This window comes from Halalkalibacter alkaliphilus (assembly GCF_023555415.1).
In the GTDB taxonomy this organism is placed as follows: Bacteria; Bacillota; Bacilli; order Bacillales; family Bacillaceae_D; genus Halalkalibacter; species Halalkalibacter alkaliphilus.
Window position 1 is genome coordinate 1 of sequence record NZ_JAKRYL010000004.1, and the last position, 230,686, is coordinate 230,686.

Annotated in this window: 232 protein-coding genes and 1 riboswitch (1 of these 233 cut by a window edge); of the genes, 213 read left to right on the top strand and 19 right to left on the bottom strand. The window is 38.1% G+C overall.

Going from position 1 to position 230,686, the window contains the following annotated elements; all coding sequences use genetic code 11:
- Positions 1 to 530: 530 nt before the first annotated feature.
- Complete coding sequence (locus MF646_RS04645; protein ID WP_250095336.1) at positions 531 to 1,187, top strand: class I SAM-dependent methyltransferase; 657 nt, start codon at positions 531 to 533, stop codon at positions 1,185 to 1,187.
- A 56-nt stretch (positions 1,188 to 1,243) separates the two neighbouring features.
- On the opposite strand, the gene MF646_RS04650 is transcribed toward MF646_RS04645, so the two are convergent.
- The gene (locus MF646_RS04650) at positions 1,244 to 2,956 is read right to left on the bottom strand and encodes an Rqc2 family fibronectin-binding protein (RefSeq protein ID WP_250095337.1); all 1,713 of its coding nucleotides are present in this window, start codon (positions 2,954 to 2,956) and stop codon (positions 1,244 to 1,246) included.
- A gap of 199 nt (positions 2,957 to 3,155) precedes the next feature.
- On the opposite strand from MF646_RS04650, the gene MF646_RS04655 reads away from it, so the two are divergent.
- The 15 genes from MF646_RS04655 to spoVM all read left to right on the top strand — a co-directional run bounded on the left by MF646_RS04655 (position 3,156) and on the right by spoVM (position 20,631).
- Positions 3,156 to 5,861, top strand: coding sequence for a calcium-translocating P-type ATPase, SERCA-type (locus tag MF646_RS04655; protein ID WP_250095338.1), 2,706 nt, complete (start codon positions 3,156 to 3,158; stop codon positions 5,859 to 5,861).
- 125 nt (positions 5,862 to 5,986) lie between these two features.
- Positions 5,987 to 6,868: a YicC/YloC family endoribonuclease gene (locus tag MF646_RS04660; RefSeq protein ID WP_250095339.1), complete on the top strand. Its 882-nt coding sequence runs from the start codon at positions 5,987 to 5,989 to the stop codon at positions 6,866 to 6,868.
- Positions 6,869 to 6,964: 96 nt separating this feature from the next.
- Entirely contained in the window at positions 6,965 to 7,225 is a 261-nt protein-coding gene (remA, locus tag MF646_RS04665; RefSeq protein ID WP_034629754.1) for an extracellular matrix/biofilm regulator RemA, read from the top strand.
- Positions 7,226 to 7,281: 56 nt separating this feature from the next.
- Positions 7,282 to 7,896, top strand: coding sequence for a guanylate kinase (gene gmk, locus MF646_RS04670; protein ID WP_250095340.1), 615 nt, complete (start codon positions 7,282 to 7,284; stop codon positions 7,894 to 7,896).
- Positions 7,896 to 8,117 carry a DNA-directed RNA polymerase subunit omega gene (gene rpoZ / locus MF646_RS04675; protein WP_250095341.1) on the top strand — a complete coding sequence of 74 codons (222 nt, stop codon included), beginning with the start codon at positions 7,896 to 7,898 and terminating at the stop codon, positions 8,115 to 8,117. Before gmk ends, rpoZ begins: the two co-directional genes overlap by 1 nt.
- Positions 8,118 to 8,254: 137 nt before the next feature.
- The gene (gene coaBC, locus MF646_RS04680) at positions 8,255 to 9,466 is read left to right on the top strand and encodes a bifunctional phosphopantothenoylcysteine decarboxylase/phosphopantothenate--cysteine ligase CoaBC (protein WP_250095342.1); all 1,212 of its coding nucleotides are present in this window, start codon (positions 8,255 to 8,257) and stop codon (positions 9,464 to 9,466) included.
- Positions 9,463 to 11,859 carry a primosomal protein N' gene (gene priA / locus MF646_RS04685; RefSeq protein ID WP_250095343.1) on the top strand — a complete coding sequence of 799 codons (2,397 nt, stop codon included), beginning with the start codon at positions 9,463 to 9,465 and terminating at the stop codon, positions 11,857 to 11,859. Before coaBC ends, priA begins: the two co-directional genes overlap by 4 nt.
- A 401-nt stretch (positions 11,860 to 12,260) precedes the next feature.
- Positions 12,261 to 13,211, top strand: a complete 951-nt coding sequence (fmt, locus tag MF646_RS04690) for a methionyl-tRNA formyltransferase (RefSeq protein WP_250095344.1) — start codon at positions 12,261 to 12,263, stop codon at positions 13,209 to 13,211.
- The gene (gene rsmB / locus MF646_RS04695; RefSeq protein ID WP_250095345.1) at positions 13,204 to 14,541 is read left to right on the top strand and encodes a 16S rRNA (cytosine(967)-C(5))-methyltransferase RsmB; all 1,338 of its coding nucleotides are present in this window, start codon (positions 13,204 to 13,206) and stop codon (positions 14,539 to 14,541) included. The genes fmt and rsmB overlap by 8 nt, the downstream gene beginning before the upstream one ends.
- Before the next feature lie 24 nt (positions 14,542 to 14,565).
- A complete protein-coding gene (gene rlmN / locus MF646_RS04700; RefSeq protein ID WP_250095346.1) occupies positions 14,566 to 15,654 on the top strand; it encodes a dual-specificity RNA methyltransferase RlmN in 1,089 nt (362 codons plus the stop codon).
- A 7-nt stretch (positions 15,655 to 15,661) separates the two neighbouring features.
- A complete protein-coding gene (locus tag MF646_RS04705; RefSeq protein ID WP_250095347.1) occupies positions 15,662 to 16,420 on the top strand; it encodes a Stp1/IreP family PP2C-type Ser/Thr phosphatase in 759 nt (252 codons plus the stop codon).
- Positions 16,417 to 18,420 carry a Stk1 family PASTA domain-containing Ser/Thr kinase gene (pknB, locus tag MF646_RS04710; RefSeq protein WP_250095348.1) on the top strand — a complete coding sequence of 668 codons (2,004 nt, stop codon included), beginning with the start codon at positions 16,417 to 16,419 and terminating at the stop codon, positions 18,418 to 18,420. Before MF646_RS04705 ends, pknB begins: the two co-directional genes overlap by 4 nt.
- 69 nt (positions 18,421 to 18,489) lie before the next feature.
- Positions 18,490 to 19,374 (top strand): ribosome small subunit-dependent GTPase A, encoded by an 885-nt coding sequence (rsgA, locus tag MF646_RS04715; protein WP_250095349.1) that lies wholly within the window; start codon positions 18,490 to 18,492, stop codon positions 19,372 to 19,374.
- Complete coding sequence (gene rpe, locus MF646_RS04720; protein WP_250095350.1) at positions 19,374 to 20,018, top strand: ribulose-phosphate 3-epimerase; 645 nt, start codon at positions 19,374 to 19,376, stop codon at positions 20,016 to 20,018. Before rsgA ends, rpe begins: the two co-directional genes overlap by 1 nt.
- A 532-nt stretch (positions 20,019 to 20,550) precedes the next feature.
- The gene (gene spoVM, locus MF646_RS04725; RefSeq protein WP_034629734.1) at positions 20,551 to 20,631 is read left to right on the top strand and encodes a stage V sporulation protein SpoVM; all 81 of its coding nucleotides are present in this window, start codon (positions 20,551 to 20,553) and stop codon (positions 20,629 to 20,631) included.
- A 59-nt stretch (positions 20,632 to 20,690) separates the two neighbouring features.
- On the opposite strand, the gene rpmB is transcribed toward spoVM, so the two are convergent.
- Positions 20,691 to 20,879, bottom strand: coding sequence for a 50S ribosomal protein L28 (gene rpmB / locus MF646_RS04730; protein WP_250095351.1), 189 nt, complete (start codon positions 20,877 to 20,879; stop codon positions 20,691 to 20,693).
- 220 nt (positions 20,880 to 21,099) lie between these two features.
- On the opposite strand from rpmB, the gene MF646_RS04735 reads away from it, so the two are divergent.
- The 12 genes from MF646_RS04735 to rnc all read left to right on the top strand — a co-directional run bounded on the left by MF646_RS04735 (position 21,100) and on the right by rnc (position 32,700).
- Entirely contained in the window at positions 21,100 to 21,462 is a 363-nt protein-coding gene (locus MF646_RS04735) for an Asp23/Gls24 family envelope stress response protein (protein ID WP_034629730.1), read from the top strand.
- Positions 21,463 to 21,523: 61 nt separating this feature from the next.
- Entirely contained in the window at positions 21,524 to 23,179 is a 1,656-nt protein-coding gene (locus tag MF646_RS04740) for a DAK2 domain-containing protein (protein WP_250095583.1), read from the top strand.
- 24 nt (positions 23,180 to 23,203) lie between these two features.
- The gene (locus MF646_RS04745) at positions 23,204 to 24,058 is read left to right on the top strand and encodes a DegV family protein (RefSeq protein WP_250095352.1); all 855 of its coding nucleotides are present in this window, start codon (positions 23,204 to 23,206) and stop codon (positions 24,056 to 24,058) included.
- Positions 24,059 to 24,235: 177 nt separating this feature from the next.
- Positions 24,236 to 24,898, top strand: a complete 663-nt coding sequence (gene sdaAB / locus MF646_RS04750; RefSeq protein WP_250095353.1) for an L-serine ammonia-lyase, iron-sulfur-dependent subunit beta — start codon at positions 24,236 to 24,238, stop codon at positions 24,896 to 24,898.
- A 32-nt stretch (positions 24,899 to 24,930) separates the two neighbouring features.
- Positions 24,931 to 25,818: an L-serine ammonia-lyase, iron-sulfur-dependent, subunit alpha gene (sdaAA, locus tag MF646_RS04755; RefSeq protein WP_250095354.1), complete on the top strand. Its 888-nt coding sequence runs from the start codon at positions 24,931 to 24,933 to the stop codon at positions 25,816 to 25,818.
- A complete protein-coding gene (gene recG, locus MF646_RS04760; protein ID WP_250095355.1) occupies positions 25,815 to 27,863 on the top strand; it encodes an ATP-dependent DNA helicase RecG in 2,049 nt (682 codons plus the stop codon). Before sdaAA ends, recG begins: the two co-directional genes overlap by 4 nt.
- 84 nt (positions 27,864 to 27,947) lie before the next feature.
- Positions 27,948 to 28,526, top strand: a complete 579-nt coding sequence (gene fapR / locus MF646_RS04765; RefSeq protein WP_250095356.1) for a transcription factor FapR — start codon at positions 27,948 to 27,950, stop codon at positions 28,524 to 28,526.
- Positions 28,526 to 29,521, top strand: coding sequence for a phosphate acyltransferase PlsX (plsX, locus tag MF646_RS04770; RefSeq protein ID WP_250095357.1), 996 nt, complete (start codon positions 28,526 to 28,528; stop codon positions 29,519 to 29,521). The genes fapR and plsX overlap by 1 nt, the downstream gene beginning before the upstream one ends.
- Before the next feature lie 14 nt (positions 29,522 to 29,535).
- On the top strand, positions 29,536 to 30,486 hold the full coding sequence (fabD, locus tag MF646_RS04775; RefSeq protein ID WP_250095358.1) for an ACP S-malonyltransferase: 951 nt from the start codon (positions 29,536 to 29,538) through the stop codon (positions 30,484 to 30,486).
- A complete protein-coding gene (fabG, locus tag MF646_RS04780; protein ID WP_250095359.1) occupies positions 30,486 to 31,226 on the top strand; it encodes a 3-oxoacyl-[acyl-carrier-protein] reductase in 741 nt (246 codons plus the stop codon). Before fabD ends, fabG begins: the two co-directional genes overlap by 1 nt.
- 325 nt (positions 31,227 to 31,551) lie before the next feature.
- Positions 31,552 to 31,785: an acyl carrier protein gene (gene acpP / locus MF646_RS04785; RefSeq protein ID WP_034740877.1), complete on the top strand. Its 234-nt coding sequence runs from the start codon at positions 31,552 to 31,554 to the stop codon at positions 31,783 to 31,785.
- A 192-nt stretch (positions 31,786 to 31,977) separates the two neighbouring features.
- A complete protein-coding gene (rnc, locus tag MF646_RS04790; RefSeq protein ID WP_250095584.1) occupies positions 31,978 to 32,700 on the top strand; it encodes a ribonuclease III in 723 nt (240 codons plus the stop codon).
- 80 nt (positions 32,701 to 32,780) lie between these two features.
- On the opposite strand, the gene MF646_RS04795 is transcribed toward rnc, so the two are convergent.
- The gene (locus MF646_RS04795; RefSeq protein WP_250095360.1) at positions 32,781 to 33,002 is read right to left on the bottom strand and encodes a DUF1128 domain-containing protein; all 222 of its coding nucleotides are present in this window, start codon (positions 33,000 to 33,002) and stop codon (positions 32,781 to 32,783) included.
- A gap of 135 nt (positions 33,003 to 33,137) precedes the next feature.
- Between MF646_RS04795 and smc the strand changes: the two genes are divergently transcribed.
- The 120 genes from smc (at position 33,138) to hfq (ending at position 153,662) form a co-directional block, all read left to right on the top strand.
- The gene (gene smc, locus MF646_RS04800; RefSeq protein ID WP_250095361.1) at positions 33,138 to 36,707 is read left to right on the top strand and encodes a chromosome segregation protein SMC; all 3,570 of its coding nucleotides are present in this window, start codon (positions 33,138 to 33,140) and stop codon (positions 36,705 to 36,707) included.
- Between the two features lie 51 nt (positions 36,708 to 36,758).
- Positions 36,759 to 37,751, top strand: coding sequence for a signal recognition particle-docking protein FtsY (gene ftsY / locus MF646_RS04805; protein WP_250095362.1), 993 nt, complete (start codon positions 36,759 to 36,761; stop codon positions 37,749 to 37,751).
- Positions 37,752 to 37,982: 231 nt separating this feature from the next.
- On the top strand, positions 37,983 to 38,291 hold the full coding sequence (locus MF646_RS04810; protein WP_420842480.1) for a putative DNA-binding protein: 309 nt from the start codon (positions 37,983 to 37,985) through the stop codon (positions 38,289 to 38,291).
- Positions 38,292 to 38,302: 11 nt separating this feature from the next.
- Positions 38,303 to 39,658, top strand: a complete 1,356-nt coding sequence (ffh, locus tag MF646_RS04815) for a signal recognition particle protein (protein ID WP_250095364.1) — start codon at positions 38,303 to 38,305, stop codon at positions 39,656 to 39,658.
- A gap of 87 nt (positions 39,659 to 39,745) precedes the next feature.
- Positions 39,746 to 40,018, top strand: coding sequence for a 30S ribosomal protein S16 (gene rpsP / locus MF646_RS04820; protein ID WP_034629696.1), 273 nt, complete (start codon positions 39,746 to 39,748; stop codon positions 40,016 to 40,018).
- Between the two features lie 146 nt (positions 40,019 to 40,164).
- Positions 40,165 to 40,389: a KH domain-containing protein gene (locus MF646_RS04825; RefSeq protein ID WP_250095365.1), complete on the top strand. Its 225-nt coding sequence runs from the start codon at positions 40,165 to 40,167 to the stop codon at positions 40,387 to 40,389.
- 157 nt (positions 40,390 to 40,546) lie between these two features.
- Complete coding sequence (locus MF646_RS04830) at positions 40,547 to 40,960, top strand: YlqD family protein (protein ID WP_250095366.1); 414 nt, start codon at positions 40,547 to 40,549, stop codon at positions 40,958 to 40,960.
- Positions 40,953 to 41,471 carry a ribosome maturation factor RimM gene (gene rimM / locus MF646_RS04835; RefSeq protein ID WP_250095367.1) on the top strand — a complete coding sequence of 173 codons (519 nt, stop codon included), beginning with the start codon at positions 40,953 to 40,955 and terminating at the stop codon, positions 41,469 to 41,471. Before MF646_RS04830 ends, rimM begins: the two co-directional genes overlap by 8 nt.
- On the top strand, positions 41,468 to 42,202 hold the full coding sequence (gene trmD / locus MF646_RS04840) for a tRNA (guanosine(37)-N1)-methyltransferase TrmD (protein WP_250095368.1): 735 nt from the start codon (positions 41,468 to 41,470) through the stop codon (positions 42,200 to 42,202). The genes rimM and trmD overlap by 4 nt, the downstream gene beginning before the upstream one ends.
- Positions 42,203 to 42,325: 123 nt before the next feature.
- The gene (gene rplS / locus MF646_RS04845) at positions 42,326 to 42,670 is read left to right on the top strand and encodes a 50S ribosomal protein L19 (RefSeq protein ID WP_034629686.1); all 345 of its coding nucleotides are present in this window, start codon (positions 42,326 to 42,328) and stop codon (positions 42,668 to 42,670) included.
- Positions 42,671 to 42,837: 167 nt separating this feature from the next.
- Complete coding sequence (lepB, locus tag MF646_RS04850; RefSeq protein ID WP_250095369.1) at positions 42,838 to 43,371, top strand: signal peptidase I; 534 nt, start codon at positions 42,838 to 42,840, stop codon at positions 43,369 to 43,371.
- Between the two features lie 13 nt (positions 43,372 to 43,384).
- A complete protein-coding gene (ylqF, locus tag MF646_RS04855) occupies positions 43,385 to 44,245 on the top strand; it encodes a ribosome biogenesis GTPase YlqF (RefSeq protein ID WP_250095370.1) in 861 nt (286 codons plus the stop codon).
- A 126-nt stretch (positions 44,246 to 44,371) separates the two neighbouring features.
- Complete coding sequence (locus tag MF646_RS04860; RefSeq protein ID WP_250095371.1) at positions 44,372 to 45,136, top strand: ribonuclease HII; 765 nt, start codon at positions 44,372 to 44,374, stop codon at positions 45,134 to 45,136.
- Between the two features lie 20 nt (positions 45,137 to 45,156).
- A complete protein-coding gene (locus MF646_RS04865) occupies positions 45,157 to 46,839 on the top strand; it encodes a hypothetical protein (RefSeq protein WP_250095372.1) in 1,683 nt (560 codons plus the stop codon).
- Complete coding sequence (locus MF646_RS04870; RefSeq protein WP_250095373.1) at positions 46,836 to 47,108, top strand: EscU/YscU/HrcU family type III secretion system export apparatus switch protein; 273 nt, start codon at positions 46,836 to 46,838, stop codon at positions 47,106 to 47,108. Before MF646_RS04865 ends, MF646_RS04870 begins: the two co-directional genes overlap by 4 nt.
- A gap of 84 nt (positions 47,109 to 47,192) precedes the next feature.
- Complete coding sequence (locus tag MF646_RS04875) at positions 47,193 to 47,414, top strand: hypothetical protein (RefSeq protein WP_250095374.1); 222 nt, start codon at positions 47,193 to 47,195, stop codon at positions 47,412 to 47,414.
- Positions 47,415 to 47,621: 207 nt separating this feature from the next.
- Positions 47,622 to 48,782 (top strand): ADP-forming succinate--CoA ligase subunit beta, encoded by a 1,161-nt coding sequence (gene sucC, locus MF646_RS04880; RefSeq protein WP_250095375.1) that lies wholly within the window; start codon positions 47,622 to 47,624, stop codon positions 48,780 to 48,782.
- A gap of 16 nt (positions 48,783 to 48,798) precedes the next feature.
- Positions 48,799 to 49,713: a succinate--CoA ligase subunit alpha gene (gene sucD, locus MF646_RS04885; RefSeq protein WP_250095376.1), complete on the top strand. Its 915-nt coding sequence runs from the start codon at positions 48,799 to 48,801 to the stop codon at positions 49,711 to 49,713.
- A 68-nt stretch (positions 49,714 to 49,781) separates the two neighbouring features.
- Positions 49,782 to 50,654 carry a DNA-processing protein DprA gene (gene dprA / locus MF646_RS04890; protein WP_250095377.1) on the top strand — a complete coding sequence of 291 codons (873 nt, stop codon included), beginning with the start codon at positions 49,782 to 49,784 and terminating at the stop codon, positions 50,652 to 50,654.
- Positions 50,655 to 50,798: 144 nt separating this feature from the next.
- Positions 50,799 to 52,874, top strand: coding sequence for a type I DNA topoisomerase (topA, locus tag MF646_RS04895; RefSeq protein ID WP_250095378.1), 2,076 nt, complete (start codon positions 50,799 to 50,801; stop codon positions 52,872 to 52,874).
- A 178-nt stretch (positions 52,875 to 53,052) separates the two neighbouring features.
- A complete protein-coding gene (gene trmFO / locus MF646_RS04900) occupies positions 53,053 to 54,360 on the top strand; it encodes an FADH(2)-oxidizing methylenetetrahydrofolate--tRNA-(uracil(54)-C(5))-methyltransferase TrmFO (protein ID WP_250095379.1) in 1,308 nt (435 codons plus the stop codon).
- A 71-nt stretch (positions 54,361 to 54,431) separates the two neighbouring features.
- Positions 54,432 to 55,328, top strand: coding sequence for a tyrosine-type recombinase/integrase (locus tag MF646_RS04905; RefSeq protein WP_250095380.1), 897 nt, complete (start codon positions 54,432 to 54,434; stop codon positions 55,326 to 55,328).
- Positions 55,329 to 55,352: 24 nt separating this feature from the next.
- A complete protein-coding gene (gene hslV, locus MF646_RS04910; protein ID WP_250095381.1) occupies positions 55,353 to 55,898 on the top strand; it encodes an ATP-dependent protease subunit HslV in 546 nt (181 codons plus the stop codon).
- A gap of 27 nt (positions 55,899 to 55,925) precedes the next feature.
- Entirely contained in the window at positions 55,926 to 57,323 is a 1,398-nt protein-coding gene (hslU, locus tag MF646_RS04915) for an ATP-dependent protease ATPase subunit HslU (protein ID WP_250095585.1), read from the top strand.
- 18 nt (positions 57,324 to 57,341) lie between these two features.
- Positions 57,342 to 58,121: a GTP-sensing pleiotropic transcriptional regulator CodY gene (codY, locus tag MF646_RS04920; protein WP_250095382.1), complete on the top strand. Its 780-nt coding sequence runs from the start codon at positions 57,342 to 57,344 to the stop codon at positions 58,119 to 58,121.
- 342 nt (positions 58,122 to 58,463) lie between these two features.
- A complete protein-coding gene (gene flgB, locus MF646_RS04925) occupies positions 58,464 to 58,862 on the top strand; it encodes a flagellar basal body rod protein FlgB (protein WP_250095383.1) in 399 nt (132 codons plus the stop codon).
- Positions 58,863 to 58,864: 2 nt separating this feature from the next.
- Positions 58,865 to 59,323 (top strand): flagellar basal body rod protein FlgC, encoded by a 459-nt coding sequence (flgC, locus tag MF646_RS04930; protein ID WP_250095384.1) that lies wholly within the window; start codon positions 58,865 to 58,867, stop codon positions 59,321 to 59,323.
- A gap of 11 nt (positions 59,324 to 59,334) precedes the next feature.
- The gene (gene fliE / locus MF646_RS04935) at positions 59,335 to 59,634 is read left to right on the top strand and encodes a flagellar hook-basal body complex protein FliE (RefSeq protein ID WP_250095385.1); all 300 of its coding nucleotides are present in this window, start codon (positions 59,335 to 59,337) and stop codon (positions 59,632 to 59,634) included.
- Between the two features lie 33 nt (positions 59,635 to 59,667).
- Complete coding sequence (fliF, locus tag MF646_RS04940) at positions 59,668 to 61,245, top strand: flagellar basal-body MS-ring/collar protein FliF (RefSeq protein WP_250095386.1); 1,578 nt, start codon at positions 59,668 to 59,670, stop codon at positions 61,243 to 61,245.
- Positions 61,246 to 61,257: 12 nt separating this feature from the next.
- Positions 61,258 to 62,274, top strand: a complete 1,017-nt coding sequence (gene fliG, locus MF646_RS04945) for a flagellar motor switch protein FliG (RefSeq protein ID WP_250095387.1) — start codon at positions 61,258 to 61,260, stop codon at positions 62,272 to 62,274.
- On the top strand, positions 62,267 to 63,088 hold the full coding sequence (gene fliH, locus MF646_RS04950; RefSeq protein WP_250095388.1) for a flagellar assembly protein FliH: 822 nt from the start codon (positions 62,267 to 62,269) through the stop codon (positions 63,086 to 63,088). The genes fliG and fliH overlap by 8 nt, the downstream gene beginning before the upstream one ends.
- On the top strand, positions 63,066 to 64,385 hold the full coding sequence (fliI, locus tag MF646_RS04955; protein WP_250095389.1) for a flagellar protein export ATPase FliI: 1,320 nt from the start codon (positions 63,066 to 63,068) through the stop codon (positions 64,383 to 64,385). The genes fliH and fliI overlap by 23 nt, the downstream gene beginning before the upstream one ends.
- On the top strand, positions 64,385 to 64,822 hold the full coding sequence (fliJ, locus tag MF646_RS04960) for a flagellar export protein FliJ (RefSeq protein ID WP_250095390.1): 438 nt from the start codon (positions 64,385 to 64,387) through the stop codon (positions 64,820 to 64,822). Before fliI ends, fliJ begins: the two co-directional genes overlap by 1 nt.
- Before the next feature lie 10 nt (positions 64,823 to 64,832).
- The gene (locus MF646_RS04965) at positions 64,833 to 65,393 is read left to right on the top strand and encodes a MotE family protein (protein WP_250095391.1); all 561 of its coding nucleotides are present in this window, start codon (positions 64,833 to 64,835) and stop codon (positions 65,391 to 65,393) included.
- A gap of 35 nt (positions 65,394 to 65,428) precedes the next feature.
- Positions 65,429 to 66,613 (top strand): flagellar hook-length control protein FliK, encoded by a 1,185-nt coding sequence (locus MF646_RS04970; RefSeq protein ID WP_250095392.1) that lies wholly within the window; start codon positions 65,429 to 65,431, stop codon positions 66,611 to 66,613.
- Positions 66,614 to 66,621: 8 nt separating this feature from the next.
- The gene (gene flgD, locus MF646_RS04975; protein WP_250095393.1) at positions 66,622 to 67,098 is read left to right on the top strand and encodes a flagellar hook assembly protein FlgD; all 477 of its coding nucleotides are present in this window, start codon (positions 66,622 to 66,624) and stop codon (positions 67,096 to 67,098) included.
- A gap of 28 nt (positions 67,099 to 67,126) precedes the next feature.
- Positions 67,127 to 67,504 (top strand): TIGR02530 family flagellar biosynthesis protein, encoded by a 378-nt coding sequence (locus MF646_RS04980; RefSeq protein ID WP_250095394.1) that lies wholly within the window; start codon positions 67,127 to 67,129, stop codon positions 67,502 to 67,504.
- A gap of 87 nt (positions 67,505 to 67,591) precedes the next feature.
- A complete protein-coding gene (gene flgG / locus MF646_RS04985; protein WP_250095395.1) occupies positions 67,592 to 68,383 on the top strand; it encodes a flagellar basal body rod protein FlgG in 792 nt (263 codons plus the stop codon).
- Between the two features lie 65 nt (positions 68,384 to 68,448).
- On the top strand, positions 68,449 to 68,661 hold the full coding sequence (locus tag MF646_RS04990) for a flagellar FlbD family protein (protein WP_250095396.1): 213 nt from the start codon (positions 68,449 to 68,451) through the stop codon (positions 68,659 to 68,661).
- Positions 68,662 to 69,093 carry a flagellar basal body-associated protein FliL gene (fliL, locus tag MF646_RS04995; protein WP_250095397.1) on the top strand — a complete coding sequence of 144 codons (432 nt, stop codon included), beginning with the start codon at positions 68,662 to 68,664 and terminating at the stop codon, positions 69,091 to 69,093.
- A 26-nt stretch (positions 69,094 to 69,119) separates the two neighbouring features.
- The gene (fliM, locus tag MF646_RS05000) at positions 69,120 to 70,112 is read left to right on the top strand and encodes a flagellar motor switch protein FliM (RefSeq protein WP_250095398.1); all 993 of its coding nucleotides are present in this window, start codon (positions 69,120 to 69,122) and stop codon (positions 70,110 to 70,112) included.
- Positions 70,105 to 71,328, top strand: a complete 1,224-nt coding sequence (gene fliY, locus MF646_RS05005) for a flagellar motor switch phosphatase FliY (protein WP_250095399.1) — start codon at positions 70,105 to 70,107, stop codon at positions 71,326 to 71,328. The genes fliM and fliY overlap by 8 nt, the downstream gene beginning before the upstream one ends.
- A gap of 17 nt (positions 71,329 to 71,345) precedes the next feature.
- Positions 71,346 to 71,708: a response regulator gene (locus tag MF646_RS05010; RefSeq protein ID WP_250095400.1), complete on the top strand. Its 363-nt coding sequence runs from the start codon at positions 71,346 to 71,348 to the stop codon at positions 71,706 to 71,708.
- A gap of 35 nt (positions 71,709 to 71,743) precedes the next feature.
- On the top strand, positions 71,744 to 72,454 hold the full coding sequence (gene fliO, locus MF646_RS05015) for a flagellar biosynthetic protein FliO (RefSeq protein WP_250095401.1): 711 nt from the start codon (positions 71,744 to 71,746) through the stop codon (positions 72,452 to 72,454).
- A complete protein-coding gene (fliP, locus tag MF646_RS05020; RefSeq protein ID WP_250095402.1) occupies positions 72,454 to 73,158 on the top strand; it encodes a flagellar type III secretion system pore protein FliP in 705 nt (234 codons plus the stop codon). Before fliO ends, fliP begins: the two co-directional genes overlap by 1 nt.
- A gap of 11 nt (positions 73,159 to 73,169) precedes the next feature.
- Positions 73,170 to 73,439, top strand: coding sequence for a flagellar biosynthesis protein FliQ (fliQ, locus tag MF646_RS05025; protein ID WP_250095403.1), 270 nt, complete (start codon positions 73,170 to 73,172; stop codon positions 73,437 to 73,439).
- A complete protein-coding gene (gene fliR / locus MF646_RS05030) occupies positions 73,439 to 74,215 on the top strand; it encodes a flagellar biosynthetic protein FliR (protein WP_250095404.1) in 777 nt (258 codons plus the stop codon). Before fliQ ends, fliR begins: the two co-directional genes overlap by 1 nt.
- Position 74,216: 1 nt before the next feature.
- Positions 74,217 to 75,311: a flagellar biosynthesis protein FlhB gene (gene flhB, locus MF646_RS05035; RefSeq protein WP_250095405.1), complete on the top strand. Its 1,095-nt coding sequence runs from the start codon at positions 74,217 to 74,219 to the stop codon at positions 75,309 to 75,311.
- Positions 75,312 to 75,337: 26 nt separating this feature from the next.
- Positions 75,338 to 77,374, top strand: a complete 2,037-nt coding sequence (flhA, locus tag MF646_RS05040) for a flagellar biosynthesis protein FlhA (protein ID WP_250095406.1) — start codon at positions 75,338 to 75,340, stop codon at positions 77,372 to 77,374.
- Entirely contained in the window at positions 77,371 to 78,525 is a 1,155-nt protein-coding gene (flhF, locus tag MF646_RS05045; protein ID WP_250095407.1) for a flagellar biosynthesis GTPase FlhF, read from the top strand. The genes flhA and flhF overlap by 4 nt, the downstream gene beginning before the upstream one ends.
- Positions 78,518 to 79,372 carry a MinD/ParA family protein gene (locus MF646_RS05050; protein ID WP_250095408.1) on the top strand — a complete coding sequence of 285 codons (855 nt, stop codon included), beginning with the start codon at positions 78,518 to 78,520 and terminating at the stop codon, positions 79,370 to 79,372. Before flhF ends, MF646_RS05050 begins: the two co-directional genes overlap by 8 nt.
- Before the next feature lie 36 nt (positions 79,373 to 79,408).
- A complete protein-coding gene (locus MF646_RS05055; protein WP_275980210.1) occupies positions 79,409 to 80,464 on the top strand; it encodes a protein-glutamate methylesterase/protein-glutamine glutaminase in 1,056 nt (351 codons plus the stop codon).
- Positions 80,465 to 80,478: 14 nt separating this feature from the next.
- Complete coding sequence (locus MF646_RS05060; RefSeq protein WP_250095409.1) at positions 80,479 to 81,120, top strand: chemotaxis protein CheC; 642 nt, start codon at positions 80,479 to 80,481, stop codon at positions 81,118 to 81,120.
- Entirely contained in the window at positions 81,113 to 81,604 is a 492-nt protein-coding gene (locus tag MF646_RS05065) for a chemotaxis protein CheD (RefSeq protein ID WP_250095410.1), read from the top strand. The genes MF646_RS05060 and MF646_RS05065 overlap by 8 nt, the downstream gene beginning before the upstream one ends.
- Positions 81,605 to 81,660: 56 nt before the next feature.
- Positions 81,661 to 82,425, top strand: coding sequence for a FliA/WhiG family RNA polymerase sigma factor (locus tag MF646_RS05070; protein ID WP_250095411.1), 765 nt, complete (start codon positions 81,661 to 81,663; stop codon positions 82,423 to 82,425).
- 72 nt (positions 82,426 to 82,497) lie between these two features.
- Positions 82,498 to 82,620: a hypothetical protein gene (locus MF646_RS23170; RefSeq protein ID WP_275980211.1), complete on the top strand. Its 123-nt coding sequence runs from the start codon at positions 82,498 to 82,500 to the stop codon at positions 82,618 to 82,620.
- A gap of 69 nt (positions 82,621 to 82,689) precedes the next feature.
- Positions 82,690 to 82,992 (top strand): hypothetical protein, encoded by a 303-nt coding sequence (locus tag MF646_RS05075; protein ID WP_250095412.1) that lies wholly within the window; start codon positions 82,690 to 82,692, stop codon positions 82,990 to 82,992.
- Positions 82,993 to 83,006: 14 nt separating this feature from the next.
- Positions 83,007 to 83,486 carry a DUF6115 domain-containing protein gene (locus MF646_RS05080; RefSeq protein ID WP_250095413.1) on the top strand — a complete coding sequence of 160 codons (480 nt, stop codon included), beginning with the start codon at positions 83,007 to 83,009 and terminating at the stop codon, positions 83,484 to 83,486.
- Positions 83,487 to 83,648: 162 nt separating this feature from the next.
- Entirely contained in the window at positions 83,649 to 84,371 is a 723-nt protein-coding gene (gene rpsB / locus MF646_RS05085; RefSeq protein WP_250095414.1) for a 30S ribosomal protein S2, read from the top strand.
- A 141-nt stretch (positions 84,372 to 84,512) separates the two neighbouring features.
- Complete coding sequence (gene tsf, locus MF646_RS05090) at positions 84,513 to 85,394, top strand: translation elongation factor Ts (RefSeq protein ID WP_250095415.1); 882 nt, start codon at positions 84,513 to 84,515, stop codon at positions 85,392 to 85,394.
- A gap of 78 nt (positions 85,395 to 85,472) precedes the next feature.
- On the top strand, positions 85,473 to 86,192 hold the full coding sequence (gene pyrH, locus MF646_RS05095) for a UMP kinase (RefSeq protein WP_034629591.1): 720 nt from the start codon (positions 85,473 to 85,475) through the stop codon (positions 86,190 to 86,192).
- On the top strand, positions 86,192 to 86,749 hold the full coding sequence (frr, locus tag MF646_RS05100) for a ribosome recycling factor (protein WP_250095416.1): 558 nt from the start codon (positions 86,192 to 86,194) through the stop codon (positions 86,747 to 86,749). Before pyrH ends, frr begins: the two co-directional genes overlap by 1 nt.
- A gap of 147 nt (positions 86,750 to 86,896) precedes the next feature.
- A complete protein-coding gene (locus MF646_RS05105) occupies positions 86,897 to 87,664 on the top strand; it encodes an isoprenyl transferase (protein WP_250095417.1) in 768 nt (255 codons plus the stop codon).
- 14 nt (positions 87,665 to 87,678) lie between these two features.
- Complete coding sequence (locus MF646_RS05110; RefSeq protein ID WP_250095418.1) at positions 87,679 to 88,476, top strand: phosphatidate cytidylyltransferase; 798 nt, start codon at positions 87,679 to 87,681, stop codon at positions 88,474 to 88,476.
- Between the two features lie 42 nt (positions 88,477 to 88,518).
- On the top strand, positions 88,519 to 89,667 hold the full coding sequence (locus MF646_RS05115) for a 1-deoxy-D-xylulose-5-phosphate reductoisomerase (RefSeq protein ID WP_250095419.1): 1,149 nt from the start codon (positions 88,519 to 88,521) through the stop codon (positions 89,665 to 89,667).
- A gap of 20 nt (positions 89,668 to 89,687) precedes the next feature.
- On the top strand, positions 89,688 to 90,944 hold the full coding sequence (gene rseP, locus MF646_RS05120; RefSeq protein WP_250095420.1) for an RIP metalloprotease RseP: 1,257 nt from the start codon (positions 89,688 to 89,690) through the stop codon (positions 90,942 to 90,944).
- A 31-nt stretch (positions 90,945 to 90,975) separates the two neighbouring features.
- The gene (locus MF646_RS05125; RefSeq protein WP_250095421.1) at positions 90,976 to 92,679 is read left to right on the top strand and encodes a proline--tRNA ligase; all 1,704 of its coding nucleotides are present in this window, start codon (positions 90,976 to 90,978) and stop codon (positions 92,677 to 92,679) included.
- A gap of 120 nt (positions 92,680 to 92,799) precedes the next feature.
- Complete coding sequence (locus MF646_RS05130; RefSeq protein ID WP_250095422.1) at positions 92,800 to 97,101, top strand: PolC-type DNA polymerase III; 4,302 nt, start codon at positions 92,800 to 92,802, stop codon at positions 97,099 to 97,101.
- Positions 97,102 to 97,318: 217 nt separating this feature from the next.
- Positions 97,319 to 97,789 carry a ribosome maturation factor RimP gene (rimP, locus tag MF646_RS05135; protein WP_250095423.1) on the top strand — a complete coding sequence of 157 codons (471 nt, stop codon included), beginning with the start codon at positions 97,319 to 97,321 and terminating at the stop codon, positions 97,787 to 97,789.
- Between the two features lie 39 nt (positions 97,790 to 97,828).
- Positions 97,829 to 98,950: a transcription termination factor NusA gene (nusA, locus tag MF646_RS05140; protein WP_250095424.1), complete on the top strand. Its 1,122-nt coding sequence runs from the start codon at positions 97,829 to 97,831 to the stop codon at positions 98,948 to 98,950.
- Positions 98,951 to 98,967: 17 nt separating this feature from the next.
- Positions 98,968 to 99,240, top strand: coding sequence for an RNase P modulator RnpM (gene rnpM, locus MF646_RS05145; RefSeq protein ID WP_338035471.1), 273 nt, complete (start codon positions 98,968 to 98,970; stop codon positions 99,238 to 99,240).
- Positions 99,237 to 99,539, top strand: a complete 303-nt coding sequence (locus tag MF646_RS05150; protein ID WP_250095426.1) for a YlxQ family RNA-binding protein — start codon at positions 99,237 to 99,239, stop codon at positions 99,537 to 99,539. Before rnpM ends, MF646_RS05150 begins: the two co-directional genes overlap by 4 nt.
- Positions 99,540 to 99,556: 17 nt before the next feature.
- Positions 99,557 to 101,647, top strand: coding sequence for a translation initiation factor IF-2 (infB, locus tag MF646_RS05155; RefSeq protein WP_250095427.1), 2,091 nt, complete (start codon positions 99,557 to 99,559; stop codon positions 101,645 to 101,647).
- On the top strand, positions 101,644 to 101,925 hold the full coding sequence (locus tag MF646_RS05160) for a DUF503 domain-containing protein (RefSeq protein WP_250095428.1): 282 nt from the start codon (positions 101,644 to 101,646) through the stop codon (positions 101,923 to 101,925). The genes infB and MF646_RS05160 overlap by 4 nt, the downstream gene beginning before the upstream one ends.
- 23 nt (positions 101,926 to 101,948) lie before the next feature.
- Entirely contained in the window at positions 101,949 to 102,299 is a 351-nt protein-coding gene (rbfA, locus tag MF646_RS05165; protein ID WP_034629559.1) for a 30S ribosome-binding factor RbfA, read from the top strand.
- Positions 102,300 to 102,412: 113 nt separating this feature from the next.
- Positions 102,413 to 103,333 (top strand): tRNA pseudouridine(55) synthase TruB, encoded by a 921-nt coding sequence (gene truB, locus MF646_RS05170; RefSeq protein ID WP_250095429.1) that lies wholly within the window; start codon positions 102,413 to 102,415, stop codon positions 103,331 to 103,333.
- A 28-nt stretch (positions 103,334 to 103,361) separates the two neighbouring features.
- Positions 103,362 to 104,309 (top strand): bifunctional riboflavin kinase/FAD synthetase, encoded by a 948-nt coding sequence (ribF, locus tag MF646_RS05175; RefSeq protein WP_250095430.1) that lies wholly within the window; start codon positions 103,362 to 103,364, stop codon positions 104,307 to 104,309.
- A 133-nt stretch (positions 104,310 to 104,442) separates the two neighbouring features.
- Positions 104,443 to 104,712, top strand: coding sequence for a 30S ribosomal protein S15 (gene rpsO, locus MF646_RS05180; protein ID WP_012959342.1), 270 nt, complete (start codon positions 104,443 to 104,445; stop codon positions 104,710 to 104,712).
- A 161-nt stretch (positions 104,713 to 104,873) separates the two neighbouring features.
- Positions 104,874 to 106,988, top strand: coding sequence for a polyribonucleotide nucleotidyltransferase (gene pnp, locus MF646_RS05185; protein WP_250095431.1), 2,115 nt, complete (start codon positions 104,874 to 104,876; stop codon positions 106,986 to 106,988).
- Between the two features lie 103 nt (positions 106,989 to 107,091).
- Entirely contained in the window at positions 107,092 to 108,081 is a 990-nt protein-coding gene (locus MF646_RS05190; protein ID WP_250095432.1) for a polysaccharide deacetylase family protein, read from the top strand.
- 2 nt (positions 108,082 to 108,083) lie between these two features.
- Positions 108,084 to 109,322: a M16 family metallopeptidase gene (locus MF646_RS05195; protein ID WP_250095433.1), complete on the top strand. Its 1,239-nt coding sequence runs from the start codon at positions 108,084 to 108,086 to the stop codon at positions 109,320 to 109,322.
- Between the two features lie 92 nt (positions 109,323 to 109,414).
- Positions 109,415 to 109,657 carry a YlmC/YmxH family sporulation protein gene (locus MF646_RS05200; protein WP_250095434.1) on the top strand — a complete coding sequence of 81 codons (243 nt, stop codon included), beginning with the start codon at positions 109,415 to 109,417 and terminating at the stop codon, positions 109,655 to 109,657.
- 359 nt (positions 109,658 to 110,016) lie between these two features.
- A complete protein-coding gene (gene dpaA, locus MF646_RS05205; RefSeq protein ID WP_250095587.1) occupies positions 110,017 to 110,901 on the top strand; it encodes a dipicolinic acid synthetase subunit A in 885 nt (294 codons plus the stop codon).
- A gap of 14 nt (positions 110,902 to 110,915) precedes the next feature.
- Positions 110,916 to 111,509 carry a dipicolinate synthase subunit B gene (locus MF646_RS05210; protein ID WP_250095435.1) on the top strand — a complete coding sequence of 198 codons (594 nt, stop codon included), beginning with the start codon at positions 110,916 to 110,918 and terminating at the stop codon, positions 111,507 to 111,509.
- Between the two features lie 154 nt (positions 111,510 to 111,663).
- Positions 111,664 to 112,704, top strand: a complete 1,041-nt coding sequence (gene asd, locus MF646_RS05215; RefSeq protein WP_250095436.1) for an aspartate-semialdehyde dehydrogenase — start codon at positions 111,664 to 111,666, stop codon at positions 112,702 to 112,704.
- A gap of 16 nt (positions 112,705 to 112,720) precedes the next feature.
- Positions 112,721 to 113,950 carry an aspartate kinase gene (gene dapG / locus MF646_RS05220; RefSeq protein ID WP_250095437.1) on the top strand — a complete coding sequence of 410 codons (1,230 nt, stop codon included), beginning with the start codon at positions 112,721 to 112,723 and terminating at the stop codon, positions 113,948 to 113,950.
- Between the two features lie 26 nt (positions 113,951 to 113,976).
- Entirely contained in the window at positions 113,977 to 114,849 is an 873-nt protein-coding gene (gene dapA / locus MF646_RS05225) for a 4-hydroxy-tetrahydrodipicolinate synthase (protein WP_250095438.1), read from the top strand.
- A gap of 298 nt (positions 114,850 to 115,147) precedes the next feature.
- Positions 115,148 to 116,815 carry a ribonuclease J gene (locus MF646_RS05230; RefSeq protein ID WP_250095439.1) on the top strand — a complete coding sequence of 556 codons (1,668 nt, stop codon included), beginning with the start codon at positions 115,148 to 115,150 and terminating at the stop codon, positions 116,813 to 116,815.
- A 163-nt stretch (positions 116,816 to 116,978) separates the two neighbouring features.
- Positions 116,979 to 117,722 carry a ClpP family protease gene (locus tag MF646_RS05235; protein WP_250095588.1) on the top strand — a complete coding sequence of 248 codons (744 nt, stop codon included), beginning with the start codon at positions 116,979 to 116,981 and terminating at the stop codon, positions 117,720 to 117,722.
- Positions 117,719 to 117,940, top strand: a complete 222-nt coding sequence (locus MF646_RS05240) for a YlzJ-like family protein (protein WP_250095440.1) — start codon at positions 117,719 to 117,721, stop codon at positions 117,938 to 117,940. The genes MF646_RS05235 and MF646_RS05240 overlap by 4 nt, the downstream gene beginning before the upstream one ends.
- 118 nt (positions 117,941 to 118,058) lie before the next feature.
- Positions 118,059 to 120,407: an FtsK/SpoIIIE family DNA translocase gene (locus tag MF646_RS05245; RefSeq protein WP_250095441.1), complete on the top strand. Its 2,349-nt coding sequence runs from the start codon at positions 118,059 to 118,061 to the stop codon at positions 120,405 to 120,407.
- Between the two features lie 34 nt (positions 120,408 to 120,441).
- Positions 120,442 to 121,161: a GntR family transcriptional regulator gene (locus tag MF646_RS05250; protein ID WP_250095442.1), complete on the top strand. Its 720-nt coding sequence runs from the start codon at positions 120,442 to 120,444 to the stop codon at positions 121,159 to 121,161.
- A 201-nt stretch (positions 121,162 to 121,362) separates the two neighbouring features.
- Entirely contained in the window at positions 121,363 to 122,370 is a 1,008-nt protein-coding gene (locus tag MF646_RS05255; RefSeq protein ID WP_250095443.1) for an LLM class flavin-dependent oxidoreductase, read from the top strand.
- A gap of 123 nt (positions 122,371 to 122,493) precedes the next feature.
- The gene (gene yfmF / locus MF646_RS05260; RefSeq protein WP_420842481.1) at positions 122,494 to 123,786 is read left to right on the top strand and encodes an EF-P 5-aminopentanol modification-associated protein YfmF; all 1,293 of its coding nucleotides are present in this window, start codon (positions 122,494 to 122,496) and stop codon (positions 123,784 to 123,786) included.
- Positions 123,783 to 125,078 (top strand): EF-P 5-aminopentanol modification-associated protein YfmH, encoded by a 1,296-nt coding sequence (gene yfmH, locus MF646_RS05265; protein WP_250095444.1) that lies wholly within the window; start codon positions 123,783 to 123,785, stop codon positions 125,076 to 125,078. Before yfmF ends, yfmH begins: the two co-directional genes overlap by 4 nt.
- A 1-nt stretch (position 125,079) precedes the next feature.
- Positions 125,080 to 125,808, top strand: a complete 729-nt coding sequence (ymfI, locus tag MF646_RS05270; protein WP_250095445.1) for an elongation factor P 5-aminopentanone reductase — start codon at positions 125,080 to 125,082, stop codon at positions 125,806 to 125,808.
- A 105-nt stretch (positions 125,809 to 125,913) separates the two neighbouring features.
- On the top strand, positions 125,914 to 126,165 hold the full coding sequence (locus MF646_RS05275) for a DUF3243 domain-containing protein (RefSeq protein ID WP_250095446.1): 252 nt from the start codon (positions 125,914 to 125,916) through the stop codon (positions 126,163 to 126,165).
- Between the two features lie 258 nt (positions 126,166 to 126,423).
- Entirely contained in the window at positions 126,424 to 127,197 is a 774-nt protein-coding gene (locus MF646_RS05280; RefSeq protein WP_250095447.1) for a DUF3388 domain-containing protein, read from the top strand.
- A 10-nt stretch (positions 127,198 to 127,207) separates the two neighbouring features.
- The gene (locus MF646_RS05285) at positions 127,208 to 128,104 is read left to right on the top strand and encodes a helix-turn-helix domain-containing protein (RefSeq protein ID WP_250095448.1); all 897 of its coding nucleotides are present in this window, start codon (positions 127,208 to 127,210) and stop codon (positions 128,102 to 128,104) included.
- 215 nt (positions 128,105 to 128,319) lie between these two features.
- Positions 128,320 to 128,898 carry a CDP-diacylglycerol--glycerol-3-phosphate 3-phosphatidyltransferase gene (pgsA, locus tag MF646_RS05290; protein ID WP_250095449.1) on the top strand — a complete coding sequence of 193 codons (579 nt, stop codon included), beginning with the start codon at positions 128,320 to 128,322 and terminating at the stop codon, positions 128,896 to 128,898.
- 16 nt (positions 128,899 to 128,914) lie between these two features.
- Entirely contained in the window at positions 128,915 to 130,168 is a 1,254-nt protein-coding gene (locus MF646_RS05295) for a competence/damage-inducible protein A (protein ID WP_250095450.1), read from the top strand.
- Positions 130,165 to 131,775 (top strand): DEAD/DEAH box helicase, encoded by a 1,611-nt coding sequence (locus tag MF646_RS05300; RefSeq protein ID WP_250095451.1) that lies wholly within the window; start codon positions 130,165 to 130,167, stop codon positions 131,773 to 131,775. The genes MF646_RS05295 and MF646_RS05300 overlap by 4 nt, the downstream gene beginning before the upstream one ends.
- 268 nt (positions 131,776 to 132,043) lie before the next feature.
- Positions 132,044 to 133,093 carry a recombinase RecA gene (gene recA, locus MF646_RS05305; protein ID WP_250095452.1) on the top strand — a complete coding sequence of 350 codons (1,050 nt, stop codon included), beginning with the start codon at positions 132,044 to 132,046 and terminating at the stop codon, positions 133,091 to 133,093.
- Between the two features lie 86 nt (positions 133,094 to 133,179).
- The gene (locus tag MF646_RS05310; RefSeq protein ID WP_250095453.1) at positions 133,180 to 134,169 is read left to right on the top strand and encodes a metallophosphoesterase; all 990 of its coding nucleotides are present in this window, start codon (positions 133,180 to 133,182) and stop codon (positions 134,167 to 134,169) included.
- Complete coding sequence (locus MF646_RS05315; protein WP_250095454.1) at positions 134,162 to 135,583, top strand: AAA family ATPase; 1,422 nt, start codon at positions 134,162 to 134,164, stop codon at positions 135,581 to 135,583. The genes MF646_RS05310 and MF646_RS05315 overlap by 8 nt, the downstream gene beginning before the upstream one ends.
- Positions 135,584 to 135,606: 23 nt before the next feature.
- Positions 135,607 to 135,855 (top strand): hypothetical protein, encoded by a 249-nt coding sequence (locus tag MF646_RS05320; RefSeq protein WP_250095455.1) that lies wholly within the window; start codon positions 135,607 to 135,609, stop codon positions 135,853 to 135,855.
- Positions 135,848 to 136,513: an OLD family protein gene (locus MF646_RS05325; RefSeq protein WP_250095456.1), complete on the top strand. Its 666-nt coding sequence runs from the start codon at positions 135,848 to 135,850 to the stop codon at positions 136,511 to 136,513. The genes MF646_RS05320 and MF646_RS05325 overlap by 8 nt, the downstream gene beginning before the upstream one ends.
- 163 nt (positions 136,514 to 136,676) lie before the next feature.
- A complete protein-coding gene (gene rny, locus MF646_RS05330; protein ID WP_250095457.1) occupies positions 136,677 to 138,239 on the top strand; it encodes a ribonuclease Y in 1,563 nt (520 codons plus the stop codon).
- Between the two features lie 86 nt (positions 138,240 to 138,325).
- Complete coding sequence (locus tag MF646_RS05335) at positions 138,326 to 139,120, top strand: TIGR00282 family metallophosphoesterase (RefSeq protein ID WP_250095458.1); 795 nt, start codon at positions 138,326 to 138,328, stop codon at positions 139,118 to 139,120.
- 171 nt (positions 139,121 to 139,291) lie between these two features.
- Entirely contained in the window at positions 139,292 to 139,552 is a 261-nt protein-coding gene (locus MF646_RS05340) for a stage V sporulation protein S (RefSeq protein WP_034632153.1), read from the top strand.
- Positions 139,553 to 139,895: 343 nt separating this feature from the next.
- Positions 139,896 to 141,659: a 2-oxoacid:acceptor oxidoreductase subunit alpha gene (locus MF646_RS05345; RefSeq protein ID WP_250095459.1), complete on the top strand. Its 1,764-nt coding sequence runs from the start codon at positions 139,896 to 139,898 to the stop codon at positions 141,657 to 141,659.
- Positions 141,660 to 142,526, top strand: a complete 867-nt coding sequence (locus MF646_RS05350) for a 2-oxoacid:ferredoxin oxidoreductase subunit beta (RefSeq protein WP_250095460.1) — start codon at positions 141,660 to 141,662, stop codon at positions 142,524 to 142,526.
- Positions 142,527 to 143,584: 1,058 nt separating this feature from the next.
- Positions 143,585 to 145,195 carry a tRNA (N6-isopentenyl adenosine(37)-C2)-methylthiotransferase MiaB gene (miaB, locus tag MF646_RS05355; RefSeq protein ID WP_250095461.1) on the top strand — a complete coding sequence of 537 codons (1,611 nt, stop codon included), beginning with the start codon at positions 143,585 to 143,587 and terminating at the stop codon, positions 145,193 to 145,195.
- On the top strand, positions 145,195 to 145,623 hold the full coding sequence (locus MF646_RS05360) for a YlbF/YmcA family competence regulator (RefSeq protein WP_250095462.1): 429 nt from the start codon (positions 145,195 to 145,197) through the stop codon (positions 145,621 to 145,623). Before miaB ends, MF646_RS05360 begins: the two co-directional genes overlap by 1 nt.
- A 397-nt stretch (positions 145,624 to 146,020) precedes the next feature.
- Positions 146,021 to 146,584, top strand: coding sequence for an outer spore coat protein CotE (locus MF646_RS05365; protein ID WP_250095463.1), 564 nt, complete (start codon positions 146,021 to 146,023; stop codon positions 146,582 to 146,584).
- 136 nt (positions 146,585 to 146,720) lie between these two features.
- Positions 146,721 to 149,324: a DNA mismatch repair protein MutS gene (mutS, locus tag MF646_RS05370; protein WP_250095464.1), complete on the top strand. Its 2,604-nt coding sequence runs from the start codon at positions 146,721 to 146,723 to the stop codon at positions 149,322 to 149,324.
- A gap of 16 nt (positions 149,325 to 149,340) precedes the next feature.
- Complete coding sequence (gene mutL, locus MF646_RS05375; RefSeq protein WP_250095465.1) at positions 149,341 to 151,239, top strand: DNA mismatch repair endonuclease MutL; 1,899 nt, start codon at positions 149,341 to 149,343, stop codon at positions 151,237 to 151,239.
- A 391-nt stretch (positions 151,240 to 151,630) separates the two neighbouring features.
- Positions 151,631 to 152,410 carry a class I SAM-dependent methyltransferase gene (locus MF646_RS05380; protein WP_250095466.1) on the top strand — a complete coding sequence of 260 codons (780 nt, stop codon included), beginning with the start codon at positions 151,631 to 151,633 and terminating at the stop codon, positions 152,408 to 152,410.
- A gap of 43 nt (positions 152,411 to 152,453) precedes the next feature.
- Positions 152,454 to 153,398 (top strand): tRNA (adenosine(37)-N6)-dimethylallyltransferase MiaA, encoded by a 945-nt coding sequence (miaA, locus tag MF646_RS05385; RefSeq protein ID WP_275980212.1) that lies wholly within the window; start codon positions 152,454 to 152,456, stop codon positions 153,396 to 153,398.
- A gap of 30 nt (positions 153,399 to 153,428) precedes the next feature.
- Positions 153,429 to 153,662, top strand: coding sequence for an RNA chaperone Hfq (gene hfq / locus MF646_RS05390; protein ID WP_034632138.1), 234 nt, complete (start codon positions 153,429 to 153,431; stop codon positions 153,660 to 153,662).
- A 145-nt stretch (positions 153,663 to 153,807) separates the two neighbouring features.
- Here hfq and MF646_RS05395 read toward each other — a convergent pair whose 3' ends face one another.
- Entirely contained in the window at positions 153,808 to 154,800 is a 993-nt protein-coding gene (locus tag MF646_RS05395) for a tyrosine-type recombinase/integrase (RefSeq protein WP_250095468.1), read from the bottom strand.
- 81 nt (positions 154,801 to 154,881) lie between these two features.
- Positions 154,882 to 155,064 carry a hypothetical protein gene (locus MF646_RS05400; RefSeq protein ID WP_250095469.1) on the bottom strand — a complete coding sequence of 61 codons (183 nt, stop codon included), beginning with the start codon at positions 155,062 to 155,064 and terminating at the stop codon, positions 154,882 to 154,884.
- Positions 155,065 to 155,310: 246 nt separating this feature from the next.
- Here MF646_RS05400 and MF646_RS05405 point away from each other — a divergent pair, with 246 nt between their 5' ends.
- The 7 genes from MF646_RS05405 to MF646_RS05435 all read left to right on the top strand — a co-directional run bounded on the left by MF646_RS05405 (position 155,311) and on the right by MF646_RS05435 (position 161,149).
- Positions 155,311 to 156,024: an MgtC/SapB family protein gene (locus MF646_RS05405; RefSeq protein WP_250095470.1), complete on the top strand. Its 714-nt coding sequence runs from the start codon at positions 155,311 to 155,313 to the stop codon at positions 156,022 to 156,024.
- A gap of 223 nt (positions 156,025 to 156,247) precedes the next feature.
- The gene (locus MF646_RS05410) at positions 156,248 to 157,210 is read left to right on the top strand and encodes a metal ABC transporter substrate-binding protein (RefSeq protein ID WP_250095471.1); all 963 of its coding nucleotides are present in this window, start codon (positions 156,248 to 156,250) and stop codon (positions 157,208 to 157,210) included.
- A 149-nt stretch (positions 157,211 to 157,359) separates the two neighbouring features.
- Entirely contained in the window at positions 157,360 to 158,529 is a 1,170-nt protein-coding gene (locus MF646_RS05415) for an FAD/NAD(P)-binding protein (RefSeq protein WP_250095472.1), read from the top strand.
- Positions 158,530 to 158,672: 143 nt separating this feature from the next.
- A complete protein-coding gene (sufU, locus tag MF646_RS05420) occupies positions 158,673 to 159,119 on the top strand; it encodes a Fe-S cluster assembly sulfur transfer protein SufU (protein WP_250095473.1) in 447 nt (148 codons plus the stop codon).
- A gap of 23 nt (positions 159,120 to 159,142) precedes the next feature.
- Entirely contained in the window at positions 159,143 to 159,658 is a 516-nt protein-coding gene (locus MF646_RS05425; protein ID WP_250095474.1) for a MogA/MoaB family molybdenum cofactor biosynthesis protein, read from the top strand.
- A gap of 7 nt (positions 159,659 to 159,665) precedes the next feature.
- Positions 159,666 to 160,643, top strand: coding sequence for a CobW family GTP-binding protein (locus MF646_RS05430; RefSeq protein WP_250095475.1), 978 nt, complete (start codon positions 159,666 to 159,668; stop codon positions 160,641 to 160,643).
- 113 nt (positions 160,644 to 160,756) lie between these two features.
- Entirely contained in the window at positions 160,757 to 161,149 is a 393-nt protein-coding gene (locus MF646_RS05435; protein WP_250095476.1) for a (2Fe-2S) ferredoxin domain-containing protein, read from the top strand.
- A gap of 135 nt (positions 161,150 to 161,284) precedes the next feature.
- Here MF646_RS05435 and MF646_RS05440 read toward each other — a convergent pair whose 3' ends face one another.
- Positions 161,285 to 162,466: a GTP-binding protein gene (locus MF646_RS05440; protein WP_250095477.1), complete on the bottom strand. Its 1,182-nt coding sequence runs from the start codon at positions 162,464 to 162,466 to the stop codon at positions 161,285 to 161,287.
- 532 nt (positions 162,467 to 162,998) lie between these two features.
- Between MF646_RS05440 and bluB the strand changes: the two genes are divergently transcribed.
- From bluB to MF646_RS05510, 14 genes are all read left to right on the top strand, one after another.
- Complete coding sequence (gene bluB / locus MF646_RS05445) at positions 162,999 to 163,655, top strand: 5,6-dimethylbenzimidazole synthase (protein WP_250095478.1); 657 nt, start codon at positions 162,999 to 163,001, stop codon at positions 163,653 to 163,655.
- Between the two features lie 78 nt (positions 163,656 to 163,733).
- Positions 163,734 to 163,932, top strand: a riboswitch (cobalamin riboswitch).
- A gap of 156 nt (positions 163,933 to 164,088) precedes the next feature.
- Positions 164,089 to 165,087, top strand: coding sequence for an ABC transporter substrate-binding protein (locus tag MF646_RS05450; protein ID WP_250095479.1), 999 nt, complete (start codon positions 164,089 to 164,091; stop codon positions 165,085 to 165,087).
- Entirely contained in the window at positions 165,050 to 166,123 is a 1,074-nt protein-coding gene (locus tag MF646_RS05455; RefSeq protein ID WP_250095480.1) for a FecCD family ABC transporter permease, read from the top strand. Before MF646_RS05450 ends, MF646_RS05455 begins: the two co-directional genes overlap by 38 nt.
- Positions 166,116 to 167,585, top strand: coding sequence for an adenosylcobinamide amidohydrolase (locus MF646_RS05460; protein WP_250095481.1), 1,470 nt, complete (start codon positions 166,116 to 166,118; stop codon positions 167,583 to 167,585). The genes MF646_RS05455 and MF646_RS05460 overlap by 8 nt, the downstream gene beginning before the upstream one ends.
- A 44-nt stretch (positions 167,586 to 167,629) precedes the next feature.
- Positions 167,630 to 169,006, top strand: a complete 1,377-nt coding sequence (locus tag MF646_RS05465) for a cobyrinic acid a,c-diamide synthase CobB (protein ID WP_250095482.1) — start codon at positions 167,630 to 167,632, stop codon at positions 169,004 to 169,006.
- A 12-nt stretch (positions 169,007 to 169,018) separates the two neighbouring features.
- Complete coding sequence (gene cobT, locus MF646_RS05470) at positions 169,019 to 170,056, top strand: nicotinate-nucleotide--dimethylbenzimidazole phosphoribosyltransferase (RefSeq protein WP_250095483.1); 1,038 nt, start codon at positions 169,019 to 169,021, stop codon at positions 170,054 to 170,056.
- A 33-nt stretch (positions 170,057 to 170,089) separates the two neighbouring features.
- Entirely contained in the window at positions 170,090 to 170,641 is a 552-nt protein-coding gene (gene cobO / locus MF646_RS05475; RefSeq protein WP_250095484.1) for a cob(I)yrinic acid a,c-diamide adenosyltransferase, read from the top strand.
- 469 nt (positions 170,642 to 171,110) lie between these two features.
- Complete coding sequence (locus MF646_RS05480) at positions 171,111 to 172,619, top strand: cobyric acid synthase (protein ID WP_250095485.1); 1,509 nt, start codon at positions 171,111 to 171,113, stop codon at positions 172,617 to 172,619.
- A gap of 13 nt (positions 172,620 to 172,632) precedes the next feature.
- The gene (cbiB, locus tag MF646_RS05485; RefSeq protein WP_250095486.1) at positions 172,633 to 173,613 is read left to right on the top strand and encodes an adenosylcobinamide-phosphate synthase CbiB; all 981 of its coding nucleotides are present in this window, start codon (positions 172,633 to 172,635) and stop codon (positions 173,611 to 173,613) included.
- 18 nt (positions 173,614 to 173,631) lie between these two features.
- Positions 173,632 to 174,711: a threonine-phosphate decarboxylase CobD gene (gene cobD / locus MF646_RS05490; RefSeq protein ID WP_250095487.1), complete on the top strand. Its 1,080-nt coding sequence runs from the start codon at positions 173,632 to 173,634 to the stop codon at positions 174,709 to 174,711.
- Complete coding sequence (locus MF646_RS05495; protein WP_250095488.1) at positions 174,708 to 175,259, top strand: bifunctional adenosylcobinamide kinase/adenosylcobinamide-phosphate guanylyltransferase; 552 nt, start codon at positions 174,708 to 174,710, stop codon at positions 175,257 to 175,259. Before cobD ends, MF646_RS05495 begins: the two co-directional genes overlap by 4 nt.
- On the top strand, positions 175,256 to 176,014 hold the full coding sequence (locus MF646_RS05500) for an adenosylcobinamide-GDP ribazoletransferase (protein ID WP_250095489.1): 759 nt from the start codon (positions 175,256 to 175,258) through the stop codon (positions 176,012 to 176,014). Before MF646_RS05495 ends, MF646_RS05500 begins: the two co-directional genes overlap by 4 nt.
- Positions 175,966 to 176,604, top strand: a complete 639-nt coding sequence (locus MF646_RS05505; RefSeq protein WP_250095490.1) for a histidine phosphatase family protein — start codon at positions 175,966 to 175,968, stop codon at positions 176,602 to 176,604. Before MF646_RS05500 ends, MF646_RS05505 begins: the two co-directional genes overlap by 49 nt.
- The gene (locus tag MF646_RS05510; RefSeq protein ID WP_250095491.1) at positions 176,556 to 176,984 is read left to right on the top strand and encodes a bifunctional adenosylcobinamide kinase/adenosylcobinamide-phosphate guanylyltransferase; all 429 of its coding nucleotides are present in this window, start codon (positions 176,556 to 176,558) and stop codon (positions 176,982 to 176,984) included. The genes MF646_RS05505 and MF646_RS05510 overlap by 49 nt, the downstream gene beginning before the upstream one ends.
- Positions 176,985 to 177,080: 96 nt before the next feature.
- Here the strand turns inward: MF646_RS05510 and MF646_RS05515 are convergent, their stop codons facing one another.
- Positions 177,081 to 177,422, bottom strand: a complete 342-nt coding sequence (locus tag MF646_RS05515) for a hypothetical protein (RefSeq protein WP_250095492.1) — start codon at positions 177,420 to 177,422, stop codon at positions 177,081 to 177,083.
- Between the two features lie 156 nt (positions 177,423 to 177,578).
- Here MF646_RS05515 and MF646_RS05520 point away from each other — a divergent pair, with 156 nt between their 5' ends.
- The 5 genes from MF646_RS05520 (at position 177,579) to MF646_RS05540 (ending at position 182,418) form a co-directional block, all read left to right on the top strand.
- Positions 177,579 to 178,778 (top strand): GTP-binding protein, encoded by a 1,200-nt coding sequence (locus tag MF646_RS05520; protein WP_250095493.1) that lies wholly within the window; start codon positions 177,579 to 177,581, stop codon positions 178,776 to 178,778.
- A 17-nt stretch (positions 178,779 to 178,795) separates the two neighbouring features.
- Positions 178,796 to 179,329, top strand: a complete 534-nt coding sequence (dcd, locus tag MF646_RS05525) for a dCTP deaminase (protein ID WP_250095590.1) — start codon at positions 178,796 to 178,798, stop codon at positions 179,327 to 179,329.
- A gap of 117 nt (positions 179,330 to 179,446) precedes the next feature.
- Positions 179,447 to 180,424 carry a CobW family GTP-binding protein gene (locus tag MF646_RS05530; protein ID WP_250095494.1) on the top strand — a complete coding sequence of 326 codons (978 nt, stop codon included), beginning with the start codon at positions 179,447 to 179,449 and terminating at the stop codon, positions 180,422 to 180,424.
- 161 nt (positions 180,425 to 180,585) lie between these two features.
- Complete coding sequence (locus MF646_RS05535; protein WP_250095495.1) at positions 180,586 to 181,584, top strand: permease; 999 nt, start codon at positions 180,586 to 180,588, stop codon at positions 181,582 to 181,584.
- Positions 181,585 to 181,638: 54 nt separating this feature from the next.
- Positions 181,639 to 182,418 carry a TIGR03943 family putative permease subunit gene (locus MF646_RS05540; protein ID WP_250095496.1) on the top strand — a complete coding sequence of 260 codons (780 nt, stop codon included), beginning with the start codon at positions 181,639 to 181,641 and terminating at the stop codon, positions 182,416 to 182,418.
- Here MF646_RS05540 and MF646_RS23370 read toward each other — a convergent pair.
- Together MF646_RS23370 and rpsN are read right to left on the bottom strand one after the other, a co-directional pair.
- Positions 182,415 to 183,449 carry a GTP-binding protein gene (locus MF646_RS23370; RefSeq protein WP_250095497.1) on the bottom strand — a complete coding sequence of 345 codons (1,035 nt, stop codon included), beginning with the start codon at positions 183,447 to 183,449 and terminating at the stop codon, positions 182,415 to 182,417. The genes MF646_RS05540 and MF646_RS23370 overlap by 4 nt on opposite strands.
- 31 nt (positions 183,450 to 183,480) lie before the next feature.
- Positions 183,481 to 183,750 carry a 30S ribosomal protein S14 gene (gene rpsN / locus MF646_RS05550; RefSeq protein WP_250095498.1) on the bottom strand — a complete coding sequence of 90 codons (270 nt, stop codon included), beginning with the start codon at positions 183,748 to 183,750 and terminating at the stop codon, positions 183,481 to 183,483.
- 414 nt (positions 183,751 to 184,164) lie between these two features.
- Between rpsN and spoVK the strand changes: the two genes are divergently transcribed.
- The 5 genes from spoVK (at position 184,165) to MF646_RS05575 (ending at position 189,829) form a co-directional block, all read left to right on the top strand.
- Positions 184,165 to 185,118 carry a stage V sporulation protein K gene (spoVK, locus tag MF646_RS05555; RefSeq protein WP_250095499.1) on the top strand — a complete coding sequence of 318 codons (954 nt, stop codon included), beginning with the start codon at positions 184,165 to 184,167 and terminating at the stop codon, positions 185,116 to 185,118.
- A 158-nt stretch (positions 185,119 to 185,276) separates the two neighbouring features.
- On the top strand, positions 185,277 to 186,569 hold the full coding sequence (hflX, locus tag MF646_RS05560) for a GTPase HflX (protein WP_250095500.1): 1,293 nt from the start codon (positions 185,277 to 185,279) through the stop codon (positions 186,567 to 186,569).
- A gap of 2 nt (positions 186,570 to 186,571) precedes the next feature.
- Positions 186,572 to 187,828 carry a methionine gamma-lyase family protein gene (locus tag MF646_RS05565; protein ID WP_250095501.1) on the top strand — a complete coding sequence of 419 codons (1,257 nt, stop codon included), beginning with the start codon at positions 186,572 to 186,574 and terminating at the stop codon, positions 187,826 to 187,828.
- Positions 187,829 to 188,023: 195 nt separating this feature from the next.
- Entirely contained in the window at positions 188,024 to 189,373 is a 1,350-nt protein-coding gene (gene glnA / locus MF646_RS05570; protein ID WP_250095502.1) for a type I glutamate--ammonia ligase, read from the top strand.
- Positions 189,374 to 189,523: 150 nt separating this feature from the next.
- The gene (locus MF646_RS05575) at positions 189,524 to 189,829 is read left to right on the top strand and encodes a YckD family protein (RefSeq protein WP_250095503.1); all 306 of its coding nucleotides are present in this window, start codon (positions 189,524 to 189,526) and stop codon (positions 189,827 to 189,829) included.
- A 74-nt stretch (positions 189,830 to 189,903) separates the two neighbouring features.
- On the opposite strand, the gene MF646_RS05580 is transcribed toward MF646_RS05575, so the two are convergent.
- Positions 189,904 to 190,059: a YjcZ family sporulation protein gene (locus MF646_RS05580; RefSeq protein WP_250095504.1), complete on the bottom strand. Its 156-nt coding sequence runs from the start codon at positions 190,057 to 190,059 to the stop codon at positions 189,904 to 189,906.
- A 231-nt stretch (positions 190,060 to 190,290) separates the two neighbouring features.
- Here MF646_RS05580 and MF646_RS05585 point away from each other — a divergent pair, with 231 nt between their 5' ends.
- Both MF646_RS05585 and MF646_RS05590 read left to right on the top strand, forming a co-directional pair.
- A complete protein-coding gene (locus MF646_RS05585; protein ID WP_250095505.1) occupies positions 190,291 to 190,512 on the top strand; it encodes a phage holin in 222 nt (73 codons plus the stop codon).
- 215 nt (positions 190,513 to 190,727) lie between these two features.
- Positions 190,728 to 190,937, top strand: a complete 210-nt coding sequence (locus MF646_RS05590; protein ID WP_250095506.1) for a hypothetical protein — start codon at positions 190,728 to 190,730, stop codon at positions 190,935 to 190,937.
- 63 nt (positions 190,938 to 191,000) lie between these two features.
- Here the strand turns inward: MF646_RS05590 and lexA are convergent, their stop codons facing one another.
- The gene (lexA, locus tag MF646_RS05595) at positions 191,001 to 191,624 is read right to left on the bottom strand and encodes a transcriptional repressor LexA (RefSeq protein WP_250095507.1); all 624 of its coding nucleotides are present in this window, start codon (positions 191,622 to 191,624) and stop codon (positions 191,001 to 191,003) included.
- Positions 191,625 to 191,771: 147 nt separating this feature from the next.
- Here lexA and MF646_RS05600 point away from each other — a divergent pair, with 147 nt between their 5' ends.
- From MF646_RS05600 to MF646_RS05635, 8 genes are all read left to right on the top strand, one after another.
- Positions 191,772 to 191,987 (top strand): hypothetical protein, encoded by a 216-nt coding sequence (locus tag MF646_RS05600; protein WP_250095508.1) that lies wholly within the window; start codon positions 191,772 to 191,774, stop codon positions 191,985 to 191,987.
- Entirely contained in the window at positions 191,980 to 192,639 is a 660-nt protein-coding gene (locus MF646_RS05605) for a YneB family resolvase-like protein (protein WP_250095509.1), read from the top strand. The genes MF646_RS05600 and MF646_RS05605 overlap by 8 nt, the downstream gene beginning before the upstream one ends.
- A gap of 77 nt (positions 192,640 to 192,716) precedes the next feature.
- On the top strand, positions 192,717 to 192,956 hold the full coding sequence (locus MF646_RS05610; RefSeq protein ID WP_250095510.1) for a DUF896 domain-containing protein: 240 nt from the start codon (positions 192,717 to 192,719) through the stop codon (positions 192,954 to 192,956).
- A 143-nt stretch (positions 192,957 to 193,099) separates the two neighbouring features.
- Positions 193,100 to 195,097, top strand: coding sequence for a transketolase (gene tkt, locus MF646_RS05615; RefSeq protein ID WP_250095511.1), 1,998 nt, complete (start codon positions 193,100 to 193,102; stop codon positions 195,095 to 195,097).
- A 174-nt stretch (positions 195,098 to 195,271) separates the two neighbouring features.
- Entirely contained in the window at positions 195,272 to 195,730 is a 459-nt protein-coding gene (gene sirA, locus MF646_RS05620; RefSeq protein WP_250095512.1) for a sporulation inhibitor of replication protein SirA, read from the top strand.
- Between the two features lie 123 nt (positions 195,731 to 195,853).
- A complete protein-coding gene (locus MF646_RS05625) occupies positions 195,854 to 196,069 on the top strand; it encodes a YneF family protein (protein WP_250095513.1) in 216 nt (71 codons plus the stop codon).
- A gap of 200 nt (positions 196,070 to 196,269) precedes the next feature.
- The gene (locus MF646_RS05630) at positions 196,270 to 198,033 is read left to right on the top strand and encodes an ABC transporter transmembrane domain-containing protein (protein ID WP_250095514.1); all 1,764 of its coding nucleotides are present in this window, start codon (positions 196,270 to 196,272) and stop codon (positions 198,031 to 198,033) included.
- A complete protein-coding gene (locus MF646_RS05635; protein ID WP_250095515.1) occupies positions 198,023 to 199,834 on the top strand; it encodes an ABC transporter ATP-binding protein in 1,812 nt (603 codons plus the stop codon). The genes MF646_RS05630 and MF646_RS05635 overlap by 11 nt, the downstream gene beginning before the upstream one ends.
- A gap of 28 nt (positions 199,835 to 199,862) precedes the next feature.
- Here the strand turns inward: MF646_RS05635 and MF646_RS05640 are convergent, their stop codons facing one another.
- Entirely contained in the window at positions 199,863 to 200,033 is a 171-nt protein-coding gene (locus tag MF646_RS05640; protein WP_250095516.1) for an aspartyl-phosphate phosphatase Spo0E family protein, read from the bottom strand.
- Positions 200,034 to 200,247: 214 nt separating this feature from the next.
- Here MF646_RS05640 and MF646_RS05645 point away from each other — a divergent pair, with 214 nt between their 5' ends.
- On the top strand, positions 200,248 to 200,757 hold the full coding sequence (locus tag MF646_RS05645) for a CcdC family protein (protein WP_250095517.1): 510 nt from the start codon (positions 200,248 to 200,250) through the stop codon (positions 200,755 to 200,757).
- A gap of 192 nt (positions 200,758 to 200,949) precedes the next feature.
- Here MF646_RS05645 and MF646_RS05650 read toward each other — a convergent pair whose 3' ends face one another.
- Positions 200,950 to 201,066, bottom strand: a complete 117-nt coding sequence (locus MF646_RS05650) for a DUF6254 family protein (protein ID WP_250095518.1) — start codon at positions 201,064 to 201,066, stop codon at positions 200,950 to 200,952.
- A 323-nt stretch (positions 201,067 to 201,389) separates the two neighbouring features.
- Positions 201,390 to 201,821: a DUF2621 domain-containing protein gene (locus tag MF646_RS05655; protein WP_250095519.1), complete on the bottom strand. Its 432-nt coding sequence runs from the start codon at positions 201,819 to 201,821 to the stop codon at positions 201,390 to 201,392.
- A 128-nt stretch (positions 201,822 to 201,949) separates the two neighbouring features.
- On the opposite strand from MF646_RS05655, the gene MF646_RS05660 reads away from it, so the two are divergent.
- The 8 genes from MF646_RS05660 (at position 201,950) to MF646_RS05695 (ending at position 208,886) form a co-directional block, all read left to right on the top strand.
- A complete protein-coding gene (locus MF646_RS05660; protein WP_250095520.1) occupies positions 201,950 to 202,369 on the top strand; it encodes a hypothetical protein in 420 nt (139 codons plus the stop codon).
- 135 nt (positions 202,370 to 202,504) lie between these two features.
- Positions 202,505 to 203,632, top strand: coding sequence for an alanine dehydrogenase (ald, locus tag MF646_RS05665; RefSeq protein WP_250095521.1), 1,128 nt, complete (start codon positions 202,505 to 202,507; stop codon positions 203,630 to 203,632).
- Positions 203,633 to 203,843: 211 nt separating this feature from the next.
- Positions 203,844 to 205,235, top strand: a complete 1,392-nt coding sequence (locus MF646_RS05670) for a PAS domain S-box protein (protein ID WP_250095522.1) — start codon at positions 203,844 to 203,846, stop codon at positions 205,233 to 205,235.
- A gap of 67 nt (positions 205,236 to 205,302) precedes the next feature.
- On the top strand, positions 205,303 to 205,497 hold the full coding sequence (locus MF646_RS05675) for a hypothetical protein (RefSeq protein WP_250095523.1): 195 nt from the start codon (positions 205,303 to 205,305) through the stop codon (positions 205,495 to 205,497).
- Between the two features lie 274 nt (positions 205,498 to 205,771).
- On the top strand, positions 205,772 to 206,677 hold the full coding sequence (locus MF646_RS05680) for a phosphatase PAP2 family protein (protein ID WP_250095524.1): 906 nt from the start codon (positions 205,772 to 205,774) through the stop codon (positions 206,675 to 206,677).
- 208 nt (positions 206,678 to 206,885) lie between these two features.
- Positions 206,886 to 207,098 (top strand): hypothetical protein, encoded by a 213-nt coding sequence (locus MF646_RS05685; RefSeq protein WP_250095525.1) that lies wholly within the window; start codon positions 206,886 to 206,888, stop codon positions 207,096 to 207,098.
- A gap of 165 nt (positions 207,099 to 207,263) precedes the next feature.
- Positions 207,264 to 208,007 (top strand): FixH family protein, encoded by a 744-nt coding sequence (locus MF646_RS05690; protein WP_250095526.1) that lies wholly within the window; start codon positions 207,264 to 207,266, stop codon positions 208,005 to 208,007.
- 690 nt (positions 208,008 to 208,697) lie between these two features.
- Entirely contained in the window at positions 208,698 to 208,886 is a 189-nt protein-coding gene (locus tag MF646_RS05695; RefSeq protein ID WP_250095527.1) for a hypothetical protein, read from the top strand.
- Positions 208,887 to 209,332: 446 nt separating this feature from the next.
- On the opposite strand, the gene MF646_RS05700 is transcribed toward MF646_RS05695, so the two are convergent.
- Positions 209,333 to 209,497 (bottom strand): hypothetical protein, encoded by a 165-nt coding sequence (locus MF646_RS05700; protein ID WP_250095528.1) that lies wholly within the window; start codon positions 209,495 to 209,497, stop codon positions 209,333 to 209,335.
- Positions 209,498 to 209,616: 119 nt separating this feature from the next.
- A complete protein-coding gene (locus MF646_RS05705) occupies positions 209,617 to 209,982 on the bottom strand; it encodes a hypothetical protein (RefSeq protein WP_250095529.1) in 366 nt (121 codons plus the stop codon).
- Between the two features lie 239 nt (positions 209,983 to 210,221).
- Here MF646_RS05705 and megL point away from each other — a divergent pair, with 239 nt between their 5' ends.
- On the top strand, positions 210,222 to 211,409 hold the full coding sequence (gene megL / locus MF646_RS05710; RefSeq protein WP_250095530.1) for a methionine gamma-lyase: 1,188 nt from the start codon (positions 210,222 to 210,224) through the stop codon (positions 211,407 to 211,409).
- A gap of 57 nt (positions 211,410 to 211,466) precedes the next feature.
- On the opposite strand, the gene MF646_RS05715 is transcribed toward megL, so the two are convergent.
- Positions 211,467 to 211,907: a hypothetical protein gene (locus tag MF646_RS05715; protein WP_250095531.1), complete on the bottom strand. Its 441-nt coding sequence runs from the start codon at positions 211,905 to 211,907 to the stop codon at positions 211,467 to 211,469.
- A 287-nt stretch (positions 211,908 to 212,194) separates the two neighbouring features.
- On the opposite strand from MF646_RS05715, the gene MF646_RS05720 reads away from it, so the two are divergent.
- Positions 212,195 to 213,583: an efflux RND transporter periplasmic adaptor subunit gene (locus tag MF646_RS05720; RefSeq protein WP_250095532.1), complete on the top strand. Its 1,389-nt coding sequence runs from the start codon at positions 212,195 to 212,197 to the stop codon at positions 213,581 to 213,583.
- A gap of 16 nt (positions 213,584 to 213,599) precedes the next feature.
- Entirely contained in the window at positions 213,600 to 216,707 is a 3,108-nt protein-coding gene (locus MF646_RS05725) for an efflux RND transporter permease subunit (protein ID WP_250095533.1), read from the top strand.
- 81 nt (positions 216,708 to 216,788) lie between these two features.
- Here MF646_RS05725 and MF646_RS05730 read toward each other — a convergent pair whose 3' ends face one another.
- Entirely contained in the window at positions 216,789 to 217,187 is a 399-nt protein-coding gene (locus tag MF646_RS05730) for an SET domain-containing protein (protein WP_250095534.1), read from the bottom strand.
- A 469-nt stretch (positions 217,188 to 217,656) separates the two neighbouring features.
- Here MF646_RS05730 and MF646_RS05735 point away from each other — a divergent pair, with 469 nt between their 5' ends.
- The 5 genes from MF646_RS05735 to MF646_RS05755 all read left to right on the top strand — a co-directional run bounded on the left by MF646_RS05735 (position 217,657) and on the right by MF646_RS05755 (position 222,530).
- Positions 217,657 to 218,832 (top strand): TraB/GumN family protein, encoded by a 1,176-nt coding sequence (locus MF646_RS05735; protein WP_250095535.1) that lies wholly within the window; start codon positions 217,657 to 217,659, stop codon positions 218,830 to 218,832.
- A 228-nt stretch (positions 218,833 to 219,060) separates the two neighbouring features.
- Entirely contained in the window at positions 219,061 to 219,447 is a 387-nt protein-coding gene (locus MF646_RS05740; RefSeq protein WP_250095536.1) for a hypothetical protein, read from the top strand.
- The gene (locus MF646_RS05745) at positions 219,437 to 219,937 is read left to right on the top strand and encodes an endolytic transglycosylase MltG (RefSeq protein ID WP_250095537.1); all 501 of its coding nucleotides are present in this window, start codon (positions 219,437 to 219,439) and stop codon (positions 219,935 to 219,937) included. The genes MF646_RS05740 and MF646_RS05745 overlap by 11 nt, the downstream gene beginning before the upstream one ends.
- Positions 219,938 to 220,083: 146 nt before the next feature.
- The gene (locus tag MF646_RS05750; RefSeq protein WP_250095538.1) at positions 220,084 to 222,132 is read left to right on the top strand and encodes a peptidoglycan D,D-transpeptidase FtsI family protein; all 2,049 of its coding nucleotides are present in this window, start codon (positions 220,084 to 220,086) and stop codon (positions 222,130 to 222,132) included.
- 218 nt (positions 222,133 to 222,350) lie between these two features.
- The gene (locus MF646_RS05755) at positions 222,351 to 222,530 is read left to right on the top strand and encodes a hypothetical protein (RefSeq protein WP_250095539.1); all 180 of its coding nucleotides are present in this window, start codon (positions 222,351 to 222,353) and stop codon (positions 222,528 to 222,530) included.
- 66 nt (positions 222,531 to 222,596) lie between these two features.
- On the opposite strand, the gene MF646_RS05760 is transcribed toward MF646_RS05755, so the two are convergent.
- The gene (locus tag MF646_RS05760; RefSeq protein ID WP_250095540.1) at positions 222,597 to 223,256 is read right to left on the bottom strand and encodes a phosphatase PAP2 family protein; all 660 of its coding nucleotides are present in this window, start codon (positions 223,254 to 223,256) and stop codon (positions 222,597 to 222,599) included.
- A gap of 430 nt (positions 223,257 to 223,686) precedes the next feature.
- On the opposite strand from MF646_RS05760, the gene nikA reads away from it, so the two are divergent.
- The 7 genes from nikA to MF646_RS05795 all read left to right on the top strand — a co-directional run.
- Positions 223,687 to 225,237: a nickel ABC transporter substrate-binding protein gene (gene nikA / locus MF646_RS05765; RefSeq protein WP_250095541.1), complete on the top strand. Its 1,551-nt coding sequence runs from the start codon at positions 223,687 to 223,689 to the stop codon at positions 225,235 to 225,237.
- Between the two features lie 72 nt (positions 225,238 to 225,309).
- The gene (gene nikB / locus MF646_RS05770; RefSeq protein ID WP_250095542.1) at positions 225,310 to 226,257 is read left to right on the top strand and encodes a nickel ABC transporter permease; all 948 of its coding nucleotides are present in this window, start codon (positions 225,310 to 225,312) and stop codon (positions 226,255 to 226,257) included.
- A complete protein-coding gene (gene nikC, locus MF646_RS05775) occupies positions 226,257 to 227,105 on the top strand; it encodes a nickel transporter permease (RefSeq protein ID WP_250095543.1) in 849 nt (282 codons plus the stop codon). The genes nikB and nikC overlap by 1 nt, the downstream gene beginning before the upstream one ends.
- On the top strand, positions 227,102 to 227,923 hold the full coding sequence (locus MF646_RS05780) for an ABC transporter ATP-binding protein (protein WP_250095544.1): 822 nt from the start codon (positions 227,102 to 227,104) through the stop codon (positions 227,921 to 227,923). The genes nikC and MF646_RS05780 overlap by 4 nt, the downstream gene beginning before the upstream one ends.
- A complete protein-coding gene (locus tag MF646_RS05785) occupies positions 227,920 to 228,690 on the top strand; it encodes an ABC transporter ATP-binding protein (RefSeq protein WP_250095545.1) in 771 nt (256 codons plus the stop codon). Before MF646_RS05780 ends, MF646_RS05785 begins: the two co-directional genes overlap by 4 nt.
- A 36-nt stretch (positions 228,691 to 228,726) precedes the next feature.
- Positions 228,727 to 230,076, top strand: coding sequence for an MATE family efflux transporter (locus MF646_RS05790; protein WP_250095546.1), 1,350 nt, complete (start codon positions 228,727 to 228,729; stop codon positions 230,074 to 230,076).
- Between the two features lie 527 nt (positions 230,077 to 230,603).
- Positions 230,604 to 230,686, top strand: partial view of a DeoR/GlpR family DNA-binding transcription regulator gene (locus MF646_RS05795; protein ID WP_250095547.1) — the 5' end (the start) only. Its footprint extends 85 nt past the window's final position; 83 of the gene's 168 nt are visible here — the first part of the coding sequence; the start codon lies at positions 230,604 to 230,606; its stop codon lies beyond the right edge, outside the window.

Consider the following 230,686-nt stretch of genomic DNA (forward strand, 5'->3'; position numbering starts at 1 on the left):
TATCCCTTTTTCAGTTCCTTCTTTGCGATGAGCGAAGCCGCCGTTATGTTTTAAGCTTTTTGAACGAACTTCTCTAAAAGCGCACGGCGAGAGGAGCCATCCAAGCATGTTCGCACAAATGAAGAAAAGTCCCTCATAGGAGAGATGAAGTCACAAATGGAGCAAGCGAAGCGGAGAAAAGTCCCTTATAGGAGAGATGAAGTCACAAATGGAGAAAGCGGAGCGGAGAAAAGTCCCTCATAGGAGAGATGAAGTCACAAATGGAGAAAACGGAGCGGAGAAAAGTCCCTCATAGGAGAGATGAAATCACAAATGGAGAAAGCGGAGCGAAGAAAAGTCCCTCATAGGAGAGAGGGAAGCCCCAAACACAAAAGCCGAGCATCAAACATTAATTTTGCTTCATACTAGGAACTCAAGGAAATAAACGGTGCTGCCAGCTCATAAGGCTTTAGAATGGGTTTCTCAAAAAGCGCACTTGCCTTATATAACACTTTTTTGTGCTAAGATAAGGGAAAGAAAGGGTGACGAGAATGAAGAAAATGAGCGGAACAGACTTTGATGATCTTGTTGATTTCTTTGATAAGATGGCGCAAACGAACTGGCTTAGTACGATTCATGATCAATTAAAAGATCTTTCGGGAAGGTGGAGTAATAAAACGATACTCGATATTGGCTGTGGAACAGGAAGATTGCTAGAACGTGGGAAAGAAGAGGCTCGGGAATTAATAGGCATTGATCTATCACATGAGATGGTTGAGAAAAGCCGTTCGGTACTAGAAGGTGGCAGAGCCAAAACAAGAGTACTTGTTGGTGATGCATATTCGCTGCCACTTAGAGAAAAGCAAATAGATGTTGCTGTCTCAACATGTGTAATGTTCCTTCTTCCCGAGCCGCAAAAAGGTCTAAACGAAATGGTACGTGTCGTAAAACCATCCGGGGTTGTTGCGATGTTAAATCCATCACCGAAGATGTCACCAGATGAAGCTGCTAGTTATGCTAATCTGGTAAAGATGAGCGGATTTGAACGAGAATCTCTTTTTGCTTGGTCCAACGTTTCGACGAAAAGACATCGTTACTCTGATGAAGAGCTTAATGGATTATTGATGGAGTTTGGTTTGAAAAACATTCGTCATACTCATGTGTTAGATGGTTTAGCAACAATTACAGTGGCTGAAAATAGACGTTAAGGTTAAAAGAGCATTGTGAAAAGCGAGGATGACCAAGCAACCTCGCTTACTTTTTTTTATTTTCTTAATGAACGAACGACATCCTCATTAGGAGTAACGAAAATGGTTGTCTGATTGTCGTATATGACGTATCCAGGCTTAGCTCCATTTGGTTTTTTTACATGGCGGATTTTCGTGTAATCTACGGGGACAGAACTTGATTGTTTCGCCTTGCTATAAAAAGCGGCCACTGTAGCAGCTTCAAGTAATGTGTTATCATCAGGATCGGTACTTCTAATAACAACATGGGACCCAGGAATATCCTTAGTATGCAGCCAAATTTCATCTTGCCTTGCAAATTTATTTGTTACATAATCGTTTTGCTTATTATTCTTACCAACAAAAAATTCAACGCCACTTGTTGAGATATATTGCTCAAGCTGTGGCTTTGTGTCTTTTTTCTTTTTATGCTGCTTCACGCGTCTACGGATATAGCCTTCCTCCATTAATTCCTCACGAATTTCTTCGATATCTTTAGGAGCTGCACTTTCCATTTGTTGAATCAGTTGGTCAAAGTATTGAACTTCTTCTTTCGCTTTTAGTATTTGCTCTTCTACAACAGCTACTGAATTCTTTGCTTTGTTGTACTTTTTAAAATAGGCTTGTGCATTATCAGATGGACTTTTTTGTGGATCAAGCTTAATAAGGGCTGTACCACCTTCTTCATCATAATAATCAATTACTTCCACTTGGGTATCTCCTCGTTTTACCATATGTAAGTTAGCCGTTAAGAGCTCGCCGAGTTTTTGGTATTCCTTAGCTCGTTCAGCTTGATGTAACGTCTGCTCTAATTTCTTGATTTTCTTTTTGTTTTTTTGCCATTCGTTTCTTAAAAAACGCTCTAAATCATGTGCTTGTTGTTTGACGCGATCTCGTTCTGCTTTTCCGTAGTAGAACCGATCAAGCAATTCGCTAACAGATTGAAAAGGTTTTCGTTCACCTTTTAGATGTTCTAATGGGATGATGGAAAACAATTCTTTTCCACTTGATGTAATAAGCATTTCAGGCTGATAATTATGTTCGCTTAGCCGATTGATAAAGGCTGAATAAGCAGGTGGTAGTGTATTCCGGTTAACAAAAGAGCCTGATTGGAACGTAATCTCACTAGCTAGTTGTGGTGAGAGTCCAGCAATTTGCCCTACTAATTGCCTATCAATCTTTCCGGCATTAAAATCAATCAATTTTAACAATCCATCATCATCTAATTCAAACGGATTCGCTTTATGTTGCTCAGGAGGCAATTTGTAAACTTGTCCTGGCATCACAGTGCGATAGCTGCTTTGAGCAGGACTAATATGTTTAATGCTATCGAGGATTACTCCTGTTTTTTTGTCAACCAAGCTAATATTACTGTGACGTCCCATAATTTCAACATATAGCTTCTTAAAAGTTTCATCACCGAGTTCATCTTTATTTTTAATATGAAAAATAATAACACGTTCCATATCAAGTTGTTCAATCTTTTCAATAATACTTCCTTCTAAATGCTTTCTGAGCAACATACAAAACATTGGTGGTGTAGAAGGGTTATCGTACTTTTCTTTTGTGATGTGAATTCTCGCAAAGTTAGCATTTGCTGATAGGAGCAAATGGTGGTTCTTGCCTTTTGCTCGAATCGTAAATACTAATTCTGTCTTATATGGTTGATAAATTTTTGATATTCTTCCTGACGTTAACAACGTTTCAAGCTCGTGTGTCATCGCCCTTGTCATAAATCCATCAAATGACATGGCTCGATCATCCTTTCCTTCTTACCGTACTTGCTAGAGCTGTTATTCAAACTGCAGCAACAATTGTTGTTTTTTTAGAATGCTCTTATGAGTATAGCATGTTTTCCTTGTTCACTGAATATGATGGCTTGTATAAACAATTGGATAAGCCTTTAAGCAAATATATGTGAAAAGAGAATATCATGTGGGGTGTGTCGAGATGAAATGGTACAAGTTAGAGGATCATGAAGTAGCCTCATCTGTCGGAACGGATTTTGAAAAGGGATTAACGGAAAAAGAAGTAGAAAAGCGTTTGAAGAAATATGGACCCAATAAACTTGATGAAGGAAAGAGGCCATCTGCTTTATTTGTTTTTCTAGGACAATTTAAAGATTTCATGGTTCTCGTTCTTTTAGCTGCTACCTTTATCTCTGGAATGCTTGGAGAATACATTGATGCCATTACAATTATGATCATTGTATTATTAAATGGAATATTAGGGTTTGTTCAAGAGAGGAAAGCAGAGAAATCACTTGATGCATTAAAGGAATTATCAGCACCGCAAATGCATGTGCTAAGAAAAGGGGAGTGGAAAAAAGTCTTATCTGCACAAGTCGTCCCTGGTGATATCGTCAAGGTTTCTAGTGGTGACCGAATTGGAGCAGACTTACGTCTAGTACAAACGAATGGATTACGAATTGAAGAGTCTTCTTTAACAGGAGAATCAGTTCCTGTTCAGAAGCAGCATCATTCATTGGAAGGATCAGATATTGAAATTGGTGATCAATCAAATATGGCATTTATGGGTACGCTTGTCACACAAGGAAGTGGCATCGGAGTCGTTGTTGGGACAGGAATGAAGACCGAAATGGGGAAAATAGCCCACTTACTTCAATCGACAACAACACTGATTACACCACTTCAACGTCGATTAGAGCAATTAGGGAAAATATTAATTGCTGTTGCACTTGTGTTAACTGCACTTGTTGTGATTATTGGGGTTTTGCAAGGACATGACGTCTATACGATGATCTTATCAGGGGTTTCATTAGCAGTTGCTGCGATCCCAGAAGGACTTCCTGCGATTGTTACCGTTGCATTAGCACTTGGAGTTCAACGAATGATAAAAAGAAAAGCAATTGTTCGAAAGCTGCCTGCAGTTGAAACGTTGGGGTGTGCTTCGGTTATTTGTTCAGATAAAACAGGGACACTTACGCAAAATAAAATGACGGTCACGCATGCATGGAGTGAAGGAAAACTTTGGAACATTTCTGGTGGCGGGTATGAGCCGCATGGAACGTTTAGTCAAAATGGGAAGAAGATTGAGCCTAGTAAAGAAAGGAAACTTCAACAACTATTAAGCTATGGGTGGTTATGCAATAATGCTAATTTGTTAGAGAAGACAGTTAAGCAAGGAATGCTTAGAAAGCAAGTTACAGAGTATGTGATGGATGGAGATCCAACAGAAGGGGCTCTTGTCGTTGCTGCTATGAAGGCTGGCTATTCAAAACAAGGATTAGAAAAACACTTTTCAAGAGTTTTAGAATTTCCTTTTGACTCAGCAAGAAAAATGATGTCTGTCGTTGTCAAAGATACAAAAGGAAGATCTTTTGTTATTACAAAGGGTGCGCCAGATGTTGTTTTAGGTCAATGTACAAAGATAGCTTATGGGGCCAATGAAGAAGCTCTTACTTCTAAGCGAAAATTAGAGGTTGAAGGAGCTGTTGAACAATTAGCAGGGAATGCCCTTCGAACGATTGCGATTGCTTATCGTCCATTAGGAGCATCAGAAACGTGCAAGCAACCATTTGAGGCAGAACGTGGATTAACATTTATTGGTTTACAAGGAATGATTGACCCTCCAAGACCAGAAGTGAAGGACTCCATTGCTGAATGCCGCCAAGCTGGGATTAAAACTGTTATGATCACTGGAGATCATAAAGTAACGGCCTCAGCAATAGCAACACAATTAGGGATTTTATCTAAAAAGGGAAAAGTACTAGACGGTCAAATGCTTTCAAAGCTTAGTGTAGCCCAATTAGAAGAGATCGTAGATGATGTTGATGTCTATGCACGAGTTTCGCCTGAACATAAATTGAAAATTGTTAAAGCTCTACAAGCAAAAGGTCATATTGTTGCAATGACGGGGGATGGTGTGAATGATGCACCTGCTATTAAGGCTGCAAACATTGGGATTGCAATGGGAATCACTGGAACCGATGTGGCCAAAGAGGCATCCTCCTTAATATTAAGTGACGACAATTTTGCTACAATTAAAGCTGCGATTAAAGAAGGACGAAACATTTATGAGAATATTCGAAAATTCATTCGTTATATGATGGCCTCAAATGTCGGGGAAATTTTGGTCATGTTGTTTGCCATGATGTTAGGTATGCCGCTTCCACTTGTGGCCATTCAAATTCTTTGGATTAACCTTGTCACAGATGGACTTCCAGCTATGGCCTTAGGAATGGACCAAGCGGAAGGAGATGTCATGAAACGGGCACCTAGAAATCCAAATGAGGGGGTATTCGCTCGTGGATTGACTTGGAAGATTTTAAGTCGAGGCTTTATGATTGGGGTCGTAACTCTTGTTGCGTTTTGGCTTACGTTACAAGCAGATCCAAGTGATTTAACGAAGGCGCAAACTGTTGCGTTTGTTACTCTCGTTATGGCACAATTGATTCATGTATTCGATTGTCGCAGTGAGTATTCAGTATATCACCGAAATCCATTTGAAAATCGCTATTTAGTTGGTGCTGTAATTATCTCAACTTTATTAATGTTAGCAGTTATTTATTATCCACCGTTACAAACTGTCTTCCATACTGTAGCATTAACTGGTCATGAGTGGTTATTAGTTCTAGGTATGGCATCGATTCCGACTGTTGTACTTGGAGGCTTTCAACTAATAAAACGAAAATAATCTTACGAGGTTAACGAATGAAGAGCTGTTGGACTACGTCCAATTACTTCAGCGTTAACCTCTCTTTTGGTTTTACTTGTTGAGTATAATGTTTTTCTGTAAAATAAAAGTTGGATGTGATAAATATGAAAAGTATGACAGGATATGGTTCAGCGATTGTGAAGTGCGGCAATGGTGAAGTAACGATTGAAGTGAAAGCTGTAAACCATCGATTTTTAGAATTACAAGTCAAGGTACCCCACGCGCTTTTATTTATGGAAGATAAGATACGAAAGCAAGTAAAAGACATTGCACAACGCGGGAAAATTGATATTGTTATTCATGTGGAAGAAGCAGCGAGTACTAAGCGCGTGCTAACGTTGGACGAACAATTGCTAGACCAATATAAAGAAGCTGCAGATGTGATTAAAGACAAGATAGGCTCAGATTCCCCTCTTGATCTAAGTAGCATTTTGCTAGATCGTCACATTGTTCAAGTGGAAGAAGTTAGCAGTGGCAATTGGAATGAAGAAGAAGAATCCATTCAACAAGGTGTAATAGAAGCTCTTTTATCCTTTAATTCGATGAGAGTGGCAGAGGGGCAGTATTTACATCAGGATATGAAGAATTGGCTGCAAAAATTATTGGAGTGCTGTAAGGACATAGAACTATTAGCCCCTAAGTTAGTTGATCGTTACCGTGAAAAAGTGGAAGGCAGAATTAAGGATTATATAGATGGGGATTCAGAAATTGATGATGTGAGAATTCTAACTGAAGTAGCTATTCTTACTGAAAAAATGGACATAAGTGAAGAGTTAGTTCGCATGAGGGCGCATGTAGATCAGTATAAACATTACATGAATCAGGATGACGCTATTGGAAGAAGGCTTGACTTCTTATTACAAGAAATGAATAGAGAAGTAAATACAATTGGATCGAAGGCGGCTGATTCTAGCATTAGACAACATGTTGTTGAGATGAAAGGATTCCTTGAAAAATTAAAAGAACAAGTACAAAATGTTGAATAGGAGCTAGAATTCGCCAAGAGTTTCGTATATAGTTAGATTAGTTTGGATAACAATGTTGAGAGTGGATGCGGCTCTCCTAAAGTGGGGGTAAAAGAAATGAACATTAAATTAATTAACATCGGTTTTGGAAATATTGTTTCAGCTAATCGAATTATTTCCATCGTAAGTCCAGAGTCAGCACCAATTAAACGAATTATTCAAGATGCAAGAGATCGTAATATGTTAATTGATGCAACATATGGTCGCAGGACGCGAGCAGTTATTATTGCTGATAGTGATCACGTGATCTTAAGTGCGGTTCAACCTGAAACAGTAGCACAAAGGTTGACTAGCAAAGACGATACAGGTGAAGACTAATCAAGAATATGTTAGGATACATAAGCATGAATGCATGAAGCGTGTAGGAGGTTTCCATGAAGAAAGATAAAGGTCTATTACTTGTATTATCGGGGCCGGCAGGTGTTGGTAAAGGGACAGTATGTTCGGCATTACGTCAAGAAAATACATCTGTTCAGTATTCTGTTTCTGCTACGACTCGTTCTCCAAGAGAGGGAGAGCAAGATGGGGTCAATTATTTTTTTAAAACGAGAGAGCAATTTGAAAAAATGATTGAACATGATCAGTTGTTAGAGTGGGCAGAGTATGTAGGCAACTATTACGGTACACCAATTGAATATGTTAGAGAAACAATTAATAGTGGGCAAGATATTATTCTTGAGATTGAAGTACAAGGTGCTCTTAAAGTGCGCGAACGTTTTCCAGAAGGTGTATTCATTTTCTTAATGCCACCAAGTTTAGCTGAGCTAAGAAGTCGGATTGTTGGACGTGGTACGGAAACAGAAGATATTATAAACAAACGGATGACGGTAGCAAAAGACGAGATTGAAATGATGAAAAAGTATGATTATGTTGTAGAAAATGATCAAGTTCACCTTGCTGTTGAGCGGATAAAATCGATTGTAACAGCAGAGCACTGTAAACGTGAACGATTAATAGAAAAATATAAAGAACTGGTGGAGGTAGACTAATGCTATATCCTTCGATTGATTCGCTTTTAACAAAACTAGATTCAAAGTATACACTTGTTACGGTATCGGCGAAACGAGCACGTGAAATCCGTGAAGATTTATCCCGTGGTCCTATGGTTAATCGACCTGTTTCTCATAAGCCGGTTGGGGTTGCACTCGAAGAAATTATTGATGACCACTTACATTTTAAACGAATTAACCCGTTAGACGATGAGGAATAAGAAAGCTAGAGGCTGACTCAATTCATTAGCTTCAAACCCCAACGAAGCATGGTAGTAATTATTGTTTTAGGGGTTTGACCTTTTTGAGTCAGCCTTTTTTCTATGAGTAGAAAAACACTAGGGAGTGGGTGAAAACAATGCTAAAAGGAAAAAATATTATCCTTGGAGTATGCGGAGGGATTGCAGCTTTTAAAGCTGCAGCTCTAACAAGTAAGCTAGTACAAGCCGGAGCAAACGTGAAAGTGATTATGACTGAATCAGCAAAGGAGTTTGTGACCCCCTTAACTTTTCAGGCCCTATCACGTCAGCCGGTTTATGATAATACATTTATTGAACCTGATCCAACAAAAATTGCTCATATTGATGTGGCTGATTGGGCAGACGTTGTTTTGGTCGCCCCTACTACAGCGAATGTACTAGCAAAGCTTGCAAATGGACTAGCTGATGATATGTTAACAACAACTTTGCTTGCGACAACGGCTCCCATTTTTCTTGCACCTGCAATGAATGTCAATATGTATAACAAAGCAGCTGTTCAACGTAATGTATCCACATTATCAAATGATGGATACCGTTTCATAGATGGAGCGGAAGGCTATCTAGCTTGTGGGTGGACTGGAAAGGGGCGAATGGCTGAACCTGAAGATCTATTTGCTATTCTTGAACGTCACTTTGTAACTTGTGCTGGTCAACTTAAGGGGAAGACGGTAGTCATAACAGCAGGACCAACTCAAGAGAGGATTGATCCTGTCCGCTATTTCACAAATCACTCATCAGGAAAAATGGGCTATGCTATTGCAGAGGCAGCTCGCTTGCAAGGAGCCAAAGTTGTGTTAATCTCTGGACCTACACAAATCGAACCGCCAGAAGGGGTGGAAGTCATTCATGTTGTCTCGGCGAAAGAGATGTTTGAGGCTTGCATGAGATACTATGAAAAAGCTGATATCGTGATCAAGTCTGCTGCAGTTGCAGATTACAGACCAAAAGATACGTTCGAGCAAAAACGAAAAAAGCAGCCAGGAACGTGGTTCATTGAGATGGAGAGAACGACGGATATTTTACAAACCTTAGGTAACCAAAAAGTAGACCAAATACTTGTTGGATTTGCTGCTGAATCGGAACATGTTGAAGAATATGCAATGAAAAAATTGCATTCCAAGAACCTAGATTTAATCATAGCAAATAATATCCTGCAAGAAGGGGCCGGCTTTAAAGGAGATACGAATATTGTTACAACCTTTACGAAGGATGGGGACAAAAAGGAGTATCCTGTCTTAGCGAAAAGAGAAGTGGCCCAATTCATTATTTCTGACATCATTACCTATATGGAAAGGCATCATCGTTTATGATTGCGAAAGTGATAGTCGATGTTCCAACTTCCCAAACGGATCGTTTGTTTGATTATCAGATTCCGAAAGAGTGGGAAAATGTCATACAACCAGGGATTAGAGTTGTTGTCCCTTTTGGACCAAGAAAAATTCAAGGTTTTGTCATTGACCTAGAGCAAGAATCGCCTTTAGAAAAAATAAAGCCAATTGAAGATGTATTAGACGTTGTTCCTGTTTTAACGAAAGAATTGCTTCAACTTGGAGAGTGGTTATCGGAGCAAACGCTGAGCTTTAAGTTATCTGCCTATCAACTAATGATTCCAGCTGCTATGCGGACAAAGGTGAAAAAAGAAATAGTGTTACGATCGGATAGCAATCAATTACCTGCTTCATTGCAAAAGTTCTTTCAATCTGGAGACAAGGCGTTATGGTCAGATGTTTTAACTGAAAAACAAAATTTAAAAATTGTCCAGGAACTAGTTAAAGATGGAGTTTTTGAAGTTCGTTATCAAGTAGAAGAAAAAGGGAAAAAGAAGACAGAACGATATATCAAGCTAGTTGATTCTAGTGTTCACCTAGAAAAACTTCCAGCTCGAGCGCAAAAACAAAAAGAAATCATTACCTTTTTAAAAGAGATAGCTGAGCCGATTTCTGTACAGGCTCTATTAAAAAGGTTGGAAACGACTAGGCAAGTCGTAACGACGTTAGTAAAAAAAGGATATATTCAAGAGTTTGCCCAGGAAGTTTATCGTGATCCGTTAGCTGGGGTTCACTATGAGCGCACACTGCCTCTTTCTCTTACTGCACAGCAACAAGAAGTAATCACACCAATTTTAAATTCTCTTGAGAGTAAAGAGCATGACACGTTTTTGCTGCACGGTGTAACAGGAAGCGGAAAAACGGAGGTTTACTTACAATCAATTGATAAGGCTCTTCAAATGGGAAGAGAAGCTATTGTTCTTGTACCAGAAATTTCATTAACACCGCAAATGGTTCAAAGATTTAAAGGCAGGTTCGGTTCGAAAGTAGCAGTACTTCATTCAGGACTATCGATGGGAGAGAAGTACGATGAATGGAGAAAGATATTAAGAAAAGAAGTCGAGGTTGTTGTTGGTGCCCGGTCTGCAATTTTTGCCCCGTTTACAAATGTTGGAATTATTATTATTGATGAAGAGCACGAAACGAGTTATAAGCAAGAAGAAAATCCAAAGTATCATGCTAGAGATGTAGCGATTTTTCGAGGTGATTATCACCAGTGTCCAGTGATCTTAGGAAGCGCCACACCTTCACTTGAATCATACGCCCGGGCGAAGAAGCAAGTTTATCAATTGCTACCATTAACGACGAGAGTGAATCAACGGTCAATGCCGGCAGTAGAAGTGGTTGATATGCGTGAAGAGTTACGAAATGGGAACCGCTCCATGTTTTCTTTTTCATTATTGGAAATGTTAAAAGATAGGATAGATAAAGGGGAACAATCTGTCCTCTTTTTAAACCGAAGAGGGTATTCAACATTTGTAATGTGTCGAGACTGCGGATATGTAGCAACATGTGAACATTGTGACATTTCTCTAACCTATCATCGTACACAGCATTCATTAAAATGTCATTATTGTGGTCATGAAGAAAAGATGCCAAACACATGTGAGTCTTGTGGAAGTGATCATATTCGCTTTTTCGGGTCGGGAACGCAAAAGGTTGAAGAAGAACTGACTCGTGTGTTACCAACTGCAAAAGTCATACGTATGGATATTGATACAACAAGGCGAAAAGGGTCTCATGAAAGGCTTCTTTCTGCGTTTGGACGAGGAGAAGCAGATATTTTGCTTGGAACTCAAATGATTGCTAAAGGGCTAGATTTTCCTAAAATTACGCTCGTTGGTGTACTAGCAGCAGACTCGATGCTCCATATTCCTGATTTTAGATCAGCTGAGCGTACGTTTCAGTTAATGGAACAAGTAAGTGGACGAGCAGGTAGACATGAACTTGAAGGAAAAGTGATTATCCAATCATACACACCGGACCACTATAGTATTGAGCTTGTAAAAAGTCATGATTATGAACATTTCTTTCAAATGGAAATGTCGCAAAGGAAGACAGGTTTATATCCGCCTTATGTCTTTATGGTTTTAATTAATATTTCTCATCCTGAATTAACAAAAGTTATAAATGTTTCTGAAAAAATTGCCACTTTTCTCAAGAGAGAGCTTCAAGAATCAACGACAGTTCTAGGACCGGTCGCATCTCCACTTGCACGTATAAAAGATAGATATCGATATCAATGCATGATAAAATACAGAAACGAGCCGAGGTTACTTGAAACATTGCGTGAAATACAGCAACATTTCATCCGAGAAATTAACCAAGGCCAACTACAAGTCTCGATAGATATGCATCCTTATATGTTTACATAAGAGTTTAAACCAAAAGGGTGCCTTTCCCTTTTGGTTTAAACTCGAAGCGATGAGCGAAGCCGCCGTAATGTTTTAAGCCTTTTAGGAGCGCTCTTCTCCTAAAAGGCGCATGGCGAGAGAAGCCATCGCAAACATGTTCGCACTGTTTAGGGTAAAGAGGCAGCAATTCCTTTGAGTTAAGGTTCGAAGAGAGAGCGAAGCCGCCGTAATGTTTTAAGCCTTTTAGGAGCGCTCTTCTCCTAAAAGGCGCACGGCGAGAGAAGCCATCGCAAACATGTTCGCACAGGTTGAAGGAAAATTAATTTATATACGAAAATGAGGGCTTTGCCCAATTTATACATAATTACGTAGCAGGTACTATCACTGAAAAAATAGTGACTGCATGAAAGGCGGTCGTTTAAATGAAAATTGTTTTTATGGGAACACCTGATTTCTCCGTCCCCGTGTTAAGAAACTTAATAAATGAAGGATACGATATTGCTGCTGTCGTGACGCAACCAGATCGTCCCGTAGGTAGAAAACGTATCTTGACTCCACCCCCTGTAAAAATAGAAGCTGAGAAGCATCATATTGATGTACTGCAACCAGAAAAAATTCGTGAAAAAAATGAGTTAGACAAAGTATTTTCATATGAACCAGATTTGATTGTCACAGCAGCATTTGGGCAGATTCTACCGAAAGAACTTCTAGATTATCCAAAACATGGCTGCATTAATGTTCATGCCTCTCTTCTTCCAAAATACCGTGGCGGTGCTCCTATTCATCAAGCGATTATAGATGGTCAGAAAGAATCTGGTGTAACAATTATGTATATGGTTGAGAAATTAGACGCAGGTGATATGATTTCACAAGTACGTGTCCCAATTGAAGAAAAAGATCATGTAGGGACAATGCATGATAAGTTAAGTATAGCTGGTGCCAATCTCTTAATTGAAACGATCCCCGAACTCATTAAAGGCAATCTGTCAGCTAAAACACAAGATGAAGCTGATGTTACTTTTGCACGAAACATTTCACGTGAGATGGAATTGCTTAACTGGAGTCGTTCAGGGGAAGACTTATATAATCAAATAAGAGGGCTGCATCCATGGCCCGTTGCATATACAATTTTAGATGGAAAGCCGTTAAAAGTATGGTGGGGTGAGAAGGTACAGTCAAACCAATCAGTTCCAGCTGGAACAATTGAACGGATTGAACAAGATGGAATTATTGTGGCAACAGGATCAAACATGGCAATAAAAATTACAGAACTTCAACCTTCAGGTAAAAAGAAAATGGATGCGACCTCTTTTATTCGGGGTGCAGGTGCCTATTTAAAAAATGGAATGAAGCTAGGAGAATCAAATGAGTAAACCAGTTCGTGAGGTAGCCTTAGAAATTTTGCTTCAAATTGAGAAAAATCAAGCCTATAGCAACCTCCTTTTAAACCAAACTGTAAATCGAACAAAGTTAGATCCAAGAGATGTCGGTTTATTGACAGAAATTGTGTATGGGACGATCCAGCGCAGAGATACGCTCGATTATTATTTACAGTCATTTGTAAAAAAAGGAGTCCCTTCCCTGCAGGATTGGGTAAAGGTATTATTACGCTTATCCGTGTATCAAATAGCTTATTTAGATCGTGTTCCAGAACGGGCTGTAATTCATGAAGCTGTGGCTATCGCCAAAAAACGTGGACATAAAGGCATAAGTGGGATGGTAAATGGCGTGCTCCGGTCTATTCAAAGAGAAGGACTCCCCTCCCTAGCACACATAAAAGATGAGACAGAAAGAGTTGCCCTTGAATATAGCTACCCAGTTTGGTTAGTAAAGCGTTGGGTTGCTCAATATGGATTAGACGAAACAAGGGAAATGTGTCAATCAAGCTTAGAACCGCCAAATGTAACAGTTCGTGTGAATCAAGTGAAAGCGTCGGTAGAAGAAGCACTTTTGCTTTTAGAGAAAGAAGGATTACAAGTGAAGCATGGAGATTTATCACCTGATGCAATCATTGTAGAAAAAGGAAATGTTTTTCAAACGAATACGTACAAAAAAGGCTATGTAACAGCGCAAGATGAAAGTTCGATGCTAGTTGGACGAGCTGTCGGGGCAAAACCTGGAATGACAGTGGCTGATACGTGTGCTGCACCAGGAGGGAAATCAACTCACATTGCTGAACAAATGGACGATACGGGAACCGTTTTGTCATTTGATTTACATGACCACAAAGTGAAGTTGATCCATGATCAAACAAAGAGACTTGGTTTATCATGTATTCAGGCTGAAGCAATGGATGCGAGAAAAATTCACGAAAATGTGAAGGGACAATTTGATCGTGTGTTAGTCGATGCACCTTGTAGTGGGTTTGGGGTTATTAGAAGAAAGCCTGATATTAAATGGTCGAAAAGAGAAACAGATATTAAGGCGATAAAGAATATTCAGCAAGACATTTTACAAGCAGTAGCCCCGTTCGTAAAACAAGGTGGAACACTTATTTATAGTACTTGTACAGTAGACAAAGATGAGAATGAAAAAAGTGTCGCGAATTTCTTAGCTGAGCATCCAGATTTCCAACTAGATAAAACGTTAAAAGATAGACTTCCTGAGAAAGCGCTAGGCCGATATGTAGAAGGAATGGTTACCATTCTTCCTCAAGATTTCCAAACAGACGGCTTTTTTATAGCAAGTCTTATCAAACAATAATTAACAGGCGAAAGGTGTGCGACGATGGAAGAATTAAAAAAGACAGTTAAAGTACCAGAAAGTGGACAACTTCGGTCCGTTTATTCACTTAAATTTGAAGATTTACAAGACTGGCTTAAGGAACAAGATGAGCCAAAATTCCGTGCTACACAAATTTTTGAATGGTTATATCAAAAGCGTGTGACGAGTTTTGGGGAAATGTTAAACCTGTCAAAGGATTTGCGTGAAAAGCTAGCAAATTCCTTTACTATCACTACATTGAAAATTGTGACAAGACAAGTATCATCCGATGGAACAGTGAAATTTTTATTTGAATTACATGATGGCTATTCCATTGAAACAGTTGTTATGCGACATGACTATGGAAATAGTGTTTGTGTAACTACTCAAGTGGGGTGTAGACTAGGTTGTACATTCTGTGCTTCGACTCTTGGTGGGTTAAAGAGAAATTTGGAAGCAGGAGAAATCGTTGCACAAGTACTGGAATCTCAAAGAGCAATGGACGAAGTGGAAGAGCGAGTAAGTTCAGTTGTTGTTATGGGAATTGGTGAGCCATTTGATAACTACGATGAGCTTGTTCCCTTCTTAAAAACAATAAATCATGAAAAAGGGCTAAACATCGGTGCACGTCATATTACGGTTTCAACAAGTGGTGTCGTTCCGAAAATTTATAAATTTGCTGATGAGAAAATGCAAATAAATTTTGCTATTTCCCTACATGCGCCAACAACAGAAATTCGTAGTAAGCTAATGCCAGTCAATAGAGCATGGCCGCTTGAAAAACTAATGGATTCGATTCGTTACTATATTGAAACGACAGGCAGACGTGTTACGTTTGAGTATGGATTGTTTGGAGGTGTTAATGATCAAGAAGAACATGCAGAGCTTTTGGCCGATTTAATTAAGGGGATTAAATGCCATGTAAATCTAATTCCTGTAAACTACGTATTAGAACGGGACTATGTTCGCACACCAAGAGAGCAGATTTTTGCGTTTGAAAAAGTATTGAAAAAACGCGGTGTCAATGTAACGATTAGGAGAGAGCAAGGTCATGATATTGATGCCGCTTGTGGTCAGCTTCGAGCAAAGGAGCGAAAAGAGGAGACGAGGTGACTAGGAGATGGAGTTTACTTTTCGAACAGACGTAGGGAAAGTTCGCGCACATAATGAGGACAGTGGTGGAGTATTTAATAACGAAATAGGTGTCCTTGCTGTAGTAGCTGATGGAATGGGGGGACATCGTGCTGGGGATGTAGCTAGTGCGATGACTACCAGTTATTTACGTGATGTGTGGAAAGAAGTCAAAGAAATTGCTACTGTTGTAGATGCAGAGAAATGGTTAATAGAGCAGTTTCAACGTATTAATGAACAACTATACTCGCACGCTGAGGAACACCCAGAATGCCGTGGAATGGGTACGACTCTTGTTGTTGCGTTATGTATGGACGAATTTATTTCAATTGCTCACATTGGTGATAGTCGTGCCTATGTTTATAATGAATTTGGATTTCAATTAAAAACGTCAGACCATTCTCTTGTTCAAGAACTTGTTAGGAATGGGCAAATTTCAGAAGAAGAAGCAGAACATCATCCAAGAAGAAATGTTCTCTTGCGTGCTTTGGGAACAGAAAGCGAAATAAAAATTGATGTGACAACGTTGCAAGTTGAGGAAGATCAACAGATCTTGTTGTGTTCAGACGGATTAACGAATAAAGTTAGTAATGATGAATTGAGAGCGCACCTTGAAGGATTTGATGAATTGCCATCAAAAGCAGATAAATTAATAAACCTTGCAAATGAGCGCGGTGGGGAAGATAACATAACAGTGGCAATTATCGATTTTAAAGACAAATCGGACGAGCGGAGCAAACAGCAATGATTGGGCAGCGCATAAGTGGTCGCTATCAAATTCTCGAGACAATTGGTGGCGGAGGAATGGCCAATGTTTATAAAGCGCTCGACGTCATTCTTGACCGCCATGTTGCTGTGAAGGTATTACAACCTCAATTTTCTGATGATGAGCAATTTATCCAGCGCTTTAGACGTGAGGCACAATCGGCTACAAGTTTAGCACATCCTAACATTGTAAACATTTATGATGTTGGGGAGGAAGGCAATACGTATTACATAGTAATGGAATATGTTGAAGGTCCAACGTTAAAGGAATTAATTCAATCACGAGGACCGATCCCTGTCGAAGAAGCAGTCGATTATATGGAACAGATGCTTTCGGCACTTGAGCATTCTCATGCAAACCATCTTATTCATCGCGACATTAAGCCGCATAATATTCTAATAAGTAATGAGGGTGTTGTGAAGGTAACAGACTTTGGAATTGCTCGTGCTATTTCAGCTGCTACGATTACCCATACGAATTCAGTTATGGGGTCTGTGCATTATCTTTCTCCCGAACAAGCTCGTGGTGGTCATGTCACGTATAAATCAGATATTTATTCATTAGGTATTGTTTTATATGAGATGGTAACTGGAGAATTACCTTTTCAAGGGGACACAGCTGTCTCAATTGCGATTAAACATTTACAAAACGAAGTTCCATCGGCAAAGGAGAAAGTTCCATCGCTCCCACAAAGTATTGAAAATGTCATACGCAAAGCAACAGTCAAGGATCCTCTTAAGCGATACGCTACGGTTCAAGAAATGGAAGAAGATGTCCTTACTGTATTAGCTCCTGAAAGAGAGAATGAAGCTGTTTTTGTAGTGGAGGCCGAGGATGAAGAAGCAACAAAAGCGATCCCGATTATTCGTGAACATGAAACGACGGATCTTGATAAGACGGTTGAAGTTCCTCTAACAAAAACACATAGTAAGCCAGTAGAACCTATTAAAAAGGAACCAGAAACAAAGCCAAAACCAAAACCGAAGAAGAAAGGGAAAAGGTGGCTTACTATCTTAGTTGTTATCGCCTTACTGATGATTGGTGGAGCGATTGCAGCCTTTGCATTATTGCCGACTATTTTTCAAGTCGGAGAAGTTGAAGTTCCAAGTGTGGTAGAACTTCCTTTCGAAGAAGCAGAAGAGGAGTTAACGTCCCTGAAGCTTCAAGTTGTAAGGGAGGAAATAGAAGATGATGAAATCGCAGAGGGGCATGTTGTTAGACAAAATCCAGTTTCAGGATCAATGGTAAAAGAAGGTTCTACTGTACGGCTTTTTGTGAGTCAAGGTAGGGAAGAAGTGGAACTAGATGATGTTGTTGGCATGCACATTGATAGGGCTGCAAGTCAATTAAGAGGACAAGGATTTACGGTTGAAACAACCGAGCAAGAAACAGATCAGCACTCTCCTGGATATGTGACCGTACAGGATCCTGAACCAGGAACCCTGGTTATTGTTGATGAAACAACGATTCATCTAACGTATAGTGTTGCACAAGTTATTCGCTTGCGAGACCTTCAGAATGTAAGAGAGTCTGAAGGGGTTACCTATTTAACTGAAGCTGGTCTTAATCATAATATAAGTTATGAACATTCAAATACGATTGAATCTGGCAGGGTTCTAAGACAATCACCTGCTCCTAATACGGAGTTAACAAAAGGTCAAACAGTAAACCTTACGATATCAAGGGGACCAGAACCAGAGCCAGAGCCAGAAGAAGAACCAGTTTATAATTACGAAGTTCGTCAAGAAATTCAAATGTCTGCTGAGGAACGTGAGGCGGGAGAATCATTTGACATTCGAATTATTTATCGTGATCATACTACTGGAGGGCAAGAAAGAGTGTTTGAAGATGAAACAATTACTGACACTAAACTATATTCAATCCCTTTGGTGACATCCCCATCACAAAATGGATATATTGAAATTTATATTGATGGGAAGCTTGAAAAAGATTTAGGTCCTTATGAGTTTCGTAGGCGTTAAATTAAGAAATGACAAGGGGGATGAAAATACTTGCCTTTTGTCATTGGTTATTAAATTAGGAGGTTCTGCATGGCAACTGGAATGATTGTTAAAGCATTAAGTGGTTTTTATTATGTTCAATCGGAAGACGGTGTTTTTCAATGTCGTGGAAGGGGAAATTTTCGTAAACGTCAAATTAAACCTTTAGTCGGAGATCAAGTTGAGTTTGAAGCAGAGAATGTTACAGACGGTTATATTCTTGATGTGTTTGAGCGCAAAAATGAACTCATTCGTCCCCCTATTGCCAATGTTGATCAAGCATTACTTGTTTTTTCTGCGTTAGAGCCTGACTTTAGTCCATTGCTTCTAGACCGTTTTCTTGTACATATTGAAGCGAACAATTTAATTCCAGTTATCATTATTAGTAAAGTAGATCTCCTTGATGATTCATCACTAACAGGAATCGAAGCATTCAAAAAAGAGTATGAAGGAATTGGCTATACCGTCTTATTGACGTCTACTTTGCATAACAACGGAATCGATAAAATTCTGCCGTATCTTAATGGGCGGGTAAGTGTGGTAGCGGGGCAATCAGGTGTAGGAAAGTCCTCTCTGTTAAATAGTTTAAAACCAGAATTAAATATCGAAACAAATGAAATATCCTCCCATCTTGGAAGGGGAAAGCATACGACAAGACACGTTGAATTGCTTTCTATAGGTGGTGGATTGGTTGCTGATACACCAGGGTTTAGTTCGCTTGATTTTATTGATTTGGAAGCTGACGATTTATCAAATTGCTTCCCTGAGATGGAGGAAAGAGCTGCAAATTGTAAATTTAGAGGCTGTACCCATACATCTGAACCGAAGTGTGCAGTTAAAGCAGCTTACGACCAAGGGGAAATCAGTTCGACAAGAATGAAACATTATTTACAGTTTTTAGATGAGATTAAAAGCCAAAAAAGGAGATATGACTGATGATTAAGATTGCACCTTCAATCTTATCAGCTAATTTTGCTAACTTAGCTGAAGATATAAAAGATGTCGAGCAAGCTGGAGCAGATTATATTCATGTTGATGTTATGGATGGACATTTTGTTCCGAACATTACAATTGGTCCGCTTGTTGTTGAGGCGATTCGTCCTATTACTGATTTACCGTTAGATGTTCATTTAATGATTGAAAATCCTGATGCCTATATTCCGCAGTTCGCAAAAGCGGGTGCTGATATCATTTCCGTTCATGTTGAAGCAACCCCACATTTACATAGAACGATTCATCTAATAAAGGAACAAGGTGTGAAAGCTGGGATCGTATTAAATCCTGCAACTCCAGTAGAGCTAATTGAACCAATATTAGATGAAGTTGATTTAGTTCTATTGATGACGGTTAACCCAGGGTTTGGAGGACAAAGATTTATAGATTCTGTTTTAACGAAGATTGAAAAGGTTTCTCAAATGGTTCAAAGCCGAGGCTTACAGGTTGAAATTGAAGTTGATGGAGGAGTAAATCCGAAAACCGCAAGGAAATGTGTTGAAGCAGGAGCAAATGTATTAGTTGCAGGATCAGCCATTTACAATCAAGAAAACCGTGCTATAGCAATATCTGAAATTAGAGGATAACAAAAACAACATGCTCAAAAAGTAGAGCATGTTGTTTTTTTGGGCTTTTTTTTAAGCAGACGAGCAAAGTGAATAAAGAAAATTTCAAAAAAGGAAAAGCTCTAACTTATTTAAGTACATCGACTAAATCTTACGTCTAAGCCCATTGCCAAAGCTTCTTGAAAAGAAGTAGACATCGTTTTGTTTTAGTCGCTCCATTATGGACACGTTTGATTATTTTTAATGAAGATGAACATTCTTTTTCAACAGACATATATTGAGGTATAGGGCATATGCATAATGATAAAGAGACAAGGATAATTTGCTCAAGCAAGGGTGTAACGTAGGTATGACATCATAAAAAAATAGGAATAGTTTGTCGTATCTAGATATATAAGTTTAAAAGGAGCAATTATTTTTATCCTTATCATTGATTCTTGTCTAAACAAAATGGCTTGATGGATAGGGGCACTTTGCTTCACGTCCTAGGTCGTGAGTCAAGTTTCTTTAACATTATCCCCGTGGTGGCTATTCACGTTGAGGAGGAGGAGCTATGAAATTCTACACGATCAAGCTACCTAAGTTTTTAGGTGGGTTTGTCAAGGCAGTATTGAACTCATTAAAAAAAGGGTAAAACAAAAAAGCACCGTATATCGGTGCTTTTTTGTTAGAGTTGTGAATGAAATTCACAACTTATACGCGTTCTACTTTACCAGACTTAAGTGCGCGAGTAGAAACGTACACACGTTTTGGTTTACCGTCTACTAAAATACGTACCTTTTGAACGTTTGCACCCCAACGGCGCTTCGTTTTATTAAGTGCGTGAGAGCGTTTGTTTCCCGTGCGAGCTTGTCTACCTGTAATATAACATTTACGTGCCATGATATGCACCTCCTTATTCCCAATACAGACACTTGAAATCATACTTGAATATAGTAGCACAGCCCTTGGTATAATGCAATAGCTTCCTAGAAACTTTATCAAGTAATCTTGCTTGACACTTGTGAAAAGTGCTTAGATTCGAATACGCTTTTAAATTGAGGTATATTATAGTAAAATGACTTTAGTGAATCAAGTTTGTCTTCGAGAGGGAGGAATGGGAATGTCAATTGAAATGAAAACTCAACTAGGTGTTGTAGATGTTTCAAAGGATGTTGTTGCAACAATTGCTGGTGGAGCAGCTATTGATTGTTATGGAATCGTCGGAATGGCTTCTCAAAAGCAACTGAAAGATGGCCTTACCGATCTACTAGGGAAAGAAAATTTTCGTCGGGGAGTCGTCATTCGTGAAGACGAAGAACAAATTCATATTGATATGTACATCATTGTCAGCTATGGAACAAAAATTTCTGAGGTGGCTTATAACGTACAAACAAAAGTTAAATATCAACTAGAACAAATGTTAGGGCTTGATGTTGATTCCGTGAACATCTTTGTTCAAGGTGTCCGCGTCACGAACCCGTAAGCGCTTAGTTAGGAGGAAAAAGTTCGTGGCAAAACAAATTGAAGGTACGAAGCTTGCCTACATGTATATTGAAGGTGCAGCAAATTTATCGAGACATGTGAAAGTGGTGGACGCATTAAATGTATTTCCTGTTCCAGATGGCGATACAGGTACAAATATGAATCTATCCATCACTTCAGGAGTAAAAGAAGTAAAGCAAAATATTCAAAATGACTCGAGTAAAGTAGCAGCTGCATTTGCAAAAGGATTACTAATGGGGGCAAGAGGAAATTCGGGGGTCATTCTTTCACAATTGTTTAGAGGGTTTTCTAAACAGGTTGAAGGCAAAGCGGAAATCACGGCAAATGATTTAGCTGAAGCGTTTGAGCGTGGAGTTGAAACCGCATATAAAGCTGTTATGAAACCTGTTGAAGGAACGATCTTAACTGTTGCAAAGGATGCTGCGAAACATGCAGTTAAAACTGCTAAAAAACATGATGATGTCGTTTATGTCATGGAAGAAACACTGAATGAAGCAAAAGCCTCTTTGAAACGCACACCGGACTTACTACCTGTTTTAAAAGAAGTTGGGGTTGTTGATTCAGGTGGCCAAGGGTTGGTTTACATTTACGAAGGTTTCTTAGCGGTTTTAAAAGGAGAAGAGCTTTCTGAGGTATCAACTGCAGAAGAAATCTCAATGGATAATCTTGTGAAGATTGAACATCACAATGCTCAAAGTCATATGGCAACTGAGGATATTGAGTTTGGGTTTTGTACGGAAGTGATGGTTCGAATTCAGGCCGAAAAAACACGGAAAAATCCATTTGTTGAAACAGAATTTAGAGAAGAATTAAGCGAGCTAGGTGATTCGCTTCTTGTTGTTTCAGATGATGATCTAATTAAAGTACATATCCACGCTGAACAGCCAGGTGAAGTATTAACAAAAGCCCAAAGGTATGGAGAATTAATTAATATAAAAATTGAAAACATGCGTGAACAACATACTCACCTTTTAGATGAAACGAAAGAAGCGTATGGTCAAGGATCAAGTGCTGATCTACCTAATAAGGAAAAGGAAAAGAGTGAATTTGGTATTGTCACGGTCGCAATGGGAGATGGGATTGCCAATCTCTTTAAAGGCTTAGGTGCAGGAGTTGTCATCGAGGGTGGACAAACAATGAACCCTAGTACGGAGGATATTGTTAATGCTATCGAAGAAGTTCATGCAGAAAAAGTGATTATCTTACCAAATAACGGAAATATTATCATGGCCGCGGAACAAGCAGCTAAAGTCGTTGGAGAGAAAGCGGTAGTTGTACCATCGAAAACGGTTCCTCAAGGACTTGCAGCTCTTTTATCTTTTAACCCTACTCAAGGCTTAGAAGTCAATGCAGGTATGATGAAAGATGCGTTGTCAACCGTTAAATCAGGTCAAGTGACATTTGCCGTACGAGATACGAATATTGACGGTGTGGATATTAAAAAAGATGATTTTATGGGCATTGCTGAGAAGAAAATCGTAAGTTCGGGTCCGGATATCCTAGAGGTTACTAACCAATTATTTAAACAAATGATTGATGATGAAAGTGAAATTGTTACAATTTTGCAAGGTGAAGATGCATCTGATGAGCAAACATCTACACTTGTCCAATTCATAGAAGAAGAGTTTCCGGATGTAGAAGTGGATGTGCACTTAGGTAATCAGCCCCTTTACTCATATATTATCTCGGTTGAGTAAAGGTAGAGTGAAGGAGGGTTTCGTGTGCCAAATGTTAAAATTGTAACAGATAGTACAGCAGATATACCGGCTGATTTAGCCGAACAGTTAGGAATTACAGTTGTCCCATTGAATGTAATCTTCTCTGAAACGGAATCGTATGAAGATGGAGTCACACTTACAGCTGACGAATTTTATAAAAAGGTAAAAGCGTCTAACACGATTCCATCTACGTCTCAACCTACGCCTTATCAGTTTGAAGAAGTGTACCGTTCACTATTAAATGATGGCGAAAGCAAGATTATTTCCATTCACATATCATCCAAAATGAGTGGGACGTATCAAGCGGCAACGATTGCGAAACAGTCGATGGAAGAAGATGAATCGATTCATGTTATTGATTCGAAGCGTGCATCCTACGGTATTGGAATTATTGTCACAGAGATTGCTAAATTGGCAAAAGAGGGATATTCGTTAGAGCAATGTCAAGCAAGGTTAGATGAATTATTACATGATACAAATTTGTTTTTTATGGTAGATACACTTGAATATCTACAGAAAAATGGACGAATTGGAAAAGCGTCTGCTGTGCTTGGTTCTATGCTGAAAATTAAACCGATCTTATCTCTAACCGATGAAGGGGAAGTGTACTCGTTCGAAAAAGCACGTGGACAAAAGAAGGCGATGACCCGAATTATTGAGGTTTTAAAAGAGAAGTATGGATCTGGCCCTGTTCATGTTGGGATCTCTCATGCAATGAACGAAACACTAGCTGAGGAAATGGTTGAGAGAATTAAAGCGGAGTTTGTTGTAGAAAGTGATGTAGTTACATCGATAGGAGCTGTTATAGGGGCACATGTAGGGCCGGGGACGGTTTCGATTGTTATGACAAAAGCTTGATTAATTGATAATATGAGGGTGACTCATGTAAAGATGTCTGACCTCTAGTGTGCAATAGATGACGAAATGCGATGTATTTTTGTTGTTTTTATTGTTTTCGCTAGTCGTTGACTCTACCTGGGTCACCTTTTATTTTTTATTTTAAATAGCGGAAATAGGATAACAGGAGGTTATCGTATGAAGTATCGTACGGTCTTTGATATTATCGGGCCTGTGATGATAGGTCCATCTAGCTCGCATACAGCGGGGGCAGCTAGGATTGGCAGAGTAGCACGCACATTATTTGGACAAAAACCTGAACAGGCAGATATTTATTTTTATGGTTCGTTTGCTAAGACTTTTAAAGGACACGGTACAGATGTTGCTATCGTAGGTGGAATTTTAGATTTTGATACGTTTGATTCTCGTATTACACAAGCTTTGACTATTGCAAAAGAAGAAATGATTCAAGTGAAATTCTATGAAGAAGAAGCCATTACTGATCACCCTAATACAGCAAGAGTTGTTCTAACTAAAGGGGAAGACAAGATAGAGCTTGTTGGAATTTCAATTGGCGGTGGGAAAATAGAAATTATTGAATTAAACGGTTTTGTCCTTCGATTATCAGGGAATCATCCAGCGATATTAGTTGTACACAATGATCGGTACGGTGTTATTGCTAGTGTCTCAAATGTTCTAGCTAAATATGAAATAAATATTGGTCATATGGAAGTATCACGAAAAGAACGAGGGAAAGAAGCATTAATGGTGATTGAAGTAGATCAAAATGTTGAAGATTCGCTACTAGTAGAGTTAGAAAGATTACCGAACATCATGAAGGTAACGAAAATTCATGATTAATATAAAAACTATGAATTTGGAGGTGGCTTTTCATGTTTAAAAATGTAGCTGAATTAGTTGAGATAGCAGAATCAACGAGCAAATCCATTTCAGAAGTAATGATTGAACAAGAGATGGAAGTAACAGGTCGAACACGTAAAGAAATAAGAGACCAAATGCTAAAAAATCTGAATGTCATGAAAGCAGCTGTCGAGCGCGGCATTACTGAGAAGGTTCGTTCCGTATCAGGATTAACGGGCGGAGATGCTGTACTTCTTCAAGAATACATTAAAAAAGGGCAATATTTATCAAGTGAGACAGTATTAGATGCGGTTAGTAAAGCTGTAGCAACAAACGAAGTAAATGCTGCGATGGGGACGATTTGTGCAACTCCTACTGCAGGATCAGCGGGAGTAGTTCCGGGTGTTTTATTTGGGGTGACAAAGAAATTAAAACCGACCGATGAACAAATGGTCAACTACTTATTTGTAGCTGGGGCATTTGGCTTTGTCGTTGCAAATAATGCATCGATCTCCGGTGCAGCTGGAGGGTGTCAAGCTGAAGTCGGTTCAGCTACTGGGATGGCAGCTGCTGCATTAGTAGAGTTAGCAGGGGGAACACCGAGTCAGTCTGCAGAAGCAATGGCTATAGCTTTGAAAAATATGTTGGGGCTAGTCTGTGATCCTGTCGCAGGGCTTGTGGAAGTTCCTTGTGTGAAGCGAAATGCTATTGGTGCGTCCATTGCAATTGTTGCTGCTGATATGGCTCTTGCTGGAATTACAAGCCGAATTCCTTGTGATGAGGTAATTGACGCTATGTATAAGATCGGCCAGACGATGCCTGAAGCTTTACGAGAAACGGCACAAGGAGGGTTAGCAGCGACACCGACAGGGCGTGAACTTGAGGCAAAGATCTACGGGGTGTCGCTAGATAAAAAATGAATGAAGCAATGAATAGACCAGTTTTAGATGTGAATGGAATTGGCGAGGAGACAGCTAAGCAACTACAAGGATTGCGTATTTTTACAGTTGGTGATTTATTAGAACACTTCCCGTTTCGTTATGAAGACTATCAATTAAAAGATCTTCATGATGTGAAGCATGAGGAGCGAGTGACTGTAAGTGGAATTGTACAAAGTGAACCATCAGTTAGGTATTTTGGAAAGAAGAAAAACCGATTATCTTTTCGGTTTCTAGTTAATCGGATCCTCATTACGGTAACGTTTTTTAACCGTGCCTTTTTAAAAAGTCAGATTGCAGTAGGTTCAGAACTAACCATTACGGGGAAGTGGGATCAGCACAGGATGACAATTACTGGTAGTGAAATGTATAAAGGACGTGAAGAAAGAGAACAGACAATTTCTCCTATCTATTCAGTTTCAGGAAAATTAACGATAAAAGCAATGCGAAAGTTTATCTACCAAGCAATGAATCAATTTGGTGGAGAAATTTATGACATTCTGCCATCGGACCTGTTACAACAATATAGGCTACCAACTAAAAAAGAAGCTCTTTCTATGCTGCATTTTCCCCCAAATGCTGAATCAATGAAACATGCAAGGAGAAGAATGGTCTATGAGGAATTTCTATTATTCCAGTTAAAAATGCAAGCTTTTCGTAAGGAGAACAGAGATCGAACAAATGGACGTGCCCTTCTTGTTCCAAAGGGAGAAATAGAGGAGTTTATTAAGCAGTTGCCATTTCCGCTGACAGGTGCACAAAAACGTGTTGTTAATGAAATAATAGGAGATATTCAATCAAACTATCGGATGAATCGCTTATTGCAAGGGGATGTTGGTTCTGGGAAAACGGTCGTTGCGGCAGTATGTATGTATGCAGTTATTCGAGCAGGCTATCAAGCGGCATTAATGGTGCCAACAGAAATACTAGCTGAGCAGCATGTTCAATCACTAAAAGCTTTGTTAGAACCATTTGAAATTCAGGTGGAGCTCTTGTCAGGTTCAGTAAAAGGAAAGAAGAGAGCTGAGCGACTGGCGATGCTAGAAAGCGGAGAGCTGTCACTAGTTGTCGGGACACATGCGTTAATTCAAGACGATGTTAAATTTAATAATTTAGGATTGGTCATTACAGATGAACAACATCGATTTGGAGTGGAACAAAGGCGAGTTTTGCGTGATAAGGGAGAAAATCCGGATGTACTTTTTATGACGGCAACCCCAATTCCTCGTACATTAGCAATTTCAGTGTTTGGAGATATGGATGTGTCTATCATTGATGAAATGCCAGCTGGCAGGAAGCAAATTGAAACGTATTGGGCTAAACCCGATATGCTTGAGAGAGTGCTTGACTTCATTGAAAAAGAACTTAAGGCGGGTAGGCAAGCTTATGTTATCTGCCCTTTAATTGAAGAGTCTGAAAAGCTTGATGTACAAAATGCGATTGATGTCCATATGATTCTTGAGCAGCATTTCAAAGGAAAGTGGAAAGTTGGTTTAATGCATGGACGTTTGCATCCTACAGAAAAAGACGCTGTCATGGAATCGTTTAGTAAAAATGAAACGCAAATATTAGTATCAACGACTGTTGTAGAGGTTGGGGTTAATGTACCTAATGCTACGGTTATGGTTATTTATGATGCCGAGAGATTCGGGTTAGCTCAGCTACATCAACTGAGAGGGAGGGTTGGACGTGGTGAGGCTCAATCGTATTGTATCTTATTAGCGGATCCTAAATCAGAAGTAGGTAAAGAAAGAATGAAGATTATGACCGAAACGAACGATGGGTTTGTCCTTTCTGAACGTGATTTGGAGCTTAGAGGACCTGGAGATTTTTTTGGTTCAAAACAAAGTGGGTTACCTGATTTTAAGGTGGCAGATGTCGTACATGATTATAGGGCGTTAGAGGTGGCAAGACAAGATGCAGTAAAATTAATTCATTCTAATGAGTTTTGGGTAAACAAATGCTATGAAGGCTTGCGACATTATATTGAGGAACAAGGTGTGTTAAATGGTCAAAAAATTGATTGACTATTGAAATCAGTGAAAAGCAATTATATACTACTCTTAGGACCTAGTCATATATTCAATGAGCAAAAGTGGGCGGTGTAAGCCATGAAACGAAAAAAAAAGGAAAGACAGGAACTCTTGAAAGAGACATTAGAAGAAAATCCTTTTATGACCGATGAAGATCTTGCTGATCGATTTTCTGTGAGTATTCAAACTATCCGCCTTGATCGATTAGAATTAGCAATTCCTGAATTGCGTGAAAGAATTAAAGGTGTCGCAAAAAAACAACTGGATGATGTAAAAGCTCTTTCTCCTGAGGAAGTAATTGGAGAAATTGTGGATCTTCAGCTTGATGAACGTGCGATATCGATATTAGACGTCCGAAAAGAACATGTTTTTTCGAGGTCAGGTATTGCGCGAGGACATCACTTATTTGCCCAGGCCAATTCGCTCGCTGTAGCTATTATAAATGATGAAATGGCCCTTACTAGAAAGGCTACGATTCGATTTACTAGACAAGTACAAGCGGGAGAAAGAGTAATCGCTAAAGCGAAGGTAACTGGTACTGAAAAAGAGAGGACGACTGTTGACGTACGAAGTTATGTTGAACAGGAGCTCGTTTTTTCAGGGGAATTCGTCATGTTCCGGACAAATGAAAGAGAGTCGAGAAGGAGAGAGTCCTAATGAATATATCCATCGATGCTATGGGAGGAGATCACTCGCCCAAAGCTCAAGTTGAAGCTGCTCAAAATGCGATTAAGTCGTTTCCTGAACTAAACATTACGTTAGTAGGGAATGAAGAAGAAATAAAAAAACATATAACAAATGACAAGCGAATCACCATTTTACATACAACGGAAAAAATTGAAGATACAGATCAGCCCACGACGGCCGTTCGCAGAAAGAAAGATTCTTCGATGGTTTTATCCGTGAGGGAAGTAAAAGAAGGTCGTGCCGATGCTTGTATTTCTGCAGGAAATACAGGAGCGTTAATGACAGCAGGCTTGCTGCATGTTGGTCGTATTAAAGGAATTGATCGACCTGCATTGTCTCCTATGCTGCCAACATTAGATGGAAAAGGTTTCTTATTGTTAGACGTAGGTGCAAACATGGATGCAAAGCCGGAACATCTTCAACAATATGCAATTATTGGCAAGACCTACATGGAAATGGTACGTAATGTGAACAATCCTCGTGTAGGTTTATTAAATGTCGGTACCGAAGACGGGAAGGGAAACGAACTTACAAAAGCAGCTTTTCCTCTTCTAAAATCAAGTGACATAAATTTTATTGGGAACGTTGAGGCACGCGATTTATTGTCGGGTGTAGCGGATGTTGTCGTTTGCGACGGTTTCTCGGGGAACCTTGTTCTAAAATCGGTTGAAGGAACTGCAGGAACTTTGTTTTCTTTGTTGAAGAAAGAGTTAACGAGTTCATTTGTTAACAAGCTTGCAGCAGGTGTTTTAAAGTCTAGCCTTAGAGGGATAAAGAGTCAATTAAGTTATTCAGAATATGGTGGAGCTGGATTGTACGGTCTTAGGGCACCTGTCATTAAAGCTCACGGTTCATCTGACGCTACAGCTGTCTTTCATGCTATTAGGCAAGCTAAAGAGATGGTGGAGCATCAAGTCGTTACAATTATTAAAAATGAAGTAGCCAAAGTCGAAGAGAAAGTATAGAGGAGGGATGACCTGTGCCAAAAATAGCTTTTTTATTTCCAGGACAAGGGTCTCAAGCTGTTGGAATGGGGCAAGAATTAATTAATGAGGAACAAGTAAGTCAAGCGATATTTGAACGTGCGGATCAAAAATTAGGATACTCACTATCTGAGATTATGCTTAATGGGCCTGAAGAAACGCTAAAACGTACGGAGAACACGCAGCCAGCATTAGTAACAATGAGTACAGCGGTACTAGAACTCTTACATAAAGAAAACATTAAGCCTGATTTTGTAGCTGGGCATAGTTTAGGTGAATATAGTGCATTGGTTGCAGCTGGTGCGATGTCATTTGAAGATGCTGTATTTGCTGTAAGGAATCGTGGTTTATTTATGGAGGAAGCTGTTCCTTTCGGAGAAGGAGCTATGGCTGCCGTTCTTGGATTAGAAAGTAGCGTTCTTGGTGAAGTCTGCTCTAGTGTAAACGTTGAAACATCAGAAACTGCTGAACTTGCAAACTTAAACTGTCCAGGTCAAATTGTCATTTCCGGATCAGCAAAAGGAGTAGAGCTTGCTTCAGAAAAAGCAAAAGAAGCTGGAGCAAAAAGAGTGATTCCACTTCAAGTTAGTGGACCGTTTCATTCGAGTTTAATGAAGCCGGCAGCAGAGAAATTACAAACGATTCTTGGACAACTGGTAGTTACAGACGCTTCCGTTCCTGTTATTGCTAATGTATCAGCAAAAGGAGTGCAAGATGCGTCGCAAATAAGAGAAAATTTAATTGAACAAGTGTATTCACCAGTCCTTTGGGAAGATACAATTCGGACGCTTCTTGCAGAAGGAGTAGATTTGTTTGTAGAAGTGGGATCAGGTAACGTCTTATCAGGTCTTGTCCGCAAAGTGGAAAGAAGAGCCAAGGTGGTTGCTGTGAGTAACCGAGAAGGCGTGTTAAAAGTGAAAGAAATGTTAGAAGGGGTGACAGAATGATGTTACAAGGGAAAACGGCTATCGTTACGGGAGCTTCTCGTGGAATCGGACGAGCGACTGCTATTGAATTAGGTCGCAATGGGGCCAATGTAGTTGTCAATTATGCAGGTAGTCAGGAACGTGCTGAGCAAGTCGTTGCTGAAATAAAAGCATTTGGAGTAGACGCTCTAGCTGTTCAAGCTGATGTTGCCAATGCTGAACAAGTGCAAGCAATGGTGAAAGAAACGATTGATGCATTTGGACGTGTTGATATTCTCGTTAACAATGCAGGGATTACAAAAGATAATTTAATCATGAGAATGAAAGAAGACGAATGGGATGCGGTTATTAATACGAACTTAAAAGGCGTCTTTAATTGCGGAAAGGCTGTTACAAGACAAATGATGAAACAGCGCTATGGTCGTATAATTAATGTAGCATCAGTTGTCGGAGTTCTTGGAAATGCCGGACAAGCCAATTATGTGGCAGCCAAAGCGGGTGTCATTGGTCTGACAAAAACAATGGCAAGAGAACTTGCAAACCGCAACATTCATGTGAACGCGGTTGCTCCTGGTTTTATTGAAACGGATATGACAGATGAGCTTGGTGAAGACATGAAAGGGCAACTCCTTTCACAAATCCCACTCGCAACTTTAGGGAAACCAGAAAACATTGCCAATGTCATTCGTTTCCTAGCAAGCACAGATGCCGACTACATGACAGGCCAAACCCTCCATGTAGATGGAGGAATGGTTATGTAAGAGTTAATATAAAAAGGGCGAACTTCCCTTTTTATATTAACTCGAAGCGATGAGCGGAGCCGCCGTAATGTTTTAAGCCTTTTAGGAGCGGGTTTCTCCTAAAAGGCGCACGGCGAGAGAAGCCATCGCAAACATGTTCACACGGTTATGGGTAAGGATCGTTTTCCCCTTGAAAAAACTCAAGGCAAGAGTACCCTTCCTATTTTATAACAACTTATAAATTTCAGGTTGACAGAAAGGGAGTTCATCGGTAAACTTTTCCTAGCCTTCAACACTAGCTTAAACATTTAAGTTAGGTTAATTTTTGAGAGGAGGTGAACGAAACATGGCAGATACATTATCACGTGTTACGAAAATCGTTGTTGATCGTCTAGGTGTGGAAGAAGCAGAAGTGAAACCAGAAGCTTCTTTTAAGGATGATTTAGGGGCTGATTCATTGGATGTTGTTGAACTAGTTATGGAACTTGAAGATGAGTTTGATCTAGAAATCTCTGATGAGGAAGCGGAGAAAATTTCAACTGTAGCTGATGTAGTTGATTACATAAACAGCCGTCAGTAAGAAGGGAGTCCCATATGCTTTTGCCATGTGGGACTTGCTTTTCAATTTATTACATGGCCAATGAATTGTCTCATACAGTCAAGCGTTGGTTGCTAATTAATGATGTTGGAGGTAGCTATGCCACAATCTTCGAAATATCACCGAAAGTCGAAGTCCCATTATTCAAATGATCGAAGACGGGGAAATCGAAAGATGATTCTTACTGAAGAACAGAAAAAAAAGTTTGATGATTTAATGCAACGAACTGAGTTGACTTTTGAAAACAAAAAGCTACTTATTCAAGCTTTCACCCATTCATCCTATGTGAATGAGCACCGAATCTATTCTTTTCAAGATAACGAGCGATTGGAATTTCTTGGAGACGCCGTCCTTGAACTTTCTGTCTCGCAGTTTTTATTTAAGAAATTCAAGACGATGAGTGAAGGGGATATGACAAAGTTACGTGCATCGATTGTGTGCGAACCTTCCCTTGCACAATTTGCTCAAGAATTACACTTTGGCGAGATCGTCTTGCTTGGCAAGGGAGAAGAAATGACAGGTGGACGCGCTAGACCTGCTTTATTAGCAGATGTCTTTGAAGCGTTTATAGGTGCTCTTTATCTTGATCAAGGATTGGATTCAGTTTTCAAATTTTTGAATGATACGATGTATCCAAAAATTAATGATGGTGCTTTTTCTCATATGATGGATTTCAAAAGTCAGCTTCAAGAGTTCATTCAACGAGATAACCTGGGACAAATACAATACATCATCGTACAGGAACGAGGGCCTGCACATAATCGAGAGTTTGTCTCAGAAGTGCAATTGAATGAATCAGCTCTTGGGATTGGAACAGGACGTTCAAAGAAAGAAGCGGAGCAACATGCTGCTCAACAAGCTTTAATGAAGTTAAGCGAGCAAGAGAAGCTAAAATAAAAAAATGTCCTCTCATGAACATAATCGAGAGGACATTTTTTTGTAGATAGAAACCTCTACTATAAAATGAATAGCGCAATTTATTTACGGAGCTTTCCTAATTCAGTGACAATTGCATCGAGCTCACTAACAGAGAAGGAAGATTTTTTTTGAATCATTTCATAAATATCGCGAAGCTCTTCGTACTGTTCGGTATCAAAGCTTTTGGAATTTAAGGCAGCTGCATTTACGATTTGTAACTTGTTTTTAATTTCCTCAATCATAAATTCAATATTATCGCGTGTGTTTGCATCTAAATTCATTTACTTATTTCACCCCTATGATGGTTTATGTATGTATCGTATCATAGACTTACCTGTTTGTCCTGTCCATCTGTAATAAAGGATCAGGCTGTGGTAAAATAGGTTAGTTGTTAATTAAAGTAAGGGGGAAGGAATATGTTCCTCAAGCGACTTGAAGTCGTTGGGTTCAAATCTTTTGCTGAACAAATCAATATTGATTTTGTACCAGGGGTTACAGCAGTGGTTGGACCAAATGGAAGTGGGAAAAGTAACATATCAGATAGCATCAGATGGGTGCTAGGTGAACAATCTGCGAAATCATTACGAGGGTCAAAAATGGAAGATATTATTTTTGCCGGTAGTGATAGTAGGAAGCCATTAAACTACGCAGAAGTTAGTCTTATTTTGGATAATGAAGATCAGCATCTTTCAATAGATTATAGCGAAGTTAGTGTGACAAGGAGAGTTTTTCGTTCAGGTGAAAGTGAATACTTGATTAATAAGCAAACTTGCCGCCTCAAAGATATCGTTGATTTATTTCTTGATTCAGGTTTAGGGAGAGAGGCTTACTCGATTATTGGTCAAGGAAAAGTTGAAGAGATTTTAAGCAATAAAGCTGAAGATCGTCGTGTGATTTTCGAAGAAGCAGCAGGTGTATTAAAATACAAAACAAGAAAAGTGAAAGCTGAAAAGCGATTGCACGAAACACAGGAAAATCTATACCGTGTAGAAGATATTTTGCATGAATTAGAAGGTCAAGTAGAGCCATTAGAAATTCAAGCTTCGATTGCTAAGGATTATTTACATAAACGCGATGAGTTAAAAGAAGTGGATATTGCTTTATTAGTACATGAAATAGATGAATTGCATGAAACTTGGACGTCTGAGAAAGAAAAGCTCCAGAATCTGTTACTAACATATGAGGAGCGTCAAAAAAATCTTGAAGAGATGGAGCAATTACGAATTTCATTGCGTGAGAAAACGAGTCGGTTATCATCTCAATTTACAAAGTTGCAAGAGGAATTACTCTATGCAAGTGAAGAGCTTGAGAAGAGTGAAGGGAAACGAGAAGTGTTAAAAGAACGGAAAAAGAATGCTTCTCAAAACAAAGAGCAGCTCAAACGTTCGATCAATGATAAAACATCACAGTTAGAAAAGATTCTTGTTGAGTGGCAAAGTGAACAGGTTGCTCTTAAGGATGCACGACAGAAGTTATCTGCATTAAAAGAGGCGGTTGAAAAAAAACAACAAGTTGTCGAACGCTCGGTTACGGATGTAGAAGAAGAAATTGATCAACTAAAGGCAGATTATATTGAGGTTTTGAATGAACAGGCGAGCATTCGTAATGAAAGACGTTATTTAGAAGAACAATTACAAAAGCAAGAGGCAAGGCAGGATCGGCTATTAGTAGAAAATGAAGATTTACTCTCAACGCGAGAGGAACTTCTGACAAAGCTTGAATCGGCTAAGCAAGAAGCTGCTTTGGGAGAACGTGCCCTTGAAAAAATAGGTGAGGAATATCGAAATTTGCTAAGGACCTATGAACAAGAGAAAGGGCGATATCAGAAGAAAGAAACACAATTATATGAAACGTATCAAATGGCACAGAAAATTCAATCTCGAGCCGATGTGTTGGAAGAAATGCAAGCTGATTTTTCTGGTTTCTTTCATGGTGTCAAAGAAGTATTGAAAGCAAGAGACGGTAAGTTAAAAGGTGTGGTAGGTGCTGTAGCAGAACTGATCCAAGTTCCAAAGGAGTATGAAACAGCGATTGAAATTGCGTTAGGAGGTGCTTCTCAGCATATCGTAATGGAATCAGAGGCAGATGCAAGGCTAGCAATCCAATTTTTAAAACAAAATCGAATTGGCCGAGCGACCTTTTTGCCATTACCCGTAATTAAGCCAAAAGCAATCGCTGAATTTCAACTAAATCAACTTGAAAAACATTCTGCATTTGTCGGCGTTGCAGCCTCTCTGCTTTCCTATGAAAAGACGTATGAATCAGTTATTTCTAATCTACTTGGAAACGTGATTATCGCGAGTACTCTTCAAGGAGCAAATGAATTGGCCAAGCTCTCTGGACACAGGTTACGAATTGTCACCCTTGAAGGTGATGTCGTTAATCCTGGTGGATCAATGACAGGTGGTTCAGTAAAGCAAAAACAGACGCCGCTACTAGGTCGCAAAAGAGAGCTTGAAGATTTAAAAGAAAAGCTACAAAAACTTAACAGTGTGACGGTGAAGCTTGAGGATGAAGTAAGAGAATTAAAACAAATGCGTGCTCAAAAAGAGCGAGCTTTAGAAGAGCTTCGAACGAAGGGTGAAAATGCTAGACATGCTGTTCAAGAAGCTAAGTCAACAGTTCGTGAACTCGAACGAGAGGTGGAACGATCCCAAGATCAATTCTCTCGTTTTGATCGAGATAAAGCAGGTTATTCAGAGGAGATTATACGTCTGAAAAACCGGTTGTCAGAACTTGAGGAGTCTTCTGAGATGGCTTCGAAACAAGGTGCTGAATTAGAAAATCAAGTAAAATACCTTGAACAGCAGCAATTAGAACAGCGAAAATCAAGAGAAAATCTCCAAGAAGAATTAATTCAAGAGAAGATTGATTTAGCTACGGCTAAAGAAAGGTTTCATTCAGTCGAAGTGCGCTCAAAACAACTGACGTTAACAAAATCCAAGTTAGAAGAAGAACTTAATGAACTTAAGGATCATTTTGAATTACTTGTTGGTGAAATGTCCGACCGTTCAAATGGAGAAACTAGCCTTGATGCCAGAATTGAAGAAGGTCGTAAACAAAAAGAAAGCTTAACAAATGCTATCTCCAAAATGAAGAGTGAGCGTGAGGAAGTAGAATTGGCTTACGCTGACCTTGAGCATACGTTGAAAGTTCAGCAAACAGAACATGTAACTCTCTCTGACGAATGTCGTAAAATTGAGGTGAAAGTGAACCGAATGGATGTTGAGCTAGATAATCGGTTAACACATCTTCGTGAAGAGTATGAGCTTTCTTTTCAAGCAGCAAAAGAAAAATATGAGCTTACGATGCCCCCTGAAGAAGCGCGAACAAAAGTGAAGCTAATTAAATTAGCAATCGAAGAACTAGGGACGGTCAATTTAGGTGCTATCGAAGAGTTTGAGCGAGTTCGAGAGAGATTTGAATTTTTAACAGAGCAACAGAAGGACTTACTCACTGCTAAAACTACTTTACATGATGTGATTGCAGAAATGGATGCAGAAATGACCAAAAGGTTCCGTGATTCTTATGTTCAAATTCGCGCTCATTTCCAAACTGTTTTTAGGGAATTGTTCGGTGGAGGACAAGCTGATTTAGTATTAACCGATCCTGATAACCTGTTGGAAACAGGAGTCGAAATTCTTGCAAAACCACCGGGTAAAAAAATGCAAAACTTAGCCCTCTTATCTGGTGGAGAACGTTCACTTACGGCGATTGGCTTACTTTTTGCTATATTAAAAGTCCGTCCTGTTCCGTTTTGTGTGTTGGATGAGGTGGAGGCAGCTCTTGATGAGGCAAATGTTAGTCGATTTGCGAATTTCTTAAAAGACTTTAGTGAAGCTACTCAGTTTATTGTGATTACTCATCGGAAAGGAACGATGGAAGAAGCAGACGTACTGTATGGCGTTACGATGCAAGAGTCAGGTGTATCACGACTAGTTTCAGTCAGGTTAGAAGAAACCAAAGAATTGTTAACACAAGAATGAGAACTTAGCTTTATTTATAAATACAATAAATATATAAGGTAAGGTGAAAATATGAGTTTCTTTAAAAAATTAAAAGAGAAAATCACTAGTCAAACGACTGAAGTTACGGACAAGTTTAAAGAAGGACTCGAGAAAACTCGTGATTCATTTGTTGGACGCATGAATGAACTTGTTTATAAATATCGTAAAGTCGATGAAGACTTTTTTGAGGAATTAGAAGAATTATTAATTAGTTCCGACGTTGGTGTGACGACTGTTATGGAATTAATTGATCAATTAAAAGATGAAGTTCGCTTACGAAATATTAAAGATACAAAAGAAATTCAGCCGGTCATTTCAGAGAAACTTGCTGAGCTATTAGAAAAAGAGGGCGATGATACAAGTTTAAACATTCAAGAAAATGGAATGACGGTTATTTTGGTTGTAGGCGTAAATGGAGTAGGGAAAACAACATCAATAGGTAAATTAGCTCATCACCTTAAGCAGGAAGGTAAATCTGTCATGATGGCAGCAGGTGATACGTTCCGTGCAGGAGCTATTGAACAGCTTGAAGTATGGGGAGAGCGTGTAGGGGTTGATGTTATTAAGCAGCAAGAGGGATCGGATCCAGCTGCTGTTATGTATGATGCCTTACAAGCCGCGAAATCACGTAACATCGATGTTCTATTATGTGATACAGCTGGGCGCCTTCAGAATAAAGTGAATTTAATGAATGAATTAGAAAAGGTAAAGCGTGTCATTGAACGCGAGGTCCCAGGAGCACCTCATGAAGTGTTGCTCGTTCTAGATGCAACAACAGGACAAAATGCAATGTCACAAGCAAAGACATTCGGTAAAGCTACTAACGTCTCAGGGATTGTTTTGACAAAGCTTGACGGAACAGCTAAGGGGGGAATTGTCCTGGCGATTCGTCATGAACTAGATATCCCTGTAAAGTTTGTTGGTTTAGGTGAACAGATGGATGATCTTCAAGCGTTTGATGCGGAACAATTTGTTTATGGATTATTCCGTGAATTAGTCGAAGCAGAAGAAGTAGAAGAATAACCAGTTAGTTATCCAAGAGACCGTACAACTATAAGTGCGGTTCTCGTTTTATAACATAAATGTCTATGATTTTTTAAGGGATCTGGGGCTACAGCTGATAGAAGCTTTTGTTATTGAAATGTAATGTTAAGAAAAAAACTTGACACTTAAACCTAGATGTTGTAACATGATATCTCGTAAAGGGAAATCACTTAACAAGGGGTTGGTTGTGTGTTAGATAAGACGTTTAGAATGAATTATCTTTTTGACTTCTACCAGTCGTTGCTAACACAGAAACAACGAAAATATATGTCATTGTATTATCTTGATGATTTCTCGTTAGGTGAGATTGCTGAGGAGTTTGAAGTTAGTCGCCAAGCCGTATATGATAACATTAAGCGTACAGAAGCAATGTTAGAAGATTACGAAAAGAAGTTGATGCTTTTATCGAAATTCGAGAAGCGTACAGAGCTTTTAACTCAAATGAAATCGGCAGTTGAAGAAAACGCGACTCCTGAAGAGATCATGTCACTGCTTGACTCTCTTGAGAAATTAGACTAGGAGGCGACAACATGGCATTTGAAGGTTTAGCGGAACGACTGCAAGGGACGTTAACCAAAATTCGTGGAAAAGGGAAAGTTAGCGAGACTGACGTGAAAGAAATGATGCGTGAAGTTCGACTCGCTTTACTAGAAGCGGATGTTAACTTTAAAGTTGTTAAACAATTCATTGCAAGTGTGAAAGAAAAAGCACTTGGGCAAGAAGTGATGAAAAGTTTAACGCCTGGACAACAAGTCATTAAAGTTGTTAACGAAGAGTTAACAGCATTAATGGGAGGAGAACAAAGCAAAATTGCTGTTGCACCGAAGTCGCCAACGGTCGTTATGATGGTCGGGCTTCAAGGTGCTGGTAAGACAACAACTACAGCAAAACTTGCTAATCACTTACGTAAGAAACATAACAGACAGCCGATGCTCGTTGCTGCTGATATATATCGACCGGCTGCAATTAAGCAGTTAGAGACGTTAGGGAAGCAACTAAATATGCCTGTCTTTTCACTTGGTGATCAAGTAAGCCCGGTAGAGATTGCAAAGCAAGCAATTGAAAAGGCAAAAGAAGATCATCATGATTATGTTTTAATTGATACAGCGGGTCGTTTGCATATCGACGAAACTCTTATGGATGAGTTAAAGCAAGTAAAAGAAATTGCTAAACCTGATGAAATTTTACTTGTTGTCGATGCAATGACAGGACAAGATGCTGTAAATGTTGCAGAAAGTTTTAACGAACAACTTGATGTAACAGGGGTAGTTCTAACAAAGCTTGATGGTGACACTCGTGGTGGTGCTGCCATCTCAGTTAAAGCTGTTACGAATACACCAATTAAATTTGCGGGTATGGGAGAGAAAATCGACCAACTCGAACCATTCCATCCAGATCGCATGGCGTCGAGGATTCTAGGAATGGGTGATGTTCTCTCGCTTATTGAAAAAGCACAAACGAATGTCGATGAAGAAAAAGCTCGTGAGCTTGAGAAGAAAATGCGTACAATGGATTTTACATTTGACGATTTCTTAGAGCAACTAGATCAAGTTCGCAATATGGGTCCGCTAGATGAGTTACTTAATATGATGCCAGGTATGAACAAAAAAGGCATGAAAGATTTAAAAGTTGACGACAAGCAAATTGGTAAAGTCGAAGCGATTGTTCGTTCAATGACTAAGAAAGAAAAACAAGACCCAAGTATTATGAACGCGAGCAGACGTCGTCGAATTGCGAAAGGGAGCGGGACAACAATACAAGATGTGAACCGTCTTTTGAAGCAATTTGAGGATATGAAGAAAATGATGAAGCAAATGACCGGTATGACCTCTGGTAAAGGAAAGAAAAGAGGGAAAGGTCTTGGAGGTTTTAAACTTCCATTTTAACTTGAAATCCATTTTTTTAGTTGAAAGCTAGAAAAATTGATGATATTATAAACTATTGTGTTGAATATTTTTGGAGGTGTCCCACGAATGGCAGTAAAAATTCGTTTAAAGCGTATGGGTTCTAAGAAGGCCCCATTTTATCGTGTAGTAGTAGCAGATTCTCGCGCACCGCGTGATGGTCGTTTCATCGAGGAGATTGGAACGTACAACCCATTAACTCAACCGGCTAAGGTTGACATTGCTGAAGAGAAAGCACTTGACTGGATGTTAAAAGGTGCAAAGCCTTCTGATACAGTTCGTAACCTTTTCTCTAAAGAAGGTTTAATGGAAAAGTTACACAACGCAAAGAACCAGAAGTAATAAAATAAGAACCCAAAAGTTTTTGCTTTTGGGTTCTTATTGTAAGCAATGAGGAAGCTGATGCAAAGTACTTCGTTTTGAATAAGCTTGCAGTTAGTAGAGCCATTGCCTCTCCCTTTTTGATGACGTATTAAAAGGAGAATCAGATGAAAGCGTTAGTTGAGCACATTGTAAAAGCACTTGTCGATCAGCCTAATTTTGTTCAAGTTGAAGAAGTAGAAGAGGGACAAACCCTTAACTTACGATTAACCGTTCATCCTGACGATATGGGGAAGGTCATAGGGAAGCAAGGTCGAACCGTCAAAGCGATTCGTTCGGTGTTATACGCCGCAGCACCATCGCAACGGGTACGATTAGACATCGTGGATTAGTAACGCAGTGAAAGGGTGAGGGATTAACCTCTCCCTTTTTCTATTATAAAAATATTGTAGTTAGTATTTTTTGTTGTCTAGAGTAGTTCTTGAAAAGAAGTCTTTCCAACATAGTAAGTCACCTGCAATATATCACACGTTATTTCAGGGGTGCAAGATGAAACTATTACGTAAAATTGTTATTAAACAAGTGTTAACAGAAACAAAAAAGGCAGTGATGGTTACTAAATTTGAAGAGGAATTAACGCAATGCAAACGTGAAGTCGAACAGATGAAATTTCTTTTACATAAAGCAATAAGAGAATCAACTAGTAAGAATGAACAACAAGAAATACGTGCACGATATATGAAAGAAATAGAGAAACGAGAAGAAACTGCTCGTAGTATTTCTTTTAAAATCGAGCAGTTGGATAAACTAGAAATTGGAACAGAAATTCCTGATCGAACAGCCGAAGGTATCATTGAAGTTAGAGAAGGAGACTCTTGGCCAAACTTAGAGCAAGCTCCTGAGATTATTGTAAAAGATGGTGTTGTTCAAGAAATTCGAGAAAGTAGGAATAATGATGACTGATTGGTTCAAAGTTGGGAAAATTGTCAATACGCACGGTGTAAGAGGAGAAGTTCGTGTCATTTCTTCAACGGACTTTGCCGAGGAGCGATATACGGCTGGAACGGAGTTAATGATTAAAGACGAAAATGGGAATCAGGAAGTGGTTGTTGTTCGTCATCATCGCCCTCATAAAAATTTTGATTTGCTTCAATTTGAAGGATTCCATTCCATTAATGATGTAGAACGTTTCAAGGGTTCCACACTATACGTTTCTGAAGAATATTTAGAGGAACTAGACGAAAACGAATTTTACTATCATGAAATTATTGGTTGTACCGTCATAACTGAATCAGAGGAAGAGCTTGGTAAGGTGAAAGAAATTTTTGCAACTGGTGCAAATGATGTTTGGGTAATACAACGCTTAGGTGGAGGAAAAGATATATTGCTCCCGTACATTGAAGACGTTGTAAAAGACATAGATGTAGATAAAAAAGTTATCCGTGTTCATGTGCTAGAAGGGTTACTAGAATGAGAATAGATGTTTTAACACTGTTTCCAGAAATGTTTACGGGTGTTTTTGGTTCCTCCATATTAAAGCATGCACAGGAGTCAGGTATTGTTCAATATCGGGCTGTCGATTTTAGGGCCTATGCTGATAACAAACACCGTAAAGTGGATGATTATCCGTATGGCGGCGGAGCGGGAATGGTCTTACGTGCGCAACCATTATTTGATGCTGTTGACGACTTAATCAAAGACGAGCAAAAGAGACCAAGGGTCGTTTTGCTCTGCCCGCAGGGGGAAAGATATTCTCAAAAGAAGGCCGAACAATTTAGTAAAGAGGATCATCTCATTCTTCTTTGTGGCCATTATGAAGGGTATGACGAGCGGGTGAGGGAGTATCTTGTTACTGATGAAGTATCTATTGGTGATTATGTATTAACCGGTGGCGAGCTTGGGGCAATGGTAATAGCAGATAGTGTTACAAGGTTATTACCAGGTGTGCTTGGAAATGCGGAATCAGCTATTACTGATTCATTTTCAACTGGTTTACTTGAGCATCCGCATTATACTAGACCGGCAGACTTTCGTGGAATGAAAGTTCCTGAGATCCTTTTGTCAGGGCATCATAAGAATATCGAGAATTGGCGTTCTCGTGAATCTCTTAAAAGAACTTGGGAAAGACGACCTGATCTACTAGAAGGAAAAGCTTTGAGTGAGAAGGAACAAAAGTGGTTAGATGAATTTACTAGAAAAGAGTAAATAAAACTTGTGAACAGTGATCAGATATGATAATATAGATCTTGTGGCTTAAGGCCTGTTATTACGATGTTCCGCTGTAGTATAAAGCTGACAAGAGCATCTGTATGGAAGGAGTGGAATTATATGAACAACATTATCCGTGAAATTACTAGTGAGCAACTACGTAGTGATCTTCCAGCGTTTCGCCCTGGTGACACTTTAGTTATCCACGTTAAAGTTGTTGAGGGAACTCGTGAGCGTATTCAGTTATTCGAAGGCGTTGTTATTAAGCGTCGCGGTACTGGAATCAGCGAAACTTTCACAGCGCGTAAGATTTCGTACGGTGTAGGAGTTGAGCGTACATTCCCATTACATTCACCAAAGATCGCTAAGATCGAAGTGAAGCGTCGCGGTAAAGTACGTCGTGCTAAACTTTACTACCTACGCAGTCTACGTGGTAAAAAAGCTCGTATTAAAGAAATTCGATAAAGAGCGAGGAAAAGAGCTTAGGAAACTAAGCTCTTTTTTAAATGAAACAAGCTTTTTCCAATTAGACACGTATTCACTCCGAATATGATAGATAAAAACGACATCTAAACGTAGATGTGGTAAACTAATGCTTATGATTGTGATTTGTTACATATGGGGGCGTTAGCATGAGTAAGGAGAAGAAAGAATCATGGGAGTGGCTGAAAGCGGTCGTTATAGCACTTGTCCTTGCATTTGTTATTCGCCATTTCTTATTTGCTCCAGTTATTGTTGATGGAGAATCCATGATGCCAACTCTTGAACATACTGATAGAATGATTGTTAATAAAATAAGTTACACTTTTGGTTCTCCGGAACGGTTTGATATTATTGTATTCCATGCACCCGCTGGAAAAGATTATATAAAACGCGTCATAGGCTTGCCTGGAGATGTAATTGAATATAGGAATGATACACTCTATGTAAATGGAGAAGCAATAGAGGAGCCTCATTTAGATGAATTAAAGCTAGCATCAGCTGGGGAACGAGTTACAAGAGATTTTCAAGCAATTACGGTTCCTGAAAATGAGCTATTTGTTCTTGGGGATAACCGTGGTCGAAGTAAAGATAGCCGCGATATTGGAACGATTCATATTGATGAAGTAATTGGGAAAGCTAATGTAGTATTCTGGCCTGTTTCTAATATTCGCATTGCCAAATAGGAAGGTGAAAGTTGTGACGATTCAATGGTTTCCTGGCCATATGGCCAAAGCAAGAAGAGAAGTCACCGAAAAGTTAAAATTTATTGATGTAGTAATTGAACTTCTTGATGCAAGAGTCCCATTAGCTTCACGTAATCCAATGATTGATGAGATTGTTTCACATAAGCCAAGGTTAATTTTACTTAACAAAGCGGACTTAGCGGACCAATCGGTGACGGAAAAGTGGAAAGTGTACTTTGAGGAAAAAGGTGCTATGGTTCTTGCTGTTAATGCGCAAACGGGGAAAGGAACGGAAAAAATACCTAATGCGTGTAAGCAGTTAGCAAAGCCAATCATTGATAAAATGATTTCAAAAGGAATGAAACCTAGAGCGGTTCGAGCAATGATTTTAGGGATCCCGAATGTTGGGAAATCGACACTTATTAATCGATTAGCTTCCAAACGAACCGCACAAGTCGGGGATCGTCCTGGTGTGACAAAGAAACAACAATGGATAAAAGTAGGGAAAGAATTAGAACTACTTGATACGCCAGGAATTTTGTGGCCTAAATTTGAAGATCAAATTATTGGCTATCGCTTAGCAGCAACTGGGGCGATTAAAGATGAATTATTAGATTTTCAGGATATTGCTTTATTTATATTAAATTATTTAAAGGATCATTATCCAACATCCGTTCAAGAACGTTATAAATTAGATCATGTACCAGATGATGGTTTGGCCCTTTTTGACGAAATTGGAAAGAAGCGAGGGTGCTTGTTAGGTGGCGGTTATGTAGATTATGATAAGGCTGCTGAAATCATATTAAGAGAGATGCGCTCCGGTACGTTAGGGAGAATCTCGTTAGAAAAACCAGAAATAATGGTGAGCCGATAATCGAGCCAATTGGGCTTTATGGTCGGCTTTTTTATTTGTCTATACGGATGAAAAAAGAAAAGAAAAAAATAATTATTTGTATAGGTTTTAGGAATTGAACCGATATAATTAATAGAGGTGAATGCAATGAACGTTTCCATAAAAGAATTAGAAGAGAAAATATTACATAGAAGAGAAATAGATGATGCAATGATTGAAATGTTAAAAAAGGATGAGCGTAAAGGAGTTCAAAGGCTGCTAAAACGCTATGAAACAATGAAACAGAAAGAATTAGCGTTAGAACAAATGCACCTACAAATGACCGAATATGAATCCAATTTACGAAAAGAAGGATTTGTACATATTGCAGGACTAGACGAGGTAGGTCGCGGTCCATTAGCTGGTCCAGTCGTAGCTGCTGCTGTGATTTTACCTTCTGACTTTAAATTACTTGGCTTAACTGACTCGAAGAAATTATCAAAGGAAAAGCGTGACATGTTCTTTGATGTAATCACAACTGAAGCAGTTGCTTACTCAATACAAATGGTACATGCAGCTGAAATAGACAAAATCAATATTTATGAATCTACTAAACTAGCCATGTCAAGGGCAGTTAAAGAAATGAATTGCCAACCGGATCATTTATTACTTGATGCGATGAAACTAGATCTTCCTATCGGGCAAACGTCGATCATTAAAGGTGATCAAAAAAGTTTGACAATTGCTGCTAGCTCTGTTTTGGCCAAAGTAACAAGAGATCGTTACATGGACGAAGTAGCTCGTGAATTTCCTGGTTATGGATTTAGTAATCATGTAGGATACGGGACCAAAGAGCACTTAGATGCCATATCTAAATTAGGGGTTACAAGGGAACACCGTAAATCTTTTAAGCCAATAGCAAAGGTCGTATAATTGCCAAAGGAGGGTTATTGATGTTTCAACCTTCAATTCAACATCAGCCATTAAGTAAAATGCAGCAGCAACCTAAAGTGTTAATTTTAAAAACAGGGCAACTGTTTCAAGGGAGAATTACAAAGGTCTTCCCGAATCATTTAGCTACCCTGACAATAGGGAAGATGCAATTAACGGCTCGTCTTGAAGCTCCATTAACTGTTGGACAACGTTATTGGTTTGAAGTGAAGGATGGAACAGGCCTTCCACAATTAAGGGTCCTTGCTGACACTCAGACAAGCTCTAATGATCAAGTGTTACAGCGACTTGGCTTGCCGCAAAAGAAAGAGATGGAGTCTCTGCTGCAGTACATGACAAAAAAACAAATACTATTCACCAGAGAGATGATTTCAGAAGGTGTGACTATACTTAGTCAAGTTAATCAGCTAAATAAGCAAGGTATAGAGACAATAACAACGATGCTAGAAAGAGGTATTCCGTTATCACGCGAGACATTCTTAGCAATAGATTCAAAAAAACAGCTTCAACCTCTTAGTGAATTAATCTTTCAACTATCTGGAAAATTAAAGGAAGTAGAAAACGAGACTGCAAGGAAGATAACAGAGCTTTGTACTAAACTGCTCCGCTCTAGCCCCATCCAAACGACAACGTCGCCAATTACTCAGCTTCTAACGATGTATGCAAAGGAAGATAATCCGCATATTGAAAATCTTTTAATTCGGCTTGGACTTATTAAAGAAGGTCTTTCTAGAGACGAAGTAATGAGAAAATTCCAACAAGCAGTTGTGAATCCAACCAATCAGCATGTCGTTGATAGTCTTTGGCCAAAAATGGATAGAAGTCAAAATACTAATATAGCTGAGAGGTTACTTTTCAATAGATATATAGGAAACCTAATCATACCTGCGGGGAAAGAAGGAATGCCTAAACTTAAACAATTATTGACTTTGTTACAAACACCTATTCAAGTACAAGATTTATATTTACGATGGAGTTTACTGCCGAATCAATCCCTATCTAAATCTGAAGAAAGAATTATCTCTACACTTATGGAGAACAGTGTCTCTATTTCCCAAAATCCAGGAGCGATTTTAAAGGCATTATTATCAATGATTGGATATGAATATGAACATGATGTCATGCGTTACTTTCAAGGTGAATCTACGAAGGAATATCTAAATACGTCAAGGTTAAAGGCATTGTTACTTCAGCTGCAAGAACAAACTATTCCCCAATCTATAAAAAATCAAGGAATGGAATTGTTAGCAAGGATAACATCAAATCAACTTTTTGCTCATGAACAAGCGGGTCCTCTTCATCAAATTTTGCTGTATATTCCTTTATCGTTAGGTGATCGTAAAACGGATCTGACTATAAAGTGGGAAGGGAAAAAGGTGGAAAATGGCCAATTAGATCCTTCGTTTTGTCGGGTTTTGTTTTACTTAACTCTTGAGAGACTGGAAGAAACGATGGTTGATGTACAGGTTCAAAATCGTATCGTGACTATTGCAATATATAACGAACAAGACAAACCCGTGTCATTATTAAAATTACTTGAACCGTCATTAAAGCGTCGACTTTCGGACCTCCATTATCAACTCTCCACAGTTGTTTGGAAAAAGATAGAAGATATTGATGTTGGACCTAGTAGTCCCACATACTCTCAAGTTCCTACGTACAAAGGAGTTGATGTACGAATATGAATGATAAACGAGTTTGGCCAAAGAAAGCTGCTGCTCTCCGCTATCAACCTGAAATGGACCTTTCACCAAAGGTAGTTGGCACAGGAAAAGGCTTAATTGCTGAAGAAATTATATTAAAAGCGAAGGAGCATAACATTCCTATACAAGAGGATACTTCATTAGTGGAATTGTTAGCTGAACTTGAAGTAAATCAATCAATCCCTATTGAACTATATGAAATAGTTGCAGAGATCTTTGCTTTTATATATAAAATTGATCGGAATAAATAATAAGCTAGCATTGGTAGTATGAATAATCTTGGACATACTACCAATGCTAGCTTTTTTACATTGCAATAAACAAGGAGGATGGCAATGAAGGATAAAAATATATCTACTGGAAAGTCAGAATCTTTATTGAAGCCAAAGGAAGAGTATGCACATGAATTCGGTATTCATCATTCTGTTCAAGAGTCAGATGCGATGAGTAATATGACAAAAAAACTTTTAAATCGAAAGAAAAACAAGAAACAAGAGAACACGGTAGAAAAAATAAAACGAACTAATTCTAAAGATCATTCCAATCCAAGTGATTAGAAGTATAATAATATAATTTGTTACTGCCTTTTTCTTAGCGAAAGTTTTCAAATGTCGCATTTTTTCAACTAATTTGAATTAGGGAGGGATTTACCCCTCCCCATTTTAAGAAAACAATGGTAGAATAAAGAAGGATTCAGCCATTCAACCTCGAAAGTATTAGAATGGCATGAAAATACATGCAATTGATAGGAGGATGGAGAGAGAATGAATATCCACGAGTATCAAGGAAAAGAGTTGCTTCGCCAGTACGGTGTTGCTGTTCCGAATGGCAAGGTAGCGTTCTCGGTTGAAGAAGCAGTAGAAGCAGCAAAGGAATTAGGTTCAAAGATTAATGTTGTTAAAGCACAAATCCATGCAGGTGGACGTGGGAAAGCCGGCGGAGTAAAAGTTGCTAAAGATTTAGATGAAGTTCGTACATATGCAGATGAGATTTTAGGTAAGACACTAGTAACTCATCAGACTGGACCAGAAGGCAAAGAAGTAAAGCGCTTACTTATTGAAGAAGGATGCGATATTCAAAAAGAATATTATATCGGTTTAGTATTAGATCGTGCCACTTCTAAAGTTGTTATGATGGCTTCTGAAGAAGGTGGAACAGAAATTGAAGAAGTAGCGGAAGCGACTCCTGAGAAAATTTTTAAGGAGATAATAGACCCAGCGGTCGGTTTGCAAGGATTCCAAGCTCGCCGTCTTGCTTTTAACATCAACATGCCTAAGGAATTAGTAGGGCAGGCAGTGAAATTCATGTTAGGTCTTTATAAAGTGTTTGTTGAAAAGGATTGTTCGATTGCTGAAATTAACCCGCTTGTTACAACGGGCGATGGGAAAGTTATGGCGTTGGATGCGAAGCTAAATTTTGATTCTAATGCTTTGTACCGTCAAAAAGATATTTTAGCATACCGTGACCTTGAAGAAGAAGATGCAAAAGAAATTGAAGCATCAAAATACGACCTAAGTTACATCTCTTTAGATGGGAATATTGGTTGTATGGTTAATGGTGCAGGTCTTGCTATGGCAACAATGGATATCATTAAACATTACAATGGTGACCCGGCTAACTTCCTTGATGTAGGTGGCGGTGCAACTGCAGAAAAGGTAACAGAAGCGTTCAAGATCATCCTTTCAGATGAAAGTGTTAAAGGGATTTTTGTCAACATCTTTGGTGGTATTATGAAGTGTGACATTATTGCTGAAGGGGTAGTTGAAGCTACGAAGCAAGTTGGACTTGAAATACCTCTAGTTGTTCGTTTAGAAGGTACGAACGTTGACCTAGGTAAGAAAATTCTTAAAGAATCAGGTTTAAATATTACAGCTGCAGATTCAATGGCTGATGGCGCACAAAAAATCGTTTCATTAGTGAAATAGAAAGGCGGGACGAAAGATGAGTATCCTTATTAACAAAGATACAAAAGTTATTGTACAAGGGATTACAGGTGCTACAGGGTTATTCCATACACAACAAGCTGTCGAGTACGGCACGAATATTGTTGGTGGTGTTACTCCTGGTAAAGGTGGAACAGAGGTAGAAGGTATTCCAGTATTTAATACAGTTAGTGAAGCAGTAAAAGCAACTGGTGCTAATGCATCTGTTATTTACGTACCACCTGCTTTTGCAGCTGATGCAATTATGGAAGCAACAGATGCTGAACTAGACTTAGCAATTTGTATTACCGAAGGAATTCCAGTAATGGATATGGTTAGTGTGAAGCGCTATATGGAAGGAAAGAAAACACGTCTAGTTGGACCAAACTGCCCAGGTGTGATTACACCGGAAGAATGTAAAATTGGTATTATGCCAGGATACATTCATAAAAAAGGTCATGTTGGCGTTGTCTCTCGCTCTGGTACTCTTACGTATGAGGCTGTACATCAATTATCTACAAATGGTATCGGCCAATCATCAGCTGTTGGGATCGGAGGAGATCCGGTTAATGGAACAGACTTCATCGATGTATTAAATTTATTCAATGAAGACCCAGATACGTATGCTGTCATTATGATTGGTGAAATTGGTGGAACGGCAGAAGAGGAAGCAGCTGAATGGGTAAAAGCAAATATGACAAAACCTGTTGTTGGCTTCATCGGTGGTCAAACAGCCCCTCCTGGAAAGCGTATGGGCCATGCTGGTGCGATCATCTCAGGCGGGAAAGGTACAGCTGCTGAGAAGATTAAAACGATGGAAAGCTGCGGTATTAAAGTAGCTGAGACCCCTTCTGTTATGGGAGAAACGTTAATCTCTGTTCTTAAGGAAAAGGGATTACTAGAAAAATGTACAACACATAAAGTAACGAACTAATTTAATAGAAGAAAGTCCTCTAACTTATGAGGGCTTTCTTCCTATTGAAAAAAGGAGCTGGTCTCTTAATGTCTGAGTTTCGAAAACGGCTCATTCATATTCACAGTTGTTCGAGTGTTTCTAGAAATATGATACGTGCTATCCTAAATATAGATCCTCAATTACTGAAAATCTATGATTCCTCCGTTGCCCTTTTGCAGACGCATTTCAGGCTATCTACCAAAAAGGCACAAACGATCCACACTTATTTAAAGGGTTCTTCTCCTGATCAATACTTAAATTACCTTCAAGCTAAGAATATATTTGTTTACACCATTTTAGACTCAGAATACCCGGCTATATTAAAACAGATTTATGATCCACCTCTTGTTTTGTATGGAATGGGGGCAAAAGACATTATTTTTTCAGAAAAGCGCCTCGCGGTCATTGGAACTAGAACCCCGACATCGATAGGTAGCAAAACCGTTTCCGCTATTATTCCCCCCCTTTCAGAACAAGGCTGGACCATTGTTAGTGGTTTTGCTAGAGGAATCGATTCTTTAGCTCATTGGCAAGCACTGCATTCAACAGGTAAAACGATCGCAGTTTTAGGTTCAGGACATTCATATATCTATCCAAAAGAAAATTTTCAATTATTTTCACAAATGTCGAAAAAACAATTAATTGTTTCTGAGTATCCTCCTAATACCCCACCACAAAAATGGCATTTCCCAGCTCGTAACCGAATAATCAGTGGCATATCAAAAGCTGTGCTAGTTATTGAAGCGAAAGAAAAAAGTGGCTCGTTAATTACGGCAGATCAAGCGTTAGAGCAAGGTCGAGATGTGTTTGCTATTCCCGGTTCCATTTTTTCGCCACAATCGCAAGGTACAAACTTTCTTATTCAACAAGGGGCAAAACTTGTTATGAATGCAAATGACATTTTACAGGAATTACAATGAAGAAACACGTCATTTCTACAAAAAATGACAAAAACCACCCTCAACTTGTTTCAATAATTTCCATCTCCTGTTTGACAAATAGCAAAAGTCTGTTTAATAATAGGGAAGATTTTAATTATATCTTCGAGAGAGGGAGTTACTTACATGGCCGATTATTTAGTAATCGTTGAATCTCCCGCCAAAGCAAAGACCATTGGAAAATATTTAGGGAAAAAATTTATTGTAAAAGCTTCAATGGGACATGTTAGAGACTTACCAAAAAGTCAAATGGGAGTAGATGTTGAAAAAAGTTATGAGCCCAAGTACATTACAATACGTGGAAAAGGTCCCGTTCTAAAAGAATTAAAAACAGCTGCTAAAAAAGTTAAACGAATCTATCTCGCGGCTGACCCCGATAGAGAAGGTGAAGCGATTGCTTGGCATCTTGCTCACAGTCTCGACATTGATGAGAATTCAGATTGTAGAGTCGTGTTTAATGAAATTACGAAACAAGCAATTAAGGACGCTTTCAAAACGCCACGTCCAATTAATATGGATTTGGTGGACGCTCAGCAAGCAAGAAGAATTCTCGATCGTTTAGTTGGTTATAACATTAGCCCATTATTATGGAAGAAAGTAAAAAAGGGGCTAAGTGCTGGTCGAGTACAATCAGTAGCAGTAAAGATGATTATTGAAAGAGAAAAAGAAATTCAGAGTTTTGTTCCAGAGGAATATTGGAGTATACCTGCACAGTTTTCACTAGAAGGTGAAACATTTGATGCAAAATTCTACGGGATTGAAGGAAAGAAACAAGAGTTAAAATCTGAAGAGGAAGTAAAAGCTGTTCTTTCAAAGCTTAGTAACAATCAATTCGATGTTACTTCTGTTAAAAAGAGAGAAAGAAAGCGAAATCCAGTTTCCCCTTTCACTACGTCATCATTGCAACAAGAAGCGGCACGAAAATTGAATTTCCGAGCTAAGAAGACAATGATGATTGCCCAACAGTTATATGAAGGGATTGAGCTTGATAAAAAAGAAGGTGCAGTTGGTTTAATTACTTATATGCGTACCGATTCTACTCGAATTTCGGAAACGGCTCAAGCCGAGGCGAAACAGTATATTGTAGAAAACTATGGAGAAGAGTTCACGCGGAAAGAACAACGTGCAGCTAAAAAAGATAAAAAAGCTCAAGATGCCCATGAAGCGATTCGGCCAACGTCTGTTTTCAAAGATCCAAAAACGGTGAAAAGTTATTTGTCTAGAGATCAATTAAGACTTTACAAATTAATTTGGGAACGAATGGTTGCTAGTGAAATGGCTCCTGCGGTTATGGATACGATGACGGTTGATATTGAGCAAAACGGCGTACAATTTAGAGCAACAGGATCAAAAGTCAAATTTGCAGGTTTTATGAAAGTGTATATCGAAGGTAACGATGATGGAAAAAAAGAAGAAGATCGTCTCCTGCCAAATTTAGAGGAAGGTCAAAAGGTAGAAAAGGTAGACATCGAACCCAATCAACATTTCACACAGCCTCCTCCGAGATATACAGAAGCTAGGCTCGTTAAGACAATGGAAGAGCTCGGGATAGGTCGCCCGTCAACATATGCACCAACTCTAGACACGATTCAAAGACGTGGGTATGTTGCCCTTGAGGACAAACGATTTGTTCCAACAGAATTAGGACAAATTGTATTAGAGCTTATTGTTGAATTCTTCCCAGAAATTCTTGATGTTGAATTTACAGCAAAAATGGAAAATGACCTTGATTCTATTGAAGATGGGCAGCAAGAATGGATTCGAATTATCGATGAATTTTATCATGGGTTTGAAAAGCGTTTAACAGTCGCTGAAGAAGAAATGAAAGAAGTCGAAATCAAAGATGAACCAGCTGGTGAAGACTGTGAAAAATGTGGTCACGAGATGGTGTATAAAATGGGCAGATACGGCAAGTTTATGGCGTGCTCAAACTTTCCAGATTGTCGTAATACAAAAGCAATTGTGAAAGACATAGGAGTAAAGTGTCCATCGTGTAAAGAAGGAAACATTGTTGAGAGAAAAAGTAAGAAACGTCGGATTTTCTACGGTTGTGATCGATATCCAGAATGTGAATTTCTTTCTTGGGATAAGCCGATTTCACGACCTTGTCCAAAGTGTGGAAAAATGTTGGTTGAGAAGAAAACGAAAAAAGGTGTAAATGTAGAATGCTCTGCATGTGATTACAAGGAAGATTCCAATTAACTCGTAGGAAAGTTGAAAATCTTGAAGTTGTTTCATGTATTATGATAATATAGTTTAATAATAAAGAGAGAGGGTGGCTCTGGTCAAACGTCTTACCTCTAGTACACAAATTGTGCTTACTAGACGGATGGATCTTTGTGAGCCACCCTCATTTCTACTGTAAGATGGAGGGATTATTTTGTCAGAACAACATGTTAACGTAATCGGTGCAGGACTTGCTGGCAGTGAAGCTGCATGGCAACTTGCAAAGAGAGGCGTTACTGTCCATTTATATGAAATGCGTCCGGTTAAACAAACACCGGCTCACCATACTGATAAATTCGCTGAATTAGTTTGCAGCAACTCGCTTAGGGGTAATAGTTTAACAAACGCTGTTGGTGTTTTAAAAGAAGAAATGAGAAATTTAGACTCAGTTATTATTCGTTCAGCAGATGACGCTTCTGTACCTGCAGGGGGAGCATTAGCTGTAGATCGCCACGAATTTGCAGGTGCTGTTACAGAACGTGTCAAAAACCATCCAAATGTGACCGTCTACAATGAGGAAATTACTTCAATACCTGAAGGTCCAACAATTATAGCGACGGGACCTTTAACATCTGAGCATCTTTCAAAACAATTGAGAGAGTTAACGGGTGAAGAATATTTATATTTTTATGATGCAGCTGCACCAATTATCGAAACAGAATCGATAGATATGAATAAAGTTTATAAAAAATCAAGATATGATAAGGGAGAAGCTGCATATTTAAATTGCCCGATGACGGAAGAAGAATTCGATCGTTTTTATGAGGCCCTAATAGAAGCTGAAACCGTGCCTTTAAAAGAGTTTGAAAAAGAAATTTTCTTTGAAGGCTGTATGCCAATTGAAGTAATGGCTAAACGGGGTCGAAAAACGATGCTTTTTGGACCAATGAAGCCGGTTGGTCTTGAACATCCTGAAACGGGTAAAAGACCATTTGCTGTTGTTCAATTAAGGCAAGATAATACATCGGGTACTCTATATAATATTGTTGGATTCCAAACACATCTAAAATGGGGTCCGCAAAAAGAAGTCCTGCAGTTAATACCTGGATTAGAAAATGCTGAAATTGTACGCTATGGAGTCATGCATCGAAATACTTTTATTAATTCGCCAAACCTTCTTAAACCAACATATCAATATAAAGATCGAGATGATTTGTTTTTTGCCGGTCAAATTACAGGCGTAGAAGGTTATGTTGAATCGGCTGCAGCTGGACTGGTAGCTGGTATTAATGCTGCAAATTATGTAAAAGGGAAAGAAATGATTATTTTTCCGGAAACAACTGTAATTGGCAGTATGGCTAACTACATTACGACAGCAAATAAAAAGAACTTCCAGCCTATGAATGCTAACTTCGGACTTCTTCCGCCATTAGAGGAACGTATTCGCGATAAAAAAGAAAGGTATGAACAATTAGCAAACAGAGCACTTGGCGCAATTCAGAATTTTGTGAAAAAAGTGTAAATATCGTTGTCAGAGCTACTAAATCATGATAGAATTTAGTAGCTCTGTGAGTATTAGGTGGTGTCCCGTATTTGTCAGAACAGTCCTGGCTAGATTTATTTATTACATACATGCAACTAGAAAAGAATAGTTCTGTTCATACGTTGAGAAATTATACGAATGATATAGAGGACTTTCAAAGGTTTATGAAGAGCTCCCAGATTTCTTCCTTTTCTGATGTAACCGTTAACGATATTCACAAATATATGTCGGTATTGTTTGATAAGTATTCGGAGAAGACCATTGCTAGAAAGATATCAGCATTGAGAAGCTTTTATAAGTTTCATATGAATGAGGGACGGGTAAGAGAGAATGGATTCGCTGTAGTGGATTTACCGAAAGGATCTGAGCGAATATCGACATTTCTAAATGAAGATGAAATGAGTAAACTTTTTCATGAAATGCCGGGAAATAAGCCGCTTGATCAGCGAGACCGTGCGATTTTGGAATTGCTTTACGCTACTGGAATGAAGGTAAGTGAATGTAGCAAGATCCAAATTGAAGATATTGACTTCTCTATAGGTACTGTTTTGATCCAAGGAAAAAGGCGAAAAGAACGTTATTCACCGATTACTACATTTGCAATATTAGCATTGCAAAAGTATATTAAGGATGGACGTAAAGTACTTATACAAAAAGCGAAACAACATCAATCATCTTTGTTTCTTAATTTCCGTGGTGGGGTGCTTTCAGATAGAAGCATTCGAACCATTGTTCATAAACGGATGATGCATTTAGCAAGTAGTAAAGCGCTTCGTCCGCAAGATATAAGGTATTCTTTTGCTGCTCATTTATTAAATAATGGAGCTGATTTACGGGTTGTTCAAGAATTATTAGGACACGAACATTTTTCAACGACTCAACTATATGCGCATGTTACAAAGAACCGATTGAAAGATGTATACAAACATTCTCATCCTAGAGCATAATTGGGGTGTAAGGAGGATATAGAGATGGATCAATCTTTTCACGCGACGACCATATTTGCTGTTCAACATAATGGAGAATGTGCAATGGCAGGTGATGGCCAAGTAACATTCGGAAATGCTGTCGTGATGAAGCATACCGCAAAAAAAGTCCGAAAAATTTACCAAGGTAAAGTAATCGCTGGCTTTGCCGGATCAGTTGCAGACGCCTTTACGTTATTCGAGAAATTTGAAGGGCGTTTAGAAGAGTACAATGGTAACCTTCAACGGGCAGCAGTAGAGCTTGCAAAAGAGTGGAGAAGTGATAAGGTGCTCAGAAGACTTGAAGCTATGCTGATTGTCATGAATAAAGAGCATCTATTACTTGTGTCTGGAACTGGTGAAGTAATAGAACCAGATGACGGAATATTAGCTATTGGCTCTGGTGGAAACTACGCGTTGTCTGCTGGGAGGGCATTAAAAAAGCATGCTCCAGATTTATCTGCAAGAGACATCGCACGTGCTTCATTAGAAACAGCTGGTGAAATTTGCGTTTACACGAACTTGAATATTATCGTTGAAGAACTTAAATAGTGAACCGATACGGAATTGGAGAGTGGTATTGTGAAATCGAACTTAACCCCTAGAGAGATTGTTAACCGTTTGAATCAGTTTATTGTAGGTCAGGAAGAAGCAAAAAAGTCAGTGGCTATTGCATTACGTAATCGCTACCGTCGAAGTTTACTTGATAAAAAGATGAAAGACGAGATCACTCCAAAGAACATCTTAATGATTGGACCTACGGGTGTAGGTAAGACAGAAATAGCTAGAAGGTTAGCAAAGCTAGTTGGCGCCCCTTTTGTAAAAGTAGAGGCAACAAAGTTTACAGAAGTTGGTTATGTTGGCCGTGATGTCGAATCAATGATTAGGGACCTAGTAGAAACAAGCGTTAGAATCGTTAAAGAAGAAAAAACGCATCAAGTACGAGGTCAGGCAGAAACAAATGCGAACGAACGCATTATTGAGTTACTTGTTCCTAAAGCGAAAAAACAATCGTCATACAAAAATCCATTTGAAATGATTTTTGGCGGGCAACAAGGGACACAAGAAGTTGAACCAGACCAAATGGAAGAAACAAATATAGCAGAGCGTCGTAAGCAAATGGCGCATAAGCTAGCCTTAGGCGAGTTAGAAGACCACATGGTGACAGTGGAAGTCGATGAACAGTCACAAGGCTTTATGGATATGTTCCAAGGTCAAGGCATGGAGCAAATGGGAATGAACATGCAAGAGATGCTAGGTGGCATGCTTCCAAAGAAGAAGAAAAAGAGGCGTTTACCAGTATCTGATGCAAGAAAAGTTCTTATAGAAGAAGAGGCTCAGAAATTAATTGATATGGATGAAGTCACTCAAGAAGCCGTTTCAAGAGCGGAACAACTTGGAATCATCTTTATTGATGAGATCGATAAAGTTGCGAGCAAAGGGCAGCAGTCGGCTGATGTCTCCCGTGAAGGGGTTCAACGTGATATTTTGCCAATTGTGGAAGGATCTACAGTTGTTACGAAACATGGTTCAGTGAAAACCGATCATATTTTATTTATCGGTGCAGGGGCGTTTCACATGGCAAAACCGTCAGATCTTATACCAGAATTGCAGGGGCGTTTTCCAATTCGAGTTGAACTTAAAAATTTAACAGTAGAAGACTTTGTTCGGATATTAGTCGAACCAAACAATGCTCTAATTAAGCAATATATAGCACTTCTTGAAACGGAAGGTATAAAAGTGACGTTTTCGGACGAAGCTGTTCATAAGATTGCGACAATTGCAACAGAAGTCAATCAAGAAACCGAAAACATTGGTGCAAGACGATTACATACGATTCTTGAGCGTTTATTAGAGGACCTTTCGTTTGAAGCACCAGATATAAATTTAGAGGAAATAGTTATCACACCAGAGTATGTAGAAGAAAAATTAGCTTCTATTGCAAAAAATCGAGATCTTAGCCAATTTATTTTGTAAGTTGCAGGAGGAGAAGTTATGGATTTATTAACTAGAACGAGAAAAATCAATGAAATGTTACAAAAAACAGGGGTGCAGCATGTCAATTTTAAAGATATGGCTGAAACACTTCGCGATACGATCAGTGCGAATATCTTTGTAGTAAGTCGCCGTGGGAAATTATTAGGATATGCTATTAAGCAAGAGATTGAAAACGAACGAATGAAGAAAATGTTAGAGGATCGTCGCTTTCCAGAAGAGTATACTGATGGACTATTTAAGATCGAAGAAACTTCAGCTAACTTAGATATTGAAAGTGAGTACACGGCCTTCCCAGTAGAGAATAAAGATTTATTTAGCAGCGGCCTTACAACTATTGTACCGATACAAGGTGGAGGTCAACGTCTTGGTACATTAATTCTAGCTCGCTTAAATGATTCATTTAATGACGATGACTTAATTCTAGCTGAGTACGGGGCTACTGTAGTTGGAATGGAAATTCTTCATGAAAAAACACAGGAAATTGAAGAGGAAGCTAGAAGCAAAGCAGTCGTTCAAATGGCTATAAGTTCACTTTCTTATAGTGAGTTAGAAGCTGTTGAGCATATTTTCCACGAGTTAGATGGAAAAGAAGGGCTTCTTGTGGCAAGTAAAATCGCTGATCGAGTTGGAATTACTCGTTCTGTAATTGTTAATGCACTTCGTAAACTTGAAAGTGCGGGTGTCATTGAATCTCGTTCATTAGGAATGAAGGGGACATATATTAAAGTACTCAATGATAAGTTCCTCGTTGAACTAGATAAGTTAAAAGCTAAATAGGTTTAATAAGGGAAAAGAGCGTATGTTATGTGCGTTCTTTTCTTATTTTTTTATGGAAAGTTTTACAGTTTTTCTAGGAAGTATGATACAATTTTAGATGATTTCTGTCGAATATTGTATTAATTTGATGATGTTAACAGTGTTGCTATAGGTTTATGCGACAAAAGTCTCCATTTTTCTTTGGTTCTTTTATCTTGATTTAGCAACTGGATAAAAACGGGGTTAGACTTTTATTGCAGGATTTAATACAATTTTCATAGAGATTGTGTAAGAAAATGTGAAATTGAGGGAAGAAACCGCAAAAGTCGAATTGTTATTTTTTATGTCGGAAGGTGAAATGTTTTGGATCTTTTTGGGAGTTCAACTTTTAAAACGTTAGAAAGAGGGTTAGCAGGCGCGCAAGTAAGACAGAATGCTATTTCTCAAAATATTGCTAATGTAGATACACCTAACTATAAGGCTAAACAAGTTAGTTTTAAACATACATTAAACGATGCTATGAATCATTCTGCTTTGAAGGCAAACCGGACAAATGACCACCATTATGAATTTAGCAGAGCTAAAAACTCAGTTGCCATTGAGACAAATCGTTCAACGATGTATAACCATAACGGCAATAATGTAGACATTGATTTAGAAATGGCAGAGCTGGCAAAAAACCAAATATACTATAATGCCCTAATAGATCGCCTAAATGGACGATTTACTAGTTTACAAACCGTTATACGTGGAGGGAATTAATCATGACTATTTTTCATGGATTTAACACAAGTGCTTCCGCATTAACAACACAACGGTTACGTATGGATGTCGTTTCTTCTAATATGGCTAATGCTGAGACAACTAGAGCGAGAATGGTTGATGGTGAGTGGCAGCCCTACAGGCGTAAGATGGTAGTCACTCAACCGAACGAAAAGTCGTCGTTTGGACATTTTTTAAATCAAGCTAAAACAAGTAATAACTCAGGCATCGGTAATGGGGTGAAAGTCTCAGGTATCGTTGAAGACCGTACTCCATTTAAACAAGTTTATAACCCTGATCACCCTGATGCAAATGAACAGGGCTATGTTCATTTGCCGAATGTTGATCCATTACGAGAGATGGTAGATTTAATGAGTGCCACTCGTTCCTATGAGGCGAATGTGACAACATTAAATGCATCAAAAAACATGTTGTTAAAAGCATTAGAGATCGGAAGGTAGGGGAATCCTAGATGGATATGCGCATACAATCGCCTTTTCTACAAATGAATTCGGCGTTAACAAAAACAAAACATACACCGGCAGAAGCTCAAGCGTCATTTAAGAATGCTTTAAGCCAAGCGGTAAAAGATGTGAACGAACTGCAAAATGAATCAGCAAAGAAAACAGAACTATTAGCCAAAGGCGAGATAGATAACCTTCATGATGTAATGATTACGGGGCAAAAAGCAAGTATTTCACTCCAGGCAACGGTGGAAGTACGTAATAAAGTGGTTGAAGCCTATCAAGAGATTATGAGAATGCAAGTGTGAATTATTGTAAGTCTGTTTTGAAGGAGAGGCTACATGAACGAGAAATTACTTATGTATAAAGGGCGGATAACAGAATATTGGAGCGCTAAGACAAAAAAGCAAAAGACGATTCTCCTTGGTTCTGTAATTGCAATTGTTACATTGCTCGCTCTTTTATTCTTTTTTTCAACAAAATCAAATTATGTTGCTCTTTATAGCAATTTGACATTACAAGAAACGGGACAAATTAAAGAGACCCTCGACGCTCGCGGGATCTCATCAACCATTTCTGATAACGGAACATCGATTATGGTTCCTGAGCCATTAGTTGACTCATTGAAAGTTGAATTAGCAGCAGAGGGACTTCCGAGAAGTGGAAGTATTGACTATAGCTTCTTTCAAGATCAAATGGGATTTGGAATGACAGATAATGAATTTTCTGTCATGGAACGTGCTGCCATGCAAACGGAACTTGGCAGCCTGATCAGAAATATAAACGGCGTCAATCATGCGAATGTCATGATAACACTGCCAGAAGAAAGCGTATGGTTAAACTCATCTAATGAGACATCTACAGCAGCTGTTGTCTTAGATTTGGCACCTGGCTATCAGCTTGAACCTTCTCAAGTACAAGCTCTTTATCATCTTATATCCAAGAGTGTACCTAACCTCCCTATTGAAAATATCGTCATTTCTGACCAAATGTTTAATGATTATTTATATGATAATGGAAATCAGGTAAATTCAACGTTAACAGCTTACGAGCAGCAACGGTCAATTCAACGTGAAATTGAACGGGATTTAACTCGTAATCTTCAACAAATGCTAGGGACGGTTGTTGGGAGAGATAAAGTTCTCGTTTCTGTTACAACTGATATTGATTTTACTCAAGAAAATCGTACGGAAGCATTGGTTGAACCTGTTGATCCAGAAAATATGGAAGGAATTGCAGTTAGTATTGAACGAATTGCTGAAACGTACAGCGGTGAAGGGACAGTTGAAGGCGGAATTGCGGGTGTCGGGGATGAAATTCCTAATTTTCCAGGCGCTGTTGGTCAAGGCCCATCAGAATGGGAACGTACAGAAGACCGTATTAATAATGAAGTAAATCGTATTAATCGAGATATAGTGGAAAGCCCTTATAAAATTCGAGATTTAGGTATTCAAGTTATGGTTGAACCTCCTGATGGCTTAGATATGCTTCCTCAAGAACGGATGGATGATATTCAACAAATTTTAGGCACGATCGTACGAACAAGCATTTCTGGAGTATATGCTGAGGAACTAACACAAGATGCAATTAATGAAAAGATTTTTGTCTCTTCTCAACCATTTGATGGAAAAGTCGAGTTTGAACAACAAGCAATTCAGGCAATTCCAATGTGGATGTATGTTGTCGGCGGCATTCTAGTAACGTTGATTTTATTCCTACTATTCTTGCTTATTAGAAAGAGAAAAGCAGAAAGTGAAGAAGAGTTTGAAGAGGAAAAAGAGGTTCGTTACGAAGTTCCTGATCTCCCTAACGAAGATCAGAGCTTAAGTGCAACTAAACGTAAGCAGTTAGAAAAAATGGCTAAAGAAAATCCAGATGAATTTTCAAAATTACTACGTACATGGTTATCGGAAGATTAGGAGGGATAATTGGTGGTCAGTTCAACAAATAAAGGGTTAACAGGTAAACAAAAGGCAGCGATCCTCCTTATATCTCTAGGACCCGATGTATCTGCACAAGTGTATAAGCATTTATCAGAAGAAGAAATAGAACAACTAACACTTGAAATTGCCAATGTTCGAAAAGTAGACAGTGGAATGAAAGAAGAAATTCTTGAGCAATTTCATTCATTAGTTTTGGCACAGGATTATATTGCTCAAGGTGGAATCGGGTATGCTAAAAGCATTTTAGAAAAAGCGTTAGGAGAAGAGAGTGCAATGGATGTTATCAATCGGTTAACATCAACGTTGCAAGTACGTCCATTTGATTTCGCCCGCAAAGCAGACCCGTCACAGATATTAAACTTTATCCAAAATGAACATCCTCAGACAATTGCATTAATTTTGTCTTATTTAGAATCTGTACAAGCTGGACAGATCCTGTCTGAATTGCCGCAAGAAGTTCAAGCGGATGTCGCCAAACGAATTGCTCTCATGGACAGCACTTCACCTGAAATTGTTAGCGAAGTGGAGTCAATTCTAGAACAGAAATTATCTTCTACTGTGACACAAGATTATACGGACGCGGGTGGTATCGAGGCTGTTGTTGAAGTGTTAAATAGTGTTGATCGTAGTACGGAGCGTACAATTCTTGATGCCCTAGAAATCCAAGATCCAGAACTTGCGGAAGAAATTAAGAAGCGTATGTTCGTCTTTGAAGACATCGTTACACTTGATAACCGGTCAATTCAACGTGTCATTCGAGATGTTGAAAATGAAGATTTACAACTGTCATTGAAGGTGGCTAGTGAGGAAGTGAAAGATATTGTCTTCAGTAATATGTCTCAACGGATGGCTGATACATTCAAAGATGAAATGGAATTTATGGGTCCTGTGCGATTGCGTGATGTGGAAGAAGCGCAGTCGCGAATTGTGGCCATCATCCGTCGTCTAGAAGAAGCTGGTGAGATCGTAATTGCTCGTGGTGGAGGAGACGATATTATTGTCTAAAATTATTAAGTCACACCTTAACTCTACCGAAAGAAAGTCGAAAAAGATTACAATACGTAACCTTTTTGAGGAAGGTTTGTTTCAAAATCATAATGATATGTTGAACAGCCAGCAAGATACGTGCAAGGTAGAAGAAGATCGAGAAACTCTTAATCGATTACGGTTAGAGATTCAAGAGGCTGAAGAAAAAGCAGGTCGGATTATACTTGAAGCAGAAGATCAAGCCAAGGTGATACGTGAGACCATTAGGATGGAACAAGAGCAGGCAACTCTAGAAATTGAGCAGTTAAAACAAACTGCAGAGGAACAAGGATATAAAGATGGTTATGAAAAGGGACAAGCAGAAGGGTTTTCTTCATACTCTAATTTAATTGATCAAGCACAGCATATAATCAATCAGTCCGAACAGGAGTATGAAAAAACAATTGAATCAGCTCAACCTGTAATTGTAGAACTTGCTGCAGCCTTAGCTCAGCGAATGGTTAATCAAAAGTTAACTGAGGATCCGGACATGTGGGCCGATTTACTTACTCAAGTAATGACAGAGGTAAGAGAACACGAAAACGTTAGGATATATGTTCATCCGGATTGGTTTGAGAGAACGAACCAACAAAAAGAAGAACTTGAACAATTACTTAGTCATACTGAGAGATTGTTCATTTATCCTGATGCAGGCTTAATGAAAAATGGCTGTGTTATTGAATCGAAATATGGCCGTATTGATGCAACGGTGGACAAGCAGCTTAGCGAACTAAAACTCCAGTTATTAGAAAAACTTAAGGAGGGCGACGATGAACGCCGAGCAACTAATTAACATTGTCGGTTCCCTCACTCCTTATAAATGGTACGGGAAAGTTACAAGAGTTGTTGGATTAACGATTGAATCGAAAGGTCCGCAAGCTTCTATTGGAGATCTTTGTTACATTATCGTAGGTAAATCACAGACAAAAGTGAAGGCGGAGGTCGTAGGCTTTCGAGATGAAAACGTTTTGCTTATGCCGTTAAACGGCACGATGGACATTTCACCAGGCTGCTTGGTGGAGGCTACAGGAAAGCCATTAGAAATTAAAGTTGGAGCAGGGTTAATTGGAAGTGTCATCGATGGGTGCGGAGAGTTAATGTCAAAAGCTAGTCTCCCAAAAGGACTTACTTCGTTCCCTACTGATAATGCACCTCCTAATCCCTTATCTAGACCAAGGATTCATGAAAAGATGTCGCTTGGTGTTCGTGCAATCGATGCTTTATTTACAGTCGGAAAAGGGCAAAGAATTGGTATATTTGCAGGAAGTGGTGTTGGGAAAAGTACTTTGTTATCAATGCTTGCCAAAAATTCGGCAGCAGATGTCAATGTTATTGCATTAATTGGGGAACGTGGAAGGGAAGTAAAAGATTTTATTGAGCGAGACCTTGGAGAAGAAGGCTTGCGCAAATCTGTATTAGTCGTTGCTACATCTGATCAGCCTGCATTAATGCGAATAAAAGGAGCAATGACAGCTACAGCTGTGGCTGAGTATTTTAGAAATCAAGGTCTTCACGTTAACCTTATGATGGATTCTGTTACCAGATTTGCGATGGCCCAACGTGAAATCGGCTTAGCTATCGGTGAGCCCCCTACTTCCAAAGGATATACCCCATCTGTTTTTGCGATGCTGCCCAAATTATTAGAGCGCTCGGGAACGGACGTAAGGGGAAGTATTACAGCGTTTTATACTGTTTTAGTTGATGGCGATGATATGAATGAACCAATAGCTGATGCCGTCAGAGGAATATTAGATGGACATCTAGTTCTTGATCGGAAATTAGCAAATAAAGGACAGTTTCCTGCGATTAACGTCTTAAAAAGTGTAAGTCGTGTAATGTCTGATATTGTAGATGACATTCATAAAGCAACTGCAAGTCAAGTCCGTTCCTATTTATCTACTTATGATGATAATGAAGACTTAATCAATATAGGAGCTTATAAACGGGGGGCATCAAAAGAAATTGATGAAGCCATTATGATGTATCCAAAAATTATAAATTTCTTAAAGCAGTCTACAACGGAAGTAACAGGTATTGACCAATCAATCGAACGGTTAATTGAAGATTTTGCGAAAGGAGGGCATTACTAATGTCATTCCAATTCACCCTTCAAAAAGTAATGCAAGTTAGGGAAAGAGAGAAAAACAAAGTACAAGCTGAATATCAAGAAGCGATTGGTCATTTTGAGAAGGTTGCAACACAATTGTATGAGTTACTTAAAAGCAAGGAAGGTTTGGAAGAGCGGGTGAGTAATCAGATCTCAACTGGGACGTCTATTTATGAATTGCAGCAAAACCAAAATGAAATCATGCGTTTACAGCAAGAAATTATGGATAAGCAGCATGACACCCAATTAGCTAGGGAAAAAATGGTTGTCAAAGAGAAGGATCTAGTTACGAAAACAATTGAAATGAAAAAATATGAAAAAATGAAACAATTAAAACAAGAGCAGTATAAACAAGAAGAGAAACGAAAAGATATAATGCAAATGGACGAACTATCAGTTCAATTATTTGCAAAACGTTAAAGGTGAAACTATGAGGGAAAAAGATAGATCATATAGCAAATTTCAGTGGTTTTTTCTTGTGATTTGTATACCGGTTCTTTTTGCAGTTATTTTATTTATCGTCATTCTCTCTTTCCTAGGGGTAGATGTCGTAGATAAAACGAAGCAAGCGGCTGCTGACGTTCCATTTCTATCTTCAATGGTTCAAGAGGAAGAAGAAATAGTAGAAGTCGATGTAAGCATGTTAGATCAACGTATTAACGAGCAAGAGGCTGAAATTGTCCGATTGCAGCAAATCATTGATCAACGTGAAGAAGCAATTGAACAGTTAGAAAATGAGCTGAGACAATTAGAAGAGAAAAACGAAATTGACGTTGAATTACAGAATGAAGCAAAGCAAGATTTAAAGGATATAGCCAGGATCTATGAGTCCATGTCTACTAAGAATGCGGCTGCCATTGTTTCGGAGCTATCAGTTGAGGAAGCACTTTTGCATTTATCTCTAGTTTCGGTTGATGCAAGAGCTGGGATTCTTTCTAAAGTGGAAAGTGAACTAGCAGCGGAACTAATGAGCAGGTTTGTAAATGAATAATGGGCAGAACGATTGAAAGGAGGTGAAAAAAATAAATGAACTCTATGGCAGTAAATGTGTTCATAATGTCTGCGTCATCCGTTGCTAGTAATGTATCTGCTAAGGCATTGTCAGATGAAGACTCAAAGCTTAAATTTTCCCAATTGCTGGGCTCACTTTCTCAATTCGATGATCCGCCTGCTGAGGAAAAGGAGGAACCTAATCCTGTTGATTTATTTGGAGCGGTAGAGGCTGTTCTAAGAGCAGAGTTAATAATTGAGGCTGAATTAGAAGATCTCCCAAAAGAGTGGCAAGAGGATTTTGCGTTCGCTTGGGCTTCAACGATAGATGATGCAACGCTGCGTGCTAGTGACTGGTCTGAAGAAAAAAAGCTTGCTTTTTTAGTGATTTCGTATTCTGAAGGTGATTCAGCAACTAAGGATTTAATAAAGCAAAAGGTTCCTGAGGAATTATTTGAGAAGTTGGAGCGAGGAATAGAACATATTGTACCTCTATTATTCATGAACGATCAAAAGGATTCAACGAATCAAAAGTTATTAAACCAACTGAACCTGACCGAATTCATTTTTAGCAATAAAGAAAATGAGTCAAAAAGCAGCTTTCTTCTTGGACATAACGGCAAATTTGAGAACTATAAGAACCATACTCGAATGAATGTAGTTCAAAATATAGAACAGAAGCAAGCAGTGGTTTTAAAAGAAGGAATGACACTAGTTTCAGAAGCTTTTAACAGTCAGTCATTGGAAGAGCGGCTATCAAAGCCAGAGCCGTTACAGTTATATATTGGAGAGCGTCTTCCAAAGGAGATGCAGCAACAGCAATTCCTAAGGCAGCTTCATTCAATATTAAAACGTGGGACCTTTACACAGACACCTCAAGGATTTCAAACGTTATCGATTAAAATATACCCTGAACATCTAGGACGGTTAAATATTCAGCTTACTCAGCAAGAAGGAATGATTACAGCACGTATTATTGCTGGAACTTCAGCAACGAGGGAGTTAGTTGAAACGCAATTACAGCAGTTGAGGCAAGCATTTGTGCAACAGCAGATACAAGTTGACCGTATAGAAGTCACCCATGAGCAATACCCTGAGCAGCAAAAAGAGGATGAATCAAAAAAAGATGCTAGAGAAGAGCACGCTGATAAAAATGACAGCGAAGATTCTGTGTTGTTCCAAGAAGTTTTAGATGAAGTATTTATTAATGAACAGATATAGGTGATAACATGACAAGTATTCATGAAGGGTTAATGTTAAACAGTCTTCCCAAGCAAGTTCAACAATCGACTCAAGGTATTCTAGGAAAAGATGACTTCTTAAAAATACTTATTACACAACTGCAAAATCAAGACCCGGCTAACCCTATGGATGACAGAGAGTTTATAGCGCAAATGGCACAATTTTCTTCATTAGAACAAATGACGAATATGAACCAAGCGATGCAAAAATTTATAACGATGCAGACTAGTCAGAATTTAGTACAGCATAGTGAGCTCATTGGCAAAAATGTTCAATGGAAACGTGAAGTTCCAATAGATGAATATCGATCAAGGACTGAACACGTTGAAAATATAGTAACATCTGTCAAATTGGAAACAGATGGACAGCTTCGGATCCAACTAGATGATGGTAGATGGATTAGTAATGAACAAATTATACAAGTAAGTAAAGCAGAGGATAAGAAGCAGCAAACAGAGGATTAAACTAAAGGCTGATAAGGATGTGGCGGTAATGGATCCAAGGGTTTACACTCAGACGTTGCATACACTTCCGAAACCTGCTCATAAAAGGGTCAATCAATCACAAACGAACCAATTTCATAAACTGTTACAAAGTGAGCTTTTACGCACAAACGAGTTAAAGGTAAGCAAGCATGCGCAGCAACGAATGGATGTGCGAGGAATTGAATTTACAGAAGATAAATGGTTGACGATCAAGGAAAAGGTCAAGGAAGCGAAACAAAAAGGAGTAACCGATTCCCTTGTCATCACTGATCACGCTGCACTTGTTGTAAGTGCTAAAAATGACACAGTAATTACAGTGATGAATCGGGATGAAGCGCAGTCTCAAATATTTACGAATATTGATGGGACAATCATTATTGACTAAGAAAACGTTCAAATAAGACTGGACCCGGACAGGGAGGTCTTTTGGCTGCTGATTGATAGAAGCAGTCAATAAGAGGAGGAAAATAAAATGTTACGTTCAATGTACTCAGGCATTTCTGGAATGAACAATATGCAAACAAAATTAGATACAATTGGGAATAATATTGCCAATGTTAATACTTTTGGTTTTAAAAAAGGGCGGACGACTTTTAAGGATATGGTGAGCCAACAAATCGCTGGTGCCTCTGGACCAGGGGTGAATCTAGGTGGTACGAATCCAAGACAAGTAGGATTAGGGGCACAGCTTGCAACTATTGATACGATTCATACACAGGGAAGTCTTCAGAATACAAACCGTGAATTGGATTTAGGTATTTCTGGCGATGGCTATTTTAGATTAGGTGAGGGCGATAATACGTTTTATAGTAGGGCGGGTAACTTTTATTTAGACCAAGAAGGTTTCATTGTAAATTCTGACGGTCTTTATTTACTGGATGTGGCCGGTAATGAAATAAATATACCTGCTAATTCGCAAAGCTTTAGTATTAGTCAAACCGGAAATGTAAATGTAATTAATGCACAGGGAGAATTAAATACAGTTGCTACTATTTCATTAGCCTTCTTTGCCAACCCAGAAGGGCTGCAAAAAGAAGGGAGCAATCTTTATCAAGTAACAGCTAACTCTGGAAATCCTGAAGTGACGGCTCCAGGGTTAAATGGAACAGGTGTATTAGTTGCAGGGACTCTTGAAATGTCAAATGTGGACCTTTCACAAGAGTTTACTGAAATGATTGTTGCTCAACGTGCTTTCCAAGCGAATACACGTATTATTACAACATCAGATGAAATTCTACAAGAACTAGTAAATCTAAAACGATAATCTATTGAACTATAACTTTACTTAGGAGGATGGGGCTAGGCCAATTCTAGCCCATTCATTTAACTATGATTGAACTTATTCGTTTAAATGGTCAACCGTTTTTACTTAATGCCTTGTTAATTGAACAAATTGAAGCTTTTCCAGATACAACAATTACTTTGCTAAGCGGGAAGAAAATTGTGATACGCAATAGCATGGAAGAGGTTCAAAAGTTAATAAATGCAAGGTTTACTCAAATAGGACTAATAGGAATTAATAAAGATGCGGAGGGGTCTTGATTGTTTAAAAATAAGCTTGTAAACATCATGCTTATCATTTTAACAGCTCTTACGTTAGTAGGCGTGGTGGCATTTGTGCTTGTTAATCATTATTTACATGAACCAGACCCAAACGCTGAACCAACGATTGATGAAATCATTGCTCAGTCATTTGAAACGAAGGATATTACAACTAACCTCCTATCCAATGATTATGTTCGGGCATCTTTTCGAATACACGTTGATAGCAGATCTGCATTAACAGAAGTACAAAAACGGGATTTTCAAGTGAATAATATTATTTTACGTGCCCTTTCTGGAAAAAGAGCATCTGATTTAGCAGGACCTGAAGGCATCGAAGCGTTTGAAGAAGATGTTCGGTTACAGATTAATGAGTTAATGAAAGAAGGGGAGGTTATCCAAGTTTACACAACAACTTGGGTAATCCAGTAGAGGTATTAGATAAAGAGGTGAGGGTCTTGGCTGACGTTTTATCACAGGGAGAGATAGATGCCCTGTTATCAGCACTTTCTACTGGGGAAATGAATGCTGAGGAACTGAAAAAAGAAGAAAACGAATCAAAAGTTAAAGTATATGATTTTAAACGAGCTTTGCGATTTTCGAAGGATCAAATTCGAAGCTTATCACGAATACATGAAAATTTTGCCCGGCTGCTAACAACTTACTTTTCCGCTCAGTTACGCACGTATGTTCAGATTTCAGTTGCATCTGTAGATCAACTTCCATATGAAGAGTTCATTCGATCGATTCCGAAGATGACAATATTAAATGTATTTGAACCTTATCCGCTGGATGGAAGACTCCTCATGGAAATCAATCCTAATATAGCGTATGCCATGCTGGATCGACTACTAGGCGGAAAAGGGGTTAGTGTAAATAAGATAAATAATTTAACAGAGATTGAGACAAAAATTATGTCTCAACTTTTTCAGCGGACGTTAGAAAGTTTTCAAGAAGCGTGGAGTTCTGTTATAGATCTTGATCCTGTTATGGAAGACATCGAAGTCAATCCACAGTTTCTCCAAATGGTTTCACCGAATGAGACGGTTGTCGTCATTTCGCTTTCAACAACGATTGCTGAAACATCAGGAATGATTAATATTTGTTTGCCACATGTAGTGTTAGAGGAAATTTTACCGAAGCTTTCTGTCCATTATTGGATGCAGGAAAAGAAAAAGCAGAGACAACGAGGAGAGGCAGAACGTATTGAGAGACATATTCAGAAGGCTCCATTGCTCATTCAAACTGAGTTAGGCCGCTCTGAAATCTCAATACATGAATTTTTACATCTTGGTGTTGGAGATGTCATTGAATTGGATCAATTAATCAATCAACCACTTACTGTAACAGTAGGCGGGGAAAGAAAATATCTTGCGCAACCAGGGAAAACAAAGAACCAAATTGCTGTCCAGGTGACAGAATTAATTGAGGAGGCAGAAGTAGATGAATGATGATATGCTTTCCCAAGACGAGATTAATGAGCTCTTAAAAGGAGTAACTGGAGATAATGAGGAACCGCCTGTAAAAAATGATCAATTTAATTTATCTGACTACTTGTCAGATATTGAAAAAGACGCTTTAGGAGAGATAGGAAATATATCTTTTGGGAGCGCAGCAACAGCTTTATCAACATTATTAAATCAAAAGGTTGAAATTACAACACCGTTGCTCTCAATTATTTCAAGAGATAAGCTTGAGATGGAATTCCCTCAGCCGCATGTAGCTGTCCATGTTGAGTATACAGAAGGGTTTCAAGGAATAAATTTATTAGTCATTCAAACTCGGGATGCAGCAATAATAGCTGATTTAATGCTTGGTGGAGATGGGATGGAACCATCTTTAGAATTAACGGACATGCATGTAAGTGCTGTTCAAGAAGCGATGAACCAAATGATGGGATCTGCTTCTACATCCATGTCGACTATCTTTAACAAAAAGGTCGACATTTCACCCCCGGGGATAGATTTAATGGATGTTAAAAAGGAGGAAGGGACATCAAAAATTCCTGAAGATGAGATTCTTGTAAAAACATCTTTTCGATTAAAAGTAGGGGATTTGATCGATTCAAATATTATGCAATTGGTTACTGTACCATTTGCTAAAGCCTTAGTAGAAGAGTTAATGAATCCAAGTTCGTCTGTAACGGAAGAAACAGAGTCACCAGTTGAAGAGCTTGCCTATAATGCGAGTCAAGCTGAAAAAGAAGTTGCTTCGATTAAAAGGAATCAAGAGATTGTGCAAAGACAAGGGGCATCAAGAGAGCAAGTATCTCAAAATCCCCAATCTGTTCACGCACCTTATGAACAAAGAGGTCAGCAGCACTTAGGTGGTTATCATGAGCGTGATGTCGATGTTCAACCAGCAGCATTTTCAACATTTGAAACGCCGCAATTGTCACCGAGTGAATCGAATAATCTAAATATGTTGTTAGATATTCCTCTTCAGGTAACAGTTGAGCTAGGTAGAACGAAACGCTCAATCAAGGAAATTCTTGAGTTTACACAAGGATCCATTATCGAACTTGATAAATTAGCAGGGGAACCAGTAGATATTCTTGTTAATCAAAAATTAATTGCTAAAGGTGAAGTCGTTGTAATTGATGAAAATTTCGGAGTAAGAGTTACTGATATTGTAAGTCAAGAAGATCGAATTCGAAATTTAAAATAGGGGAAGGGGAATGATCTATGTCAGCAAAAGTGTTAATTGTCGATGATGCGGCATTTATGCGAATGATGATTAAAGATATATTGAAAAAAAATGGGTTTGAAGTAGTCGGTGAAGCAAACGATGGACTTCAAGCGATTGAAAAGTTTAAGGAATTATCGCCAGATCTTGTCACAATGGATATCACAATGCCTGAAATGGACGGAATAACGGCATTAAAGGAAATAAGAGCCATTGACGCTAGTGCTAAGATTATAATGTGTTCAGCGATGGGGCAGCAAGCAATGGTAATTGATGCGATCCAAGCTGGAGCTAAAGACTTTATCGTGAAGCCGTTTCAAGCTGATCGAGTAATAGAGGCAATTAATAAAACACTAGGTTAGTAATGAGTGGAAGAAATGGGGGAGCTGCAATATATATGAGCAATAAGTTAGTAGTTATAGCTCTAATTTTGATTCTTTCTGTTTTGGGCCCGCACTATCAAGTGGAAGCAAATACGACGACTGATGAGAATCGTAGAGTTTCAGAAACGTTAAATAGAAATGGATCAACAGAGGAACCAGTCGTGGAAGAAAATGCTCCTCCTCAAACACCAGTTAGTGAACCTGTGGAAGAGCCGGTTGGGGATATTATACATGAACAAAATACTTTTTTAATTTTTGCGCAAATGATTAGCGCGTTGGCACTTGTTGTTGTTCTCATTTATGTACTTTTAAGGTTTCTTAACAAACGGTCCCAGTCGTTTCGTTCGTCGAGATTGCTTGAAAATATTGGTGGTGTTCCACTTGGTGCTAACAAATCTGTTCAATTAGTTAAAATTGGAGATCGACTTTTAGTAGTTGGTGTAGGTGACTCTATTCAACTTTTGAAAGAAATTGAGGACGTTGGCGAAGTAGAATCGATTATAAACCATCAACAAGAACAATTAGAGCAGTTTGATCAGCCAATACAAAGACTTTTTAACTGGGTTAATACTAAGATTAGTCCTAAGAAAAATACACATAACCAATCGACCAAGGCATCTAAATCGAATCACGATGCTTTTAAAAGTTTATTGGAGAACCAGCTAAAAGACGTATCTAACTCACAAAAGAAAATACATGATACAGTAAGGGAGCGTGACAAATAATGCTAGAGCCCTTAATCATTTCCACTGTCACGACAGTCCCAGGACTAGATTTAGATTTTATTACGGATGAACCCGCTAATGTTGCCACAACTATTCAGCTTTTACTATTGTTAACGGTTCTGTCATTAGCGCCTTCTATTCTTATTTTAATGACAAGCTTTACAAGAATTGTGATTGTATTATCGTTTGTCAGGCAAGGATTAGCGACACAATCAATGCCGCCGAACCAAGTTTTAATAGGAATTGCCCTTTTTCTTACTTTTTTCATTATGGCTCCTGTTTTTGCAGAAGTAAACGAAACAGCACTAACTCCTTTTTTTGAAGGAGAAATTGATCAAGAGGAAGCTTTTTATTTAGCCTCACTTCCTATGAAAGAATTCATGGCTAATCATACGAGGGAAAAAGATTTAGCCCTATTCATGGGCTATGCAGGTCTTGATAGGCCTGAAACACTTGATGATATCCCTCTCACTGCATTGGTACCGGCTTTTGCAATTAGTGAGCTGAAAACTGCGTTTCAAATTGGCTTTCTAATTTTCATCCCGTTTCTAGTAATTGATATGATTGTTGCGAGTGTATTGATGTCTATGGGGATGATGATGCTGCCGCCAGTTATGATTGCTTTGCCATTTAAAATATTATTGTTTGTATTAGTTGATGGTTGGTATTTAATAGTCCAATCATTGCTTCTTAGCTTTAATTAAGGTGGTGGATTATGAGTTCGGAATTCGTTATAAGCATGGCTGAAAATGGAGTGTGGACAGTTCTTCTTGTTGCTGGACCGCTCTTACTTGTTGCACTTGGACTAGGACTATTAGTAAGTATTTTTCAGGCTACGACACAAATCCAAGAGCAAACACTTGCCTTTATCCCAAAAATAGTTGGTGTTTTCGCTGCATTAATCTTATTTGGTCCTTGGATGTTATCTAATGTTACTAATTTCACATACCAAATTTTCAACAATCTCCATAGGTTCATTGGGTAATGATTGAATTTATTAATGTACTACCCGCCTTCTTGCTTGTTTTTATGAGAGTTCTTGCTTTTTTTGCTGTGTTGCCAATCTATTCTCATAGATCGATTCCAAATACGATGAAGATAGGGTTGTCACTATTTTTGGCTTGGATAATGGTCTTTACACTTGAATCACCGATTGTTGTGATTGATGCAATGTATTATTTAATTTTAATAAAAGAAGTATTAGTAGGACTATTTGTTGGGTTAATAGCGGCAATTCTTTTATATGCCATTCAAGTGGCAGGAGGGTTTATCGATTATAGTATGGGATTTATGATTGCTAACGTAGTAGACCCGCAGACAGGGGCACAAACACCACTTACTGGGAGCTATTTATATACCTTTGCCCTGCTTTTTTTACTGCTAGTTAATGGTCATCACTTGTTGTTAGATGGTATTTATTATAGTTACCAATTTGTACCGATGGATCAGGTGACATTGCCTTTCGGGCAAGAAAACATCATTCAGTATATTGCAACAACCTTTAACGCCATGTTTATTATTGCCTTTCAAATGGCTTTTCCAATTGTAGGGTCGCTCTTTTTAGTTGATGTTGGACTTGGAATGGTCTCGCGAGCAGTACCACAGATGAATGTTTTTGTTGTCGGTATGCCGTTGAAAATTATTGTTGGTCTATTATTGTTAACTGTTTTTATGGGTGTGTTTTTTATGGTGTTACAGCGTCTGTTTGATCAAACACTCATTGCGATGCGTACACTGCTACAATTACTCGGGGGGGCATGAAATGGACAAGTTTAAAATACGTCTAAACCTTCAGTATTTTGCTGAGGAGAAGACGGAAAAAGCAACCCCGAAAAAAAGACAAGATACTCGTAAAAAAGGACAGGTGGCAAAAAGTACCGACGTAAATACAGCGATTATATTGTTATTGGTTTTTTTATTTTTATGGTTGTTTGGAGGAATGCTTGGTGAAACCTTATTTAATTTATTGAAACATACCTTTCAAACTTACCTTCTTTTGGAATTGACAGAGGCAACTATTGCTGCTTTATTTTTGGAGTTGGTAATGGAGTCTGCGATTGTATTGCTCCCAATCATGATGATCGCATTAATTGCTGGAGTGGCTGCGAGTTATATCCAAGTTGGGGTATTATTTGCCCCAGAAGCAATAAAGATGAAGTTGTCTAAACTCGATCCTATTAAAGGAGCGAAACGAATTTTCTCTATCCGTGCACTTGTCGAACTGTTGAAATCCTTGTTAAAGATTTCATTAGCCGGTGTGGTCGTATTCATTATTATTTGGTTGAATTTAGAAAATGTGATGATCCTTTCACAAAAGAGTGTGGGGGATGGATTTGCTTTTATTGCACAATTAACGGCAATATTAGGTATATCAGTAGCTGTTCTCCTTCTTGTCCTTTCAATTCCAGATTATCTCTACCAAAAATATGATCATGAAAAACAAATCAAAATGTCGAAAAAAGATATAAAAGATGAGCACAAAAACATGGAGGGAGATCCAAGAATAAAATCAAAACGCAAGCAGAAACAAATGGAAATGGCAATGCAAAGGATGATGCAAGAAGTCCCAAAAGCAGATGTCGTTATTACGAATCCAACGCATTTTGCCGTCGCACTGCGTTATGATGAAGAAAAAGCGGATGCACCAGTTGTAGTTGCAAAAGGTGTTGATTTTATGGCTCAGAAAATAAAAGGTGTTGCGGCTGAACAGAAAGTCGTAACCGTTGAAAATAGACCACTTGCTAGAGCTTTGTATCATCAGGCTGAAATTGGGGATCAGGTCCCAGAAGATTTGTTCAAGGCAGTAGCAGAAGTGCTCGCATATGTTTATCGCTTGAAAGATAAACAAATAAATTAGTTATAGTAAGTTAGGGGAGAAGTTTAGTGGCAGTAAGAGATCTATCAGTTTTACTTGGAGTTATTCTAATTGTCATCATGCTCATCATTCCGTTACCTACGGCGATGTTGGACTTTTTAATCATAATTAATATATCTCTTGCCCTTATTATCATCCTCGTTGCAATGAATACTCGAGAGCCGTTGCAATTTTCTATTTTTCCTACATTACTTTTACTTGTTACATTATTTCGATTGGGTTTAAATGTATCCACAACTCGTTCCATTCTTGGTGAAGCTAATGCGGGAAATGTAATAGATACATTTGGAAACTTTGTTGTTGGTGGTAATGCACTAGTAGGATTTGTTGTTTTCTTGATCTTAATTGTGATTCAGTTTCTAGTCATTACAAAGGGTGCTGAACGTGTATCGGAAGTAGGTGCTCGTTTTACTTTAGATGCAATGCCTGGAAAACAAATGAGTATTGATGCAGATTTAAATGCAGGGATGATCTCCGATATTGAAGCGAAACAGCGTCGAGAAAAAATCGAACGTGAAGCAGATTTTTACGGCTCCATGGATGGTGCGAGTAAATTTGTTAAGGGAGATGCTATTGCTGGAATTGTTATAGTTATGATTAATTTACTATTCGGTCTTATCATTGGTATGACTCAAATGGGAATGGATCTATCTACTTCAGCGGCAACTTACACGCTCTTAACTGTAGGAGACGGGCTTGTAAGTCAAATTCCTGCTTTGTTAATCTCAACAGCTACAGGCATAGTTGTTACCCGTGCTGCTTCGGAAGGTAATTTAGGACATGATATTACGAAACAAATATTTGCATATCCCAAAATGCTTTATATTGCGGGAGGCACAATCTTTTTATTAGGTGTCATTACTCCAATTAGTCCCATTTTCACATTTCCAATTGCCTTATTGCTAATGCTTGGTGGATACTTCCTTTCCAAAAATGAAAAAATCGCACAAATGGAGGAAGACCAAGTAGAAGATGAGGTTGAACCTGATGAAATGAAATCTCCAGAAAGTGTTGTCAATTTGCTGCAGATTGATCCAATTGAATTTGAGTTTGGTTATGGTTTGATTCCGCTTGCTGATGCAAATCAAGGTGGGGATTTGTTAGATCGGGTCGTTATGATACGACGTCAAATGGCACTAGAACTAGGAATGATTGTACCTGTAATAAGAATTCGGGATAATATCCAACTTCAACCAAATGAATATACAATTAAGATTAAAGGCAATGAAGTCGCTAAAGGTGATTTATTACTCGATCATTATATGGCTATGAGTCCTGGATTTGATGATGAAAGTATTATTGGGATTGAGACGGTGGAACCAGCTTTTGGACTGCCGGCGCTTTGGATTGGGGAAGAAATGAAAGAACAGGCGGAGTTGTCAGGTTATACCGTTGTTGATCCACCATCTGTTGTTTCTACCCATTTAACTGAGGTTATTAAGCGCCATGCTCATGAATTACTAGGGCGTCAAGAAACAAAGCAACTTGTCGATCACCTAAAAGAAACATATCCGGCACTTGTTGAAGAAGTAACACCAAATTCATTATCTACAGGAGAAGTCCAAAAGGTATTAACAAATTTATTGAAAGAAAATGTCTCGATTAGGAATTTGCCGATTATATTTGAGACACTTGCTGATTATGGGCATATGACAAAAGATATGGATTTAGTTACAGAATATGTTCGTCAATCGCTTTCGCGTCAAATTTCGAAGCAAATGACAACACCTGGGGAGCCTTTATATGTCATAACATTAAGTGGACAAGTTGAGAAAAAAGTAGCAGACTCTGTCCAGCAAACAGAGCATGGTAACTTTATTTCAATGGATCCTAACATTTCTCAAGCTATATTGGAAGCTGCGGCATCTGAAACTGATCGCCTTAGCCAAATGGGACAACAAGCGGTAATTTTATGTTCTCCTGCGGTAAGGATGTATGTAAGGCAGCTGCTTGAGAGGTATTTGCCTCATGTTCCGATTTTGTCTTACAATGAACTTGAGGCAAACGTTGAAGTGCAAAGTGTAGGAGTGGTGAACATAGAATGAAGGTAAAAAAGTATACTGCAAACTCAATGCATGAAGCTATGAAGGTCATTCGTTCGGAGCTCGGGGATGATGCAGTTATCTTAAATTCAAAAGAGGTTGATACAGGCGGTTTTCTTGGATTTTTTACTAAGAAAAAGATGGAAGTTATTGCTGCCATTGATCCTGCAGTATCTAGAGCACCGATTCGAAAAACTACTTCTAACGTGGTTAGAAGTAGAAAAGCCGATGTTGTTTCACCAGTAACTCCACAAAAAGAAGAGCCAACACAAGAGCAGTTAATGAAAGAGATTAATCAGTTAAAGGAACTCGTTCAAGGGTTAAATGATAAAAATAGTTCGGTTAACAAAGAATATCCTGAACCATTCCAACAGATAGATGATCAATTACGAGTGCAAGGTATAACAGAGACGATTCGTTTTTCGATAATGAAGCATCTACTGAAACAATGGTATGATCAGTCGACTTCAAAACGAAATCAACAAGAAATAAAAATCGAACTTTATAATTACTTACAGTCGCTCTTAGCAAATGTTCCAATTGGAGGGATATCATTTAATAAGAAGATATTGAATTTAGTTGGACCTACTGGTGTCGGAAAAACAACAACCATTGCTAAGCTTGCTGCTGATTCCGTATTAAAAAAGAAAAAGAAAGTAGCGTTAATTACGACCGATACGTACCGTATTGCTGCGGTTGAGCAATTAAAAACATATGCTAAAATTTTAAATATTCCACTGGAAGTTGCCTATTCTATTGAAGATTTTAAGAAAGCAATTGAACAATTCAAGCATTATGATCTAATTCTAGTGGATTCAGCTGGTCGTAATTTTCGCAACCAATTGTATGTAGAGGAATTATCGAAAGTTATTGATTTCGAGCAGGATGCGGATACGTACCTCGTATTATCCCTGACTTCAAAGTATGAAGATATGAAAAAGATTATTGGACAATTTCATTTGATTCCGTTACATCAAGTTATTCTAACGAAGCACGATGAAACAAGCACGTATGGAGCGATGTTGAATATCCCTATTGACCTTGGAAAAGGGGTTGCATATGTGACTACAGGACAGAACGTTCCTGATGATATTGTGGAAGTTACGAGTGAGTATTTACTTAGCTGTGTGCTTGAGGTGAAAATAAATGAATGATCAAGCAGAAAACCTAAGAAGACTTATTGAAATGAATGATAAAAAAGAAGCGAAAGTTATTGCTGTTGTGAGTGGAAAAGGCGGAGTGGGCAAATCAAATGTTTGTTTGAATTTTGCTATTTCGTTATCAAATCTTAATAAGAAAGTAGCCATTATTGATTTGGATATCGGAATGGGGAATTTGGATATATTAATGGGACTGACTCCTCGCTTCCACCTTCTAGATATGCTTGAAAACCAACTATCTATTTGGGAGATTATTGAAGAGTCGAAGGTTGGTATTTCGTATATTGCTGGAGGATCGGGTTTTTCTAAATTTGCTGATCTAAATGAGGAAAAAAGACAACGCTTTTTTTCACAGATTGAACAAATGGGTCAAGCCTTTGATTACATCTTCTTAGACATGGGGGCTGGTGCAACAAAAGAAAGTTTAAAATTTGTCCTATCCGCTCATGAAGTCTTTATTGTGACGACTCCAGAGCCGCCCGCGATAACGGATGCTTACTCCATGCTTAAATATATTTACTTACAGGAGAAGGATAAACCTCTGTTTTTAATAGTGAATCGTGCTGATTCTGAAATGGAAGGAACTCGGACGTTAAATAATTTTAAACATGTGGCTTTACAGTTTTTGCAAAAAGAAATTTCAACCCTTGGTTTTATTCCTAACGATGCCAGTGTTTCAAAAGCAGTTAAAGCTCAAATACCATTTGTGATATGGAATAAACAGGCAAAAGCGAGTATTGCTGTCAATGGACTAGCCTCTTCTTATTTAGGTGTGGGGAAACAAAGCCCGACAAAGTTCGGCCAGTTCCTTTATAAGATGAAAAAAATGGTGAAAATATAAATTTGTGACTCCCTTTACAGAAAGTTGGGGATAGATTTGGAAGACAACATTAAGGTTCTTATAGTAGATGATTCGGCATTTATGAGGAAAGTACTCTCGGAAATGCTGAATCAGCATCCAAGACTACAAGTAGTCGGTACAGCTAGGAATGGGGAGGACGCACTAAAAAAGCGTGCAACTCTTTGCCCCGATGTCATAACATTAGATGTTGAAATGCCGATCATGGATGGATTAGAAACACTAAAGTACATTATGGACGAAGATCCATGTCCAGTTCTTATGGTAAGTAGTACAACAAAGGTCGGGGCTGAAAATACACTTCTTGCGATTGAATATGGTGCTGTTGATTTTGTTGCCAAGCCCTCTGGGGCAATTTCATTAGATATTAAAAAAGTTGAACACCTTATAATTGAGAAGGTGTTACAGGCTGCTAAAGCTAATATTAGGAAACCGACTCTTCCAACAAAAGAAGTGAAACTACATGGTGTGGAGAGAACCGAGGTACGAATGCAATCACATAAGAAGAAAGTTATTGCCATTGGTACGTCGACAGGAGGACCACGTGCATTAAAAGATGTAATAACTAATTTACCAGCTCAGCTTGCCGCCCCGGTCTTGATCGTACAGCATATGCCACCTGGATTTACTCTATCTCTGGCAAAGAGATTAAATTCACTTTCTGAGGTTAACGTAAAAGAGGCAAAGGACGGAGAAATTTTACAAAACGGTACAGCTTACATAGCTCCTGGCGGGTATCATTTAACCGTGAAAAAAATAGGATCTGTTTTTGCTGTGCATACACATCAGGACGAAGCAAGACGTGGACATCGGCCGTCAGTTGATGTGATGTTTGAATCTCTGTCTAGCTTTCCAGAAGTTGAAACAATTGCTGTTATTATGACAGGAATGGGAGCCGATGGTACGGAAGGGTTAATAAAGTTAAAGCGCTCTGTGCCTAATTGCTATGCGATTGCAGAAGCAGAAGAGTCTTGCACGGTATTTGGAATGCCAAGAGCAGCAGTCCAAACAAAACTGGTTGATGAAAGTGTTCACGTTCAGCTAATTAGTGAACGTATTTTGAAACGCTTTTAATGTGGAGGTAAGTAATGGGGGATTTTATTCAGAGTTTAAAGCCGTATCATTTAGATGTGTTAAAAGAAATCGGAAATATAGGTGCGGGGCATGCGGCTACAGCTCTATCGCAATTATTAAATAAAACAATCGATATGAGTGTGCCTGCTGTCCGTATTGCTTCTTTTCATGATCTTCCTGAGCAAGTTGGAGGGGCAGAAACGAAGGTAGCAGCTATCTTCTTACGCATAGACGGAGAAGCACCTGGTAGTATGTTTTTTATTTCTACGATAGAGAACGCAGAGAAGCTCACTCGTCATTTAACAAATAATGATACATTTCAATTAGAAGTACCACCTTTTGGGGAAATGGGAGTGTCAGCATTTTTAGAGGCAGGGAATATATTGGCGGGATCTTATCTCTCGTCACTTGCAGACTTTACCGGCTTAACTTTGCATCCCTCTGTACCTGGGTTTAGTGTAGATATGGCTGGTGCCATAGTTAGCTATGGACTGATCCCTCTTTCTCAAGCAGGAGATTATGCCATCGTTGTGGATACACATATTACGGAGTTAAACGAAGAAAAAAATCCAATTTCCGGTCAGTTCTTTTTACTGCCTGATCCGGACTCTTTTGCAAAAATCTTTGAAGCATTAGGAGTGAGTGTGAATGGGTGATGTCATTAAAGTCGGAATGGCAGACTTAAATGTTGTCACTCCTCCTAACACAATTCGTACTTCTGGACTTGGTTCCTGCGTTGGTGTTGTTATTTATGATGATATCAATTTGGTGGCAGGGATGGCCCATGTCATGCTGCCTAATTCTACTCTTAGCAGGCAGGAGATGACTAATGTTGCGAAATTTGCTGATACTGCAATTCCTGCTTTACTCGTTGAGTTAGAGAAATTGGGTGCAAAGAAGTATTCATTAAAGGCAAAAATAGCCGGAGGAGCACAGATGTTTTCCTTTACTACAGGCAGTAGTGATTTTATGAAAATAGGACCGCGTAATGTAGAAGCTGTTAAAGAGACGTTAAGAGATTTACGAATTCCTCTTCTCTCAGAAGATGTTGGTGGGAAAAGTGGGAGAACAATTGAGTTTAATCCACGTTCGAAATGCTTACATATACGTACAGTTAATCAAGGAACGAAGGAAATTTAGTTTAAGACGATACATATTTCTTTTTCTTAATCAATCTGCGTTAATGGAGGTACATTATGGGACATGTAACAACAGTAGAAGATCAATTACTCTGGGATAAATGGATTTTAGAGAGAAGCCATACTGCTTGTGATGAGTTAATTCGTCGTTACATGCCCCTTGTTAATTATCATGTACAGCGAATTTCTGCAGGTCTTCCAAAGAGTGTTCGATCAGAAGATTTGAAAAGTCATGGTCTCATCGGGTTGTACGATGCATTAGAGAAATTTGATCCAAAGAGAGAGCTGAAATTTGATACATATGCTTCATTTCGGGTTAGAGGTGCGATTATAGATGGTCTTAGAAAAGAAGATTGGCTCCCTCGGTCTACTAGGGATAAAATTAAAAAAATTGAATCGACAACAGAGAAGCTAGAGCAACAGAAAGGGCGTTTTGTTACTAGTGGTGAAATAGCCAATGAATTAAATATGGGGGCTGAAGAAGTCGAACAAGTCATGTCGGAATATTTTACTTCAAATATCCTTTCAATTGATGAACAAGCTCAAGAATCCTCCAAAAATGAAACATATGCCTCGCAAATAGAGGATAAGGATGCTAAAACACCTGAACAATATTCAACCGATGTAGAAACAAAGAAAGAATTAGCTAAAGTCATTAATGAACTGCCTGAAAAAGAACGTTTGGTTATTAGCTTGTTTTATTTTGAAGAATTGACCTTGACGGAAATAGGGCAAATTCTCGAGCTTTCAACGTCTAGAATTTCACAAATACACTCAAAATCATTGTTCAAACTTCAACAAGCTATGAAGAAATCTTATTAAATAACGGATAAGGATTAGATCAAGTTGGACGATTTGGAATAATATTATGAGGTCAGAGTATCAGGAGATAAAATGAAAGCTTCTATCCTTGAGCGTACAACCAACTTGATCAAGGACTTCACGGATTTGTTAAAAGAAACAGAGTCATATATCCCAACGTTAACATCCAATTTGGAAAGTATCGTCGTAACTTAGTATCGATTTGTCATCAACCTTTTATTTCACTAATTGAAAACGAAATCAAAATAAAAGGAGGCTGATTTCATGAGTATGCGTCCGGTAGAGGTGCAAGGTTCATTTCCTGTTTCTCAAAAATCAGGAAAGATTCAAGAACAATTACAGCAGCGTGGGCAAATGAGCCAAAATGTATTGACTCAACAACAAAAGGAAGAAGACTTGCGGAAAAGAAAACAAGTAAATGAGTCAGGGTCTAATGAAAAAACTAGGCTCAATAAAGAAGGAAAGAACAAACAACAACATGAAAAGCGGCAGCACCAAGAGGATGAGAGTTGTGAGGAGCAAAGGAAACATCCTTTTAAAGGGAGATTTATCGACTTTTCTGGTTGAGAAAGGATTATTCTATGACGACTTTACTCGTTACCATTAGCTTGCTCCTTCATGCGTTTACATTTTTATGGATTCTAACTCTTATGAGGCAGCAGCCACATAGTTCGAAAGAAAACTATGAGCAAATAAAAAACGAAATAGAGGATTTGCTAGTTTCCTATACAGCGGAAATGAAAGAAGAAAATGAGCAATTAGTAAAGCAATTAAAAGAACATAAAGAAAAAGCTACACTCGAAACGAATCTTAAGCCTTCCTCACATGTAACACCAAAAAAACATGAAAATCATAAACAATTGATAGATGACAAAACGGCAAAATACAAAGACTATATCCCTCCAATTGTAAAGGAAGATACGGAAGCTGATGTATATCAACAGTCAGAAACAGCAAAAGTGATCTCACTATCAAATCAAGGCTTAGACACAAGTCAAATTGCTAAAAAGTTAGGCTTAGGAAAAGGTGAAGTAGAATTGATGTTGAAATTTTATCGTTAATGTCTAATTTTGCTTGCAACAAGGCTTTTGGTATGATATATTAATCAACGGTGTTAATCACACACGCCCTCTAATTTATGTGATGGTGCTGACTATTCAGTGTCGCATAGAGATGATGAGAGCGGAGGATAAAAAAAACCAATTTTAAAGGAGGTGTTTGATGTGGCAGTAATCTCCATGAAGCAATTACTAGAAGCTGGGGTACACTTCGGTCACCAAACTCGTCGTTGGAACCCTAAGATGGATCGCTACATCTTCACAGAACGTAACGGTATTTACATTATTGATTTACAAAAGACAGTAAAAAAGGTTGAGGAAGCGTATAATTTTGTACGTGACTTAGCAGCTGACGGAGGAAAAATCCTTTTCGTTGGTACGAAAAAGCAAGCTCAAGATTCTGTTAAAGAAGAAGCTGAGCGTTGTGGTATGTACTTCATTAACCAACGTTGGTTAGGTGGTACATTAACGAACTTTGAAACAATCCAAAAGCGTATTACTCGTCTTAAGAATCTTGAAAAGATGCAAGAAGACGGTACATTCGATGTTCTTCCTAAGAAAGAAGTTATCCTTCTTAAAAAGGAAATGGAGCGTTTAGAAAAGTTCTTAGGCGGTATCAAGGATATGCAAGGAATTCCTGACGCACTTTTTGTTATTGATCCTCGTAAAGAGCGCATTGCAATTGCGGAAGCTCATAAATTGAACATTCCAATCGTTGCGATTGTAGATACAAACTGTGACCCTGATGAAATTGATTATGTAATTCCAGGAAACGATGATGCAATTCGTGCTGTTAAACTTTTAACAGGTAAAATGGCAGATGCAGTAATCGAAGCTACTTCTGGTGAAGAAGAAGCAACTGAAGTTGAAGAAACAACAACAGCTTAATTTCATTTACTAAAAAAGGGTGGTAAAGGGGGATTACCCTTTTGCCATCTTTTTTTGTAAATTTGATTACTTTTTGCAAGTAATTTTTGTTTATACGTTCATGTACGTGTACATACTGACACTATTAAGGAGGCGTTTTGAATGGCTGTAACAGCAAGTATGGTAAAAGAATTGCGTGAAAAAACAGGCGCAGGAATGATGGATTGTAAGAAGGCATTAACTGAAACTAATGGTGATATGGAGAAAGCGGTAGATTTTCTTCGTGAAAAAGGAATTGCAAGTGCTGCAAAAAAAGCTGATCGTGTAGCGGCTGAAGGTCTTGCTCTTGTAAAGTCTGAAGGAAACAAAGCAGTTATCGTTGAAGTTAACTCTGAAACAGACTTCGTAGCTAAAAACGAGAACTTCCAAAAACTAGTTGGTGACCTAGCTTCACACCTTATTTCTAACACTCCTGCATCTGTTGAAGAAGCTCTAGAGCAACCATTTGCAGATGGACAATCTGTTCAAGAATACATCAATGCTTCTATTGCAAAAATTGGAGAAAAAATTTCTTTGCGTCGCTTTGAAGTTGTAGAGAAAGAAGATGGAGACGTATTTGGTGAGTACCTACATATGGGTGGTCGTATTGGTGTCCTTTCAGTAGTGGGTGGATCAACTGATGCTGAACTTGCAAAAGATATTGCAATGCACGTAGCTGCAATCAATCCAGCATATGTTTCTCGTGATGAAGTTTCACAAGAGGAAGTTGAACGTGAGCGTGAAGTGTTAACGCAACAAGCTTTAAACGAAGGAAAGCCAGCTAATATCGTTGAAAAGATGGTAGAAGGCCGCCTTTCTAAATATTTTGAGCAAGTATGTCTACTAGATCAAGCATTTGTTAAAGATGGTGATCAAAAAGTTGGTAAATACGTTCAAAACAAAGGTGCTTCTGTGAAAAGCTTTATCCGTTATGAAGTTGGAGAAGGCATGGAAAAACGCGAAGATAACTTCGCTGAAGAAGTAATGTCTCAAGTTAAGAAGTAATTTTTTGCGAGTAGGGGCACAGTGTGTCCCTTTTTTCAGAGAGAATACAACAACTTCAACTCATGTCGGAGGGTTTTCATGCAAACATATAAACGAGTAATATTAAAGCTAAGTGGTGAAGCATTAGCGGGAGAACAAGGGTATGGAATTGACCCAATTGTTATTCAATCTGTAGCCAAACAAATTAAAGAAATTGTTGAACTGCAAGTAGAAGTGGCTGTTGTTGTCGGCGGTGGTAACATTTGGCGTGGGATGGCTGGAAGTGCAAAGGGCATGGACCGTGCGACAGCAGATTATATGGGAATGCTAGCAACGGTGATGAATTCATTAGCTTTGCAAGATAGCTTAGAGGATATCGGGTGTGAGACACGTGTACAAACATCGATAGAGATGCGACAAGTAGCTGAACCGTATATTCGTCGTAAGGCGATCCGTCACCTTGAAAAGAAACGTGTTGTTATTTTTGCTGCGGGAACCGGGAATCCGTATTTCTCAACAGATACTACAGCTGCGCTAAGAGCTGCTGAAATTGAAGCTGAAGTTATCTTAATGGCGAAAAACAAAGTGGACGGCGTTTATAGTGCAGATCCATCAGTTGATGCAAATGCGAAGAAATACACGAAAATTTCTTACATGGACGTTCTAAAAGAAGGTTTAGCAGTAATGGATTCAACAGCTTCTTCATTATGTATGGATAATGACATACCTTTAATTGTCTTCTCTATTATGGAAGAAGGAAATATTAAGCGAGCAGTATTAGGTGAAGAAATTGGTACATTAGTTAGGGGGAACTCATAATGTCAGCTGAAGTAAAAAAAGATGCGGAACAACGCATGGTAAAAGCAATTGAAGCTTTAAACCGCGAGTTAGCTAAATTAAGAGCAGGGCGAGCGAATCCAGCGTTACTTGATCGTGTTACAGTAGAATATTACGGTGCTGAAACACCACTTAATCAACTAGCAACGATTTCAGTACCTGAAGCTAGATTACTTACTATTCAACCATTTGATAAATCATCGATTGCAAATATCGAACGTGCTATTCAAATGGCTGATCTTGGATTAACTCCTTCAAATGATGGAACAGTAATCCGTATTCAGATCCCGCCATTAACGGAAGAGCGTCGTAAGGATCTTGTTAAATTGGTTAAAAAAGCGGCTGAAGAGGCAAAGGTAGCCGTACGTAATGTTCGTCGTGATGCAAATGACGATTTAAAGAAACGTCAAAAAGATGGCGAAATGACTGAAGATGAGCTTCGTCGCAGTACGGATGATGTTCAAAAATTAACTGATAAAAGTATTGCGCAAGTAGATGAGGTAGCAGAAAAGAAAGAAAAAGAAATCATGGAAGTGTAAGCAAGTTCCATGTAAAATAGACATAGTAAAAGACCCTCTTTTATTCTAGGGGGTTTTTTACACTTTCTTAGTGGTTATGAGTCTTCGAAAAAAAGGCAAAGCTAAATGAAGATGAACCTGCTGCTTACATAGATGGAGGGCGCAAACATGCTTGAAAAGTTATCAAAATGGAAATCAACTATATCATCGCAAGAAAAAAGCAAAGATATAGATGATATAAATGTCCCTAAACACATAGCTATTATAATGGATGGAAATGGACGCTGGGCAAAGCAGAAAGGCTTGCCACGTATAGCTGGACATCGAGAAGGTATGAAAGTCATTAACAAAATCGTTCGTAAAGCTGACGATCTTGGTATTGAGATCTTAACATTATACGCATTTTCAACAGAAAACTGGAAACGGCCCAAGACGGAAGTTGACTATTTATTAAAGTTGCCTGAACGTTTTCTTAATAAAGAATTACCAACTTTAATAGAAAAAAATGTGAAAGTGCGTTTAATGGGGAGTATTGATAAATTACCAGAGCATACAAAGAAAGCTGTTGCAAAAGCGGTAAAAGATACAGAAAACAACACGGGACTGGTTTTAAATTTTGCTCTTAATTACGGAAGCCGTTATGAACTTATGAATGCTGTAAAAGAGATTGCACAGCAAGTTGAAAGGGGATCATTGCAAGCCTCTGAAATTGATGAGTCTGTTCTAACGGAGCACCTTATGACTGCAGAGTTGCGTGACCCAGATCTTCTAATTCGTACTAGTGGAGAACTACGACTTAGTAATTTTATGCTTTGGCAAGTGGCGTATAGTGAGTTTTGGTTTACAGATGTTCTATGGCCAGATTTTAACGAGCAGCACCTAGTAGAAGCCATTTCCGTTTATCAAAAAAGAGCGCGGAGATACGGTGGCGTTTAAAGGGGCGAAGTAATATGAAACAGAGAATTGTTACGGGAATAATAGGTGGAGCTGTTTTCGTTACGATGGTTTTGCTTGGTGGGTGGATTTTCTCCCTGTTTATTTCAATCTTAGCGTCGGTAGCTATGATTGAATTGTTGAGGATGAAAAGAATCGCTCCTATTTCGGTTATGGGGCTCATTAGTCTTTTATCGATGTGGTTACTACTAGTTCCGACAAACTGGTTTGAACAAGTTGTTCCGTCACATTTTACAAAAGTAGAAATTTTTATTTTTGTTATATTAGTTTTGCTTATGTTTACAGTTATAACGAAAAATACGTTTACATTTGATCAAGTTGGTTTTGTCATACTGTCATCTGTATATGTCGGTTTTGGCTTTCATTACTTAATTATGACAAGAGAAATACCGGATTATGGATTGTATCTTGTGTTTTTTGTTTTGCTTATCATTTGGACAACCGATTCAGGTGCTTATTTTGTTGGGCGTAAGTTTGGGAGAAATAAATTGTGGCCAGATATCAGTCCTAAGAAAACAATTGAAGGGTCAGTAGGCGGCATAATAGCTGCTGTTATTATAGGATCTGCCTTTTATTTTTATTTTCCAATCTTCCCTAGTTATATTACGGCACTATTCGTAATTATTGTTGCTTCAGTATTCGGCCAATTGGGCGATTTAGTTGAATCTGCGTTAAAAAGGCATTATTCTGTAAAGGATTCAGGCAATGTTCTACCAGGACATGGAGGGATTTTAGATCGGTTTGACAGTTTGATATATGTTATGCCAATCTTACACTTGCTTCAGCTAATCTAAGAAAGAAAAAAGGGAAATGATTTTAAAATAGTAGGTGAAAATGTGAAGCGTATAAGTTTGTTAGGGGCTACGGGTTCAATCGGAACACAAACATTAGATGTGATTCGTAAACATCCACAACATTTTTCATTAGAGTCGATGTCAGTGGGAAGAAATATAGATCTTGCGTTACAACAAGTTCATGAATTTGCTCCAGCACTTTTGTCAGTACAATCGAAGGAGGATTATGATAAACTAATTCATAATGTTCCTCAAGAGACGAAGGTTGTTTATGGAACAGAAGGGTTGGTGGAAGTTGCAACGACACCAGACTCTGATATACTCGTTAATGCCGTTCTTGGCAGTGTGGGCTTGTCGCCGACACTTGCTGCCATTCAGGCAGGAAAGACAATAGCCATAGCTAATAAAGAAACATTGGTTACAGCAGGGCACATTGTTACTGATGCTGCGAGCCGCCATAATGTCTCACTGATTCCAGTGGATAGTGAGCACTCAGCAATTTTTCAAGCATTAAATGGAGAAAATATTAATGAAGTAGATCGCTTAATATTAACAGCTTCTGGTGGGAGTTTCCGAGATAGATCACGTAATGAATTAAAAGGTGTTACTGTTTCGGAAGCTCTAAATCATCCTAATTGGTCAATGGGGGCAAAAATTACAATTGATTCAGCCACGATGATGAATAAAGGGTTAGAGGTTATTGAAGCGCACTGGCTATTTAATATTCCATATGAGAAGATTGATGTTGTCTTACATAAAGAAAGTATTATTCATTCAATGGTTGAGTACATAGATGGAAGCGTGATTGCCCAACTAGGAACTCCCGATATGCGTGTACCTATTCAATATGCGTTAACATACCCAGAACGGTTTGATTCTATATCAAATGAACGACTACACCTCTGGGAAATCGGTTCTTTACATTTCAAAAAGTTAGATATGGATAGATTTCGCTGTATGAGGTTTGCATATGAAGCAGGGAAGGCTGGGGGAACGATGCCAACGGTCTTAAATGCTGCAAATGAGGTAGCTGTTGCATGCTTTTTAGAGGGACGTATATCTTTCTTAGAAATTGAGCATGTAATTGAGAAAGCTCTTGAAGAACATACCGTAATTAACCAGCCCACATTAGAAGAAATAATAAAAGTTGATGCCGAGACGAGGGCGTTTATCCACTCTACCATCAAATAAGAAAGGTGGACGATTAACTGATGAATACGTTAATATCAGTCATAATTATTTTTGGACTACTTGTTTTCATTCACGAATGGGGGCATTTATACTTTGCCAAACGGGCGGGTATTTTATGTCGGGAGTTTGCTATTGGGTTTGGACCTAAGATTTTTTCTTTTAAACGTAATGAAACAGTGTATACCATTCGTCTGCTGCCTATAGGTGGCTTTGTTCGAATGGCTGGCGAAGATCCTGAAATGATTGATATTAAGCCAGGTTATGAAATAGGTCTTGTTTTTAATGCTGCAAGAAAAGTTAGTAAAATAATTGTTAATAACAAGTCTAAACATCCTGAAGCACTTGTCGTACAGGTAGAAAAAATAGATTTAGAACATAAGCTTATTATAGAGGCATATAACGACGAAGGGGAAAGAATTCAATATCAAGTTGATGAACAAGCAGCACTTGTGCAAGATGAACAAGAGACACAAATTGCTCCTTGGCATCGTCAATTTGGATCTAAAACAGTAGGTCAACGTGCATTAGCTATTTTCGCTGGGCCAATGATGAATTTCATTTTAGCTGTAGCTATTTTGATTGCCTTTGCATTGTTCCAAGGGATGCCTGTAGATGAAGCACGTATTGGTGACGTCACGCCAGATAGTGCAGCTCTTGAAGCTGGCTTACAAGAAGGAGATCAGGTTTTAGCGATAGAGGGTCAACCAATTGATAATTGGGAAGAGATGACAGCTATTATTCAGCAACATCCGAATGAGTCCATTGTTTTTGAAGTAGAACGTAATGGTCAATCGCTAACAATTCCCGTAACACCTGATGAAAGAGTGGGACAATTTGGTGATCCAGAAGGGTTTGTTGGTATTGCTAGGCCAACTGAATTTTCGTTAATGGGTTCGATTGTTTTCGGGTTTACGCAAACGTATATGTTTATGACGATGATTTTTGAAGTACTTGGCATGATCGTAACTGGGAACTTTTCATTAGATTATGTAGCCGGTCCTGTTGGCATATACAATTACACAGGGGAAGCTGCGGCGATGGGGATCTTTGTGTTAATGCAATGGGCAGCTGCACTAAGTGTTAACTTAGGAATTATTAATTTACTCCCTATACCTGCAATGGACGGTGGACGTCTAATCTTTATTGGGCTTGAAGCAATAAGAGGAAAGCCGATGGATCCACAAAAAGAAGGACTAGTTCACTTTATTGGATTTGCTTTACTCATGCTATTAATGATTGTTGTAACATGGAACGATATTAATAAATTTTTCATGTAAGTGAAATGACAAGTGGGAAAGGACTTAAAAAATGAGACAAAGGAATTATTTAACACCTACATTACGGGATGTACCAGCTGATGCAGAAATAAAAAGCCATCAGCTTATGCTAAGATCAGGACTGATTCGCCAAACGGCTTCTGGAATATATTCATACTTGCCTTTAGGGAAGAAAGTACTTAGGAAAGTTGAAGAAATCATTCGGAGTGAAATGGACGAAGCTGGGGGACAAGAAGTGCTTATGCCAGCTATTCAGCCTGCTGAACTGTGGGAAGAATCTGGTCGTTTAGGTGATTATGGCCCAGAACTTATGAGGTTGAAAGACCGACATGAGCGTGACTTCGTTCTTGGTGCGACTCATGAAGAAGTTATTACAACTCTCGTTCGTGACGATGTGAAATCTTATAAAAAGCTTCCGATGAACTTATATCAAATACAAACGAAATATCGTGATGAAAGAAGACCGAGATTTGGTGTACTGCGTTCTCGTGAATTTATTATGAAGGATGCATATTCTTTTGATACATCACAAGAAGGGCTTGATAAAAGTTATCAAGATATGTATTCTGCTTACCAAAATATCTTCTCGCGTTGCGAGCTTGATTTTCGTGCGGTTGAGGCTGATTCTGGAGCAATTGGCGGTACGGACACTCATGAGTTTATGGTTCTTAGTGAAATTGGTGAAGACACGATTGCATATTCCAATCAATCAGATTTCGCAGCAAACATTGAAATTGCTCCTGTACACGTGAGGTATGAGAAATCATCTACAGAGCCGTTAGAGCTTGAAAAGATTGATACACCGAATACGAAAACGATTACTGAACTTACATCGTTTTTAAATGTAAATTCAAGTGAGACAATAAAATCCCTTCTTTTCATTGTGAACGAAGAACCAGTGCTTGTTTTAGTACGTGGAGATCATGAAGTAAATGAGATCAAAGTAGGCAATGTCTTTGGAAAAGCAGCAGTAGAATTAGCTACTCCCGAACAAACAGCTAATATTTTAGGGTGCGAAACAGGATATATTGGGCCAATTGGAGTACCTAGTTCAGTGAAGATCATTGCTGATCACGCTATTGAATTTGTTACAAACGGTGTATGCGGTGCAAATGAGAAGGATAAGCACTTTAAACATGTTAATCCAGGTCGAGATTTTCAAGTTACACAATATGAAGATCTACGCCTTATTCAAGAAGGGGATCCATCTCCTGATGGAAAAGGGACGATTCAATTTGCAAAGGGTATCGAAGTGGGCCATGTGTTTAAACTTGGTACAAAGTATAGCGAGGCTCTTGGCGCAACGTACTTAGATGAAAATGGCAAGACACAAACAATGATTATGGGTTGTTACGGTATCGGTGTATCTAGAACAGTGGCTGCTATTGTTGAACAACATCATGATGAGAATGGAATTGTATGGCCAGCCTCTGTTGCTCCATTTGATTTACATCTAGTTACGATAAATGTAAAAGATGAAGATCAAAAAAATCTTGGGGAAGAGCTATATCAAACATTAAAACAGGAACGCTATGATGTATTATTTGATGATCGCCCTGAACGAGCAGGGGTGAAATTTAAAGATTCTGATTTACTAGGTTTACCAATCCGAGTGGGTGTTGGTAAGAAAGCTTCTGAAGGGATTGTTGAGTTGAAAATAAGAAAGAGTGGGGAAATGATTGAAGTCCATGTCTCTGACTTACTTGAAACGTTAAAAAAGCTGCAAAGTAAGTAACCTACTGTTATATATTTATGTTAAAATGGTATCTCATGTCAATGAGGTACCATCTCTTTTCATGTAGAAAAAATCAAATTAAAATAGAGATAAGATATAAAGAGCGGGGAGGTTGTTTGGATGTCACAAGATGAACAAATACGTAAGGAACGACTTCAGTTACTTCTCCAACAATTACAAATGCCCGACCAATTAGTTAATACACATTTTAAAGAGGCCCTAATTAGAAAGTTAGTGATCTCGAAGGAAAAAAGAGCGTGGCATTTTCATATTGAAGTACCTGTTGTAGTACCAGCTCAAGTTTATGAATTATTTGCTGAGAGATTAAAAGTAACGTTTGAACATATAGCCGCTGCTACTTTTACATTTCATTACCAACGCCTTCAATTGGAGGAGCCCGAGTGGATTGATTATTGGCCGCTAATCATTTCAAAATTATCTCAAATCTCGGAAGGGATTCGTGAATTATTGAAAAAGCAAACACCAAAGTATGATGGGAAAAGGCTTGTTATTCAAGTGCGGAATGAGACAGAAGCTGTTGCATTAAAAAGAAAACTATCCGAGCCCTTTCAAACAACACTTGCTCAACTTAGTTTACCGCCTGTCAATATTGATACGCATATTCATGAATCAAAACAAGAGTTTGAGAAGTTTGTTGAGCAGCGAGAGCAAGAAGATCATTCAAAAGTGGTCGAAGCAATTTTAGAGAAGAAGAAAAACGAACAGCAAGCTGAAAAAGAGCTTAGTGGAAAGCCGTTAGTCATTGGTTATCCTATTAAAGACGAGCCTATGCCACTAGAGGCAATTATAGATGAGGAACGACGAGTCACTGTACAGGGTTACGTATTTGATGCAGAAACTAGGGAGCTAAGAAGTGGACGAACGTTATTAACCTTTAAAATTACTGATTACACAGATTCGATCCTTGTTAAAATGTTTTCAAGAGACAAGGAAGATGTCCCGCTTCTACAAGCTATTAAAAAAGGCATGTGGGTAAAAGTACGTGGTGGTATTCAAAATGATACATTTGTACGTGATTTAGTGATGATCGGAAATGATGTAAACCAACTAAATCCTGTTGAACGAATCGACTCTGCAGCAGAGGATGAGAAACGAGTTGAACTTCATTTGCATACAACGATGAGTCAAATGGACGGCATTGTTTCTGCAGGAAGATATGTAGAACAAGCGGCTAAATGGGGTCACCCGGCCGTCGCTATTACGGATCATGGGGTTGTACAATCTTTTCCAGAAGCTTATTCATCGGGGAAAAAGCACGGAATTAAAGTATTGTATGGTATCGAAGCGAATTTGGTAGATGATGGTGTACCAATTGCCTATAACGAAGCTCACCGTTTATTAATGGAAGATGAATACATTGTATTTGATGTTGAAACGACAGGCTTATCAGCTGTTTATAACACGATTATTGAACTTGCTGCTGTCAAAATTAAAGGCGGGGAAATCATTGACAGGTTTGAATCTTTCGCAGATCCACACGAACCGTTAACGAATACAATTATTGAACTAACTGGAATCACAGACGATATGGTTAAAGGTCAGCCAGAAGTTGCTGATGTTCTTCGTGATTTTAAAGAATTTGTCGGTGATGGAATTTTAGTTGCTCATAATGCTAGTTTTGATATGGGCTTTCTAAACGTCGGTTATCAGAAAATTGGTCTAGGCGAAGCGATGAATCCAGTTATTGATACGTTAGAATTAGGTCGTTTTCTATACCCAGAGCTGAAAAATCATCGACTTAATACGCTCTGTAAAAAGTTTGATATTGAACTCGTCAGCCATCACCGAGCCATTTATGATGCTGAAGCAACGGGATATTTGTTATGGAAAATGGTGAAAGATGCCAATGAACGTGAGATAACGTATCATGATCAATTAAATGAACATATGGGACAAGGGAATTTCCATCGTCAGCGCCCTGCTCATTGTACAATTTTAGCGCAAACGCAAGAAGGGTTGAAAAATCTTTATCAACTTGTGTCCATGTCGCACTTAGAGTATTTCTTCCGGACACCTAGAATCCCAAGATCTCAGCTGCAAAAGCACCGTAATGGTTTGTTAATTGGTTCAGCCTGTGATAAAGGTGAGGTTTTTGAAGGAATGATGCAAAAGTCAGCGGATGAGGTAGAAGAAATTGCCAAATTCTATGATTATATTGAAATTCAGCCTCTGGCGACGTATCAACATTTAATAGAGAAAGAGTTAGTAAAAAATGATGCGGCATTAGAGGAAATTGTCTCGAATATAGTTAAGCTTGGGGAAAAGTTAGACAAGCCAGTTGTTGCAACAGGCAATGCCCATTATTTACACAAAGAAGATTATATTTACCGCAAAATATTAATTGCGTCACAAGGTGGAGCTAACCCTCTTAATAAACAAACATTGCCTGAAGTGCATTTCCGTACGACTGATGAAATGTTAGAAGCTTTTGCTTTTTTAGGTAACGAGAAGGCGAAAGAAGTCGTCGTCACAAATACGCAAAAGGTTGCCAATTTAATCGAAGAAATTCAACCGATTCCAGATGATTTATATACGCCTAAGATTGAAGGGGCGGATGATGAGATTAGGGAAATGAGTTATAGCATGGCAAAAAGTATCTATGGAGAAGATTTGCCAGAAATTGTAGAAGCTCGAATTGAGAAAGAGCTTAAGAGCATTATTGGTCATGGGTTTGCAGTTATTTATTTAATTTCACACAAACTTGTTAAAAAGTCATTAATTGATGGCTATTTAGTAGGTTCTCGGGGGTCAGTAGGTTCTTCATTAGTCGCTACATTAACTGAAATTACGGAGGTTAACCCACTCCCACCGCATTACGTGTGTCCTAACTGCCACCACTCTCATTTCTTTGATGATGGGTCTGTCGGTTCAGGATTCGACTTGCCTGATAAAGATTGCCCTGAATGTGGAACAGCTTATATAAAAGATGGACAAGATATCCCGTTTGAAACGTTTTTAGGCTTCAAAGGAGATAAGGTTCCCGATATCGATTTGAATTTCTCTGGGGAATATCAGCCACGTGCCCACCATTATACAAAGGAATTATTCGGTGAAGAGTACGTATATCGTGCAGGGACAATTGGTACCGTTGCTGAGAAAACAGCCTACGGTTATGTCAAAGGGTATCAAGGTGACCATGACCTTCATATGAGAGGGGCTGAAATTGATCGTCTCGTTTCGGGCTGTACAGGAGTAAAGCGAACGACGGGACAACATCCTGGTGGGATTATTGTTGTTCCTGATTATATGGACATACATGATTTTTCCCCAATCCAGTTTCCTGCAGATGATAAGAATTCAGAGTGGAAGACAACGCATTTTGATTTCCATTCGATTCACGATAATTTATTAAAACTAGATATCCTTGGTCACGATGACCCGACAGTTATCCGTATGCTTCAAGATCTAAGTGGAATTGACCCGAAAACCATTCCAACTGATGATCCTGAAGTAATGAAGATCTTTAGCGGTCCAGATGTATTAGGAGTAACAGAAGAACAAATCATGTGTAAGACAGGGACACTTGGTATCCCTGAGTTTGGTACAAGGTTTGTTCGTCAAATGCTTGAGGAAACAAAACCAAGTACATTTTCTGAACTAGTTCAGATTTCTGGTTTATCTCATGGTACGGATGTTTGGTTGAATAATGCGAATGAACTTATTTATAATGGCACGTGTGAATTAAAAGACGTGATTGGCTGTCGTGACGATATAATGGTTTACTTGATATACAAGGGACTTGAGCCTTCTTTAGCTTTTAAAATAATGGAGTTTGTTCGAAAAGGGAAAGGTCTTCAACCAGAGTGGATTGATGAAATGAAAAAGCATGAAGTTCCTGATTGGTACATCGGTTCATGCTTAAAAATAAAATATATGTTCCCGAAAGCCCATGCGGCAGCTTACGTTTTAATGGCTGTTCGAATTGCGTATTTTAAAGTTCATCACCCTATTTTGTATTATGCTTCTTATTTTACTGTACGTGCTGATGATTTTGATTTAGATACAATGATTAAAGGACCAGCTGCTATAAAAGCAAAAGTACAAGAAATTAATGCAAAAGGATTGGATGCTTCTCCTAAAGAGAAATCTGTACTCACCGTTCTTGAACTTGCGTTAGAAATGTGTGAAAGAGGATTTTCATTCCAAAAAGTTGATTTGTATCGTTCTAGTGCAACGGAGTTTATTGTGGAGGAAAATTCTCTCTTGCCTCCATTTAATGCAATGACTGGTGTGGGGACAAATGCTGCACTTAATATTGTAAAAGCAAGAGGGAATGGAGAATTCCTTTCAAAAGAAGATCTGCAGCAACGAAGTAAGTTAACAAAGACGGTATTAGAACATTTAGATGAGCATGGATGTTTAGAGGGAATGCCTGATTCCAATCAGCTTTCTCTGTTCTAGTCCGCTCCAGTTCTGTTGCAATGCGTAGTATAGTATGGTATTGTGTTATATGGTAATACTTAGAATATGTTACGCAAAAGAGTGGGGAAACCCACTCTTTCGTTGTTCGATCTACTTTTTTCTAGTAAAACAAGCGGCGTAACTGAAGATACTATTAATAATCATTATTCGGTTCGCTATCCATACATGAAATAGTAGAACAGCGAGGAGGGTACAGATGAGTAAGAAAGTCACTGAAATCACAAGTGAATTAGTAACGCCCATTTTAGATGAGCTTAACTTAGAACTTGTAGAGGTAGAATTTAAAAAAGAAGGACCGAATTGGTTTTTACGAATTTTTATTGACTCAGATACAGGAGTAGACCTTGAAGACTGTGGTGTTGTAAGTGAAAAGCTGAGTGAAAAACTTGATGAGCTTGATCCAATTCAACAAGCTTATTTTCTTGAAGTATCATCACCAGGAGCAGAGAGGCCTTTAAAAAAGGAAAAAGATATAACGAAAGCCATTGGAAAAAATGTCCACGTCACAACATATGAACCAGTTGACGGGGAAAAGACTTTCGAAGGTAAACTTGTTAATTTTAATGGTGAAAATTTAGAAATTGAAGTGAAAATAAAAACTCGTAAAAAAGTGTTTACTGTCCCATACGCGAAAGTAGCAAACGCAAGATTAGCCATTATTTTCTAAAAAGCTTATCTTGACCATTGAAAGGGGGAAATAGAATCCATGAACAGTGATTTTATGGATGCATTGGCAACGTTAGAAAGAGAAAAAGGAATTAAAAAAGAAGTAATCATTGAGGCAATTGAAGCTGCACTTATCTCAGGATACAAACGTAACTTTAACCAAGTTCAAAATGTGCGAGTCGATGTCAACCGAGACAACGGAAGGATTCGAGTTTTTGCAAGGAAGACAGTTGTTGAAGAAGTATTTGATGCACGTCTTGAAATCTCCCTTGATGAAGCTCAAAAACTAAACCCAAGCTATGAAGTGGATGATGTAGTGGAAATTGAGGTCACGCCAAAAGATTTTGGGCGTATCGCTGCTCAAACGGCGAAACAAGTAGTGACACAACGTGTTCGCGAAGCGGAAAGAGGCATTATTTATTCCGATTTTATCGATCGTGAAGAGGATATAATGACAGGGATTGTACAAAGACAAGATCACCGCTTTATTTATGTTGACCTTGGAAAAGTGGAAGCTCTTCTACCTTTGAGTGAACAAATGCCAAATGAAAGCTACAAACATAATGATCGTATAAAAGCGTACATTACTAAAGTCGAAAAAACAACAAAGGGCCCACAAATCTTAATTTCACGTACTCATCCTGGTCTTTTAAAGAGATTATTTGAACTCGAAGTACCTGAAATTTATGACGGTACAGTTGAAATTAAATCAGTATCTCGAGAAGCAGGTGACCGTTCGAAGATTGCCGTTCATGTTGACAATCCTGAAGTTGATCCTGTAGGAGCATGTGTAGGTCCTAGAGGGCAAAGAGTTCAAACGATTGTTAATGAGTTAAAAGGTGAAAAAATTGATATCGTACGTTGGTCAGAAGACCCAGTCGAGTATGTAGCAAACGCTCTTAGCCCATCAAAAGTCTTAAAAGTAAACGTAAATGAAGAAGAGAAAATGACTCAAGTCATCGTACCTGATTACCAGCTATCTCTTGCAATTGGAAAACGTGGACAAAATGCAAGGCTGGCAGCAAAACTTACAGGGTGGAAAATTGACATTAAAAGTGAGTCGGATGCTAGGGAGCTTGGCCTACTAGATGATGAGGAAGAACTTGTTCCTGTAGGCAATGAAGAGGATGTATTTGTTCCAGAGATGGACGAACAAGAATAAAGAAGGAGATGGAGCCGGTGAAACAACGTAAAGTTCCTCTTCGAAAATGCATTGTGACAAATGAAATGAAGCCAAAACAAGAGTTAATTCGTATTGTTCGCTCTCCAGAAGGTGACGTATCCGTCGATGTAACAGGTAAAAAGAGCGGACGTGGGGCTTATATTAGCAATAACGATGAAAGTTTTGAATTAGCTAAGAAAAAAGATGTACTATCACGGCATTTACAAGTTAAGGTTGATCCTGAAATTTATGATGAACTCCATGAAGCAAGTAAAAGGAATCGTAAATGATGGAGAAATGGATATCATTACTAGGATTAGCAGCGCGAGCAAGGAAGCTTGTTACTGGGGAAGAGCTCGTAATAAAAGAAGTGAGAAGAAAAACTGTAAGGTTAGTCATTTTATCTTCCGATGCTGCAGAACAAACAAAGAAAAAGGTATTGGACAAATGCGGCCATTACAACATTCCGGTACGGATAACGTCTGATCGCGCAACGCTTGGGCAAGCTATCGGAAAAGCGGAGAGAGTCGTCATTGGAGTAATGGATGATGGATTTGCAAAAAAGATGACCGCATTACTCGACCAATGATTTTTGGAGGTAAGTATATGAAAAAAATGCGAATATATGAATATGCAAAAGAGAAAGATGTAGCAAGCAAAGTCATCATTGATCAGTTAAAAGAATCAGGCTTTTCGGTTACAAATCATATGTCAGTTTTAGATGAAAAGATGATGGAAACATTAACGGGTGGAAATAGCTCTTCAACAACAGCTACAAAGAACCAAGAAAAAAATGACCATCGCCCTAAGCAACAAAAAAACGATGGGAAACGTAATCAATCGAAGCCTTCAAATAATAAAAATCAGCAAAACCGCGGAAACAAACAGCAAAATAAGCGTGGAGGCGGCGGTCATAAGCAAGAGCCACCAAAACCAAAACCATTACCAGAAAAAATTACGTATGTTGGTTCGCTAACTGTCGGAGAAATAGCGAAAGAGCTACATAAAGAACCTTCTGAAATCATTAAGAAATTAATGGGTCTTGGTGTAATGGCAACTATTAACCAAGAATTAGACACTGACACAATTGAACTCATCGCAGGTGATTATGGCGTTCTTGTTGAGGAAGAAATTGTTATTGATGAAATGGATTTTGAAAGTTATGTAGATGATGATTCCGAGGAAGACTTACAAGAGAGACCACCTGTTGTAACGATTATGGGTCACGTAGACCACGGTAAAACGACGTTACTTGACTCCATTCGCCATACGAAAGTAACAGAAGGCGAAGCTGGTGGAATTACGCAACACATTGGTGCGTACCAAATTGAGTCAGGTGGCAAGAAGGTCACATTCCTTGATACACCAGGTCACGCAGCCTTTACGACAATGCGTGCGCGTGGTGCTCAAGTCACTGATATTACCATTCTTGTTGTCGCAGCAGATGATGGTGTAATGCCTCAAACAAAAGAGGCAATCAGCCATGCAAAAGCAGCAGGTGTACCAATTATTGTTGCAGTAAATAAAATTGATAAAGAAGCAGCGAACCCTGATCGTGTCATGCAAGAATTAACAGAATTTGAACTTGTCCCTGAAGCGTGGGGAGGAGATACAATTTTTGTAAATGTATCAGCTCTTGCAGGAACAGGAATTGATGAGTTATTAGAAATGATTCTTCTTGTTTCAGAAGTAGAGGAATTAAAAGCGAATCCAGATAAATTAGCGAAAGGTACAGTAATTGAAGCGGAACTTGATAAAGGCCGTGGAGCTGTAGCTACTCTGCTTGTACAAAGTGGAACGTTAAAAGTTGGAGATCCAATTGTTGTAGGGTCTGCGTTTGGACGTGTTCGTGCGATGGTTAATGATCTTGGTCGTCGTGTGAAAGAAGTTGGACCTTCTACACCAGTTGAAATTACTGGGCTTAACGAAGTTCCATTGGCAGGAGACCAATTCCAAGCCTTCGCAGATGAGAAGAAAGCTCGTCAAATTGGGGAAGCTAGAATGTCTCGTCAACGTGAAGAAAATCTTGCTGAAAGTTCAAAAGTAAGCTTGGATGACCTATTCAATCAAATCCAGCAAGGTGAAGTAAAAGATATTAATATCATCATTAAAGCTGACGTTCAAGGTTCAGTTGAAGCTATGCGCGGATCATTAGAAAAAATTGACGTAGAAGGTGTTAAAGTTAAAATCATTCATACTGGTGTTGGAGCTATTACCGAGTATGATGTAATGCTTGCATCAGCTTCTAATGCGATTATTATTGGTTTCAATGTACGTCCGGATGTGAATGCAAAACGTACAGCGGAAGCTGAAAAAGTTGATATTCGCCTTCATCGTGTCATTTATAATGCCATTGATGAAATTGAGGCAGCAATGAAAGGAATGCTTGACCCTGAATTTGAAGAAAAAGTCATTGGTCAAGTAGAGGTTCGTACAACATTTAAAGTTTCAAAAGTAGGTACGATTGCTGGAGCTTATGTTACTGATGGAAAAGTAACAAGAGATTCAACAGTGCGTCTCATTCGTGATGGAATTGTTATTTATGAGGGGTCAATCAATGCATTGAAACGATTTAAAGACGATGCCAAAGAAGTGGCTGCTGGATATGAGTGTGGAATCACACTTGAAAATTATAACGATATTAAAGAAGGCGACATCATTGAAGCGTATGTTATGGAGGAAATTGAGCGTAAATGATCATAGGGTTCGTACGTCTTGAACTCCTCATTTATGATGCTCAATCGCTGAAAGAAAAACGCTCTGTTTTAAAAAGTATTCAAACAAGATTGAAGCAACGGTTTAACGTTTCTGTTGCAGAAACAGATCATCATGATGTTTGGCAGCGAGCTGAATTAGCGTTAGTAACGGTTTCAAATGATCGCACAGTTTGTGAGCGTGAACTGCAAAAGGCACTTTCCTTAATTGATGGTGAGCCAAAAGCAGAAAGAACAGTTACTGATTATGAATGGCTCTAATGTAAAGAACAGAGGTGAATAGTATGAGTAATGTTCGTGCACACCGTGTAGGTGAACAAATGAAAAAAGAACTAAGTGATATTATTATGCGAGAGCTTAAAGATCCTCGTGTAAGTTTTGTAACAGTTACCGGAGTAGATGTCACAGGGGACCTTCAGCAAGCAAAAGTGTTTATTACAGTTCTTGGAAGTGACGAACAAAAAGAAGCAACTCTTCAAGCATTATCTAAAGCGAAAGGATTTATTCGTTCTGAGATTGGAAAACGAATTCGCCTTCGTAAAACACCAGATATCTTCTTTGAGTTTGATGAGTCGATTGAATATGGTAATCGTATTGAAACACTTCTTCAAGATATAAATAAAAATGAACGATAGATAATTAGAGGGTAGGAGGGCAAATGCTCTTCTACCCTTTTGTAATAAATGTTAGAGGGCAAGGTATGTACAAAAGGAGCCGTGCAAATTAATAGCAACAAAGGGAGGAACCAATGAACCCAAATGGAATCTTAATTTTACATAAACCACGAGGTATGACTTCTCACGATTGTGTGATGAAAGTTAGACGTTTATTTCAAACGAAAAAAGTTGGACATACAGGTACGCTAGATCCGGATGTGAATGGAGTACTGCCTATTTGTATCGGGAAAGCAACGAAAGTAGTGGAATACATGTCAGGATACTCAAAAGAGTACGAGGGTGAAGTAACGGTAGGGTTTTCGACAACAACGGAAGATAAAGGCGGTGATGTTGTTAACAAAAAGCCTGTTACGGATAAATGGACAGAAGCCGAACTTGACAAAGTACTTAATCACTTTAAAGGTGAAATTATTCAAGTTCCTCCAATGTATTCTGCAGTCAAAGTCAATGGCAAGAAACTGTATGAGTATGCCCGTGCTGGTAAGGAAGTAGAACGTCCTCAAAGAACTGTGACGATTCACTCCTTGGATCGATTATCCGATATTACTTATAAGGAAGATACGGCCTCATTTCGGTTTCGTGTCCATTGTAGCAAAGGGACGTACGTTCGAACATTGGCCGTTGATATAGGAAATAAGCTCGGATATCCCGCACATATGTCTGATCTCGTTCGTACATCGTCAGGTCCGTATTCTCTAGAGAATAGTATAACGTTTGAGCAATTAGAGGAATTTAAAGAAAATGGCCAATTGTTCGCTCAACTCATCCCATTTGAGACGGCTGTTAATTATTTGCCAAAGAGTATAGTAGATCAAGTAACGGAGCAACAGATAAAAAACGGGGCTGTTCTACCGATAAAGAAAGGGTTAGAACAAATACGATTTACCGTATATAATGAAAAGGGGGAGTGTTTAGCTGTTTATAAGCGCCACCCTACGAAAGAAGGCTTTGTTAAACCAGAAAAAATGTTTTGGACAGGCGAGCCATCTTAATAATTTAGGAGTGAAAAGGGGATTCTTAATGGATACCATTTATTTAGAACATCCTATAGATAGAAATACATTAAAGCCAGAAAAGACAGTGATGGCTTTAGGCTATTTTGATGGAGTACATACGGGTCACAAAGCAGTCATGAAAAAGGCAAAAGAGATTGCAAAAAAGCTTGATACAACAGCATCAGTTATGACGTTTCATCCACACCCAAAAGAAGTGTTGAGGAAAACGGAAATGAACTACATAACGCCATTACCAGATAAGATTGATAAAATTGAAAGAATGGGCATTGATACACTTTATGTAGTGAAATTTACCCCTTTATTTGCTAGCCTTACACCTCAAGAATTTGTTGATGACTATTTAATCGGGTTACATGTTGTACATGCTGTTGCAGGTTTTGATTTTACTTATGGTGCTCTCGGAAAAGGAACTATGGAAACTCTTCCATTTCATGCTCGTAATCGATTAGAAGCAACAGTTGTTGAAAAATATGAAAGTAACAATGAGAAAGTAAGTTCGACTAAAATCCGAGAGCTACTTAAACAAGGAGATGTGAATAGTGTAACAGCTCTTTTAGGGGAAGAATACGTCATTAAAGGGACAGTTGTTGATGGGGAAAAAAGGGGAAGAACCATTGGATTTCCAACAGCAAATATTGAACCTAAAGAACGATACATTATTCCAAGAACGGGAGTCTATGCTGTTAGATTAACGATAAATAAAGTTCAGTACGATGGTGTATGTAACATTGGATATAAACCAACTTTCCATCAGGAAAAGGACGTTGTTCCGACCATTGAAGTTCATCTCTTTTCCTTCCATGAAGATATTTATGGGCTAGAGGTAGAGATACATTGGTATTCTCGTATTAGGTCTGAAAAGAAATTTAAGGGCATTGATCAGCTTATTGAACAAATAAGCCTTGATAAAGAGGCGGCACAATCATTACTTAAATTAAAAGTCTATGAATAAGCCGGAAAGCTTGCAATCCATTCAAAAAAAAGGTATAGTATTGTTTGTACTACGGTACGAATCCGTTTCTTGGCAGATCGAGTCACCGACGTTTGCTAGGGAATAGGAGATTAGAAAAAGGGAGGTGAATAGGATGGCTTTAACACAAGAGCGTAAGAATGAGTTAATCGCTGAATTCAAAACGCATGACACTGACACTGGTTCTCCAGAGGTTCAAGTTGCTATCCTAACAGAGCAAATCAACACATTAAATGAGCACTTACGTACTCATAAGAAGGATCACCATTCACGTCGTGGTCTTCTTAAAATGGTAGGGCAACGTCGTAACTTGTTAACTTACCTACGTAACAAGGATGTTACACGTTACCGTAACCTAGTTGATAAGCTTGGTTTACGCCGATAATCGTGATGAAAGCGGGATAAATTCCCGCTTTTTTCTTGATCTTATAACATTGGTAATTTGACTAAAAATAACCAATCTTATATATTCTTTTACTTTTTAACAGAATTGGCAATAATAAATGAAGCTGGATTAATAAATGGTGTACGAGAGGAGTACGCGTAATGGAACAAACGAAACAAGTATTTACAATGGAGTGGGCTGGTCGAGAGCTTACAGTAGAAATTGGCCAATTAGCCAAACAAGCTAATGGCGCAGTGCTCGTCAGATATGGTGATACAGCTGTGTTATCAACAGCTACTGCTTCTAAAGAACCTAAAGATTTAAACTTTTTTCCTCTAACAGTCAATTATGAGGAGCGTCTCTATGCTGCAGGGAAAATTCCTGGAGGTTTCATTAAAAGAGAGGGTCGTCCAAGTGAAAGAGCGATTTTGACAAGTCGTTTAATTGACCGTCCAATTAGACCATTATTCCCAGATGGCTTCAGAAATGAAGTACAAGTGATTAGTATTGTAATGAGCTCTGATCCAAATGCCTCATCTGAAATGGCGGCTATGATTGGTTCGTCACTTGCCCTTTGTGTATCTGATATACCATTTGATGGCCCAATTGCTGGTGTAACTGTTGGTAGAATGGATGGAAAGTTCGTCATTAACCCAACAACTGAGCAGTTAGAGCAAAGCGATATTGACCTTGTTGTAGCTGGTACGAAAGAAGCTATTAACATGGTTGAAGCTGGTGCATCAGAAGTAACAGAAGAAGCAATGTTGGAAGCGATTATGTTTGGTCATGATGAAATTAAGAAATTAATTTCTTTCCAAGAGGAGATTGCAAATGCTGTCGGGAAGGAAAAGTCAGAAGTTCAATTAAAGATAGTTGACGCTGATCTAGAGCAAGAAGTACGTCAGATTTCTGAGGCAGAACTGAAAGAAGCTGTCCAAGTACAAGAGAAGCATGCAAGAGCAGAAGCAATTGATGCAATAAAAGAAAAAACGGTTGCGTCTTTCGAAGAGCGAGAAGACATAGATTTAGGTGATGTCAAAGAAGTTCTACATAAGATTGTAAAAGAAGAAGTACGTCGTCTAATTACAATTGATAAAGTGCGCCCAGATGGACGTAAGGTAGATGAAATTCGTCCACTTGCTTCTCAAGTAGATCTTCTTCCACGTACCCACGGGTCAGGTCTCTTCACTCGAGGACAAACTCAAGCATTAAGTATTTGTACTCTTGGTGCATTAGGGGATGTGCAAATTTTAGACGGGCTTGGAATTGAAGAATCTAAGAGATTCATGCACCATTATAATTTCCCGCAATTTAGTGTAGGCGAAACTGGGCCAATTCGGGGACCTGGTCGTCGCGAGATTGGACATGGTGCATTAGGTGAGAGAGCACTTGAGCCAGTCATACCTAATGAGAATGAATTTCCATATACAATTCGACTAGTTTCTGAAGTACTGGAATCTAATGGTTCAACGTCTCAGGCTAGTATTTGTGCAAGTACCCTTGCAATGATGGATGCAGGAGTACCAATTAAAGCACCTGTAGCTGGTATTGCGATGGGTCTTGTGAAACAAGAAGAGCATGTGTCAGTTCTTACGGACATTCAAGGTATGGAAGATGCGTTAGGTGACATGGATTTTAAAGTAGCTGGTACACGCGAAGGAATTACGGCTCTACAAATGGATATTAAAATTTCTGGTATTAACCGAGAGATCTTAGAAGAGGCGTTAGCTCAAGCTAAAAGAGGCCGCATGGTTATTTTAGATAATATGTTGTCTGCTATAGGGGAATACCGTACTGAGTTATCCACATATGCACCAAAAATTATGACTATGAAGATTAACCCAGATAAAATTCGTGATGTGATCGGACCTAGCGGTAAAATGATCAATAAGATCATTGAAGAAACTGGGGTTAAAATTGATATTGAGCAGGATGGAACAGTATATATTTCTTCTGTAGAGATGTCAATGAATGAAAAAGCACGTTCAATCATTGAAGATATTGTACGCGAAGTAGAAGTAGGGCAAACCTATCTTGGGAAAGTAAAACGAATTGAGAAATTTGGTGCGTTTGTTGAACTGTTCAAAGGTAAAGATGGTTTGGTTCATATTTCTCAGCTAGCAGAAGAACGTGTTGAAAAAGTAGAGGATGTTGTGAAGCTTGGAGATGAAATCCTTGTTCGTGTAACAGAGATTGATAACCAAGGAAGAGTTAATCTTTCACGTAAGGTTATTCTAAAAGAAGAGAAAGAGCGCAAACAACAAGCACAGAAGTAGTAATTAATGATAAAAGGGGACTGGGGAGTGATCCTAGTCTCCTTTTGCGTTCTAACCTGTCCAACTCTAGCATACAATCGCACTAGAGGAGGAGGGACTGGTGATGAAGAAAAAGATTATTCACGTAGGTGTGTTCTGTATCATTGTCATCCTATCGGTTGGAGCTGTCCAAAATCCATTTTCTATGAATTATATCAGTGAATTAAAGCACGATAGTCAAATGGTATTAAAGGAACAGGACTCTCTATACGAGGAAATAGTCGCACGCTCAGATTCATATACAGAACCTGCGATTGATGCAAGAGTAGATAGAGTTTGGAAAGCAGTACCTGGCTATAATGGGCTAGAGGTTGACGTAGAAGCTTCATATGATAAGATGAAGAAGCTCAATGAATTTGATGAAAACAGACTTGTCTTTAAAGAAACAAGTCCAAATGTTCATCTTGACGATCTGCCCCCATCTCCCATTTATAAAGGCAATGAAAACAAACCTGTTGTCACGTTTTTAGTTAATGTGGCATGGGGAAATGAATATCTGCCTGAAATGTTGAAGACATTAAAAAAACATGAACTACATACAACGTTTTTCTTAGATGGTTCATGGGTTAAGAGTAATCCAAATCTTGCTAAGATGCTGGTTGAAGAAGGCCATGAGATAGGAAATCATGCTTACTCACATCCAGATATGAACACATTAACAGTTGGGCGGATTGACGAGGAACTACAAAAGACAAATTCAGTTATAGAAGCAACAATTGAAGTTACACCTAATTGGTTTGCCCCGCCAAGTGGAAGCTACAATCAAACGGTGGTTGACCAAGCTCACAAACATGGAATGAAAACGGTCTTATGGTCAGTTGATACTGTAGATTGGAGAAAGCCTAACCCAACTGAAATGGTGAATCGTGTGCTATCAAAGGTACACAATGGAGCTATGATCTTAATGCATCCAACTGAACCGACAGCTAAGGGCTTAGAAGATTTAATTATTGGAATACAAGATAAAGGGTATAAGATTGGTACAGTTTCTGAGGTTCTCTCCGAACAACGAGTTATGTTAGGTGTAACCCTTGATGACAATAAGGGGGATTAAGAGTGGTAAATAGAATAGAACTAGACAACGGTGTTCGAATTTTAGCGGAACATATTTCATCTGTACGTTCGGTTTCAATTGGAGTGTGGATCGGTACAGGTTCGCGCTTTGAAAAGAAAGAAGAAAACGGTATCTCACATTTCTTAGAGCATATGTTTTTTAAAGGAACGAAAACACGTACAGCCGCTGAGATTGCTGAATCATTTGATAGCATAGGCGGGCAAGTAAATGCTTTTACTTCGAAAGAATATACATGCTATTACGCAAAAGTGTTAGATGATCATGCTGCGTATGCTGTTGACGTTTTGGCAGATATGTTTTTCAATTCTGTTTTCGACGAGACGGAGCTTCAAAAAGAAAAGAATGTTGTTTTCGAGGAAATTAAAATGGTAGATGATACACCAGATGATATTGTTCATGATTTGCTAAGCGAAGCAAGTTACAAAAGTCATTCTCTTGGTTATCCAATTTTAGGAACAGTAGATACATTAGAGGCGTTTAATGGCGACTCATTAAGGGAGTATATGTCCAGATTTTACACCGGTGACCATGTCGTTATTTCTGTTGCTGGGAACATTACAGATGAAGTAATTGATCAATTGAAAGAAATATTTTCAAATGTAAATCCTACAACATATCAACATAAAGATGAGAAACCTGTATTTTTTCCTAACTCCATTGTTCGCAAAAAGGAAACCGAACAAGCACATCTTTGTCTCGGTTATCCAGGTTTAGCAATCGGGGAAAAAAATGTATATGCTCTAGTTTTGTTGAATAATTTACTTGGCGGTAGTATGAGTAGCAGATTGTTTCAAGAGATTCGTGAAAAAAGAGGGTTATGCTACTCTGTATTTTCATATCACTCTTCCTATCAAGACAGTGGCATGTTAACTATTTATGCTGCTACAGCACATAGCCAATTGGACGATCTAACGAAAGCTTTACAAGAAACAGCTTATATACTTGCTGATGTAGGGATGACAGAAAAAGAACTTAAAAATGGCAAAGAACAGTTAAAAGGGAGTTTAATGTTAAGTTTAGAAAGTACAAATAGTCGGATGAGTCGTAATGGAAAAAATGAATTACTCCTCAAAAAACATCGGTCACTTGATGATATTGTTGATGAGATCGATAGTGTCACTCTCACTCAGGTGAATCAATTAGCAGCAACCATTTTAAAAGAGAATCCTTCCGTTTCCTTGATTAATTCAACAGGTAAATTACCAAAATCACTTCAATAATTTTTTCTTGAGATCAGATTTTTCGATAGTCTGGTCTTTTTTTAGGTTTCTGTTCATAGCTTACTACTAATGAAGGACGAGGAGGTAATCTGATGAGATTAAGTGAAATAAGCAGCAAAGAGATTATCGATTATCAAAAAGGGGAACGTCTAGGCATTTTAGGGCAAACAGATTTGTTAGTAAATGAAGAAACTGGTGAGATTGAAGCATTTATTATACCTACAATGAAATGGTTCGGATTTGGAAAGAAGGACCGTGAAGTAACAGTGTATTGGAATCAAGTTAAAAAAATTGGTGAAGATATGATCATTATTAATTTAGATCAATACGAGTGAGCGTGAATTGAATATTAGGAAAATGAGGAAGCAGAAAACGTATAAACGACTTTTTCAGTTTTCTCAGAAAAGCAGTTCTTTCATTCATTATGAAAGGCTGCTTTTTTTAGTCATTGTCCTATAAAATCAGTAGTTGGGTGTCCTTTATTAAGATTGATTTGTCTATCTAAAAATGGTATTCACCTATTGAATATACAGTACATATGCTATGGTGAATCGTTGCTGTTCATCCTTTGCCAACAGGAACAGGTGCATTTGGTGTCGCTTCTGTATGGAGGTATTCGAACTCTGAATGTAAAGCTCTTCTTAAGCGACCTGCGATGATGAGATTCGCATGAATGAAAGGAGAACAAGAGCAGATGTTAACAGATAAACACGTTGTCGTTATTGGAGGGGATGCACGACAATTGGAAATCATCAGGAAACTATCCACACTAGATGCAAAAATTTCGATGATTGGGTTTGATCAGTTGAATGATGGTTTTATTGGTGCATCGAAACACACGTTGAAAGACATTGAATGGTCGACGGCAGATGCCATTTTATTACCGGTAAGCGGCACGAGTTCAGATGGGAAAATTGAAACGGTCTTTTCAAATGAATCACTTGTATTAAAAGTCGATCACCTACAACAAACACCAGAACATTGCGTCATTTATTCGGGCATTAGTAATGAGTATCTTGACAACTGTGTTGAGAACTCAAAACGTTCATTAGTAAAGCTAATGGAGCGTGATGATGTTGCGATCTACAATTCAATTCCTACGGCAGAAGGAACTGTGATGATGGCGATTCAGCATACGGACATTACCATCCATCGTGCGAAAGTGGCCGTGTTAGGTCTAGGAAGAGTCGGTATGTCTGTAGCCAGGACTTTTAGCGCCTTAGGAGCAAATGTCAAAGTTGGCGCAAACGAATCACAACAGTTAGCTCGGATTACAGAAATGGGGTTAACACCATTTCATACAGATCACATGAAGGAAGAATTGAGAGATATTGACTTGTGTATTAATACGATACCAGCCCGTGTCATTACAGCAAATGTATTAGCAGAAATGCCTCTCCACACGCTTATTATTGATTTAGCCTCGAAGCCAGGCGGTACTGATTTTCGTTATGCAGAGAAGCGGGGGATGAAGGCGCTGTTAGCTCCTGGTTTACCAGGTATTGTAGCACCTAAAACAGCTGGTCAAATCTTAGCTGATGTCCTAGCGGTGTTGTTAACTAATCAGACGAAAAAGTAAGAGGGGGATGAATCATGTCATTAAAAGGGAAGCACATTGGATTTGGTATATCTGCATCTCATTGCACGTATGAAGAGGTTATGCCTCAAATTGAAAAATTAATTAAACACGGTGCGAAGGTGACTCCTTTTGTCTCTGGTAATGTAAAAAGCACAGATACAAAGTTCGGGACTAGTGCATACTGGTTAAAACGCATTGAAGAGATAACGGAGGAAGAGATTGTCGATACGATTGTGAAAGCCGAACCTTTTGGGCCGAAAACACCATTAGATTGTATGGTGCTTGCCCCGATTACAGGGAACTCAACGAGTAAACTTGCTAATGCAATGACAGATGGCCCTGTCTTAATGGGAGCAAAAGCAACATTACGTAGTGGCAATCCAGTTGTTCTTGGGATCTCAACAAACGATGCGTTGGGACTTAACGGTGTAAATATTATGAAATTAATGGCTACAAAAAACATATATTTTATTCCGTTTGGTCAGGATGATCCAATTAAGAAGCCAAACTCGTTAGTGGCTAGAATGGAAGCATTAGTGGATACGGTTGAGTCTGCCTTAGCTGGTAAGCAATATCAGCCTGTACTAGTAGAAAAATTCAGAGATTAAGCGATTCACATGGTTGCACAAATGAAATATTTCCCTTAAAGTTTAATAGAGAAAACAACAGATACAAACTAAGCATGGATATGCTATAATCATTCCATCTTAGTGAAAAAAATTCTATTAAACGTTGTAAGCAGATGAGGGGAGACGAACACAAATGTCAAATTATCATGTAGCTGTAGTGGGCGCAACAGGCGCAGTTGGTCAACAAATGTTAAAAACGTTGGAGGAAAGAGATTTTCCGATTGCTAGCTTGAAACTATTATCTTCAAAACGTTCAGCAGGGAAAGTTATCTCTTTTAAGGGGAAAGAGTATACAGTAGAAGAAGCAACACCTGAAGCTTTTGAAGGGGTTCAGATTGCACTATTTTCAGCAGGAGGATCAGTTTCAAAAGCACTAGCGCCGGAAGCAGTTAAACGTGGAGCGATTGTAGTTGATAATACAAGTGCATTTAGAATGGATTCAAACGTGCCTCTTGTTGTTCCAGAAGTAAATGAAGAAGCTTTAAAGAACCATAATGGAATCATTGCTAATCCAAATTGTTCAACGATTCAAATGGTTGTTGCTCTTGAGCCAATTCGTGAAAAGTATGGTCTGAAAAAAGTTGTTGTTTCAACATACCAAGCTGTATCTGGTGCAGGTCTTGAAGCGATTGAAGAAATGAAACAACAAACAAAAGATATTCTAGAAGGAAAAGAATTCACACCTGAAATCCTGCCAGTAGGCGGAGACAAAAAGCATTATCAGATCGCATTCAATGCCATTCCACAGATTGACCTTTTCCAAGAAAACGGGTATACGTATGAAGAAATGAAAATGATTAATGAAACAAAGAAAATCATGGAAATGGCAGAACTTGAAGTCGCAGCTACTTGTGTACGTCTTCCAGTAGAAACTGGTCATTCTGAATCTGTTTATATTGAGACAGAAAAAGGTGGAGCAACAGTTGCAGAATTAAAAGATCTACTTGCTACAGCTCCTGGAGTAACATTACAAGATGATCCAGCAAATCAAGTATATCCTCTTGCTTCAGAATGTGTAGGTAAGAATGATGTGTTTGTTGGTCGGATTCGTCATGATCTTGATCGTGATAATGGCTATCATATGTGGATTGTTTCAGATAACCTACTGAAAGGTGCAGCGTGGAATTCAGTACAAATTGCTGAAAGTCTCGTAAAATTAAATCTTTTATCGTAATAAAAGTAGGTGTCGTATGAAAATAATTGTTCAGAAATTTGGTGGTACGTCTGTACGAGATGACAAAAGTCGGTCTATGGCAGCGAACCATGTGAAAAAAGCTGTTGAAGATGGATATAAAGTCATTGTCGTTGTATCAGCAATGGGGCGTGAGGGAGAACCTTACGCCACGGACACATTACTCGGTCTTGTCAATCAAAGACAGTTACCGAAACGTGAGCAAGATCTACTAGTGTCTTGCGGTGAGATAATTTCTTCTGTTGTTTTCACGGATCTTTTGCAGAGTATGGGTATTACTGCTACTGCACTAACTGGTGCTCAAGCTGGCTTCAGAACAAATAACGAATTTTCAAATGCAAAGATTGTGGATATGAATTGTGACGATTTGAAAAAACAATTGAAAACAAGTGATGTGGTTGTTGTTGCTGGCTTCCAAGGTCAGACGTTCGATGGTCAGACGACGACGCTTGGAAGAGGGGGTAGTGATACGTCCGCAACAGCGTTAGGTGCAGCAGTTCAAGCTGAATGGGTTGATATCTTTACAGATGTTGAAGGAGTTATGACGGCAGATCCTAGAATAGTAGAGGATGCTAGGGCACTTGATGCTATGTCGTATGAAGAAATTTGTAACATGGCATACCAAGGTGCGAAAGTGATACATCCAAGAGCTGTAGAGGTAGCAATGCAAGCAAGGATTCCTATTCGAATTCGCTCAACCTATTCAAATAGCATAGGAACACTTGTTACAGCCAAAATTGCCAAACCTGCAACAGAAGTGAAAGACCGCGTGATTACCGGAATCGCGAATTTAGCCAATGTAGCACAAATTAAGGTATCCGCAAAACAAGGAGAATATGATTTACAAGAGAAAGTATTTAAAGCAATGGCGACCGCAGAAATCAGTGTTGACTTTATTAATATCAACCTTCGCGGTGTCTGCTATACAGTTATGGAGAATGTAGCTGACAAAGCAATTGAAGTATTGCATCAAATGGGTTATGAACCTGAGGTGACAAGAAATTGTGCAAAAGTGTCAGCTGTAGGAGCCGGTATGACCGGTGTTCCAGGTGTTACTGCCAAGATTGTAAGTGCATTATCAAAACAAAACATTCAAATACTACAATCAGCTGATTCTCATACAACAATTTGGGTACTAGTTAAAGAAAAAGATATGGTTAAAGCAGTTAACGCACTCCATCACATGTTTCAACTTGAACAGACAGGACAACTAGAAGAACAATCTTAGAAATATGAATCAAGGAGCTGAAGGTTATGCACTTTGGCCATATTGTTACTGCTATGGTAACCCCTTTTACCCAAAAAGGTTTGATAGATGTTGAGAGAACAAAGGAGTTAATTGATTACCTGATTGCTCATGGTAGCGATGCTTTAGTTGTAGCTGGCACAACAGGTGAGTCTCCAACACTTTCAACGGATGAAAAGCTAGAGCTTTTTAACGTTTGTGTAAAACATGCAAATAAAAGAATTCCTATTATCGCAGGAACTGGAAGTAATAATACGCAAGCATCGATTGAGTTAACAAAAAAGGCACAGGACTTAGGTGTCGATGGTATTATGCTTGTTGCTCCATATTATAATAAACCGTCACAAGAAGGCATGTATGTGCATTTTAAAAAAATAGCTGAATCAACAGATCTTCCTATTATGCTCTATAATGTTCCTGGAAGAACAGGTGTACAGATTGAAGCAGAGACGACCATTGCTTTATCTAAGATTCCTAATGTTGTTTCTGTAAAGGAAGCAAGTGGGGATTTGGAACAAATGGCAGCCATTCTCACAGCTGTTGATGAGAATTTTACTCTTTATACAGGTGATGATGCGAATACGCTTCCGGCTCTAGCTATAGGAGCTCATGGCGTCGTTTCTGTAGCAGCCCATGTAATTGGCAGTGAGATGAGAGAGATGATTACAAACTTCAAAGCTGGAAACGTAGAGAAAGCAGCGAAGAGTCATCGCTTATTGTTGCCAGTAATGAAAGCGATGTTTCTAGCACCTAATCCAACATGTGTAAAATACGCTTTGTCATTGCAGGGATTAGAGGTTGGAGACGTAAGACTTCCGTTGATTCCTTTAAATCATGGACAAATGAGCGAAGTTAATAAAGTATTAAAGAGAAAAAGCTAATCCACCGGATTAGCTTTTTTGTTAGTTTGATGGAAGATAATTGCTTATTTATATAAAGATTTAATATTCTAATTTTTTAAAGAAGTGTTGTGTCATATCAACGTAGGAAGTTCAGTCTTGTTTTTCATTTCCTAATTAAGGTATACTAAATATAATTGATTTGTTCGGGTTGGATTAGATCGTATTTACGATCATCTGTAATTTTAGCGGGTCACATCATCTACGCCAAGGATGAGAGAACGGTATAAAACGAAAAACATTTCGGTTTTTTAGAGCATATATAGTAGGAGGAAGTCCATTGTCAAAAGAGTATATAGAAAAAGTACGTGTTTTTGCCTTAGGTGGAGTCGGTGAAATAGGCAAAAATATGTACGTTGTTGAAGTAGATGAAGACATCTTGGTCGTTGATGCGGGATTAATGTTTCCGGATGACGATATGTTAGGTGTTGATATTGTTATTCCAGATGTGTCATACCTTGTTGAAAATGCCGAGCGAGTGCAAGGGATCTTTTTAACACATGGTCATGAAGATCATATTGGAGGTTTATCTTACGTTTTAAAGAAAATTAATGTTCCTGTATATGGAACAAAATTAACCCTTGGCCTAGTTGAAGAAAAGTTAAAAGAAGCAGGAATCTTCCGTCATAGTACATTACACTTAATTGATGCAAATTCCCGTTTAACTATTGGATCTACATCAGTGTCGTTTTTCCGTACAAATCATAGTATTCCTGATTCAGTGGGTATTTGTTTTGAAACATCTCAGGGTGCAGTTGTTCATACAGGAGATTTTAAATTTGATCAAACTCCTGTTGACGGCAAGCATGCTGATATTGGTAAGATGGCAGCGATTGGTGAACGAGGTGTACTTTGTCTTCTGTCTGACAGTACGAATGCAGAGCGACCAGGAACAACGAAATCAGAAATAGAAGTTGGACAAGGTATCGCTGAAGTTTTTGAAAAAACGGAAGGGCGCATTATTGTTACCACTTTTGCTTCAAACGTTCATCGAATTCAACAAGTGATTCAAGCTTCAATTAGGGCAAATAGAAAGCTTGTTGTTGTTGGAAAAAGTATGGTTCGAGTTATTACAATAGCAACAAAATTAGGATATATTGATGCACCAAAAGATCTCTTTATCGATATAGATGAAATTGGCAAATACCGTGATGAGCAGCTTGCAATTTTAACCACAGGTAGTCAAGGAGAACCGATGTCAGCGTTAACACGAATGGCAAAAGGTGCACACAGACAAATTACGATTACAGAAGAAGACACGGTGATTATTGCTGCTTCTGCTATTCCAGGTAATGAAAAGTCGGTTTCAGCGATTATTGATAAGCTATATCGTATTGGTGCAGAAGTGGTATACGGCCAAGCGAAAGTTCATGCTTCAGGTCATGGTAGTCAAGAAGAATTAATGCTTATGCTTAATTTAATGAAGCCGAAGTATTTTGTCCCTATTCATGGTGAATTCCGGATGCAGCATGCACATCGAGAGCTAGCATTGAAAACCGGAATGAGAGCAGAAAATATTTTCCTCGTTGATAAAGGAGAGGTAGTCGAATTTACGAATGGACAAGCGAGAAAGACAGGGAAAGTTCCTTCTGGAAATGTCTTAATCGATGGCCTTGGTGTAGGAGACGTAGGGAATATTGTACTCCGAGATCGTCGCCTCCTTTCAAAAGATGGAATTTTAGTTGTGGTAGTTACTCTTAACAAAAAAACAGGTGAGTTTGTTTCAGGACCAAACATCATTTCACGAGGATTTGTGTATGTGCGTGAGTCTGAAAAGTTACTTGAGGATGCTAATGAACTAGTAGGTGTTATTCTAAAGAAATGTGTTAGTGAAAATGTTAATGAGTGGTCTTCCCTTAAGAGCAATGTGAGAGAAGGATTAAGTCGTTTCTTATTCGAAAAAACAAAAAGACGTCCAATGATTTTGCCTATTATAATGGAAGTTTAATCTTTAATACGTAAAAAAGATGAAGCAATGATGTTTCATCTTTTTTTGTTTCATATGAAATAGAACGCGTTGTTTATTAAAAGCCAAATATTTTTGGATGATACAGCCAAAACAGGATCATACTACTCCTAGTAATAATTAAAGGAGGGCTTTGTTGATGACGATGGAAAATCCAAATCTCGAACAGCAGCCAGCACCTGAAACACCCAAGAAAGATCCAAAAAGCTCAGGAATTATTGAAAAGATTCAAGAGTTAGGACAGACAAATGTACCTGACATGGGGCAATCAAATATTCATTGTATGACAGTAGTTGGACAGATAGAGGGGCATATGCAGTTACCTCCTCAAAACAAAACAACCAAGTATGAACACATTATTCCACAGCTTGTAGCAATTGAACAAAACCCTAAGATTGAAGGATTGCTTTTAATCCTGAATACAGTAGGTGGAGATGTTGAAGCTGGTTTAGCCATTTCAGAAATGGTAGCATCAATGTCAAAGCCTTCCGTGACTCTTGTGTTAGGTGGAGGGCATTCGATAGGAGTCCCAATTGCTGTTGCAGCTAATTACTCTTTTATTGCTGAGACTGCTACGATGACCATTCACCCTGTTCGACTAACAGGTCTTGTTATCGGCGTTCCTCAAACGTTTGAATACCTTGATAAAATGCAAGAGCGCGTTATTAGTTTTGTTACAAAAAATTCTTCAATTAGTGAAGAGAAATTTAAAGAATTAATGCTTTCAAAAGGCAACCTAACCCGTGACATTGGTACCAATGTTGTTGGAACAGATGCAGTTCAATACGGGTTAATTAATGAGGTTGGAGGAATTGGACAAGCATTGAAGAAGTTAAATGAACTAATAGACCAAAATAAACCAAGCCCCGAAGGAGATGTCGTTCAATGATTCTCTATACAATGATGCCTCAAGAGATGATATTTCCTGAAGACGATCAAAGTTATACGTCACAGCAAGTGATCTCATGCGAAGCTGGTCATTTAGTCGTTGAACAAGTCAACCACAGTCAATACCGGGTAGTTCGCCTAATAAGTGGAAATGTTATGAACTATTTAGATGATAAATATGCACCTGGTTCTATCATTCAAGCAAAACCTCAACTTTAGCTATGTAGAGAGTGTTTGTATTATGCTATAATTAATTTCATCCAAGGATGGTCGAAGCAGCCAATATTGGCTGCTTCTTAATATTGTTGGCTATTTATAGCAGTAAAGGGTGAAATGTATGGCAAGGCGTAAGAAAAAAAGAAAAACCGAGTGGAAATCACAGCTTTCGTATGAGTTAATCGGTCTCGGGCTATTAGTCATTGCCGTCGTTACATTTGCACGATTAGGAACCGTTGGAGAAACGTTTGTAAGACTTTTTCGTTTTTTCCTAGGTGAATGGTTTGTCGTGTTAGCAATAGGACTTTTAGTCGTTTCCCTCTATATTATGATCAAACGTCAAAAACCGAAAATATGGTCGAGAAGATTATCAGGTATTTATGTTATTATTCTTTCATTTGTATTGTTTAGTCATGTTGGTCTTTTTCATCAGTTAAGTGGGAGAGAAGGGTTCGAAGATCAATCGGTTATTCGTAATACATGGAAGTTATTCTGGATGGAAATGCAAGGGGAAACTCCTCCGTCTGATTTAGGTGGTGGCATGATTGGATCACTAGCATTTGCTGTAAGCCACTTTTTATTCGCAGAGATGGGTACATACTTTCTTTGTTTTGTTCTTTTTATCATTGGATTTATTTTAATGACAGGAAAATCTCTTTCCGAATTGCTAGGTAAAGTTTTTAGAAGTTTCTACTTATTTGTCGTTGACACATTTAGTAGTCTCTTTAGCGAGTTAAGGCAGTTACGTGAAAAAGCAACAGAACGAATTCAAGAAGAAAGAGAAGCGAAGCGAGAGAGGAAGAAGAAGGCACTTGAGGAGGAGAAAAAAGAGAAAGTAACTACTAAAGAGTCAAATCAGGTTGCGGTGCAAGGAGAAGAAGAGTTAGAACCTGAGATTGTCGACTTTACGCAAAAAGCTTACCGTGCACCGACTCAAGAGAAACAGAAAGGTAATGCTGTACCATCTGAAACAAAGCAGACAGATGGAGTTATAGAAGAAGACGTTCAAGTTTCACTTGTGACAGCTGAAGAAACAAATGAAGCTTATAAATTGCCTGATGTTGACATGTTGAAACTCCCGAATAACCCAAGCCAAACAAATGAAAAGAAACAATTAACAGCCAATGCTAGGAAATTGGAACAGACGCTTGAAAGTTTCGGAGTGAAAGCAAGAGTATCAAAGGTGCATTTAGGGCCAGCTGTAACGAAATATGAAGTGAATCCAAATGTTGGGGTTAAAGTTAGCAAGATCGTTAATTTGGCAGATGATTTAGCCTTAGCACTTGCAGCCAAAGATATTAGAATAGAAGCGCCCATTCCAGGTAAGTCGGCAATTGGGATTGAAGTCCCAAATCATGAAGTAGCTATTGTTACTTTAAGAGAAGTACTTGATTCACCAGAATCAAGTACTGAGAAGAACGTTCTAGCTGTGGGACTGGGAAGAGATATTTCTGGGGAACCTGTTCTAGCTCATTTAAATAAGATGCCTCACCTTCTTGTCGCAGGGGCAACGGGAAGTGGAAAGAGTGTTTGTATTAATGGTATTATTACAAGCATTTTAATTAAAGCAAAACCACATGAAGTAAAGCTAATGATGATCGACCCAAAAATGGTAGAACTGACGGTTTATAATGGGATTCCTCATTTGTTAACTCCCGTTGTAACTGAACCGAAAAAAGCATCTCAAGCCTTGAAGAAGGTTGTTGCTGAAATGGAAAGACGCTATGATTTATTCTCACATAGTGGCACAAGAAATATCGAGGGGTATAATGATCTTGTAAATCGTCAAAATGAAGAAGGAGAGGCGAAGCAGCCAACTTTGCCTTACATTGTTGTCATTGTGGACGAGCTTGCTGATTTAATGATGGTAGCTTCTGGTGATGTCGAGGATTCTATTGCCAGACTTGCTCAAATGGCTCGTGCTGCTGGAATTCATATGATCATTGCAACTCAACGCCCTTCCGTTGATGTCATAACAGGGGTAATCAAAGCAAATATACCTTCACGAATTGCATTTGGTGTATCGTCTCAAACCGACTCCAGAACAATTTTGGATTCAGGTGGAGCAGAGAAGCTGCTTGGACGTGGGGATATGCTATACATGCCAGTAGGAGCAACGAAACCAAAAAGAATACAAGGTGCCTTTCTGTCTGATGGTGAGGTAGAGGAAATTGTTGATTTCGTTATCTCCCAACAAAAAGCACAATACCAAGAAGAAATGACACCTACTGAAGAACAAGTAGTAACGGAAGAAGTAGCTGATGAGCTATATGATGCAGCGGTGGATCTTGTAACTGAAATGAATACAGCTTCGGTTTCCATGCTCCAAAGAAGGTTCCGCATAGGTTATACAAGGGCGGCAAGACTAATAGACGAGATGGAAGTTCGGGGGATTGTTGGTCCATATGAAGGAAGCAAACCACGGGAAGTGTTGATAGAGAAACCTAGAGAAGACGAGGCATCGTCATAAAATGAAAAGGGGATTCGTAGAAGGGGTTGAGAGTGTGATTAGAGCAGACCACAGACCATTATATTTACAGGTGATTGATCGCTTAAAAGAAGATATAGAGAAGAATGTATATGATGAAGGCGAGAAGTTACCCTCAGAATTTGAACTTTCTAAATTGTTGGGAGTAAGTCGTGCTACGCTACGTGAAGCCTTACGGTTATTAGAAGAAGAAGGGGTAGTCATTCGCAGACATGGTGTGGGGACGTTCGTTCATTCAAAACCTCTCTTTTCATCAGGAATCGAAGAATTAGATAGCGTTACAGATATGATTATAAAAGCAAAGATGAAACCTGGGACAATTTTTTTGTCTTCAGCTGTTCAAGAAGCAACGGATGATGATCGGAGAAAATTCTTAAAAGATGATTTAACTGAAATGATGGAAATTGAGCGTGTGCGAACTGCTGATGATTCACCAGTTGTTTATTGTTTAGACAGAATTCCAAATGAACTTTTGAAAAACCATTCAATTCATGAAACGAAATCAATTTTTCGTTATTTGGAAGACCTAGGAAAAACAATTACATATGCGATCACGTATATTGAGCCAATTGGATATCACGAGCATGTGTCTGAAATATTAGAGTGTGAACCAGGTTCTTCGCTTTTGTTATTAAAGCAAATGCATTATGATCAATCAGAACAACCTTTGTTATATTCATTAAATTATTTTAGAGCAGATAAGTTTAAGTTTCATGTTGTGAGAAAAAGAAGTTAATAAAGAAATAGTCGGAGCTGCCAGTAAGAAGGTAGCTCCGTTTTTAATTAGGGAAGATTACGATTTTCGTATGCTAAAGAAATAAAAAATGATAGCCTTTTCAAAAAAAGAGGTTGAGTTAGTAGACAGAAGAAGAAAAGAAGAAGATAATCAAAATGACAACATTTACATAAAGAAGATGGTTTTCGGGAGGGATTTATTTTGGTAAGGCTAAGTATTTTAGACCAATCACCGATAGCAGCTGGGGTGGATGCACGTACGGCGGTTATGCAAACGGCTGAATTAGCGGTTAAAGCTGAACAATTAGGTTACCATCGTTTTTGGGTATCTGAACATCACGATGCAGGCAGAGTAGCCGGATCAACACCCGAAGTATTATTGGCCCATATAGGGGAGAAAACAAAGAAAATTCGGATTGGCTCAGGTGGCGTTATGCTTCCTCATTATAGTTCTTACAAGGTAGCAGAAAATTTCAAGATGCTTGAAGCTCTTTATCCTAATCGAATTGACCTTGGATTAGGAAGAGCAGCTGGGGGGAATCCGATTGCTACTATGGCCTTACAAGGGAGTTCAGTTGGGAATAGAGGTTCCTATCCTGAACAAATTGAGGATTTGAAAGGATATTTTACAAGCCTTTCAAGTGATCATCGTTATTATGGAATAACAGCAACTCCAAATGTGGATACCATGCCACAACTATGGTTGTTAGGATCTAGTGGAGGTAGTGCACAAATTGCAGCTGAGAAGGGTACAGCCTTTACATTTGCTCATTTTATTAATGGAGATGGAGGAGAAGACGTCGTTAAGGCGTATCGGAACCAATTCCAACCTTCTGCCTTTTATGAAAAGCCAGAGGCTAATGTGGCTATTCATCTTATTTGTGCAGACACTGACGAGGAAGCAAATCAAAGAGCTACAAGTTTAGATTTATCCCTTCTCATGCTTCAAAAAGGCAAGCGTTCATTGGAAATTCCGACAATTGAATATGCAAAAAGCTATCCTTATACAGCACATGATCTAATGCAAATCCGAGAAAATCGTAAACGAATGATTGTTGGCGGCCCAGATAAAGTAAAAGAAGAAATCGAAGAATTAGCAAATAAATATGAAACGGATGAGGTTATGGTTATCACAATTACACATGATTATAGTCACCGGATTCGTTCGTTTGAATTGTTAGCCGAAATGTTTAATTTGGTAAAGAGTTAATTATAAGTTTAGTTATATCTAATGAATGAATTGGAAAAAGTGATAGGTACTAAGCTTTATAAATAATCTGTGTAGTAAGAACAAGACTCTAAGCATAACCTAAGCGTGATTGGCAAAAAGGAGATGATCGATTTGACCCAAATAGAGGAGCGTATTCATGAATTGAAAGGCTTAACCGTGCATTCTATGAGCACGAATAAATATAAGACCAATTCACTAATTCTCATGATGAAAGCACCACTAACGAAGGAAACAGTAGCAATGCGGGCATTGTTGCCGCATATTTTGCAAAATGGCACATCAAATAGTCCATCTAGGAAACAATTGCGTGAACGGTTAGACGATATGTACGGGGCAATGCTTGCAACGGATGTTCAAAAGAAAGGTGAAGAGCATGTCATTTCTATTCGTCTAGACGTTGCGAACGAGCGCTATCTATCTGATACAACCCCATTATTTGACAACGCGATTTCATTACTAGCAGAGGTAATCTTTCAACCACAGCTAGAAGATGGGAAGTTTGTTTCTTCGGTTGTCGAAAGCGAAAAACGTTCGCTAAAGCAAAGAATACAATCGGTTTACGATGATAAAATGCGGTATGCAAATGTCCGGGTAACGGAAGAGATGTGTAAAGGAGAACCATTTGCTCTTACAGCTTTTGGAACAGAAGATGAGGTAGATGCGATTACAGCTGACTCTATTTATAAGTATTATCAAGAAGTTCTTTTAAACAATCAGTTTGATCTCTATATGGTTGGAGCTATCGACGAAGAACAAGCTATGAGCAGTGTCACTGAAAAGTTTAGTGCTTTGGTAGAGCGTGACAAAAGTACATTTGAGACAATAGCTAGTCCTGAAGTAAAAGAGATTAATGTCGTTAATGAAGAACAAGATGTAAAACAAGGGAAGTTGCATATGGGCTTTCGCACTTATACAACATATGCTGACGATGACTATGTTGCTATGCAAGTCTGTAACGGTCTTTATGGTGCCTTTTCTCATTCAAAACTTTTTATTAATGTGCGTGAAAAAGAAAGTTTGGCTTATTACGCTGCATCAAGGTTTGAGAGTCACAAAGGGATTATGATGGTCATGTCGGGTATTGAGTTCGCTAAATATGAACGAGCTGTTGAAATTATAAAAGAACAATTTGAAGCGATGAAGCAAGGCGAGTTTACAGAGGCTGAAGTAGAACAAACGAAAGCAATGTTAAAAAATCAACTTCTTGAAACAGCGGATGTGGCTAGAGGGCTTGTGGAATTGTCTTATCACCAAGTTGTGAGTGGAAAAAAACGTTCTATTGATGAATGGATGCAGCAAATTGATGAAGTAACGAAAGAAGATATTATTCGAATTGCGCAGAAAGTAAAGCTTGATACGATCTATTTCTTAAAAGGCAAGGAGGAAAATCAATGAAGCCAGTTCAATTCCAACAAGTAGACGAAACTCTTTATCATGAAAAGCTCGATAATGGATTAGACGTCTATGTCTTGCCGAAAAAAGGTTTTAATAAAACGTTTGCAACGTTCACAACAAAATATGGTTCTATCGACCAAAAGTTTACCCCTTTAGGGAAAGAGGATGCCATAACAGTTCCAGATGGAATTGCGCATTTTCTTGAACATAAAATGTTTGAGGATGAAGAAGGAGATGTTTTCCAGGACTTTAGTAAGCAAGGTGCGTCGGCTAATGCTTTCACGAGTTTTACACGAACGGCTTACTTATTCTCGAGCACAAATAATGTAGAGAAAAACTTGGATACATTACTTAATTTTGTTCAGCATCCTTACTTTACAGAAGAAAGTGTTGAAAAGGAAAAAGGGATCATTAATCAAGAAATTACAATGTATGATGATAATCCAGATTGGCGAGCTTATTTTGGTGTGATTGAAAATATGTTCCACCATCATCCAGTAAAAATTGATATTGCTGGGACGATCGAATCAATTTCTAATATCACAAAAGATTTACTGTACACTTGCTATGAAACCTTTTACCATCCAGCCAATATGCTCTTATTTGTCATTGGACCCGTTGACCCTGAGAAGATCATGGAACAAGTGAGAGAGAATCAATCGCAAAAGGAATTTACTGCACCTGAAGAGATCAAGCGTTTCTTTGAAGAAGAACCAGAATCTGTAGCTAAAGAGAAAAACATTATTACGATGCCAGTACAAACTCCAAAATGCTTAGTGGGCTTTAAGGAAACTGGTGCCACACGCCAGGGAGACGATTTATTAAAACGTGAACTGTCGATAAATATATTGCTTGATTTGATGTTTGGTCAGAGCTCTGACAATTACCAAACGCTCTTTGATGACGGATTGATTGATGATTCTTTTTCATTTGATCATTCAGCTGAAGAAGGCTTCGGATTCACAATTATTGGCGGAGATACAAAATATCCAGATAAATTAGCTGATCGTATTAAACATATGGTTGAAACGTTTAAACAATCCAGCTTAACTGAGGATCAAGTTAATCGAGCAATTAAAAAGAAAATTGGATCATTTTTACGGTCGCTCAATTCCCCTGAGTATATTGCGAACCAGTTTACACGTTATCAATTTAATGAAATGAATTTATTTGAAGTTGTCCCAATGCTTGAAAGTATTACACCTAACGAATTAACTGAAGTTTTACAGAACCATTTTCAATTTGACCGTTTTACGGTTTGTCAGGTAAAAGCAGAGGGGTTTAACGAATAACATGAAAGCTATTTTAATAACTGGAGCATCAGGAGGAATTGGCGCTCAAATTGCTAAAGAGCTGGCATCTCCTGATTGCTCTCTTTTTTTGCACTATAATGAAAACGAAAAATCGGTTCAGAAAACAGCTGCCAAATGCGTTGATCAAGGTGCAACGGTTCAACTTATTCAGTCTGATTTATCTAAAGATGACGGAGATGAGCAACTGCTTGCGAAAGTACCTAAAGACATTACGTTCCATACCATTGTTCATAATGCAGGTATAAGTCATTTTGGGTTGTTTACTGATGTGACGAATACGGATATAAGTGAAATGATGAATGTTCATCTAGTTAATCCGATGAAAATTACAAGAAGTTTGTTACCAAAAATGATTCAAGCTCATCAGGGGAAAATTATTGTGATCTCCTCGATTTGGGGTTTAACAGGTGCATCGTGTGAAGTGATTTATTCTGCAGCAAAAGGAGGAATAAATAGCTTCGTGAAAGGATTAGCAAAAGAAGTGGCTCCTAGTCATATTCAAGTGAATGCTATTGCGCCTGGGGCAATAGAAACAGAAATGCTTAAAAAGAATGGGCTTGAACATATGGATGAGCTTAAAGAAGACATCCCTGCTCATGCTTTTGGAAAAACGGCTGATATTGCTTATGCAGTTTCATTTTTAAGTTCCCACAAATCAAATTATATAAACGGACAAATTATTTCAATTAATGGTGCATGGTATTGTTGAAAATTTAAAAATGAACCTCCACAAAAAACAATTCGAAGCGATGAATATTCTTATAAGAATGAGAAAAAATACTATCGAAGTACATTTTTCAAGGAGGGTCTTAATATGTCTGTACTTGACAACTGGGAACAATGGAAAGATTTTTTAGGTAACCGTTTAAACCAAGCACAAACTGAAGGAATGAGTCAAAATGTTGTGTCTGATGTTGCTTATCAAGTTGGTGAGTATTTGGCGCAACAAGTTGAGCCTAAAAACGAACAAGAGCGTGTTCTAGCCGAACTTTGGAAAGTAGCAGATGAGCAAGAGCAGCATGCCATTGCAAATATGATGGTGAAACTTGTTCAAAATGAAGGCTAGTTAATAATAGGACACTCTATGGACGCCGCATTTTGCGGCGTTTTTTCATCCGTCTGATTTGCTGATCTCGAATTGCTAGTACATAATGAATAAGCATATGATGCAAACTGAGAATAGAAACTTTATCCATAGACCATTTGTCAACCGACAATTATTTCCGACAAAGTTCTTTCAATTATTATTAAAATCAATTATTATGATAGATGAGATCTCAAATAGCCTCACATATGTCTCAATTAGTACAAAAGGGTGAAGCAAATGGGTATAAAAGAATGGTACTTAGAATATCAAATACATAAAAATAGACCGGGACTTCTTGGTGATATTTCTTCTCTGCTTGGGATGTTGGAAATTAATATCGTAACGATAAATGGAGTAGACAACATGAGACGCGGTATGTTAATCCGTAGCTCATCGGACGATCAAGTAGCTAGGTTTAAAGCTATCTTAGAAACGATCGAAGACATCTCAGTTATCAAAGTAAGAGAACCTAGGCTCCGTGATCGGCTTGCGATTCGTCATGGCCGTTACATTGAGCGTGATGCTGATGACAAGAAGACATTCCGTTTTATTCGCAATGAGCTTGGTCTCCTTGTTGATTTTATGGCTGAACAATTTAAACGTGAAGGACATTTTTTAGTCGGGATTCGTGGGATGCCACGTGTTGGTAAAACTGAATCAATTGTTGCAGCAAGTGTGTGTGCTAATAAAAGATGGTCTTTTATTTCATCTACACTATTAAGGCAAACTGTTCGGAGTCAATTGGCAGATGATGAAATGAGTGAAGACCATATTTTCATTATTGATGGCATTGTGACAACAATGAGATCAACGGAGAAGCATCGTACGCTTGTTAGTGATATCATGAGATTGCCAGCAGTAAAGGTAGTAGAGCATCCGGATATTTTTGTGCGTGAAACAGAATATGAATTGGAAGACTTTGATTGTATAATTGAGCTTAGAAATGATGAGGGAGAAGAGATTACATACGAAGTAGTAGAATCAGGCTTTTCCTCTTTTGATATAAGTTAGAGGTAGGTAGGTGTTAGGATTGTCAGAATTAGGTCAGTATTTAAAGGAAGCGCGTGAAGAGAAACAAATTTCATTAGATGACCTTCAACGTACGACAAAAATTCAAAAGCGGTATTTGATTGCCATTGAAGAAGGTCGGTTTGATACATTACCTGGGATTTTTTATGCTAGAGCATTTGTTAAGACATACGCCGAGGCAATCGGACTAGATCCGGATCCATTGTTTGATCAGTATCGTCATGAGCTTCCTAATCCGCAACGTGAAGCTGTTACGCTCCCGTCACGTACAGAACGGAGTAAGCCATCGGCTGGACCTAAGAAACGAGCTAAAAAAGGGTCGTTCTTATCCGCTTTGATTGCGATGGTGTTCGTTGGAATTATTGTAGTTGGAATTTGGTTAATGGCTCAAGGTGGAGGTGCTGGTGATGATGGAGCGATTGCCCCAGATGACAGTGAGAATCTTGAAGCTGATTTTTCCGAAGAGGTAGGTACTGCTCCTGAAGAAGAAGAGGAGGAGCCTGAAGAAGTTGAGGAAATTCCAGAGGAAGAACCTGAAGAAGAAGAGTTAGAGCCTGAACCAGAATTGTCGATTACTTTTATTGAAAGCTCTGGAAATACTTCGTTTTTTGAGTTGGAAAATGGCCAACTATCCGATGTTCGAATTGAAATTACTGGAGATCGATCATATATTGATGTGAAGAATGCTCTAGGGAAAACTTTTTACACTGGGACACCGACAGAAGGAGAGGTTATTACTCCTGAGCTAGATGGGGAAGAACGGGTTATTTTTAATTTCGGTGCTTCTCAGTTTGTTGAATTGTTTATTAATGATCAACAAGTGGAGTTTCCTTTAGATATAACTCATCAAAAGATTGATATAACGGTTATAGCTGAAGAGTCAGAATAAGAGGATCTTTTCTCTACACTCATCTCCTTTTCAATAGGAGTAGTGTAGAGGGCACTGAAAGGGAAAGTCACCTTCTCAGTGCCCTCTTGCAGAAAAGGTCTTTTTTTTGTTTAGGAATAAGTTGGTTACATTTATTAATTTATAGAAATTATGGTACAATGATTAATGGACTTTACTACATTTGCAATCACGGTTATATGAAGGAAGGGAATTTTGTGAATTTACCAAATAAAATAACGATCTCTCGGATATTTCTTATTCCATTATTTATGATTTTTTTCTTAGTCCCTTTTTCAATTGGTGACATTCATCTTCTTGGCACGACTATCCCTCTTGCCCATTTTATTGGAGCAATCATTTTTATTATTGCTGCTGCAACGGATTGGCTAGACGGCTACTATGCTAGAAAGTACCAACTTGTGACCAACTTAGGGAAGTTTCTAGATCCGCTTGCTGATAAGCTATTAATCACAGCGGCTTTAATTGCGTTGGTTGAACTTCAGCTTTTACCAGCTTGGATCGCTATAGTCATTATTAGCCGAGAATTTGCAGTGACAGGAATTCGGTTAGTTGCTGCAGCTGATGGGGATGTCATTGCAGCGAGCCAACTAGGTAAGTTAAAAACCGTGTCTCAAATTGTTGCGATCTCTGCACTTATGTTGCACAACTGGCCATTCCAAGCTATTTCATTACCTTTTGATATGATCGCGATTTATATAGCGACTTTTTTAACGATTGTGTCAGGAATTGAATATTTTCAAAAGAATCAACACATTCTCCTAAAATCAAAATAATAGGCGGGTAGATGCAATGAATGCTGAATTAATTTCTGTAGGATCAGAGTTATTACTTGGACAAATTGTTAATACGAATGCGGCCTTTCTATCTCAAGAATTAGCACTTCTTGGTGTAAATGTTTTTTATCAAACAACAGTAGGGGATAATGGGAAAAGACTAACAGCCGCTTTAGAGTTAGCCAATTCCCGTTCAGATTTGGTTATTATTACAGGTGGCCTCGGCCCAACAAAGGACGATTTAACAAAAGAAACGGTCGCATCATTCGTGAGTAGAAAGCTTGTGCATCACGAGGAATCATTACATAATATTGAGTCTTATTTTCTGAAGAGAAATCGTCCTATGTCAGAAAATAATCGTAAGCAAGCGCTTGTAATTGAAGGAAGTCACGTACTGCTTAATTACCATGGAATGGCTCCAGGGATGATTGTTACTAATAATGACACGAAAATTGTCATGCTCCCGGGTCCGCCGCAAGAAATGAAGCCAATGTTTACTAATGAATTTGTACCTCAATTGGCAAAAATGATGGGGGAACAAACTTCTATTACATCACGAGTACTTCGGTTCTTCGGTATCGGTGAATCTCAATTAGAAACAGATTTATTAGATTTAATAGAAGCTCAAACAAATCCGACTATTGCTCCATTAGCTAATGAAGGAGAAGTGACGTTACGACTGACTGTTAAGCATGCGGACCCTACTGAGCAAAAAAGGCTTCTAGATGAGACTGAAGATCAGGTTACAAAGCGTGTCGGTCAATATTTATACGGCTATGGTGATACGTCACTTATGGAGCAGCTCTTTTTGCAATTACGAGAGAAACACTGTACGATAGCTACAGCAGAAAGTTTTACAGGAGGTAAATTTTCCGGCATGTTGACATCATTTTCGGGGTCTTCGGCTATTTACCGAGGTGGATTCGTTTCCTATGCGACAGACGTGAAGGAAAAGGTTTTAGGGGTGTCGAATGAAGTCATAAGAAAATATGGTGTGATCAGTCCCCAATGTGCTATTGAAATGGCTAAGCGTGCGAAGGAACAATGCGTATCTGATATAGCAATTAGTTTCACAGGTGTAGCAGGTCCGTCTAAGCAAGAAGGGAAGGAACCTGGTACAATTTTTATTGGCGTTGCTGGACTTACCCCAGAGCCATTGTACTATGAGTTAAATTTAGCCGGAAATCGTAAGGCTGTTACAGATCGAGCTATTAAATATGGATGTTTTTATTTATTGAAAGAAATGAAAAGGTGGAATATGAAAGAATGACAACGTACTTTAATGATTTTCAGATTTCAGAACCGATAAAACGAGCAATTAAAGACATGGGCTTTGAAGAACCTTCTCCTATTCAAGCAAAAGCTATTCCTGTGATTTTGGAAGGTGGAGACGTAGTTGGTCAGGCGCAAACAGGAACAGGTAAGACGGCGGCGTTTGGGATCCCTGTTGTTGATAAGGTGACATCTGACCGTTATGTTCAAGCATTGATTTTGACACCGACTCGAGAATTAGCTATTCAAGTTTCAGGTGAACTTCAAAAGTTATCTGTCCATAAATCTATCCGTACTTTGCCAATTTATGGAGGCCAGTCAATTGGTCATCAAATTCGAGCTTTAAAGCAAGGTGTTCAAGTAGTCATTGGAACTCCAGGTCGAATACTTGATCACTTACGTAGACAAACATTAAAGCTAGATCAAGTTCATACAATTGTGCTTGATGAAGCAGATGAAATGCTAGATATGGGATTTGTTGATGATATTGAATCGATTCTCCGCCAAGTAAATACAGATCGTCAAACACTACTTTTCTCTGCGACGATGCCTCCGGCTATTAAAAAACTGTCTCGGAAGTATATGACGGCACCAAAAACCGTTACGATTAACAAAGGTGAAGTGACTGCGCCATTAATTGACCAAATGTATTATAAAGTGTTAGAACGAAATAAAATTGAATCTCTTTGCCGCATTATTGATAGTGAAGAAATTGAATTAGGAATATTGTTTTGTCGAACAAAAAAAGGTGTTGCTGAATTAGCTGAAGCCCTTCAAGCTCGTGGATATTTAGCTGATGGCTTACATGGTGATTTAACTCAATCACAACGTGATGCAGTCATGAAGAAGTTTCGTGACTCTTCGATTGAATTTCTTATTGCAACAGATGTAGCGGCTCGTGGAATTGACGTTGATAATGTTACACATGTTATTAACTATGATATTCCTCAAGACCCCGAGAGCTATGTTCATCGAATTGGTCGGACGGGACGTGCTGGTCGAAAAGGCTTAGCGCTTACTCTTGTTACTCCGCGTGAGATGAAACACTTGCGTTCGATTGAACAAGAGATTAAAATGAGTATTCCTTCGCAAGATGTACCAACTATTGAAGAAGTAGTTGTAAAACAACAAGGTTCTTGGAAAAAGTTAATTTCCGATACAATCAACACTAGTGGAAAAGAAGCTGAATTGTTTGATCCACTCGTCGATGAAGTCTTAGCAGAATTTTCAGCACGAGACGTCGTATCGGCATTATTAAAAATGAATTTTTCTCCAACGTCATCCACTGATGAAACAGGTTATAGTTTTGGAGATACTGGTGCTGCTAAAGGCATGGTTCGCTTCTTCATTAATGTAGGTAGAAATGTAAATATGACGCCTAAAGTGTTAATTGAAGCGATCTCAGAGCTTGTTGGTATCCCTGGAAAATCTGTTGGGAAGATTGATATATTTGAAAACTTCACTTTTGTTGAAGTTCCTGAAGAAGCAGCTCCATTTGTATATGAAGCTCTTCGTTATTCGCGAATTAGCGGTGCACGAGTGAATTTAGAACCAGCTAAACCACGCCCTAAGCGCGAACCACGCCGCACTCCAACCCGTAGCTAACCACAGAAAATGAGAAAGAGCGCTCTATTAAGGGAGGGAATTGAAAAGGCGATTTAATGTCCTTTTTGTAACCTTCTTTAATGGACTCTTTCACTTTTTCCTTCTTGCTTTCCTCTGGCATGTTTTTCCTACTACCATTAACGCGAATAAATGTTCGTAAAACTATTGGCAAAAGCGAAAAAAAAATGTATGATAGTAAAGAACGAAACATAGATTCGCTTTTCCAATTTTAAATACATTATTATTGATAATAGAGGAGAGATTCATAATGAGTGATCGTAAGGCTGCCCTTGATATGGCACTACGTCAAATCGAAAAACAATTTGGTAAAGGGTCAATTATGAAGCTTGGTGAACAAGCAGAGCAACGTGTATCAACCGTCTCAAGTGGCGCACTTGCGCTTGATATTGCACTTGGAGTAGGTGGCTATCCTAAGGGGCGTGTCATTGAAGTTTACGGTCCAGAATCTTCAGGTAAGACAACTGTATCGCTACATGCAATTGCAGAAGTTCAGAGACAAGGCGGGCAAGCAGCCTTCATTGATGCAGAGCATGCGCTAGATCCAGTTTATGCTCAAAAATTAGGGGTTAACATTGATGAGTTATTGCTTTCACAGCCGGATACAGGAGAGCAAGCATTAGAAATTGCTGAAGCTTTAGTACGTAGTGGCGCAGTTGATATGATTGTTATTGATAGTGTGGCTGCCCTTGTACCGAAAGCTGAGATTGAAGGAGATATGGGAGATAGTCATGTTGGTTTGCAAGCTCGTCTAATGTCACAGGCATTACGTAAGCTATCTGGAGCCATAAACAAATCGAAGACGATAGCGATTTTTATTAACCAAATTAGGGAAAAAGTGGGCGTAATGTTCGGGAACCCAGAGACGACTCCTGGTGGTCGAGCTTTGAAGTTCTATTCTTCCGTTCGTTTAGAAGTTCGTCGTGCGGAAACATTAAAGCAAGGCAATGAAATGGTAGGGAACAAAACTAAGATTAAAATTGTAAAAAATAAAGTAGCCCCTCCATTTAAAGTGGCAGAAGTTGATATCATGTACGGCGAAGGTATTTCTCGTGAAGGTTCGATTTTAGATATTGCATCAGATCTAGATATCGTTCAAAAAAGTGGAGCATGGTACTCATTTAACGAGGAGCGTCTCGGTCAAGGGCGTGAAAATTCTAAGCAGTTCTTAAAAGAGAATTCGCACATTGCAGAACAAATTGAAACTCTCATTCGTGAGCATCATGGTTTAAATGGTGAAATAGAAGTGGCGGCAGCGACAGAAGAAGAGTTTGAAGAAGTTCCTTTTGATTTAAAATAATAGTGGACGAAGGGGTGTTCTAAAGGTGAAATGTAACCTTTGGGACACCTCCTTCTTTTAAGGTTTTTAGAAGGAGGTGGCAAGTGATGAAATTTTTGTATGTAACAGACACACATATTCGTGGAACGACTCCTAAAAATCGATTGGACGTTTATGTTGATACATTAAAAGAGAAGTTGGAGGAAGTTATTGAACTAGCAAATAAGGAAGAGGTCGATGTCCTTTTGCACGGAGGGGATGTGTTTGATCGCCCAGATCTATCTCCAAATGTTGTCGGACAATTCGCGAAAATTTTCATGAAGGCAAACATGCCTATTTATGTGGTTGCAGGAAATCACGATACATTTGGGCACAATCCAGAAACGATTTCACGAACGATGCTAGGACTAATGGATTCATTTGGTGTAATGACAGTCATTGATCCGGGTAGCCCTATTCTAATTGAAAAAAATGGGCAACGCATCCAAATTAGTGGGCAACCTTATCATTATGATTTAGACCAACGTGATCCGAAATTAGACTATTATCCAACCAATGAAACGAACGCAGATGTTCTTATCCACATTGTTCATAGTATGCTTGTCGAGAAAGCTTTACCTGAAGGAGTGCCCCATACGATTATTGATCATATATGGGGAACAACGGCAGATATTATTCTAACGGGCCATTTTCATGGTGGTTTTGGGATCAAGGAACGAAATGGCAAGTTTATTTGTAACCCAGGAGCCCTAGCTCGTGTAAATAACCATTGGTCAGAAATAAGCAGAATGCCTAAAGTTATTATTGGGTCAATCATTGATAGAAACATTTCATTACGAGAAATTACTATAAAGAGAGCGCAAAAAGGGGATGATGTTTTAGATCGTTCGTTTTTAGAAAAAGCTGTCCATCAAGAAGAAAAATTACATAGTTTTGTTCAACAAGTAAAAGAAACATCGCAATTTCAAACTTTGAATATGAGTGATATTATCTTAGAAATCGCTTCGCTAAAAAATGTGGAAGATAAAGTTAAACAAGAGGCACTACGTAGGATGACAGTCATTGAAGAGGTATGGAAGGACGGAGAGTATGAATAATATTCGAGCGGTTCGCTTAGAGAATTTCCAATCTCACTTAGATACTTTTGTCGAGTTTAGTAATGGCTTAAATGTAATTGTTGGCCAATCAGATAGTGGAAAGACCGCAATCTTAAGAGGAATCCGCTGGGCGTTGTATAATCAGCCAAGAGGAACGGATTTCATTCGTGTTTCTGGTGACTTTGTTAGGGTTACCGTAACTTTTGAAAATGAAACGGTAATTACTCGTGAGCGTACAGGTTCAAAAAATCGCTATATTATTAAAAAAGAAGGCGAACAAGAGCTTGTGTTAGAGGGATTTGGCATTCATGTACCTGAGGAAGTAATGAAAGCGCATGGGATGGATCACTTGCGAATTGATCATGACAATGAGTTAATGATTCATTTATCGCAGCAACTAGATGGACCATTTTTATTAGAGAATACAAGCTCCATACGTGCAAAAGCACTCGGGAGGATTAGCGGCGCTCATTTTCTAGATATGGCTATTCGTGATACGACGAAAGATGTTTCACAGTTAAATGTAAGAATGAAACAAGAACAGCAAGTGATTGATAGGCTGAAAGAAGATATCGAACCTTTTGCTCATTTAGATAAATTAAAATCACAATTGATTCAATCAGATTCCAACATTCAGCATGTCAAAAAGTTGATTGGGAAAAAAGACAAGCTTCAGAAGCTAAAAGAAATGCTACATCAAGTAACAACCGAAGAAAGTATAACGATACGGAGATTAAATATTGTCAAAAATGTGGATCATTGGGAAAACAAAAAAGAACAACTGCAGGAGATGGTTCATAGATTTACCGTATATGAGCAAAAGAGGAAACAACGGCATGAAATTTACAAAACAATTGCTATATGTCAAGAATGGATGGAAAAGACGGAGCAGACAGAACTAGCAAATCACCGTTATGAAAAGTTAAATTATCAATTACAGCTTGTAAAACAATTAAATAACAAGTTACAGCACCTAAACATGGTCGAGAGATCTGAGAGGGAAGAAAAGCAAAGGACAAAGAAAACAAGATTTATCGATTCTGTTAGTGTAGAGACATTAGAGCGTATTTCTGCTAACGAATGGAAGCAGAAAAAGCTACAACAAATCCAAGAACTATTACAAGGAAATATCAATCAGTATAAAAAGATTCATCTCATATGTGACAGATTACCTAATGTGACTGAACTGAAAAACAAACAAGAAATGATTGCCGAGAAGACGGAGGCTTGTCATAAGTTAAAAGCGATACAACAAGAATTAAAAGGTTATCAGAGGAGATCAGAAGAAGGAAGAAGATATATTCAAGCACAGAAGATTGAACAAGAAAAAGCTGAAGCAGCTCTACAAGAACGTCTTTTAGCCGAAGGAACATGCCCAACTTGTGGTCAAGCTATTTGTAAACAGGCTGAATAAATAAAAAGAAGGTGAATGGCAGTATGTCAGTAGAAAAGCAATTAGGACAAATTAAACAAGCAATTGATAAAGCAAGGGATATGCGTTATCGAGCTGAAGCAAAGCTTGAAGAACTAGAAAACCAGAAAAATAGACTCTTAGTTGAACTAGAAGAGCTAGGAGTAAAACCCGAAGAGCTTGATCAAGAAATTGAAAAGCTTGAGAAAGAAATAGAAGTATCTTTGAGAGAAACGTGGGAGTTGATTCCAAAGGAACTGATTAAGGATGAATAATTCATCAAATCAATTAAAACAATTAGAGGATCGCTTTAAAAGAGCTCAAGATAAATGGACGAGACTTGATGCAAAAAAAACCTTATTAGAAGAACAGTTAGCTGAAAAAATAAAAGAGCTTGATTCGTATTTTGAAACAATTGATACGTATGAGAAGGCTCGAGTTTTACTTCAACAATCGGCAGAGTATGCAAGAGAACAAGCGAAGCAGCAAATCGAGACATTAGTAACAAATGCATTGCAGTATGTGTTTGGCCCACTATTTTCGTTTCAAATTGAATTAGAGGAGCATGGAAACAAAGCGGTCGCCGAATTCTATGTGGTTTCAGAATATGAAGGGGTCAAAGTGAAAACGAGACCCCAAGACTCACGTGGGGGAGGAGTCGTTGATATTGTTACTTTAGCCCTGCGAGTTGCATTGATTGAAACGGTTCAGCCAAGAAGAGAAGGACCTCTATTGCTAGATGAGCCTGGAAAACACGTCTCGGGGGATTATGTTCTTTATTTATATGAGTTCTTAAAATCACTTAGTACAATGTTTAATCGACAAATAATTATGATTACTCATAATTATCATTTAGCCCAATCTGGAGATCTATCTTATGAGGTTTCCATAAAAAATGGGATAAGTGAAGTTACGAAAATTGACAACACTTGACATTGACTAAAACGAGCTATAAAATTAAATAGAATGCGGTTGAGTTTTTAGTGATATTATTTTTTCCGCGATCAAATGTAATATGCGTTTGTTTTTTATAATGATGAAACGTATGACAAATTTTTGAAACCAACAATTAGATAGCAAGAGGAGGTGAAAGAGTATGGAAATATTGATCATCTCCATTTTGCTTGTTGTCTCTGCAGGTATTGGTGCAGTTGTTGGATATCTTGTTCGAAAATCCATTGCAGAAGCGAAAATTTCCAGTGCGGAACATGCAGCGAAACAAATTGTTGAAGATGCGAAGCGTGAAGCAGAAGCGGGTAAAAAGGAAGCTGTCCTTGAAATGAAGGATGAGGCACATAAAATTCGCACAGAAGCAGAGCGTGAGGTTCGTGAACGAAGAAATGAGATTCAAAAACAAGAGAATCGTTTGGTACAGAAAGAAGAGATTCTTGACCGAAAGAGTGAAACCTTAGATAAGAAAGAAGAGTCTTTGGATAAAAGGGAGGAATCTCTCACCAAAAAACAACGACAAATTGAAGAGATGGATAGCAAAGTGGAGGAAATCTTGAGCAAGCAGCAAGCTGAGCTTGAACGTATTTCTGGATTTTCCCGCGAAGAAGCTCGTGAAACCATTCGTAGTGAGGTTGAACAAGAAATTGCTCATGAAACAGCTCTTATTGTTAAAGAGCGAATGGCACAAGCGAAAGAAGAGGCTGATAAAAAGGCGAGAGAAGTATTGTCACTTGCGATTCAACGTTGTTCTGCAGACCACGTAGCAGAAACGACGGTTTCGGTAGTCACGCTGCCAAACGATGAAATGAAAGGAAGAATCATTGGTCGTGAAGGGCGTAATATCCGAGCGTTAGAAACGTTAACAGGAATCGATCTAATTATTGACGATACGCCTGAAGCAGTTATTCTATCTGGTTTCGATCCAATTCGTCGTGAAATTGCTCGTACAGCACTTGAGAAGCTTGTTCAAGATGGTCGTATCCATCCTGCTCGTATCGAAGAAATGGTCGATAAGTCTCGTCGCGAGGTTGATGAAGCGATAAGAGAGTACGGGGAACAAACAACGTTTGAGATGGGAATTCATGGGTTACACCCGGATTTAATTAAAATTCTCGGTCGTTTGAAATTTAGAACAAGTTATGGTCAAAATGTGTTGAAACACTCAATGGAAGTGGCTCATTTAGCTGGATTAATGGCGTCTGAATTAGGTGAAGATGTTAAATTAGCAAAACGAGCTGGTTTGCTTCACGATATCGGTAAGGCAATTGATCATGAAGTAGAAGGAAGCCATGTAGAGATTGGGGTAGAACTGGCGACGAAGTATAAAGAACACCCAGTTGTCATTAATGCAATTGCATCTCATCATGGGGACACGGAATCAACTTCCATTATCGCAACACTTGTTGCAGCAGCTGATGCCCTTTCGGCTGCAAGACCAGGTGCGCGAAGAGAAACACTGGAAACCTACATTCGTCGTCTTGAAAAGTTAGAGGAAATCTCTGAATCGTTTGAAGGCGTAGAAAAGACGTATGCGATCCAAGCTGGACGTGAAGTACGCATTATGGTTAGACCAGATGTTGTAGATGATGCACTTGCACATAAACTTGCTCGTGATATTACGAAGAGAATTGAAGAAGAATTAGATTATCCAGGGCATATACGTGTAACGGTTATCCGTGAAACACGTGCCGTTGAGTATGCAAAGTAAAGTGGCGATTTTCGCCACTTTATTTGTTTTTAATAAAGGAAATGTAGCTAATAATATAGCTAAAGTACATAAATGAAGGAGCAATTATGAGAATTTTATTTATTGGGGATGTCGTTGGGGCACCTGGTCGAAAGATGATTAAGGAATATACAATGAAATTAAAACAAACGTACAAGCCAACAATTACGATCATTAATGGTGAAAATGCGGCTTCTGGAAAGGGCATTACAGAAAAAATATACAAAGGGTTCTTAGATGCGGGAGCACAGGTTGTGACACTTGGAAATCACTCGTGGGATAATCGAGAAATTTTCGAATTTATTGACCGTGCAAAAGCATTAGTACGACCAGCTAATTACCCGGCGGGTGTACCGGGAAAAGGGTATACACTTGTCAAAATCAACGATATTGAAATTGCTGTAATTAATATTATGGGTCGAGCATTTTTACCTCCGATTGATTGTCCATTTACAAAAATGGATGAAATCTTAGAAGAAATTAAAGGTAGAACTCCGTATATCTTCGTTGATTTTCATGCTGAAGCGACTAGTGAGAAACAAGCGATGGGATGGTATTTAGACGGTAGAGTCTCTGCAGTCGTTGGTACCCACACTCACGTCCAAACTGCAGACGAGCGTGTATTACCGAAGGGAACAGCTTATTTAACGGATGTTGGTATGACGGGCCCTTATGATGGGATTCTTGGTGTTGAAAAGGAACCAGTGCTTCATAAGTTTTTAACGAATTTACCGGTACGTTTTGAAGTAGCAGAGGGGCGTACACAGTTAAGTGGAGTCGTCATTGACATAGACCCTAAAACAGGTCTTTCTAAGTCAGTGAAACGAATCCTAATTAATGATGATCACCCTTTTTATACGTAATTGAGTAAGAAATTTTTTAGTTTTAGGAATAAGGATAGGTTTTCTGAAATAAGATGAATTAGATTCACATCTTGTACGATTAGCAAACACTTGCTAATTGCACTGTTGAATGCATGAAAACGATCGTAATCATGGACAGCCCACTTTTCACATAAAGAGGAGGTACAAGAAATGGAAGTCTTAAAAGTTTCAGCAAAATCTACTCCCAACTCTGTTGCTGGCGCGTTAGCTGGGGTCATACGTGAACGGGGAGCAGCAGAAATCCAAGCAATAGGGGCAGGAGCGCTTAATCAATCAATAAAAGCGATTGCGATTGCGAGGGGATTTGTTGCCCCAAGTGGTATTGACCTTGTTTGTATCCCGGCTTTTACTGATATACAAATTGAGGGAGAAGAGCGAACAGCGATGAAAATTATCGTTGAACCAAGATAAAAATAGCGTCTGCAAAAAATCCTACTTTCATTTTGGAAGTAGGATTTTGCGTGCTTTAGCAATGTTGAATATAGAGTAGATAGCGTTAAAAAGTGTTTAGTTTCATAGTTATCTCGATTTGTATTAAGTTTACTCAAGTTTTGTGATAAAAAACATTTGGTTCAATTTACATATCTTTGAAAATGCTTGCTTTTTAACAAGTTTGGGACTATTATAAGAACGTTTAAGATATATATATATTGATAGTTGAGTAAGTCTAGTAATTTACTCGGAAATATGATATTATGACAATAATTTGATATTTCGTGTTTCTAGTCTAATAGACAAGCAAGGGGTGGAGAGTGTGAGAGAGCAGTTATCATGGAAAGTTGGCGGTCAGCAAGGGGAAGGAATTGAAAGTACAGGTGAAATTTTTGCTTCTGCATTGAATCGTCATGGTTATTATTTATTCGGGTATCGTCATTTTTCTTCACGTATTAAAGGTGGACATACAAACAATAAGATTCGTGTAAGCACGTCTCCTTTAAATTCAATTTCAGATGATTTAAATATTTTAGTGGCGTTTGATCAAGAAACAATTGATGTTAATATTAATGAATTACGTGAAGATGGCATTATTATTGCTGATGCTAAATTTAATCCTGTCGTAACGGAAGGATATGATGTACGCCTTTTTGTTGTACCTTTTACGGAAATTGCGACAGAGCTAGGTACATCTTTAATGAAGAATATGGTTGCTGTCGGTGCTTCAAGTGCGATTCTTGGGTTAGCGCCTGATACGTATCAAGATGTTGTAGAAGATCTTTTCTTAAAAAAAGGAACAAGTGTTGTTGAGAAGAATATGGAGGCGATCCGTGCAGGAGCTGCATACTTCCGAAAAGAAGCAGGGGCAAACATGCCTGAATTACAACTGGCTCCAGCTGATGGCAAGAAAAGAATGTTTATGATCGGAAATGATGCAATCGGAATGGGAGCAGTTGCAGCGGGAAGCCGTTTTATGGCAGCGTATCCAATTACACCTGCATCTGAAATTATGGAATATATGATTGAAAAATTGCCTGAATTTGGTGGTACAGTTATTCAAACAGAAGACGAAATCGCTGCATGTACAATGGCAATTGGTGCGAACTATGCCGGAGTACGTTCGTTTACGGCTTCAGCTGGTCCAGGTCTATCTTTAATGGCTGAGGCGATTGGCCTATCTGGTATGACGGAACAACCACTTGTTATTATGGATACGCAACGTGGAGGTCCAAGTACGGGATTACCTACGAAACAAGAGCAATCAGATTTAATGGCCATGATTTATAGTACACATGGAGATATTCCAAAAATTGTCATCACGCCGAGTACTGTAGAGGAAGCCTTCTATGATACTGTTGAAGCTTTTAATCTAGCAGAAGAATACCAGTGCCCAGTTATCTTGGTGACAGACCTTGCGTTGTCGCTAGGGAAACAAACCGTAGAACCGCTTGATTATAGCAAAGTAGAAATTCGTCGTGGTGCGTTGCAGTTAGGGGAAGAGATTCCGGAACGAGAAGACAAAGCGTATTATAAACGCTATGAATTAACAGAATCAGGTGTTTCGAATCGAGTGATTCCGGGTATGAAAAATGGAATTCACCACGTAACTGGTGTTGAACACGATGAAACAGGAAAACCGTCTGAAAGTCCAGAAAATCGTAAGAATCAAATGGATAAGCGGATGCGTAAAGTTGCGAATTTACCAAAACAGTTTAAGAATCCTATTTATGTAGATGCAAAGCATGCCGAAGCTGATTTATTGGTCATTGGGGTCAATTCTACACGTGGAACAATTGCAGAGGCAATGCCAAGACTCGAAGCAGATGGTATTAAAGTGAACCATGCGCAGATTCGTTTGTTACATCCGTTTCCAACGGATGAATTAACTCCATTAATTGATCGTGCTAAAAAAGTAGTCGTAGTTGAAAATAATGCGACAGCTCAATTAGCCAACATTATTAAAATGAATGTGGGCAATGTGAAAATTGAAAATGTATTAAAATATGACGGAAACCCATTTTTACCTGGTGAATTACATGAAACTTGTAAGGAACTACATGAAGTAAGCAAGGAGTTGGTTTAGATGGCAACATTTAAAGATTTTAGAAACAAAGTAAAGCCAAACTGGTGTCCTGGTTGTGGGGACTTCTCTGTCCAAGCTGCAATCCAGCGTGCTGCTGGAAATGTTGGTTTAGAGCCAGATGACCTTGCTGTAATCTCAGGTATTGGTTGTTCAGGTCGTATTTCAGGTTATATTAATTCATATGGTTTTCATGGTGTTCACGGTCGAGCTCTACCAATCGCACAAGGTGTTAAAATGGCAAACCGTGATTTAACCGTTATTGCTTCTGGCGGAGATGGGGATGGCTTTGCTATTGGAATGGGACATACGATTCATGCTATTCGCCGTAACATCGATGTAACGTATATTGTCATGGATAACCAAATTTATGGCTTGACGAAAGGGCAAACATCACCACGTAGTGATATGGGCTTTAAAACAAAGAGTACACCAGGCGGCTCCATTGAATCAGCTTTGAATGTAATGGAAATGTCATTAACTGCTGGAGCAACGTTTGTAGCACAAAGTTTCTCAAGTGACTTAAAGGAATTAACTTCATTAATTGAACAAGGGATTAACCATAAAGGCTTCTCTCTTATTAACGTATTTAGTCCTTGTGTTACTTTTAATAAAGTGAATACGTATGATTGGTTTAAGGAAAATATTACGAAGCTTTCAGATGTTGAAAATTACGACCCGTCCAACCGCATGACGGCTATGCAAACACTAATGGAACATAACGGTCTTGTAACAGGTCTCATTTACCAAAACAAAGAACAAAAGTCATACCAAGAGTTAATCGACTCATACGACGAAAAACCACTAGCTCACCAAAATTTAGAGCTAACAGAAGAAAAGTTCAACAAACTAATGGCAGAATTTATGTAAGAGCAAAAAGACCAAAAGGACGATCTTCCCTTTTGGTCTTTTTGCGAAGCGATGAGCGAAACCGCCGTAAATGTTTTAAGCCTTTTAGGAGCGATCTTCTCCTAAAAGGCGCACGGCGAGTGGAGCCATCGCAATCATGTTCGCACTATTACGTACAAAACAGGTACCTTTCTTTTGAAACATAGGAGGGGTGAGCGAAACCGCCGTAAATGTTTTAAGCCTTTTAGGAGCGATCTTCTCCTAAAAGGCGCACGGCGAGTGGAGCCATCGCAACCATGTTCGCATTATTACGTACAAAACAGGTACCTTTCTTTTGAAACATAGGAGGGGTGAGCGAAGCCGCCGTAAATGTTTTAAGCTTTTTAGGAGTGATCTTCTCCTAAAAGGCGCACGGCGAGTGGAGCCATCGCAATCATGTTCGCACTATTACGTACAAAACAGGTACCTTTCTTTTGAAACATAGGAGGGGTGAGCGAAACCGCCGTAAATGTTTTAAGCCTTTTAGGAGTGGGTTTCTCCTAAAAGGCGCACGGCGAGTGGAGCCATCGCAACCATGTTCGCATTATTACGTACAAAACAGGTACCTTTCTTTTGAAACATAGGAGGGGTGAGCGAAGCCGCCGTAAATGTTTTAAGCTTTTTAGGAGTGATCTTCTCCTAAAAGGCGCACGGCGAGTGGAGCTATCGCAATCATGTTCGCACTATTACGTACAAAACAGGTACCTTTCTTTTGAAACATAGGAGGGGTGAGCGAAACCGCCGTAAATGTTTTAAGCCTTTTAGGAGTGGATTTCTCCTAAAAGGCGCACGGTGAGAGAAGCCATCGCAACCATTTCGTACTCTTTATAAATAAGTCGCACTCAAATCATAGAGTTCTGCGACTTTTTCTCTTTTCCAATTACCTACGGACTTGTTTAAAAGATAGACAAACAAGATTCATTGAGTTTCTTCAAAGTTCCACGTATAATGTATGAAGGAAACTATGCAAAATTTCGCTCACATATTGTGAGCTTTCTATTTGTTTACTTTTAGAAGCTTGATGAAAGGAGTCTTTAACAATGAATGAAGATCAACGTTTAGGACGTTTAGGAAATACAAAAGAGCCTATAGATAAAGAAAATAAGAAAAAAGACTATAGTAAATATTTTGATTTCTCAAATGCTAAAGTGGTATCAGAGGAAGATAATAAAAAGGTGATCCGGATAGAAGGACGAGACATTTCTATTTATGATCAACCAGATTATAAGCAAGGAAAGCGTCGAGGGAAAGAGGATGTACAAGTTATACGTCCAGACAGTCTAATCCCTGAAGAGATGAAGGGAATTGGGAATGGTAAGAAGTTCCTGATTCGTACGTATGGCTGTCAGATGAATACACATGATTCAGAAAACATTGCAGGTCTCCTACTGGAAATGGGCTTTGAATCAACAGAGGAAACAATGGAAGCGGATGTTATTTTACTAAATACCTGTGCTATTCGTGAAAATGCTGAAAACAAAGTGTTTGGTGAAATTGGTCATTTAAAAGCATTAAAAGTTGAACGACCGGAACTGATTGTTGGTGTTTGCGGCTGTATGTCACAGGAAGAATCAGTTGTAAACCGTATCATGCAAAAACATCAGCACATTGATTTAATTTTTGGTACCCATAACATTCATCGTTTGCCAGAGCTTTTAAGAAATGCTATTTACGGGAAAGAAATGGTCGTTGAAGTTTGGTCTAAAGAGGGCGATATTGTTGAAAACATGCCTCGTGCTCGTCAAGGAAAAACACAAGCGTGGGTAAATATCATGTATGGCTGTGATAAGTTTTGTACGTATTGTATCGTTCCTTACACACGTGGGAAAGAGCGTAGTCGTCTTCCCGAAGATATCATTGCCGAAGTCCGCGATTTAGCTAGACAAGGCTACAAGGAAATTACTTTACTTGGCCAAAATGTAAATGCTTATGGGAAAGATTTAGAAGGAAAAAATTATGGCCTAGGGCATTTGATGGATGAAATTCATAAAATTGATATTCCACGTGTTCGTTTTACAACAAGTCATCCGAGAGACTTTGATGATCACCTCATATCTGTGCTCTCAAAAGGTGGAAACCTAGTTGAGCATATTCATTTGCCGGTTCAGCATGGGAACTCTGAGATTTTGAAATTAATGGCTAGAAAGTATACACGTGAGCAATATGTAGAGCTTGCTCATAAAATAAAAATGGCGATTCCAAACGCATCGTTTACAACAGACTTAATTGTTGGATTCCCGAATGAGACAGAGGAGCAATTTGAAGAGACCTTGTCTCTTGTACGAGAGATTGAGTTTGATAGTGCCTACACATATATTTACTCACCTCGTGAAGGAACTCCAGCTGCAAAAATGAAAGACAATGTACCAATGGAAGTGAAACGTGAGCGTCTAGGTCGGTTAAATGCGCTTGTAAATGAAATTTCAGCAAAGAAAAACCTTGATTACCAAGATCAGATTGTTGAAGTTCTTGTTGAAGGAGAAAGCAAGAAGAACCCAGATGTCCTAGCAGGCCGTACTAGAACGAATCGTTTAGTTAATTTTAAAGCTCCTAAATCGGTGATAGGTGAGATTGTTTATGTCAAAGTTACAGAAGCAAAGACATGGTCGTTAAATGGAGAAATGGTTGAGATGGCGGAGGTAAAACAGTAATGACAACAACATATACAAGAGAAGATATTCGTAATAAAGCTAGAGAATTAGCAAAGATGATGGCAGAAACAGAAGAAGTGGATTTCTTTAAACGAGCAGAAAAACAAATTAATGAGCATCTAAAAGTGCAAGAGCTGATCGCGCAAATTAAAAAGCTTCAAAAAGAAGCGGTAAATCTCCAGCATTATGGAAAGGCTGAAGCGTTAAAAGAAGTGGAAGCTAAAATTGATGCGTTACACGAAGAAATTGATTCAATTCCATTAGTACAGGAATTCAAATCGAGCCAAATTGAAGTAAATGAATTATTACAGATGGTTTCTAATACAATTTCTAAAGCAGTGACCGAAGAAATTATTACTTCAATGGGTGGAGATTTAGTAAAAGGAACAACGACGAAAAACCCTTATTTTGATGGTGGTTGTCAATAACATAGGGTTTGTTAAACAGATCTATTCGAAAGATGAATAGATCTGTTTTTTTTATTTTTAAAGAAAAATGGTCATAAATAAGTAACTTTTTATATAAATAATTAGTAGCTCTTTTTTCTATTAATTGGTGTTGGGGGAATTTTGGCAGTAACCTGTCATTGCAAAGAAACCAGATATTTTTAAGAACTTTTCTCGATTGATGTACTAAACTTTGTAAACTCAACATATCGTGATATAGATAACGCTTTGCTATCATCTTACATTCTTTTTTCGCACATTGGTTATTCGCCCTGCATAGGATGACAGTGAAGCATTTGGCGGAGCGAATTTGGCACGTTGAGCCGACACGAGCGACCGACAACTCGATATGATATGAGAAAGAGGAGGGTTTTGTTTCATGTCTCAAAAATTTAACTATCGTGAAATTATTACAAAAGCGGTATGTGGAAAAGGTCGTAAGTTTTCAGAAGCAACTCATACGATTAGCCCTTCACACAGACCGTCAAGCATTCTAGGCTGCTGGATTATTAATCACAAGTATTCAGCAGATAAGAAGGGCGACTCTGTAGTGGTGCAAGGGAGCTATGATATCAACGTTTGGTTCTCGTATAATAAAAATACGAAGACAGATGTTGCAACGCAAACCGTTACTTACTCTGATGTAATTCCACTTTCCATGCAGGATGAAAATATCCTATCTGATGAAATGGACGTTATTGCAAGAGCAGTTCAGCAGCCAAATACATTGGAAGCAACAATCTCTGAAAACGGAGCGAATGTTGATGTACAGGTAGAGCGGGAGTTTCTCGTAGAGTGTATCGGTGAGACAAAGGTTGCTGTTGCCGTAAATTCTGATGGTCTTTTAGAAGATTTTCCTAGTGCGCAAACGGCAGATGATGTGAGTGATGAGGAGTATGAGCGTCTTGATCCAAATTTCTTACACAGTGAATTTGATAAATAAGACGAGGGAGCAAGCCGACGAGGTTTGCTCTTGTTTTTTCGTAAGTAATTCCCCTACAGTAAAAGACTCCCTAATGCGAGATTTATAGCGGCTATGATATAATAAACCGTATTAATTATGTACGGTGGAGGATATTATGACACAGATTACCCCTATGATGAAACAATACTTAGAAATAAAGGCACAGCATCAAGATGCCTTTTTATTTTTTCGTCTTGGAGACTTTTATGAATTGTTCTATGAGGATGCAAAACTTGCAGCCCAAGAATTAGAAATTACGTTAACGGGTAGAGGACAAGGTGAAGATCGCATACCGATGTGTGGTGTACCTTATCATTCTGCTGATCAATACATGTCACGATTAATTGAGAAAGGCTACAAAATTGCCTTGTGTGAGCAAGTAGAAGATCCCAAAGTTGCAAAAGGCGTAGTGAAACGTGAAGTAGTCAAGATGCTTACACCAGGGACGATGATGAATGGAAATGTCATTAAGGAAAAAGAAAACAATTACTTAGTGGCATTGACGGCATTTGATGATCAAACTTTTGGACTTGCTAGAACGGATCTAACAACTGGAGAATGTGCTGCAACACTAATTGGCGATGCTCTTGAAGATGTTATTCATGATATTTCAAGTTCAGGCACAAAGGAGTTAGTGGTTGCCACTGATTTAGATGAGACGACTCTTAAACGAATTATAGAAAAGTGCCCGGTTACCGTTTCCTATGAAGATAAGGTAGAGCTTGATCAAAACTATATTGAGCTTTGTGATGATTTACAGTCTGAAAAACTGATAACTAGTTTCGCTAGACTTTTACAATATTTAATCAGAACACAAAAACGTTCATTGAACCATTTACAAAAAGTCACTTATTATCATTTTGATTCTTTTATGAAAATGGATACTCATACGAAAAGAAACCTTGAGCTGACGGAATCACTTAGAGAGAAGAAGAAGGCTGGGTCTCTGCTTTCGATTGTCGATCAGACTGTGACAGCGATGGGTGGTAGACTCGTAAAGAATTGGTTAGAGCGACCTTTAATAGATCAATCTGGCATAGAGGAACGACTGGAGTTAGTCACTTCTTTCCTAGAATCCTATTTCGAACGAGAAGAATTGCGTGATGAGTTAAGGCATGTGTATGACCTTGAAAGACTTGCAGGAAGAATTGCCTATGGTAGCGTAAATGCTCGTGAACTCGTCCAATTAAAGCGTTCATTAGAAAAGGTACCATTAATAAAAGAACTAGTTGGAAAAATGGCACCATCTTCTCTTAATCGGTGGTTTTATGAAGAAGATCAAGTTGTTGAATTAATAGAACTTCTTGATCGTAGCTTAGTAGAAGATCCCCCTATCTCTGTTACAGAAGGTGGAATGATTCAACCTGGTTTTCATGAAGAATTAGATACGTATCGTGATGCAAGTAAAAATGGAAAGCAGTGGATTGCTGAGCTTGAACAGAAAGAGCGTCAAGAAACAGGGATTCGATCGTTGAAGATCGGCTTTAATAAGGTGTTTGGCTATTATATTGAAGTAACAAGAGCGAATACTCATTTATTACCAGAGGGTCGTTATGAGCGCAAACAAACATTAACGAATGCAGAACGTTATATCACACCGGAACTTAAAGAGAAAGAAGCGCTAATTTTAGAAGCAGAAGAGAAAATGGAACAACTTGAATATGATTTGTTTGTCACTGTAAGGGAAGAGGCAAAACAATATTTACAATTTATTCAAACATTAGCTCATTCCATTAGTGAAATTGATGTATTAGCAGGATTTGCGACAGTAAGTGAGAAGCGCCATTATGTAAAACCAAGCTTCTCAGAAAAGAGAGACATTGCAATTGTCGATGGTCGTCATCCTGTTGTTGAAACAGTGATTGAAAGAGGTCAGTATGTTGCTAATGATGTACACATGACAAAAGGGCGAGAGATGTTATTAATTACAGGGCCGAACATGGCAGGAAAGAGTACTTATATGCGTCAATTAGCCCTGCTCGCTGTCATGGCACAAATTGGTTGCTATGTTCCGGCGACTTCGTGTGAATTACCAATATTTGATCAAGTATTTACAAGGATTGGTGCTGCTGATGATCTTGCTAGTGGGCAGAGCACATTTATGGTTGAAATGCTCGAAACACGTTATGCTCTTACAAAGGCAACACAAAATAGTTTGATCTTGCTTGATGAAATAGGGAGGGGTACTTCTACGTATGATGGAATGGCATTGGCACAAGCCATTATTGAATACATTCATGATACAGTGAAAGCAAAAACTCTCTTCTCCACTCATTATCATGAATTAACACAACTAGATAAGGAACTAGCAGATTTACAAAATGTTCATGTATCAGCAGTGGAAGAAAACGGAACGGTTGTATTCTTGCATAAAGTTGTCGATGGACAAGCCGATCGTAGTTATGGGATTTATGTAGCAGAATTAGCAGAGTTACCAACTGAGGTAACAGAGCGTGCTGAAACATTGTTAAAGCAGTTTGAAGATGGTACAGCAACACCTAAAACAAACAATCAATTAACACTTCTTTCTTCCTCTCCAGAGCAACAATTATCTTTATTTGGTGATGAAGACGTGGCTCAGCAAGAAAAGAACGTTCCCGTCGCACTTTCTGGACAAGAAGAAAAAGTTTTAAAGAAGCTTGTTAAAAAAGATGTGCTTCATATGACACCTATCGAAGCGATTCAATTCATTAATGAACTTCAACGATTATTAAAATAACTAAAGGAGGGGTTCGATGACGAAAATCATAAAGCTTGATGATGCGTTATCTAATAAAATTGCTGCAGGTGAAGTTGTCGAACGCCCTGCAGCAATTGTAAAAGAATTAGTAGAAAATGCCCTTGATGCAAATAGTACACACATTGTTGTTGAGATTGAAGAAGGTGGGCTAACGTCAATTCGGATTGTTGATAACGGTGATGGAATCGATGAGGATGATGTTGAGACAGCCTTTTATCGTCATGCTACTAGCAAAATTAGGACAGATCGTGATTTGTTTCAAATCGGAACGTTAGGTTTCCGGGGAGAGGCTTTGCCGAGTATAGCTTCTGTGGCACACGTTAGTCTGAAAACAAGCACAGGAGTTGGACCTGGTACCGAAATTGTGTTAGAGGGTGGAGTTATTAAGCAGAAGAAGGCTGCGAAGGCTAGAAAAGGGACGGAGATTACAGTGACGAATCTCTTTTACAATACGCCAGCAAGATTAAAATATTTAAAAACTGTTCATACAGAAGCAGGGAATGTGAGTGATATTATCAATCGTCTTGCATTAGCGCATCCTCATGTAGCATTTGAATATTCTCATCATGGAAAAGAAGTATTAAAAACGTCAGGCAATGGTGACATTCGGCAAGTAATTGCTTCAATTTATGGAAGAAATGTAGCCAAAAAGGTTAAACCTATTGAAGGTGAGTCACTAGATTATGAAATAAGTGGTTTTGTAGCCTTGCCAGAATTAACAAGAGCGTCTAGACAGTATATGTCTATTTTCGTTAATGGCAGGTATATTCGTAATTACGCACTTGCTAGAGCGATACAAGATGGTTATCATACATTACTACCTATTGGCCGCTACCCTCTTGTCGTACTTTCTATAAAAATGGATCCAAAATTAATCGATGTCAATGTTCATCCATCGAAACTAGAAGTACGTTTAAGTAAAGAAGAGGAATTAGGTCAATTAATTACTCAATCTATCAAACAAATATTTGAATCCGAAACATTAATTCCAGAAGCAGATACGAGAAAGCGAACGAATTTTTCAAGCTTAAAAAGTGAACAAGTTTCGTTTGATTTTGAAAAGCCAGTACAAATTGAATCCTCTGTAAATGTAGGACTACAAGTAAAAGAAAATGAAACGTGGCAAGATAAAACATCGTCCTATATTGAAGAAGATGATGATGTGAAACAAGATAGAGAAATGGAACGGCAAAGACCTCAAGATCATGAGCAAATTGTTGCAAGTCCGTATGAGAGCATTGCTATTGAGCAAGAAGAAGAGTCAATGGAGGTAATGAAAGAAACGGATTTCGAACAAGAGAAGGTGAGTGAGAGGGTACCGGTCCTTTATCCTGTCGGGCAAATGCATGGGACGTATATAATTGCACAAAATGAGACAGGAATGTATTTAATTGATCAACACGCAGCCCAAGAACGCGTGAAGTACGAGTTTTTTAGGGATAAAGTGGCGGAAGTGAGTCCGCACGTTCAAGAATTGCTTGTTCCAATTACACTAGAATGTACGGCTCAGGAGTTTGCGACGATAAACGAACATATTAATGATCTTCACGCTGTTGGAGTTTTTCCAGAGAGATTTGGTACACAAGCGTTTGTCATTCGTTCACACCCAACGTGGCTGCCTAAGGGGCATGAGGAAGAAACGATTCGTGAAATTATCGATTATTTACTAGAGCATCGAAAAGTGAATCTTGCCAAACTGCGGGAAGAAGCTGCGATCTTAATGTCCTGTAAGGCAGCGATAAAAGCAAATCGTCATCTTCGTCAAGACGAGATGTTTGCACTGCTCGAGTCCCTCAGGAAAAGCAGCGACCCATTCACCTGCCCACACGGCCGCCCAATCCTCGTCCACTTCTCAACCTACGCACTAGAAAAAATGTTTAAACGAGTGATGTAAGAGAGTTCATAGAAAAAGGTCGCTTTTTACCTTTTTCTATGAACTCGAAGCGTTGAGCGAAGCCGCCGTAATGTTTTAAGCCTTTTAGGAGTGATCTTCTCCTAAAAGGCGCACGGCGAGAGAAGCCAACGCACACGATCTATGCACATGTAAAGAAAAAGGTCGCTTTTTACCTTTTTCTATGAACTCGAAGCGTTGAGCGAAGCCGCCGTAATGTTTTAAGCCTTTTAGGAGTGATCTTCTCCTAAAAGGTGCACGGCGAGAGAAGCCAACGCAAATATGTTCGCACTATTAAAGTCAAAAACACTATTTAACCTGCTTGTCTGAACACAGAACGAAAACAACAGTCGTTTACTAACCAATTCATCTACAATACATAGGGGATAAAACCATGATCATTACAACAGCAAGAAAAGGAGCAGACGTATTAGAGGAGAAAGCATTGCGCTTTAGCTTAGAATTAGCTGCTCCATTTATTCGCCGAAGTGAAGCTTCTGTTCAAGACCTAATACAACATTATGATGCGGATGTTCTCGTGACAGGAAAGGGCAAAGTCACTCTTTATTCAAAGGATGGTGGAGAGCCCTTTTTTTATCACCCGAATTCTGCTATGTTTCGGGTAAAGCAATTTCAAAAAACAAATTATGATCCGTTAGTAGCTGCAGCGGATCTTTCAAAAGGAATGTTGTTTCTTGATTGTACGTTAGGTTTAGCCTCAGATAGTTTAGTTGCACAAATTGCTGTAGGAAAAAGTGGTCGTGTAACAGGCTTAGAGGCTAATCAAACGCTTGCTAGTATTGTCCGTCATGGTCTTGGATCTTGGCAGGATGGTAGTGCTTCGATGATTGAAGCGATGAGAAGGATCGAAGTGCTTCATGCACATCATAAAGACTATCTTCAAAACCTACCTGATAAATCGTTTGATGTCGTTTATTTTGACCCTATGTTCGAGCAGCATTTATCTAATTCAACGGGTATTAAGGCATTAAAACAGTTTGCATGTCATGATGACTTATCAAAACAAGTAATAGATGAGGCAATACGAGTAAGTAGATCACGTGTTGTTTTAAAAGATCATTATGAGAGTGACCGATTTAATCGTTACGGATTTCACGTAATGAAAAGGCAACACGCTGCGTTTCATTATGGGTTTATTACGGTTTCAAAATAATCCATGTACGAACGTTTGAATTTAAAGGAATAGGGAGAAGATGATGAAAGAACAGTTAATTGTAATTGTCGGTCCAACTGCAGTTGGAAAAACAGCATTGAGTATTAAATTAGCAAAGAAATACGAAGGTGAAGTTATTAGTGGAGATTCGATGCAAGTTTATAAAGGTATGGATATTGGTACGGCGAAGGTGACCGATGAAGAACAAGAAGGAATCCGCCATCATTTAATTGATATATTGCATCCGAAAGAGTCATTTTCAGTTGCTGAATTTCAAGAAAGATGCATTCCTCTAATTTCACAGATTAATAACACCGGCCATGTCCCACTTTTAGTAGGTGGTACAGGACTATATGTAAATGCAATTACAAAACAATACCGTTTTGAATCGTTGCCGACGGATGAACGTTATCGTGAAGAATTAGAACAACTAGTAAGTAAAATAGGAAATGAACAATTACATAATCGTCTCAAACAAGTAGATCCAAAAGCTGCACAACTCATTCACCCTAATAATGTGCGACGTGTCATTCGAGCACTTGAAGTAACACAAGCTACTGGGACTCCCTTCTCCGAACACCAAATGGAAGAGCAAAAAAAGGAGTCGCCATATTCTTTAGCGTTTATCGGATTAACGATGGAACGTGAACTGCTTTACGAACGAATTAATAAACGTGTTGACATTATGATGGAACAAGGATTATTAGAAGAAGCAAGGTCTTTATATGACCGTGGTATAAAAGATTGTCAATCGGTGCAAGCGATTGGTTATAAAGAACTCTATGATTATTTTAACGGTCTCTTGTCATTAGAAGATGCAGTTGAAATGTTAAAGCAAAACTCAAGACGATACGCCAAACGACAGTTAACATGGTTTAGAAATAAAACGGAGGCGACATGGTTTGACATGTCCAATGGATTAACAGACCAAACATTCCAGGAAATTTGTTCATTTATTGAAGGAAAATTACCATTTATATCGAAATAAAGAGAGAGTCAATTAGAGGAGGACACCCCGATGAAGCAACCGATTAATATTCAAGATCAATTTTTAAACCAATTACGTAAAGACAATATTTCTGTTACTGTCTTTTTAACAAACGGATTTCAAATTCGTGGCTTAATCAAAGGCTTTGACAACTTTACGGTCATTCTAGAAACAGAAGGGAAACAGCAGCTTGTTTATAAGCATGCTATTTCTACATTTGCACCCCAGCGTAACGTTCAGCTGAAGTCAGAAGAGCAAGAATAAGAAAAAGCGCCTAGAAGGGCGCTTTTTTACATTTTTTAGTTTTTTTATGTAGTATCTATTTTTTGAATTAGATATCGATCTTTCTTTTAATTATCAAATTTTTTATATGAAATTTGTCATTGTAAAGTATAAAAAAATTGCGAGGTTATACTGCCCCCGCAAGTAGACGATGTTTTTGCTCTTTTGTAATTGATTGAAGTGTATTTAGATAACGGTTCATTGACAATGGTGTCGTATAGCCAATCCACTGAACTAATTCTTTGGGTGTCTTTCCGTTTAAAAGAGTAGATAATATAAATGTATTTCGAAGTGTTTGAGCACTAATTCCTTTACGCAATTGTGCGCGCTTCACTTCCATACGAACCATTTTCTGAATAGCGATCATAGACATGCGCTTTGGTTGATCATCATCATAAGACCAATGAAACGTTTTTCGCTTAAAGTCAAAAGAAACAATCAATGGATCGTCACTATAAAAACGAGGTCTAACAGGCTCTGGGATGCTCTTAAAGTATGTGTATGCCAATTGTTTATGATCTTCGTTCATAACAATCACTCTGTTGTCCTCTTGAATGTGTAATTCGTTGCGTTCAAATTTTATATCTCTCATCGAAAGCTGCTGGACCTCATGTAGTGTTAGACCATAATTTAAGAATAATCGAACAATAAATTCATTCCGTTCCTTATAGAAATGAAATACTTCAAGTTGTTGGTCGGAAAGGCCGTTTGTTGAAGATAATGAAGTGAGAAATTGAGCTTGTTCTTTCTGCTGTAACCAGTCTGATTCTATTAGTGGACCTGAAGAAAGTTCAGGAGGCTCAATTTCTGCCATAGGACTTAGTTCACTTTGTCCTAAGGATTTACGGTACTGATGCACTTGTCGTAAAACACTATGAATACGTCTAATCGTTCGTACATTATACTTTCTCACTTCTATCAAATCCTGAAAGAAAAGTTCAAGCTCTTCCTTTGTAATGGACTTCCAGTTAATTTCTTCTGTTGTCGAACGTGCTTTATGCAACCAATATGAAAAATCATTTAAATCATAAATATAGCGTTTTATAGTCGAATCTTTTCGCCCTTTCGCCGCCAATTCGTTAATGTAGTTATCAATAAATGAAGGAAACAAATATTCCATTGTATACACCCCGTCCTTATTGATACTATTTGATGTATTTACATAATTTCCTGCATGAACTTATTAGATTGAACACTCGTATTATTTCGAAGGATTTTTGGTCTTCTCTCTTTTTTCAAATACATGGTCGTGAAAAATGTAACTGTAAGGTTCTCTTTTTAATGATCTTTTCTTTTCAAGCTTAGGAGAAGAAGTAACCATAGCAAATAATATAACGATGAAACATAACCCCAATAAACTAACGATTCCAGTTAACAGTTCCATAAAATTGTCCCTCCTTTGCGATCTATAATTATCGTAATGTGTGAAACGCGTTTCAGAACAAGTAAAAAAACACTTTTTATAAAAAAAATCATCAACAAATAAATCGTGATGATTATTGGAATTATAAAGGAACAAGGAATGTAAATTGCATGAAATAGTTGAAACTTTCAGCCTTATTATAATAACCTTTGCTAGCGGTATTTTTTATTTCTAAGTGGTCAGAACATGTAAGAGAGGGGAAGAGGAATGTTTTTCGATTTCGTTATTGTTGGAAAATTAAGCTTAGCATTATTTTTAGGAATGTTAATTGGAATTGACCGGCAATTAAAGCATAAGCCTCTAGGACTAAAAACATGTATGGTGATTAGCGTAGCAAGCTGTCTTGTTACAATTGTATCGATTGAAGCATTTCATATATTTGCAACGCCCACATTTAGTGCGATGGATCCAATGCGTTTAACCGCACAGATTGTAAGTGGTGTTGGCTTTTTGGGAGCGGGTGTGATTCTTAGGAGAAGCAATGATGTCATCTCTGGATTAACAAGTGCTGCCATGATTTGGTCAGCATCCGGGCTCGGAATAGCTGTAGGGGTAGGTCTTTATTTTGCTTCTTTAGTTGCAGTTATGCTCTTTATTATTGCTGTTAATATACTTCCTGCTATTATCAAATTAATTGGACCGAGCGCATTAAGGGAAAGGGATGTTTTTGCAAAGATAGTAATGGAACCAAACTATAAGATGACAGATTTGCTCCAAGCAATCGAAATGAAAGAACATGATTTTTATGGGAGGCAAAAAGGGAATATTAAAATACGCAATATAAAAATACGGGACCTCGACAATGGCAATCAACAAATCAAGATTACAATCTCAGCTCCAGAACATATATATACAACAGACCTATATTACATGTTTAAAAAGATTGATCATGTTTTAACAGTAGACCTTGATCATGTATAGGGTCAGCCTAAGGAAAAAGTAGAGCGGATTACTCACCTTAGGCACTTATATTTTTGGTTATTAAACTTGAATTTCAAAAAAATCTAGACAAAAAGAGAAAAGTATGAAAAAATATAATTGTTGCATTAGGGAAACAATTATTTTTTTGTTTAAAAAGTTTCCTTAATACAAAATAATTAGTAGAAGACAACTGATATTTTTTTTTTGAAAAGGAGAGGAAATCATGCTTAAGAAAATGGGGTTTTTATTACTAGCACTGAGCCTATCGATTTTTGTATTAATAGGTTGTAGTGCAGAAGAGACACAACAAGAGGAATTGGTTGATGAGCACCAGGATGAGACAACAGTTTCTGAGGATGCAACGAATGAAGAAGAAGGTGGCCTTGCTATTACAACAAGTTTTTCAATTTTAGGTGACATTATTACTACGATTGTTGGAGATAGAGGAACAGTTGACTACATTGTTCCAATTGGAGAAGAGCCGCATGAATATGAGCCCGTACCAAGTGATTTTCAAAAAGTTAGTGATTCAGATGTTTTTTATGTCAATGGACTCGGTTTAGAAGAGTGGATTGAGAAGTTGGTTGAAAGTGTTGGTGGCGATATTTCAATTATATCAGTGAGCGAAGGAGTCACACCAATTATGCTTGAAGGCGGTGAGGAAGAAGATCCTCATGCATGGATGAGTGTAGAAAATGTCAAACTTTACGTTGAAAATGTTGTAGACGATTTAATTGAACGTGATCCTGAAGGCGAAAGTACGTATCGTGAAAATGCAGATGCGTATTTAGCGGAGTTAGAGGAATTAAATACTTTTATTAAAACGGAAGTAGAAGCGATTCCTGAAGAAAACCGAGTGATCGTTGTAAGTGAAGATGCTTTTAAATATTTTGGTGAAGCGTATGGTTTCCAGACAGAAGGGGTATGGGAAATTAATTCTCATGAAGAAGGCACCCCTGGACAAATTTCTCGTGTGATCGATGTAGTAAAAGATCAAGACATCCCAGCTATTTTCGTTGAAACAACAGTAGATCGCCGTTATATGGAGTCGGTATCAGGTGATACAGGCGTAGAAATAGCAGGTGAAGTGTATACGGATGCTGTTGGTCAAGACGGCAGTGGTGCAGAGACTTACATTTTAATGATGAAACATAATGTTGAAACATTTGTAAATGGCTTGAAGTAATTGATTCTTGAAGAAAGTAACTCAAAGTGATTTGGGTTACTTTCTTTTTTTATGTTTGATTCTCCTTTTAAAATCGATTAAAATAAATTAAAACGTAATAATTACGATTTGCGAAAAGTGATTTTTTAGAAAGAAATGAGGGGAAGAAAATGTTAGAGTGGACGATCATTGGTGGAGGCATTCAAGGATGCACACTGGCCACTTATTTAATTAAAAGAAAATGTACAACGATTTCTAATCTTGCAATCGTTGATCCACATGATAAACCACTTTCTACTTGGAAAAGGTGCACGAAAACAGTTGAAATGCCTTTTTTAAGATCACCGTCTATCCATCACCTAGATGTTGACCCATTTTCCCTTGAGAAATTTGCAAAATCTGAAGGTGATAAACTGTCTTCTCACTTTTATGGACCTTATGATCGACCGTCGCTTTCGCTTTTTAACAAACATTGTGATGTCCTTTTTGATGATATCCAGTTACAAAAAAGTTGGATTCAAGGACGGGTGATTAAGCTGGAGAAGGTGAAGGAACATTGGCAAATGACATTAAAGGATGGAAGACAAATAGAAAGTAAAAATGTTGTTTTAGCAATGGGGTTAAGTGAGCATCCTTTCATACCAGATTGGGCAAAAAAGTTGCAAGAACAGGGAGCAAACATCCAGCATATTTATGAAAATAGCGTGAGTCACGAAAACCCCACAGGTGAAATCGTTATTGTAGGGGGCGGAATTAGTGCTATCCATACCGCTTTAAAATGGAGTGGAAAACGACCTGGGAAGGTAAGACTCTTAACTAGACATCCTCTTCGAACACATCAATTTGATTCCGATCCAGGGTGGCTTGGCCCCAAAAAGATGAAATCGTTCGAAAAGGTTACATGTCTTGAAAAGAGAAGAAAAATCATTACAAGTGCAAGATTTAGAGGATCCATTCCCAAAGAATTAAAAATGAAGATATTACGGGAGGAGAGAGAAGGACGCCTTGAATTGATCATCGATGAAGTGTCTACAGCATCGTTTGAAAATGATGAAATTAAATTAGATTTAAAAAAGACATCTATAAATACGAATCAAGTATTATTAGCGACAGGCTTTCATGCCACTCCTCCAGGTATAGAGTGGTTAAACCATACGATAGAAAAGGAGCAACTGCTTTGTGCAAATTGTGGGTATCCGATCGTTTCTGAAGACTCATTACAGTGGGGAGATAACCTATACGTGATAGGAGCTCTTGCAGAACTCGTAATTGGACCAGTTTCGCGAAATATTTCTGGTGCGAGAAGAGGGGCAGAGAGAATTGTTCAGTTTCAATCATAGTATAGAAATGAAATTGAATTTTTGTATGTGAAATGCCAATTAAATATAGTACACAACAACAGTTAGTTTAAGGAGGTTCTTAGAAAGCATTTCTTAGACCTCCTGCTATGTTGATAATTTTATAACACCAAAGGAGGGGACGAATGCTAGATCAATTATATCGTAAGCTCGTTATCGATCATGCAAAGTATAAACGAAATTTCGGCAGACTAGAAGGCGAAGGAGTACGTAAAATTCATTATAAGAACCCAACTTGTGGAGATGTTATTACTCTTTATATACATATTAAAGACGAGTTACTAACAAATGTTTCATTTGAAGGGGAGGGCTGCAGCATTAGTATGGCGTCTTCATCGATGATGACAGAGTTAATTCAAAATAAGGATATTAAAACCGTCTCCTCAATTAGGAGTGAGTTTGAACAGTTAATCCGTCAAGGTGAACAATCTGATGATCAAATTGACTTAGGAGATGCCTTATCATTGCAAGGGGTACATAAGCTAAAGGCACGTCATAATTGTGCTTTGATGGCTTGGCAGGCGCTAGATAGAGTCTTACATGATGTTGATTCTTATAAAGGAACAAAGTAATAAATTAAAAGGAGAATGTAGCAATGAGTGTAATGGAACATAAAAAAGAAGCACCAAAACAAGTTGGGTGTAAGATAATAACTGTAAGCGATACGCGTACGAAAGACACAGATAAAAGCGGAATGTTAATTCAGGAATTTTTACTTAAACAAGGACATGTAATAGAAGATTATGAGATTGTAAGAGATGAAAAACAAGAAATTAATGATGCTATTCAAAAAGGAATTCAAGCCTCTGAGATTGATGCCATTCTTTTAAATGGTGGAACGGGTATAGCTGATCGTGATGTTACAATCGAGACGGTAAAAGAAATGTTAGATAAAGAGATTGTTGGTTTTGGAGAGTTATTTAGAATGCTAAGTTATACAGAAGATATTGGAGCAGCAGCGATGTTGAGCCGGGCAATTGCTGGTGTGTGTAATCATACGGCAGTATTTGCCATGCCAGGATCAAGCGGTGCTGTAAAGCTAGCCATGAATAAATTAATAAGCTCAGAACTAGCACATGTAATTAGAGAAATTAGAAAGGATTTGAAGTAGAAAGATAATGAATAAACAATCAGTAGATATTTTTATTTTAAGTGGCTTTTTAGGTAGTGGAAAAAGCACGTTGTTGAAAGAATTGATTCAATTAGAAAGAAAGAAAGGAAGGCGTATTGGAGTATTAATGAATGAGTTAGGCGAAATTAGCATAGACTCAGCCATCATTCCAAGCGATACCCCTTTAAAAGAAATGCTTAATGGATGTATATGCTGTACGATTCAGGGAGAGTTAAGTTTACAATTGAACTTACTTATAGAAGAACATGAATTAGATGTTATTTACATTGAATCAACGGGGGCCGCCCATCCCATAGAGGTAATTGATGCATGTACACATCCAATTTTAGCTAGTAAAGTAAATGTGAAAGCAGTAATTACTGTTGTGAATGCCAAGCAATGGTATGAAAAGAAGATGAGTATTAAGCTAAAAAAGTTTATGGTTGAACAGGTTAAGTATGCTGATATCGTTCTAATAAATAAAAAGGATCAAGTGGAAGAGAGTGTGCTGAGTCTAATAAAAGAAAGTATCAAGGAAATCAATGATCAAGCTATTATTTCAATTGTTTCGTTTGCAAAATGGAACCCTTCATTCCTAGATGTAAAAGGTCAAACACAAGAAGTATCTAGTACAAAGTTTGTTGACGACAATCATAATTCACATGTTCACAATCATTTACATTTAAGAACTGTTTCATTTCCCGTTAATCAAGCCATTGACCGCATTCAATTTTTGCATTGGTTAGAGAGAATGAAAGGACAACTGTTTAGAGCAAAAGGATTTATTTATTTAAAAGAGACTCCGGGTCTATTTTTATTTAATTATGCTTACGGTGAGCCTGTTTTGGAGCGATATGCATTGGACAAGAAGTATGATCCTGTACTTGTTTTTATTGGAGAAGACATAGACCGTGTTGATCTTGAAAAGGGGTTAAGAAAGTTACAAGCCAAAATAGTATGTTCGAATAAACTCGACTCTTTTTAAAGGAGGGCACGATAAGTGAAACTCCTAGATTAAGATATCATTACGAAATGTAAAACGTAATGATACCTATTATTAATAATAATTATGATAAAAACCAAAAAGGAGCTGAAGAAATGGCTACATGGAATTTGTCTGATACACAACATCACATTCTTATTTGCAATGGAAGTAGCTGCAATAAAGAAGGAGCAGAACAATTAACACAGTCTATTAGAAACGAGATAAGTTCTAAAGGCTTAGATTCTATGATTCATACATCAAGAACGCTTTGTAATGGTCGATGTCAAGATAAATGTGTCCTAATTACTTACCCTGATGGGATTTGGTACAAGGAAATGTCTAGTAACGCTGCTCCGCAATTTATTGAATCATTAATGACAGGGAGTTTATTAGAAGACAAGGTTAGTCATGTATTTAATGGGAGAGCGTTTGAACCAACTAAAGGAACAGTTTTAGGTGTTGAAAAAAGTGGGGAAATAGTTAAGAAAGTTTCGAAAAAATTATAAAAAAGTGTATTATAAAATTGTAAATGGTACAGTTGAAGAAATTTTCGAAACGAAAAATGACTGTATATATTGTACAATTTTAATAAAAATAAAGCTGTTAAGATTAACAGCTTTATTTTCAAGTAAAATGATCTTTTATGCTTCTACATATTGAGGAAGCGGATCGTGCAGTTTAGTCCAATCTGAATCCATCTCAATATCTGTTAATAAACAATGGTCAAGGGAATCGCGAATTTCTTCATGGTTCATATCAACACCAATTAATACTAGTTCGGTCATTCGATCTCCAAATTCCGGGTCCCACTTTTCTTGTAACTCAGGTTCCTCAAGGAGGGCTTGCTCTCTCTCTTCTTCAGGATAGGCGGCAACCCACTCTCCAGCCCCTTGAATGGTAACTAAAGACCCTGATTGCGAAATCAATCCAGCCATAGAATTACGTGAAGCAACCCAAATGAATCCTTTTGCTCGTACCACATCAACCGGCCAATTTTCTAGCCAGTTCATTAAGCGCTCTGGGTGGAATGGTTTTCTGCTTCGGTAAACGAATGAGGAGACACCATATTCCTCTGTTTCTGGCGTATGTTCTTCATTTAATTCCTTAATCCATCCAGCAGATTGACTCACTGTATCAAAATCAAATTTACCTGTATTTAATATAGAAGACAATTCTACCTTAGAGTATGAAGTTGGAATAATATCAGCATCTGCATTTAATTTTCTTATGAACTCTAGTAACTCATTTTTATCTACTTCTTTTAACATCTCAATCTTATTGACAATAATCACATCGGCAAACTCAATTTGATCGACTAGTAGATCTGAAATTTCACGTGTGTCAGATTCATCTGTCCCTTCTTTACGATCAAGTAGCGTTTCGCCTGATGCATAATCATCCCAAAAGCGGTTCGCATCTACAACCGTCACCATTGTATCAAGCTTACACTTTTTCGTTAAGTCGATCCCTAGCTCTTCATCAATATACGTAAATGTTTGTGCAACAGGGACAGGCTCACTAATTCCAGAAGATTCAATAACGATATAATCTATATCGCCCGTGTCAACAATTCGTTCTACCTCTTGCATAAGGTCTTCGCGCAGAGTACAGCAAATACAGCCGTTTTGAAGTTCTACTAGTTTTTCCTCTGTTCTAGAAAATCCATTATTTTTCACAAGCTTAGCATCAATGTTCACTTCGCTCATGTCATTGACAATAACAGCAACTCTTAGCCCTTCGCGATTCGTTAGGATATGGTTTAATAATGTCGTTTTTCCCGAACCTAAATAACCACTTAATACAGTAACTGGAACCTTTTTCATTATATAAATTCTCCTTTTAAACATTAATTGTTAGTTATGGTACAAAAGAGTTATTCCTCGAAATAAATAGTAATAATTACGATTTGTATTTTATCCTTCTTTTGTTACTTTGTAAATAGAAGACTTAATTTTGTCGAATAATTTCTGTGTCAGGTTTATTAAAGAACTTTTCTACCTATGACCCGTAGGCATGGAAGCAACTTCAAACAAAAGCAGGTATCCTCTATATATTGAATAGAGGGCACTGAAAAAGTCCTTTTTAGCGGATTCGAGGAAGTAGCAATGGCTCCACACGTTGCGCGCCTGCTATGAGAAACCCACTCATAGCAGGCTTTAAGACAAAGCAACGGTTCCGCTCATTGCTTAAAGTCCACTGAAAAAGGTCAAAACCGTACCTTTTTCAGTGGACTCTATTGAATATGGATAGGGGTGCATTTTTATTGTTTAAACGGAGGACTTAACTAGATTCATATTAAAATTGGCTCTATAATTAAGAATGGCTGTAACGAAATAGACGATCTGGAGGAACCAAATGTTTACTGAAGAAGAAAAGAAAGCATTGTATAAAGTCATTTATAAAAGACGAGATATTCGAACATTTCAACCAACGCCAATTCCTGAAGAATCAATTTATAACCTACTTAATGCGGCGCACCATGCTCCGTCAGTAGGATTCATGCAACCATGGAATTTTATTATGATTACGTCTCAAGCAGTGAAAGAGCGTCTTGCCTGGGCAGCAGATAAAGAGAGACGAGCTCTTGCAATTCATTATGAAGAACAAGAAGCGAAACAATCTCATTTCTTAAATTTGAAAATTGAAGGGATTAAAGAATCTCCCTTAACAATTTGTGTAACGTGTGACCCGACTAGAGGAGGGTCTCATGTCTTAGGACGCAATTCTATTCCTGAAACAGATCAACTGTCTACTGCTTGTGCCATTCAAAATATGTGGTTAGCTGCATGTGTTGAAGGATTGGCACTAGGTTGGGTTAGTTTTTATAAAAAACAAGATGTTCGCGATATACTAGAGATCCCGCCACACATTGATCCTGTCGCGCTTTTAACAATTGGTTATACCGATGAATATCCAGATAAACCAATCCTTGAAACGTCAAAATGGGAAGATAGAAAAAAGTTGAATCCTCTCATTTATAAAAATAAATGGGGAGAGAATGAAAGTCTTTGAAGCAATTACGACAAAATAAATAAGTAATTTACAAGACATGAGAACTTTATTATAATAACTTCTAGAACAAAAAATGAATATTAGATAAATAGGTTTCTTGAATGTTCAGGTTTTCTGACATTCAAGACTAAGAGGGAAGTTGGTGTAAATCCAACACGGTCCCGCCACTGTAAGCGATGAGGATGGTTAACTAAAATCCACTGTGTGTCAATCACATGGGAAGGATAACCTACGATGATTCGTAAGTCAGGAGACCTGCCTATTTGTAATATTAAGCTTCCTCGAGGAAAGGAATGTTTAAAAGCACAGGTATTTTACTTACTTGAGTAGTATTATGTTTTTGTAAGACTACTACATACGTGCCTTTTACATTCACGCTTTTTCCATTGGGAATAGCGTTTTTTTGTGCTCAAAATTAAAGGGGGAAAGAGAAATGAATAGTGAATTTTTGAAAAAGTGGGGTCTTGTAGGTCTTGTACTATTGTTTACGATGGCTATTATTACAGGCTGTGGAACAACAGAGCAAAATACTCAAGGTGATGTGAATGCAGATCAAGAAGAGCAAGTGGCTGAAGGAGAGAGTGAAGAGCTCTTTCCTGTAACGTTTGTTGATGATGCCGACCGAGAAGTAACAATTGAATCAGAACCTGAAACGATTGTTTCGATTCAAGCTAGTAATACAGAGGTTTCTTTTGCATTAGGATTAGGAGATAAAGTTATTGGAGTATCTGATTATTGTAATTACCCAGCGGAAGCTCTAGACATTGATAAAGTTGGCGCACAAGATATGAATGCAGAACTTATTCTAACTCTATTGCCAGATATTGCTCTCGTAACGGATTATCATTACAACACGCATCCAGAAATTCTTGAGCAATTTGAAGAAGCTGGTATTAATGTCGTAGTCGTTGGAAGTGCTTCATCTTTTGAAGATGTATATAACAAGATTGATATGATCGCTACAGCAACTGGAAGTCAGACTGCAGCAGAAGAAATCATTTCTGATATGAAAGAGCGTCATGAAGCCATTAAAGAACAAGCAGAAGAATCTATCACAGATAAGAAAAAAGTTTGGGTTGAAGTTTCACCAGCTCCTGATATTTTTACAACAGGACAAAATACATTTATGCACGAGATGCTTGAGTCCATCCAAGCAGTGAATGCAGCGGAGGATCATGAAGGCTGGGTTAGTTTAACAGAAGAAGAAATTGTTCAGTTAAATCCAGATGTCATTATTACTACGTACGGTTATTATGTAGATAATCCTAGCGGTGACGTTCTTGCACGTGATGGATGGGCTGAGGTACCTGCTGTTCAAAATGAACAAGTATTTGATGTTGATAATGATACAGTAACCAGACCTGGTCCTCGTTTAATCGAAGGAGTGGAGACACTTGCAGAACTCATTTACCCAGAAGTATTTAAGAAATAAAGTTGTTTGGTTATATATAGTAAGCGGAGGGTTTGTACTTGGTACAACCCTCCTTGGCTTATTAGTAAGCAGTGTGACTATTCCTATCCCTACAATTTTACATATTGTGTTAGATAATAGTTTGAATCTAGGATGGCTTGCGGACGTTCCAAGAAATGAGGAAATGATTATTTGGAATATTCGATTGCCAAGGGTTCTCCTTGCGTTTTGCGTAGGTGCCTCACTTGGTTTAGCTGGTGCAGCTTTTCAAGGGCTTTTGCGTAATCCACTTGCTGATCCATATACAATTGGTGTCTCATCAGGAGCAGCCTTAGGAGCCGTATCGGTTTTGTTCTTTCAAGTGACAATTGTAGGTTTAGGAAGTTTTACGTTGCCGGTTGTTGCAATAGTCAGTGGATTTGTTACATTGCTTGTTGTATTTGGTCTCGTTCGGTTAAGTAGCCGAAGTTTGGCAATTGAAACAATCATCCTGGCGGGAATTATTATTAGTGCTTTTATTGGGGCTGTTACCTCTTTAATCATTTCCTTAGGCGACAGAGATGCTATGACACAAATCATTTATTGGTTATATGGAAGTGTTGGGATGAGAGGATGGAGCCATGTACAACTGATTATTCCTTTTATGTTAATTGGGTCATTTATTCTGCTTATTCATTATAGGGAGCTAAATGCATTAGCTTTAGGAGAAAACGCCGCAGATCACATAGGAGTCGATGTAAAAAAAGGAAAGACCTATATCTTAATTGGAGCTTCATTATTAACGGGAGCAGCTGTTGCCGTTTCCGGATCTATAGGATTTGTTGGTCTTGTCATCCCTCATTTAGTTCGTCTTTTAACAGGTCCTAATCACAGGCATGTACTTCCGTTATCCATTCTAGCGGGAGGATCATTTCTAATACTCGCAGACTTAGTTGCTAGAACGATAATAGCTCCAAAAGAACTCCCAATTGGGGTAATTACAGCTCTAATAGGGGCACCAGTATTTGCAATATTATTAATCAGAGAAAGAATAGGGAGGGGGGATAGGAGTGATTAAGATTGAAGATTTAGTAGGAGGCTACGCAAATACCACTATTATTAATGGGGTACATTTAGAGATTGAACAGGGAGAGTTCTTCGCATTGCTCGGACCAAATGGTAGTGGGAAAACAACCTTGTTTAAATTAATAACTGGACAACTGCCAATAAAAAAAGGAGAAATTCTTTTATCCGGAAAACCTATTTCTTCCTTCTCTAAGCTTGAAAAAGCAAAAAAAGTAGCCGTTCTATCACAAGAAGTTCATGTCTCTTTTGATTTCACAGTTGAAGAGATTATCAGTCTTGGCCGTTACCCGCACCAGAAGGGGGTATTAAAGCAATTATCAAAAAAGGATTGGCAAGTCATTAAGGAAGTAATGGAAATAACGAAAGTCAGCCATTATCGAAAAACGCAATTTCGAATGATAAGTGGTGGTGAAAAACAAAGGGTCTTGTTAGCAAAAGCGTTAGCACAAGAACCAGAACTGCTGCTTTTAGATGAGCCTACAAATCATCTTGATATTAAACATACGTTTCAAATGCTCGATCTCTTAAAAGAGCGTCAACAATCAATGGGATTAACAATCTTTGCTATATTACATGATTTAAATGTAGCTTCACTTTACGCGGACAGAATGGCTTTGCTTCATAATGGAGCTTTTCTTGATGTCGGGGGTGTCAATACATTACGAAAAGAAGGTCAATTAAAGAAAGTTTATGAGGTGGAGGTGAACACGCAGTCTCACCCAACTGTACCCAAACCCCAGCTATTAATGACACCCAACCACTCATTACACGAAGAACCTTTCTATTTTAAAGATTTATATAAAATTGAGCAAAATGATCAGTACATTCATGTTCAATTTGATAAGCCGCTACGGACGATATCAAACGGTGTGATAGGTGAAGGCATACAATGGGTAAACCACTTTTGTAATTTCCATGTTAAGAAAAATTATAATTGCTCTCATCCTAAACAGGATATACGGATGTGGATGGAAATTCACGATATTCCTTACGAACAAGCTGTTGGGATGATGACGGCTGTAAAGCTAAAGGATATGGTTGTGATAGAAAAAGTAATAGAAGGAATTGCTATGCTAGTTATCGTTACAGCTGGAGTAGGAAATGCCGTTGATATTACGACAGAAGCAAAGAAAAGGCGAAAGACACAAGTCGGAACAATTAATACAATGGTTTTTGTCGATGCAAATTTCTCAGACGGTGCCCTTGTAAATGGATATATGTCTGCAACAGAAGCTAAAGTAAAGGCCTTGCAGGAACTTCAAATAAAAGACCCTGATTCTAATACTATTGCTACAGGAACATCAACCGATGCACTACTCTTAGCACTAACACAGAATGGAAAACAGACACCATATGCTGGGTCTGGTACGGATGTTGGAAAAGGTATTGGGCAAATGGTATACGATGCAACGCTTAAAGCGATAAGAAAGTATTTAGAAAGAGTCAAAAATTAATGTCGATTTTGCACATTGAAGAATTTTAGAAGGGGGAATTGACTTTGTCATCAAACCGAAGAATTGTGATTGCGGGGACCGGAAGTGGGGTTGGTAAAACAACACTGACAATTGGTTTAATGTCAGCTTTAAAAAAGCAAGGATTAACGGTTCAGGGATTTAAGTGTGGCCCAGATTACATAGATCCTTCCTATCACACAGCTGTGACAAACCGCCCGTCCCGTAACTTAGATAGTTGGATGCTTTCGCAAGATAGTGTGTTGGACATTTTTGCCCATGGCAGTCAAGGGGCTGACATTTCCATTATAGAAGGCGTTATGGGTTTTTTTGATGGGAAGAATCCAAAAACAAACGAAGGTAGTACGGCTGAGATTAGTATGATAACGGAAAGCCCAGTCTTGCTAGTAGTAAATTGTGCAAGTATGGCCAGAAGTGCAGCGGCTATTGTAAAAGGGTTTCAATTATTAGCAGAAGGGCCTAATATTGTCGGGGTTATCGCCAATAAAGTGGGGAGCGAAGGTCACTTTCAGTTAGTAAAGGCTGCAATAGAGCAAGAATGTCAGGTTCTAGTTATCGGCTACTTAAAACGAGAGCTTGATATTGAAATCCCAGAGCGTCACCTAGGACTTATTCCTTCTATTGAAAGAGGAGAACTTGATCCTTTTTTTGATAAATTAGGAGAGTTGATTCTTGAAACCATTGATATCGACAAACTTCTTGAGTTATCTAAAGCGGAGCCACTAACACGAAAGGAAAGTTCTTCTCTTTTCGAACGAAAGCGGAAGCCACTCGTTACGATTGCGGTAGCAAAAGATGCAGCGTTTAATTTCTATTACCCTGAGAATCTAGAAATCTTGGAAGCTCATGGAGCAGAAATTGTTTATTTTTCTCCGTTAGCCGACGAACCGCTGCCAGAAAAAGTAGATGGATTATATATTGGCGGAGGGTTTCCTGAAGAATTTGCTCGTGACCTAGCTAAAAATACTAAATCAAAAAGTTCAATAAAAGTTGCCATTGAAAATGGCTTGCCTACACTCGCTGAATGCGGGGGGTTCATGTATTTAACAGAAGCGATTGAAACGACTGAAAAGACGAAGCATGAAATGGTAGGAGTCATCCCAGGATATGTCCAGATGCAATCCAAATTAGCTGCACTCGGCTACAGGGAGATCACTGGGCAAAACAATAATTACCTACTCGGAAAGCAGATAGCCAAAGGACATGAATTCCATTATTCGTCCTTTCAAAGTGCAATAGAAGATATCCCATATGCTTATGAAACAAAAGGCATGCGTGGGGCGAAAAAGGAAGGTTATGTAACACACAATCTAGTGGCGGGTTACACTCATTTTCATTTCGCATCGTGTCTAGACATGGTTGAGAAGTGGATTGAAAAATGTTTAGAAAATACAGCTAATTAGGAGAAAAAGAGTATGAAAAAATATCGGATTCCAGAGCTAAACAAAGATATCGGAAAACGGGTATATGAATATATCAACACTTTAACGAAACCGGTTGGAAGTCTTGGTAGATTGGAAGAATTAGTAATACAACTTGCAGAAATGAAGAATGAGAACTTTCCAAGTGTGACTAAGCCAGGGGTTCTCGTTTTTGCTGCAGATCATGGGATTACAGCTGAAGGTGTGTCTGCATACCCGCAGGCTGTTACAGAACAGATGGTTCGAAACTTTTTAAGTGGTGGTGCCGCTATTAATGTCTTTAGTAGACAAATAGACGCAATGCTTGAAATTATCGACATAGGGGTTACTACAGACATTGAACATACCAGTCTTGTAAATAAAAAAATTCGTTACGGAACAGCTAATTTTTCTCAGGAAGATGCCATGAGTCGAGAAGAAGCAGAAGCGGCAATCGAAGTAGGCTATTCTCAAGCGTTAGAGATGGTCAAAAGAGGAGTACAGTGTCTCATTCTTGGTGAGATGGGGATAGGAAACACAACAGCTAGTAGTGCGGTGTTAGCTGTACTAAGTAACAAAGATGTGAATTCATTAGTTGGTCATGGGACAGGTATCTCATCGGAACAATACTTACATAAAGTTCAAGTTATTAAACAAGCATTACGACAGCGCGATCCAAATCCAGATGATCCTATAGATGTTTTGGCCAAAGTAGGAGGGCTTGAAATAGCTGGAATGACAGGGGCCATGCTTGCTGCAGCTGAGAATCGAATACCGGTTCTTGTAGATGGGTTTATTTGTACAACTGCCGCATTAATTGCTCAAGCGATCTCAAAGCAAGTGGTTGATTATATGATCGTTACCCATCAATCAGTAGAGCCAGGGCATGAGGCAGCCATTACATTATTAGGAAAGAAACCAATTTTAAATTTAGGACTGAGATTAGGAGAAGGCACTGGGGCAGCCATTGCCTTTCCCATTGTTCAATCAGCCACATTAATGCTAAAAGAAATGGCTACTTTTAGTTCAGCTGGTATTTCAGAAAAAGAATAATCTTTCTAACTTTTATAATAATAGGAGGTTAACATGAGTAAAGAATCACAAAAACGACAAGGCTTAACTCTTGTATATACTGGGAACGGGAAAGGAAAAACAACTTCAGCTTTAGGGTTAGCATTAAGAGGAATTGGTAGAGGGTTTAAGGTGAAAATCTTACAATTTATTAAATCACCAGAGAGGACGTATGGGGAACAAATTGCTCTTGAAAAGTTGGGTGTTGAGATGGTTCAACTGGGGATAGGATTTACATGGACAAAAACCCCAGAAGAACATAGAGAAGCCTTAAGAAAAGCATGGCCCAAAGCAAAAGAAGCCGTTATGAGTGGGGAGTATGACTTAGTTATTTTAGATGAATTAAACAATGCTTTAGCCATTGACAAATTTCCGATCGATGATGTCTTACCATATAGTGAAGTGATTGACTTGATCGAAAACAAACCTTCACACGTTCACCTTGTTATAACAGGAAGAAGTGCCAAGCAAGAAATTAAAGAGCTGGCGGACCTCGTCTCCGTTATTGAACCCGAAAAACACTACTACAACGAAGGCATCCCAGCCGTGAAAGGAATAGAATTTTAGAGTTTATACAAAAAGGGCGACCTTCCCTTTTTGTATAAACTCGAAGCGATGAGCGAAGCCGCCGTAATGTTTTAAGCCTTTTAGGAGCGATCTTCTCCTAAAAGGCGCACGGCGAGTGTAGCCATCGCAAGCATGTTCGCACGAATATGTAAAAAACATGTACCTTGCTTGTTGAGAAACCGAGCAAGAAGAGCGAAGCCGCCGTAAGGTTTTAAGCCATTTAGGAGCGATCTTCTCCTAAAAGGCGCACGGCGAGTGTAGCCATCGCAAACATGTTCGCACTGTTAAGTAAAAACAGATATCTTAACTTTATGCAAAACTCAAGCAAGAAGAGCGAAGCCGCCGTAAGGTTTTAAGCCATTTAGGAGCGATCTTCTCCTAAAAGGCGCACGGCGAGTGAAGCCATCGCAAACATAAGGCAAAGAGGGACCTTACCTCTAAATAAGGAACAAGTCAGGAGTGAAATCTCATGAATAAAAAAGCTATCCCTTTAATGATTCAAGGTACACATTCAGATGCTGGAAAAAGCGCTCTCGTTACCGCTTTATGCCGGATATTTGCTCAAGATGGATTTAAAACAGCCCCCTTTAAATCACAAAACATGGCTTTAAATTCTTATATTACTGTGTGCGGAAAAGAGATTGGTCGTGCACAAGGGGTGCAAGCTGAAGCAGCAGGTGTTGAAGCGACAACGGACATGAATCCAATCTTGATTAAGCCAAGTGGAGAATCTCAATCTCAAATAGTAGTTCATGGAAAGCCTTATAAAAATATGCAAGCTGGGGCATATCGGCAAGACTTTTTTCAAAAAGGATTAAACTTAATCCGGGATTCTTACGAACGCTTGTCTAATCAGTATGAACGGATTGTCATTGAAGGGGCAGGCAGCCCTGCTGAGGTTAATTTAAATGACCGCGAACTTGTGAATATGCGTGTTGCGCAAATTGCTAATGCACCAGTGATTTTAGTTGGCGATATTGAAAAGGGAGGAGTTTTCGCCAGTTTAGTCGGAACATTGCAACTTCTTTCAAAAGAAGATCGTAAAAGAGTTATCGGTGTGATTATAAATAAATTTAGAGGAGACGTATCTTTATTGGAGCCAGGGCTTACTTGGTTTGAGGAATATACGGGTCTTCCTGTTTTGGGTGTTGTTCCATACATAGATGACTTAATGATTGAGGCGGAAGATTCAGTTGTATTAAGCACTTACTCTACTAAAGTGGATCCATCTAAAGAACTTGATATTGCGGTCATACGATATCCAATGATTTCAAACTTTACCGATGTCGATCCTTTTTTTGAGGAAGCCGACTGCCATGTTCGTTTTGTTAGAAAAGCAAGCGAACTAGGGGAACCTGATTTGCTTATTTTACCTGGGAGCAAAAATACAATTGAAGATATGATGTTTTTACACAAGTCGGGATTAGCCAACAGGATACTAGATTTGACACAAAAAGCTACAATGGTAATCGGGGTTTGTGGTGGTTATCAAATGCTTGGACAATGTATTTTGGATGAGCATGGAATGGAGTCTTCACACAATCAAGTTGAAGGCTTAGGACTCCTATCTATGAAAACTTCCATGACACTAAAAAAAACAACGGTTCAGTCTAATGGAGTGGTTAATTTTGGAGAGTGGGAAATTCCTGTTTCTGGGTATGAGATTCATATGGGTGAATCTCGATATGATAAGGAATGGAAACCATTTATTCAATTAGCAAATAGAAAAGAAGGAACAATTACTCAGGATAAAAAAATAATCGGAACATACTTTCATGGCATTTTTCATAATGATTTATTCCGGGAAGTGTTGCTTAACGAGATCAGGCATACAAAAGGATTAGAACCTATTTATCACAGAGCTTCTTTTTCTAAGAGAAAGGAAGAAGGATTTGATTTATTAGCCAAGGTTGTAAGGGAAAATATACAGATAAACCGGATTCATAAAATAATGACTGATTTTCAAGAAATAAATTAAAAAGGAAATTAACATGTTAGGTACTTTAAATACGTTTAATGATCCCATATTTATGTTAGTTATCATCTTAATTTCGGCTATTTTACTAGATTTGTTAATGGGAGATCCACGGTGGCTTCCACACCCTGTAGTTCAAATTGGTAAGTTAATCTCATTTCTAGAAGCTAGCTGGAATAAAGGGGAAAATCGAGTACGGAAAGGGTATGTACTAACAGTAACAGTAATAATAGTTGTTTTTTCTGTTACGTACTCTATCGTCTTCCTCTCTTATAAATTACACCCAGTTGCTGGCGTACTTGTAGAAATATATATTATTTCAACAACGATCGCTATAAAGGGACTTCGATCAGCAGCTTTACATGTTTTTACTCCTCTTGTATCCGGAAACTTAGATGAAGCGAGAAGAAATGTTGGCATGATCGTAGGACGTGATACGCAAACTCTGTCTGAGAGTGAAGTGGTTAGAGGTACTGTTGAGACTGTAGCCGAAAATACAGTAGATGGAATTACAGCTCCATTGTTTTGGGCTATGATAGGTGGTGCTCCACTAGCAATGGTATATAGAGCCATTAATACATTAGATTCGATGGTTGGATACAAAAATGAAAAGTTTATGCAATTTGGTCGGGCATCAGCCAAGCTTGACGATATCGTCAATTTGCTTCCTGCAAGGATCACGGCACTTTGTATGTGGCTTTCTTCTTTTTTTATCAAAGGATCGAAAAAGAAACTAGGTTGGAAAATTACTTGGAGAGATGCAAGGAAACACCCTAGTCCAAACAGTGGCTGGTCAGAGGCAATGGTAGCTGGTTTATTAGGAATTCAATTAGGTGGAATCAATTATTATAGTGGTATCAAATCGGTAAGAGCTACGATGGGAGATCCGTTAAGAAAATTAGTACGGTCTGATATCGAAAAATCAATTATATATATGCATGGGGGCTGGAGTATTTTCTTCTTGATCGGAATGTGTGTGCTCTATTTGATTAGATAGTATAAATGAGGTGAAAGCATGGAATGGCCCAATCATGGTGGACAGCCAGAAACAATGAGACAACTCTTTAAAATGGAGAAAGATAGAGAAATACTGGATTTCAGTGCAAATATAAATCCTTTAGGACCACCATCTTGGTTAAAAGAAACATTAAGAAATCATTATGACACCATTACTTATTATCCAGATCCGACGTATTTAAGTAGTAGTGTCTCTGTGGCTAATTATGAAGGGATTGATGCAGGGCAGGTTCTAGTAACGAACGGTGGAGCTGAAGCAATTTTTTTAGTGGCGAAATACTTTGAAAAAGGAAAAGCGTTAATAGTTCATCCAACCTTTATGGAGTATGAACGAGCGTGTCAACATTATCATATAGATGTGGAAGATGTCTTTTATGAACCGAAAAATGGTTTTCAATTGCCGTTAACATCCATTCGAGAAAAGCTGACCAAAACAGATGTCATCTTTTTATGTCGCCCTAACAATCCAACAGGAACTATTGTGAAAGAGGAAGATTTACGTTTGTTGTTAGAGGAAGGGGAAAAAACAGGGACGACCATTGTCGTGGACGAGGCATTTGTTGATTTTCTACCGTCGTCTATTCCTTCTCTTGTTAAATGGTTACGAACGTACTCTAATTTAATTTTATTACGTTCCTTAACAAAAATGTATACAATCCCTGGACTTAGAATTGGATATATGATGGCAAATGAACCAATCATAAACGCCCTAAAGGACGAACAAATTCCTTGGAGCGTAAATTCGTTGGCGGCTGCTCTTGTTCCAAAACTACTAGAAGATACTTCGTTTGTTGAGAAGACAAAAGGATGGCTAAAGGAACAATCTCAATATGTGTTTAGGAGTTTAACGGATTTGGATTTTCATATTTATCCATCAAGTGTTAACTTTTATATCTTGCAGGATAAGAAGAAAAATACCAATGAACTATTTCAATTTTTATTACGACATGGAATATTAACGAGGCACACTCATAATTTTAAAGGACTTAATGGAGAGTTTATACGAATTGCGATTAGGTCAAAGGAAGAAAATGAACAGCTAATCTCTGTTCTTAAGAAGTGGAGAAATGAATCGTGATCACTTTTATTTCTGGTGGTGCTCGTTCTGGTAAAAGTCAATCTGCTGAGCATTTAGCTGTTTCAACTTTTAAAAAGGCACAAAAAGAAAACAAAAAAGGACGCTTATATTACATAGCAACATCGAAGAGAAGCGATGCTGAAATGCAAGAGCGCATCCGAATGCATCAAGAAGAAAGAGTAAAACAATGGGAAACGATAGAAGAACCCTACGATTTCTCATCGTTCCTATTAAAGTGTAACAAAGAAGATGTAATTCTTATTGACTGTTTAACAATATGGTTAAGCAATGTCATGTTTGATTTGGATTATAGTTTGAGCCAAATAGAAGAGGCTGTTAACAGTTGGTTAACGATGGCAAAAGAAAGACAATTGCATCTCATATTTGTCTCTAATGATGTAAATGAAGGGTACCCACATTCTTCTGAAGGAGTTCAAACATATATTTATACTTTACAATGGATACATAAGAACATTGTGGAACAAGCAGAACATGCTATTCAAGTCATTGCAGGTCTCCCTATGTATTGGAAGGGAGATGAAAGATGAAACAAATGATGTTTGGTTTTATGTTGGCCATTCAGTTTCTTACACGGTTACCGGTGCCTTTTCAGTGCCCATGGAACAAACAAACAAGTAAATGGGCAATTCGGTGTTATCCTCTTGTTGGTATTGTATTGGCCCAGGTGATGCTGGTCGTGATATGGGCATTTGAATCATATCTTCCTATAAGTATGATGACTTTACTTGTTCTTACTGTATGGGTCTGGCTCACAGGGGGATTGCACTTAGATGGTTGGATGGATGTCGCTGATGCAGTAGGTTCAAATGCTCCACTTGAAAAGAAGTGGGAGATTATGAAAGACCCTCATGTAGGAAGCTTTGGTATTATTGCGTTTGTATTCTTAATGGCATGGAAAGTGATGATGATTTACGCTTTGCTCGGGTCGAAGGAGGGTATTTATGCTTTCCTTTTTATTTTAGCTTTTTCTCGTTTAGGTGCTGTAATATTAATGATTTTTCTTCCAACGGCAAAACAACAGGGATTAGCTTGGGAGTGGAAGAAAAGCTTAAATTGGGTTGATAGTTTGTACGCTTGTGTTCCTGTTGCACTCATCTTGTTTTTCTTCCAAGACTTTCTCTTTTTCATTCCAGCTTATCTATTATTTATCGTTCTGTTTGGAATGTGGATTATACATCGATTCAAAGGGACAAATGGAGACCTACTTGGCACAGCTATTGAAGGAGGCGAACTATGGGGACTAGTCATCGCATGGACTTATATTTCGTTCGTCATGGGATAACAGATTGGAATAAGGAGAAAAGGTACTTAGGCCATACGGACCGAGGAATACTTATAAATGAACTAGACCAGTTAACAAAGTTAAAAGATGAGTTACAGAAAATAAGTTTTGATCAAATATTTACTAGTGATTTATGTCGTTGCCAAGAAACATTGACGTATTTAAACCTCTCGTTGCCAGCTTATGTTGATACAAGATTAAGAGAAATGAACTTTGGTGATTGGGAAGGGAAAACCTATGAAGAGTTAAAACATATTGCTAGCTACCAAAACTGGCTCGATAATTGGGAACATTATAGTACACCAAATGGAGAGTCAGGTGAAAGTTTTAAAGCTAGAATCAACTCTTTCTTTGATGAATTATTTCAACAACTACTAGAAAATACGGCTAATTACAATAAACAAATTCTAATCATGACTCATGGAGGGGTCATTCGCTATTTTGTGTCCAAAATGGTATCGTCTCATACTTTTTGGGAAGTTACAGTTAAACATGGGCAAGGGATTAGATTGTCGTTAGATTGGGTGAAAGGAGAATGGGTATGCAACTCATTATCGGAGGTGCCTTTTCAGGGAAAAGAAAAATCGTAAGAGAAATGAAGACAAAATGTAGCTGGTTATCTGCATACGATGGTGATTCAGTATCGAAATGGGACGTAAGATGGGAAAAAGATTCAACGTTAGTAATGGAAGGGTGGGAAAACTGGTTAGCTGAAAAGTTAATTAGCAAAAAAAATAGTAATGATATTCGAAGGAACATGCAATCTTTTTTTCAGTCATTAAAAGAAGAAGAACAGAAAAGAGATAATGACATCGTTCTTATTATGTTAGAAATTGGCAGAGGGATTGTTCCTTTGCAAAAAGATGAGCGAATGGTAAGAGATCTTACTGGATGGGTTGCGCAAGATGCTGCTGAGGTTGCAGATGAGGTCTATTATGTATGGAACGGATTATCAAAAAAAATTAAATAACACGCTTAGGGGTGATCCTAAAAGGTCAAATCCTTTTAGGATCACCCCTTGTTTGTCGTTGTTCAGGTAATAAGTAGCTTCACAATTACTTGTATTTTATTGAACACTTACCAATTCTACAGGTCCATGATCGTCACAGTGATCACCATGTACGTGATGCAAGCGTCCATTAACTAAATAATCCATATGATCTCCATGAGGGACTAGCTCATGACCACAATCTTCATCATGAGTACAACCACAATTCATGGGAACACACTCATCAGGGTTTGTTTCTGATACAGGGATTTTACACTCATCCCAATGTCCATTGTGTTCATGATGAAGGTGACCATTGTGTACGTAATCAATGTGATCATCATGCTTTATCTTTGTATGACCACATGCCACACTGTGCTTGTGTGGATGTTTTTCATGAATATGATGCTCTTGTTCCATTTTCGCTCCTCCTTTTTGTTATATAGTTTCTTTTATCTTGTCCGTAGCAAAGAAAGTTCAAACATAGCTAAGAAAATCTTTTGACAATATATATAGACACGGTTTAGAATATGAAAATAGTAATCATTACGATTTATATGAATATAGGAGGTATTTATGAATAAAATCATTCCAGTAACCGTATTAAGTGGCTACCTTGGGTCAGGGAAAACAACTTTATTAAATCATATCTTGAAAAATCGTGAAGGCTTAAAAGTTGCTATCATCGTAAATGACATGAGTGAGATTAACATTGATGCGGAACTAGTAAAGCAAGGTGGCGAATTATCTAGAACGGAAGAAAAGTTGGTGGAGATGTCTAATGGGTGCATTTGCTGTACCTTGAGAGAAGATTTGTTAATTGAAGTAAAGAAATTGGCCCTTGCAGGAAATATTGATTACATCGTCATTGAATCAACAGGAATTAGTGAACCAACTCCAGTTGCACAAACGTTTTCATATATAGATGAAGAATTAAATATAGATTTAACAAAATTCTGTCGTTTAGATACGATGGTGACGGTTGTTGATGCAAATCGTTTTTGGCATGACTTTCGATCAGGAGATAGCTTACTCGATCGGAAAGAATCATTAGGTGAGGATGATACAAGAGAGATTGCTGATTTACTGATTGATCAAATAGAGTTTTGCGATGTCCTTATATTGAATAAGTGTGATCTTGTATCAGAGCAAGAGTTAGAAAAACTTGAAACCGTGCTAAGAACATTGCAACCAAAAGCAAAGATTATTCGCTCCGTTCTAGCAAAGATTGATCCTAGCGAGATCCTAAATACACATTTGTTTAATTTTGAAGAAGCTAGCAATTCAGCTGGATGGATTCGTGAATTAACAGCGGGACACAAGCAGCATACTCCAGAAACAGAAGAGTATGGGATTTCTTCGTTTGTTTATATGAGGAGGGAACCATTTCACTCAGTACGCTTTCATGACTGGGTCAACAACATGCCAACTAACATTGTAAGAGGCAAAGGTATAGCTTGGTGTGCAACGAGAAACAATCTAGCCTTATTAATGTCTCAAGCAGGAACGTCTGTATCCGTTGAGCCAGTTTCCTACTGGGTCGCAAGCCTTCCTGAAGCAGAGCAAAAACAAATACTAAAGGAAAATCCTCATGTACTAAACGATTGGGATGTTGAATATGGTGACAGACATACAAAACTTGTGTTCATAGGAACCGACCTTGACATCGATGAAATAACGAAAGAATTAGATAATTGCCTGTTAACAGATACTGAATTTACAACCGATTGGGAAGTGTTAGAAGATCCATTCAAATGGAACTTACAAAAGTCGTAAGAAAGTTGGGAACTAATTTGATTTTATCTGGAAAGTCTATTTTGTCAAAGATCAACAATAGGGAGTTGGAGATCACTCCTCTTAGTAATGAGCAGATTCAGCCTGCATCTGTTGATTTACGATTAGGAAATCATTTTGTGACGATCGATGAGTATAAAGAAAGTTTGATAACACTTGATAAGTCTGTTGCTTACCGTGAGATCATTCCTAATAATAAAAAAATAATCTTGCCACCACAAACTTTTTTATTAGCAACCACTGTTGAAACGATTAGTTTGCCAAACAATGTAACGGCTTTTGTAGAGGGGAGAAGCTCAATAGGTCGTCTTGGCTTATTTATTCAAAACGCAGGATGGGTCGACCCTGGCTTTAGTGGCCAAATTACTCTGGAACTTTTTAATTCTAATCGCCTTCCGATTGAACTCACGCTTGGCCGCAGAATCTGTCAACTCGTTTTTGCTGAAGTAAATGAAGAAGCTGACCCATATAAAGGAAAATACCTTTATCAAAGAGGGGCAACGCAAAGCGAAATATATAAGGATATATTGTAAAGAGAATGGACCTTAATGACAGCTAATTAAGAACACTAAAAAAACTCTTAAATAGTAATAATTACGATTTTTGATTGTAAGTATAATTAGATCGTAAGTAAATAGGAGGTTGAAAAGTTGTCTAAAATACCGGTATTTGTATTGAGTGGGTTTTTAGGAAGTGGAAAGACATCACTGTTAGAGCGACTACTTCAAGAGTGTTCTCGGAGAAATCTATCTGCTGCTGTTTTGATGAATGAAATAGGCAAAACAGATACAGATGGTGAAAGCCTTTCTAGTAAAAGTAAAATGATAGAAAAGCTGTTAGATGGATGCATTTGCTGTAATAAAAAAAGTGAAGTGGTTCAGAGTATGGAAAAGCTTATCGCATTGAAGCCTGATGTTATTTTTATTGAATTAACGGGTGTTGCAAATCCAGAAGAAGTTGCTGATTCTTTAACAGAACCAGCATTAATTAATATTGTGTATTTAGAAAAAGTCATTACGTTAATTGATGCTGAACATATTCTTTCTTACAATAGTTTGTTTGAGTCGGATCGTGAATTAGTGCAAACAACTAGGAGACAAATAGAAGTGGCCGATTTACTCATTGTAAATAAAACCGATTTAGTGTCAGAATCAAAAAAGCAAAAAATATACAAGGTCTTACTAAAACAAAATTCAACATCGAGAGTTTTCTTCTCCACTTATAGTAATATCGATTTACATCCACTTTTTAATCAACTAAAGACTCCTAAACATACCATAAAGGTTCGAATTAAAGGGGAACCACACGATCATCATAAGCATCACGGTCACCACAATCACTCTTATTCTCGTATTAATAGCATTACACTGAAACTATCCTCACCAACCAGCACAACTGATATTGAAACATTTCTCAAGAAGTGGAAGTCGAATCTTCTGCGTGCAAAAGGGTATATATCTCTAGGCGATGGTACATACCTGATGCAGCATGTCATGAAACGAGTAAATTGGGAGCGCTCATCTTACACTGGAGACCCTTACGTAGTTCTTATTGGAATCGAGCTGAATGAGGAAAAAATCAAGAAGGAATGGGGACGGACCGTTCAAAAATCAGGTGCGTCATCATAGTAGCCAAGACGTTAGGATTTTTTATTAATCCTGACGTTTTTTATTTCCAAGTATAAACGAAAATACGATTAATGTTAAAACGTAATCTTTATGATTTGTGTTCATGTTGCCCCCTTGTCCGCATATATTTGAATAAACAAAAGATGGAGGACTTTTAATAAATGCGGACTCAACATAATCTTACAGAAGTAATTGGTTTTATTCTTCTTGGAATCGCGGTTTTGATCATATTTTATAATGAACGGTTTACAATAAGTAATTTATTTCTTCCAGAGTCACTGCTAACTTTTAATATGATTTTTCTATCTATATTAATTGAAGCCATCCCATTTGTTTTAATAGGTGTTTTTATTGCAGGAATCATTCAAGTTTTTGTGACTGAGGAGCACCTTCAAAGGCTCATTCCCAAAAATAAATTTTTAGCTGTCATTGCAAGTTGTTTCATTGGTGCTTTATTTCCAGCTTGTGAATGTGGGATTGTCCCCATCGTGCGTCGTTTAATTGCTAAAGGCGTTCCTCTTTTCGCTGGTGTAGGGTTTCTTTTAACGGGTCCATTGATTAATCCTATTGTAGTCTTCTCCACCTATATGGCTTTTGGTGAGGATCTCAAGATGGCTCTTCTAAGGATGGGACTAGGGTTAGTCATTGCGATCATTATTGCTGGAGTCATTTGTATTCTTTTCAGGTCAAATCAATTAAAACGAAGCAAGGTATCTGTTGTTATGCAAGCACAGATGGTTTCCAAGCAACCAATTGGGAAGAGAATAAAATCGATGTTCGAACATGCGATTGATGAATTTTTTGATATGGGCAAGTTTTTAATAATGGGCGCTATATTAGCTGCATTTGTTCAGACCTATGTATCGACTAAGTCCATTCTTGGTTTTGGGGAGGGAATTCTTGCTTCAACACTTATTATGATGGGTCTGGCTTATTTACTTTCTTTATGTTCAGAAGCTGATGCTTTTATTGCCGCCTCATTCCGACATCTCTTTCCACAAGCCTCATTGCTCGGTTTCTTAATTTATGGACCGATGCTTGATTTGAAAAATACGATCATGATGATGGCTGTATTTAATATTCGTTTTGTTCTTGTTCTTATGGGGGTTATAACAGGTGTTGTATTAGGGGTTTTACTTTTTGTTCATCCATGGATTTAAAAGGAGGGAGAGACAATTATACAAATACAAGTAAGACAAGTGATAAAGGCTTTCGTGTTACTACTCTTTGCCGTATTTATTTTCATATTACATGAGAGTGGGGAGATTACTCGGTTTATTAATCCAGATTATCTATATTTCAGCCAAATAGCTTCCGTTATTTTTTTGTTTTTATTTTTTGTACAAGTACCTCGTATGTTTACAACATCACAAGATGAACATGACCATAGCGAGTGTGGACCTTGGGGATGTAATCATGGCTCGGGTGAAGGCGGACTTTCGTTAAGAACGATATTTGCCTATGGCCTTATCACCATTCCTCTTCTAAGTGGCTTTCTACTTCCTTACAAAGATTTCGGTGCAGAGGAAGCACTAAAGCGTGGGGTTAGCTATTCAACCCATGATCATGGTCATTTGGAAGACCATAAACTAATTGAAACAAAGATGGATCATAGAGTACAAGAAATGTTAAATCAGCCTGTACTTTATTTTGATAATCATAATTTTGCACGCTATATCAGCATTGTCACAACTTATCCTGAAAATTTTGTAGGACAGCCAATTGAATTGGAAGGTTTTATATTAGAGGATGAATTTCATTCAAAAAATCACACAGTCATTACAAGGTTTCTAGTAACCCATTGTGTTGCGGACGCTCATGCAACCGGACTTGTTATCGCAAGCGGAGATTCATTAGGAATCCAAGAAAATACATGGATCCGTGTAAAAGGGGAATTGAATGTAAGAAAAGATGATCGGAACCTAATCGCTATTATTAACGTTAGCAATTGGGAAGAAATTCAACCCCCAATAGATCCATATGTGTACCCTTAAACTGATAAGTTACTATAATTATTTTGATTGCAAAGACAACGATCTAATAAAGTTTGAATGGCAGACTGATCCAATTCGGTTCCAATGAATAGAAACTCTGTTAATATCCCTAACGATGTTGAAGTATCTATTTCAGTTGTGTCAACTTGGATCGAAGAACCTACTTGTGAAATAGAATAAAGTTCTTGTGCAATGGGGTTATAGCACCTTCCTTTCATTCGAAAGACCTCATTTGGCAACTGAGAGAAACTCGACTCTAAGCGAGTAAAATCGATTGGAGAAAAGCTCTGATAAATAAATGTATCAATCCCATGTTGTCCGATGACTTTCAGTTTATTTCTAGATGAAAATAGTTCAATCTGGTGTGTATATACGGAAGAGGCTGCTTTTGTATCAAAAGCAGTCTTCCTATTATTCATTTCCCAGTTAAACTCTTCAATTAAATGTATTAACGCTTTAGGTTGTAAGCTTCGTATGAACATCATTAATTCACCCATTCGTTCATGTGAAAGCTGTTCTGAATTCATCAAAACAATGGAGTCAGCTAATTCCAATTGGTTAATGAGAGTTTCTCCTAACGTATAAGAAGTGGCAAGGGTGGAATCGGTATAAACAAGGATTTCGTGTTCAGAGAAATACGAAAACCAAAACTTTCTGGAATCAATAACGTGAATGTGAGACGTAAGGAACCATTTTTGACTGCCAATAGTTAAGCTCTCAAAAAAAGTGTGAATATCAGAGATTGGATAAACATCCAGAATGATCTCAGTTGTATTCTTATTTTGAGCTTCCTTTTTTAGTGTTTCAAGTAGATTAAAAAATGTATTGATCTCTATATCATGAACAGCTTCGCTTATGAACTGGGTAAGAGTAAAAGGATCATCTGCCTTTTTAAAGAACTCAATATTCATTGGCCGAAAAAGAATAACCTTCACGTTTTCATGCTTTCTACCTTTTATTTTCTTAATAAGCTCACACTTTTCTTTTAAAGAGAAGCCTGTTATAACAGTTAGAGATTTTTTCTTTTCCACTTTACACACATCCTTATTCCCTTTATAAATCTTACCAGCTAGATTTTTTTACACCAGGCACTTGTCCTTTATGAGCAAGCTCTCTAAACGCAATTCTAGAAAGTTTAAATTTACGAAGAACACCACGTGGTCTTCCTGTCATCTCACAACGTCTAGTTAAGCGACTTGGTGCTGAGTCCCTAGGTAGCTTACTCAGTCCAATATAGTCACCTTTTTCTTTTAACTCTCTTCTTCTTTCAGCATAACGAGCAACCAGTTCTTGTCGCTTAAGTTCTTTTGCCACTTTTGATTTTTTAGCCATTAAAACCAGCCTCCTTGATAATAGTAATCATTACGTTTTATATAATATAGAAAAAGCTTGGTGAAGTAAAGGCTACCTTGAAAATAAATCTGAAACCTTTTGTTAGAGCTAGGAAAGGGTACAGACGAATTTAGTTCATTTTATGTACGAATGAAAGTGATAATGCTTTGCAATATATGACATCTAATGTTTTGAAGTATTTTCAATAAAGAAGTTAAATTCCGGTACGATTAATTTGGAATCCTTCCTTTTCGTTATGCGTAAGATGGTAAAGATAGACAAAAAGGAGGGGCATGTATTTAGCTATAAATTAAACAACTTCACTAGGCGATTGTCACATGTTCGCCTATTTTTGCGTATAGTATAAAAAAAGACAAATTGGTGCTTAAACGGAACAACAAAGGGGTGTGCATCATGAGTAACCCGGTTAACTCCAAGAAAAGAGGACGTATTAATGTCGTATTAAATCATAAACCAATTGAAAAGATGGGCAAAAATGAATCCCTTTTTCAAACAGAACTTGAAAAAGAAGAACATGATATTTTAACCCGTTTTGAAGAGAAACTTGAAGAATATGTTGGATTAGAAGAAGTAAAGGGACTTGTGAATGAAATCTATGCTTGGATTTATATTAACCAACGACGTGAAGAGCTCGGATTAAAAGCAAGTAAACAAGTACTTCATATGATTTTTAAGGGGAATCCTGGAACGGGGAAAACAACAGTTGCAAGAATTATTGCAGATTTTCTTCACCAAATGGGTGTTCTTGCAAAAGGACATTTTATGGAAGTGGAAAGAGCAGATTTAGTTGGAGAATATATTGGTCATACAGCCCAAAAAACGAGAGAGGTTCTAAAAAAGGCTAGCGGTGGTGTGCTTTTTGTTGATGAGGCTTACTCATTAGCTAGAGGGGGCGAGAAAGATTTTGGGAAAGAGGCTATAGATACGTTAGTAAAAGCGATGGAAGATCATCAACATGACTTTGTCTTAATTTTGGCAGGTTACTCTAAAGAAATGGAGTATTTCTTATCGCTCAATCCTGGTTTGCCATCGCGATTTCCGATTGCGATTGATTTTCCTAACTATACGACTGATCAATTAATGGAAATGGTAAGGAGAATGTTAGCTGAACGCGAGTATGAATTAACGACAGACGGAGAAATTCATATACGTGATCATATTAGGAAAATCAGATATGAACAAGAAAGAACATTTAGCAATGGGAGATACATTAGAAATATTATCGAGGAAGCGATTAGAATGCAGGCAGTAAGATTACTAAGGGAGAATGCGTATGATCGGCAATCTCTCCTTACGATGAAACGTGAGGATTTTAAATTCCACTCCTCCCATGTGAAATTGAACTAACGAAAGGCCAATCGACCAGATACTTGGTTGATTGGCTTTTCTCGTCTCAGACTTTGATTTGTTTTTTCTATTTTCTTCTAGTTCATGGTATGATGCGTATGAACGTCTTCGATGGACAAAATAAAGGTAAGATCGAAAAACAAAGGAAGTGGATATTCTTGCAGGAGATTAATCATAAAGAAACGGAGAACGTTGTCCTTGTTGGGTGTCAATTTGAAACAGATGACATCGCTTTTGATAATTCAATGGAAGAATTGAAAAGTTTAGTCGAAACAGCAAAAGGGACCGTAGTTGGAACGATTACACAAAAGCGTCAAAAGCCTGAACCTTCTACCTATATTGGAAGAGGGAAAGTTGATGAATTACAAGTCCTCTTAGATGAGAAGGACGTTGATACGATTGTTTTTAATGATGAACTTTCACCGAGCCAAATACGAAATGTTCATACTAGAACGAAGAAAACGGTCATAGATAGAACTCAATTAATTTTAGATATATTTGCCTCACGCGCACGTTCAAGAGAAGGGAAGCTTCAAGTAGAGCTAGCGCAGCTTTCATATTTACTTCCACGACTTGCAGGACAAGGTTTAGCCTTGTCAAGGCAAGGGGGAGGAATTGGTTCAAAAGGGCCTGGAGAGACACAGCTCGAAAGCGACCGCCGTCACATTCGCCGAAGAATGGACGAAATTAAACATCAACTAGAAGCAGTTGTTGGACATCGTCAGCGTTATAGGGAGCGTAGAAAACAAAATGAAGCATTTCAAGTTGCGATCGTTGGTTACACAAATGCCGGTAAATCAACGATCTTAAACCGCTTAGCGGAAGTGGATACATTAGAAGAAAATCAATTGTTTGCGACTCTTGATCCTACAACAAGACAATTTAATTTACCAAGTGGCATGAAAATTCTTTTATCAGATACTGTTGGGTTTATTCAAGATTTACCTACGACCCTTGTGGCAGCGTTTCGTTCTACTTTGGAAGAGCTCCAGGAAGCCAGTTTACTGTTACATGTAGTGGACAGTTCAAACCCTGATTACGAGCAACATGAGCGAACAGTGAAAGAGTTAATTCAGGAGTTAGATTCAGAGACCATTCCACAATTAATTGTTTATAATAAAAGTGAACAAAAAGATGCAAACTTTTTTCCAACACATGATGAGGATTCCATTGAGATTAGCGCATTCGATAAAGATGATCTCAATAGTTTGAAAGAAGCTATTGAAGAAAAGTTAATGGAACAAATGACAGAATATCATGTTTTATTGAAGGCAGAGGAGGGAAGTTTGCTTTCAAGATGTCGTGAATCAACGATTATTAAGAAGCAAGAGTGGAATGAAGAAACCGAGCATTATGATATTCAGGGATATGTCATTCCAACTACTGCATTAGGTCATGAATTGGCCATTCGTTCAATTATTGAACCAAAGAAAGTGAAAGTTGAGGAATAAATATGTTGAAGTTAAAGCACCAAAATAAGCTTGATCAAATGACAAAAGAAGTAGAGCAGCAAATAAGGGAGCATCACCAAGAAATAGAAGAGGTTGCTCTTCATAATCAGGCAAAGGTAATGGAAGCGTTCCGTAACCATCAAGTAGCTGATTTTCATTTTACACCATCTACTGGATACGGGTATGATGATGTAGGGCGAGATACGTTAGAATCGATTTATGCTGAAGTTTTTGGTGCAGAGGCGGCTTTGGTCCGCCCTCAAATTATTTCGGGGACACATGCGATTGCAACTGCTTTATTTGGTGTACTTAGACCTGGAGATGATCTCCTATACATAACAGGGAAGCCGTATGATACGTTAGAAGAAATTGTAGGAATTCGTGGTAATGGAAATGGATCGTTAAAGGAATTCCAAATTGGTTATGATGCAGTTCCTTTATTGCAATCTGGTTGGATCGATGAAGAAAAAATCAGCAATTCAATTACCGCCAAAACGAAAGTGATTGGAATTCAACGTTCAAAAGGGTACGGGGAACGGCCTTCCTTTACAATTGGACAAATTCAAGAAATGATTCAGTTTGTTCGATCGATTAAAGAAAATGTCATTGTGTTTGTAGATAATTGTTACGGTGAATTCGTAGAAACAATGGAGCCCTGTGAAGTAGGTGCAGATATCATGGCCGGTTCTTTAATTAAAAACCCAGGTGGTGGTATTGTAAAAACAGGTGGATACATAGTTGGGAGAAGTGATCTTGTTGAACTTGCTTCATACCGATTAGCTGCTCCTGGAATTGGAGCAGAAGGAGGGGCAAGTCTATACAGTTTATTGGAAATGTATCAAGGTTTTTTCTTAGCCCCTCATGTTGTATCGCAAGCGCTAAAGGGTGCTGTATTTACAGCTGCTATTTTGGAGAATATAGGTATGAACACGTCTCCTAAATGGCATGAAAAAAGAACAGATTTAATACAATCCGTTAAATTTCCCACTGCTGAGAAAATGATTGCTTTTTGTCAAGCAATTCAGGCAGCATCACCAGTAAATTCACATGTTTCCCCACAACCAAGTCCTATGCCAGGCTACAATGATCCTGTTATTATGGCGGCTGGTACGTTTATTCAAGGAGCAAGCATAGAATTAACGGCAGATGGACCGATAAGACCACCATATGTTGCCTATGTTCAAGGTGGCCTAACCTATGAACATGTCAAAATTGCTGTATTACAAGCGATTGATTCAATTATGGATGTAAACGAGTGACAAAAGTGTTCATAGTGCTTAGAACACAAGGTATGGCGCCTTTACATAAAGTTGACAGTGTACAGTGCATCTAGTAACATTAAATTGCAGATTCAATGTACATAATAGTTGACTAGTTTTTTTATGGAAGAAGAAACAAGGCCTTTGCGACTTGTTTTTCTAATATATTTAAGTTTTGAAAGGGGAATACAAGAAATGGCAAAGTTCACAAAAGAAGATATTTTAAGGATTGCTGAAGAATCGAACGTTCGCTATATTCGTCTTCAATTTTCGGATTTACTTGGAACTATTAAGAATGTAGAAATTCCGGTAACTCAATTAACTAAGGCGCTAGATAATAAGATGATGTTTGACGGTTCTTCAATTGAAGGATTCGTTCGTATTGAAGAGTCGGACATGTATTTATATCCTGATTTAGATACATGGGTTATCTTCCCGTGGACACCTGAAAAAGGGAAGGTTGCTCGTCTAATTTGTGATGTTTACCTTCCAGGAAAGCCTGGCGAAGAACCAACCCCATTTGCTGGAGACCCACGTGGAATCTTAAAGAGAGTGTTAAAAGAAGCTGAAAAAATGGGATATACAGCATTTAATATCGGACCTGAGCCAGAGTTCTTCTTATTTAAGAATGATGAAAATGGCGAGCCTACATTAGAGTTAAATGATAAAGGTGGCTATTTTGACTTAGCTCCAACAGATTTAGGGGAAAATTGCCGTCGTGATATCGTACTAGAGCTTGAAGATATGGGCTTTGAGATTGAAGCATCACACCATGAAGTAGCTCCTGGTCAACATGAAATTGACTTTAAATATGCAGATGCGGTTACAGCATGCGACAATATTCAAACGTTTAAGTTAGTTGTAAAAACGATTGCACGTAAACATGGCCTTCATGCGACATTTATGCCAAAGCCATTATTCGGTGTGAATGGTTCAGGTATGCACTTGAACATGTCATTGTTCACAAAAGAAGGAAATGTATTCTATGACGAAGGAACAGAATCACAATTAAGTGATACAGCTATGCAGTTCTTAGCAGGAATCCTTGAACATGCCGAAGCATTCACAGCAATTACGAACCCGATCGTTAACTCGTACAAGCGTCTTGTACCTGGATACGAAGCTCCGGTTTATGTTGCATGGTCGATGCGTAATCGTAGCCCATTAATTCGTATTCCTTCTTCAAGAGGCGTAAGTACTCGTGTGGAAGTTCGTAGTCCAGATCCAGCTGCAAACCCATATTTAGCTATGGCAGTTATGTTAGCTTCAGGTTTAGATGGAATTAAAAAGAAATTAACTCCACCACCAGCAACAGACCGTAACATCTACATCATGAGCAAAGAAGAGCGTGAGGAAGAAGGCATTGACGATCTTCCAGCTACATTAAAGCAAGCTATTGATGCTTTAGTGAAGGACGATGTTCTTGTAAAAGCTCTTGGAGAGCATGCAGTTGAAAACTTCGTCGAAGCAAAAGAAATCGAGTGGGATATGTTCCGTACGCAAGTACATCCGTGGGAACGTGACCAGTATATGCAAAACTATTAAGATGATCAAACCCTTGACACTAATGTGTTGAGGGTTTTTCTATTGGCATAAAGTGATATTTTTGAAAAAATATGTAAATCGAACCTTAGAAGGATAATTATGGTCATCTTACAAACGCTAATTCTAAATACGTAAAAGGAGTTGGTTTTATTGAGAAAGATTATATTAGGCTTGTTTGTTGCGGTCGTATTGTCTTCAGGGGTGATGCCGGTAGTTGGTGCGGAAGGACTTTCTGATATGAAGTTAACAGAAGAGCAAAAGACGGAGATGGCTGGCTTGCATAAGGAATTGTTTGATCAAAAGAAAGTGATCATTAGCAAATATGTTGAATATGGTGTGTTTACAGAAGAAAAAGGTCAGAAAATCATTTCACATATGGACAAGCATTATGACAAATTAAAGGAAAATGGATTCGTTCCTAAATGGGAAAAAAAACATCATAACCATCAAGAGTAAATCTTATTGAAGGGGTTATCACAAAAGATCAATCTTTTGATCTATTGGGATAACCCTTTAAAAAGTCGTTTAGCTTACTTATTACTGACAAAACAAGCGCCTACAATAATTAACAGAATAAACAAAACAAGAATTAATATTAAATCAAATTTACTGCCGCCAGCCACCTCATTCGTTGTAATTACGGGACTGCCATATCCATAACCTGAATCATAACCATAATAATACATGTAATAGCCACCTTTCACTAAAAATATGCAAAAAATCATAGAGTAGTGAGGTAATACACCTCTAAATAAAATGTATACGTTAGCCTATGCAAGACTCTAAAAAGTGATAAAGAAATCCCAAAAATAATACTTGTCCTTAACCTTCAACTACTACAATAGGTTATTTTCAGCTTTTTTCAGACATAGACTAGCTCTAAAAGCATATGCCAGTCATGCATGGGAGGAGTTCAAATGGATAAAGCATCAATAAGTCGCTTTACAATTTTAATCTTTGCAGTTATTAATACAGTTTTAAATTTACTCGGGTATCAAACGATTTCAGAAGAGTATATAAACGATGTTGTTGCGGTTATTTCAGGGGCTTATTTTATTTGGGCAGGATGGAAAAATAATTATATTAGTAAAAAAGGCATTCAGCAAAAAGAGGTATTAAAAAAACATAAACTTCATTAAAAAACAGCCCCAGCATTTGCAGGGGCTTACATGGTTTAGATGTTTTTCGTGGAGTGATATACAGAACCATGTTAAATATATAATGACCCAATATAGCATGTAATATGACAAGCACTTAAAATGAACCAAAAAATGGTTATAAGGTTTATAAAAATAGGAATTCAATATTGTTTTCTTCTACGTTATAACTAATAATTAGCATAGGGGTGGTTGTAATGAGTAAAAAAACTGTATTGTTAATCATGTATGTATTATCAGTAATGTTTTTCTTAAGAAGTGTGTTTCGCATACTCTTAAACGAAGGTACAGGTGGTTATGGAATGGTAATCGTTAGTGCGTTAGTAATGACATTTGTACTTCTTAGTTATTTAAAAGAGAAGAGAAAAGAAAAGGAACAACAAGAAGCAGAGGCAGTTTCCAAATAGGATCTGTTTTTCTAATTAAAAGTAAAAACCAAGCATATCCATTATGGGACATGCTTGGTTTCTTTAATGAATGGTACGGAATACACCAATGACTTTACCTAGCACTGTACACTCTTTAAGAAGAATAGGAGCCATTGTAGAATTCTCTGGTTGCAGTCGAATATAATCTTTTTCTCGGAAGAAACGCTTTACCGTTGCTTCATCTTCCTCTGTCATCGCTACAATAATATCCCCGTTATTTGCCGTCTGTTGTTGGCGAACAATTACCATATCTCCATCGAAAATACCAGCTTCAATCATACTGTCACCTTGAATAACAAGGACATACGTATTGTCACCTGATACAAGGTGTTCAGGAAGAGGCAAATAATCTTCAATATTTTCAATTGCCGTAATGGGTAGACCAGCTGTTACCTTTCCAAGTACTGGTACATATGTTGTTTTCTTATCTGGGACTGGTGCTGTTTCATTTTCTAAGTCTAATACTTCAATCGCTCTTGGTTTAGTAGGGTCTCTTCTTATAAAACCCTTCTTCTCTAATCTTGACAAATGTCCGTGAACAGTGGAACTAGAAGCAAGACCTACAGCCTCTCCAATTTCTCTGACTGAAGGGGGATACCCTTTCTTTTTCACTTCTACTTTTATAAAATCTAGTATTTCGAGTTGGCGCTTTGATAGTTTTGACATATGTACACCCCACAAAGTTTCCTAATTGGATAAATTGTAACATGCGAACATATGTAATGCAAACAATTGTTCTAAAAATCCATTGACACAAACAATTGTTCGTATTATTATAATAAACGAACAGACATTCTTATTGAGGTGAAGGAAATGATTAGACGTTTTTCAGGACAAGAAATTTTCATAATATTAGCAGCAGTTGCTGTATTATTATTTATGTATGCGGCCATTATTTTATCTGCGCCTACTCATGAATCAATAGAAGATAAACAAGTATATAGTGAGCGACAAGTAAGTAATAATTTAATAACTGAAGAATATAGCTTGATGGTTGCTACAATATTTGAGAGAACAGTCCATGAGTAAAGCCGTTATTTATTGTCGTGTAAGTACGAACAACAAGGAACAAATATCTTCTTTGAAAAGGCAAGCAAGAGAGTTAGAAGAGATAGCGGATAGAAAAGGTATACAAGTTATTGATATTATTGAAGAAAAGGCTAGTGGATATGATGTTGATAGAGGAGGAATATTACAAGTACTAGATTATTTTCAAACAGGCAAAGCAAACATCCTTTTAATACAAGATGATACAAGATTAGGAAGAGGACATGCGAAGATAGCTCTTCTTCATCAAATACGAAAACTTAGCGTTCGGGTATTAACAATCCAAGCCGATGGCGAATTAAGACTTTCTGAAGCAGATGAAATGGTGCTAGAGATTGTCTCAATTGTAGAAGAATTTCAAAGAAAATTACATAATAGTAAAATAAAACGGGGCATGAAAGAAGCAATAAAAAACGGCTACAGGCCAGAGAGAAATATAAAAAATAGTGTTGGAGCAGGGCGTTCGAAAAAAGAGGTTCCCATTGAAGAAATAGTTAGACTTCGAAACATGGATCTAACTTTTTATGATATTGCAGCAACGTTAAGAGGATTTGGCTATGATATATCAAAAGCAACAGTCCATAGACGTTATCAAGAATATCAGAAAGTTGAAACGAAAAGAAGTGAGCAATAACCCAATTGTTTTAAGTTGAAAACCGAATTCGGTTACGGTAAAGTAAGGGGATGAATCGGTAGAAAGAGGTGCTCATTATGCTTTCAAAAGAAAAACTAGCTAGAATTAATGAATTATCTAGACGAGCTAAAACAAGTGGATTGACGAAACAAGAAGAAAAGGAACAACAGTCTCTACGAAAAGAATATCTTCAAACATTTCGTGCATCGTTTAAAAATCACCTGCATTCGGTAACAGTCGTTGATGAAAATGGCAATGACGTTACACCTGATGCGTTAAAAGAAAGTAAAAAAAATAAAAATAATCCAATGCATTAAAAAGTCTCTAAATTCAGTCTTTAGAGGCTTTTTTGTATGTTGAAAGATTTGTCTGAATGCTTGTGAAATTTAAGGATACAGTATAAGATGTAAAAGAATAGAGAAAGAAATCAGATATTGTGGAAGGGTAGGGAAATGAAAGCATGACGAAACTAGTAGATCAACTTGCAGTAAATACGATTCGTACACTATCAATTGATAGTATCGAAAAAGCAAACTCAGGACACCCAGGTATGCCAATGGGAGCAGCGCCTATGGCGTATAGTCTTTGGACAAAATTTATGAATCATAACCCAGAAAATCCAGAGTGGGTTAACAGAGATCGCTTTGTTTTATCTGCAGGGCATGGCTCAATGCTTCTTTATAGTTTGTTACATTTAACAGGATATGATTTATCATTAGAGGATTTACAACAATTCCGTCAATGGGGAAGTAAAACTCCAGGTCATCCTGAATTCGGTCATACACCAGGTGTAGAAGCAACGACAGGTCCACTTGGACAAGGTGTTGCAATGGCAGTGGGGATGGCAATGGCTGAGCGTCATTTGGCTAGCACATATAATAAAGATGATTTCAATATCGTTGACCACTATACATATTCAATTTGTGGCGATGGGGACTTAATGGAAGGTGTTTCTGCAGAGGCTGCGTCTTTAGCAGCTCATCTTAAGCTGGGCCGTCTTATTGTCCTTTATGATTCAAACGATATTTCGTTAGATGGTGATTTGCATATCTCTTTCTCAGAGAGTGTAGAGGATCGCTATAAAGCATACGGTTGGCAAGTAATTCGTGTCGAGGATGGCAATGATCTAGATGAAATCAATCGAGCGGTTGAAGCAGCAAAACAAGATGACCGTCCAACTTTAATTGAAGTAAAAACGGTCATTGGTTTCGGTTCACCTAATAAATCAGGAAAGTCTGCTTCACACGGTGCTCCATTAGGGAAAGAAGAAGTAGCTTTAACGAAGTCAACATATGAATGGCTACATGAAGAAGAATTTCATATTCCATCTGAAGTAAGTGAAATGTTTGCTGAAGTAAAAGCAGAAGGTGCGAAGAAAGAAGAAGAGTGGAATGAACTATTTGCTAAGTACAAAGAATCTTACCCAGAGTTAGCAGCTGAATTTGAGCGTGCAAATAGTGGGGAGCTTCCAGAAGGTTGGGATTCAGAAGCACCAGTATACGAGGCGGGATCTAGTATTGCCACTCGTTCATCATCAGGTGAAGCATTAAATGCTTTTGCTAAGAAAGTTCCTGAATTGTTTGGTGGATCTGCTGACCTTGCAGGTTCTAACAAAACATACATGAAAGATTTAGGTGATTACTCACGTGATCATTACGAAGGACGTAATATTTGGTTTGGTGTACGTGAATTTGCAATGGGAGCTGCTGTAAATGGTATGGCTCTTCATGGCGGAGTAAAAGCCTTTGGTGCAACATTCTTTGTATTCTCGGATTATTTACGTCCAGCTATCCGTCTAGCAGCTCTTATGAAGTTACCGGTTATTTATGTATTTACTCATGATAGTATTGCTGTTGGTGAAGACGGACCAACACACGAACCTGTTGAGCAGTTAGCAGCATTGCGTGCAATGCCAGGTCTATCTGTCATTCGCCCAGGAGACAGTAACGAAACAGTGGCAGCTTGGAAGGCGGCTCTAGAAAGTAAGGATACACCAACAGCTCTTGTGTTAACACGTCAAAACTTAAAAACACTAGATCATACAGCAGAGCTTGCGTATGAAGGTGTTAAAAAAGGTGCATATATTGTTTCGAAATCTAGTGGTACAACAGATGTTCTATTACTTGCATCTGGATCAGAGGTACCGTTGGCAGTAGAAGCTCAAGCTGTTCTTGAGAAAGATGGCATCCATGCTGATGTTGTAAGTATGCCTAGCTGGGATCGTTTTGAGAAACAGTCACAGTCTTATAAAGATGAAGTGATCTCGCCAGATGTAAAAGTACGTCTTGGTATTGAAATGGCTTCTCCATTAGGATGGCATAAATATGTTGGGGACCATGGTGATGTATTAGCAATCGATCAATTCGGTGCATCGGCTCCAGCAGAGAAGATTTTAGCTGAATATGGCTTCACGGTTGAGAATGTTGTAGCAAAAGTTAAAGCATTGCTACAAAAATAATTTATTGAAACTGACTCATTAGTCGGGTTTTAGCTGAAATCTAAGTGCTAAAATCCACTCTTTTTGAGTCAGTTTTTTTGTTCGACAAAATTAGTGGTTATCTGCTCCGCTTTCAGACAATCATTTCACTAGAGTTCTCGTATACTAGAGAAAATAAAATGCGAGAGGGTGTCCATGATGAGACATTATGAATTGTATATATTTGAAGAAGATGTTGCTCGTCAATATTACGGACAAGAAGCAAAATTATTTTATCTTTTTCTTGAGCATGAAAAAGCGAAAGGGAGCCAAAAGGAAATTTTGAGGAAGCAAATTGAATTTATAACCAAACCTATACCGGCCCTATTATTACAACAAAAACTAAAACAGGATCTTGTGAAAATTGAGGGATACAAAAAAAAGAAAAATACACATGTCATTGATATTCCCGACCGTGATTCTAAAGTAGAGCTTGTGATTGGTGCTGATGCACTCTACTTAACAGCAGATGGGTCATTTGATGTAGAAACCATGTTCTTTGAAATCCTTAGGAAATGTGAACCAACCTTTTTCGCATTTACAATTGAAGAGCATCGCTATGGTTGGCTAAAGCCTATTAAGCAAGAGGATTTGCTTAGAACAACACAAGTTTAATGAGAAGCCAAGCGTTATTTTTCTGAAGTGCTTTTAAATCTCTTGTCATTAAGATATAATAGATAAGGTTGATTCGGGATTTTCCCGACAGGTTTAGATAGCACGAAGGAGGACGTTGGACTTATGTGGATTCATATTTTAGGGTATACCCTAGCTGTTGCAGCAGGTATTGCAATTGGCTTCTTTATAGCACGTAAGACGATGATGTCTTATTTGAAAAAGAACCCACCATTTAACGAGCAAATGCTCCGTGTCATGATGATGCAAATGGGACAAAATCCATCGCAAAAGAAAATTAATCAAATGATGAAAGCGATGCAGAAACAACAATCTAAATAATTTTATGGACAAGCACCTCAAGTTTGAGGTGTTTTTCTACTTTTATTGGATTTACTCTTAGTGGCCATATAGTACCACAACCTTCTGTTTTTTGAAGGGAAAAGGAATCACAACAAGGTATGTCGAATAATCGTATGAGTTTGTTCTAAAGGTGAATTGCAGAAAGGCCAACGTTGGATAGGAAAGGTGTCGTGTGAAAAGTGAAAGTGTTTAAAGATTTGTGGTGGTTTTTTAAAAAAGAAAAAGTATCGTATGGGCTAGGCATTGTTGTGTTAGCTCTTGTTTCCCTTCTTACATTAACACCTCCATTAATTGTTGGGATCATAGTGGACCACATAGTAGATGTAACATTAACAATAAACATTTTACTAATGTGGGTTGGTGTTTTATTGTTAATTGGCATTCTTACGTACGGTTTACGGTTTGTTTGGAGAGTCCTTATCTTTGGAGCATCAATTCGATTAGCAAGGTTGCTTCGAAATCGATTATATGAACATTTTACAAATATGTCTCATCGCTTTTATCAACGTCATAGAACAGGTGATTTAATGGCGCATGCAACGAATGATATTCGAGCAGTGCAAATGACAGCTGGCCAAGGAGTGTTAACATTAGTTGATTCATTAACGATGGGTGGATTTGTTATTATTACGATGGCAGCGACCATTAACTGGAAATTGACACTGATCTGTTTAATTCCGATGCCTTTTATGGCTTATTTAACGAGTTACTATGGAACGCTTTTACATAAGCGATTTCACTTAGCACAATCCGCTTTTTCGCAATTAAATGATACTGTTCAAGAAAGTGTGACGGGAGTACGTGTGGCAAAAACATTTGGCCAAGAAGAGGATGAAATCAATCGATTTAAGGATAAATCAAATGAAGTTGTTGAGAGAAACGTAGCTGTTGCTAAAATTGATGCATTATTTGATCCAACCATTTCTTTGATCGTCGGAATATCATATTTTTTAGCAGTTGTTTTTGGAGCACGTTTTGTCATTGCTGACGAAATGACAATTGGTCAATTAACGAGTTTTACTTTATATCTTGGCCTGTTGATCTGGCCAATGTTAGCGTTTGGATGGCTATTTAATATCGTTGAACGTGGACGCGCTTCTTATGATCGAATTTCTTCATTGTTAGCAGAAAAACAAGATATTACAGATGATTTTGCAAAGAGTGATAACAAAGCAACTGGAGACATCGATGTCTCCATACAAAAATTTTCATATCCAGGAAGTGATGATTATGCTTTGCAGGATATTGAGTTTACACTAAAACAAGGACAAACGTTAGGTATTGTTGGGAAAACGGGGAGTGGCAAGTCAACGATAATTCGTCTTCTTCAGAGAGAATATGATATAGAACATGGGGTCATTACCATTGGCGGTAAAAGGCTTGAAGAGTATAAGTTAGATGACTTAAAAGCTAGTTTCGGGAATGTACCACAAGATCACTTTCTCTTTTCAGCAACAATTGCTGACAATGTGGCATTTGCAAAACCTAGTGCATCTATAAAAGAAATTATGAACAGTTGTAAGCTTGCTAGTATTCATGATGATATTATTGGGTTTAAAGATGGATATGAAACAGTCGTAGGTGAACGTGGTGTGACATTATCGGGAGGTCAAAAACAACGGATTGCGATTTCAAGGGCTGTTTTGCCAGACCCGAATGTGTTGATTTTAGATGATTCTTTATCAGCAGTCGATGCGAAGACAGAGGAACAGATCCTTGAATCATTAAGGATAAATCGTGCTGGGAAAACGACCATTATTACTGCACATCGACTTAGTGCCATTAAGCATGCCAATTTGATTATTGTTTTAGACGAAGGGCGAATTATCCAACGTGGGGATCATTCTACATTAATGAAAGGAGATGGTTGGTACCGGAGAATGTATGAGCACCAACAATTAGAAGAGTTAGTGGAACAAGGAGGTCAGCAGGATGAAACATAAGGATCAAGTCTTAACGAATCACGAGCAAAGAGCAATTCTTTGGCGTTTACTTCGTTATGCGAAGAAACATATGAAATCACTTATGATTGCATTTACTTTGCTCCTCCTTGCAACAGGTGCAGAGCTTCTCGGCCCCATCTTAATAAAGATTTTTATAGATGATTATTTAACACCGCGGAACTTTCCGTTTGAACCTTTATTATGGTTAGCAGTTATTTACGTTGTACTACATCTGTCCTCTGTTTTTATTAATTACTTTCAAGCATTTATGTTTCAAAAAATATCTTTGAAAATTGTTCAGCAACTTCGAGTTGATGTTTTTTCAAATGTCGAACGACAAGGCCTTGCATTCTTTGATCGTACCCCTGCTGGTGGACTGATTTCTCGAATTACGAACGATACAGAGTCTATAAAAGAGTTTTATTTAACAGTTCTTGCAAACTTTGTTCAGAACATTATGTTCCTAATTGGAATATTTATAGCAATGTTTTATTTGAATCCGACTCTTGGTCTTTTCTGTCTTGTCTTATTACCGATTATTTTTGGATTAATGCAGTTATATCGAAAAATCAGCTCTAAATTTTATGCGGACATGAGTGAAAAGGTAAGTCAACTAAATGCGAAAATGAATGAAACAATCCAAGGAATGGCCATCGTTCAAATGTTTCGTCAGGAGAGGCGTCTTCGAAAAGAGTTTGGTGAGGTGAATGAAGAGCATCTCCAAGCTGGTATGAAGAGCATGAAGTTGGATGGCCTTTTGTTAAGACCAATGGTTGACTTAATTTCAATATTGGCCCTCATTTTGGTTTTAAGCTATTTTGGGATTACGTCTTTTACAAGCCCGGTTGAAATAGGAGTCTTATATGCATTTGTTAACTATTTGGATCGTTTCTTCGAGCCAGTTAATCAAATGATGATGCGCTTATCACTTTTTCAACAAGCTATTGTATCAGCAGGACGTGTCTTTAAGCTGATGGACTATGAGGAATATGCACCATCAAAGCAAGGTCGAGGATTGCCTAAAATTGAAGAAGGTAGCATTGAATTTAAGAATGTTTCTTTTTCTTATGACGGTGAAACGGATGTTCTGAAAAATATTTCATTTTCAGTAAAAAAAGGGGAAACTGTAGCTCTCGTTGGTCATACAGGAAGTGGAAAAAGTTCGATCATCAATTTGTTAATGAGATTTTACCATCTTGATAGAGGGGAGATTGTCATTGATGGACAATCAATCCATCATTTTGATAACAAGGAATTAAGGAATAATATCGGACTTGTTCTTCAAGACCCATTTCTCTATACAGGTACCATATCGAGTAATATTCGTTTATATCGGAACGATTTAACTGACTATCATATAAAAGAAGCTGCTAGATTTGTACGGGCAAATGAATTTATTGAGAGATTACCACTTTCTTACGATGCCAAAGTAACTGAAAGAGGTTCGACCTTTTCGAGTGGTCAGAGACAGCTTTTATCCTTCGCTCGAACAATTGTCACAAATCCAAAAATTCTTATATTAGATGAGGCGACAGCAAATGTTGATACTGAAACTGAGGAGGCAATCCAAGATGCCTTGAAACGAATGCAAAAAGGAAGAACTACAATAGCGATTGCCCATCGGTTATCGACGATTAAGGATGCAGATCAAATTATTGTTCTTCATAAAGGTGAGATTGTTGAACGTGGTAACCATATAGAGTTATTAGAACAAAAAGGTCTATATCATAAGATGTATTTACTGCAAAAAGGGTCATCCGAATTAGAAAGTGCTGACTCCCAGATTAAAGTAAAGAAATGAGCGATAATGAGAAAAAAGAGAACCACAGTCATTTTTGAAGGTGGTTCTCTTTATTATTAGCATTTTCATAATGGTTCAGTAAAGTATCCAACTCTTGACTGACGGTTAATACTGCATGCGACGAAAGTCCTTTGATGAGGGCAAGTTCTATTAATTCATTTCGCTTTTGTTCTATTGTTCTAAGTAATCCTTCGCTCATAGAGATTCCCTTCTTCTCTAATTCTTGTAATAATTATACAAATTAACTAGTAAATTTACAACCATAACTCAATAAAAGAAGGGGAAAATAGGTATTATCTCATAGGTCATGACTAATTCAAGCAGAAACTATTTGAATTAAATTGAAACAAGCCGCGCTTTCCTGTATCTTTAAGTAATGAACAATTATCACCGATAAGAAAGGGGTGAGCAGCTTGGACGAAATATATATATGGATAACATCGGTTGGAGCTGTAATTATGGCATCATTCGCAATTTTTATACGCTTAAAAGCGACGAAACGACCAGTGTCAGCGAAAAAAATTATTATACCACCGATCTTCATGTCAACGGGGTTTCTTATGTTTTTATATGAGCCGGCCCGACCAGCCTTTTTGCAGGTAATAGAAGCTGTTTTAGTTGGTATGATTTTTTCAATCCTGCTTATTAAAACATCAAAGTTTGAAATAAGAGATCAACAAATTTACATGAAACGATCAAAAGCATTTGCGTTCATATTATTAGGGTTGCTGTTTGCTCGAATTATTTTTAAGCTGCTAATTGGAGATACAATAAATGTAGAAGAATTAGCAGGTATGTTTTTTTTACTTGCATATGGAATGATTATTCCTTGGCGTATATCTATGTACATGAATTTTCGTCAACTAGAGAAAGGACTAAAAAATTCACTTCAGAGCAAAAGTACAATGCCTGTGGAGACTTAAGAGAAATCAGAATAAAACAACAAAAGTAGACATGTCCCACAAGGGCACGTCTACTTTTTAAATTAAAAGGTGGTGACTCAAAAGGTCTTTTTTGCCCTTTTAAGTCACCACCGGAGCAATGAGCGTAGTCGCTATACTTTAGTAGCGAACCGGAGCCATTGCTCTAACACTATTCAAACTTTTAAAACAGCCTTATTCCTTCACATCTTCTTTTGCGAGTCGTTTTAATGACTTAATTTTTCCATGAGGATTCTGTGCCTCTTTGCGTGCTCTAAATTGTCGTTCGGCTTGTCTTTTTGATTGGCTCATATTTCATCACCTTTAATCTTTATTGTCATTTGAAAAATGTTTTGCTTATCTAACTTCTAGGTTGTCAAATAGCAATTTATATTATCCAATGTTGAACAGAAAAAGATTTGGTAATTAGTTTAAATAGTAAGGCTCTTTTCGTAAAGATTGTTGCTGTGAAGAAATGTGCTTTCTCGTAGTGAAATGGAGCGCAATGGAACGAACATGTGGAGAAGTGTACTCCATAAAAACAACAAGGTATGCGAAAATAGTCATGAGTAAAAAACACAAATCGAAGAAAAAAACAAAGGTTCAAGTATTCACATTAAAAAGGCCTATGCTTATTAAGACGTTTCTAGAAGATCTTTATATGGTTTCATATCGATGTTTTTCTCTCGCAGTTTTTTCATGAGAAATTTATGGTCCCGCTTTGGTGTTGCAAGTATATACCCTCTAATAATATAATCTTGTGGCAGGTAATCAAGATTATCTTGTAACGCGAGTTCCCCGATCTTTCCTGCAATTTTTCCTTTTGCTACATCTCTAAATAATTCTGGAACAGGTTCGACTAAATCGTTTAACAAATCTCGTTGCTCGTCATTCCAAAGGTGTAATGTTTTTTCGATATAATAGTCCTGCCAATCTAAAATGGATTTACCATCTTCTTTTGGCAGCCTTTTAAGAAATTTCCGAAACATAAAATACCCACCAATAAACATTACTGTTATTAAAAAAATTGTCCATAAGACAATAAACCACATAAACCAAGTAGGCATCGTTTTTCACCTCAACTTTTTATCATACTTATCCTACCATAAAAAATAAGAACCTGCACTCGAATACAATGAGTGATTCCAAATTGTAAAAACGTTTGGTAAGATAAGTATTCGAGGTGATGAAAATAATGATTTATTTAATAAGCTATGCATTTCATATGCTTGTGTCAGTTTTGTTCTTTGTCTTAATTCCGCTTCCTTTTTTAATTAAAGGTAGTTTATTGGATGAGCCTGGCAGGTTTACACTGTTGTTGAAAATATACAAACGAATCATTTGGCTTGCTCATGGTGGCGTGATTATTGCCATTGTTTCCGGGTTTCTTATGACGACACAGTGGTTAACAGTGTGGTTTTTTATTGTTGTGTTAATTTGGTTAGCATTAAGTGCCCTTCTTGGTATGACAGCAAAAGCTGTTCGGATTATTCTAGAGAATCTGGAGAAGGATAAAAAAGAAGATGATGAAATAACTAAGTTAAGATTGTATAGCTTTTTACTAATGATTGCTATCCTATCAATGTTTATGATGAAAATTGTATTATACATATAACAAAATAGTAAAAAAGTTTGGGGTTTGTGGTTTTTCACAAATGGTACAATGTACGTTTTGTAATGTAAACAATGTCATTGACTGTAAAAGTATCTATACTAACAGTAATCGAGAAATGCATAAGGAGGACCAATAATGCTAATTGGAGTACCTAAGGAAATTAAAAACAATGAGAACCGCGTCGCGATGACTCCAGCAAGTGTTATGACACTCGTTCAGGCTGGTCATGAAGTAATCATTGAAAAGGATGCAGGATTAGGGAGTGGCTTTGAAGACGCTACGTATGTTCAAGCGGGTGCTGAAATCGAAGCTGACCCAGTAGCGATTTGGGAAAAAGTTGACATGATCATGAAAGTCAAAGAACCACTCCCTTCGGAATATGGATATTTTCGTAAAGGCCTAATTTTATTTACGTATTTACATCTTGCAGCAGAACCTGAGTTAGCTAAAGCGTTAGTTGAGAAAGAAGTTACTGCGATAGCTTATGAAACAGTTCAAGTAGGAAGAACGTTACCACTTCTTACACCGATGAGTGAGGTAGCTGGGCGAATGGCAGCTCAAATAGGGGCCCAATTCCTTGAAAAACCAAAAGGTGGGATGGGAATTCTTTTATCTGGTGTTCCTGGGGTAAAACGTGGGAAAGTAACAGTTATTGGTGGTGGAGTTGTTGGGACAAATGCAGCAAAAATTGCTATGGGTCTAGGGGCAGATGTGACAATTATGGATTTAAGTCCAGACCGTTTACGTCAGTTAGATGATTTATACGGAACCGACATACAAACACTTATGTCCAATCCTTTAAATATCGCTGAAGCCGTTGCTGATTCTGACTTAGTGATTGGTGCAGTACTCATACCAGGTGCGAAGGCTCCTAAACTTGTTACAGAAGAAATGATTAAATCAATGAAACCTGGATCTGTAGTTGTTGATGTAGCGATTGACCAAGGTGGTATTATTGAAACGGTTGATCGAATTACGACACATGATGAGCCAACCTACACGAAACATGATGTTGTTCATTATGCCGTAGCCAATATGCCTGGTGCTGTTCCGCGAACGTCAACAATTGCGTTAACGAATGTGACAATTCCTTATGCACTTCAAATTGCTAATAAAGGAGTGCAGCTCGCTCTTACAGAGAATCATGCATTAGAGTTAGGGCTAAATACAGCAGCTGGAGCAGTTACGTATGCTGCCGTGGCTTCTGATTTAGGGTTGGAATATATGACAGCGAAAGAAGCACTGGAAAAATTAAATAAATAAGACAGACTAGTTAGTAAAGCCAATGAATAATGGACTTTTCATTGGCTTTACTGAACTGGTCTGTTTTTGTGAGAAAATCCTCATTCTTTGTCGATGGTTAGTTTCCTTATTTTCCAAAAAGTGATATGCTTAAACTAGTTGTAAGGAAAGTGAAAGTATGTCATTTTATAAAGCTATTAACTACTAATTATAAATTCGGTGGGGTATTAAGATGAACATATCGGAAACGGAGAATGAAATTTTAGACCGAATTACGGATCCATTTTATGCGCTCGATCTAAACGGGAACTTTACATATATTAATACAGCTGCTTCAAGAATTCTACAACAAGATAGGGAAAAAATAATTGGGAAGAGTGTTTGGTCTGTCTTTCCAGAAACCGTTAAATTACCTTTATATAATCAATACACCAAAGCCCTCGAAAAACAAAAAACGGCTTCTTTTGAAATGTATTATCCGCCATTAAAGTTATGGTTTAGTATTACGGCATATCCTTCAAAAAAAGGCCTTTCTGTGTATTTTCAAGATATTACCAAACAGAAGCATTCCGTATTAAATCGTGAATCTCATTATGAGTCTTTATTTGAAAACAATCCAGATGCTGTTTATTCTTTTGACTTAGATGGGAACTTTCTCAGAGTAAATCCCGCAATGGAGCAATTAGTTGGCTATGACGAAGAGGAACTTTGTAAGATTTCCTATATTCCTTTAATATTAGATGAGAATTTAGAACAAACCAACAAGTACTTTATGGAGGCTACTCGAGGAATTACGCAAAATTATGAAACAAAAATAAGACATAAGAATGGAAATATTATTGATTTAAAAGTAACAAATATGCCCATTATTATTGGACAAGAAATTGTTGGTGTATACGGTATTGCTAAGGATATTTCTAACCAAAAAAGAACGGAAAAATTATTGTTTGAATCCGAGAAGTTAACTGCAGTCGGTCAGCTTGCAGCATCGATTGCTCATGAAATTAGGAACCCGCTTACATCGATTAAAGGCTTCTTACAGTTAATTAAATCGACAGTAAAGGAAGTGCGTAGTGATTTTTTAGATATTATGTCTGACGAAATAACAAGAATTGAAATGATTACTAGTGAATTGCTAGTGCTAGCTAAACCACAAGCTCTTGATTTCCAATACGAAGATTTAAATAGAATCATTGAGGATGTTGTCATGCTGTTAAGTTCTCAGGCTTTAATTAATAATGTCGAAGTAATCACTGATATTGAAGACCTACCCAATGTGAAGTGTATAGGAAGCCAGTTAAAGCAAGTTTTTATTAACTTAATTAAAAACTCAATTGAGGCAATGCCAAATGGTGGAGAAGTCGTTATTTCTGCAAAGTTGTATAACTCAAAAGAAATTTTAATTCAAGTCGTCGACCAAGGAAGTGGGATTCCAAATGAGTTCCTTTCTAAAATTGGTACACCCTTTTATACAACAAAAGAAAAGGGAACAGGTCTTGGATTAATGACAGCATTAAAAATTATTGATTCCCATAGCGGCAAATTGGAGATATCGAGTCTCCAAAATAAAGGGACAACGATTGAAATTTATTTACCAGTTGAAGCAGAAGCTAAAACTAAATAAAATCTCATTATAGAGCTTTAACAGACAGTGTCCCAATAAGTAGGGCTAATAAAGAGGATGATGAAAGATGGATCAACAAGATGTGTTATCGATTTTAAACCAGTTACGTAATCAAGAATTGAAATCGTATAGAGTGTCGAAAGAGGACTTTAATGCTTTTCGTACAATATTACTTAAACAAGAGGATGCAATTGATTTTCGAGGAAATGCTCAACATGGCGGGGAAACCATTTATACTTACGAACCCGGTTGGACGAAATAAGTAACTGTGTTAATTTTGTCAGCTACATACAGAATAAATAAGATCTAAAGAAAGTATCTGTTATTAATAATAGGTGCTTTCTTTTTATCCATTTTTTTATGAAAGAGGTAGGCAATATGTCTTGTATAAGTAATGGGGGGCATATGCCTAAAAAATACAATGGTCCAAATTTTCAGATTTTAATTACACTTGTACAAATTCTTAATTTTGACAAGGAGATGATCAAACTAAGTAGAATATTTTATAGTTGCAAAAAATACATATGGAGGAATTTATGAGTCAGACGGAATTTTTAATCAATATTACCCAGCACCAACAACCTTTCTTTAATGCGTTAGCAGCTCTTTTTACCTTTTTGGGAAATGAAGAGTTTTACTTTTTAATTGTGCCATTGGTTTATTGGTGTATTGCAAAACAGGCAGGATTTAGACTTTTTTACATTTTTTTATTATCGGTTACTATTAATGCTTTCTTGAAAATTACTTATGCTATCGAGCGTCCGATCGGAACGGAAGGAATCAATTCGCTGTATATAGAATCAGCGGAAGTAGGGAGTCATTATCCTTATGATTCTTTTCCTAGCGGTCATGCACAAGGTTCCACAACACTTTGGGGCTATTTAGCGTATTTACTAGCCAAACCTTTATTTTGGGTATTTTCGATCATTCTTATTTTGTGTATTTCATTTTCTCGACTATACACAGGGCTTCATTGGCCGGCTGATGTGGTAATAGGTATTTTAGTAGCAGTTATTATTTTAATTATTTCTATACGATTACAAGATAAAATCTCGCAGCTATCACAGAAAGTAAAATGGACGTTAGCAATTGTTACGCCACTACTTATTGTTGCTATTTTCCCAGAAGTAGAAGGCGTGAAATATGCAGGCTTCTTGTTAGGAGCAGGGATTGGATATTTATTTGAAGATAAAAAAGTTAGAATGATAATTTCAAAGAAGGTATGGAGAAAGACAGCTGCCTATGCGGTTGGACTTGTAGGTTTATTTGCCCTTCAAGTTGGGCTAAAGGTGTTGCTTCCTGAAATGTTAGTTTTTGATTTTATACGTTATGGATGCATTGGTTTATGGGGACTACTCGGAGCACCTTACGTATTTGTAAAATTACATATCTATAAGAAAGATTTTGAAGCGACAATTCCGAGTGAACATTTATCAGTCTAATAACTAGAATCCAGCTCTATTTTTGTTTTCAATTAAGTTTACAAATTGATCTTAATAATGAGGAGTCCCAAAACATAATGCTAACTTTGGGGCTCCTCTTAGTCATTTAAGGATCAATGGATTTCATAAAAAATTATTTTATTAGAAGATGCGCCGTTTGAGAATTGATCGCATAGTATGTAGCATCACAAAGAACGGAGCGATGAAAATGGCAACCAAGAATAAAAAGAAAAAAGCAGCCCCGAAAATTACAGCAGCAGAAAAATATCAATATACGATGAAAATAGTTACATCAGCAACTTGTCTAGCTTGTAAACAACAATGCACAAGGGGATTACGGTATATAGATAAAATGAGCAAACCTGGGAATATAGGAAAAGGTGTTGCCTGTCATTTAACAAAAGGCAGAGCTTTTAAATAAAAAAATATAAAAATATGAAGAGAGGGGATCTGTCAAGAGATTCCCTCTTTTATTTGAATAGATTACATAAAAGGTGAAAAAAAAATGAATTTAGTAGTATAACGTTGAAATTATTGGTGAGAATGTTATAGGTTAGTAGAGAATATGAAAATGAGGTGAATTTAGGTGCGAAAAACAACAGGAATTGTAGCACTAATTGTTTTATTTTTAATCCTAACTGCTTGTGGGCAGACAGAAGAGGAACAAGGAAGTGCTGAACTCGTTGATGAACTTACGGTCATAGAAGTGGAATTAGATATTCCTGAATTTGCAGAAATTGGCGAAGCCGTTACGTTTAACAGCATTGTAACTCATGGTGATGACTTAGTTGAAGATGCAAATGAGGTAATTTATGAAATTTGGCTGGAAGGTCAAAAGGAAGCTAGTATTATGGTAGAAGCAGATGCTCAAGAAGGGCATATTTACTCATTAAATTATACGTTTGAAGAGGCAGGAGTGTATCATGTCCAAACACATGTGACAGCACGTGGAATGCATCGAATGCCAACTGAACAAATTCAAGTTGGCGAAGAAGAAATATCAGCTGATCATAGTCATAGCCATGAGCTGCATGATGATAACCATGCTCACCATCACCATCACTATGACGTCGATATCGATACAGAGTTAAAAAGTGATCGACTAGTTGTTCAAATTGTAGTGGAAGGTGACAAGTATGAATCAGGTAATGTAACATTTGAAATGTGGCAAGAGGAAGCCGAACAAAGAGACTGGTTAGATTTAATTGAGGTCGGCAATGGAGTGTACGAGCTTCGTGATATAGAAGAGTTGTCAGGTCAATACTCTGTCATCGTCCATATTCAAGATGAAGAATTACATGAACATGTTGATATGACGTTAGACTTTTAAAGTAAAAGAAGACACGGGTGTATGTTGATCCGCGTCTTCTTTACTTAATACAGATGCTTAAGCAGAATTTCGTTTTAATCTTTTAACCTTTAAGGCTTTGATCTTGGAAATGTTTAAGACAAAATTATCGTCGGTTACAATACAATCTTCACCGTTAATCTTGAGCCGGTACATATCCTTTCTCACATCTGACTTAGTAGTGAAATTAACTTGCTGTCCGCTATGAAACTCAACGGATACTTGAAATTTTTTCATACTAATCAGCTCCTTAAAGATATTATATCACGTTTCCGTATAAATCTATAATTCCCCTCTGTTTTAGAGGAGCTGTTAACGGTATAATTCTTAATAAAAAGAAAAAAAGACATGTTTTTTAGAGGACACTGAAAAGGAATGGCTCGCTCTCGCCAGTTCCTCTATGCAAAGTGCGCAGCTATCACACTTAATCGAGGCACTGAGGAGGGGGCCTTTTCGGTGACTTCATTTTTTAAAACGTGTCTTCTTTTAATATGTCAGGTCTTAGTTTATTGTATGGGATTGGACGCTCGAATATTATTATTAATCTTATTTTTCAATATTATTTTTGTTCATATGAGAAACGTATGTCTGGAAATAAATAAAAAAAACTATATCATTAATTGAAAACGCTTGCAATATTTTCCCTTTTCACTATAATAAGGTGTACAAGGTATGTCGAAACAAAGTAACAAGAAATCTCCAATGATACTAAAAGGGAGTGACGTTTTTATGGTAACTTTAAAAGAATTAAGAGAAGAGTTTGAAGAAAAGTTAAATAGACAACTCACAACGGAAGAAATTGAAATACTTCATTTCATGATTGATTCACAATACCACAGAACGAATGAGGCTTTGGCTTAATATAAATACAATCTTCTAACCCTATTAATCTATTATGAATTTAATTGTTAGGGCGTTTTGCTTTTTAAAAATCTTCCTTGATATCATCTTTCCTACTTCGATTACATATAACTTCACTACTTTATTAAAGCCCGAAAAAACTTTATCAAACTTCCCTTGATTAAAAAGTTACAAAACTATATACACATGATAGTGAATATACAGCATATTATGTGATAGAAAGAAAAAAGGGGAGGACATTATGTTACTTGATTTTCTAAAGGCACGGTCGTTAGTAGTCGGTGGAGTACTTGGGAGTATAATTGGACTCATCGGTATTATAGTATGATTACACCTTCTTTACTAATATGAGTCTATTCAATAAGATTACTAAAAGCTTAGCTGGTAAATGAATGTATACTATGTAGAATCTCCAGCATTAAATCTCCAATGCTGGAGAGCCATATTTATAGCCAATAATCCATTTCCTTAACATTGTCGCTATATTGTTGTCTTATTAATAACTCTTCTTGCTTCATTTCTTCATAAGCCTTTTCTTCAGATTCGGAAGATCCATATTGAAGTACATAATCACCATTTCTTAAGGTGGCTGTAATTTTCCAATGTACCATTAAGATTCCCTCCTGGTAAGTAATTTCACAAAATTATATTCAGTGACATTGCCTTTTATTAAAAGGAAAATAACTTAATTTTAAGAATTAACAATTATGACTATTGAACGGCAAGTAAATTATGCTCGACTCTTAAATCCATCTAATCGAAAAGGACTATACGTATCAATGTAGTGCGCCATGATAGCCCCAGCGGCTGGAAACTGTTTTCTAAATTCTCTACAAGCATTCACTCTATAATCATTTAGATGAGTAATAACAGGGTCATATTTGACGAGCACTTCTGACATGACGGAAAGCGATATAAAATGTTCTTTTTTTTGTTCGTCGAATCCTGATTCTTTAATACGAATTTCAGTTACTCTAACGGTGTTGCTACAATAATTTTTTATAACACTCTTGCGCCTCGTAAGGGTCTCACTACATGCGTTCTCTGGAGCGTATAAGTAAATATTTGCTTCACAATAAGCTTTTCCTCTATACAAGTAAAAACCCCCTTGTCTACCTTAAGCCACTAAAATAGTGTGATTACCTTTTAAAAGTATAGTCATTATAATAAACACTTATTTTAGCAGATTACATCAATTCTACCAATCTCAAATAAAGAATTGTTTTCTTAAAAACAAGTTAAAGTTTCTTCGTTTTTCGGAACAAAGCAAGCTGTTGTTAAATAACATAAATAAAGCGTTTCCTCAGGATTTCAAGCTAAATAAGGAGGATAATGATGAATAAGAATAAGAATTATCATTTTGAAACGAAAGTTGTTCACTCTGGGTATGATGCAAAACAACATTTAGACAGTTTAACAACACCAATTTATCAGACATCAGCATTTATGTTTCCTTCTATGGAAAAAGGGGCCAAACGATTTGCAGGACAAGAACCTGGGTATATTTATTCACGGATTTCTAATCCAACGGTTTCAGTCCTTGAAGAACGTATAGCGCAACTAGAAGAAGGGGAGGCAGCACTAGCATTTGGCTCTGGTATGGCAGCAGTCTCATCAGCATTAATTGGAATCACAAAAGCAAATGATCATATCCTTTGTTCAAAAGGAGTGTATGGTTGTACATTTGGCTTGTTGCAGCTTCTAGACGAAAAATATAATATCCATTCTACTTTCTCTAACCTTTCATCCGCAGAAGAAATCAATAATAGTATACAAGAAAACACAACTTGTATTTATGTTGAAACTCCGATAAATCCAACGATGAAAGTTGTTGACTTGGAGTTAGTAGTATCCATTGCAAAGAAAAGAGGTATCAAAGTTGTAGTTGATAATACATTTTCTACTCCTTATTTACAGAAACCTTTGCAACTAGGGTGTGACCTAGTTGTTCATAGTGCAACGAAATTTATTGGTGGTCATGGGGATGTAGTTGCTGGTTTGATGGCGGGGGAGACTAAGTTGATAGAATATTTAAGGAAAACAACTCAAAAAGATATCGGAGGTGTTCTTTCTCCGTTTGATGCATGGTTGTTACTCCGAGGGTTAAAAACACTAGCTGTACGGATGGATCGACACTGTGAAAATGCAAAAAAGTTGGCCACTAAATTGAAAGCGCATCCAAAAATAAAGTCAGTGTACTATCCTGGAGATGATGATCACCCTGATTCACATATAATAAAAAAGCAAATGAAACAAGGAGGAGGTCTTCTTTCTTTTGAGATAAAAGGAACATATGAAGATGCAGTCAACGTAGTTAATCAGCTCCAGCTTATTCCTATTGCAGTCAGTCTTGGAGATGCTGAAACGCTTATCCAACATCCGGCATCAATGACTCATGCCGTCATCCCAGTTGAAGAAAGATTGCGAATGGGTATCTCCAATGAGCTTCTTCGTTTATCGGTAGGGCTAGAAGCGTGGGAAGATTTATGGGAGGATTTAAATCAGGCATTAGACTTAGTTTAATCAGATTCCTATAGGGTCAATTGATCTTATAGGAATCTTTTTACATATTAAAAATTTTCAATAATTGGAATTGGAACGATTTTGTTGCTGTTCTCGTTCTTCAATAATATCCTCTATAATCTTTGAGTGTACGGTTGCCCACGATCGTTCTCGGAAGTGAATACTAACACTAATTGTAACGGCTGTTAAATAAATAAAGACAAACAGTAACCAGAGGTACCCATCATCGTTCTTAAAGAACTCTTGTACCTGATTACCAAATATAAAGAGCACCCAAGGTATAGCGGTTACTAAAATCGGAATTAATCCAGAACCGCTTTTTTCTTTTAAAATCCAATAATGAATATTTCCAAGTGTCCGAGTTTCGATTACTTGGTAAAAATGTCTTATTTCCTTTAATTCTTGAAGTTCTTTCGATTCCTCAGGTTTAAAGCCTTTTCGATAGTTCTTTTTTATTTTCAAATAAAATTTATGTGCGTCCCCGCGAAAAGAAACCATAAATCCCTCCAACTTCTCCATGCTATGATCAAAAGTGATATCATCCTTAGCCTTGACAGCTTATTAGTCAGATAAACGAAATATTTATACTTCATGTTCAGTTCATATTAGATTGGTACGATCAATCATTAGAGAGTTATATATAACATGTAAGTTCATAAATTAGTTCATATTCAGTTCATTTAATAATGATAGAATGTTACTTGGATCATTTATTCACAACTTAAATAGGTGAAAAGGCTTATTCTAAAGGTATAAAGATTTTAATTAATTGGAGGGCAATTTGCATGGTAAGTAAGAGAAATTTTTGGGTAGCATTAATGTTAATGACTCTAGTTATGTTAGCTGGGTGTAGCTCGCAGACGACTGAAAATAGTGTATCAGCAGATGAAGAGCAAGCACCAATACATCCAGTTGAAATAGAACAGATAACAAAAGGAACCCTTTCTAATGATTTGAATTTATCAGGTCATGTAATGGCTGGGTCACACATGGCTGTTTTACCGATGTTAACTGGAGAAGTAAAGGCGGTACACGTCAAAAACGGTGATACGGTACAACGTGGGGACGCTCTTTTTGAGTTAGATGCAACAGATGTAGAATTAAACATTGCTCAAGCTCGTGCAGGATTAGAAGCTGCCCAAGCGAGTCTAACTAGTGCCAAAAACATGAGAGATCAAAGTGTCAAACAAGCAGAAATGCAGGTAGAACAAGCAAAGAATACGTACAATATGATTTCAAATGCTGAAGATTCGTCGGATGTTGATCTTTCTGAAGTGCCTGAAGAGCTTCAGGCCGTTTTTGCTAGTTTACTAGGTGGAAGTATGCCGACTGAACAAGATAAACAACAAGCAAAATCTGCTGTAAGACAAGCTGAGATGGGATTAGAACAAGCAAAATCAACCGATCAAATCAAAGCAGCTGAAGCCTCTGTAAAACAAGCTCAAATTTCTGTTGATATGGCAGAACAACAAAAAACACATGCTGTTGTAAAGGCGCCGATGTCTGGTCAAGTTACAGGCCTTGATGTCAGCGTAGGTGAAATGGCATCACCTCAAGCACCACTTTTACAATTAGTACAAATGGATTCACCAGTCGTTGAAGTAAATGTCAACGAATCGCAGCTTCCTAATTTAAAGGAAGGACAAGAAGTTATAGTTCATATTAGGTCATTCAACCAAACGTATGAAGGCAAGATCAACTATATAAGTTTGCTTCCTTCTGAACAATCCCGTTCATATCCTGTTGAGATTGAACTTGCAAATCCAGATGGCAATCTTCGTGTAGGTATGCTTGCAGAAGTGTTGATTGAAACTGGTGGGGATAATGAACAAGTTGTTGCACCTGTAAATGCAGTCATTGAACAGAATAATGAAACATTTGTGTATGTAACTACAGATGGGACAACTGTAGAAAGGCGCGACATTTCAATTAATGGTGAAACGGCAGAATGGTTTGGGATTGAAAGTGGTTTACAAGAAGGAGAATACGTTGTTGTAAGAGGGAGTCACCAGTTATATGATGGTGCACTGATCAATATTCGTAACGATATTAATCCGTCGTTTGAAGAACAAGACGATGAAGAAGTCGAACAAGAAGATCTAGATGATGAAGAAGAGTTAAGTGAAGAACAATCCATCGAGAATGTTGAAAGATCTTCTACTAAAGGTAATTAAAACGGAGGTACTGTAGTTGAAACTGATTAATGAATCTGTCAAGCGACCAGTTGGTGTCATCATCATTGCTCTTGTTATGATGATTTTAGGAGGAGTTTCATTATCTGGGTTAAAGGTAGATTTAATGCCAGATATGGACTTGCCAATTGCTGTTGTCATGACACCGTATAACGGTGCTGCGCCTCAAGAAGTTGAGAATTTAGTTACTCGACCTCTCGAAGGTGCGTTGAGTGCTACTGAAGGTTTAGACACGATGCAGTCAATTTCTGCTCAAAATCAATCTCTTATTCTATTAATGTATGATTTTAATACGGATTTGGATACGGTCATGTTAGATTTGCGAGATAGGATTGATATGGTTCGACAAGGTCTGCCAGAAGGAGCTGGTGACCCAAGTGTTATGCGCTTTGATCCAAATCAAATGCCAATTATGCAGATTGGGATCTCGGGAGAAATGGATTTAACGAGACTGACGCATATTGCAGAAGATAGTATTATTCCCCGGCTTGAACGAATACCTGGAGTTGGTCAAGTTGAATTAACGGGTGCACAAGTAAGAGAGATAGTTGTGGAGCCTGACGTGAGAATGTTACAAAATTATGGTGTGACATTAACTCAGCTATCGCAAATTATTGGTGGAGAAAGCATGAGTGCTCCTGCAGGTGAGGTGGAGCGCGGAGGACAAGAAGTGCCCCTTCGAATCGTTGGTGATTTCCGCTCAACAACAGATATTGAAAACATTAACATTCCTCTTCAAACAGGGGGGACGATAAAATTATCTGAAGTTGCAGACGTGAATGATACGTTCCGTGAGGTGTCTTCTTTAGCTTATGTCAACGGGGAACCTACTTTAAGCCTTGATATTGTAAAGCAAGGGGATGCGAATACAGTAGATGTTTCAGATGCTGTGTCAAATCAATTAGAGACGATCGAATCAGAGTTAACACAAGGCGTGTCATTAACAAAAATTATGGATTCGGCTGAGTTCATCAAAGACTCTATTCAAAGTGTTGTTATGAATATGATTCTAGGTGGATCAATGGCAATTATCGTTCTACTAGTCTTTTTAAGAAGTTTTAGAAGTACATTAATTATTGGTTTATCAATTCCAATAGCGTTAATCTCAGCATTTACATTACTATATTTTGCTGGTCAAACGATTAATATTATTACTCTTGGTGGATTAGCATTAGGTATAGGATTATTAGTAGATAGCTCGATTGTCATTTTGGAAAACATCTATAAATACCGTGAAAGAGGCTACAGCCGTGTTGAAGCTGCCAAAAAAGGGGCATCAGAAGTATCTTCTGCTGTAATTGCCTCAACATTAACAAGTTTAGTTGTCTTTGTCCCAATTGTTTTTACTGGTGGCATTGCTGCAGAGCTGTTTATGCCGTTAGCTCTTACGGTCGGGTTTACTCTGCTTGCTTCTTTGGTTGTTGCTTTAACGATTGTCCCTATGTTATCCGGTCTTTTGTTGCCGAAGATAGCTGTGGTAGAAGAGCCTAAAGGGTTTGCGAAGGTAAGCGTACGTATTGGACAATTCTTTGATGGTGTCGATAACTTCTATCGAAAGATGTTAAAGTGGGCAATCAAACGCAAAAAAACAATTGTTTTTGGTACATTAATCTTACTTGTTGCTAGTTTAGGTGGAGTAAGATTCGTGGGAGTCGAATTAATCCCAGCGTTTGATCAGGGCGAAATAACAGCTAGTTTTGAAATGCCTACTGGTACATCTTTAGAAGAAACAAGAGAATCGTTAATGGAACTTGAAGAGTATTTGTTAAGTACAGGTGTTACAGAAGTCATTTATTCCTCTGTTGGAGGAGGGGGAATGATGGGAATGGGAGGTGGAGGAGGAAATAGTGGAGACCTCTACATCCGTCTTGTACCAGCAAGTGAACGAAATGTCACGACAAATGATGTGATAAAAGGTTTCCGTGATTTCTCCGAGACTCTTCCTGATATAGATCTTAGTGTGATGGCCTTTGAAAGTGATGGTATGGGTGGAAACCCGATTGAAATTGAAGTTCGAGGAGAAGATTTTGATACGTTAAGACTTGTTGCTGATGATATTCAAGAAATCATTAATAACGTCCCTGGTACGAACAATGTTACGCATTCTATGGGTGAAGCAAGACCTGAAGTGCAAATTCATGTTGATCGGGATGTAGCTGCACAATACGGTTTATCATATGGGGATGTGATGCAAACAGTTAGAAACAGTGTGACTGGGGTTGTTGCAACACAAATGAGAACAGAAGGACAGGAGATCGATATTTCAGTTATTTTGCCGATCGAATACAGAGAGAATTATAACCAAATTCAAAACCTTCCTATCTTAACGCCAACAGGAGATATGATTTCTTTATCCGATGTTGCAGAATTTGTGCAGGCTGAGGGGCCAAATGTGATAAATCGACAAGATCAAACGCGTGGTGTTTCAATAACAGGCGATATTATGGATCGAGATTTAGGAAGTGTTATGTCAGAGATAGAAGCAGAGCTTGATCAATACATCTTCCCTGAAGGGTATGATTATCAAACAGGTGGAGATTATGAGATGATGCTTGATGCCTTTTTCGATCTCACTTTAGCATTGGCTCTCGCTATCTTTTTAGTCTATGCGGTTATGGCATTCCAGTTTGAAAAAGTGTTGTATCCATTTATTGTGATGTTCAGTCTTCCTGCTACATTTATTGGTATTATACTTGGTTTCGTCTTAACGGGCAGACCTCTAAGTGCCCCTGCATTTATTGGGGTCATTATGCTAGCGGGTATTGTTGTAAATAATGCCATTGTACTTGTCGATTACATTAATAAGCTAAGAGAACGAGGACTCGAGAGAGAAGAAGCCATATTACAAGCAGGGCCTACAAGATTACGTCCTATTCTAATGACGATGCTCACAACGGTTCTTGCCATGGTGCCACTTGCTATTGGAATTGGTGAAGGTGCAGAACTTCAAGCACCGATGGCAACGGTTATCGTATTTGGTTTATCCTTCTCGACATTTATTACATTGCTCCTTGTACCAGTTATGTACATTTACACGGACAACTTTACAAATTGGTTGAAAGGGTTATTTAGACGAAAGAAAGACCATGAAATAGAAACAGATTAAAGAGAAGTAAGCCTGCTTGAGGGAGGGTTTCCTAAAGGCAGGCTTACTTTGTTATTTGGGTTCTATAAAGATTGTTTCCGTTTATTCCTCTTTTTCTGTACCCTGTTCTTTGTTAAACCAGAGAGGTTCCTTGTCATCTACATCGCCATTATAGTTAATTAAGATTTCTTCCCCTGCTTTAATATCCGTGTAAGCATAGTAATCAAATGTATGAGTATCAAAATTTATATCATAAGTGGCATTCGGAGTATAGGAGTGATTAAATAGCATTCCATATCCTAAAACAATTGCCCCATGGTTAATTCCATATTCATAGACGTAATCGGAAAGAACCGTATGTTCAATTAATATGTCCTGTTCATTCGGGTAAGGAAGGACAGGGGCTGAATGAATGAGTTGCCCTTTCTTTATATCTTTAGTTGCAAAGACACCTCGATTAAATTCCCCATCGCTAAGTTCTGATTTTTTAACTTCTATCATATTGTCACCTACAAGTTTTTATTTTTATAAATGGCTGTTTTCGTATACTTTGTTGTTTTTATGGGTTACGTGCCCCGTGCCTTGTTTCATTGCGCTCCAGCCACTCGCTTTCCGCGGGGAGGTGCCGAGCCTCCTCGGCTGCGCCTGTGGGGTCTCGCCCCTACCTCTGTATCCCGCAGGAGTCGAGTGACTTCCGCTCCATTTTACTCCGGAAAACCTATATCATAGCAACAATCTTTACGAAATAGCCTTATAAATAAAGTTTATCAATCATATTATTTTTGCAGATTTAATGGCTTTTTACAATAAAACACTATTATTTATGACCAAATTGTTTTTAGTAAGCTCATTACAGCCTTAACGAAATAAAAAAGATTTATTTTTTCCTACAGTACTATAAAAAGTGTTAAAATGGAAAGTGTGCAAAAGACATATATACTTAGAGAGAATACATAAAGGAAGGTAATTTATGTCGGAACAAAACATAACAAGATTACATATATCAGGGAAAGAGCTAATTCTTATTGGAACGGCACATGTATCAAAGCAAAGTGCAGAACAAGTAAAAGAAGTGATTGAATCAGAGAAACCTGACACGGTTTGTGTGGAGTTAGATGATCAAAGATATCAGTCCATTAAGGATGCTAATAAATGGAAAAATATGGATATATTTAAGGTGATCAAAGAAAAGAAAGCAACTCTCCTTCTTATGAACTTAATTATAGGTTCATTTCAAAAGAGAATGGCCAAACAATTTGGTATTAAACCCGGTCAAGAAATGATACAAGGGATTGATTCTGCAGAAGAAATAGGTGCTAATCTTGTCCTTGCTGATCGCAATATCCAAATTACTTTTGCAAGAATTTGGCATGGTGTAGGATTATGGGGAAGAGCAAAATTAATGATGGAAATTATATATAGTGTCTTTAGCAAAGATGAAATTTCTGAAGAAGAAATGGAAAAGATGAAATCAAAAGATATGCTCAATTCGATGCTTCATGAATTTACAATTGCCTTTCCTAAATTAAAGAAACCATTAATTGATGAAAGGGACCAGTATTTAGCACAAAAGATTAAAGAAGCACCTGGCAACAAAATTGTTGCTGTTTTAGGTGCTGCCCATGTTCCTGGTATTAAAGAAGAAATAAAAAGAGATCATGATTTAGACGCTTTATCCAAGCGACCGCCTAAATCTGTCGCTCCTAAATTAATTGCATGGTTCATCCCGCTTCTTATTCTAGGAATTATTGGCTATACTTTCTATACTAACCCTGCTGTTGGTGTAAATTTAACGATGAGTTGGGTCCTATGGAATGGCTTTTTTGCTGCAATTGGGGCAGCTATTGCTTTTGGCCACCCGTTAACGGTCATTACAGCCTTTATCGTAGCGCCACTTACTTCGTTGTATCCACTTCTTGCAGCCGGATGGTTTGCTGGTTTTGTCGAAGCGTACATTCGAAAACCAAAAGTGGGGGATTTTGAAAATTTATCAGATGATGTGTTTACAGTGAAAGGTTTTTGGAGCAATTCTGTAACTAGAATCTTGCTTGTTGTTGTGTTGGCAAACTTAGGGAGCACGTTAGGGTCCATCATTGGAGGAGCCGACGTTGTTCGTATGTTTATACAAAATATTTTAGGATCTTAGTACAAACACCATGTCTCACAATTTGAGGCATGGTTTTTTGCAATCAAATTATCGATTTACTGTTCTAATACTAGGCATTAAGTTATGATAACACCCTAATATTATGTCACTTTTGTTACAAACATCTGACCTTTGTCGTATTTTCTTGTTTTGGATCGAATTTTTGACATAAACATTGTATAATTAGATCTTGAGTGAAAATAGATTCATATAAGGGAGGATTCTATTATGATGGAATGGGCGTTAGCCATACTGTTTGGTTCAGCCATTTTGTTGCTCATTTTGTCGTTTTCTAAAACTAGGCAATCTCAAAAAGCGGCACAACAAGAATTGGAACAATTCTCTATTTCAATAATGGAAGAAGTGTATCAGTTACAGAAGAAAATGCGTGATTTTGAGCTTGATGCTGAAATTTCTGCAAATGAGAAAGGAAAACAATCTGTTTCTCCTAAACAAAGAATCTTAATGCGTGAAGTACTAGACTTACATAAGCGCGGATATTCATTGGAAGGGATTGCTACAGAAACAGAGTTAACTGAAAATGAAGTAAGACTCTTGCTTACTCCTTATCTAGAAGAGAAAGACGAAAGGAGAAAAGTAGCCAATGACAGCTAACTCATTACGGAGCTTTGCTGGAGGGATACTTATTGCGGCAAGCGTTTGCGGAGCAGTGTATTTTTTTGGTTCAAGTGATGTAGCCCAAACACAAGCAGAAGAGAAGATGTCAATAGATGAAATGAAATCCACATTAGCAGCCGAAGGGTATTTCATCTATACAGAAGAAGAATGGCAAGAGCAACTAGAATATGTTGCGGCTGAAGCTTATGAACAAGCAGAAGCAAGCATTGCTAGTCAAGGAGATGAAGAAACAGAGGAAACGAACGAAACGGTTGAATACCGTACGAAGTTGATTCTAACTGTTTCATCAGGAATGACAAGTATTGATGTAGGAAATGCTCTTGTTCGAGCAGATATTATTGATAATTCAATGGCTTTCTTTAATGAAGTAGAAAGTCGCGGACTTGCCAATTCATTACGTCCAGGTACATTTGAAATTACCAGTGACATGTCATTAGATGAGGTCATCTCAACCATATTTAAATAATGATTTTTAAGAGATACATGGCGGTTGCTTGTATCTCTTTTTCTTTGTTTAAAAAGATACTCCGATTGAAATAGTTTTAAATGGTAGCAAATGGATATTAAAACTATTAAAATAAGGATAGATTAACATAAATGTGGGGGGTACAAATGAAAATAAAGTTTCAGAAGTATGTTGTTGTAGTTAGTATACTCTTATTAATTGGGTGTTCTACAGATGACCCAAATCCTGAAGATGTAGTTGAGGGGTATATTCATGCTTGGGAAAATCAGCAATATGATGAAATAGCCGAGTTTCTCACATTAGCTTCTCAAGAGGAAGTCTCAAACGGGAGTGTAACGTTAGCTGAAAAATATGCTGAAGTTCATGAGCAGATGGAAGTTTCAAATATTCAACTAAGTTACGAGTCAAGAAACTTTGAGGAAGAAGAGATTGATTGGGATGAAGTTAGTGACCTTACATATCCAGTTACTGTAGAACTAGATACACTTGTTGGTCCCATTACATATGATTCAGAAGTGCAAGTAGTTAGAGAGTTGCAAACAAATGAAGAGGGAGAAGAGGTTGATGATTGGTTTGTAAGCTGGCAACCGAACCACCTCTTTGAAAGTTTTCAATCGATTGATGATGAAATTGTCTACCAGACAATGACTCCAGAAAATCGTGGACAAATTTTTGATCGAAATGGTGAGCCTCTTGCTATCAACGGCCAATATCGTCGGATTGGTTTTCAGTACGAAAAAATTGAAGATCTAGAAGCGGAAGTAAAACAACTTGCTAATATTCTTGGTCTTGAAGCAGAAGAAGTGGAAGAACTCGCTGTTGTTTATAAGGATACGAATCCAGATTGGCTAGCACCGATCATGTACGTCCCATTAAATGATGAACGTATTCATGAAATTAATGAAGCCGACATTCCGGGTGTTGTTGTGGATACTAGACCAGGACGCGAATACCCTTACGCCGATTTGACTGCTCACTTGACAGGAGACCTTAGAGAGGTAAATGCAGAAGACTTGGAGCGTTCAGATTGGCCTGGTTACGGAGCTGGAAAACATATTGGTCGATTTGGATTGGAAACCGCATTTGAGGAACAACTCCGTGGTGAGGTTGGTTTTGAAGTACGAGTCGTTGATGCGAATGGCGAGATACGGGATATTCTTATAAATCAAGAGCCGAAAGACGGTAAAGATTTAATTTTAACGATTGATGTGAATATACAAAGGAAATTATTTGATGCAATAGGTGACGAAGCAGGGGCCGGTGTTGTCATGGATCCAGTTTCAGGCGAAGTAACTGCACTTGTTAGTCGACCTGTATTTGATCCGAATCAAGTTTATTTAAAAACGAGATCACCTGAACGTACAGCTTGGATTGAAGATGAGCGGAATGTAAATCTGATCCGCTTCAATCGTACATTCTCACCAGGGTCTGTATTTAAACCGATTACAGCTGCAATTGGAGTGGAGGAAGACGAATTGGATCCAAATGAAGTCGTTAAAATAGAGGGTGAAAGATGGAGAGCTGATAGCAGTTGGGGGAACTATCGTGTAACTCGCGTTAACCCAAGTGTAACAGACGTTGATTTGAAAACGGCAATGAAGTACTCCGATAACATATATTTTGCGCAAAAATCTTTAGAAATTGGGGCAGAACGAATGATGGCCTGGGCTGAAAAGCTTGGTTTCTCAGAGGAATTCACATTTGAATATCCACTGAATGATTCACAGATTGTAAACGAAGGACTTGATGATGAAATTCTTTTAGCTGATACGGGTTATGGACAAGGAGAAGTGCAAATGAACCCTGTTCACTTAAGTAGTTTATATACAATGTTCGTAAATGAGGGGACCATTATTCAACCGATACTTTTTATGGAAAGTGAGTCTAAACCATGGAAAGAACATGTTATCAAACCAAGTACAGCAGAAACGGTATTAGAGACACTCTTTGCGGTAGTGAATGAGCCAAATGGGACAGCATACAGAGGAAGCGCGGGACATTCTCGTACGCTTGCCGGAAAAACAGGAACTGCAGAGATTAAAGACACCCAAGGTACAGAGGGTGACGAAATTGGTTGGTATACAAGTGTAGATGTTAACAATCGTGATTACCTAGTCACCTTAATGGTTGAAGGTCGTGGGAGCAGCGATGTCGTTGATATGGCAAATAGGTTTTGGGCAAGTATGGATGAATAGGCTGAATTATAGAGAGGCCACTGAAAAAGGTACGGTTTTGACCTTTTTCAATGGCCTCATTTATGGCTAGCTTTTTTATGGTTAATATGTTGATACACACAGGAAAGGTAAAAGCTTTTCTGTGTGTTTTCTTATACAGGTAAGAGAATTTTATTTTAGATATTACAGGTCTAAGTAAATATACTCTTCCATACTCTTGTATGGAGGAGGAGGTTAATATGGCGATATCACGTTGCGCAGATTGCGGATCTATTGATCAAGTAGAGTCAAATGGGAAGGAATGTCCTTATTGTGAACGGTTGCTTTGTATATCTTGTATACATAAGCAAAGAAAAGTTTTTTCTTGGAATGGCTGTACGAAATGCTGTATTGACTATCGATCATTAGTTCATAAGTAAAGGCGCCATATGGCGCCTTAAACGTGTTTGGAAATTTCACATCCATTATCCTAGATAATTAATACTTTACGTATAGGAGATTCTGCCTTTTAACAAAAAGCGAAGGAATAGTAAACAAAAATAGAACCACGCAATGGATATCGTTCCCGCTGCAAGAATATCTGATGGAAAGTGTGCTCCTACAATCACTCTGCTTAAACTAACCAAAACAATCATTGAAATGAAAAGAAGGGTAAACGAAACCTTTGCGAACGAACCTCTAATAATATGAACACAAATATAGATTAAGAATGAAAAGAAAATAAAACTTCTCATAGTATGACCGCTTGGAAAGCTATATGAGGCAATTTCTAATGAGTAACCGAATACTTCAATTACACTCATCTCGCCGGGTCTTTCACGTTGAAACAGGATTTTAAGAAGGAAGTTTAATGCGATACCACCAAATGTAACTGTAAATAAAAATAGGGCATATCCCCACATCTTTCTAACTAATAAATAAAAACCAATAGCGAAAGATGTAACTAAAATGACCTCGCCTGAACCAATTTTCGTAATCCCTTCCATGAATGAGATTAATAACGGGGATGCACCTTCCGTTACCCACGAAATGATCGTTTGATCAAAAAAGACCAATTGGTCTCGGTAGGAAAGAATAGATATAAAAATAAATAAAATCAGGCAACCTGTCGCAATAAAAAATTGATGCTTGTTTGAATCCGCCATAAGATGTCACTCTTTCTAAATTTATAATAAGGTTCTATTGTAACATCACAAATAATAGTCCGGAAGAATATAATTATGAAAATTTATTAAAAGTGCAGGAAAGAAAGAATTTTTTTGTGAAATGAAATATCCCAGCCCAAGCAAATGTTTTTTCCAAAGTGGGGCTTAAAGAGGAAAAGAAGAAAAGTTCGTAAGGCTATTATTCTTTAAAGTTGTCCTAGAAGGCAATAAACATTGGGGACAACTTTTTTTGCTGCTCGATGAAAAAACAATTAATAGAATCTTAATTAAACTAGAAAATATTTCATAATGGTTACGATTTATAATTGACATTCAGTAATTTCTTGAAGTAAATTAGATAAGTAGAAATAATAATCGTTACGATTTGTGCTATTATATGTAAATGTGGTTAAAAAAAGGGAGTGGAGTAATGTTTCAAAAACAAATAATGATGTATCTCGTTTTTGCTATAATTCTTGCTTTCGTTACGGGGTGTAACTCAGGCGAGGATTCTAGTTCGCAAGGGGAAAGTGAAATATCTTCTGAAACCGGTGATAAGTCAATAACTCTTTTGTTTAGCTTTGCATCTACAACAATAGATCCACATCAAGATTGGATGGGTGTACGTGCAGGAATTGCAGAGACGTTAGTGAAAGTAGATGAAGATTTAGACATCAAGCCATGGTTAGCTGAATCTTGGGAACAAAACGATGATCGAACATGGACGTTTACAATTAGAGAGGGAGTCACATTCCATGATGGAACCGCAGTTAATGGGGAAGCGGTAAAAGCTTCGTTTGAGCGTCTGATGGAAGTAAACGACGCACTTGCATCCAATCTAAAAATTGAAACAATGGAAGCAAGTGGCCAGGAGATTACGTTTATTACTACCGAAGAGTACCCTGCTTTTGTCTCAGAATTGGTACATACAAATGCTTCCATCATCAAGGTTGATGCAGAAAACATTAGTGAACAACCAATAGCAACAGGTCCATTCCAAGTAGTTGATTTTACATCCGAAACAGAAATTAAGCTTGAAAGATATGATGATTACTGGGATGGAGCGGCAAATTTAGATGAAGTGACAATCAAGTATAATTCTGACGGAAATGTCCGTGCTCTTGCACTTCAATCAGGTGAAGCTGACATAGCCTATCATTTGCCTCCTGAGACGTTAGATCCAGTTGAAGCTAATGATAACCTTCGCGTTGAATCGGTGTCGAGTTTGCGAGCTCATTTCGTTCTGTATAATGCAGCAAAACCTGCCTTACAAGACTTACACGTTCGAAAAGCGATCGATCTACTAATAAACCGCGACGTCGCAGTAAGTGAAATCATGAATGGACATGCAACGGCTGCAAATGGACCGTTCAACCCTGATTTTGCATTCGCGAGTAATGAAGAGCCAGAAAGTTACGATCCATCTCAAGCAGAAGCTTTATTGAAACAAGCTGGATATGAGAAAAATGATAATGGGAAATTAGAAAAAGATGGAGAGTCTCTTACATTAACATTGGCAACATTTCAAGGAAGACCTGAACTACCTTTAATGGCACAATACTTGCAAGCGGAAGCAGCAAATATTGGAATAGAGATTAATATTGTAACAGTTGAAAATATTGATAGTTATTTATGGGATCAACAAGATGAATGGGACCTTGCGACGTACTCGATGCTAACAGCTCCTAGGGGAGACGGTGGATATTTCTTAAATGTTGCGTACTTACCAGAGGGGTCTTTGAATCCAGGGCAAATTAATATTCCAGAATTAAATGAATTAACACAACGGTTAAATGTAATAGCTAACTTTGATGAACGAGTTGCCTTGCAAAAGCAGGCTGTTGAGATCATTCTGGAAGAAGTTCCACAATCATTTATTTTATATCCTCATATCATTGTAGGAGTTAATGAACGAATCAAAAACTGGAGTCCAGGCTCTGAAGAGTACTACCTAATTACAAATACAATGGATGTAAAATAGTGGAAAAGTGAAAGTGTTTAAGACACTTTCACTTTTCTTGTTAGTTTATAAGAATTTGGTAGGTGAAGAAAAATGAGGGTTTTGTCGATTATTGGTTCAAGATTCGTCCAATTAATTATTATGATCTTAGTGCTCTCTTTTGTGACTTTTTTATTGATGAAAATCACACCGGGTGATCCAATTAGAGCAATTCTAAAAGTAGACGATTTGGTATCGACAACAATAGAAGAAGAGAAATTAATGAAAGAATATGGTTATGATCAACCAATCTTAGTGCAATATGGTCAGTGGCTTTGGAATGTTGCTCAGTTTGATTTAGGAGAATCGGTCATTGCGAAAAGACCGGTTCTAGATATGATTATGAGCAGATTGCCAGCGACAGTTGCTTTAACGATAGGAGGAATGGTGGTACTCTTCGTTATTTCCGTTCCATTAGGAGTACTAGGAGCGGTTTATGAAGGTCGCTGGCCGGATTATGTAAGCAGGTGGATTGCAATGATGGGAGCTTCTATTCCAAGTTTTTGGTTAGGGTTGCTATTAATTTATGTTTTCTCTTTAAAATTTAATCTTTTACCTGTTATGGGAACAGGTACGTTGGCTCATTTTGTTCTGCCATCTATTACACTAGGGATTGCTATGGCGCCAATGTATATTCGGTTATTACGAGAAAGACTTATTGCTACATTACAGAGCTCATATATTGAAGCAGCAAAAGCAAGAGGGTTGCGGAAAGAGCGAATTCTTCTTTTTCATGCCCTGAGAGGCAGTCTCATTCCTCTAGTTACAATGTTTGGATTAAGCATTGGCAGTCTTCTTGGAGGAATTACTGTTATTGAGATCCTCTTTTCCTGGCCGGGGATGGGGGAATTGATTGTAAATGCCGTCATGCAGCGTGATTATCCTGTGATTCAAGGTTATATTATTATAGTGGGATTTTTAGTTGTGATATCAAATCTTATTGTTGATGTCATGTACGTAATGATTAACCCACAAATAAAGCAAGGAAAGGAAGTAGGGTAATGGAAACAGCAATGATGAAAACCTCTCGACTGATCCGTAATCCTAATATGAGTATAGGGATCGTCCTAGCGCTTTTTCTTGCAGGTGTAACGTTTTTTGGGGGTGCGCTTGTACCTCATGATCCATTTCAAATTGATATGAATAATAGGTTGCAAGGAATGTCCTCTGAACACTTGCTTGGGACGGACCAACTAGGTCGGGACGTATTCTCAAGAATCATTTATGGTGCTAAGTTGACAATCGGGTTAGGGATGTTTGCCATTGTCCTGGCCATTTGTATTGGTGTTCCTATTGGACTTCTTTCTGGTTACATCGGTGGAAAAATTGATGCCTTTTTTATGAGAATCATAGATGGTGTTTTAGCTTTTCCTGACTTTATACTAGCAATTGCTATTGCTGGAATGTTAGGGCCTAGCTTGACAAATATTATTATTGCTATTGTTTTAGTACGGTGGATTGTTTATGCACGTGTGGTTCGTGGATTAGTCATGGCTGAAAAAGAAAAAGAGTATGTTTTAGTTTCAAAAGCTTCTAATTCCAGCTCTTTCAAAACAATTCGTATGCATTTGCTCCCACAAGTCATGCCAGACATTATTGTCATGGCTGCGATTGATGTAGGAAAAGTGATTTTACTAATTTCGGCATTATCCTATATAGGTCTTGGAGCACAACCACCACTCCCAGAATGGGGAGCGATGCTTAATGATGGCCGAGGATATTTTCAAGTAGTCCCTTCATTAATGATTTATCCAGGACTTGCCATAATGTTAACTGTTTTATGTTGTAATTTACTAGGAGATGGGCTGAAAAGTTACTTTGATATCCGAAAAGGGAGGGATGGTTTATGAGTAAATCTCTACTATCAATTCAAGATTTGCATATTAAAATAAAAGCCGGTGAAAAAACTAAAACTCTTTTAAGAAACGTCAATATCGAGGTGAATAAAGGGGAGGTTGTCGGTCTCATCGGTGAAAGTGGTAGTGGAAAAAGTTTAACAGCTAGAGCTATTATGGGTCTTCTTCCACATGGGATGAATATACATGGTCGGATTCTTTTTAATAATAGCGACTTAGTAAAGATTTCTACAGAAGAGCACCGGCAACTTTTAGGAAATGAAGTTGGTATGATCTTTCAAGATTATCGTGGGAGCTTTACCCCATTCATTAAAATAGGAAAGCAAATGGTTGAAACAATCTGTACACACCAAAAGGTTCGAAAAAAAGAGGCACAAAACATAGCTCTGCAAGTTCTTGATGAAATGGGTTTAGATTCAAAAAGAGTCTACCAGAGTTATCCATTTCAATTAAGTGGCGGACAATTGCAACGTGCTTCGATTGCAACCGCTATTTCGCTAAAGCCTTCATTATTAATATGTGACGAAATGACAACAGCACTAGATGTGATGAATGGTGAAAAGGTATTACATTATATTGATAAAGTTCGCAAAGAAACCGGCTGTGCAGTCTTAATGATTACTCACGATCTAGCCCAAGCATATAAGCGGACGGATCGAATGTATGTTATGAATCAAGGCGAAATCGTTGAAGAAGGACTACCGGAACAAATTCGTTGTCATCACCAGCATCCTTATACGAAAAAGCTGTGTTCTTGTTTACTAGCTCTTCCTGGAGAAACATTAGTAACAGAAAGAGTGATGTCTGTATGAGTTTAGTTGTAGAAGGTCTTTCCAAACAATATTCCAAACAGGTTCAAGCATTGAATCATATTTCCTTTCGTGTTAATGAAGGAGAATGCATAGGAATTGTAGGGGAAAGTGGAAGTGGCAAAAGTACGTTAGGAAGAATTTTATTAGGATTGGAAACTTATAAAGAAGGCAGCATCACCTACTATGGTAAAACGATAGCCCCTAGAAAGCGTTCCGATTTAAGGCAGTTTCGGAAAAGTGTCCAAATGGTCTTTCAAGATTCGACAAGTACGTTGAATCCTAAATTGCCCATTTGGAAAAGTTTACTTGAGCCATTAGATAACTTTAAGGAAATCACTCCCTCTTTTTTAAAAGTTGAAGGTCTGACAAGGAAAGAAATAGCCCAAGAGCTTTTAGAGATAGTTGGATTAGATAAAGAAATGGTAGATCGTTATCCGGGAGAATTAAGTGGAGGACAAAAACAACGAGTTAGTATCGCAAGAGCTATAAGTATTGAACCATCTCTTCTTGTTTGCGATGAACCCACTGCAAGCTTAGATGTTACAGTACAAGTGCAAATTTTACGTTTGTTGAAAGAGCTGCAGCAAAAAACGAACATGACAATTCTTTTTATTTCTCATGATATTAGGGCAGTATCTTTTTTGTGTGATAAGGTGATGGTTCTTAAAGATGGTTCTATTGTCGATCAATTCGAGTTGTCCGAGATATATGATGAGGGACGTCATCCTTATACGAAGGCTTTGATTCAAGCAGCAAAGATTGAATAAGAGAAGGAACGATAGACATGATTGAAGGAGAACCATATGAAGCTAGCGACATCGTCATCACTAGAATTAAAGAAAACGCAGACTTTTACTCATAGGGAGTACTTAGTGCTCGCAGTCCCACTTATTATTTCTGGGATTTCGACTCCGATATTAGGTGCAGTTGATACAGCTGTAATTGGTCAAATACCTGACCCGGCTGCTCTAGGTGGAGTAGCGATTGGAGCTGTCATTTTTAATACGATGTATTGGTTGCTTGGCTTTCTCCGAGTGAGTACGAGTGGATTTACAGCACAAGCAGAAGGGGCAAACAATCAAAACGAGGTGCTCTTATCTTTCCTACGACCAATGATTATGGCCGTTATTTTTGGCTTGCTTTTCATTATCTTACAGCAACCTATATTGCAATTAGCTTTAAAATTATTTGGAGGTAGTGAAGTAGTATCAAGTTTTGCTGCTACTTATTTTTCGATCCGAATATGGGGAGCGCCCTTTATTCTACTAAGCTATGTCATGATTGGTTGGCTGATTGGAACGGGGAAAGTTCGCTTAGCTTTAGCAACTCAGATTACGATGAATCTTTTAAATATCATTTTAGATATTGTTTTTGTTTTAGGATTAGGGATGGGCGTTACAGGAGTAGCTTATGCGACAGTTATCTCTGAAATCACTGCTGTTTTGTTTGGATCCTGGGTGATTGTGCAAGCAAATAAGGGAAAGTTCTCACACGTAAAGTTACAAATGGTGCTAGAGTCTAAACCTCTCATAAAGATGCTAAAAGTAAATAGAGATTTTTTCTTACGGACTGTTTGTTTGTTGATTATGACAGGAGTCTTTACAGCAAAAGGTGCAAGTATGGGTGAAATAACTTTAGCAGCAAATGCAATATTATTACAAATTCATTATATTATGGCTTATTTATTTGGCGGTTTTGCAAATGCAACAAGTATTCTTGTTGGAAGAGCGATAGGAGGAAAGAGCTTCTTGCTTTATAAACGAGCATTTTCTTTATCGGGACAATGGGGGGTTGGTTCGGCCTTTGTATTGTTTTTTGTTATTTTATTATTTGGTGAACCAATCATTGCATTATTTACAACGTTACTTGATGTAAGGCTCGTTGCTAACGATCTTTTAATTTGGTTGCTCATTTTTCCATTTGTGGGGTTTTGGGGCTTGCAATTAGAGGGGATTTTTTCAGGAGCTACAGAGGCCAAGTCGGTTAGAAACTCCATTACTCTCGCATTAATCGTATTTTTATTAGCAATTTGGTTATTCGTACCTATTTATCAACAGCATGGTATTTGGTTGGCTTTTGTTTTGTTTAGCTTGGCACGATCTATCTTTTTATCGTTGTTTGTACCTAAGTTAACTCGTAGTCAATTTAGTTAACGAATATTAGTGTCCGTTATAGGTCTTTACTTGTGTAACAGGTAAAGGTCTTTTTGCTTTGTAAAAAGGTACTCTTAGGGTAAATTTCGATATGTTTCAAGAAATCAAATGCCTAAGGAGAATATCGGTAGTTTAAAGAAGGAGTAGAATTCGGATTCGATCTGAACGTAATCCTACCTGCAACGCATGATACAGGTTCAGCGGTACTAGCAGTTCCAAAAGTAGAGGACACGATTTTACATTAGTTCTAGTACTTGGTTTTTGATAGTGTTGAAAACTTTTTCAATCTGTGTAACAAAAGCATTGGATTACAATTACACAAATCAAGGCGGAATGAAAACGAGGAGAAAATTCTTTCGAAACGTAACTAGTTGATTGGCAGTCAGGCTTATAATGGAAAAAAGGCCTGACTGCATTTTTTTCTTATTTCTATAAATAATGATAAAATTGAATAATTGTAACATCAAAGATGAAACCATCTTTTTTGAGGAGATGATAGAATACTCGTAGCTGAGAGGCATGAAAAGATGATTGACATATCTGATGAAATTTACTTGCTAGCCGATCATACAAAGTTTGTAAAGCAGGCTTTTTCACGAGTTGGGACGAT

Bases quoted from the DNA above. Each gene is read 5' to 3' on its own strand.
- MF646_RS04645 (WP_250095336.1), top strand. From the start codon at position 531: ATGAAGAAAATGAGCGGAACAGACTTTGATGATCTTGTTGATTTCTTT.
- MF646_RS04650 (WP_250095337.1), bottom strand. From the start codon at position 2,956: ATGTCATTTGATGGATTTATGACAAGGGCGATGACACACGAGCTTGAA.
- MF646_RS04655 (WP_250095338.1), top strand. From the start codon at position 3,156: ATGAAATGGTACAAGTTAGAGGATCATGAAGTAGCCTCATCTGTCGGA.
- MF646_RS04660 (WP_250095339.1), top strand. From the start codon at position 5,987: ATGAAAAGTATGACAGGATATGGTTCAGCGATTGTGAAGTGCGGCAAT.
- remA (WP_034629754.1), top strand. From the start codon at position 6,965: ATGAACATTAAATTAATTAACATCGGTTTTGGAAATATTGTTTCAGCT.
- gmk (WP_250095340.1), top strand. From the start codon at position 7,282: ATGAAGAAAGATAAAGGTCTATTACTTGTATTATCGGGGCCGGCAGGT.
- rpoZ (WP_250095341.1), top strand. From the start codon at position 7,896: ATGCTATATCCTTCGATTGATTCGCTTTTAACAAAACTAGATTCAAAG.
- coaBC (WP_250095342.1), top strand. From the start codon at position 8,255: ATGCTAAAAGGAAAAAATATTATCCTTGGAGTATGCGGAGGGATTGCA.
- priA (WP_250095343.1), top strand. From the start codon at position 9,463: ATGATTGCGAAAGTGATAGTCGATGTTCCAACTTCCCAAACGGATCGT.
- fmt (WP_250095344.1), top strand. From the start codon at position 12,261: ATGAAAATTGTTTTTATGGGAACACCTGATTTCTCCGTCCCCGTGTTA.
- rsmB (WP_250095345.1), top strand. From the start codon at position 13,204: ATGAGTAAACCAGTTCGTGAGGTAGCCTTAGAAATTTTGCTTCAAATT.
- rlmN (WP_250095346.1), top strand. From the start codon at position 14,566: ATGGAAGAATTAAAAAAGACAGTTAAAGTACCAGAAAGTGGACAACTT.
- MF646_RS04705 (WP_250095347.1), top strand. From the start codon at position 15,662: ATGGAGTTTACTTTTCGAACAGACGTAGGGAAAGTTCGCGCACATAAT.
- pknB (WP_250095348.1), top strand. From the start codon at position 16,417: ATGATTGGGCAGCGCATAAGTGGTCGCTATCAAATTCTCGAGACAATT.
- rsgA (WP_250095349.1), top strand. From the start codon at position 18,490: ATGGCAACTGGAATGATTGTTAAAGCATTAAGTGGTTTTTATTATGTT.
- rpe (WP_250095350.1), top strand. From the start codon at position 19,374: ATGATTAAGATTGCACCTTCAATCTTATCAGCTAATTTTGCTAACTTA.
- spoVM (WP_034629734.1), top strand. From the start codon at position 20,551: ATGAAATTCTACACGATCAAGCTACCTAAGTTTTTAGGTGGGTTTGTC.
- rpmB (WP_250095351.1), bottom strand. From the start codon at position 20,879: ATGGCACGTAAATGTTATATTACAGGTAGACAAGCTCGCACGGGAAAC.
- MF646_RS04735 (WP_034629730.1), top strand. From the start codon at position 21,100: ATGTCAATTGAAATGAAAACTCAACTAGGTGTTGTAGATGTTTCAAAG.
- MF646_RS04740 (WP_250095583.1), top strand. From the start codon at position 21,524: ATGTATATTGAAGGTGCAGCAAATTTATCGAGACATGTGAAAGTGGTG.
- sdaAB (WP_250095353.1), top strand. From the start codon at position 24,236: ATGAAGTATCGTACGGTCTTTGATATTATCGGGCCTGTGATGATAGGT.
- sdaAA (WP_250095354.1), top strand. From the start codon at position 24,931: ATGTTTAAAAATGTAGCTGAATTAGTTGAGATAGCAGAATCAACGAGC.
- recG (WP_250095355.1), top strand. From the start codon at position 25,815: ATGAATGAAGCAATGAATAGACCAGTTTTAGATGTGAATGGAATTGGC.
- fapR (WP_250095356.1), top strand. From the start codon at position 27,948: ATGAAACGAAAAAAAAAGGAAAGACAGGAACTCTTGAAAGAGACATTA.
- plsX (WP_250095357.1), top strand. From the start codon at position 28,526: ATGAATATATCCATCGATGCTATGGGAGGAGATCACTCGCCCAAAGCT.
- fabG (WP_250095359.1), top strand. From the start codon at position 30,486: ATGTTACAAGGGAAAACGGCTATCGTTACGGGAGCTTCTCGTGGAATC.
- acpP (WP_034740877.1), top strand. From the start codon at position 31,552: ATGGCAGATACATTATCACGTGTTACGAAAATCGTTGTTGATCGTCTA.
- rnc (WP_250095584.1), top strand. From the start codon at position 31,978: ATGATTCTTACTGAAGAACAGAAAAAAAAGTTTGATGATTTAATGCAA.
- MF646_RS04795 (WP_250095360.1), bottom strand. From the start codon at position 33,002: ATGAATTTAGATGCAAACACACGCGATAATATTGAATTTATGATTGAG.
- smc (WP_250095361.1), top strand. From the start codon at position 33,138: ATGTTCCTCAAGCGACTTGAAGTCGTTGGGTTCAAATCTTTTGCTGAA.
- ftsY (WP_250095362.1), top strand. From the start codon at position 36,759: ATGAGTTTCTTTAAAAAATTAAAAGAGAAAATCACTAGTCAAACGACT.
- MF646_RS04810 (WP_420842480.1), top strand. From the start codon at position 37,983: ATGAATTATCTTTTTGACTTCTACCAGTCGTTGCTAACACAGAAACAA.
- ffh (WP_250095364.1), top strand. From the start codon at position 38,303: ATGGCATTTGAAGGTTTAGCGGAACGACTGCAAGGGACGTTAACCAAA.
- rpsP (WP_034629696.1), top strand. From the start codon at position 39,746: ATGGCAGTAAAAATTCGTTTAAAGCGTATGGGTTCTAAGAAGGCCCCA.
- MF646_RS04825 (WP_250095365.1), top strand. From the start codon at position 40,165: ATGAAAGCGTTAGTTGAGCACATTGTAAAAGCACTTGTCGATCAGCCT.
- MF646_RS04830 (WP_250095366.1), top strand. From the start codon at position 40,547: ATGAAACTATTACGTAAAATTGTTATTAAACAAGTGTTAACAGAAACA.
- rimM (WP_250095367.1), top strand. From the start codon at position 40,953: ATGACTGATTGGTTCAAAGTTGGGAAAATTGTCAATACGCACGGTGTA.
- trmD (WP_250095368.1), top strand. From the start codon at position 41,468: ATGAGAATAGATGTTTTAACACTGTTTCCAGAAATGTTTACGGGTGTT.
- rplS (WP_034629686.1), top strand. From the start codon at position 42,326: ATGAACAACATTATCCGTGAAATTACTAGTGAGCAACTACGTAGTGAT.
- lepB (WP_250095369.1), top strand. From the start codon at position 42,838: ATGAGTAAGGAGAAGAAAGAATCATGGGAGTGGCTGAAAGCGGTCGTT.
- MF646_RS04860 (WP_250095371.1), top strand. From the start codon at position 44,372: ATGAACGTTTCCATAAAAGAATTAGAAGAGAAAATATTACATAGAAGA.
- MF646_RS04865 (WP_250095372.1), top strand. From the start codon at position 45,157: ATGTTTCAACCTTCAATTCAACATCAGCCATTAAGTAAAATGCAGCAG.
- MF646_RS04870 (WP_250095373.1), top strand. From the start codon at position 46,836: ATGAATGATAAACGAGTTTGGCCAAAGAAAGCTGCTGCTCTCCGCTAT.
- MF646_RS04875 (WP_250095374.1), top strand. From the start codon at position 47,193: ATGAAGGATAAAAATATATCTACTGGAAAGTCAGAATCTTTATTGAAG.
- sucC (WP_250095375.1), top strand. From the start codon at position 47,622: ATGAATATCCACGAGTATCAAGGAAAAGAGTTGCTTCGCCAGTACGGT.
- sucD (WP_250095376.1), top strand. From the start codon at position 48,799: ATGAGTATCCTTATTAACAAAGATACAAAAGTTATTGTACAAGGGATT.
- dprA (WP_250095377.1), top strand. From the start codon at position 49,782: ATGTCTGAGTTTCGAAAACGGCTCATTCATATTCACAGTTGTTCGAGT.
- topA (WP_250095378.1), top strand. From the start codon at position 50,799: ATGGCCGATTATTTAGTAATCGTTGAATCTCCCGCCAAAGCAAAGACC.
- hslV (WP_250095381.1), top strand. From the start codon at position 55,353: ATGGATCAATCTTTTCACGCGACGACCATATTTGCTGTTCAACATAAT.
- codY (WP_250095382.1), top strand. From the start codon at position 57,342: ATGGATTTATTAACTAGAACGAGAAAAATCAATGAAATGTTACAAAAA.
- flgC (WP_250095384.1), top strand. From the start codon at position 58,865: ATGACTATTTTTCATGGATTTAACACAAGTGCTTCCGCATTAACAACA.
- fliE (WP_250095385.1), top strand. From the start codon at position 59,335: ATGGATATGCGCATACAATCGCCTTTTCTACAAATGAATTCGGCGTTA.
- fliF (WP_250095386.1), top strand. From the start codon at position 59,668: ATGAACGAGAAATTACTTATGTATAAAGGGCGGATAACAGAATATTGG.
- fliI (WP_250095389.1), top strand. From the start codon at position 63,066: ATGAACGCCGAGCAACTAATTAACATTGTCGGTTCCCTCACTCCTTAT.
- fliJ (WP_250095390.1), top strand. From the start codon at position 64,385: ATGTCATTCCAATTCACCCTTCAAAAAGTAATGCAAGTTAGGGAAAGA.
- MF646_RS04965 (WP_250095391.1), top strand. From the start codon at position 64,833: ATGAGGGAAAAAGATAGATCATATAGCAAATTTCAGTGGTTTTTTCTT.
- MF646_RS04970 (WP_250095392.1), top strand. From the start codon at position 65,429: ATGAACTCTATGGCAGTAAATGTGTTCATAATGTCTGCGTCATCCGTT.
- flgD (WP_250095393.1), top strand. From the start codon at position 66,622: ATGACAAGTATTCATGAAGGGTTAATGTTAAACAGTCTTCCCAAGCAA.
- MF646_RS04980 (WP_250095394.1), top strand. From the start codon at position 67,127: ATGGATCCAAGGGTTTACACTCAGACGTTGCATACACTTCCGAAACCT.
- flgG (WP_250095395.1), top strand. From the start codon at position 67,592: ATGTTACGTTCAATGTACTCAGGCATTTCTGGAATGAACAATATGCAA.
- MF646_RS04990 (WP_250095396.1), top strand. From the start codon at position 68,449: ATGATTGAACTTATTCGTTTAAATGGTCAACCGTTTTTACTTAATGCC.
- fliY (WP_250095399.1), top strand. From the start codon at position 70,105: ATGAATGATGATATGCTTTCCCAAGACGAGATTAATGAGCTCTTAAAA.
- MF646_RS05010 (WP_250095400.1), top strand. From the start codon at position 71,346: ATGTCAGCAAAAGTGTTAATTGTCGATGATGCGGCATTTATGCGAATG.
- fliO (WP_250095401.1), top strand. From the start codon at position 71,744: ATGAGCAATAAGTTAGTAGTTATAGCTCTAATTTTGATTCTTTCTGTT.
- fliP (WP_250095402.1), top strand. From the start codon at position 72,454: ATGCTAGAGCCCTTAATCATTTCCACTGTCACGACAGTCCCAGGACTA.
- fliQ (WP_250095403.1), top strand. From the start codon at position 73,170: ATGAGTTCGGAATTCGTTATAAGCATGGCTGAAAATGGAGTGTGGACA.
- fliR (WP_250095404.1), top strand. From the start codon at position 73,439: ATGATTGAATTTATTAATGTACTACCCGCCTTCTTGCTTGTTTTTATG.
- flhB (WP_250095405.1), top strand. From the start codon at position 74,217: ATGGACAAGTTTAAAATACGTCTAAACCTTCAGTATTTTGCTGAGGAG.
- flhF (WP_250095407.1), top strand. From the start codon at position 77,371: ATGAAGGTAAAAAAGTATACTGCAAACTCAATGCATGAAGCTATGAAG.
- MF646_RS05050 (WP_250095408.1), top strand. From the start codon at position 78,518: ATGAATGATCAAGCAGAAAACCTAAGAAGACTTATTGAAATGAATGAT.
- MF646_RS05060 (WP_250095409.1), top strand. From the start codon at position 80,479: ATGGGGGATTTTATTCAGAGTTTAAAGCCGTATCATTTAGATGTGTTA.
- MF646_RS05065 (WP_250095410.1), top strand. From the start codon at position 81,113: ATGGGTGATGTCATTAAAGTCGGAATGGCAGACTTAAATGTTGTCACT.
- MF646_RS05070 (WP_250095411.1), top strand. From the start codon at position 81,661: ATGGGACATGTAACAACAGTAGAAGATCAATTACTCTGGGATAAATGG.
- MF646_RS23170 (WP_275980211.1), top strand. From the start codon at position 82,498: ATGAAAGCTTCTATCCTTGAGCGTACAACCAACTTGATCAAGGACTTC.
- MF646_RS05075 (WP_250095412.1), top strand. From the start codon at position 82,690: ATGAGTATGCGTCCGGTAGAGGTGCAAGGTTCATTTCCTGTTTCTCAA.
- MF646_RS05080 (WP_250095413.1), top strand. From the start codon at position 83,007: ATGACGACTTTACTCGTTACCATTAGCTTGCTCCTTCATGCGTTTACA.
- tsf (WP_250095415.1), top strand. From the start codon at position 84,513: ATGGCTGTAACAGCAAGTATGGTAAAAGAATTGCGTGAAAAAACAGGC.
- pyrH (WP_034629591.1), top strand. From the start codon at position 85,473: ATGCAAACATATAAACGAGTAATATTAAAGCTAAGTGGTGAAGCATTA.
- frr (WP_250095416.1), top strand. From the start codon at position 86,192: ATGTCAGCTGAAGTAAAAAAAGATGCGGAACAACGCATGGTAAAAGCA.
- MF646_RS05105 (WP_250095417.1), top strand. From the start codon at position 86,897: ATGCTTGAAAAGTTATCAAAATGGAAATCAACTATATCATCGCAAGAA.
- MF646_RS05110 (WP_250095418.1), top strand. From the start codon at position 87,679: ATGAAACAGAGAATTGTTACGGGAATAATAGGTGGAGCTGTTTTCGTT.
- rseP (WP_250095420.1), top strand. From the start codon at position 89,688: ATGAATACGTTAATATCAGTCATAATTATTTTTGGACTACTTGTTTTC.
- MF646_RS05125 (WP_250095421.1), top strand. From the start codon at position 90,976: ATGAGACAAAGGAATTATTTAACACCTACATTACGGGATGTACCAGCT.
- MF646_RS05130 (WP_250095422.1), top strand. From the start codon at position 92,800: ATGTCACAAGATGAACAAATACGTAAGGAACGACTTCAGTTACTTCTC.
- rimP (WP_250095423.1), top strand. From the start codon at position 97,319: ATGAGTAAGAAAGTCACTGAAATCACAAGTGAATTAGTAACGCCCATT.
- nusA (WP_250095424.1), top strand. From the start codon at position 97,829: ATGAACAGTGATTTTATGGATGCATTGGCAACGTTAGAAAGAGAAAAA.
- MF646_RS05150 (WP_250095426.1), top strand. From the start codon at position 99,237: ATGATGGAGAAATGGATATCATTACTAGGATTAGCAGCGCGAGCAAGG.
- infB (WP_250095427.1), top strand. From the start codon at position 99,557: ATGAAAAAAATGCGAATATATGAATATGCAAAAGAGAAAGATGTAGCA.
- MF646_RS05160 (WP_250095428.1), top strand. From the start codon at position 101,644: ATGATCATAGGGTTCGTACGTCTTGAACTCCTCATTTATGATGCTCAA.
- rbfA (WP_034629559.1), top strand. From the start codon at position 101,949: ATGAGTAATGTTCGTGCACACCGTGTAGGTGAACAAATGAAAAAAGAA.
- truB (WP_250095429.1), top strand. From the start codon at position 102,413: ATGAACCCAAATGGAATCTTAATTTTACATAAACCACGAGGTATGACT.
- ribF (WP_250095430.1), top strand. From the start codon at position 103,362: ATGGATACCATTTATTTAGAACATCCTATAGATAGAAATACATTAAAG.
- rpsO (WP_012959342.1), top strand. From the start codon at position 104,443: ATGGCTTTAACACAAGAGCGTAAGAATGAGTTAATCGCTGAATTCAAA.
- pnp (WP_250095431.1), top strand. From the start codon at position 104,874: ATGGAACAAACGAAACAAGTATTTACAATGGAGTGGGCTGGTCGAGAG.
- MF646_RS05190 (WP_250095432.1), top strand. From the start codon at position 107,092: ATGAAGAAAAAGATTATTCACGTAGGTGTGTTCTGTATCATTGTCATC.
- MF646_RS05200 (WP_250095434.1), top strand. From the start codon at position 109,415: ATGAGATTAAGTGAAATAAGCAGCAAAGAGATTATCGATTATCAAAAA.
- dpaA (WP_250095587.1), top strand. From the start codon at position 110,017: ATGTTAACAGATAAACACGTTGTCGTTATTGGAGGGGATGCACGACAA.
- MF646_RS05210 (WP_250095435.1), top strand. From the start codon at position 110,916: ATGTCATTAAAAGGGAAGCACATTGGATTTGGTATATCTGCATCTCAT.
- asd (WP_250095436.1), top strand. From the start codon at position 111,664: ATGTCAAATTATCATGTAGCTGTAGTGGGCGCAACAGGCGCAGTTGGT.
- dapG (WP_250095437.1), top strand. From the start codon at position 112,721: ATGAAAATAATTGTTCAGAAATTTGGTGGTACGTCTGTACGAGATGAC.
- dapA (WP_250095438.1), top strand. From the start codon at position 113,977: ATGCACTTTGGCCATATTGTTACTGCTATGGTAACCCCTTTTACCCAA.
- MF646_RS05235 (WP_250095588.1), top strand. From the start codon at position 116,979: ATGGAAAATCCAAATCTCGAACAGCAGCCAGCACCTGAAACACCCAAG.
- MF646_RS05240 (WP_250095440.1), top strand. From the start codon at position 117,719: ATGATTCTCTATACAATGATGCCTCAAGAGATGATATTTCCTGAAGAC.
- MF646_RS05245 (WP_250095441.1), top strand. From the start codon at position 118,059: ATGGCAAGGCGTAAGAAAAAAAGAAAAACCGAGTGGAAATCACAGCTT.
- yfmF (WP_420842481.1), top strand. From the start codon at position 122,494: ATGATCGATTTGACCCAAATAGAGGAGCGTATTCATGAATTGAAAGGC.
- yfmH (WP_250095444.1), top strand. From the start codon at position 123,783: ATGAAGCCAGTTCAATTCCAACAAGTAGACGAAACTCTTTATCATGAA.
- ymfI (WP_250095445.1), top strand. From the start codon at position 125,080: ATGAAAGCTATTTTAATAACTGGAGCATCAGGAGGAATTGGCGCTCAA.
- MF646_RS05275 (WP_250095446.1), top strand. From the start codon at position 125,914: ATGTCTGTACTTGACAACTGGGAACAATGGAAAGATTTTTTAGGTAAC.
- MF646_RS05280 (WP_250095447.1), top strand. From the start codon at position 126,424: ATGGGTATAAAAGAATGGTACTTAGAATATCAAATACATAAAAATAGA.
- MF646_RS05295 (WP_250095450.1), top strand. From the start codon at position 128,915: ATGAATGCTGAATTAATTTCTGTAGGATCAGAGTTATTACTTGGACAA.
- MF646_RS05300 (WP_250095451.1), top strand. From the start codon at position 130,165: ATGACAACGTACTTTAATGATTTTCAGATTTCAGAACCGATAAAACGA.
- recA (WP_250095452.1), top strand. From the start codon at position 132,044: ATGAGTGATCGTAAGGCTGCCCTTGATATGGCACTACGTCAAATCGAA.
- MF646_RS05310 (WP_250095453.1), top strand. From the start codon at position 133,180: ATGAAATTTTTGTATGTAACAGACACACATATTCGTGGAACGACTCCT.
- MF646_RS05315 (WP_250095454.1), top strand. From the start codon at position 134,162: ATGAATAATATTCGAGCGGTTCGCTTAGAGAATTTCCAATCTCACTTA.
- MF646_RS05320 (WP_250095455.1), top strand. From the start codon at position 135,607: ATGTCAGTAGAAAAGCAATTAGGACAAATTAAACAAGCAATTGATAAA.
- MF646_RS05325 (WP_250095456.1), top strand. From the start codon at position 135,848: ATGAATAATTCATCAAATCAATTAAAACAATTAGAGGATCGCTTTAAA.
- rny (WP_250095457.1), top strand. From the start codon at position 136,677: ATGGAAATATTGATCATCTCCATTTTGCTTGTTGTCTCTGCAGGTATT.
- MF646_RS05335 (WP_250095458.1), top strand. From the start codon at position 138,326: ATGAGAATTTTATTTATTGGGGATGTCGTTGGGGCACCTGGTCGAAAG.
- MF646_RS05340 (WP_034632153.1), top strand. From the start codon at position 139,292: ATGGAAGTCTTAAAAGTTTCAGCAAAATCTACTCCCAACTCTGTTGCT.
- MF646_RS05350 (WP_250095460.1), top strand. From the start codon at position 141,660: ATGGCAACATTTAAAGATTTTAGAAACAAAGTAAAGCCAAACTGGTGT.
- miaB (WP_250095461.1), top strand. From the start codon at position 143,585: ATGAATGAAGATCAACGTTTAGGACGTTTAGGAAATACAAAAGAGCCT.
- MF646_RS05360 (WP_250095462.1), top strand. From the start codon at position 145,195: ATGACAACAACATATACAAGAGAAGATATTCGTAATAAAGCTAGAGAA.
- MF646_RS05365 (WP_250095463.1), top strand. From the start codon at position 146,021: ATGTCTCAAAAATTTAACTATCGTGAAATTATTACAAAAGCGGTATGT.
- mutS (WP_250095464.1), top strand. From the start codon at position 146,721: ATGACACAGATTACCCCTATGATGAAACAATACTTAGAAATAAAGGCA.
- mutL (WP_250095465.1), top strand. From the start codon at position 149,341: ATGACGAAAATCATAAAGCTTGATGATGCGTTATCTAATAAAATTGCT.
- MF646_RS05380 (WP_250095466.1), top strand. From the start codon at position 151,631: ATGATCATTACAACAGCAAGAAAAGGAGCAGACGTATTAGAGGAGAAA.
- miaA (WP_275980212.1), top strand. From the start codon at position 152,454: ATGAAAGAACAGTTAATTGTAATTGTCGGTCCAACTGCAGTTGGAAAA.
- hfq (WP_034632138.1), top strand. From the start codon at position 153,429: ATGAAGCAACCGATTAATATTCAAGATCAATTTTTAAACCAATTACGT.
- MF646_RS05395 (WP_250095468.1), bottom strand. From the start codon at position 154,800: ATGGAATATTTGTTTCCTTCATTTATTGATAACTACATTAACGAATTG.
- MF646_RS05400 (WP_250095469.1), bottom strand. From the start codon at position 155,064: ATGGAACTGTTAACTGGAATCGTTAGTTTATTGGGGTTATGTTTCATC.
- MF646_RS05405 (WP_250095470.1), top strand. From the start codon at position 155,311: ATGTTTTTCGATTTCGTTATTGTTGGAAAATTAAGCTTAGCATTATTT.
- MF646_RS05410 (WP_250095471.1), top strand. From the start codon at position 156,248: ATGCTTAAGAAAATGGGGTTTTTATTACTAGCACTGAGCCTATCGATT.
- MF646_RS05415 (WP_250095472.1), top strand. From the start codon at position 157,360: ATGTTAGAGTGGACGATCATTGGTGGAGGCATTCAAGGATGCACACTG.
- sufU (WP_250095473.1), top strand. From the start codon at position 158,673: ATGCTAGATCAATTATATCGTAAGCTCGTTATCGATCATGCAAAGTAT.
- MF646_RS05425 (WP_250095474.1), top strand. From the start codon at position 159,143: ATGAGTGTAATGGAACATAAAAAAGAAGCACCAAAACAAGTTGGGTGT.
- MF646_RS05430 (WP_250095475.1), top strand. From the start codon at position 159,666: ATGAATAAACAATCAGTAGATATTTTTATTTTAAGTGGCTTTTTAGGT.
- MF646_RS05435 (WP_250095476.1), top strand. From the start codon at position 160,757: ATGGCTACATGGAATTTGTCTGATACACAACATCACATTCTTATTTGC.
- MF646_RS05440 (WP_250095477.1), bottom strand. From the start codon at position 162,466: ATGAAAAAGGTTCCAGTTACTGTATTAAGTGGTTATTTAGGTTCGGGA.
- bluB (WP_250095478.1), top strand. From the start codon at position 162,999: ATGTTTACTGAAGAAGAAAAGAAAGCATTGTATAAAGTCATTTATAAA.
- MF646_RS05450 (WP_250095479.1), top strand. From the start codon at position 164,089: ATGAATAGTGAATTTTTGAAAAAGTGGGGTCTTGTAGGTCTTGTACTA.
- cobT (WP_250095483.1), top strand. From the start codon at position 169,019: ATGAAAAAATATCGGATTCCAGAGCTAAACAAAGATATCGGAAAACGG.
- cobO (WP_250095484.1), top strand. From the start codon at position 170,090: ATGAGTAAAGAATCACAAAAACGACAAGGCTTAACTCTTGTATATACT.
- MF646_RS05480 (WP_250095485.1), top strand. From the start codon at position 171,111: ATGAATAAAAAAGCTATCCCTTTAATGATTCAAGGTACACATTCAGAT.
- cbiB (WP_250095486.1), top strand. From the start codon at position 172,633: ATGTTAGGTACTTTAAATACGTTTAATGATCCCATATTTATGTTAGTT.
- cobD (WP_250095487.1), top strand. From the start codon at position 173,632: ATGGAATGGCCCAATCATGGTGGACAGCCAGAAACAATGAGACAACTC.
- MF646_RS05500 (WP_250095489.1), top strand. From the start codon at position 175,256: ATGAAACAAATGATGTTTGGTTTTATGTTGGCCATTCAGTTTCTTACA.
- MF646_RS05505 (WP_250095490.1), top strand. From the start codon at position 175,966: ATGGGGACTAGTCATCGCATGGACTTATATTTCGTTCGTCATGGGATA.
- MF646_RS05510 (WP_250095491.1), top strand. From the start codon at position 176,556: ATGCAACTCATTATCGGAGGTGCCTTTTCAGGGAAAAGAAAAATCGTA.
- MF646_RS05515 (WP_250095492.1), bottom strand. From the start codon at position 177,422: ATGGAACAAGAGCATCATATTCATGAAAAACATCCACACAAGCACAGT.
- MF646_RS05520 (WP_250095493.1), top strand. From the start codon at position 177,579: ATGAATAAAATCATTCCAGTAACCGTATTAAGTGGCTACCTTGGGTCA.
- MF646_RS05535 (WP_250095495.1), top strand. From the start codon at position 180,586: ATGCGGACTCAACATAATCTTACAGAAGTAATTGGTTTTATTCTTCTT.
- rpsN (WP_250095498.1), bottom strand. From the start codon at position 183,750: ATGGCTAAAAAATCAAAAGTGGCAAAAGAACTTAAGCGACAAGAACTG.
- spoVK (WP_250095499.1), top strand. From the start codon at position 184,165: ATGAGTAACCCGGTTAACTCCAAGAAAAGAGGACGTATTAATGTCGTA.
- MF646_RS05565 (WP_250095501.1), top strand. From the start codon at position 186,572: ATGTTGAAGTTAAAGCACCAAAATAAGCTTGATCAAATGACAAAAGAA.
- glnA (WP_250095502.1), top strand. From the start codon at position 188,024: ATGGCAAAGTTCACAAAAGAAGATATTTTAAGGATTGCTGAAGAATCG.
- MF646_RS05580 (WP_250095504.1), bottom strand. From the start codon at position 190,059: ATGTATTATTATGGTTATGATTCAGGTTATGGATATGGCAGTCCCGTA.
- MF646_RS05585 (WP_250095505.1), top strand. From the start codon at position 190,291: ATGGATAAAGCATCAATAAGTCGCTTTACAATTTTAATCTTTGCAGTT.
- MF646_RS05590 (WP_250095506.1), top strand. From the start codon at position 190,728: ATGAGTAAAAAAACTGTATTGTTAATCATGTATGTATTATCAGTAATG.
- lexA (WP_250095507.1), bottom strand. From the start codon at position 191,624: ATGTCAAAACTATCAAAGCGCCAACTCGAAATACTAGATTTTATAAAA.
- MF646_RS05600 (WP_250095508.1), top strand. From the start codon at position 191,772: ATGATTAGACGTTTTTCAGGACAAGAAATTTTCATAATATTAGCAGCA.
- MF646_RS05605 (WP_250095509.1), top strand. From the start codon at position 191,980: ATGAGTAAAGCCGTTATTTATTGTCGTGTAAGTACGAACAACAAGGAA.
- MF646_RS05610 (WP_250095510.1), top strand. From the start codon at position 192,717: ATGCTTTCAAAAGAAAAACTAGCTAGAATTAATGAATTATCTAGACGA.
- tkt (WP_250095511.1), top strand. From the start codon at position 193,100: ATGACGAAACTAGTAGATCAACTTGCAGTAAATACGATTCGTACACTA.
- sirA (WP_250095512.1), top strand. From the start codon at position 195,272: ATGATGAGACATTATGAATTGTATATATTTGAAGAAGATGTTGCTCGT.
- MF646_RS05625 (WP_250095513.1), top strand. From the start codon at position 195,854: ATGTGGATTCATATTTTAGGGTATACCCTAGCTGTTGCAGCAGGTATT.
- MF646_RS05635 (WP_250095515.1), top strand. From the start codon at position 198,023: ATGAAACATAAGGATCAAGTCTTAACGAATCACGAGCAAAGAGCAATT.
- MF646_RS05640 (WP_250095516.1), bottom strand. From the start codon at position 200,033: ATGAGCGAAGGATTACTTAGAACAATAGAACAAAAGCGAAATGAATTA.
- MF646_RS05650 (WP_250095518.1), bottom strand. From the start codon at position 201,066: ATGAGCCAATCAAAAAGACAAGCCGAACGACAATTTAGAGCACGCAAA.
- MF646_RS05655 (WP_250095519.1), bottom strand. From the start codon at position 201,821: ATGCCTACTTGGTTTATGTGGTTTATTGTCTTATGGACAATTTTTTTA.
- MF646_RS05660 (WP_250095520.1), top strand. From the start codon at position 201,950: ATGATTTATTTAATAAGCTATGCATTTCATATGCTTGTGTCAGTTTTG.
- ald (WP_250095521.1), top strand. From the start codon at position 202,505: ATGCTAATTGGAGTACCTAAGGAAATTAAAAACAATGAGAACCGCGTC.
- MF646_RS05670 (WP_250095522.1), top strand. From the start codon at position 203,844: ATGAACATATCGGAAACGGAGAATGAAATTTTAGACCGAATTACGGAT.
- MF646_RS05675 (WP_250095523.1), top strand. From the start codon at position 205,303: ATGGATCAACAAGATGTGTTATCGATTTTAAACCAGTTACGTAATCAA.
- MF646_RS05680 (WP_250095524.1), top strand. From the start codon at position 205,772: ATGAGTCAGACGGAATTTTTAATCAATATTACCCAGCACCAACAACCT.
- MF646_RS05685 (WP_250095525.1), top strand. From the start codon at position 206,886: ATGGCAACCAAGAATAAAAAGAAAAAAGCAGCCCCGAAAATTACAGCA.
- MF646_RS05695 (WP_250095527.1), top strand. From the start codon at position 208,698: ATGTCGAAACAAAGTAACAAGAAATCTCCAATGATACTAAAAGGGAGT.
- MF646_RS05700 (WP_250095528.1), bottom strand. From the start codon at position 209,497: ATGGTACATTGGAAAATTACAGCCACCTTAAGAAATGGTGATTATGTA.
- megL (WP_250095530.1), top strand. From the start codon at position 210,222: ATGAATAAGAATAAGAATTATCATTTTGAAACGAAAGTTGTTCACTCT.
- MF646_RS05715 (WP_250095531.1), bottom strand. From the start codon at position 211,907: ATGGTTTCTTTTCGCGGGGACGCACATAAATTTTATTTGAAAATAAAA.
- MF646_RS05720 (WP_250095532.1), top strand. From the start codon at position 212,195: ATGGTAAGTAAGAGAAATTTTTGGGTAGCATTAATGTTAATGACTCTA.
- MF646_RS05730 (WP_250095534.1), bottom strand. From the start codon at position 217,187: ATGATAGAAGTTAAAAAATCAGAACTTAGCGATGGGGAATTTAATCGA.
- MF646_RS05735 (WP_250095535.1), top strand. From the start codon at position 217,657: ATGTCGGAACAAAACATAACAAGATTACATATATCAGGGAAAGAGCTA.
- MF646_RS05740 (WP_250095536.1), top strand. From the start codon at position 219,061: ATGATGGAATGGGCGTTAGCCATACTGTTTGGTTCAGCCATTTTGTTG.
- MF646_RS05745 (WP_250095537.1), top strand. From the start codon at position 219,437: ATGACAGCTAACTCATTACGGAGCTTTGCTGGAGGGATACTTATTGCG.
- MF646_RS05750 (WP_250095538.1), top strand. From the start codon at position 220,084: ATGAAAATAAAGTTTCAGAAGTATGTTGTTGTAGTTAGTATACTCTTA.
- MF646_RS05755 (WP_250095539.1), top strand. From the start codon at position 222,351: ATGGCGATATCACGTTGCGCAGATTGCGGATCTATTGATCAAGTAGAG.
- MF646_RS05760 (WP_250095540.1), bottom strand. From the start codon at position 223,256: ATGGCGGATTCAAACAAGCATCAATTTTTTATTGCGACAGGTTGCCTG.
- nikA (WP_250095541.1), top strand. From the start codon at position 223,687: ATGTTTCAAAAACAAATAATGATGTATCTCGTTTTTGCTATAATTCTT.
- nikB (WP_250095542.1), top strand. From the start codon at position 225,310: ATGAGGGTTTTGTCGATTATTGGTTCAAGATTCGTCCAATTAATTATT.
- nikC (WP_250095543.1), top strand. From the start codon at position 226,257: ATGGAAACAGCAATGATGAAAACCTCTCGACTGATCCGTAATCCTAAT.
- MF646_RS05780 (WP_250095544.1), top strand. From the start codon at position 227,102: ATGAGTAAATCTCTACTATCAATTCAAGATTTGCATATTAAAATAAAA.
- MF646_RS05785 (WP_250095545.1), top strand. From the start codon at position 227,920: ATGAGTTTAGTTGTAGAAGGTCTTTCCAAACAATATTCCAAACAGGTT.
- MF646_RS05790 (WP_250095546.1), top strand. From the start codon at position 228,727: ATGAAGCTAGCGACATCGTCATCACTAGAATTAAAGAAAACGCAGACT.